At 71.7% G+C, this 224,066-nt stretch carries 216 protein-coding genes (2 of these 216 cut by a window edge); 87 read left to right on the top strand and 129 right to left on the bottom strand.

Annotated features, from left to right (window positions below):
• Positions 1-91: the final stretch of a DUF559 domain-containing protein gene (locus ABEA34_RS22200; RefSeq protein WP_345523894.1), read on the top strand. Its footprint begins 815 nt before the window's first position; only the last 91 of its 906 coding nucleotides appear in the window; its start codon lies off the left edge, out of view; its stop codon occupies positions 89-91.
• A 64-nt stretch (positions 92-155) separates the two neighbouring features.
• Here the strand turns inward: ABEA34_RS22200 and ABEA34_RS22205 are convergent, their stop codons facing one another.
• The 5 genes from ABEA34_RS22205 to ABEA34_RS22225 are packed head-to-tail and all read right to left on the bottom strand — an operon-like array spanning position 156 to position 4,798.
• Positions 156-1,319 (bottom strand): lipid-transfer protein, encoded by a 1,164-nt coding sequence (locus tag ABEA34_RS22205; RefSeq protein ID WP_345523895.1) that lies wholly within the window; start codon positions 1,317-1,319, stop codon positions 156-158.
• On the bottom strand, positions 1,316-1,702 hold the full coding sequence (locus ABEA34_RS22210) for a MaoC family dehydratase (RefSeq protein ID WP_345523897.1): 387 nt from the start codon (positions 1,700-1,702) through the stop codon (positions 1,316-1,318). The genes ABEA34_RS22205 and ABEA34_RS22210 overlap by 4 nt, the downstream gene beginning before the upstream one ends.
• A complete protein-coding gene (locus tag ABEA34_RS22215) occupies positions 1,699-2,112 on the bottom strand; it encodes a Zn-ribbon domain-containing OB-fold protein (RefSeq protein WP_345523899.1) in 414 nt (137 codons plus the stop codon). Before ABEA34_RS22215 ends, ABEA34_RS22210 begins: the two co-directional genes overlap by 4 nt.
• The gene (locus ABEA34_RS22220; RefSeq protein ID WP_345523901.1) at positions 2,109-2,609 is read right to left on the bottom strand and encodes an FAS1-like dehydratase domain-containing protein; all 501 of its coding nucleotides are present in this window, start codon (positions 2,607-2,609) and stop codon (positions 2,109-2,111) included. The genes ABEA34_RS22215 and ABEA34_RS22220 overlap by 4 nt, the downstream gene beginning before the upstream one ends.
• Complete coding sequence (locus tag ABEA34_RS22225; protein ID WP_425576905.1) at positions 2,606-4,798, bottom strand: acyl-CoA dehydrogenase family protein; 2,193 nt, start codon at positions 4,796-4,798, stop codon at positions 2,606-2,608. Before ABEA34_RS22225 ends, ABEA34_RS22220 begins: the two co-directional genes overlap by 4 nt.
• A 98-nt stretch (positions 4,799-4,896) precedes the next feature.
• Between ABEA34_RS22225 and ABEA34_RS22230 the strand changes: the two genes are divergently transcribed.
• On the top strand, positions 4,897-5,844 hold the full coding sequence (locus ABEA34_RS22230) for an alpha/beta fold hydrolase (RefSeq protein WP_345523904.1): 948 nt from the start codon (positions 4,897-4,899) through the stop codon (positions 5,842-5,844).
• Here the strand turns inward: ABEA34_RS22230 and ABEA34_RS22235 are convergent.
• Complete coding sequence (locus ABEA34_RS22235; protein WP_345523905.1) at positions 5,804-7,255, bottom strand: WS/DGAT/MGAT family O-acyltransferase; 1,452 nt, start codon at positions 7,253-7,255, stop codon at positions 5,804-5,806. The genes ABEA34_RS22230 and ABEA34_RS22235 overlap by 41 nt on opposite strands.
• Before the next feature lie 141 nt (positions 7,256-7,396).
• On the opposite strand from ABEA34_RS22235, the gene ABEA34_RS22240 reads away from it, so the two are divergent.
• The 4 genes from ABEA34_RS22240 to ABEA34_RS22255 all read left to right on the top strand — a co-directional run bounded on the left by ABEA34_RS22240 (position 7,397) and on the right by ABEA34_RS22255 (position 11,900).
• Positions 7,397-8,638, top strand: coding sequence for an alpha/beta hydrolase fold domain-containing protein (locus ABEA34_RS22240; RefSeq protein ID WP_345523906.1), 1,242 nt, complete (start codon positions 7,397-7,399; stop codon positions 8,636-8,638).
• Positions 8,639-8,975: 337 nt separating this feature from the next.
• On the top strand, positions 8,976-10,262 hold the full coding sequence (locus ABEA34_RS22245; protein WP_345523907.1) for an HNH endonuclease: 1,287 nt from the start codon (positions 8,976-8,978) through the stop codon (positions 10,260-10,262).
• A 102-nt stretch (positions 10,263-10,364) separates the two neighbouring features.
• Positions 10,365-11,534 carry a ScyD/ScyE family protein gene (locus ABEA34_RS22250; protein WP_345523908.1) on the top strand — a complete coding sequence of 390 codons (1,170 nt, stop codon included), beginning with the start codon at positions 10,365-10,367 and terminating at the stop codon, positions 11,532-11,534.
• 78 nt (positions 11,535-11,612) lie between these two features.
• Complete coding sequence (locus ABEA34_RS22255) at positions 11,613-11,900, top strand: DUF1905 domain-containing protein (RefSeq protein WP_345523909.1); 288 nt, start codon at positions 11,613-11,615, stop codon at positions 11,898-11,900.
• Here the strand turns inward: ABEA34_RS22255 and ABEA34_RS22260 are convergent.
• Positions 11,897-13,954: an acyl-CoA dehydrogenase family protein gene (locus ABEA34_RS22260; protein ID WP_345523910.1), complete on the bottom strand. Its 2,058-nt coding sequence runs from the start codon at positions 13,952-13,954 to the stop codon at positions 11,897-11,899. The two genes, ABEA34_RS22255 and ABEA34_RS22260, sit on opposite strands and share 4 nt — an antisense overlap.
• A 90-nt stretch (positions 13,955-14,044) precedes the next feature.
• On the opposite strand from ABEA34_RS22260, the gene ABEA34_RS22265 reads away from it, so the two are divergent.
• Positions 14,045-15,343: a hypothetical protein gene (locus ABEA34_RS22265; RefSeq protein WP_345523912.1), complete on the top strand. Its 1,299-nt coding sequence runs from the start codon at positions 14,045-14,047 to the stop codon at positions 15,341-15,343.
• A gap of 27 nt (positions 15,344-15,370) precedes the next feature.
• A complete protein-coding gene (locus ABEA34_RS22270) occupies positions 15,371-16,027 on the top strand; it encodes a class I SAM-dependent methyltransferase (RefSeq protein WP_345523914.1) in 657 nt (218 codons plus the stop codon).
• On the opposite strand, the gene ABEA34_RS22275 is transcribed toward ABEA34_RS22270, so the two are convergent.
• The 3 genes from ABEA34_RS22275 to ABEA34_RS22285 are packed head-to-tail and all read right to left on the bottom strand — an operon-like array spanning position 15,998 to position 19,120.
• The gene (locus tag ABEA34_RS22275) at positions 15,998-17,125 is read right to left on the bottom strand and encodes a prenyltransferase/squalene oxidase repeat-containing protein (RefSeq protein ID WP_345523916.1); all 1,128 of its coding nucleotides are present in this window, start codon (positions 17,123-17,125) and stop codon (positions 15,998-16,000) included. The two genes, ABEA34_RS22270 and ABEA34_RS22275, sit on opposite strands and share 30 nt — an antisense overlap.
• Positions 17,122-17,871, bottom strand: coding sequence for a class I SAM-dependent methyltransferase (locus ABEA34_RS22280; RefSeq protein WP_345523918.1), 750 nt, complete (start codon positions 17,869-17,871; stop codon positions 17,122-17,124). Before ABEA34_RS22280 ends, ABEA34_RS22275 begins: the two co-directional genes overlap by 4 nt.
• Complete coding sequence (locus tag ABEA34_RS22285; RefSeq protein ID WP_345523920.1) at positions 17,858-19,120, bottom strand: glycosyltransferase family 4 protein; 1,263 nt, start codon at positions 19,118-19,120, stop codon at positions 17,858-17,860. Before ABEA34_RS22285 ends, ABEA34_RS22280 begins: the two co-directional genes overlap by 14 nt.
• 242 nt (positions 19,121-19,362) lie before the next feature.
• On the opposite strand from ABEA34_RS22285, the gene ABEA34_RS22290 reads away from it, so the two are divergent.
• Positions 19,363-19,968, top strand: coding sequence for a TetR family transcriptional regulator (locus ABEA34_RS22290; RefSeq protein ID WP_345523921.1), 606 nt, complete (start codon positions 19,363-19,365; stop codon positions 19,966-19,968).
• 23 nt (positions 19,969-19,991) lie between these two features.
• On the opposite strand, the gene ABEA34_RS22295 is transcribed toward ABEA34_RS22290, so the two are convergent.
• From ABEA34_RS22295 to ABEA34_RS22310, 4 genes are read right to left on the bottom strand one after another with little or no spacing between them, the layout of a single operon-like run.
• Positions 19,992-20,933: a pyridoxamine 5'-phosphate oxidase family protein gene (locus tag ABEA34_RS22295; protein ID WP_345523922.1), complete on the bottom strand. Its 942-nt coding sequence runs from the start codon at positions 20,931-20,933 to the stop codon at positions 19,992-19,994.
• Positions 20,933-21,439 (bottom strand): hypothetical protein, encoded by a 507-nt coding sequence (locus ABEA34_RS22300; RefSeq protein ID WP_345523923.1) that lies wholly within the window; start codon positions 21,437-21,439, stop codon positions 20,933-20,935. The genes ABEA34_RS22295 and ABEA34_RS22300 overlap by 1 nt, the downstream gene beginning before the upstream one ends.
• Complete coding sequence (locus ABEA34_RS22305) at positions 21,436-22,761, bottom strand: glycosyltransferase family 2 protein (RefSeq protein ID WP_345523924.1); 1,326 nt, start codon at positions 22,759-22,761, stop codon at positions 21,436-21,438. The genes ABEA34_RS22300 and ABEA34_RS22305 overlap by 4 nt, the downstream gene beginning before the upstream one ends.
• Before the next feature lie 21 nt (positions 22,762-22,782).
• Positions 22,783-24,159 carry an FAD/NAD(P)-binding protein gene (locus ABEA34_RS22310; protein WP_345523926.1) on the bottom strand — a complete coding sequence of 459 codons (1,377 nt, stop codon included), beginning with the start codon at positions 24,157-24,159 and terminating at the stop codon, positions 22,783-22,785.
• Positions 24,160-24,274: 115 nt separating this feature from the next.
• Between ABEA34_RS22310 and ABEA34_RS22315 the strand changes: the two genes are divergently transcribed.
• A complete protein-coding gene (locus ABEA34_RS22315; RefSeq protein ID WP_345523927.1) occupies positions 24,275-25,690 on the top strand; it encodes a sulfatase family protein in 1,416 nt (471 codons plus the stop codon).
• Between the two features lies 1 nt (position 25,691).
• Here ABEA34_RS22315 and ABEA34_RS22320 read toward each other — a convergent pair whose 3' ends face one another.
• The 15 genes from ABEA34_RS22320 to ABEA34_RS22390 all read right to left on the bottom strand — a co-directional run bounded on the left by ABEA34_RS22320 (position 25,692) and on the right by ABEA34_RS22390 (position 39,114).
• The gene (locus tag ABEA34_RS22320; protein WP_345523929.1) at positions 25,692-26,189 is read right to left on the bottom strand and encodes a pyridoxamine 5'-phosphate oxidase family protein; all 498 of its coding nucleotides are present in this window, start codon (positions 26,187-26,189) and stop codon (positions 25,692-25,694) included.
• 10 nt (positions 26,190-26,199) lie between these two features.
• A complete protein-coding gene (locus ABEA34_RS22325; protein ID WP_345523930.1) occupies positions 26,200-26,955 on the bottom strand; it encodes an SDR family NAD(P)-dependent oxidoreductase in 756 nt (251 codons plus the stop codon).
• Between the two features lie 2 nt (positions 26,956-26,957).
• Entirely contained in the window at positions 26,958-27,851 is an 894-nt protein-coding gene (locus ABEA34_RS22330; RefSeq protein WP_345523931.1) for a 3-oxoacyl-ACP reductase, read from the bottom strand.
• A gap of 4 nt (positions 27,852-27,855) precedes the next feature.
• Entirely contained in the window at positions 27,856-28,047 is a 192-nt protein-coding gene (locus tag ABEA34_RS22335) for a ferredoxin (RefSeq protein WP_345523932.1), read from the bottom strand.
• Between the two features lie 10 nt (positions 28,048-28,057).
• Positions 28,058-29,041 carry an NAD(P)/FAD-dependent oxidoreductase gene (locus ABEA34_RS22340; protein ID WP_345523933.1) on the bottom strand — a complete coding sequence of 328 codons (984 nt, stop codon included), beginning with the start codon at positions 29,039-29,041 and terminating at the stop codon, positions 28,058-28,060.
• A gap of 63 nt (positions 29,042-29,104) precedes the next feature.
• Positions 29,105-29,824 (bottom strand): hypothetical protein, encoded by a 720-nt coding sequence (locus ABEA34_RS22345; RefSeq protein WP_345523934.1) that lies wholly within the window; start codon positions 29,822-29,824, stop codon positions 29,105-29,107.
• The gene (locus ABEA34_RS22350; RefSeq protein ID WP_345523935.1) at positions 29,821-30,324 is read right to left on the bottom strand and encodes a hypothetical protein; all 504 of its coding nucleotides are present in this window, start codon (positions 30,322-30,324) and stop codon (positions 29,821-29,823) included. Before ABEA34_RS22350 ends, ABEA34_RS22345 begins: the two co-directional genes overlap by 4 nt.
• Positions 30,321-31,583: an MlaD family protein gene (locus tag ABEA34_RS22355; protein WP_345523936.1), complete on the bottom strand. Its 1,263-nt coding sequence runs from the start codon at positions 31,581-31,583 to the stop codon at positions 30,321-30,323. The genes ABEA34_RS22350 and ABEA34_RS22355 overlap by 4 nt, the downstream gene beginning before the upstream one ends.
• Positions 31,580-32,923: an MCE family protein gene (locus ABEA34_RS22360; RefSeq protein ID WP_345523937.1), complete on the bottom strand. Its 1,344-nt coding sequence runs from the start codon at positions 32,921-32,923 to the stop codon at positions 31,580-31,582. The genes ABEA34_RS22355 and ABEA34_RS22360 overlap by 4 nt, the downstream gene beginning before the upstream one ends.
• The gene (locus tag ABEA34_RS22365; protein ID WP_345523938.1) at positions 32,920-34,128 is read right to left on the bottom strand and encodes an MCE family protein; all 1,209 of its coding nucleotides are present in this window, start codon (positions 34,126-34,128) and stop codon (positions 32,920-32,922) included. Before ABEA34_RS22365 ends, ABEA34_RS22360 begins: the two co-directional genes overlap by 4 nt.
• 1 nt (position 34,129) lies before the next feature.
• The gene (locus ABEA34_RS22370; protein ID WP_345523940.1) at positions 34,130-35,116 is read right to left on the bottom strand and encodes an MCE family protein; all 987 of its coding nucleotides are present in this window, start codon (positions 35,114-35,116) and stop codon (positions 34,130-34,132) included.
• Positions 35,113-36,201, bottom strand: coding sequence for an MCE family protein (locus ABEA34_RS22375; RefSeq protein ID WP_345523942.1), 1,089 nt, complete (start codon positions 36,199-36,201; stop codon positions 35,113-35,115). Before ABEA34_RS22375 ends, ABEA34_RS22370 begins: the two co-directional genes overlap by 4 nt.
• Positions 36,198-37,502 (bottom strand): MCE family protein, encoded by a 1,305-nt coding sequence (locus ABEA34_RS22380; RefSeq protein ID WP_345523944.1) that lies wholly within the window; start codon positions 37,500-37,502, stop codon positions 36,198-36,200. Before ABEA34_RS22380 ends, ABEA34_RS22375 begins: the two co-directional genes overlap by 4 nt.
• The gene (locus ABEA34_RS22385) at positions 37,502-38,341 is read right to left on the bottom strand and encodes an MlaE family ABC transporter permease (protein WP_345523946.1); all 840 of its coding nucleotides are present in this window, start codon (positions 38,339-38,341) and stop codon (positions 37,502-37,504) included. Before ABEA34_RS22385 ends, ABEA34_RS22380 begins: the two co-directional genes overlap by 1 nt.
• Positions 38,341-39,114, bottom strand: coding sequence for an MlaE family ABC transporter permease (locus ABEA34_RS22390; RefSeq protein ID WP_425576906.1), 774 nt, complete (start codon positions 39,112-39,114; stop codon positions 38,341-38,343). Before ABEA34_RS22390 ends, ABEA34_RS22385 begins: the two co-directional genes overlap by 1 nt.
• Before the next feature lie 197 nt (positions 39,115-39,311).
• Between ABEA34_RS22390 and ABEA34_RS22395 the strand changes: the two genes are divergently transcribed.
• Positions 39,312-39,863 (top strand): DUF1707 SHOCT-like domain-containing protein, encoded by a 552-nt coding sequence (locus ABEA34_RS22395; RefSeq protein WP_345523948.1) that lies wholly within the window; start codon positions 39,312-39,314, stop codon positions 39,861-39,863.
• Positions 39,860-40,531, top strand: coding sequence for an ion channel (locus ABEA34_RS22400; RefSeq protein ID WP_345523950.1), 672 nt, complete (start codon positions 39,860-39,862; stop codon positions 40,529-40,531). Before ABEA34_RS22395 ends, ABEA34_RS22400 begins: the two co-directional genes overlap by 4 nt.
• On the opposite strand, the gene ABEA34_RS22405 is transcribed toward ABEA34_RS22400, so the two are convergent.
• The 7 genes from ABEA34_RS22405 to uvrB all read right to left on the bottom strand — a co-directional run bounded on the left by ABEA34_RS22405 (position 40,528) and on the right by uvrB (position 46,701).
• Positions 40,528-40,896 (bottom strand): MmcQ/YjbR family DNA-binding protein, encoded by a 369-nt coding sequence (locus ABEA34_RS22405; RefSeq protein WP_345523952.1) that lies wholly within the window; start codon positions 40,894-40,896, stop codon positions 40,528-40,530. The two genes, ABEA34_RS22400 and ABEA34_RS22405, sit on opposite strands and share 4 nt — an antisense overlap.
• Before the next feature lie 11 nt (positions 40,897-40,907).
• A complete protein-coding gene (locus ABEA34_RS22410) occupies positions 40,908-41,462 on the bottom strand; it encodes a hemerythrin domain-containing protein (protein WP_345523954.1) in 555 nt (184 codons plus the stop codon).
• A gap of 53 nt (positions 41,463-41,515) precedes the next feature.
• Positions 41,516-42,325 carry a hypothetical protein gene (locus ABEA34_RS22415; protein WP_345523957.1) on the bottom strand — a complete coding sequence of 270 codons (810 nt, stop codon included), beginning with the start codon at positions 42,323-42,325 and terminating at the stop codon, positions 41,516-41,518.
• Between the two features lie 80 nt (positions 42,326-42,405).
• Complete coding sequence (locus ABEA34_RS22420) at positions 42,406-43,698, bottom strand: MFS transporter (RefSeq protein WP_345523958.1); 1,293 nt, start codon at positions 43,696-43,698, stop codon at positions 42,406-42,408.
• A gap of 46 nt (positions 43,699-43,744) precedes the next feature.
• Positions 43,745-44,125, bottom strand: coding sequence for a DivIVA domain-containing protein (locus tag ABEA34_RS22425; RefSeq protein WP_345523959.1), 381 nt, complete (start codon positions 44,123-44,125; stop codon positions 43,745-43,747).
• Between the two features lie 21 nt (positions 44,126-44,146).
• A complete protein-coding gene (locus ABEA34_RS22430; protein ID WP_345523960.1) occupies positions 44,147-44,584 on the bottom strand; it encodes a VOC family protein in 438 nt (145 codons plus the stop codon).
• The gene (gene uvrB / locus ABEA34_RS22435) at positions 44,581-46,701 is read right to left on the bottom strand and encodes an excinuclease ABC subunit UvrB (protein WP_345523961.1); all 2,121 of its coding nucleotides are present in this window, start codon (positions 46,699-46,701) and stop codon (positions 44,581-44,583) included. The genes ABEA34_RS22430 and uvrB overlap by 4 nt, the downstream gene beginning before the upstream one ends.
• Positions 46,702-46,813: 112 nt before the next feature.
• On the opposite strand from uvrB, the gene ABEA34_RS22440 reads away from it, so the two are divergent.
• The 5 genes from ABEA34_RS22440 to ABEA34_RS22460 are packed head-to-tail and all read left to right on the top strand — an operon-like array spanning position 46,814 to position 52,029.
• Positions 46,814-49,363, top strand: coding sequence for a sensor histidine kinase (locus tag ABEA34_RS22440; protein WP_345523962.1), 2,550 nt, complete (start codon positions 46,814-46,816; stop codon positions 49,361-49,363).
• The gene (locus tag ABEA34_RS22445) at positions 49,360-49,785 is read left to right on the top strand and encodes a roadblock/LC7 domain-containing protein (protein WP_345523963.1); all 426 of its coding nucleotides are present in this window, start codon (positions 49,360-49,362) and stop codon (positions 49,783-49,785) included. The genes ABEA34_RS22440 and ABEA34_RS22445 overlap by 4 nt, the downstream gene beginning before the upstream one ends.
• A 4-nt stretch (positions 49,786-49,789) precedes the next feature.
• Positions 49,790-50,167 carry a DUF742 domain-containing protein gene (locus ABEA34_RS22450; protein ID WP_345523964.1) on the top strand — a complete coding sequence of 126 codons (378 nt, stop codon included), beginning with the start codon at positions 49,790-49,792 and terminating at the stop codon, positions 50,165-50,167.
• On the top strand, positions 50,148-50,735 hold the full coding sequence (locus ABEA34_RS22455; RefSeq protein ID WP_345523965.1) for a GTP-binding protein: 588 nt from the start codon (positions 50,148-50,150) through the stop codon (positions 50,733-50,735). The genes ABEA34_RS22450 and ABEA34_RS22455 overlap by 20 nt, the downstream gene beginning before the upstream one ends.
• A 34-nt stretch (positions 50,736-50,769) precedes the next feature.
• The gene (locus tag ABEA34_RS22460) at positions 50,770-52,029 is read left to right on the top strand and encodes a phospholipase D-like domain-containing protein (protein ID WP_345523966.1); all 1,260 of its coding nucleotides are present in this window, start codon (positions 50,770-50,772) and stop codon (positions 52,027-52,029) included.
• Here the strand turns inward: ABEA34_RS22460 and ABEA34_RS22465 are convergent.
• The 3 genes from ABEA34_RS22465 to ABEA34_RS22475 all read right to left on the bottom strand — a co-directional run bounded on the left by ABEA34_RS22465 (position 52,026) and on the right by ABEA34_RS22475 (position 54,330).
• Positions 52,026-52,757, bottom strand: coding sequence for an ANTAR domain-containing protein (locus ABEA34_RS22465; RefSeq protein ID WP_345523967.1), 732 nt, complete (start codon positions 52,755-52,757; stop codon positions 52,026-52,028). The genes ABEA34_RS22460 and ABEA34_RS22465 overlap by 4 nt on opposite strands.
• Before the next feature lie 155 nt (positions 52,758-52,912).
• The gene (locus ABEA34_RS22470; RefSeq protein ID WP_345523968.1) at positions 52,913-53,284 is read right to left on the bottom strand and encodes an STAS domain-containing protein; all 372 of its coding nucleotides are present in this window, start codon (positions 53,282-53,284) and stop codon (positions 52,913-52,915) included.
• A gap of 116 nt (positions 53,285-53,400) precedes the next feature.
• Positions 53,401-54,330, bottom strand: a complete 930-nt coding sequence (locus ABEA34_RS22475) for a DNA-3-methyladenine glycosylase family protein (RefSeq protein ID WP_345523969.1) — start codon at positions 54,328-54,330, stop codon at positions 53,401-53,403.
• Between the two features lie 53 nt (positions 54,331-54,383).
• Here ABEA34_RS22475 and ABEA34_RS22480 point away from each other — a divergent pair, with 53 nt between their 5' ends.
• The 3 genes from ABEA34_RS22480 to ABEA34_RS22490 all read left to right on the top strand — a co-directional run bounded on the left by ABEA34_RS22480 (position 54,384) and on the right by ABEA34_RS22490 (position 56,331).
• Positions 54,384-55,169, top strand: a complete 786-nt coding sequence (locus tag ABEA34_RS22480) for an enoyl-CoA hydratase/isomerase family protein (protein ID WP_345523970.1) — start codon at positions 54,384-54,386, stop codon at positions 55,167-55,169.
• Positions 55,170-55,231: 62 nt separating this feature from the next.
• Positions 55,232-55,927, top strand: a complete 696-nt coding sequence (locus tag ABEA34_RS22485) for an alpha/beta fold hydrolase (RefSeq protein ID WP_345523971.1) — start codon at positions 55,232-55,234, stop codon at positions 55,925-55,927.
• Between the two features lie 218 nt (positions 55,928-56,145).
• Positions 56,146-56,331, top strand: coding sequence for a hypothetical protein (locus tag ABEA34_RS22490; RefSeq protein ID WP_345523972.1), 186 nt, complete (start codon positions 56,146-56,148; stop codon positions 56,329-56,331).
• Here ABEA34_RS22490 and ABEA34_RS22495 read toward each other — a convergent pair.
• Positions 56,320-57,306, bottom strand: a complete 987-nt coding sequence (locus ABEA34_RS22495) for a 5'-3' exonuclease H3TH domain-containing protein (RefSeq protein ID WP_345523973.1) — start codon at positions 57,304-57,306, stop codon at positions 56,320-56,322. The genes ABEA34_RS22490 and ABEA34_RS22495 overlap by 12 nt on opposite strands.
• A complete protein-coding gene (locus ABEA34_RS22500) occupies positions 57,303-58,325 on the bottom strand; it encodes an App1 family protein phosphatidate phosphatase (RefSeq protein ID WP_345523974.1) in 1,023 nt (340 codons plus the stop codon). The genes ABEA34_RS22495 and ABEA34_RS22500 overlap by 4 nt, the downstream gene beginning before the upstream one ends.
• A gap of 41 nt (positions 58,326-58,366) precedes the next feature.
• Between ABEA34_RS22500 and ABEA34_RS22505 the strand changes: the two genes are divergently transcribed.
• Positions 58,367-59,884, top strand: coding sequence for an ATP-dependent DNA ligase (locus tag ABEA34_RS22505; RefSeq protein ID WP_345523975.1), 1,518 nt, complete (start codon positions 58,367-58,369; stop codon positions 59,882-59,884).
• A 15-nt stretch (positions 59,885-59,899) separates the two neighbouring features.
• Here the strand turns inward: ABEA34_RS22505 and ABEA34_RS22510 are convergent, their stop codons facing one another.
• Positions 59,900-60,244 (bottom strand): DNA gyrase subunit A, encoded by a 345-nt coding sequence (locus ABEA34_RS22510; RefSeq protein WP_345523977.1) that lies wholly within the window; start codon positions 60,242-60,244, stop codon positions 59,900-59,902.
• Positions 60,245-60,420: 176 nt separating this feature from the next.
• Between ABEA34_RS22510 and ABEA34_RS22515 the strand changes: the two genes are divergently transcribed.
• Positions 60,421-61,101, top strand: coding sequence for a TetR/AcrR family transcriptional regulator (locus ABEA34_RS22515; protein ID WP_345523978.1), 681 nt, complete (start codon positions 60,421-60,423; stop codon positions 61,099-61,101).
• A gap of 9 nt (positions 61,102-61,110) precedes the next feature.
• Here ABEA34_RS22515 and ABEA34_RS22520 read toward each other — a convergent pair whose 3' ends face one another.
• Positions 61,111-62,391, bottom strand: a complete 1,281-nt coding sequence (locus tag ABEA34_RS22520; RefSeq protein ID WP_345523979.1) for an acetyl-CoA C-acetyltransferase — start codon at positions 62,389-62,391, stop codon at positions 61,111-61,113.
• A gap of 97 nt (positions 62,392-62,488) precedes the next feature.
• Between ABEA34_RS22520 and ABEA34_RS22525 the strand changes: the two genes are divergently transcribed.
• Positions 62,489-63,853 (top strand): 3-oxoacyl-ACP reductase, encoded by a 1,365-nt coding sequence (locus tag ABEA34_RS22525; RefSeq protein WP_345523980.1) that lies wholly within the window; start codon positions 62,489-62,491, stop codon positions 63,851-63,853.
• A 1-nt stretch (position 63,854) separates the two neighbouring features.
• On the top strand, positions 63,855-64,694 hold the full coding sequence (locus ABEA34_RS22530; protein ID WP_345523981.1) for a MaoC/PaaZ C-terminal domain-containing protein: 840 nt from the start codon (positions 63,855-63,857) through the stop codon (positions 64,692-64,694).
• Here the strand turns inward: ABEA34_RS22530 and ABEA34_RS22535 are convergent.
• The gene (locus ABEA34_RS22535; protein ID WP_345523982.1) at positions 64,653-64,988 is read right to left on the bottom strand and encodes a hypothetical protein; all 336 of its coding nucleotides are present in this window, start codon (positions 64,986-64,988) and stop codon (positions 64,653-64,655) included. The genes ABEA34_RS22530 and ABEA34_RS22535 overlap by 42 nt on opposite strands.
• A gap of 134 nt (positions 64,989-65,122) precedes the next feature.
• On the opposite strand from ABEA34_RS22535, the gene ABEA34_RS22540 reads away from it, so the two are divergent.
• The gene (locus ABEA34_RS22540) at positions 65,123-66,286 is read left to right on the top strand and encodes a serine hydrolase domain-containing protein (protein ID WP_345523983.1); all 1,164 of its coding nucleotides are present in this window, start codon (positions 65,123-65,125) and stop codon (positions 66,284-66,286) included.
• Here the strand turns inward: ABEA34_RS22540 and ABEA34_RS22545 are convergent.
• From ABEA34_RS22545 to ABEA34_RS22560, 4 genes are read right to left on the bottom strand one after another with little or no spacing between them, the layout of a single operon-like run.
• Positions 66,276-66,665, bottom strand: coding sequence for a hypothetical protein (locus tag ABEA34_RS22545; RefSeq protein ID WP_345523984.1), 390 nt, complete (start codon positions 66,663-66,665; stop codon positions 66,276-66,278). The two genes, ABEA34_RS22540 and ABEA34_RS22545, sit on opposite strands and share 11 nt — an antisense overlap.
• Before the next feature lie 56 nt (positions 66,666-66,721).
• Positions 66,722-67,144 carry a YkvA family protein gene (locus ABEA34_RS22550; RefSeq protein WP_345523986.1) on the bottom strand — a complete coding sequence of 141 codons (423 nt, stop codon included), beginning with the start codon at positions 67,142-67,144 and terminating at the stop codon, positions 66,722-66,724.
• Between the two features lie 6 nt (positions 67,145-67,150).
• Positions 67,151-67,555, bottom strand: coding sequence for a nitroreductase family deazaflavin-dependent oxidoreductase (locus ABEA34_RS22555; RefSeq protein ID WP_345523987.1), 405 nt, complete (start codon positions 67,553-67,555; stop codon positions 67,151-67,153).
• Positions 67,556-67,562: 7 nt separating this feature from the next.
• Positions 67,563-68,933, bottom strand: a complete 1,371-nt coding sequence (locus ABEA34_RS22560; protein ID WP_345523988.1) for an MFS transporter — start codon at positions 68,931-68,933, stop codon at positions 67,563-67,565.
• An 18-nt stretch (positions 68,934-68,951) separates the two neighbouring features.
• Between ABEA34_RS22560 and ABEA34_RS22565 the strand changes: the two genes are divergently transcribed.
• Positions 68,952-69,326 carry a winged helix-turn-helix transcriptional regulator gene (locus ABEA34_RS22565; RefSeq protein WP_345523989.1) on the top strand — a complete coding sequence of 125 codons (375 nt, stop codon included), beginning with the start codon at positions 68,952-68,954 and terminating at the stop codon, positions 69,324-69,326.
• Positions 69,323-69,817 carry a PaaI family thioesterase gene (locus tag ABEA34_RS22570; protein ID WP_345523990.1) on the top strand — a complete coding sequence of 165 codons (495 nt, stop codon included), beginning with the start codon at positions 69,323-69,325 and terminating at the stop codon, positions 69,815-69,817. Before ABEA34_RS22565 ends, ABEA34_RS22570 begins: the two co-directional genes overlap by 4 nt.
• Here ABEA34_RS22570 and ABEA34_RS22575 read toward each other — a convergent pair.
• Genes ABEA34_RS22575 through ABEA34_RS22590 form a run of 4 tightly spaced genes read right to left on the bottom strand, consistent with a single transcriptional unit; the run spans position 69,814 to position 73,607 of the window.
• Positions 69,814-70,911, bottom strand: coding sequence for a DNA glycosylase AlkZ-like family protein (locus ABEA34_RS22575; RefSeq protein ID WP_345523991.1), 1,098 nt, complete (start codon positions 70,909-70,911; stop codon positions 69,814-69,816). The two genes, ABEA34_RS22570 and ABEA34_RS22575, sit on opposite strands and share 4 nt — an antisense overlap.
• Before the next feature lie 4 nt (positions 70,912-70,915).
• Positions 70,916-71,794 (bottom strand): acyl-CoA thioesterase, encoded by an 879-nt coding sequence (locus ABEA34_RS22580; RefSeq protein WP_345523992.1) that lies wholly within the window; start codon positions 71,792-71,794, stop codon positions 70,916-70,918.
• Positions 71,791-72,648: an acyl-CoA thioesterase gene (locus ABEA34_RS22585; RefSeq protein ID WP_345523993.1), complete on the bottom strand. Its 858-nt coding sequence runs from the start codon at positions 72,646-72,648 to the stop codon at positions 71,791-71,793. The genes ABEA34_RS22580 and ABEA34_RS22585 overlap by 4 nt, the downstream gene beginning before the upstream one ends.
• The gene (locus tag ABEA34_RS22590) at positions 72,648-73,607 is read right to left on the bottom strand and encodes a PAC2 family protein (RefSeq protein ID WP_345523994.1); all 960 of its coding nucleotides are present in this window, start codon (positions 73,605-73,607) and stop codon (positions 72,648-72,650) included. Before ABEA34_RS22590 ends, ABEA34_RS22585 begins: the two co-directional genes overlap by 1 nt.
• A 196-nt stretch (positions 73,608-73,803) precedes the next feature.
• Between ABEA34_RS22590 and ABEA34_RS22595 the strand changes: the two genes are divergently transcribed.
• Both ABEA34_RS22595 and ABEA34_RS22600 read left to right on the top strand, forming a co-directional pair.
• Positions 73,804-75,030: a thiolase family protein gene (locus ABEA34_RS22595; RefSeq protein ID WP_345523995.1), complete on the top strand. Its 1,227-nt coding sequence runs from the start codon at positions 73,804-73,806 to the stop codon at positions 75,028-75,030.
• A 1-nt stretch (position 75,031) separates the two neighbouring features.
• A complete protein-coding gene (locus ABEA34_RS22600; RefSeq protein WP_345523996.1) occupies positions 75,032-77,113 on the top strand; it encodes a 3-hydroxyacyl-CoA dehydrogenase NAD-binding domain-containing protein in 2,082 nt (693 codons plus the stop codon).
• Here the strand turns inward: ABEA34_RS22600 and ABEA34_RS22605 are convergent.
• Positions 77,110-78,549 carry an ATP-binding protein gene (locus ABEA34_RS22605; RefSeq protein ID WP_345523997.1) on the bottom strand — a complete coding sequence of 480 codons (1,440 nt, stop codon included), beginning with the start codon at positions 78,547-78,549 and terminating at the stop codon, positions 77,110-77,112. The genes ABEA34_RS22600 and ABEA34_RS22605 overlap by 4 nt on opposite strands.
• A gap of 121 nt (positions 78,550-78,670) precedes the next feature.
• Positions 78,671-79,303 carry a hypothetical protein gene (locus ABEA34_RS22610; protein ID WP_345523998.1) on the bottom strand — a complete coding sequence of 211 codons (633 nt, stop codon included), beginning with the start codon at positions 79,301-79,303 and terminating at the stop codon, positions 78,671-78,673.
• Between the two features lie 156 nt (positions 79,304-79,459).
• On the opposite strand from ABEA34_RS22610, the gene ABEA34_RS22615 reads away from it, so the two are divergent.
• Positions 79,460-80,158, top strand: coding sequence for a L,D-transpeptidase family protein (locus ABEA34_RS22615; RefSeq protein WP_345524000.1), 699 nt, complete (start codon positions 79,460-79,462; stop codon positions 80,156-80,158).
• Between the two features lie 86 nt (positions 80,159-80,244).
• On the opposite strand, the gene ABEA34_RS22620 is transcribed toward ABEA34_RS22615, so the two are convergent.
• Both ABEA34_RS22620 and ABEA34_RS22625 read right to left on the bottom strand, forming a co-directional pair.
• Positions 80,245-81,315, bottom strand: a complete 1,071-nt coding sequence (locus ABEA34_RS22620; RefSeq protein ID WP_345524002.1) for an alkene reductase — start codon at positions 81,313-81,315, stop codon at positions 80,245-80,247.
• Positions 81,316-81,441: 126 nt separating this feature from the next.
• Positions 81,442-82,356, bottom strand: coding sequence for a homocysteine S-methyltransferase family protein (locus tag ABEA34_RS22625; RefSeq protein ID WP_345524003.1), 915 nt, complete (start codon positions 82,354-82,356; stop codon positions 81,442-81,444).
• Between the two features lie 69 nt (positions 82,357-82,425).
• Here ABEA34_RS22625 and ABEA34_RS22630 point away from each other — a divergent pair, with 69 nt between their 5' ends.
• The gene (locus ABEA34_RS22630) at positions 82,426-82,734 is read left to right on the top strand and encodes a hypothetical protein (RefSeq protein WP_345524004.1); all 309 of its coding nucleotides are present in this window, start codon (positions 82,426-82,428) and stop codon (positions 82,732-82,734) included.
• On the opposite strand, the gene ABEA34_RS22635 is transcribed toward ABEA34_RS22630, so the two are convergent.
• On the bottom strand, positions 82,731-83,381 hold the full coding sequence (locus ABEA34_RS22635) for a response regulator (protein WP_345524006.1): 651 nt from the start codon (positions 83,379-83,381) through the stop codon (positions 82,731-82,733). The two genes, ABEA34_RS22630 and ABEA34_RS22635, sit on opposite strands and share 4 nt — an antisense overlap.
• A complete protein-coding gene (locus ABEA34_RS22640) occupies positions 83,378-85,423 on the bottom strand; it encodes a sensor histidine kinase (protein ID WP_345524008.1) in 2,046 nt (681 codons plus the stop codon). Before ABEA34_RS22640 ends, ABEA34_RS22635 begins: the two co-directional genes overlap by 4 nt.
• A 173-nt stretch (positions 85,424-85,596) precedes the next feature.
• Between ABEA34_RS22640 and ABEA34_RS22645 the strand changes: the two genes are divergently transcribed.
• Positions 85,597-86,220, top strand: a complete 624-nt coding sequence (locus ABEA34_RS22645; protein ID WP_345524010.1) for a hypothetical protein — start codon at positions 85,597-85,599, stop codon at positions 86,218-86,220.
• 70 nt (positions 86,221-86,290) lie between these two features.
• On the opposite strand, the gene ABEA34_RS22650 is transcribed toward ABEA34_RS22645, so the two are convergent.
• Genes ABEA34_RS22650 through ABEA34_RS22670 form a run of 5 tightly spaced genes read right to left on the bottom strand, consistent with a single transcriptional unit; the run spans position 86,291 to position 92,320 of the window.
• Complete coding sequence (locus tag ABEA34_RS22650; protein ID WP_345524012.1) at positions 86,291-87,784, bottom strand: amino acid permease; 1,494 nt, start codon at positions 87,782-87,784, stop codon at positions 86,291-86,293.
• Positions 87,781-89,061 (bottom strand): gluzincin family metallopeptidase, encoded by a 1,281-nt coding sequence (locus tag ABEA34_RS22655; protein WP_345524014.1) that lies wholly within the window; start codon positions 89,059-89,061, stop codon positions 87,781-87,783. The genes ABEA34_RS22650 and ABEA34_RS22655 overlap by 4 nt, the downstream gene beginning before the upstream one ends.
• A complete protein-coding gene (dxs, locus tag ABEA34_RS22660) occupies positions 89,042-90,946 on the bottom strand; it encodes a 1-deoxy-D-xylulose-5-phosphate synthase (RefSeq protein ID WP_345524015.1) in 1,905 nt (634 codons plus the stop codon). Before dxs ends, ABEA34_RS22655 begins: the two co-directional genes overlap by 20 nt.
• A 19-nt stretch (positions 90,947-90,965) precedes the next feature.
• On the bottom strand, positions 90,966-91,892 hold the full coding sequence (locus ABEA34_RS22665) for an SMP-30/gluconolactonase/LRE family protein (RefSeq protein WP_345524017.1): 927 nt from the start codon (positions 91,890-91,892) through the stop codon (positions 90,966-90,968).
• On the bottom strand, positions 91,889-92,320 hold the full coding sequence (locus ABEA34_RS22670) for an NUDIX domain-containing protein (RefSeq protein ID WP_345524018.1): 432 nt from the start codon (positions 92,318-92,320) through the stop codon (positions 91,889-91,891). Before ABEA34_RS22670 ends, ABEA34_RS22665 begins: the two co-directional genes overlap by 4 nt.
• A 31-nt stretch (positions 92,321-92,351) precedes the next feature.
• Between ABEA34_RS22670 and ABEA34_RS22675 the strand changes: the two genes are divergently transcribed.
• From ABEA34_RS22675 to ABEA34_RS22690, 4 genes are read left to right on the top strand one after another with little or no spacing between them, the layout of a single operon-like run.
• On the top strand, positions 92,352-93,335 hold the full coding sequence (locus tag ABEA34_RS22675) for a glycosyl hydrolase family 18 protein (RefSeq protein WP_345524019.1): 984 nt from the start codon (positions 92,352-92,354) through the stop codon (positions 93,333-93,335).
• A gap of 19 nt (positions 93,336-93,354) precedes the next feature.
• Positions 93,355-96,759 carry an ATP-binding protein gene (locus ABEA34_RS22680; RefSeq protein WP_345524020.1) on the top strand — a complete coding sequence of 1,135 codons (3,405 nt, stop codon included), beginning with the start codon at positions 93,355-93,357 and terminating at the stop codon, positions 96,757-96,759.
• Between the two features lie 42 nt (positions 96,760-96,801).
• The gene (locus tag ABEA34_RS22685; RefSeq protein ID WP_345524021.1) at positions 96,802-97,785 is read left to right on the top strand and encodes an aldo/keto reductase; all 984 of its coding nucleotides are present in this window, start codon (positions 96,802-96,804) and stop codon (positions 97,783-97,785) included.
• 20 nt (positions 97,786-97,805) lie between these two features.
• Entirely contained in the window at positions 97,806-98,093 is a 288-nt protein-coding gene (locus ABEA34_RS22690) for a DUF1330 domain-containing protein (protein WP_345524022.1), read from the top strand.
• A gap of 97 nt (positions 98,094-98,190) precedes the next feature.
• On the opposite strand, the gene ABEA34_RS22695 is transcribed toward ABEA34_RS22690, so the two are convergent.
• The 5 genes from ABEA34_RS22695 to ABEA34_RS22715 all read right to left on the bottom strand — a co-directional run bounded on the left by ABEA34_RS22695 (position 98,191) and on the right by ABEA34_RS22715 (position 105,697).
• A complete protein-coding gene (locus ABEA34_RS22695) occupies positions 98,191-98,907 on the bottom strand; it encodes a hemerythrin domain-containing protein (protein ID WP_345524023.1) in 717 nt (238 codons plus the stop codon).
• Between the two features lies 1 nt (position 98,908).
• Entirely contained in the window at positions 98,909-101,047 is a 2,139-nt protein-coding gene (locus tag ABEA34_RS22700) for an MMPL family transporter (protein ID WP_345524024.1), read from the bottom strand.
• Between the two features lie 93 nt (positions 101,048-101,140).
• Entirely contained in the window at positions 101,141-101,797 is a 657-nt protein-coding gene (locus ABEA34_RS22705) for an ABC transporter ATP-binding protein (RefSeq protein WP_345524025.1), read from the bottom strand.
• Positions 101,790-102,617 carry an ABC transporter ATP-binding protein gene (locus ABEA34_RS22710; protein WP_345524026.1) on the bottom strand — a complete coding sequence of 276 codons (828 nt, stop codon included), beginning with the start codon at positions 102,615-102,617 and terminating at the stop codon, positions 101,790-101,792. Before ABEA34_RS22710 ends, ABEA34_RS22705 begins: the two co-directional genes overlap by 8 nt.
• A gap of 11 nt (positions 102,618-102,628) precedes the next feature.
• A complete protein-coding gene (locus ABEA34_RS22715; RefSeq protein ID WP_345524027.1) occupies positions 102,629-105,697 on the bottom strand; it encodes an FtsX-like permease family protein in 3,069 nt (1,022 codons plus the stop codon).
• Between the two features lie 160 nt (positions 105,698-105,857).
• Here ABEA34_RS22715 and ABEA34_RS22720 point away from each other — a divergent pair, with 160 nt between their 5' ends.
• Together ABEA34_RS22720 and ABEA34_RS22725 are read left to right on the top strand one after the other, a co-directional pair.
• The gene (locus ABEA34_RS22720; RefSeq protein ID WP_345524028.1) at positions 105,858-106,553 is read left to right on the top strand and encodes an SDR family NAD(P)-dependent oxidoreductase; all 696 of its coding nucleotides are present in this window, start codon (positions 105,858-105,860) and stop codon (positions 106,551-106,553) included.
• Positions 106,550-107,545, top strand: coding sequence for an S-adenosylmethionine:tRNA ribosyltransferase-isomerase (locus ABEA34_RS22725; protein WP_345524029.1), 996 nt, complete (start codon positions 106,550-106,552; stop codon positions 107,543-107,545). Before ABEA34_RS22720 ends, ABEA34_RS22725 begins: the two co-directional genes overlap by 4 nt.
• Here the strand turns inward: ABEA34_RS22725 and ABEA34_RS22730 are convergent, their stop codons facing one another.
• The 4 genes from ABEA34_RS22730 to ABEA34_RS22745 are packed head-to-tail and all read right to left on the bottom strand — an operon-like array spanning position 107,546 to position 110,277.
• Positions 107,546-108,463, bottom strand: coding sequence for a CU044_5270 family protein (locus ABEA34_RS22730; protein WP_345524030.1), 918 nt, complete (start codon positions 108,461-108,463; stop codon positions 107,546-107,548). It lies immediately after the preceding gene.
• Complete coding sequence (locus ABEA34_RS22735) at positions 108,456-109,073, bottom strand: RNA polymerase sigma factor (RefSeq protein ID WP_345524031.1); 618 nt, start codon at positions 109,071-109,073, stop codon at positions 108,456-108,458. The genes ABEA34_RS22730 and ABEA34_RS22735 overlap by 8 nt, the downstream gene beginning before the upstream one ends.
• The gene (locus ABEA34_RS22740) at positions 109,070-109,882 is read right to left on the bottom strand and encodes an inositol monophosphatase family protein (protein WP_345524032.1); all 813 of its coding nucleotides are present in this window, start codon (positions 109,880-109,882) and stop codon (positions 109,070-109,072) included. The genes ABEA34_RS22735 and ABEA34_RS22740 overlap by 4 nt, the downstream gene beginning before the upstream one ends.
• Entirely contained in the window at positions 109,879-110,277 is a 399-nt protein-coding gene (locus ABEA34_RS22745; protein WP_425576907.1) for a secondary thiamine-phosphate synthase enzyme YjbQ, read from the bottom strand. The genes ABEA34_RS22740 and ABEA34_RS22745 overlap by 4 nt, the downstream gene beginning before the upstream one ends.
• Before the next feature lie 46 nt (positions 110,278-110,323).
• On the opposite strand from ABEA34_RS22745, the gene ABEA34_RS22750 reads away from it, so the two are divergent.
• Positions 110,324-111,109 (top strand): GNAT family N-acetyltransferase, encoded by a 786-nt coding sequence (locus tag ABEA34_RS22750; protein ID WP_345524034.1) that lies wholly within the window; start codon positions 110,324-110,326, stop codon positions 111,107-111,109.
• Here ABEA34_RS22750 and ABEA34_RS22755 read toward each other — a convergent pair.
• The 6 genes from ABEA34_RS22755 to ABEA34_RS22780 all read right to left on the bottom strand — a co-directional run bounded on the left by ABEA34_RS22755 (position 111,106) and on the right by ABEA34_RS22780 (position 117,897).
• The gene (locus tag ABEA34_RS22755; protein ID WP_345524035.1) at positions 111,106-111,777 is read right to left on the bottom strand and encodes a thioredoxin-like domain-containing protein; all 672 of its coding nucleotides are present in this window, start codon (positions 111,775-111,777) and stop codon (positions 111,106-111,108) included. The two genes, ABEA34_RS22750 and ABEA34_RS22755, sit on opposite strands and share 4 nt — an antisense overlap.
• Complete coding sequence (locus tag ABEA34_RS22760) at positions 111,777-112,076, bottom strand: MTH1187 family thiamine-binding protein (RefSeq protein ID WP_345524036.1); 300 nt, start codon at positions 112,074-112,076, stop codon at positions 111,777-111,779. Before ABEA34_RS22760 ends, ABEA34_RS22755 begins: the two co-directional genes overlap by 1 nt.
• Complete coding sequence (locus ABEA34_RS22765) at positions 112,073-112,549, bottom strand: SigE family RNA polymerase sigma factor (protein ID WP_345524037.1); 477 nt, start codon at positions 112,547-112,549, stop codon at positions 112,073-112,075. Before ABEA34_RS22765 ends, ABEA34_RS22760 begins: the two co-directional genes overlap by 4 nt.
• Entirely contained in the window at positions 112,536-113,858 is a 1,323-nt protein-coding gene (locus ABEA34_RS22770) for a hypothetical protein (RefSeq protein WP_345524039.1), read from the bottom strand. The genes ABEA34_RS22765 and ABEA34_RS22770 overlap by 14 nt, the downstream gene beginning before the upstream one ends.
• Positions 113,859-113,985: 127 nt before the next feature.
• Positions 113,986-116,808, bottom strand: a complete 2,823-nt coding sequence (locus ABEA34_RS22775) for an aconitate hydratase (protein WP_345524040.1) — start codon at positions 116,806-116,808, stop codon at positions 113,986-113,988.
• A 252-nt stretch (positions 116,809-117,060) separates the two neighbouring features.
• Complete coding sequence (locus tag ABEA34_RS22780) at positions 117,061-117,897, bottom strand: SDR family oxidoreductase (RefSeq protein ID WP_345524041.1); 837 nt, start codon at positions 117,895-117,897, stop codon at positions 117,061-117,063.
• Between the two features lie 139 nt (positions 117,898-118,036).
• Between ABEA34_RS22780 and ABEA34_RS22785 the strand changes: the two genes are divergently transcribed.
• Together ABEA34_RS22785 and ABEA34_RS22790 are read left to right on the top strand one after the other, a co-directional pair.
• Entirely contained in the window at positions 118,037-119,152 is a 1,116-nt protein-coding gene (locus ABEA34_RS22785) for an SGNH/GDSL hydrolase family protein (RefSeq protein WP_345524043.1), read from the top strand.
• On the top strand, positions 119,149-119,832 hold the full coding sequence (locus tag ABEA34_RS22790) for a hypothetical protein (RefSeq protein WP_345524044.1): 684 nt from the start codon (positions 119,149-119,151) through the stop codon (positions 119,830-119,832). The genes ABEA34_RS22785 and ABEA34_RS22790 overlap by 4 nt, the downstream gene beginning before the upstream one ends.
• On the opposite strand, the gene ABEA34_RS22795 is transcribed toward ABEA34_RS22790, so the two are convergent.
• Both ABEA34_RS22795 and ABEA34_RS22800 read right to left on the bottom strand, forming a co-directional pair.
• Complete coding sequence (locus ABEA34_RS22795) at positions 119,810-120,952, bottom strand: class I SAM-dependent RNA methyltransferase (RefSeq protein ID WP_345524046.1); 1,143 nt, start codon at positions 120,950-120,952, stop codon at positions 119,810-119,812. The genes ABEA34_RS22790 and ABEA34_RS22795 overlap by 23 nt on opposite strands.
• Positions 120,949-122,997 (bottom strand): APC family permease, encoded by a 2,049-nt coding sequence (locus tag ABEA34_RS22800; protein WP_345524048.1) that lies wholly within the window; start codon positions 122,995-122,997, stop codon positions 120,949-120,951. Before ABEA34_RS22800 ends, ABEA34_RS22795 begins: the two co-directional genes overlap by 4 nt.
• Before the next feature lie 79 nt (positions 122,998-123,076).
• Between ABEA34_RS22800 and ABEA34_RS22805 the strand changes: the two genes are divergently transcribed.
• Together ABEA34_RS22805 and ABEA34_RS22810 are read left to right on the top strand one after the other, a co-directional pair.
• Complete coding sequence (locus ABEA34_RS22805; protein WP_345524050.1) at positions 123,077-123,739, top strand: potassium channel family protein; 663 nt, start codon at positions 123,077-123,079, stop codon at positions 123,737-123,739.
• 7 nt (positions 123,740-123,746) lie between these two features.
• Positions 123,747-124,418 (top strand): potassium channel family protein, encoded by a 672-nt coding sequence (locus tag ABEA34_RS22810; RefSeq protein WP_345524051.1) that lies wholly within the window; start codon positions 123,747-123,749, stop codon positions 124,416-124,418.
• 73 nt (positions 124,419-124,491) lie between these two features.
• Here ABEA34_RS22810 and ABEA34_RS22815 read toward each other — a convergent pair whose 3' ends face one another.
• The 4 genes from ABEA34_RS22815 to dut are packed head-to-tail and all read right to left on the bottom strand — an operon-like array spanning position 124,492 to position 126,700.
• The gene (locus tag ABEA34_RS22815) at positions 124,492-125,205 is read right to left on the bottom strand and encodes a DUF3159 domain-containing protein (protein ID WP_345524052.1); all 714 of its coding nucleotides are present in this window, start codon (positions 125,203-125,205) and stop codon (positions 124,492-124,494) included.
• On the bottom strand, positions 125,202-125,564 hold the full coding sequence (locus ABEA34_RS22820) for an OB-fold nucleic acid binding domain-containing protein (RefSeq protein ID WP_345524053.1): 363 nt from the start codon (positions 125,562-125,564) through the stop codon (positions 125,202-125,204). Before ABEA34_RS22820 ends, ABEA34_RS22815 begins: the two co-directional genes overlap by 4 nt.
• A 4-nt stretch (positions 125,565-125,568) precedes the next feature.
• On the bottom strand, positions 125,569-126,213 hold the full coding sequence (locus tag ABEA34_RS22825; protein ID WP_345524054.1) for a DUF3710 domain-containing protein: 645 nt from the start codon (positions 126,211-126,213) through the stop codon (positions 125,569-125,571).
• Between the two features lie 28 nt (positions 126,214-126,241).
• On the bottom strand, positions 126,242-126,700 hold the full coding sequence (gene dut, locus ABEA34_RS22830) for a dUTP diphosphatase (RefSeq protein ID WP_345524055.1): 459 nt from the start codon (positions 126,698-126,700) through the stop codon (positions 126,242-126,244).
• Between the two features lie 53 nt (positions 126,701-126,753).
• On the opposite strand from dut, the gene ABEA34_RS22835 reads away from it, so the two are divergent.
• Both ABEA34_RS22835 and ABEA34_RS22840 read left to right on the top strand, forming a co-directional pair.
• Positions 126,754-127,221 carry a DUF3093 domain-containing protein gene (locus ABEA34_RS22835; RefSeq protein ID WP_345524056.1) on the top strand — a complete coding sequence of 156 codons (468 nt, stop codon included), beginning with the start codon at positions 126,754-126,756 and terminating at the stop codon, positions 127,219-127,221.
• 28 nt (positions 127,222-127,249) lie between these two features.
• Positions 127,250-127,540, top strand: a complete 291-nt coding sequence (locus ABEA34_RS22840; protein ID WP_345524057.1) for a DUF4235 domain-containing protein — start codon at positions 127,250-127,252, stop codon at positions 127,538-127,540.
• A 66-nt stretch (positions 127,541-127,606) separates the two neighbouring features.
• Here the strand turns inward: ABEA34_RS22840 and ABEA34_RS22845 are convergent, their stop codons facing one another.
• From ABEA34_RS22845 to ABEA34_RS22855, 3 genes are all read right to left on the bottom strand, one after another.
• Positions 127,607-127,897, bottom strand: coding sequence for a DUF4193 domain-containing protein (locus ABEA34_RS22845; protein WP_345524058.1), 291 nt, complete (start codon positions 127,895-127,897; stop codon positions 127,607-127,609).
• A 152-nt stretch (positions 127,898-128,049) separates the two neighbouring features.
• Positions 128,050-128,883, bottom strand: a complete 834-nt coding sequence (locus ABEA34_RS22850) for an inositol monophosphatase family protein (protein ID WP_345524059.1) — start codon at positions 128,881-128,883, stop codon at positions 128,050-128,052.
• Positions 128,880-129,968, bottom strand: a complete 1,089-nt coding sequence (locus tag ABEA34_RS22855) for a ferrochelatase (RefSeq protein WP_345524060.1) — start codon at positions 129,966-129,968, stop codon at positions 128,880-128,882. The genes ABEA34_RS22850 and ABEA34_RS22855 overlap by 4 nt, the downstream gene beginning before the upstream one ends.
• Positions 129,969-130,038: 70 nt before the next feature.
• On the opposite strand from ABEA34_RS22855, the gene ABEA34_RS22860 reads away from it, so the two are divergent.
• Genes ABEA34_RS22860 through ABEA34_RS22870 form a run of 3 tightly spaced genes read left to right on the top strand, consistent with a single transcriptional unit; the run spans position 130,039 to position 134,211 of the window.
• Entirely contained in the window at positions 130,039-131,247 is a 1,209-nt protein-coding gene (locus ABEA34_RS22860) for an MFS transporter (protein WP_345524061.1), read from the top strand.
• Positions 131,244-132,893 (top strand): AMP-binding protein, encoded by a 1,650-nt coding sequence (locus ABEA34_RS22865; protein WP_345524062.1) that lies wholly within the window; start codon positions 131,244-131,246, stop codon positions 132,891-132,893. The genes ABEA34_RS22860 and ABEA34_RS22865 overlap by 4 nt, the downstream gene beginning before the upstream one ends.
• Before the next feature lie 13 nt (positions 132,894-132,906).
• Entirely contained in the window at positions 132,907-134,211 is a 1,305-nt protein-coding gene (locus ABEA34_RS22870) for a D-arabinono-1,4-lactone oxidase (RefSeq protein ID WP_345524064.1), read from the top strand.
• Here ABEA34_RS22870 and ABEA34_RS22875 read toward each other — a convergent pair.
• Entirely contained in the window at positions 134,208-134,843 is a 636-nt protein-coding gene (locus ABEA34_RS22875) for a trimeric intracellular cation channel family protein (protein WP_345524065.1), read from the bottom strand. The genes ABEA34_RS22870 and ABEA34_RS22875 overlap by 4 nt on opposite strands.
• Before the next feature lie 128 nt (positions 134,844-134,971).
• Here ABEA34_RS22875 and sepH point away from each other — a divergent pair, with 128 nt between their 5' ends.
• Positions 134,972-135,958, top strand: coding sequence for a septation protein SepH (gene sepH / locus ABEA34_RS22880; protein WP_345524066.1), 987 nt, complete (start codon positions 134,972-134,974; stop codon positions 135,956-135,958).
• On the opposite strand, the gene ABEA34_RS22885 is transcribed toward sepH, so the two are convergent.
• Positions 135,955-136,758 carry a sulfurtransferase gene (locus ABEA34_RS22885; protein WP_345524067.1) on the bottom strand — a complete coding sequence of 268 codons (804 nt, stop codon included), beginning with the start codon at positions 136,756-136,758 and terminating at the stop codon, positions 135,955-135,957. The two genes, sepH and ABEA34_RS22885, sit on opposite strands and share 4 nt — an antisense overlap.
• Positions 136,759-136,796: 38 nt before the next feature.
• Between ABEA34_RS22885 and ABEA34_RS22890 the strand changes: the two genes are divergently transcribed.
• The 4 genes from ABEA34_RS22890 (at position 136,797) to ABEA34_RS22905 (ending at position 140,336) form a co-directional block, all read left to right on the top strand.
• Entirely contained in the window at positions 136,797-137,450 is a 654-nt protein-coding gene (locus tag ABEA34_RS22890) for a thymidine kinase (protein WP_345524068.1), read from the top strand.
• Between the two features lie 76 nt (positions 137,451-137,526).
• Positions 137,527-137,970 carry a ferritin-like domain-containing protein gene (locus ABEA34_RS22895; protein ID WP_345524069.1) on the top strand — a complete coding sequence of 148 codons (444 nt, stop codon included), beginning with the start codon at positions 137,527-137,529 and terminating at the stop codon, positions 137,968-137,970.
• Between the two features lie 134 nt (positions 137,971-138,104).
• Positions 138,105-139,079 carry a variant leucine-rich repeat-containing protein gene (locus ABEA34_RS22900; protein ID WP_345524070.1) on the top strand — a complete coding sequence of 325 codons (975 nt, stop codon included), beginning with the start codon at positions 138,105-138,107 and terminating at the stop codon, positions 139,077-139,079.
• 39 nt (positions 139,080-139,118) lie between these two features.
• Entirely contained in the window at positions 139,119-140,336 is a 1,218-nt protein-coding gene (locus ABEA34_RS22905) for an SGNH/GDSL hydrolase family protein (protein WP_345524071.1), read from the top strand.
• Here ABEA34_RS22905 and ABEA34_RS22910 read toward each other — a convergent pair.
• Genes ABEA34_RS22910 through ABEA34_RS22920 form a run of 3 tightly spaced genes read right to left on the bottom strand, consistent with a single transcriptional unit; the run spans position 140,333 to position 144,755 of the window.
• Complete coding sequence (locus ABEA34_RS22910; RefSeq protein WP_345524072.1) at positions 140,333-141,451, bottom strand: alkaline phosphatase family protein; 1,119 nt, start codon at positions 141,449-141,451, stop codon at positions 140,333-140,335. The two genes, ABEA34_RS22905 and ABEA34_RS22910, sit on opposite strands and share 4 nt — an antisense overlap.
• Before the next feature lie 11 nt (positions 141,452-141,462).
• A complete protein-coding gene (locus tag ABEA34_RS22915; protein ID WP_345524074.1) occupies positions 141,463-142,047 on the bottom strand; it encodes a DUF5998 family protein in 585 nt (194 codons plus the stop codon).
• A 20-nt stretch (positions 142,048-142,067) separates the two neighbouring features.
• A complete protein-coding gene (locus tag ABEA34_RS22920; protein WP_345524076.1) occupies positions 142,068-144,755 on the bottom strand; it encodes a bifunctional acetate--CoA ligase family protein/GNAT family N-acetyltransferase in 2,688 nt (895 codons plus the stop codon).
• A gap of 78 nt (positions 144,756-144,833) precedes the next feature.
• On the opposite strand from ABEA34_RS22920, the gene ABEA34_RS22925 reads away from it, so the two are divergent.
• From ABEA34_RS22925 to ABEA34_RS22940, 4 genes are read left to right on the top strand one after another with little or no spacing between them, the layout of a single operon-like run.
• Positions 144,834-147,308: a DNA gyrase/topoisomerase IV subunit A gene (locus ABEA34_RS22925; protein WP_345524077.1), complete on the top strand. Its 2,475-nt coding sequence runs from the start codon at positions 144,834-144,836 to the stop codon at positions 147,306-147,308.
• A gap of 4 nt (positions 147,309-147,312) precedes the next feature.
• A complete protein-coding gene (locus ABEA34_RS22930; RefSeq protein ID WP_345524078.1) occupies positions 147,313-148,020 on the top strand; it encodes an LppX_LprAFG lipoprotein in 708 nt (235 codons plus the stop codon).
• A 7-nt stretch (positions 148,021-148,027) separates the two neighbouring features.
• Positions 148,028-149,797 (top strand): MFS transporter, encoded by a 1,770-nt coding sequence (locus ABEA34_RS22935; RefSeq protein WP_345524079.1) that lies wholly within the window; start codon positions 148,028-148,030, stop codon positions 149,795-149,797.
• A gap of 22 nt (positions 149,798-149,819) precedes the next feature.
• The gene (locus ABEA34_RS22940; RefSeq protein ID WP_345524080.1) at positions 149,820-150,311 is read left to right on the top strand and encodes a beta-class carbonic anhydrase; all 492 of its coding nucleotides are present in this window, start codon (positions 149,820-149,822) and stop codon (positions 150,309-150,311) included.
• Positions 150,312-150,317: 6 nt separating this feature from the next.
• Here ABEA34_RS22940 and ABEA34_RS22945 read toward each other — a convergent pair whose 3' ends face one another.
• The gene (locus tag ABEA34_RS22945; RefSeq protein WP_345524081.1) at positions 150,318-151,037 is read right to left on the bottom strand and encodes an SDR family NAD(P)-dependent oxidoreductase; all 720 of its coding nucleotides are present in this window, start codon (positions 151,035-151,037) and stop codon (positions 150,318-150,320) included.
• Between the two features lie 138 nt (positions 151,038-151,175).
• On the opposite strand from ABEA34_RS22945, the gene ABEA34_RS22950 reads away from it, so the two are divergent.
• The 4 genes from ABEA34_RS22950 (at position 151,176) to ABEA34_RS22965 (ending at position 156,149) form a co-directional block, all read left to right on the top strand.
• On the top strand, positions 151,176-153,722 hold the full coding sequence (locus tag ABEA34_RS22950; protein ID WP_345524082.1) for an AAA family ATPase: 2,547 nt from the start codon (positions 151,176-151,178) through the stop codon (positions 153,720-153,722).
• Between the two features lie 103 nt (positions 153,723-153,825).
• Positions 153,826-155,109: an HNH endonuclease gene (locus ABEA34_RS22955; protein WP_345524083.1), complete on the top strand. Its 1,284-nt coding sequence runs from the start codon at positions 153,826-153,828 to the stop codon at positions 155,107-155,109.
• Between the two features lie 120 nt (positions 155,110-155,229).
• On the top strand, positions 155,230-155,481 hold the full coding sequence (locus ABEA34_RS22960) for a DUF4242 domain-containing protein (RefSeq protein WP_345524084.1): 252 nt from the start codon (positions 155,230-155,232) through the stop codon (positions 155,479-155,481).
• Between the two features lie 92 nt (positions 155,482-155,573).
• Positions 155,574-156,149 carry a hypothetical protein gene (locus ABEA34_RS22965; RefSeq protein ID WP_345524085.1) on the top strand — a complete coding sequence of 192 codons (576 nt, stop codon included), beginning with the start codon at positions 155,574-155,576 and terminating at the stop codon, positions 156,147-156,149.
• Between the two features lie 31 nt (positions 156,150-156,180).
• On the opposite strand, the gene ABEA34_RS22970 is transcribed toward ABEA34_RS22965, so the two are convergent.
• The 3 genes from ABEA34_RS22970 to ABEA34_RS22980 form a co-directional block, all read right to left on the bottom strand.
• Positions 156,181-157,056 carry a P-loop nucleotide/nucleoside kinase family protein gene (locus tag ABEA34_RS22970; RefSeq protein ID WP_345524086.1) on the bottom strand — a complete coding sequence of 292 codons (876 nt, stop codon included), beginning with the start codon at positions 157,054-157,056 and terminating at the stop codon, positions 156,181-156,183.
• Positions 157,057-157,135: 79 nt separating this feature from the next.
• Positions 157,136-157,366, bottom strand: a complete 231-nt coding sequence (locus tag ABEA34_RS22975) for a hypothetical protein (protein WP_345524087.1) — start codon at positions 157,364-157,366, stop codon at positions 157,136-157,138.
• Positions 157,366-159,456 (bottom strand): DNA gyrase/topoisomerase IV subunit B, encoded by a 2,091-nt coding sequence (locus ABEA34_RS22980; protein WP_486348347.1) that lies wholly within the window; start codon positions 159,454-159,456, stop codon positions 157,366-157,368. Before ABEA34_RS22980 ends, ABEA34_RS22975 begins: the two co-directional genes overlap by 1 nt.
• A 299-nt stretch (positions 159,457-159,755) precedes the next feature.
• Between ABEA34_RS22980 and ABEA34_RS22985 the strand changes: the two genes are divergently transcribed.
• From ABEA34_RS22985 to ABEA34_RS23010, 6 genes are all read left to right on the top strand, one after another.
• Positions 159,756-159,998 carry a DUF7455 domain-containing protein gene (locus ABEA34_RS22985; protein ID WP_345524088.1) on the top strand — a complete coding sequence of 81 codons (243 nt, stop codon included), beginning with the start codon at positions 159,756-159,758 and terminating at the stop codon, positions 159,996-159,998.
• 106 nt (positions 159,999-160,104) lie between these two features.
• Complete coding sequence (locus tag ABEA34_RS22990; RefSeq protein WP_345524089.1) at positions 160,105-160,581, top strand: DUF456 domain-containing protein; 477 nt, start codon at positions 160,105-160,107, stop codon at positions 160,579-160,581.
• A complete protein-coding gene (locus ABEA34_RS22995; protein ID WP_345524090.1) occupies positions 160,578-161,411 on the top strand; it encodes an EamA family transporter in 834 nt (277 codons plus the stop codon). Before ABEA34_RS22990 ends, ABEA34_RS22995 begins: the two co-directional genes overlap by 4 nt.
• Before the next feature lie 19 nt (positions 161,412-161,430).
• On the top strand, positions 161,431-162,663 hold the full coding sequence (locus ABEA34_RS23000; protein WP_345524091.1) for a PucR family transcriptional regulator: 1,233 nt from the start codon (positions 161,431-161,433) through the stop codon (positions 162,661-162,663).
• A 75-nt stretch (positions 162,664-162,738) separates the two neighbouring features.
• Entirely contained in the window at positions 162,739-164,430 is a 1,692-nt protein-coding gene (locus ABEA34_RS23005; RefSeq protein WP_345524092.1) for a DUF3556 domain-containing protein, read from the top strand.
• Complete coding sequence (locus tag ABEA34_RS23010; protein ID WP_345524093.1) at positions 164,427-165,812, top strand: phytoene desaturase family protein; 1,386 nt, start codon at positions 164,427-164,429, stop codon at positions 165,810-165,812. Before ABEA34_RS23005 ends, ABEA34_RS23010 begins: the two co-directional genes overlap by 4 nt.
• Here the strand turns inward: ABEA34_RS23010 and ABEA34_RS23015 are convergent.
• From ABEA34_RS23015 to ABEA34_RS23045, 7 genes are all read right to left on the bottom strand, one after another.
• On the bottom strand, positions 165,802-166,347 hold the full coding sequence (locus ABEA34_RS23015; RefSeq protein ID WP_345524094.1) for a hypothetical protein: 546 nt from the start codon (positions 166,345-166,347) through the stop codon (positions 165,802-165,804). The two genes, ABEA34_RS23010 and ABEA34_RS23015, sit on opposite strands and share 11 nt — an antisense overlap.
• A gap of 36 nt (positions 166,348-166,383) precedes the next feature.
• Positions 166,384-167,646 (bottom strand): cytochrome P450, encoded by a 1,263-nt coding sequence (locus tag ABEA34_RS23020; RefSeq protein WP_345524095.1) that lies wholly within the window; start codon positions 167,644-167,646, stop codon positions 166,384-166,386.
• A gap of 42 nt (positions 167,647-167,688) precedes the next feature.
• Positions 167,689-168,939 carry a cytochrome P450 gene (locus ABEA34_RS23025; protein ID WP_345524096.1) on the bottom strand — a complete coding sequence of 417 codons (1,251 nt, stop codon included), beginning with the start codon at positions 168,937-168,939 and terminating at the stop codon, positions 167,689-167,691.
• 12 nt (positions 168,940-168,951) lie between these two features.
• Entirely contained in the window at positions 168,952-170,409 is a 1,458-nt protein-coding gene (locus tag ABEA34_RS23030; RefSeq protein WP_345524097.1) for an RNA polymerase sigma factor, read from the bottom strand.
• A 134-nt stretch (positions 170,410-170,543) separates the two neighbouring features.
• On the bottom strand, positions 170,544-171,116 hold the full coding sequence (locus ABEA34_RS23035) for an HhH-GPD-type base excision DNA repair protein (RefSeq protein ID WP_345524098.1): 573 nt from the start codon (positions 171,114-171,116) through the stop codon (positions 170,544-170,546).
• Positions 171,117-171,120: 4 nt separating this feature from the next.
• Positions 171,121-171,513 carry a hypothetical protein gene (locus tag ABEA34_RS23040; protein WP_345524099.1) on the bottom strand — a complete coding sequence of 131 codons (393 nt, stop codon included), beginning with the start codon at positions 171,511-171,513 and terminating at the stop codon, positions 171,121-171,123.
• 6 nt (positions 171,514-171,519) lie between these two features.
• Positions 171,520-171,921, bottom strand: coding sequence for a universal stress protein (locus ABEA34_RS23045; protein WP_345524100.1), 402 nt, complete (start codon positions 171,919-171,921; stop codon positions 171,520-171,522).
• 99 nt (positions 171,922-172,020) lie between these two features.
• Between ABEA34_RS23045 and ABEA34_RS23050 the strand changes: the two genes are divergently transcribed.
• The gene (locus ABEA34_RS23050) at positions 172,021-172,512 is read left to right on the top strand and encodes a hypothetical protein (protein WP_345524101.1); all 492 of its coding nucleotides are present in this window, start codon (positions 172,021-172,023) and stop codon (positions 172,510-172,512) included.
• 9 nt (positions 172,513-172,521) lie between these two features.
• Here ABEA34_RS23050 and ABEA34_RS23055 read toward each other — a convergent pair whose 3' ends face one another.
• From ABEA34_RS23055 to ABEA34_RS23065, 3 genes are read right to left on the bottom strand one after another with little or no spacing between them, the layout of a single operon-like run.
• Entirely contained in the window at positions 172,522-173,985 is a 1,464-nt protein-coding gene (locus ABEA34_RS23055; protein ID WP_345524102.1) for a glutamate-cysteine ligase family protein, read from the bottom strand.
• A 9-nt stretch (positions 173,986-173,994) separates the two neighbouring features.
• Positions 173,995-175,131, bottom strand: a complete 1,137-nt coding sequence (locus tag ABEA34_RS23060) for a carboxylate-amine ligase (RefSeq protein ID WP_345524103.1) — start codon at positions 175,129-175,131, stop codon at positions 173,995-173,997.
• Between the two features lie 21 nt (positions 175,132-175,152).
• On the bottom strand, positions 175,153-176,127 hold the full coding sequence (locus tag ABEA34_RS23065; protein ID WP_345524104.1) for a DUF4192 domain-containing protein: 975 nt from the start codon (positions 176,125-176,127) through the stop codon (positions 175,153-175,155).
• 135 nt (positions 176,128-176,262) lie between these two features.
• On the opposite strand from ABEA34_RS23065, the gene ABEA34_RS23070 reads away from it, so the two are divergent.
• On the top strand, positions 176,263-177,588 hold the full coding sequence (locus tag ABEA34_RS23070) for a DNA polymerase IV (RefSeq protein ID WP_345524105.1): 1,326 nt from the start codon (positions 176,263-176,265) through the stop codon (positions 177,586-177,588).
• Here ABEA34_RS23070 and ABEA34_RS23075 read toward each other — a convergent pair.
• The 3 genes from ABEA34_RS23075 to ABEA34_RS23085 all read right to left on the bottom strand — a co-directional run bounded on the left by ABEA34_RS23075 (position 177,557) and on the right by ABEA34_RS23085 (position 180,128).
• Positions 177,557-178,393 (bottom strand): 5-oxoprolinase subunit C family protein, encoded by an 837-nt coding sequence (locus tag ABEA34_RS23075; protein ID WP_345524106.1) that lies wholly within the window; start codon positions 178,391-178,393, stop codon positions 177,557-177,559. The genes ABEA34_RS23070 and ABEA34_RS23075 overlap by 32 nt on opposite strands.
• Entirely contained in the window at positions 178,390-178,983 is a 594-nt protein-coding gene (locus ABEA34_RS23080; RefSeq protein ID WP_345524107.1) for a 5-oxoprolinase subunit B family protein, read from the bottom strand. The genes ABEA34_RS23075 and ABEA34_RS23080 overlap by 4 nt, the downstream gene beginning before the upstream one ends.
• A 431-nt stretch (positions 178,984-179,414) precedes the next feature.
• Positions 179,415-180,128 carry a LamB/YcsF family protein gene (locus ABEA34_RS23085; RefSeq protein ID WP_345524108.1) on the bottom strand — a complete coding sequence of 238 codons (714 nt, stop codon included), beginning with the start codon at positions 180,126-180,128 and terminating at the stop codon, positions 179,415-179,417.
• 22 nt (positions 180,129-180,150) lie between these two features.
• Between ABEA34_RS23085 and ABEA34_RS23090 the strand changes: the two genes are divergently transcribed.
• Both ABEA34_RS23090 and ABEA34_RS23095 read left to right on the top strand, forming a co-directional pair.
• Positions 180,151-182,265, top strand: coding sequence for a S9 family peptidase (locus ABEA34_RS23090; RefSeq protein WP_345524109.1), 2,115 nt, complete (start codon positions 180,151-180,153; stop codon positions 182,263-182,265).
• A 183-nt stretch (positions 182,266-182,448) separates the two neighbouring features.
• Positions 182,449-183,405 (top strand): sigma-70 family RNA polymerase sigma factor, encoded by a 957-nt coding sequence (locus ABEA34_RS23095; RefSeq protein WP_345524110.1) that lies wholly within the window; start codon positions 182,449-182,451, stop codon positions 183,403-183,405.
• A 56-nt stretch (positions 183,406-183,461) separates the two neighbouring features.
• Here ABEA34_RS23095 and coaE read toward each other — a convergent pair whose 3' ends face one another.
• From coaE to ABEA34_RS23115, 4 genes are all read right to left on the bottom strand, one after another.
• Positions 183,462-184,052 carry a dephospho-CoA kinase gene (gene coaE, locus ABEA34_RS23100; RefSeq protein WP_345524111.1) on the bottom strand — a complete coding sequence of 197 codons (591 nt, stop codon included), beginning with the start codon at positions 184,050-184,052 and terminating at the stop codon, positions 183,462-183,464.
• A 30-nt stretch (positions 184,053-184,082) separates the two neighbouring features.
• Entirely contained in the window at positions 184,083-186,278 is a 2,196-nt protein-coding gene (locus tag ABEA34_RS23105) for a CocE/NonD family hydrolase (RefSeq protein WP_345524112.1), read from the bottom strand.
• A gap of 172 nt (positions 186,279-186,450) precedes the next feature.
• Positions 186,451-187,266, bottom strand: coding sequence for an NAD-dependent epimerase/dehydratase family protein (locus tag ABEA34_RS23110; RefSeq protein WP_345524113.1), 816 nt, complete (start codon positions 187,264-187,266; stop codon positions 186,451-186,453).
• Positions 187,263-187,727 carry a MarR family winged helix-turn-helix transcriptional regulator gene (locus tag ABEA34_RS23115; protein WP_345524115.1) on the bottom strand — a complete coding sequence of 155 codons (465 nt, stop codon included), beginning with the start codon at positions 187,725-187,727 and terminating at the stop codon, positions 187,263-187,265. Before ABEA34_RS23115 ends, ABEA34_RS23110 begins: the two co-directional genes overlap by 4 nt.
• 299 nt (positions 187,728-188,026) lie before the next feature.
• On the opposite strand from ABEA34_RS23115, the gene ABEA34_RS23120 reads away from it, so the two are divergent.
• Positions 188,027-188,641 (top strand): hypothetical protein, encoded by a 615-nt coding sequence (locus ABEA34_RS23120; RefSeq protein WP_345524116.1) that lies wholly within the window; start codon positions 188,027-188,029, stop codon positions 188,639-188,641.
• Positions 188,642-188,683: 42 nt separating this feature from the next.
• Entirely contained in the window at positions 188,684-190,840 is a 2,157-nt protein-coding gene (locus tag ABEA34_RS23125; protein WP_345524117.1) for a signal peptidase I, read from the top strand.
• A gap of 135 nt (positions 190,841-190,975) precedes the next feature.
• On the opposite strand, the gene ABEA34_RS23130 is transcribed toward ABEA34_RS23125, so the two are convergent.
• Together ABEA34_RS23130 and ABEA34_RS23135 are read right to left on the bottom strand one after the other, a co-directional pair.
• Positions 190,976-191,326, bottom strand: coding sequence for an iron chaperone (locus tag ABEA34_RS23130; protein ID WP_345524118.1), 351 nt, complete (start codon positions 191,324-191,326; stop codon positions 190,976-190,978).
• Between the two features lie 97 nt (positions 191,327-191,423).
• Positions 191,424-191,894 carry a hypothetical protein gene (locus ABEA34_RS23135; protein WP_345524119.1) on the bottom strand — a complete coding sequence of 157 codons (471 nt, stop codon included), beginning with the start codon at positions 191,892-191,894 and terminating at the stop codon, positions 191,424-191,426.
• A gap of 78 nt (positions 191,895-191,972) precedes the next feature.
• Here ABEA34_RS23135 and ABEA34_RS23140 point away from each other — a divergent pair, with 78 nt between their 5' ends.
• The gene (locus ABEA34_RS23140) at positions 191,973-193,268 is read left to right on the top strand and encodes an HNH endonuclease (RefSeq protein WP_345524120.1); all 1,296 of its coding nucleotides are present in this window, start codon (positions 191,973-191,975) and stop codon (positions 193,266-193,268) included.
• A 21-nt stretch (positions 193,269-193,289) separates the two neighbouring features.
• On the opposite strand, the gene ABEA34_RS23145 is transcribed toward ABEA34_RS23140, so the two are convergent.
• Positions 193,290-193,628, bottom strand: coding sequence for a hypothetical protein (locus ABEA34_RS23145; protein ID WP_345524121.1), 339 nt, complete (start codon positions 193,626-193,628; stop codon positions 193,290-193,292).
• Positions 193,629-193,709: 81 nt separating this feature from the next.
• Between ABEA34_RS23145 and ABEA34_RS23150 the strand changes: the two genes are divergently transcribed.
• Positions 193,710-193,961 carry a hypothetical protein gene (locus tag ABEA34_RS23150; protein ID WP_345524122.1) on the top strand — a complete coding sequence of 84 codons (252 nt, stop codon included), beginning with the start codon at positions 193,710-193,712 and terminating at the stop codon, positions 193,959-193,961.
• A gap of 3 nt (positions 193,962-193,964) precedes the next feature.
• Here ABEA34_RS23150 and ABEA34_RS23155 read toward each other — a convergent pair whose 3' ends face one another.
• Entirely contained in the window at positions 193,965-194,396 is a 432-nt protein-coding gene (locus ABEA34_RS23155) for a MarR family winged helix-turn-helix transcriptional regulator (RefSeq protein WP_345524123.1), read from the bottom strand.
• 87 nt (positions 194,397-194,483) lie between these two features.
• Here ABEA34_RS23155 and ABEA34_RS23160 point away from each other — a divergent pair, with 87 nt between their 5' ends.
• Complete coding sequence (locus ABEA34_RS23160) at positions 194,484-196,310, top strand: ABC transporter ATP-binding protein (RefSeq protein ID WP_345524124.1); 1,827 nt, start codon at positions 194,484-194,486, stop codon at positions 196,308-196,310.
• On the opposite strand, the gene ABEA34_RS23165 is transcribed toward ABEA34_RS23160, so the two are convergent.
• Positions 196,265-197,248, bottom strand: coding sequence for an NAD-dependent epimerase/dehydratase family protein (locus tag ABEA34_RS23165; protein WP_345524125.1), 984 nt, complete (start codon positions 197,246-197,248; stop codon positions 196,265-196,267). The two genes, ABEA34_RS23160 and ABEA34_RS23165, sit on opposite strands and share 46 nt — an antisense overlap.
• A gap of 108 nt (positions 197,249-197,356) precedes the next feature.
• Between ABEA34_RS23165 and ABEA34_RS23170 the strand changes: the two genes are divergently transcribed.
• Positions 197,357-198,037 (top strand): TetR/AcrR family transcriptional regulator, encoded by a 681-nt coding sequence (locus ABEA34_RS23170; protein WP_345524126.1) that lies wholly within the window; start codon positions 197,357-197,359, stop codon positions 198,035-198,037.
• Here the strand turns inward: ABEA34_RS23170 and ABEA34_RS23175 are convergent.
• Positions 198,034-198,978, bottom strand: a complete 945-nt coding sequence (locus ABEA34_RS23175) for a GlxA family transcriptional regulator (protein ID WP_345524127.1) — start codon at positions 198,976-198,978, stop codon at positions 198,034-198,036. The two genes, ABEA34_RS23170 and ABEA34_RS23175, sit on opposite strands and share 4 nt — an antisense overlap.
• Before the next feature lie 93 nt (positions 198,979-199,071).
• Here ABEA34_RS23175 and ABEA34_RS23180 point away from each other — a divergent pair, with 93 nt between their 5' ends.
• Together ABEA34_RS23180 and ABEA34_RS23185 are read left to right on the top strand one after the other, a co-directional pair.
• Positions 199,072-199,218 carry a hypothetical protein gene (locus ABEA34_RS23180; protein WP_345524128.1) on the top strand — a complete coding sequence of 49 codons (147 nt, stop codon included), beginning with the start codon at positions 199,072-199,074 and terminating at the stop codon, positions 199,216-199,218.
• Between the two features lie 17 nt (positions 199,219-199,235).
• Positions 199,236-201,419: an aryl-sulfate sulfotransferase gene (locus tag ABEA34_RS23185; RefSeq protein ID WP_345524129.1), complete on the top strand. Its 2,184-nt coding sequence runs from the start codon at positions 199,236-199,238 to the stop codon at positions 201,417-201,419.
• Positions 201,420-201,509: 90 nt separating this feature from the next.
• On the opposite strand, the gene rpsA is transcribed toward ABEA34_RS23185, so the two are convergent.
• Positions 201,510-202,976, bottom strand: coding sequence for a 30S ribosomal protein S1 (gene rpsA, locus ABEA34_RS23190; RefSeq protein WP_345524130.1), 1,467 nt, complete (start codon positions 202,974-202,976; stop codon positions 201,510-201,512).
• Positions 202,977-203,162: 186 nt separating this feature from the next.
• On the opposite strand from rpsA, the gene ABEA34_RS23195 reads away from it, so the two are divergent.
• Positions 203,163-203,978: a class I SAM-dependent methyltransferase gene (locus ABEA34_RS23195; RefSeq protein WP_345524131.1), complete on the top strand. Its 816-nt coding sequence runs from the start codon at positions 203,163-203,165 to the stop codon at positions 203,976-203,978.
• A 57-nt stretch (positions 203,979-204,035) separates the two neighbouring features.
• On the opposite strand, the gene pgfA is transcribed toward ABEA34_RS23195, so the two are convergent.
• Positions 204,036-205,013 carry a cell envelope lipid trafficking protein PgfA gene (gene pgfA, locus ABEA34_RS23200; RefSeq protein WP_345524132.1) on the bottom strand — a complete coding sequence of 326 codons (978 nt, stop codon included), beginning with the start codon at positions 205,011-205,013 and terminating at the stop codon, positions 204,036-204,038.
• 135 nt (positions 205,014-205,148) lie between these two features.
• Here pgfA and ABEA34_RS23205 point away from each other — a divergent pair, with 135 nt between their 5' ends.
• On the top strand, positions 205,149-206,897 hold the full coding sequence (locus ABEA34_RS23205; protein ID WP_345524133.1) for a hypothetical protein: 1,749 nt from the start codon (positions 205,149-205,151) through the stop codon (positions 206,895-206,897).
• On the opposite strand, the gene ABEA34_RS23210 is transcribed toward ABEA34_RS23205, so the two are convergent.
• The gene (locus ABEA34_RS23210; RefSeq protein ID WP_345524134.1) at positions 206,874-207,776 is read right to left on the bottom strand and encodes a porin PorA family protein; all 903 of its coding nucleotides are present in this window, start codon (positions 207,774-207,776) and stop codon (positions 206,874-206,876) included. The genes ABEA34_RS23205 and ABEA34_RS23210 overlap by 24 nt on opposite strands.
• A 74-nt stretch (positions 207,777-207,850) precedes the next feature.
• Between ABEA34_RS23210 and ABEA34_RS23215 the strand changes: the two genes are divergently transcribed.
• Entirely contained in the window at positions 207,851-209,071 is a 1,221-nt protein-coding gene (locus tag ABEA34_RS23215; RefSeq protein WP_345524135.1) for an acyltransferase family protein, read from the top strand.
• Positions 209,072-209,080: 9 nt separating this feature from the next.
• On the opposite strand, the gene ABEA34_RS23220 is transcribed toward ABEA34_RS23215, so the two are convergent.
• A complete protein-coding gene (locus ABEA34_RS23220; RefSeq protein WP_345524136.1) occupies positions 209,081-209,932 on the bottom strand; it encodes a 2OG-Fe(II) oxygenase in 852 nt (283 codons plus the stop codon).
• A 116-nt stretch (positions 209,933-210,048) separates the two neighbouring features.
• On the opposite strand from ABEA34_RS23220, the gene ABEA34_RS23225 reads away from it, so the two are divergent.
• The 3 genes from ABEA34_RS23225 to ABEA34_RS23235 are packed head-to-tail and all read left to right on the top strand — an operon-like array spanning position 210,049 to position 214,663.
• Positions 210,049-211,548 carry a bifunctional glycosyltransferase/class I SAM-dependent methyltransferase gene (locus ABEA34_RS23225; RefSeq protein WP_345524137.1) on the top strand — a complete coding sequence of 500 codons (1,500 nt, stop codon included), beginning with the start codon at positions 210,049-210,051 and terminating at the stop codon, positions 211,546-211,548.
• On the top strand, positions 211,545-213,554 hold the full coding sequence (locus tag ABEA34_RS23230; RefSeq protein ID WP_345524138.1) for a hypothetical protein: 2,010 nt from the start codon (positions 211,545-211,547) through the stop codon (positions 213,552-213,554). Before ABEA34_RS23225 ends, ABEA34_RS23230 begins: the two co-directional genes overlap by 4 nt.
• 11 nt (positions 213,555-213,565) lie before the next feature.
• The gene (locus ABEA34_RS23235; protein ID WP_345524139.1) at positions 213,566-214,663 is read left to right on the top strand and encodes a glycosyltransferase family 4 protein; all 1,098 of its coding nucleotides are present in this window, start codon (positions 213,566-213,568) and stop codon (positions 214,661-214,663) included.
• Here the strand turns inward: ABEA34_RS23235 and ABEA34_RS23240 are convergent.
• Positions 214,651-214,794 (bottom strand): hypothetical protein, encoded by a 144-nt coding sequence (locus ABEA34_RS23240; RefSeq protein ID WP_345524141.1) that lies wholly within the window; start codon positions 214,792-214,794, stop codon positions 214,651-214,653. The two genes, ABEA34_RS23235 and ABEA34_RS23240, sit on opposite strands and share 13 nt — an antisense overlap.
• Positions 214,795-214,831: 37 nt before the next feature.
• Positions 214,832-216,556, bottom strand: coding sequence for an MmpA family trehalose lipid delivery protein (locus ABEA34_RS23245; protein WP_345524142.1), 1,725 nt, complete (start codon positions 216,554-216,556; stop codon positions 214,832-214,834).
• Between the two features lie 76 nt (positions 216,557-216,632).
• Here ABEA34_RS23245 and ABEA34_RS23250 point away from each other — a divergent pair, with 76 nt between their 5' ends.
• Positions 216,633-217,373 carry a class I SAM-dependent methyltransferase gene (locus ABEA34_RS23250; protein WP_345524143.1) on the top strand — a complete coding sequence of 247 codons (741 nt, stop codon included), beginning with the start codon at positions 216,633-216,635 and terminating at the stop codon, positions 217,371-217,373.
• Positions 217,374-217,379: 6 nt separating this feature from the next.
• Here the strand turns inward: ABEA34_RS23250 and dprE2 are convergent, their stop codons facing one another.
• From dprE2 to ABEA34_RS23265, 3 genes are read right to left on the bottom strand one after another with little or no spacing between them, the layout of a single operon-like run.
• Positions 217,380-218,135 carry a decaprenylphospho-beta-D-erythro-pentofuranosid-2-ulose 2-reductase gene (dprE2, locus tag ABEA34_RS23255; protein WP_345524144.1) on the bottom strand — a complete coding sequence of 252 codons (756 nt, stop codon included), beginning with the start codon at positions 218,133-218,135 and terminating at the stop codon, positions 217,380-217,382.
• A gap of 13 nt (positions 218,136-218,148) precedes the next feature.
• On the bottom strand, positions 218,149-219,504 hold the full coding sequence (dprE1, locus tag ABEA34_RS23260) for an FAD-binding protein (protein ID WP_345524145.1): 1,356 nt from the start codon (positions 219,502-219,504) through the stop codon (positions 218,149-218,151).
• Complete coding sequence (locus ABEA34_RS23265; protein WP_345524321.1) at positions 219,497-220,540, bottom strand: decaprenyl-phosphate phosphoribosyltransferase; 1,044 nt, start codon at positions 220,538-220,540, stop codon at positions 219,497-219,499. Before ABEA34_RS23265 ends, dprE1 begins: the two co-directional genes overlap by 8 nt.
• On the opposite strand from ABEA34_RS23265, the gene ABEA34_RS23270 reads away from it, so the two are divergent.
• Positions 220,440-221,723, top strand: coding sequence for a lipopolysaccharide biosynthesis protein (locus ABEA34_RS23270; protein ID WP_345524146.1), 1,284 nt, complete (start codon positions 220,440-220,442; stop codon positions 221,721-221,723). The genes ABEA34_RS23265 and ABEA34_RS23270 overlap by 101 nt on opposite strands.
• Here ABEA34_RS23270 and polA read toward each other — a convergent pair.
• Positions 221,682-224,066 carry the 3' portion of a DNA polymerase I gene (polA, locus tag ABEA34_RS23275; RefSeq protein ID WP_345524147.1) on the bottom strand. The gene runs 282 nt beyond the window's last position, so 2,385 of the gene's 2,667 nt are visible here — the last part of the coding sequence; its start codon lies off the right edge, out of view; it ends in the stop codon at positions 221,682-221,684. The two genes, ABEA34_RS23270 and polA, sit on opposite strands and share 42 nt — an antisense overlap.

Below are 224,066 nucleotides of genomic sequence, written 5' to 3' on the forward strand. Positions count from 1 at the left end.
CGAGGGGGCCTTCAGCGGCGACGCCCTGGACGCCTGGTTGGGCGAGCTGCGGGCAGCGCTCGACCCGACGTACTCCAACCGTCGATGGTGACCGGAACTCCCGACTCAACCGTCAGAACTCCCGACTCGACGGTCAGAAGTCCCGACTCAACCGGTCAGACCGAGAGCACCAGCCCGCTCGTGGGCACGCCGGTGCCGGCGGTGACGACCAGGTGCTCGATGTCGGCGACCGGGTTGACGGATGTCCCGCGGATCTGGCGCACGCCCTCGGCGATGCCGTTCATCCCGTGGATGTAGGCCTCGCCGAGCTGGCCACCGTGGGTGTTGAGCGGGAACGCGCCGTCGACCTCGATCGCGCCGTCGGCGATGAAGCCGGGTGCCTCGCCGCGCCCGCAGAAGCCGAGCTCCTCCAGCTGCATGAGCACGTACGGCGTGAAGTGGTCGTAGAGGATGCCCATCCGCATGTCGCTCGGGCCGAGCCCGGACTGCCGCCACAGCTCGCGCCCGACCACGCCCATCTCGGGGATGCCGATGTCGTCGCGGTAGTACGACGTCATCACGAACTGGTCCGCGCCGCTGCCCTGGGCCGCCGCCGAGATGTACGCCGGCTTCTGCTTCAGGTCGCGCGCCCGCTCGGCCGAGACCACGACCAGCGCGACCGCGCCGTCGCTCTCCTGGCAGCAGTCGAGCAGGTGCAGGGGGTCGACGATCATCCGCGAGGCCTGGTGGTCCTCGATCGTGATCGGCTTGCCGTAGAAGAACGCGTTGGGGTTGGTGGCCGCGTGCCGGCGGTCGGCCACCGCGACCGCGCCGAAGTCGGCCGAGGTGGCGCCGTACTCGTGCATGTACCGGGTCGCCTGCATGGCGACAGTGGCGGCCGGCGTACCGAGCCCCATCGGGTAGGACCAGGCGTTGTCGAGGCCGTTGGTGTTGACCTGCGTCGCCGCGGCGACGGAGAACTGGCCGAAGCGCGACTCCGAGCGCTCGTTGAAGCCGCGGTAGCAGACGACCACGTCGGCGATCCCGGTCGCGACCGCCATCGCGGCCTGCTGGACGGTCGCGCACGCGGCGCCGCCGCCGTAGTTGATGCGGCTGAAGAAGCGCATCTCCTTCATCCCGAGCTCGCGGGCGACCGCGATCTCCGAGGACGTGTCCATCGTGAACGTCGTCAGGCCGTCCACGTCGTCGGTCGTCAGCCCGCAGTCCTCGAGCGCGTGCAGGACGGCCTCGACGGAGAGCTGGAGCTCGGAGCGCCCGGAGGCCTTGGAGAACTCGGTCGCGCCGATCCCGGCGATCGCGGTCTTGCGATAGATGCTCATGCCACCACCCGCACGGTGCCGGTCACGTGGTCGCCGAGCGACACCGAGCCGACGACCTTGATCGTCGCGATGCCGTCCTCCACCGACTCGACGGTCCCCGTGAAGGTCAGCGTGTCGTAGGGGTGCGCGGGCGCACCGAGGCGGATCGCGATGCCCTTGAGCTCGGCGTCCTGACCGAGCCAGTCCACGACGTACTTCTCGACCAGGCCGTTGCTGGTGAGGATGTTCATGAAGATGTCCTTCGACCCGGCCGCCTGGGCGATGTCGCGGTCGTGGTGGACGTCCTGCCAGTCGCGGGTCGCGATCGCGGTGCTCACGATCGTCGTCGGCGTCATCGGCAGGCTCCACGCGGGGATCTGCTGCCCTGCTTCCAAGGTCTTCATGCCTTCCTCCAGAAGGGCAGCGTCAGCTCGTCGTCGATGGTGCGGTAGTCCACCCGCAGGCGCATCCCGATCTCGATCTCGACGTCCGCCCCAGAATCGGACACAGCGTCGACCACCTCGCCGACCATCCGGACACCCTCGTCGAGGTCGACCAGCGCGATCACGATCGGGAGCTCCTTGCCCGGGACGGGCGGGTAGCGGTGCACGACGTACGAGAAGACCGTGCCGGTGCCGGCCGCGACGACGTGGCCGCGGTCGAAGGCGTGGCACTCGGGACAGGCAGGCCCGGGCGGGAAACGGAGCACCCCGCAGGCGTTGCACTTCTGGATGCGCAGCTCGCCGGCCGCCGTACCGTCCCAGAAGAACTGCGAGTCCCGCCCCATCATCGGGCGGATCACGCCGGTGCTCATGCCTTCTCCTTCGGGATGAACTTGAGGACCCGGAAGAGCATCGTGGCGACCTTCTCGTCGCCGACGTACCAGGTGTTGCGCGACGTCACGAAGTAGCCCTCGCCCATCGCGGTCTGCTTGGGGCCGGCGACCGAGTCCAGCGCGGTGGTCACCCGCAGCTGGTCACCGACGCGCAGGTAGCGCTCGTAGCTCTGCTCGCAGTTGGTGCCGAGCACGGCCGTGTAGCCGGCGGCCGTCAGGACCTCCATCATCCGGCTCAGCGGGTCGTCGTCGGGGCGGCGGCGGCCGAGGCCGGGCATCGTCCAGACCTGCGCCATCGACGGCGGCGCCTCGCCGGTGCGGAAGCGCTCGTTGTCGTAGCCCATCGCGTCGAGCCAGGTGCCGATCGTCGGCTGGTTGACCTCGTACGGCGCCTGCGACTCCGACGCCTCGCCGAGCGCCTTGATCCGCTCGGCCTCCGCCATGATCTCGTCGTGCGTGCTCCCGGTGCCGCTCATCGGGGCACCCGCGGCAGGCCCAGGCCGAACATCGCGATCAGCTCGCGCTGCACCTCCTGCACGCCCCCACCGAAGGTGAGGACCAGGTTGCGCTTGGCCTGTCCGTCCAGGTAGCTCATCAGGTCGCCCGTCTCCTTGTCCGAGGGGTCGCCGTAGCGGTGCACGATGTCGATCAGCAAGGCCGACAAGTGCTGCACTTGGTCGGCCGCGAAGACCTTCGACGACGACGCGTCGCCGACCGAGATCTCGCCGGCCGCGCCGGCCCGCGCGACCTCCCAGTTGAGCAGCTCGTTGACCCGGAAGACCGCGGTGACCTCGCCCATGACGCGGCGTACGTCGGGCCGGTCGATGACGCCGGCCTTCGTGGCCCACTCGGCGACCCGGTCGCGCAGGCCCTCGATCCGCCCGGCGGGGCCGAGCATCACGCGCTCGTGGTTGAGCTGGGTGGTGATCAGCTTCCAGCCCTGGTTCTCCTCGCCGACGAGCATGTCGACGGGGACCCGCACGTCGTTGAAGTACGTCGCGTTGACGTGGTGCGACCGGTCGGCCGTGATGATCGGCGTGAACGAGTAGCCCGGGTCCGTCGTGTCGACGATCAGGATCGAGATGCCCTTGTGCTTGGGCGCGTCCGGGTCCGTGCGTACGGCGAGCCACAGGTAGTCGGCCTGGTGGCCGCCGGTGGTCCACAGCTTCTGCCCGTTGACGACGTAGTGGTCGCCGTCCTTCTTCGCGCTGGTGCGCAGGGACGCCAGGTCGGTGCCCGCGTCGGGCTCGCTGTAGCCGATCGCGAAGTGCACCTCGCCGGCGAGGATCCGCTTCAGGAACATGTCCTTCTGCTTCTCGCTGCCGTAGCGGATCAGGGTCGGTCCGACGGTCTGCAGGGTGACCGCGGGCAGGTGCACGTCGGAGTACTGCGCCTCGTTGGCGAAGATCGTCTGCTCGATCTCCCCGAGCCCGTGACCGCCGTACTCCTTCGGCCAGCCGACGCCCATCCAGCCGTCGTCGCCCATCTGCTTGACGATGCGCTGGTAGGTCTCGCCGTGCCGGTCCACCGCCATGTCGCGGTGCTCGTTGCCGTCGGCGAGCCCGGTGAAGTACGCCCGCAGCTCCGCCTTGAGCGCCCGCTGCTCGGCGGTGAGCTCGAGGTTCTTGGTCGTCGGGTCCTCGACGTGCACGTCCTCGGCCTGGACCTCGAGCACGTGCACGATGTCGGTGACCCACGAGAAGTAGCGGTGCATCGGGTAGGTGATGTCGACGCCCATGCCGCCGTGCAGGTGGTGGCAGGTGCGCATCGCACCGGGCGCCTCGTGGCAGACCCAGTACGCCGCCACGGCGAGGTCGTCGGCGACGTCGATGTCGTGCGCGATCCGCCACGCGGCGTTGTCGGCTGCCAGGTCGAGGGTGCGCGAGGCGATGTAGACGTCCGCGATCTGCATCGCGACCGCCTGGAACTCCGCCAGGGTCCGGCCGAACTGCGTCCGTCCCTTGATGTACGTCGCGGTCAGGTCCCGCGCGCCGACCACCAGGCCGGCGGCCGTGATCGCGAGGCCGGCGACCGCCAGGTCGGTGAGCACCCGCGCCGCGTCGGCGCCCGGCAGCAGCTCCGCGGGTGCGCCGTCGAGCACGACCGTGTGCTGGGTGGTGCCGTACGACGACCCCGACTCGAGCAGCTCGACGCCGGGCCCGGCCGGGTCGACCAGCGCCACCACGGTGCGGTCGCCGTCGGCAGCGGTGACGAGCAGGCGACCGGCGCGATCGGCGTACGTCACGCCGATCTTGCGGCCGGTGACCTTCCCGTCGGCGTACGTCGTCGCGGTGGCCGCGGCGATCGAGCCGCCGACCTCGCGCAGCGCCGGCGTGAGCAGCGTCTCGCCGGACGCGACTCCGGGCAGCAGGGCCGCGCGCTGCTCCTCGGAGCCCGCGGCCGCGAGCGTCAGGACGCCGCAGCAGAGCGTCTCCCACACCGGGAGCTGGACCGCGCGCTGGCCGGTCTCGCGCAGCAGCACGGCGACCTCGGGCAGCCCGAGGCCCTCACCGCCGTGGGCCTCCGGCACCGGCAGCGACAGCAGCCCGGCGGCGGCGAGCGCCCTCCAGGTGGCGTCGACGTCGTCGGTGGCCCGGTCCAGGGCCTCTCGGACGACCGAGCGGACGGCCTCGACCGACTCTGCAGTCTCGGACTCTTGCGTCACGTGCATCTCCTACGACCGTCTCGGGTACGAACGGAATGGCAAAACTGTAACCTGTTCTACATTAGCCCGACGCGATCGTCGAGAGTGAGGGCCAGCCGGTGCGCCTGCCGTCTCCGCCAGCGTTGCTCAAGCGCCAGCTCCTGGGGCGGGTCTACGTCCCGTACGTCCGGATCCCCGAGGGTCGGATGGTCGAGCTGCCGGGCCGCGGCTCGACGTACGTCACCGACACGCCCGGCCCGACGCCCGACTCCCCCACGATCGTGCTGCTGCACGCGGTGGGGTGCACCGGGCTGCTGACCTGGTTCCCGTCGATCGGGCCGCTGTCGCGGCGCTTCCGGGTGATCACCCTCGACCAGCGCTGGCACGGCCGCGGCATCCAGTCCGACGAGTTCTCGCTCGTGGACTGCGCCGACGACGTGGCCGCGCTGGTCGACGTGCTCGGCCTGGAGGACGTGATCGTCGCCGGCTACTCGATGGGCTCGATCATCGCCCAGCGGGTCTGGCGCCAGCACCCCGACAAGGTGGGCGGGCTGGTGCTGTGCGCGACCACCGACCGCTTCCGGTCCTCCGTCGCGGAGAAGAGCTTCCACGCCGGCATGGAGATAGCGATGCTCGGGACGCGGGGGCTGTCCCGGTCGCGGGTCGCGGTCCGCGCGGCCCGTACGGCGGCCAGCGCGCTCGACCTCGCCCCGGACGACGTGCACGACTGGGCGTTCGCGGAGTTCCGCAGCACCAGCCCGTGGGCCGTCGGGCAGGCTGTGGCCGCCCTCGGGCGGCACCACTCACGCCCGTGGCTGTCGCGCATCGACGTCCCCACCGCGGTGGTGGTGACGACCCAGGACCACGTGCTGCCGCCGCGTCACCAGCTCGCGCTGGCGCGCCGGATCCCTGGCGCGACGATCCACGACATCAGGGCCGGTCACGCCGCCTGCACGCTGCAGTCGGAGCGGTTCGTCCCGGCCCTGCTCGAGGCGGCGACCACCGTCAACGCGCGCCGTCGCGACTTCAGCCGGCGGACGCAGCCTTCCTCTTCCGCGCTCGCTTGATCGAGGTGGGCGGCGCCTGCGCGCTGACCACCGCGGCCTTGAGCACGGCGAGCTCCACGGGGAAGCGGCGTACCAGGTCGTCCACGTCGGGCATCGACTCGCTGCAGGCGATGATCCCGACGTGCAGCTGGCCGTTGTTGGACATCACGGTGATGTTGAGGCCGGCGCCGTGGAAGACCGGGCCGAGGGGGTAGAGGCCCTCGACCCGGGCCCCCATGAAGTAGAGCGGCACCGGCGGGCCGGGCACGTTGGAGATGACCAGGTTGTGCACGACCGGGTGCTTCTCGGGCAGCTTCAGGCCGGCGTACGCGCGCACGGCTAGCCCGAAGGTGCGCGGCGCGGCGAACTCCGCCCAGTCCTGCAGCGAGTCGGCGCTGATCGCCTGGTGGTGGTCCTTGGCGTTCTTGTTGTTCTCGGCCATGTCCTGGAGCCGCTCGAGCGGGTCCTCGGTGTCGGTGCCGAGCTTGGCGAAGAGGGCCGAGACCTTGTTGGCCCCGCTCGAGCGCTTCGACTCCTCGCGGACCGAGACGGGCACGGTCGCCAGCAGGGAGCTCGACGGCAGCTCGTCGCGGTCGAGGAGGTAGGAGCGCAGCGCGCCGCCGGCGATCGCCAGGACGACGTCGTTGACCGTCGTGCCGGTGGCCTTCTTGACCTGGCGGACGTCCTCGAGGTCCATGTCGGCCAACGCGATGACGCGGTGGCCGGTGATGGTGCCGTTGAAGGACGTGCGCGGCGCCGAGAACGGCGCGGCCATCGCCGTCCCGGCGCGGGCCCGGCCGACGGTCTTGGTGATGAGCTGGGCCGACGGCGTCAGCAAACGTACGGCGTTGAGCGGGCGGGTCACCGTGGTGACGAGGGCGCGCCCGAGGAGCTCGGTCTGGCCGGGTTCGTGCCCGCGGTCCTGCGGCTCGGCGGGCGCCATCGGCGGCTGGTCGGGCTCGAGGCTGCACAGGTGGGACAGCAGGTTGGAGCCGGACACCCCGTCGACGGTCGCGTGGTGCATCTTCATGAACACGACGACCTTGTCGTCCTCGTAGCCCTCGATCACCCACATCTCCCACAACGGCCGCGACCGGTCGAGCGGGAGGCCGGCGAAGTGGCTGGTGAGCTCGGAGAGCTCGGCGGCGCTGCCCGGCGACGGCAGCGCGAGCCGGTGCACGTGCCGGTCGATGTCGAAGTGCCGGTCGTGGACCCAGACGGGGTGGTCCAGGCCCAGCGGCACCTTGCGCAGGCGGCGGGTGAACTCGGGGACGTCACGCACCCGACGGTCGATCTCGGCCCGGAACGCCTCGAACGAGTACCCACCCGGCATGGTGCTGGGGTCGAGGACGATCACCCCGCAGACGTGCATCAGCTGGGCGGGCGTCTCCAGGTACAGGAAGCTCGCGTCGAGCCCCGACAACCGATCCATGTGTGCACCCCTCCGACTCCCAGTGGCGCGCTCGATGTGTAACGCGTTCTAGTTCTAACGACACGGGTGCCGGGCGGCAACGGGTGACGGTCGTCTCATACCCGGTCGTACGCCTCTCGACTCCCGCTCTACATTTGTCGTATGGGGTTCCTTCGTCGCCAGCTCGTGACCGCCGCTCTCACCGCCAACGCGATCCGCCCGGTGCCCGGCTACCAGGCCAGCGTCCCGTCGTTCTTCGCCGGATGGCTGACCACCGAGCTCACCCCGCACCTGATGGCGCTCACCGCTGCCGACGCCGCCGCGCACGCCGTACGACGCCGGCCGCGGCGCGGGGTCGGGCTGGCGCTGGCCGCGCTCAACCTCGCCGGGCAGGCGTTCCTGGTCGACCAGGCGCGGCGGTCCAGCGCGAAGGTCGAGGACGCGCTCGTCGAGGGCCTCGGGATCGACTACGTGGAGCAGCTCGACGCCAAGCCGACCCCGGCCGAGCTCGCGACGCCGTGGCGGCGGCTGGTCAACCCGTTCCGGATGCGCAACGTCGACGTCGTGGTCGACAAGAACATCGCCTACGCCCCCGAGCACGGCAAGCGGGGGCTGCTCGACGTCTACCGGCCCGCGGCCGGCACCGACGGTCGAGCGCCCGTGCTGCTGCAGGTCCACGGCGGCGCGTGGACGATCGGCAACAAGGACCAGCAGGGCATCCCGCTGATGCAGCACCTCGCCGCCAAGGGCTGGATCTGCGTGGCGATCAACTACCGCCTCGCCCCGCGCGACCCCTTCCCCGCCCAGATCGTCGACGTGAAGCGGGCGATCGCGTGGGTCCGCGACCACATCGCCGAGTACGGCGGCGACCCCGACTACATTGCCATCACCGGCGGGTCCGCGGGCGGCCACCTGACCGCGCTCGCCGCGGTGACCCCCAACGACCCCGACTACCAGCCCGGGTTCGAGGACGCCGACACCAGCGTCGCCGTCGCCGTACCCCACTACGGCGTCTACGACTTCGCCGGCTCCACCGGGCTGCGGTCTGCCGAGCAGATGCGCGACAAGTTCCTGGCGCCCCGCGTCGTACGCCGTCCCTGGGCGGAGGCGCCCGAGGTCTTCGAGGCCGGCACTCCCCTGCTCCGCGTCGGCAAGGACGCTCCCGACTTCTTCGTCATCCACGGCGCCCACGACTCCCTCGTCGCCGTCGACCAGGCGCGTCTCTTCGTCTCGCGGCTGCGCGAGACCTCCGGCGCCACCGTCGTGTACGCCGAGCTCCCCGGCACCCAGCACGCCTTCGACGTCTTCCCCTCCATCCGCTCCGCCCACGTGGTCCGCGCCATCGACCGCTACCTCCACTGGCACTGGAACACCTGGCGCCGGGAGCGGGCGACCGAGGTCTGACCGCGGCCTGCGGGTCGTCAGTGGTGGCAGACCGACAGGCAGCTACACGGGTACGGCGGGCCCGGGTCGGCGCAGGCTTCCGGCTTACCGGTGGTCGAGCGTCGTTGAGACCCCAAAAGGCTGACCGCGACCTGCGGGTGGTCAGTGGTGGCAGACCGATAGGCAGCTACGCGGGTACGGCGCGCGCGGGTCGGCGCCGCTCGCCGGCTTGCCGGTTTCCGGTGGTCGAGCAGCGAGCGCCAGCGAGCGTCGACGAGACCCCCGCACCCAACTCGCTGGACCAAGAAAGTTCTGGACTCAGCCTTGTCATTCGAACACCTGTTCGATACCATGAGACATGGCCACGCCCTTCGTCCCCGACACCGCCACCACGGCGGCGCCCACGGACGAACGCGCGCTCCTCGACCAGATCCGCGCCCTCGAGGACACCAAGGCCCAGGCAGCCGCCCAGCAGGCCGAGCTGACCGTGCAGCTCGACCACCTGGTCCGGACCCGCCACGCCACCTCCCGGATCCCCGCTGCCCGGCAGGGCCGCGACGTCGCCAGTCTGGTCGCCTACGCCCGGCGTGAGTCCCCCGCGAAGGGATCGCGGCTGCTGGGGCTCGCGCATGCGTTGACCGAGCAGCCGCACCTGTGGGCCGCGATGCGCGCCGGCGTGATCTCCGAGTGGCGCGCCACCCTGATCACCCGCGAGACCTCCTGCCTCTCCCGTGCGGATCGGGCGCTGGTGGACGCGGAGATCTGCCAGCCCGACCCCGATACCGGGACGTACCGGTTCGATGGGTGGGGCGACCGGAGATTGACCGCGGAGACCCAGAAGGCCGTCATCCGCGTCGACGCCGCCGCCGTGGTCAACCGCCGGTCGAAGGCCGAGGCGGACCGCCACGTCTCGATGCGGCCCGCACCCGACACCATGGCCCGCCTCTCCGCCCTGCTGACCGCCAAGCAGGGTGTCGCGGTGTGGGCGACGCTGACCCGGATCGCGGACCAAGCAAGGTCCGCCGGCGACCCCCGCACCCGCGGCCAGGTCATGGCCGACACCCTCGTGGAGCGCATCACCGGCGTCGCACACGCCGATCAGATCCCGGTGGTCGTGAACGTCGTGATCTCCGACCAAGCCCTCCTCGACGACAGCGTCGAGCCCGCGTGGCTCCACGGATACGGACCAATCCCCGCCGACACCCTCGACCCCGAGCACCTGGCCGCGATCCGCCGCCTCTACGCCAAGCCCGCCACCGGCACCCTGGTCGCGATGGAGTCCACCGCCCGCGAGTTCCCCACCGCACTCGCCCGGTTCATCGAGCTGCGCGACCGGACCTGCCGCACCCCCTTCTGCGACGCCCCCATCCGCCACCGCGACCACGCAGAAGACCACGCCACCGGCGGACCCACCACCTCGGTCAACGGCCAAGGGCTCTGCGAGCACTGCAACCACACCAAGCAAGCACCCGGCTGGCGCAGCCGACCCCTCAACGGACCACCCGACCAACGCCACACCATCGAAACCCGGCTCCCCACCGGCCACGTCGCCCGGTCGACCGCGCCCGCAACACCCACACCAGCGACGACCAGACAGATCAGCCCCGCCGAGACCTACCTCCTCGAAGTCGTCCTCGCCGCCTAGTGACCTGAGGTCGCCACCGTTTACCCAATTTCGACGGTTGTCGTCGGCCATTGAGAGCGAGTGGTCTGGAACCTCACATTCGCGTCCGGGGAGGGACACATCGTGAAGAGACGGATCACCACGACATTGGCGGTGGGAGCGGTGGCGACGCTCGCCCTGTCGGGCGCCCCCGCGGTCGCCGACAACGGCGGCCACCAGCACCACGGCTCCGGCGAGCTCGAGACCGTGTTCGACGGCCTGAACGGTCCACGTGGCGTGGACGCGCTCGGCCACGGGCGCACGCTCGTCACCGAGACCGACGGCACCTTCAGCCTGATCCTGGAGCCGCACAAGCGCTGGCACCACTGGCGCGGCGCCCGCCACGGCAGCGCACCGCGCAAGATCGTGCTCGGTCAGGTACCGACGAACTTCGCCCCCGCCATCGCAGCGGGGCGCCACGGCACGATCTGGCTGCTGACCGGCGGCGCATCCCCGGACGAGCCCGCCGCCGACAACGGAGCGACCCTCTTCAAGTGGAAGGCGGGCTGGGCCGCACCCGTGGCGTTCGCGGACATCGCCGCCTACCAGGAGTCCGACCCCGACCCGTACGACCTCGAGGACCTGCCCGCTGACAGCAATCCGTTCGGTCTGGCCGCCCTGCGCGACGGCAGCGTCCTGGTCGCCGACGCGGCCGGCAACGACCTGCTGCACGTCTCGAAGTCCGGAGACATCGAGACGGTCGCCCGGTTGAAGCCCCGCGAGGTCGTGACGCCCGAGGGCCTTCCCGGAGCCGGCACGCCTGCCACGGCCGAAGCAGTGGCCACGTCCGTGACGGTGGGCTCGGACGGCGCCTGGTACATCGGCGAGCTCCGTGGCTACCCGGCAACCCCGGGTACCTCCGAGATCTGGCGGGTCCGCCCGGGCACGACCGATGCACTCTGCGATCCGGAGAAGCCCTGGGGCGCCTGCCAGAGGTACGCCGACGGCCTCACCTCGATCGTCGACCTGGGTGCCGGACGGCACGGCATCTACGCGGTCACGCTCTCCAAGCTGAGCTGGCTCGCCGTCGAGTCACCTACGCCGCCCCCGGGCGCCGACATCGGTGGTCTGTTCCTCGTCAGCGGCGGGCACGGCCACGGCCACCACCGGCACGGGCACGGGCACGGGCACGGGGCGCGCATCACCGAGCTGGTGCCGGATCAGCTGCACCTGCCGGGTGGGGTGGACGTCGCCGGCGACCCGTACGTCGTTGGCCCCGTCTTCGGTCCGGGCGCGCTCGCCAAGATCGACTGACCACAGACGGCGTCGTCACCGATCGCGCACCCCATGCCGTGATCGGTGACGACGCGCTTCACCCCCTATCGTGCTGCCATGGAGCTGGCGTTCTCAGGCGACGTCTGGCACTGGCGCGGGCCCGCGCCGCACCACTTCGTGTGGGTGCCCGAGGACGACGCGGCGCAGATCGAGGAGGTCGCGGCAGCGGTCACCTACGGCTGGGGCATGATCCCGGTGACCGTGCACCTCGGCGGCTCGACCTGGACCACCTCACTGTGGCCGAAGGACGGCGGCTACATCGTGCCGCTCAAGCTCGCGGTACGGCGGGCTGAGGAGGTCGACGTGGGCGACACCGTCGAGGTCCGGCTGACGCTCGACGTCTAGCGCGGCAGGCCGAGGATCCGCTCGCCGGCGACGTTGCGGAGGATCTGCGTCGTACCGCCCGCGATCGACAGGCACCGGGTGTTGAGCATCTCCCACAGGTCGGCGCGTACGTCGTCGGACGCCTCGAGCAGCACCGCGTCGCCGTGCAGCGAGACGACCAGCTCGGCGCCGTCCTGCCGGTTGCGTACGCCGAGCAGCTTGGCCACGCTCGACTCCGCGCCCGGACCCTGACCGGCGAGCGACCGCATGGTCGCGCGCACCCCGAGCAGCGCGCAGACGGTCGCCAGCGCGATCGAGTGCCCGACCGCGACCCGCTGCGCCGAGGAGACGCCGGCGGCCGCGAGGTCGATGGCCCGCTCGGTGCTCTTCGAGAGCCGGGCGCTCGCCATCGCGACCCGCTCGTTGGCGAGGGTCGTGCGCGCCAGCTTCCAGCCGTCGTCGACCTCGCCGACGACCATCTCGTCGGGCACGAAGACCTCGTCCAGGAACACCTCGTTGAAGAGCGCCTTGCCGGTGATCTCGCGCAGCGGGCGGACGTCGATCCCGGGGCTGTTCTTCATGTCGACGAGGAAGTAGCTGATGCCCTTGTGCTTGGGCACGTCCGGGTTGGTCCGCGCCAGGCAGATCCCCCAGTCGGCGCGCTCGGCGACGGAGTTCCAGACCTTCTGGCCCGACAGCTTCCAACCCCCGTCGACCTTGGTGGCCTTGGTGCGCAGCGACGCCAGGTCGGACCCGGCGCCCGGCTCGGAGAAGAGCTGGCACCAGGTCAGGTCGCCGAGCAGCGACGGCCGCACGAACCGCTCCCGGAGCTCCTCCGTGCCGTGCTCCAGGATCGTCGGGACAGCCCAGCCGGCGATCACGATGTCGGGCCGGGTCAGCTCCGCGCGGGCCAGCTCCTGGTCGATGACGACCTGGGTGACCGCGTCCGCCCCGAGACCGTACGGCGCGGGCCAGTGCGGCGTCAGGTAGCCGGTCTCGACGAAGGCCGCCCGGCGCTCGCCCTCGGGCAGTGCCGCGATGCGTTCGACCGTCGCGCGGACCTCCGCCCGCACCTCGTCGTCGCGACCGTCCAGGTCGAGCTCAACCCGTCGCCGCGTGCCGCCGACGGCGGCCTCGACCAGCCGCTCGGCGGCGGCGTCGCCGTCCCCGACCAGTGCCCGCAGGGCCAGCGCCCGGCGCAGGTAGAGATGCGCGTCGTGCTCGAAGGTGAAGCCGATGCCGCCGAGCACCTGGATGCACGACTTGGCGACCTCGACGGCCCCGTCGAAGACGATCGAGACCGCGACGTCCGCGGCGAACGCCCACTGCTCGTCGTCACCGTTCGCCACGCACGCCACGTCCCAGGCCGCCGCGGTCACCGCCTCGGCGGTCTCGAGCATCTCCGCGCACAGGTGCTTGACCGCCTGGAACGCGCCGATCTTCTGCCCGAACTGCTCGCGCACCTTGGCGTACTCCACCGCCGTCGCCAGGCACCACCGGGCCACGCCGGCGGCCTCCGCGGCCGCCAGCGTGACCGCCGTACGGCGGAGCAGGTCGGCCGTCAGGCCGGGCACGGCGACGCCGGCCGCCCCGTCGACCACCCGTACCGCGCCGTAGCGACGGCTGAGGTCGATGCCTACCGACGAGGTCGCCTCGACCGCGTCTCGTGGGTAGACACCCCAGCTGCCCGACTCGTCGGCGAGCAGGAGGTGGGTGGCCGACGGCACGTCCCAGACGACGTCGGAGAGCCCGATGCCGACGATCGCGTCGGCGGGGACGTCGGGCGCGACCAGCGAGGCGACCGCCGGTCCGAGCAGCGGCCCGGGCACCAGCTCGTGCGCGCAGGCCTCGAGTGCGACCGCCAGGTCGAGCACCGACCCGCCCCCGCCACCGGCCGACTCGGGCAGCGCGATCGTGGCGACGCCCATCTCCTGGCCGGCCTCCCAGACCGACGCGAACGTCGCGTCCGCGTCCGTCTCGGCCGCGCGCGCCAGCTCGCGGCCCCGGAGGTCGGCGGCCCACTTGCGCAGGCTCGCGGCCAGCTCGACGTGCTCGTCGGAGATCCCGATCGACATGCGGCTCCTCGGCGTGGAACTAGAACGTGTTCCAATCCTAACGGGGTCGGCCGCCGTTTGCCCACGCACCCGGTGGGGCATCTCCTCACCGTGAGTACGCCGGGTCGCCGCGACGAGCTGATCGCACTGGTCGTGATCGTGGTGCTGGTCGCCCTGGTCATGGGGGTCGTCGCCTTCCTGGGCCGCGACGGCGGGGACCCGCCGGACGCGGCGGCCGACCAGCCGGCCGCGACCCGCACGCCCACCCCGACCTCCGACCCGGATCCGGAGCAGGAGCCGACCGACGAGGCGACCCCGGCGACCCAGACCGGCCCCGAGGTCGGCGGCACGCCGTACCTCTATGCCTGCCAGCTCGTGCCGCGGGCCGACGTCCAGCGGATCTTCGGCGCGTTCGGCGCGGACGCCCGCACCCGGCAGACCTACCTCGACCGGACCCCCACCTCCCGGGAGCCGGCCGCGCCGGCGACGCGGGTGCCGGGCGGTCTCACCACGTCCTGCGACTACACGTTCGCCGATCCCGCCGGCCACACGCTCGAGGTGAGCGTCACCCAGGTCGCAGACACGCGCGCCCTGGCCCGGCGGTGGTCGCGTCTCCCCCAGGCACGCAAGGTGAAGGGCACGAACGACCTGCGGATCCTCCCGGCACGCCGGTCATTCGCGCTCCGGGGTGACGGATTCATCGCCGACGTCCGCTACTCCACCTTCGGTGACGCGGCGCGCAAGCGGCCGCTCTCCGCCCGCGAGGTCGCCTGGCAGGTGCCCCGAATGCGCAAGGTGCTGGCCGCCGTCTCCCGCCACGTCGCCGACGGGACCGCGACCGCCGGCCCGCAGCCGACGAACGCCGACCTCGGGCCGACCGTCGGCAGCACGCCGTACGTCGAGCCCTGCGCGCTCCTGACGGACGAGGCCTTCGCGGCGACCGGCGGCGCACGTCGGCCCGGGCCCGTGGACGTCGACTCGTCGTACCTCGCGCACGACCCCTACACCGACGCCCCGGTGAGCAGCTGCGAGCGGCGTGGCACCCAGCCGGCCAAGCGTGCCCGGGACGCCCGGACCACCTTCGCGGTGCTCGAGGTCCGCGTGGCCGCCGACCCCGCCTCCGCCCAGGAGGTGGAGGCCAAGCACCTCGACAACCGCTACCCGCGCGGCACCAAGGTCCACCGCGTGCGCACCGCGGCCGGCACGGCGTACGTCGTGAACCTCGGGGGGACCGACGAGTGGCCCTGGCGCAGTCGTGCGATCCAGGTGGTCGTCGGGAGCTACGAGCTCCACCTGTCGGTGCTGCGCGACGTGACGCCGGGCCGTCCGTACGGACGCTGGGTCAGCGAGGCCGAGCTCGTGGCCGCCGCCGACGAGCTGATCGGCGCCATGGAGTCCGCGACGGAGTGAGTGCCGGGGTGGCCTAGGGTCACCCCCGTGACTGCCCCGATGCCTCCCGACCTCCTCCAGCACGCGCTCGACGCCAAGGGCTTCATGCCCGGCGACGAGGGGCTCCTGCTGCATCGCCACGCCCGTGAGCGCCTGCCGCACGGCCCGGCCCTGGAGGTCGGCACCTACTGCGGCAAGTCCGCGATCTACATCGGTGCGGCCGCGCGCGAGGTGGGCGGCACGCTCTTCACCGTCGACCACCACCGCGGCTCGGAGGAGAACCAGTCCGGCTGGGAGCACCACGACGCGACCCTGGTCGACGCGGAGCTCGGGGTGATGGACACACTGCCGGTCTTCCGGCGCAACATCGCGCTCGCCGGCCTCGAGGACCAGGTCATCGCGGTCATCGGCAAGAGCACGACGGTCGCGACGTACTGGCGCACTCCCCTGTCACTGCTCTTCATCGACGGCGGGCACGCGGAGGAGCACGCGCAGAACGACTACTCGGGCTGGGCGCACTGGCTGATGGAGGGCGGGCTGCTCGTCATCCACGACGTCTTCCCGGACCCCGCGGACGGCGGGCAGCCGCCGTACCACGTCTTCCTGCGCGCGCTCGAGAGCGGCGCCTTCACCGAGGTGGAGGCACTGGGCTCGATGCGCGTGCTGCGGCGGACCTCAGGGAGCGCTGGGGACGCTGTCGGCTGACGGGCAGCCGCACTCGAGGCCGAGCTCGGCGAAGTGCGGCGCCAGCGAGGTGCCGCGCATGATGCCGGAGCCGGCCGTGCTGTGCCCGGCGACCTCGCCGAGGGCGTCGATGGCGAGGATGACCGCGGCGGCGGTGTAGGTCGTGTACTCGACCGGCCAGTAGACGTTGCGCGGCTCGCCGTCCGGCACGGTCTCCGACTCGTCGCCGTAGACCCATCCGGTCCAGTAGCGGCCGTCGTCCTCGCGCAGGTGCTGCATGTCCTTGATCAGCGCCAGCGCGCGGCGGTGGTCGCCGAGCGTGTCGAGCGCCATCGCGAGCTCGCAGGTCTCCGCACCCGTGACCCACGGGTTGGTGTCCACGCAGAGGATGCCGAGGCCGGGCCGGACGAACTCGTCCCAGCGGCTGTCCAGCAGCTCGAACGCCGCACGGCCGCGCACGGCGCCGCCGAGGACCGGGTAGTACCAGTCCATCGAGTGCGCCGACTTGTCCGCGAACAGGTCCCGGTGCTCGCGCACGGCGTGGCCGAGCCGGCCGCCGACGAGCTCCCACTCCGGCTGCGGCTCGTCGAGCAGGTCGGCGAGCGCCACCCCGGCGCGCAGCGACTGGTAGATGCTCGAGGATCCCGTGAGCAGGGCGAAGTCCTCAGTCGGCGTGTAGTTGATGCCGCCCCACGGCAGCTGCTGCGAGACCACCCAGTCGAGGGCGGAGCGCACGGTCGGCCAGAAGCGGTGGACGAAGTCGATGTCGCGGCGGACCAGCCAGTGGTGCCAGATGCCGACCGCCAGGTAGGCCGTCATGTTGACGTCGCCCCGGTCGTCGTCGACCTCGCCGTTGACCATCTTCGTCGGGAACGACCCGTCGGCGTGCTGCATCGACGGCATCCAGGCGTAGGCACGCTCGGCAGCCTCGACCTCGCCGCCGACGAGCATCGCCATGGCCGCCTCGACGTGGTTCCACATGTCGACGTGCTCGCCGACGCTCCACGGCACGGCGCCGCAGGGCTCCTGCATGGCCACGATCGACGCCGCGGTCGCAGCGACCTGCTCGGCGGTGAGGATGCCCTCGACGTAGGGGAGCTGCGCGAGGGGGTCCGTCATGCCACGTCCGGCTTGCGGAAGTAGAGGACCATGCTCTTGCCGATCAGCGGGTCGAGGACCTTGCCGGCGTACTCGAGGGCCTTGGGCTGCTTCATGATCTCCCAGACCAGGAGCTTGTGATAGCTGCGGGCGAAGAAGTTGTCGTCGTTGGTGACGCCGACCGCGCACTTGATCCACCAGTACGGCGCGTGCAGCCCGTGGGCGTAGTCCTTGCCCTCGAAGATCATCGCGTCGCCGGGCTGGCCGTCGTTGAACTTGCCGGCCTTGGTGACCTTGTCGACCAGCTCGTGGTCGGTGTAGATCCGGATGTGACCGCCGGGCGCGTTGTGGTAGTCGTCCGAGAGCTTCCAGTTGATGACCTCGGGCAGCCAGCGCGGCACCGAGATGGCGAGGGTGCCACCGGGGCGCAGCACGCGGACCAGCTCCTTGATCGCGTCGACGTCGGCGTGGATGTGCTCGAGCACCTCGGCCGCGACGATCCGGTCGAACTCGCCGTCCGCGAAGGGCAGCTGCAGCGCGTCGCCCTGCTTGATGTCGGCGGCGGCGCCCGCGGGCACCTCGCCCTGCTCCTTCATCGCACCGAAGACCTCGAGCACGCCGGCCAGCTCGTCCGCGTCCATGTCGAAGGCGACGACGTCGGCACCGCGGCGGTACATCTCGAAGGCGTGGCGTCCGCCGCCGGCGCCCATGTCGAGCACCCGGTCGCCGGGCAGCAGGCCCAGCCGGTCGAAATCAACGGTCAGCACTGGTGCTCTCCTCCTGCTCACGCCGGTAGTCGGCGATGACTTCTTCGTACGCGATGGCGACCTTCGCGGCCACCGCCCGCCAGCTGAACAGCTCCTCGACGCGCTTGCGCCCGGCCGCGCCGTACCGTGCCCGGCGCTCGGGGTCGTCGAGCATCTTCGCGATCGCGGCCTCGAGGTCGCCCACGTCGCCCGGGGTGACCAGGTCGGCGCAGAGCCCGTCGGGGCCGACGACCTCGGGGATGGCGCCGGCGTCGGAGACCACGAGGGGGGTGGCGCAGGCCATCAGCTCGGCGGTCGGGAGCGAGAAGCCCTCGTAGAGCGACGGCACGCAGGCGAGCTCGGCGGAGCCCATCAGCTCCACCAGCTCGGCGTCGCTCACACCGTGGACGAAGTGCACGTGGTCGTTGATCGAGAGCTTGTCGATCAGCTTCTCGGTGCGGCCGCCGGCCTTGGGCTTGGTGACGAGGAAGAGCTCGAGGTCGCGCTCGGTGCGCAGCTTGGCGAACGCCTCGAGGAGCGTCGCGATGCCCTTCATCGGGGCGTCGGCGCTGGCCATCGCCATGATCCGGCCGGGTACGCGGGGCTTGGTGGGCGGGTTGAACGCGTCGTCGACGCCCAGGAGGATGACCTGCATCCGCTCGGGGTCGACGCCGAAGTCGGTCGCGATGTCGCGCTTGGACGTCTCCGAGGGCGTGAGGATCTTGCGGGCCTGGCGCGCGACGGCCGCCTGCATCTTCACGAAGCCGTACCAGCGCCGCAGGGTGAGCTTGCGCCACGGGTTCTTGGTGGCCGCGATGTCGATGCGCCGGTCGTAGCTGATGGGGTGGTGCAGCGTGGTCAGCAGCGGCAGCCCCATCTTCTCGATCTCGAGCATGCCGTAGCCGAGCACCTGGTTGTCGTGCACGATGTCGAAGTCGTCGATGCGGCCGGCGAGCTCGCGGACCGCACGCAGGCTGAACGTCTTGGGCTCGGGGAAGCCGGCCGCGCACATGGTCGCGAACTCCTCGACGTCGATGCGGTCGCGGAACTCCTTGAGCGTCGGCAGCCGAAACGGGTCGGGCTCGCGGTAGAGGTCGAGGCTGGGCAGCTTGGTCAGCTCCACGCCGGGGTCGAGCTCCGGGTAGGGCTGCCCGGAGAACACCTCGACGGAGTGTCCGAGGTTGACCAGCTCACGACTGAGGTGACGGATGTAGATGCCCTGTCCCCCGCAGTGCGGCTTGCTTCGATAGGACAGCAATGCGACTCGCATCCGCACCCTTTCTCTTCCTGGTGACTCGACGGGTGTCGAGACGGCTGGCCGGGTGCGTGACACGCGGTGCCAGCCAAAGTGAAACGTGTTCCTATTTTAGACCATGGATTGATAGCCTAGTCGGCGAACAGAGAGTCGTAATCGGTGGGACGCTCGGATCCTTCTAGACTCACGGGGCCAGCGTCGTTCCGACTGTGACACCGACAGCGAACGACACACCCAACTCGACCACGGGGGTCCATGTGAGCAGCGCCAACTCCCTGGCCGTCGAAGACCTCGGCTCGGCCGCCCAGCGCGACCGCCGCAAGAGGATCCTCGACGCCACGATCGCGCTCGCCTCGCAGGGCGGCTTCGACGCCGTGCAGATGCGTGGCGTGGCGGAGCAGGCCGACGTCGCACTCGGCACCCTCTACCGCTACTTCCCCTCGAAGATCCACCTGCTGGTGTCCGCGCTCCAGCGCGAGTTCGAGCGCACCGAGTCGATCATGCGCGAGCGTCCCTCCGACGGCGACACCGTCGCCGAGCGGGTGATCAACACGCTCAAGCGCACGACCCGCGGCATGCAGAGCGACCCGCAGCTCACCGAAGCGCTCACCCGCGCCTTCATGTTCGCCGACGCCTCCGTCGCCGCCGAGATCCACCAGGTCGGCATGCTGCTGACCTCGATGCTCACCCGCGCGATGTACCCCGAGGGCCACGACCGCCTCACCGAGGAGGACGTCGCCATCGCCCGCGTCATCGGCGACGTCTGGCTCTCCGCCCTGGTCGGCTGGGTCACCGGCCGCTCCACCGCCGCCGAGACCGGCCAGCAGATCGAAGTGGCCGTCAGGCTGCTGCTCCGCGACTGACGGGTCGATGCGCCGAGTCGGCGCTAGTGCGTGAACTCGACGATCTCGCGCTCGAGCCAGGTGTCGACCTTGGCCGACAGCAGGGTGAGCTCGTAGACCAGCTCGCGCTCCCGCTCCTCGTCGGTGAGCCGGTCGACGTAGCCGGGCACCTGCGCGCGATACAGGTCCGCGACCTCCGCCAACCCAGCCGGCACGCGCCGGACACGGACCCGGTTGCTGCTGATCGTCTCGCCCGACTCCATGGTCCCGGCGAGCACCGCGATACGCCCGCGGTCGAGCGCGTGAGCCTTCGTCCCCTCCGGCGCCGTGGTGACGTACCAGACGCCGGGCCGGTCGGACCGGACGAAGCGCATGACGCGGCTCGCCGGCGTACCGGACTCGTCGACGGTCGACATGACCATGACGTTGGTGGCGGCCGCGACCTTGGTGAACGACTCACGGGAGCGCTCGACGAAGATGGTGCTGTCCTGGCGGTTCTCCTTCGCGAAGGCGAGCGCTGCCTCCACCGAGTCGAAGCGCCGCTCCCCCTCGATGAAGTAGAGGATCTGCGGGACGTATGGCGAGATGTCCTCGTCCTGGTAGTAGAACGACTGCCAGCGACGGCCCGCGTGCAGCTCGCTGGTGAACCTGGCCCGCCGGCTGGTCTCGTAGCGGGCGAGCCGCCGCCGTCCCCATGCCGTCCCGAGCAGGCTGCGAGCGAGCTGCATCCCGATGATCGCACCGAGGGCGACGTCGACCGCCAGCGGTCGCCACGAGTCGGGTCGCCTCGGCAGCGTGCTGTCGACCGCGAAAAAGATCAGCGCACTCACGACGCCACCGGCGAGCGCCGCCAGCGTCGTGAGCACCACCCGGTAGCGGCGCACCTCGAACCGGATGGCGTCCGCTGCGCGCTGCCTGCTCTTGACGTGCAGCTCGCGCTGCTTCATGTCGGCGACGAGCGCCTGGTCGGCGGGCGAGAGCGGCATCAGTCGACCCCGTTGGCGCGGTACAGCCCGCGCAGCTCGTACGTCTCGATGTCGCCGTAGGGCTGGATCTGCACGGAGCGTCGGACGACCCGGTCGGCCCGCGGGCCGTACTTGTCGGAGTACCAGGTCTCGGCGATCTCCAGGCGCAGCGCCAGGCGTCGCTCGTCGTACTCGCGACGTGCGTTGCGCGCTGTGGCCGACGTGCGGTCGAGGAGGTGCAGGCCGAGGAAGATCAGCACGAAGGCGACGAAGAGGATCCCGAGCAGGAACACCGTCCGGTCCCACATGTCGAAGCCCTCCTGGTAGCTCCACCACCCGCCCTCGTCGTGGCGGTGCAGCAGCGACGAGGCCGTGATGAAGACCGGCAGCACCACGAAGAACCAGCTCACCAGGACCCAGACCACCTGGAAGACCTTGGTGCGGAGGTGACCGGGGCCGAAGAACCACTCGACCGTGACGTCCTTCTCCGTGACCTCGTGGACGACGTAGGAGGGTCGGCTGGTCATGACGGCTCCTTCCCGTGCACCTCGCGGGTGACGTGCAGGCTGTCGGACCGCTCGGGCGACTTCCACGAGCCGCCGTCGCGGCGCTCCCAGACCTTGCGGACCGTCGGCACGAACTCGACGACGACGGTCCAGGTGTTCACCATCCAGTAGACGAGCATGTACGCCGGCGCGAAGAGGATGTACTTCAAGGTCCGACCACCGTCGTTGTAGTACGACGCCGCGCTCAGCTGGACCAGCCCGATGACCATCTGGAGGGCGACGAAGATGCCCACCATGTACCAGTTGTGCCAGAACCGCTCCCAGTTCTGCGTCACGGCCATGAGGAGCTGGGTCAGCAGGAAGAGCGCCATGCTGATCCAGTAGAGGAAGCTCCAGAAGACACTGAAGCTGTAGTCCAGCACGATCGGCATCATCCGCCAGCGGCGGATCGGGTGCCGCAACAGCGCCGGCCCCTTGGTCACCAGGACGTAGATGCCTCCCGACGACCAGCGCCTGCGCTGCTTGACCAGCGATCGGGTCTGCTCGGGCACGTCGAGGAAGAAGCGGATGCGCGGGGCGAACAACGCCCGCCAACCGGCGGCCTGCATGTCCCACGCGATCGCGATGTCCTCGGTCGGCTGCTCCGCGTGCCAGCCGCCGACGTCGATCACGGCCTGCCTGCGGTACATCGTGTTGGCCCCCGAGAACGCGAACAGGCCGCCGTACGACATCTGGGAGCGCTTGATCAGCCCGATGATCGAGTTGAGCTCGTTCTGCTGCGCCTCCGCGGTCAGCGTCGTGCGGTTCGCCGCGAGCATGTTGCCGGTCACCGCGCCGACGTTCTGCCCGCCCTCGCGCTCGAAGTAGCTCAGGTACTGCCACAGTGCATCGGGATTGGGCCGGGTGTCCGCGTCGTTGGAGAGGAGGAACTCGCCGCGAGCGAAGGCGAGCGCGACATTGAAGCCGTGCGCCTTGCCCCGGTTCTTGACGATCGAGATCACTCGCAGGTCCGGGTACTCGACCTGCAGCTCCTCCAGGATCTCGGCGGTCCGGTCGGTGGAGGCGTCGTCGACGACGATGATCTCGTACTTGTCCGAGGGGTAGTTGAGCATCGTCTCGAGGTAGCGCACGGTGCTCTCGATCGATGCCTCCTCGTTGTGCGCCGGGATCAGGATGGTGACGAAGGGCTCGCCGTGCTCCAGGTAGCGAGGACGGTCGTGACGCTCGGAGAAGACGTGGTAGTAGAAGCTCGAGACGAGGAAGGCCAGCCCGCCGACGATCGGGTAGGCGATCAGCACGAAGATCAGCAGCTGGACGAACCAGTCGGCGGCTGAGCTCGGCATACCTCCTCCTTCGAGCCGATCCTAACCAGCGGTGAGACGAGCGAGCCGGTCCACGCCGGCGGGCAGGCTCGCGCCGAGGCGGGCGACCACGTCTGCGACAGCCGGTGAGCCGGCCTGCTCCGGCGGCACCCGCGCCGGGTTGAGGGCGACCCGGTCGGACCACTCCTTGATGTCGGGCTCGGCGCCGAAGGCCGCGGAGTTGCGCAGGCCCGTCACGTTCATCGTGGCCCAGTCGACGAGCGAGTTGCCGAAGGACGAGGGCCGGCAGAGCCGGTTCTTCTCCGCGTCGTCGTCGCGGGTCGCCTCGACGTACCCGGCGAGCGCGGCGCCGAAGCACGGGAAGCCCGCCCGGACCGGCTGGGGCGTGATCGCCTCCGGCCCCCAGATCGGCACGCGAGGGCGCGCCTTGAGGCCGTCGGCCGCGCAGTCGACGACGACGGCGTCGCCCGCGACGGCGACCGAGCCCTCGGTGAGGTCGAGACGACCGCGGTGCGCGGTCCGGATGTGACCGAGGCGTACGACGTCCTCGATCGTCCGGAGCTGGTCGAGCTCCCAGCGGCCGAGCGTCGGCGCCTTGGCCATCGTCGGCGTGACCGAGCGGTCGATGCGGTGCATGATGCCGAGCTCCTCGAGGGCGAGGAAGAGGTCCGGCAGTGATGCGGCACCCGCGGCCGCGGTCATTATGTCGGCGACCATGCCGAGGTAGATGACGGGGTCCGGCTGGATCAGGGCCCGGTTGAGCATCCACGGGTCGCGCGGTCGCACCCAGCAGATCGCGTCCGGGTCCACGCCACGGGCGAGCAGCCAGATGCAGGCGTCGGTCGCCGTCTTGCCCGACCCGACGACCACGAACCGGCTCGGCGCCTCCTCGAGGCGCGCCAGGTCGTTGACGGCGATCACCCGGGCACCATCGGCTACGCCGAACCTCGGCGCCGTCTCCGCCGGGATGTCGGGCGACAGGTAGCTCGCGTCGACGACACGACAGTCGTCCGGCACGTCGTACCTCTGGCCGGACACCCGCGACACGAAGGTCCGCTCCCCCACGTAGTCGCAGCCGGCGAAGAACTCGACCTGTCCCGATGCCAGCATCCGGTGCGTCAGCAGGTCGCTGTAGTAGCTCGTGATCTTCGCCTGGTCGGCACGCTCGTGCAGTCCGGCCTCGGGTCCGGACTGCTGCATCCGCCCGCCGCCGAGCACGGTGGACGCGGCGCCGTAGAACGTCGAGGCCTGGTGCAGCCGCACGAACGGGTACGCCGCCAGCCAGTGCCCGCCGGCGGCGTGCCGCCGGTCGACCAGCGCCACGCGGACGTCGGCGTGGTCGATCAGGGCGTCCGTGAAGGCCATCCCGGTCGCCCCGGCGCCGATCACCAGGTAGTCGGCCTCGACCCGTTGCGTCACGAGGCAAACCCAACCACCGCCGCGGTGCGGACGTCCACCGATCTCCGGCCACGCTAGTCCTAGTATGTCGACTGGCTCACTCGCCTAACGTCCCTCGAACTCGGAAGAAGGACCCATGACCGACCACACCTCCTCGCGTCCCGGCGGCCTGACGCGGCGCACCCTGGCCGGAGCGGCCGTCGGCGCGCTCGGCGCAGCCACGGCCGTGACCGGCACGGACCCGGCGTACGCCGAGCAGCCCTTCCGCGCCGTCGCCCGCCACGGCAGGACCCCGCGACCCAACATCCTGGTGATCTTCGCCGACGACCTGGGCGCCGCCGACCTGAGCGTGTACGGCGCCCCGCACATCAACACCCCCCACCTCGACAAGCTGGCCGCCTCCGGCCTGCGCTTCACCCAGGGCTACTCCGCGGGCGCGGTCTGCTCCCCCACCCGGATCGCCCTCTACACCGGTCGGCACCCCGGCCGGATCGCTGGCGGGCTGCAGGAGCCGATCGGCGCACCGACCGCGACCGACGGCATCCCGCCGGAGCACCCGACGCTCGCGTCGCTGCTCAAGAAGGCGGGCTACTCGACCCACATGGTGGGCAAGTGGCACGGCGGCTTCCTGCCGTGGTTCTCGCCACTCAAGTCCGGCTGGGACAGCTTCTACGGCAACTACTCCGGCGGCGTCGACTACTTCAGCAAGTACACGACCTTCGGCTACGACCTGTACGACGGCGAGGAGGTCACCCAGGACCCGCGCTACTACACCGACATCCTCACGGAGAAGGCCGTCGAGGTGGTCCGGGCCGGGGCCCGGCAGAAGAACCCGTGGCTCTTCAACCTCAACTTCACCTCGGCGCACTGGCCCTGGGAGGGACCCGGCGACAAGGCGGTCAGCGACGAGATCACCGCCAGGATCAAGGCCGGCGACCGCACCGCGCTCTTCCACTACGACGGCGGCTCCGTCGACAAGTACGTCGAGATGGTGGAGAACCTCGACGCCGCCATCGGCACGGTCCTGCGTGAGCTGAAGCGGACCGGGCAGGACGAGGACACCCTCGTGCTGTTCGCGAGCGACAACGGCGGCGAGCGGTTCTCCTACAACTGGCCGTTCACCGGCAACAAGGCGAGCGTCAACGAGGGCGGCATCCGCGTCCCGATGATCCTGTCGTGGCCCGGCCAGGTCCGCGCCCGCCAGGTCGACGACCTGCCGGTCTACACGACCGACTGGACGGCCACCTTCCTCGAGCTCGGCGGCGCCAAGCCCGACCCGGCGTACCCGCTCGACGGCACCAGCCTGGTGCCGCACCTCTTCCAGGGTCGACGGGTGCCGGAGCGCGACCTCTTCTGGCGCACCAAGGAGGGGCGCGCGCTGCGGCGTGGCGAGCTGAAGTACGTCCGAATCGGCGGCGTCGACCACCTGTACGACGTCGAGGCCGACTCGCGCGAGCAGGCGGACCTGGCCACGAAGCGGCCCGAGGACCTGGCCGCGCTGCGCACCGCGTGGGAGCAGGTCAACCAGGAGCTGCTGCCCTACCCGGCCTGAGCTACTCGAGGAAGCCCGCCGTGGAGCCGCCGAGCTCCATGGCGGGCAGCCCGAGCTTGCGGTGGTCCCAGGAGCGCACCCGGTCGACGTCGAGGCGGATGGCGGCGCGGTTCTTGGCCATGAACTCCACGAACGGCTTCATCTCCTCGGTGTACGGCGCGTTGTAGCGCTCGAAGATGTTGACGCAGACGTCCCAGACGACGTCCTCGTCCTCGACGACGACGCCCTGGCCCTCGATCGCCACCCCGCGGAGCTGGTCGTAGGTGTGACCGGCCTCGACCAGGAACGAGCAGCGCGGGTCGCGGCGCAGGTTGACGGTCTTCTGGGCCTTCTTCTTGGTCTCGAACCAGACCTGGCCGTCGAGCACGCCGTACCACATGCCCACGAGATGGATCTGGCCCTGCGCACCGAAGGTGCCCAGGGTCGAGGACCGCTGCTGGAGGAGGAACTCGGCGACCTCGTCGTCCGACATCACGATCTGACCGCGCTGGTTGACCATGACAGGAAACCTAGCCGCCGAAGGCGTGGGTCGCGGTCACGCCTCCGTCGATCGAGATCTCGGCGCCGTTGATGTACGACGACTCGTCGCTGGCCAGGAAGACGTAGAGCGGCGCGATGTCCTCGGGGTAGCCGACCCGGCGCAGCGGCACCCGCGAGGCGCCGAACTCCATGGCGGCGTCGCCGCCGTGCACCCGGGTCATCGGGGTGTCGATCATGCCGGGGTGGATCGAGTTGACCCGGATGCCCTTGGGGCCGAGCTCCATCGCCGCGCACTTGGTCATGCCGCGGATCGCCCACTTGGTGGCGGCGTACGCCGTGCAGCTGGCCATGCCCGCGAGGCCCTCGACCGAGGACGCGTTGATGATCGAGCCACCGCCGTTCTTGCGCATCGTGCGGGTGACGGCCTGCATGCCGAGGAAGCAGCCGAGCTGGTTGATCCGCCAGATCAGCTCGACCTCCTCGACCGCCTGCCGCTCGATGTCGCCGAAGCGGAGGATGCCGGCGTTGTTGGCGAGCACGCTGACGGGACCGAACCGTTCGTTGGTGTCGTCGACGACCCGGGCCCACGAGGCCGGGTCGCTGACGTCGTGGTCCGCGAAGTGGGCGTCGGAGCCGAGGTCGTCGGCGAGCGCCTGGCCGGCCTCCTTCGCGATGTCGGCGATGACGACCTTGGCGCCCTCGGCGACGAAGTGCCGCGAGATCGCCTCGCCCTGCCCCTGCGCGCCACCGGTGACGATGGCGACCTTGCCGTCCAGACGCGTCATGCTCAGGCCTTCAGCTTCATGATCGAGTCGGCGGCGAAGCCGACGGCAGGGTCGCGGTCGGTGAAGTAGCCACCGAGCTGCTTGTCGAGGTCGTCGGCCGTCCAGAGGTCGCCGGCCTTGTCGAAGCGCTCCTCGACGACCGGGGCCGCGACGAGCGCCACCATGCCGCCGTACACGACGAAGACCTGGCCGGTGATCCGCTCGGCGGCGTCGGAGGCGAGGTAGGCGACGACGGGGGCGACGTGCTCGGGCGAGTAGGGGTCGACGTCGAGACCGGACTGGTCCTCGCCGAACACCTGGGCGGTCATCGCGGTGCGGGCGCGGGGGCAGATCGCGTTGGCGCGGACGCCGCTGCTCGCCATCGACCGCGCCGTCGAGACGGTGAGGGCGGCGATGCCCGCCTTGGCCGCGCCGTAGTTGGCCTGTCCGGGCGGCCCGGACAGGAACGCCTCGGACGCGGTGTTGATGACGCTTGCGCCGACCGGGCCGGACTCCTTCGCGACCGCCCGCCAGTGGGCGGCGGCGTTGCGGGAGAGCAGGAAGTGGCCGCGCAGGTGAATGTGGATCACCTGGTCCCACTCCTCGTCGGACATGTTGAAGAGCATCCGGTCGCGGGTGATGCCGGCGTTGTTGACCACGACGTCGAGGCGGCCGAAGCCGTCGACGGCGGCCGCCATCATGGCGTCGGCGGTGGCCCGCTCCCCCACGTCCCCCGAGACGATGCTCGCCTCGCCGCCGCGGGAGCGGATCTCCTCGGCGGTGCCGTCGGCGCCGCCGGGCAGGTCGTTGAGGACGATGCGGGCGCCCGCGTCGGCCAGGGCGAGTGCTTCGGCGCGCCCGAGACCGGCGCCGGCGCCGGTCACGATCGCGACCTTGCCGTCGAGAGAGGTCGTCAAGGTGTCAGTCCTCCAGGGAGATGGCGGCGCGTGGGCAGGCGGCCACCGCGCGGTTCACGTTGCTGATGTTCTCGGGGGTGGTCTCCTCCGTCTTGAGCTGGAGGTAGTCGTCGTCGTCCAGCTCGAACACCTCGGGCGCCATGGCCTCGCACAGGCCGTTGGACTCACAGAGGTCCCAGTCGATCTTGATCTTCACTGGCGGTGCCTCAGCTTCCTTCACTCGAGTGACCAGGGAACACGTGCGCGCTCGGGTCGATCACGACCGCGGCGTTGTTGACGGCGGTGGCGGCCTCGCCGAAGCCGACGGCGATCAGCCGCACCTTGCCGTCGTACTCCGTGATGTCACCGGCGGCGAAGACGCGCGAGAGGTTGGTGCGCATCGCGGGGTTCACGAGGACGTGCCGCTTGTGCACCTCGATCCCCCACTGCTGGATCGGGCCGAGGTCGGCGATGAAGCCGAGCGCGGCCACCACCGCCTGCGTGGGCCGCGTGGTCAGCTCGCCGTCGACGGTGATGTCGATCGACTCGACGGTGCCGTTGCCGTGGATCGCGGAGACCTCGGCCTTGGTGACGATGTCGACCTTCGGGGATGCCTTCACCGCCTCGACGGTGCGCTCGTGCGCGCGGAAGGCGTCGCGCCGATGCACCAGCGTGATCGACCTCGCGACCGGCTCGAGGTGCAGCGCCCAGTCGAAGGCGCTGTCTCCACCGCCGACGATGACGACGTCCTTGCCGACGTACGGCTGGAAGCTCGGGACGAAGAACTCGAGCCCGCGGCCCACCCAGCCGTCACCGGCGGGCAGCGGGCGCGGACTGAACTTGCCGATGCCGGCGGTGATCAGCACGACCTTGGCGCGGACCTCGGTGCCGTCCTCGAGACCGACGGTCACGCCGTCGGCGTCCTCCACGAGGGTCGAGGCGGTGCGCTCGAGGAGGTACGTCGGCTCGGAGACCGAGGCCTGGGCGACCAGGCCCTCGACGAGCTCGCGACCCTTGACCGACGGGAAGCCCGCGACGTCGAGGATCTGCTTCTCGGGGTACATCGCCGTGATCTGGCCGCCCAGCTCCGGCAGCGAGTCGACGACCGCGATGCTCATCCCGCGGAAGCCCGCGTAGTAGGCGGCGAACAGGCCGGTCGGGCCCGCGCCGATGATCAGGAGGTCGACGTCGACAGCAGTATCGGTGGGCACGACGACGATCCTTCTCCTCACGGGCGGCCGACTCAACTATAACCTGTTCTAGTTTTGGCGACCTTACTGGGTCTTGATGTCCGACACCAGCCACCCCTGGTCGGTGTGGACCACCGTCACCAGCGCCCGGTACTGGGAGTACGCCGTGGCCGGCTTGCCGTCCTGCACCTTCTCGACGTACTGGTTCAGGAAGAGCAGCGCCTGCACCTGCTGCGGGGACGCCTGCACCACGCCCTGGGCGACGACCTTCACGGTGAGCTTCATCTGCTGCTGCGCGTACTTGTCCTTCAGGCTGTCGGCCAGCTTGCGGTAGTCGGCCGCGAACGTGTCCGTCATCTTCGAGGTCGCCTGGTCGACCTGCTTGTCGTAGTCCTGGTAGGTCGTGGACAGGATCTGCTCGGTCGAGCGCGCTGCGGCCTCGACCGCCGCGCGGTGGCTGACCTCGCCGGTCACGATCGGGCGCGCGGCCGACACCGTCGGGGAGGGGTCGCGGTTGAGGTAGACGAGCTCGCCGATGCCGACCAGGGCCAGCACCGCGACCACCGCGACCAGGACGTACGTCGTGCGGGGCCGGCGCCTCGCCGCCGTCGCGGGGGGATCGACGACGGGCTCCGTGGCATCGACCTCGCTCGCTGGCGCTCGCTCGTCGACCGGCGCTTCGGCGGCCTCGCTCGCTGGCGCTCGCTCGTCGACGGGCGGCACGACCGGTTCCCCGCTCCTGCCCGCGATCTTGCGCGGGCGGCCGGTGGCGGGGCGGGACTGGCCCTTGCGTGGCGTCGTCATCCCACGAACTCCACGTTGCTGGTCTTCCACTCGCCGCCCTCGTCGACGAGGTCGACCTTGATCCGGAACTGGCGGGCGACCGGCTTGTTGTTCGTGGAGGTGTTGGCGACGGTGCCGGAGGTGGCCACGATGACCGAGGCGCTGTCGTGGTCGGCGTCGACGACGCCGGCCCAGAGCACCTTGCCCTCCATGACCGACTTCGCCTGGGTCAGGATCTTCACCACGTCCTTGGTGCTGGTGTCGTACTGCTTGGCGAAGTCACCGGTGGCACCCTCCGCGACGGCGTCGATGCTCTCCTGGGCCTTCGTGTAGTCGATGTTGACGAACGCCTCGATCTCCTTGCGGGCGGCGGCGAGCACGTCGCCGTACCGCTCCTGCTCGGCCGACGCACGCTGCCGGTCCTGGCGCTCCTGGTGCACGAGCACGCCGCCGAAGACGACACCGCAGCCGAGCAGCAACGCCACGACGTAGAGCACGACGTTGAGTCCGGGTCGCCTCACTCGTTCACCGGGCCCACCAGGAACCATTTCCACGAGTCATCTCCCAGGATCGACAGGTTGCCCTGATCGACGAACCGTACCGGGTTGCCGCGTCGGTCGACGGCACCGCCGACGAAGCCCGTGTCGGGGTCGTACGACGAGCGGTAGAGGCGCCCGGGAGACGGGTTGGCGGACGTGCCGGGTGAGTAGTTGGCGCCGCGCATCGCGTACGGCGGGCCGGCGGTGCAGCGGGCCGGGTAGATCTTGGCGTCGGTGAGGTCGCTCGGCGGACGCCACTGGTTGCGCGGCTTGTAGCCCTGGGTGCAGGGAGGCGTGCTGTCGAACTGCAGGTTGACGTGGCCGTAGCCGTCGCCGGGGGTGCCGGTGAAACCCGCGGAGATGGTGCGCGGGTAGGTCACCAGCAGCTGCTCGATGCCGTCGAGGTGCGAGACCACGACCTGGTTGACGCTGACCGCGCTGCCCAGCAGCACCGGCAGCGTGGGCTCGAGGTCCTTGAGGAGGGCGTCGAGCTCGCGCGCGGTGCCCGGGGTGCCGTCGAGGACCTTCTCCAGGTCGCCGTCGCTCGCCGCCAGGGCGTTGGTCAGCGCGTGCAGGTCGGTGGACAGGCCACGGATGTTGTCGCCCTCCTGCTGCTGGGTGGTCAGCACCTTGTTGCCCTGGTCGAGCAGGGCGATCGTCTCGTCGGTGTGGTCGGAGGCCTGGCGGACGAACTCGCTGCCGTTGTCGAGCAGCCGCTGCAGCGGACCGCCCGTGTCGTTGAACATGGTGCCGAGCTCGCGCACCACCGTCTGGAGGTTGTCCTTGTCGACCGAGTTGACGAACTGGTCGAGCTCGACCAGGAGGTCGCCCTCGTCGACGGGCATGGACTTGGCGGTGCCGTGCAGGGTGCCGCCCGCCTCGACGTACGGGCCCTTGTCGTCGGGCGGCTCGAAGTCGAGGTACTGCTCGCCCACGGCCGAGAGGTTGTGGACGTACATCGGCGAGTCCTCGGGCAGCTTGGTGCCGTCCTCGAGCGCGAGGTCGAGCGTGATGCCCTCGGCGGTCGCCTGCATCTTGGAGACCTTGCCGACCTTCACGCCGCGGTAGGTGACCTCGCTGCCCTCGAAGAGGCCGCCCGAGCTGGGCAGGGTGGCGTGCACGGTGATGCCGCGGCCGAGCACCCGGTCGACGAGACCGAGGTAGGTGCCGGCGATGTAGACGATGCCGACCGCGCTCAGCACCATGAACGCGATGATCCGGGTGCGTACTCCTCGCGTCATTCGGGGCCTCCGTAGAGAGAGCTCAGACCCGGAGTGGGTGTCGGATCGCCGCTGGTGAGGGCGTCCGGGAGGCGCCGTCCGAGCAGGTCGCCGAGACCGGGCAGGCCGGGCAGACCCGGGAGCCCGGGGATGTCGCCGTCTCCACCCGGGACCGTGTTGAGCAGCACGCAGACCGGGTTGTCCTTGTACGCCGCCTTCTTGCAGTCGGCGCGGAGCTGCTTGAGCAGGTTGACGGAGTCGAGCACCTTGAGGCAGGCCGCGCTGGTGAGGTCGCCGCTCTGCAGGCACTTCTCGACCTGGGTCAGCACCTCGCCCGGGTCGGGGACACCCGGGAGGCCGCCACCGTCACCGGCGGTCGGGAGGATGTTCTCCAGGTTGATGTCGGCGCGGATCGAGGTGTTGGCGTAGTCGCCCTTGACGATCTCGCTGGCCTCCTTGGGGAAGGGGAAGCTGACCAGGAGGTTGAGACCGGGCGCCAGCGAGTCGCCGGCCTTGTGCAGGTTGGCCAGGATCGGCTGCAGGTGGTCGAGCGACTTGAGGATGTCGTCCTTGCTGGCCCCGATCACCCGGGTGCCGACCTTGCCGAGCTTGTCGAGGGAGGTGAGCATCGCGATCAGCTCGTCGTGCTGCTGGTCGAGCACGTCGACGGCAGGACCGACGACGTCGAGGGCGTCGGTGATCGACTTCTTCTCGGTGTTGAGCGTCGCGGTCAGGTGGGAGATCGACTCCATCGCGTGGATGATGTCCTGCTTCTGGGCGTCGATCGTGCCGACGACGTCCTCCAGCGAGCCGAGCAGGTGACGCAGCCGATCGGTGCGACCGTCCATCACCAGGTTGAGCTCGTGGGTGATCGTGCCGAGCTGGCCGACACCGCCGCCGCTGAGCAGGAAGGAGAGCGCGCCGAGGACTTCCTCGACCTCGGGGTTGCGCCCGGTGTCGGCGAGGTCGATCTTGTCGCCGTTCGACAGGCGGCCGGTCGGCTCGACGCCCGCGGGCGCCTCGAGGGCGACGTACTTCTCCCCCAGCAGGCTGACCTGGCGGATGTCGGCGATGGCGTTGTCGGGGAGGTCGACGTTGTTCTTGACGCGCATGGTCACGCGGGCGTGCCAGCCGACCCGCTCGATGTCGGTGACCTCGCCGACGGTCACGTCGTCGACCATCACCGGCGACTTCGGGACGACGTTGAGGATGTCGGCGAAGTCGGCCGTGATCTGGAAGGAGTTGTCGTCCGAGACCGGCGAGCCCGGCAGCGGGAGGTCGTAGGCGCCGTCGAACTTGCAGCCGCTCGCCGTCACGGCGAGCGCGATCATGAGGACGCACCAGCGCAGTGCCCGGGTCATGAGCCGCCTCCCATCAGGCCGGCCAGCGAGTCGGGGGCGACCCGGTTGGCCGCGGCACCCTCGCTCGTCGGGCTCGGGCTGGAGCTGGAGCTCCGGGACGAGCCGGGCGGGATGGTGGGCAGCTGGCCCTCGACCGGCTCGAGCAGCTGCTTGAAGAGCTGGCAGGCGAGGTCGGCGCTCTTGCCGGGGAGGCCGGCCTGCTGGACGACCCCGCACAGGAAGCCGTCGGCGTCCCAGACGTTGCCGCTGATGCCGATCCGCGAGCCGATGGTCCCGGTCTTGTTGTTGTAGGCGAGGCTCAGGTTGCCGATGGCGGTCGGCGCGACCTTCAGGGCGGTGTCGAGGCTGCCCTTCTCGGAGTTGATCGTCTTCATCACCTTGGTGAGCTTCTCGACGTCGGTGACCAGGGCCTTGCGGTTGTCGTGGACGAAGCCCTTCACGGTGCCGACCGCGTCGGCGACGGCGGCCAGCGCCTGCTGGATCTCGGTGCGCTCGTCCGCGAGCTGCGACGAGACGCCGGTGAGGTCCTGCACGAAGGCCCGGACGAACTTGTCGTTCTGGGCGAGGGTCGTGGTGAGCTGCGCCAGCTGCGACACCGTGTCGAAGAGCGGGCCGCTCCCCTCGCCGAAGGTCTGCGCGGCGGCGGCCAGCTCGGTGAGCATCTGGTTGCCGAGCTCGCCCTTGCCGTCGAGGGCGTTGGCGCCTGCCTTCAGCACGTGGTCGAGGGTGCCGTCCTTGTTGACCCCGTTGGGGCCGAGGGCCTCCGACAGGTCACGCAGGCTGGCATAGATCCGGTCGAGCTCGACCGGCACGGCGGTCTCGGGGAGGGCGATGTCCGCGCCGTCGGCCATCAGCTTGTCGCCCTTGGAGTACGCCGGGGTGAGCTGGACGAACCGGTCGGCGACGAGCGTCGGCGTCACGATGACGGCCTTGGCGTCGGCGGGCACCTCGTACTTGGCGTCGTACTCCATGTCGACGCGGACCGAGTTGCCCTCGGGGGTCACCGCGGTCACCCGGCCGACGTTGACGCCCAGGATCCGCACGTCGCTGCCCACGTAGATGCTGACGGCGCGCGGGAAGTGGGCGGCCACCGTCTTGGGCTCGGTGGTGTCGCGGATGGCGAAGAAGTAGATGCCGGCGACGAGCACCAGCGCCAGGACGCCGGCGAGGACGCGGCCGGTGACGGTGTCGAGACGGTTCCGCATGTCAGCCCTTCCCTCGGGTCGGGACGAACTCGCCGGTCGGGATCGCAAGGAGGTTGGAGGCGTAGGCGTCGAACCAGGGGCCGGTGCCGATGATGTTGCTGAGGATGTCGACGTACGGGCCGAGCGCGCTCAGTGTCGCCTTCAGCTCCTTGTCCTTGGAGTTGAGCAGCGAGAGCAGGTCGTCCACCTCGCGGAGCGCCGGCTTCATCTGGGCCTGGTTGTCCGCGGCGACGCCGCGCAGCTGCGTCGCGAGCTCGCGGGCGTTGACCAGCAGGAGGTGGACGGCCTCCTTGCGCCGGCGTACCTCCTTGAACACGAGGTCGCTGTTCTTCATCAGCGACACCAGGTCGTCGCTGCGCGCCGCGAGCACCTTGCTCACGCTCTGCGAACCCTTGAGCAGCGTCTGGATCTGCTGGTCGCGCGAGGCGACCGACCGCGACAGCCGGGCGATGCCGCGGAAGCTCTGCTCGATCTCCGGAGCCGCCTTGTTGGTCGTGTCGGCGACCACGTCGAGCGCCTGGGAGAGCTGGTCGGTGTCGATCCGTTCCGTGGTGGTGGTCAGGTCGCTGAAGACGCCGACGATGTCGTAGGCCGACTCGGTGCGCTCGACCGGGATCACGTCGTCCGTCGACATCTGGCCGGAGCCGGCCGGCTCCAGGTCGAGGTACTTCTCGCCGAGCAGGCTCAGCACCTCGACCGAGGCCCTGGTGTCCTTGCCGAACTCGACGCCGTTGTCCACGTCGAAGGACACGATGACGGTGCTGCTGTCCTCGAGGGCGACGTCCTGGACGCGGCCGACCCGGATGCCACCGACCTGGACCATGTTGCCGACGTGCAGCCCGCTCGCGTCCTTGAACTCCGCGCGGTAGGTCGTGCCCTTGAACCCGGGGAACTTCCCGAGGTTGAAGGCGGCCGCCATGATCAGCGCCATCACCACCAGCGTGATCGCGCCGAGCCTCATCAGCTTGGACTCGCTGTGGCGGCTCATGGTGCCGTCGCTCCGTTGCAGCGCGGTGCCGTGGAGTGGAAGTCGAGGTGGTTGAGCTCGTCCATCAGCTGCTTGAGCCCGGGGACGTTGCCGAGACCGGCGGGCAGCGTGATCCGGCCGCTGAAGCCGCAGATGTAGTAGCTGTACCAGCTGCCGTAGGTGCCGGTGCGGGTCTGGTCGGTCATCGACTCCGGCAGCCGGTCGAGCAGGTCGATGACCTGCTTGCGGGACTCCTTCTTGTTGAGCAGGGCGGCCAGCTGGCGCAGCTTGGCGACGTCGGACTTGATCAGCGGCCGGCCCTGACGGATCAGGTCGGCGACCACCACGGTCAGGTCGGAGATGTTCTGCAAGGAGGAGCCGATCGTCGAGCGGTCGCGGGCGAGGTCGGTCATCCAGTTCTTCAGCCCGACGATGAGGTCGTTGAGCTGCTGGTGCCGGCTGTCGACGGTCGTGAGCGTCGCGCTGAGGTTGTCGACGACCTCGCCGATGAGCTGGTCCCGGTCTGCGAGCGTGTTGGTGAGCGACGCCGTCTTGTGGAGCAGCCCCTGCACGGTGCCGCCCTCCCCCTGGAGCACCTGCACCAGGTTGAGGCTCAGGTCGTTGACCTGCTTGGGGTTCAGCGCCTGGAAGAGCGGCTGGAACCCGTTGAAGAGGACCGTCAGGTCGAGCGCCGGCTTGGTCTGCTGGATCGGCAGAGTCCCGTCGGCGGCGAGCGGCTTGGCGGCCGTGTCGGACCCCTGCTCGAGGGCCAGGTAGCGGTCGCCCACCAGGTTGAGGAAGCGGATCTCGGCGCGCGAGGCCGTCGTGAGCGGGACGCCCGACTGCACCCGGAAGGTCACCAGCGCCTGGGTCCGCTTGTAGTGCTCGACGTTCTTGACCTCGCCGACGCTGACGCCGGCGACCCGGACGTCGTCGCCCTTCTGGAGCATCGAGGCGTTGGAGAAGACGGCCTTGTACGTCGTCCCGGCGCCGAAGCCGATGTTGCCCATGATGGCCGCGAGCAGCCCGGTCACGAGCAGCGAGACGACGGTGAAGATGCCGAGCTTGATGCCGGCCGAGATCGTGGTGGCGTTGCGGGAGCTCATCGCGCGCCCCCGGCCGTCTCGCGGACCAGCGGGCCGTACATCAGGGAGCCGAGCGAGCCGTACTCGTCGGCCGAGGCACCGGTGCGCTCGGCGAGCATCGCGTTGAGGATCTCCTGCTCACCGGCGCTGCCGGAGTAGTCGGCACCGACCCGGTTGGCGGAGCCGGGGACGGGCGACGTCGGCGGGTGCTCGTCCATGTCGCTGCCCTGGTCGAGCGCGATCGGCGGCGCGGGAACCGGTGGGTTGGGCAGGCCCAGGCACCAGGGCCCGTGGCCGACCTCGCCGTACGTCGGCTTGTCGCGCTCGTCGTAGGCGCGGTACTGCGGGGTGCCGAACTCGATGTACTGCTTGACCTGGTTGCCCTCGAACGTCCGCGCGAGCCGCGGGGCGTACTTGGCGGCACCCTTGATCAGGCAGGGGAACTCGGGCGAGTAGACGGCAAGCAGCTTGAGCACCGGCTCGGTCACCTGGCCGACGCGGATGATGTTGCTCTCGTTGTCGCCGAGGATCCGGGTCGAGGTGTCGGCCACGCCCTGGAGGTCGGAGAAGAAGGTGCCGAGCTGCGCCTTGTTGTCCACCACGGTCTGCGCCGTCGTCGTGACGTTGCGCAGCACGGCCAGCAGGTCGGGGGCGGCGAGGTCGTAGGTGTGCGCGACATCGGCGAGCTTGATCAGGTCCGCGCGCAGGGTCGGCAGGTGGGCGCCGATGCGGGCGAGGTAGGTGTCCAGCTCGTCCATCGTCTGGCCGAGCTGCTCGCCGCGGCCGCCCAGGGCCGTCGCGAGCGCGTTGAGCGTCGCGTTGAGGTCAGCGGGGCGGACCGAGCGCAGGAGCGGGAAGAGGTTGGCCAGGATCCGGCTCAGCTCGACGTTGGTCTCGACCCGGCTGGCGGGGATGACGTCGCCGTCCTTCAGCGGGGTCGACGACGGGTCATCGGGGCGGACCAGCGAGATGAATTTCTGGCCGAAGAGGGTCGTCGGCATGATCTCGACGGAGACGTTGTCGGGGATCTGCTTGGCCTCGGTGGGCTCCAGGGCCACCGTGATGACGGCCTGCTTGCCGTCCTGGTCGATCTTGCGGACCTGGCCGACCAACGCGCCGTTGAGCCGGACGTCGCCGAACTTCGCGAGCTGGAGGCCAGCCCGGTCGGCCTTGATCGTCACCGTGGTCGAGTCCTGGAAGGTCTTCTGGTAGACCGCGATCGACAGCCCGATCAGCAGGGCGATCACCGTGATGAAGGCGATGCCCGCCAGCACCAGCCGACGGTGCTCCGCCGGGCTGTCGTGGTAGACGTTCACCAACATCAGCCGGTGATCCTGACGGTGGTGGTGGAGCCCCAGATCGCGAAGCTCAGGAAGAAGTCGGCGACCACGATCGTGACGATGCTGGTGCGGATCGCGCGGCCCACGGCCGTGCCGACGCCGGCCGGCCCGCCGGACGCCGTGTAGCCGTAGTAGCAGTGGATCAGGATCACCGCGGTCGCCAGGAAGAGCAGCTTGAAGAACGACCAGAGCATGTCGATGGGCGGCAGGAACTGCAGGAAGTAGTGGTCGTAGGTGCCCGGCGACTGGTGGTAGATGTACGTCGTGATCAGGCGCGGTGAGAGGTACGACGCGCTCAGCGCGACGACGTACAGCGGGATCACGGCGATGAACGCGGCGATCATCCGGGTGGTCACCAGGAACGGCAGCGACGGGATCCCCATCACCTCGAGCGCGTCGATCTCCTCCGAGATCCGCATCGCGCCGAGGCGCGCGGTGTAGCCGCAGCCGACCGTGGCCGCGAGCGCGATCGACGAGATCAGTGGGGCGACCTCGCGGGTGTTGAAGTACGCCGAGATGAAGGCGCTGAACTTGGCGACGCCGATCTGGCTGAGCGAGGCGTAGCCCTGGATGCCGACCTCGGTGCCGGCGAAGAAGGCGAGGAAGGCGATGACGCCCGCGGAGCCGGCGATCAGCGTCAGTCCCCCGGCGCCGAAGGTGACCTCGGCGAGGGTGCTGGTGATCTCGCGCGGGTAGCGCTTGATGGCGCGCGGCACCCAGAGCAGCGCCTTGACGTAGAAGAGCAGCTGGTCGCCGTACTGCTCGAGGGAGTCGCGGCGTCCCTTGTAGAACGCGCCGCCCAGCTCACCGATCGTCGCCATCACAGACCTGCCGGGGGGACGACTTGGAAGTAGATCGCGGTGATGACCGCGTTGATGAAGAAGAGCAGCATGAACGCGACGATCACCGACTCGTTGACGGCGCGGCCGACGCCACTGGGTCCGCCGCCGGCGTTGAGACCCTTGTAGGCGCCCACGATCGCGGCCATGCCGCCGAAGACGACGGCCTTGAAGATCGCGATGTAGAGGTCGTTGATGCTGGCCAGCGCGGTGAACGACGACAGGAAGGCACCCGCGGAGCCGCCCTGGACGATCACGGTGAAGAAGTAGCCGCCGCCGATGCCCGCGCCGATCACGATGCCGATGATCATGAAGGCGACGAACATGGTCGCGAGCACCCGCGGTACGACGAGCCGGGCGATCGGGTCGACGCCGAGGACCTCCATGGCGTCGATCTCCTCGCGGATCTTGCGGGCGCCGAGGTCGGAGCAGATCGCCGAGCCCGCGGCGCCGGCGATGATCAGCGCGGCCGCGATCGGTGCCGCCTCGCGGACGACGGCCAGGACGGCGGTCGCGCCGGCGAACGACTGGGCGCCGAGCTGCCCGGTCAGGTTGCCGACCTGCAGCGAGATGACCGCGCCGAACGGGATCGAGACCAGGATCGTGGGCATCAGCGTCACGCTCGTGATGAACCAGGCCTGCTCGATGAACTCGCGGAACTGGAAGGGAGTGGTGAAGGTCCGCTTGCCGACGTCGAGGACCATCGCGGCCAGCTCGCCCGGTCCCCGGACGATCGACGCAGCGGAAAACGCCACCGCGCACCTCCCCAACTGGTCTAGACAGCCACCGCAGAATAGAACGTGTTCTCATTCACGGCAAACGAGCCTGTGCCTCCCACTAGAACTCGTTCCACCCCGTCAACGACGTACCTCCCCGGAGGTAACGCCCCCGAAACGTGGGCTGGACCGGTGCGGTCCCGCACGGCGGTCGGGTCGCCTCCTACGATGACCGCGTGGACAAGGAGTTCTGGGCGTCGTTCAGCCATGACCCGCGCGATGCGCAGTACCAGTCCATGCGGGCCTCGGACCAGGACCGTGGGGTGGTGCAGCAGGCGCTCACCGAGGGGTACGCCGACGGGCGGCTCGACCGCGAGGAGTTCGACGAGCGGATGGACCGGGCGACGCAGGCGCGGACCCTCGGCGAGCTCGCGCCGATCGTGTCGGACCTGGTCGCCCCGACCCGTCTCACGCCGAGCCGCTCCGGGCTGGCCCACGCGACCCCCGACGAGATCCATCGGCGCGCGGTCGCCGCGTGGCGCTCGGACGTGCGCGAGGCGGCGGCGGGCTTCCTGATCCCCAGCCTCATCTGCCTGGTCATCTGGTCGCTGGTGATGTGGGGCGAGTTCTTCTGGCCCGGCTTCGTGATGCTCGGGACCGGTATCAACCTCCTGCAGACCGCCATCCGGCGCGACGACCTGATCGCGAGCCACGAGCGCAAGCTCGAGAGGAAGCAGGCGAAGGAGCTCGGCCAGCCCTGGAAGCCGAACGACAAGGCCTCCGAGTGAGGACCCGCCAGCACGTCGACACGGCCCTGGCCCACCCGTCGGCGATCCTGCTCGCCGCCCAGCTCGTCGCCGTGCTGGCGTATCCCTTCCTGCAGGGCTCGATCGGCGGCCGGGCCGTCCTCGGCGTGGTCCAGCTCGGTGTCGTGGTCGCGGCCGTCGCCGCCGTCCGCCTGACCCCCGCCCTCACCTGGGTGGCCGCGTTGCTCGGCGGGCCGGCCATGGTCCTGACCGTCCTCGAGGCCTGGCAACCCCACAACGACGCGATCGTGCTCGCGTCCGCCTCGTTCCACGTGCCGTTCTACTTCTACATCTCGTTCGCGATGCTGCGCTATCTCTTCCACGACGACCGGGTCACCCGCGACGAGCTCTTCGCGACCGGCGCCGCGTTCACGGTCGTCGCCTGGGGCTTCGCCTACGCGTACGCCGCCTGCCAGGTCATCTGGCCGGGCTCGTTCACCGGCGGCGACGGGGGCGGCGACAGCAGCTGGTTCGAGCTGCTCTTCCTGTCCTTCACGACCCTGACCAGCGTCGGGCTCTCCGACGTCCTCCCGGTCGAGGGCCACGCCCGCTCCTTCGCGATGATCGAGATGATCGCCGGCGTGTTCTACGTCGCGCTGGTCGTCGCCCGGCTGGTCAGCCTCGCGGTCGTCCGGCACGAGCGACGCTAGAGCGAGTCCCAGCCCTCGGGGCGGTGCTTCCTGGGCAGCTTCGACACGACGAGCCGGTAGGACTCGTCGACGGCCTCGAGCAGCTCGTCGTCCGGGATCGCGCCGGCCCAGGAGAGGTCGTTCCAGCCGGACCGGCCGATGTACCGCATCACGCTCGCGTCGTCCGGGTAGCGGTGCAGCCACTCGTCGGCCACGTCGCGGTTCGGGCCGCCCTTCACGCCGACCCCGGCGTCCCCGAGGAACGCGAAGATCTTCCCCGCCTCCCCCGGCCCGACCTTGATCACGGTGTGGCTCGGGTCCCACGGGTGGTCGACCCACGCCCCGGGCTTGGCGAGGCAGTGCTCCTGCATCTCCGCAGCGTCCATGGGACCCAGTCTCAGTCGTCGTCCTCGTCGTCGTCGAGCAGGCCGTCCTTGCGGGCGGCGGCCACGATCTTGCGGACGTTCGTGAGGGTGCCGCAGTCGGCGTCGATCTGGTGGTTGCGCTCGGTGGCGAACTGCTCACCGAGCTCGGCGCGCACCTGGGGACCGACCTCCTCGCGGGCGGGGTTGAGGATCGTCAGCTCCTCCTCGGTCAGGTGGTGGTTGACCACCTTCGCGAGCTCCTCGACGGCGTCGTCGAAGGCCTGGGTGTCGGTGCCCTTCAGCTCGAGCACGGCCAGCAGCGCCTCGTTGCCCTCGGCGTGCTCCTCCTCGCCGTGCTCGGCCTCGTGCGCGCCGACCGCGCCCTTCGTGCGCAGCTTGGGATAGACGTACTTCTCCTCCGCCTCCGCGTGGGCGACGTGCAGGGTCGCGAACGCACGGCGTACGGCGTCGCGGTCCTGGCTGCTGTCACGCAGGTCGCGCAGCAGCGTCTCGAAACGGCGGTGGTCGTCGAGGATCAGCTCTACGACGTCCCCCTGGAGCGGGCGTCCGAGATCGATGTTCGTCATGCCGGCAAGGTAGCCCGTCGCGGGCCGAGCGAAACCCGGCCCGACGAGTCGCCTCAGAAGGAGCAGAGGACCTGGGCCTTCGCCAGGGTGGCCTGCGCACCGCCGTGCTGCTGCGACGTACCCGACGGGTTGTCCGCGGTCCACTCGAAGGCCAGCCGGAAGACGCCCTGGAGGCTGAGGGTCTTCAGCTCGGACGTCGCCAGCGCGAAGGTCTTGCTGTAGCGGCTCCCACCGTCGGCGACGATGTCGATCGTCGCCGTCGCCAGGTCGTCGCTGTCGTCACCGTTGCCGACGCGACCGGTGAGCCGGAGGCACTGGCGTTCCAGGTTCCAGTCGACCATGCCGGCGTTGGCCCACGGCTCCGCGTAGCCCACGAACGCCGGGCCGTACTCGTGCGCGTTGATCGACACCGAGCTGACGTCGTTCGTGTACGACGAGCGGCGCACGTCGAGGTCGGTCAGGTTCTGCCACCGGTAGACGGTCACCTTCACCGAGGCGCTCGTGCCGGCCTTGATCCTGCCGTCCTCCCGGACGACCGCGCGGTAGTGGCGGACGCCGGGAGTCGTCGGCTTGTCGCGGTAGGTGAACCCACCCTTCCTGGTGGTGCTCAGCACCGCCTCCGGGCGCCACTTCGCGTCCCCGATGCGCTTCTGGAGCACCACCTCGGTGCCCTTGCGCACGGGCTTCACCCTGCCCGACAGGACGAGACGATGACCCGCGACGACCGTCGCCGTGCTGGCGGCCAGCGTCGGCTTGAACGCCGCGCGCCGCTCGGCGGGCGCCGCCGTCGCCACCGGTGCGGCCAGGGTCGCGATGAGGGCGGCGGTGAGACCCGCGGCGCCGGTCCTGGTGCTGAGCTGCATGGTGGTGTCCTCCTCGCGGGCACCCGGGCGGCGCCTCACCCAGGACAGCGCTGGCCGGGCCCGGTGCGTTACACCGGCGCTCAGGCCCCCCGGGCGATCCCCTCGAGCTCGTCGCGGTCGACGACCCGACGGGTGCGGACCCGGTAGCGGACGACCTGCGTGAGGCCGAGCGCCCAGATGAAGTACTGCGTGCTCATCGCCCAGCGGAACGCCGACGGGGTGTAGTCGCTGCCCCCGCCCGGCGTACGCCAGTCGAGCACCACACCGATCACGATCACCAGCACGAGGCTGGCGACGAAGCCGCCCTGGTTGATGATGCCGCTGGCGCTCGCGAGCCGTTCGTGCGGGTTGGAGGTGCGCCCGACGTCGAACCCGATCATCGACGCCGGACCGCCGATGCCGACGACGACCACGAGGACGACGAGCAACCAGGTCGGGGCGTGGCCCGGCCAGGTGAGCACGACGGTCCACACGGTCACGATGCTGCTCACGATCACCAGCACCATCGTCGAGCGGTGCCAGGGGTGAGCGCCGACGAGCCAGCCCAGGGTCGGGCCGGCGGCCATCACCGCCAGCACCATCAGCGTCAGCAGCAGGCCGGCCGTCGCCGACGACTGGTGCTCCCCCTTCACGAAGAACGGGTAGCCCCAGAGCAGGCTGAGCGCGGTCGCGCTGAACTGGGTCGAGAAGTGCATCCAGAAGCCGAGGCGGGTGCCGGGATGCGCCCACGACGACGCCAGGCTGTGGCGCACCTGCGCGAACGAGAGGGTCGGGCCGCGGAGGTGGCGCGTGGTCGGCGAGTCGTGGAGCACCAGCAGCACCGCCACGGCGAGGGCGACGCCGAGCGACGCCGCGAGCAGGTAGGCCTTGGTCCAGCCGAGGTGGCCGAGCGCCCAGGTCATGGGGACGGCCGCGAGCACCGCGCCGAGCTGGCCGAGGGTGCCGGTCAGCTGGGTGAAGAACGGGATGCGCCGGGCCGGGAACCAGGTCGCGACCAGCCGCAGCACGCAGATGAAGGTCATGGCGTCGCCCATGCCGACGAAGACCCGTGCGACCAGCGCCGCGGGATAGCTGTGCGCCAGCGCGAAGCCGCCTTGAGCGAGGGTCATCAGGACCAGCCCGGTGAGCAGCACGCTGCGTGACCCGAACCGGTCCACCAACAGCCCGACCGGGATCTGCATGCCGGCGTACACCAGCAGCTGGAGCATCGTGAACGTCGCCAGCTGGGAGGCCGAGATGTCGAACCGCTCGGTCGCCGCCAGGCCCGCGACCGCGAGCGAGGACCGGTGGAAGACCGCCACGAGGTAGACCAGGAGCCCGACCAGCCACACCGACCACGTACGTGCCGTGATGGTGGTGGCCTGGGTTGTCACTCCCGCAATGCTAGGTGCGCCGACCGACTGGCCCGACCCGGGTGTCTCAGCCGCGGCCGAAGAGCCGCGACAACAGGCCGCGCTGCTCCTCGATGACGCTGGGAGCGGGATACGTCGCCGGCGACACGGCGGGCGTCGGCGGCGGGTCGGCGTACATCGCAGGCGTGGTCTCGCCGCCGGTGGCCGCCTCGACGATCCCGGCGAGGAACCGGTCCACGTCACCCATGTCGTAGCCCTCCCGCAACCGGACCGGGGTGAACCGGGCGGCGGCGACCAGCTGGTCGACCGGCTGACCTGAGCCGAGGGCGGCGGTCAGCTGGTCCAGGAGCTGGTCCACCTCGCCCATGTCGTAGCCCTCACGGAGGCGCACCGGCCTGAAGCGGACGTTCCTGATCTCCTGGAGCAGCGATTCGACGTTGGTGGGCACGGCGCCAACCTAGGGCAGACCTCAGTCCAGGCAGAACTCGTTGCCCTCGGGGTCCTGCATCACGATGTGGCCGCCGCTCATCGGCGGCGCGGGCTCGTGGCGCTCGACCCGGGTCGCCCCGAGCCCGACGAGGCGATCGCACTCGGCCTCGAGCGCGGCCATCCGCTCGTCGCCCTCCAGGCCGGGGGCGGCCCGGACGTCGAGGTGCACGCGGTTCTTGGCCGACTTGCCCTCGGGCACCTGCTGGAAGAACAGCCGGGGGCCGGCTCCGGCCGGGTCCTCCGATGCGGAGGCCATGTTGCGCCTCTCCGGCGGCAGCGTCTCCGAGAAGGCGTCCCAGGAGTCGAAGGTGGGCGGCGGGGGCGGGAGCTCGTAGCCGAGGGTCGCGTTCCAGAACTTCGACAGCGCCCGTGGGTCCGCGCAGTCGAAGGTGACCTGCACCTGCTTGACCGTGCTCATTTCGCACCTGCCTCCATCATCTGCCGCAGCTCCTTCTTCAGGTCGCCGATCTCGTCGCGCAGCCGGGCGGCGACCTCGAAGTGCAGCTCGGCGGCCGCGCCCTTCATCTGGTCGGTGAGCTCCTGGATCAGCTGGGCGAGCTCGGCACTGGGCAGCCCGGCGAGACCGCTCGTGTGCTGACCGGCGTCACCGCCGGCCAGCCGGGACAGCGCCGGTACGGGCGCCTTCCGCTTCTTCGGGTCCTGCTGCTGCCAGGTCTGGAGGAGCTCGTGAGTCGACTCCTCCTCACGCGCGAGCATCTCGGTGATGTCGGCGATCTTCTTGCGCAGCGGCTGGGGGTCGACGCCGGCGGCCACGTTGTAGGCCACCTGCTTCGCGCGCCGTCGGTTGGTCTCGTCGATCGCCTTCTCCATGGAGGGCGTGATCTTGTCGGCGTACATGTGGACCTGGCCGGACACGTTGCGGGCCGCACGTCCGATCGTCTGGATCAGCGACTTGTCGGAGCGCAGGAAGCCCTCCTTGTCGGCGTCGAGGATCGAGACCAGCGACACCTCCGGCAGGTCGAGGCCCTCGCGGAGCAGGTTGATGCCGACGAGCACGTCGTACTCCCCCATCCGCAGCTCGCGCAGCAGCTCGATGCGGCGCAGGGTGTCGACCTCGGAGTGGAGGTAGCGGGTGCGGATGCCGGCGTCGAGCAGGTAGTCGGTGAGGTCCTCGGACATCTTCTTGGTCAGCGTCGTGACGAGGACCCGCTCGTCCTTGTCGGCGCGGGTGCGGATCTCGTGGATCAGGTCGTCGATCTGGCCCTTGGTCGGCTTGATCACCACCTCCGGGTCGATCAGGCCGGTCGGTCGGATGATCTGCTCGACCGTGTCGCCCTCGACCTTGTCGAGCTCGTAGTCGCCGGGCGTCGCCGACAGGTAGATGGTCTGCCCGATCCGGTCGAGGAACTCCTCCCACCGCAGCGGACGGTTGTCCATCGCGCTCGGCAGCCGGAAGCCGTGGTCGACCAGGTTGCGCTTGCGCGACATGTCGCCCTCGTACATGCCGCCGATCTGCGGCACCGCGACGTGCGACTCGTCGATCACCACGAGGTAGTCCTCGGGGAAGTAGTCGAGCAGGCAGTTGGGCGCCGAGCCCCGGGTGCGGCCGTCCATGTGCATCGAGTAGTTCTCGATGCCGGAGCAGGAGCCGACCTGGCGCATCATCTCGATGTCGTACGTCGTGCGCATCCGCAGCCGCTGCGCCTCGAGCAGCTTGCCCTGCTTCTCGAAGGCCGCGAGCTGGTCCTCGAGCTCGAGCTCGATGCCCCGGATCGCCTTCTCCATCCGCTCCGGGCCCGCGACGTAGTGGGTGGCCGGGAAGACGTAGAGCTCCTTGTCCTCGGTGACCACCTCGCCGGTGAGCGGGTGGAGCGTCATCAGCCGCTCGATCTCGTCGCCGAAGAACTCGATGCGGACCGCGTGCTCCTCGTAGACCGGGAAGATCTCCAGGGTGTCGCCGCGGACCCGGAAGGTGCCGCGGGTGAAGGTCATGTCGTTGCGGGTGTACTGGATCTCGACCAGCTGGCGCAGGATCGCGTCCCGGTCGCGCTCGTCGCCCACGCGCAGCCGCAGCATGCGATCGACGTACTCCTGCGGGGTGCCCAGGCCGTAGATGCACGAGACGGTGCTGACCACGATCACGTCGCGCCGGGTGAGCAGGCTGTTGGTCGCCGAGTGCCGCAGCCGCTCGACCTCCTCGTTGATCGAGGAGTCCTTCTCGATGTAGGTGTCGGTCTGGGGGACGTACGCCTCGGGCTGGTAGTAGTCGTAGTAGGAGACGAAGTACTCGATCGCGTTGTCCGGGAAGAGCTGGCGCAGCTCGTTGGCGAACTGGGCGGCCAGGGTCTTGTTGGGTTGGAGCACGAGCATCGGTCGCTGGACCTGCTCGGCCACCCAGGCCACGGTCGCGGTCTTGCCGGTGCCGGTGGCACCCAGCAGGACGACGTCCTTGACGCCGCCGTCGACGCGCTTGGTGATCTCCTTGATCGCCGCCGGCTGGTCGCCGGACGGCTCGTAGTCGGAGACGACCTTGAAGGGCGCCACCCGGCGCTCGAGATCTGTCACTGGTCGCATGCCACGAGCCTAGACGGGCCATCCGACATGGCCATGTGGCCGATGTTGCGGGCGCCCGTGCTGCCCTCAGGCTTGGCCACCAGATCATCGCCTCGTGACCTAGGGGATGTCGATGTCACGCACACTTTTCCACGTCTCGGGCTGGAGCCTGCGCCGCAAGCTGATCCTCGTGGTCGCCTTCCCGATGCTCTTCGCCGCGACGTTCGGCACGCTCCGCGTCCACAAGGAGCTGGCCGAGAGCAGCGAGCACGCCGCGGCCGCCAGCCAGGTGACCGTGCTCCCCCCGGCGGTCGCCTACCTCAACGCCGCGGAGAACGCGGCCGTGGTCGCGCGGCGCAAGACGAGCGCGGTCGACCCCAAGCGGGACGCCGCGACCAAGGACGTGGAGGCCGCTGCCCAGCGGTTCGAGTCCGCGACGGCCCAGGCCGACCTGACCCCGGCCCAGCGCAAGCAGGTCGCCGCGATCCTCGACCTGAGCCAGCAGCTGCGCAACGGCGAGGCCTACCTCAGCGTCGGCCAGTCGGTCTCCCAGGTCCGGCAGCTGCACCGCGGCATCACCCAGCTGGTCGACCAGATCATCAACGAGCAGGCCGCGCCGGAGCCGCTGCTCCCCGTCGTCGTCCAGGCCATCGACGGCCGGCTGTCGCTGGCGATGCAGCAGTTCCAGGTCGCGTACGAGGGCGGCAACCTCCTGAGCCAGTCGGACCTCGCCGCCGAGCTCGGCGTCGAGTCGTCGGCCATCGACCGCCTCGGCGCGTCCCTGGGCTCGACCGAGCCGCTCGTCATGCAGCTGACGAGCGGCAACGCCCAGCGGTTCGACACGGTGCGCACCGGCGGCGACGACCTGGGCACGAGGTCGGCGTACAAGCCGTACGACGAGCTCACCGCCCAGCTGTTCGCCGACATCGACGGCGACCTGACCGCGGCGGCCAGGAGTGCGCGACAACTCGCGATCGCGAGCGCCGTGGTCACCGGCGTGGCCCTTCTGGTCGCCGTGCTCCTCACCCTGATGGTGGCGCGCACCCTCACCCGCCCGATCCGTCGGGTGCGGGACGGCGCGATCCAGGTGGCCAACGAGGAGCTGCCCGAGGCGGTCGCGCGGATCCGGGCCGGCGAGCAGCCGGGCGAGATCACGCCGATCGACGTGACCACCGAGGAGGAGATGGGCCAGCTGGCCCGCGCCTTCGACACCCTCCACCGCCAGGCGATCACGCTGGCCTCCGGTGAGGCGGAGCTGCGCTCGCAGGTGGGCGACATGTTCGCGACGCTGTCGCGGCGCAACACCACCCTGATCAACCAGCAGCTCGGCCTGATCGAGGACCTGGAGCGCGACGAGGAGGACCCGCGCCGCCTCGAGAGCCTCTTCCGGCTCGACCACCTGGCCTCGCGGATGCGGCGTACCGCCGAGAGCCTGATGGTTCTCGCGGACGCACCCACGCCCGGCACCGACGGCGCCGACCTGACCGTCGCCGACCTGCTCCAGGCCGCGATCGCCGGCGTGCGGGACTACCAGCGCGTGCAGATCCTCTCGACGCCCGACGGTCGCGTCGCCGGTGTCGCGGCGCCGGACATCGTGCACCTGCTGACCGAGCTGGTCGACAACGCCCTGAACTACTCGCCGCCGACCGCACCGGTCATGGTCGAGGCCGTCCGGACCAGCTCCGGCATCGAGGTCGAGATCGCCGACGCCGGTCTCGGCGTCGCGACCGGCGACCTGTCCCGCCTCAACGCGGAGCTCGCCTCCGGGGGCCAGGTCACCGCCGAGACCGCCCGCCGGATGGGGCTCCTCGTGGTCAGCCGCCTGGCCCGCCGCCGAGGCATCCAGGTCCGGCTCGAGCTCAACGAGCGCGGCGGCGTGACCGCCCGGGTGATGCTGCCCGCCGCGCTCCTGCCCGGAGGTACGGCGGCCTCGGTCCCGACGTCGCCGTCGTGGTCACCGGTCGCCGCGCCCACCCCGACTGCCGCGGCGGCGTACGACGCAGCACCGGCCGCCGCCGCGGCCACCACCCCGACCCTGGCACCCCGGCCCGAGCCCGTCGCCGCTGCGTCGACCGAGGACCAGTCCACGACCAGGTACCTCGCCGCCATCGACGCGCTCACCCGGCTCCCCCAGCGACAGCCGGCGCGGGTGTCGGAGCCACCGCCGGAGCCGGTCGCCGTCGTACCGGAGCCCGAGCCGGAGCCGGAGCCCGAGCCCGCACCGGTGCCGCTCGCGGTCGTGCCCCAGCCCCGTCCGGAGCCCGAGCCGCAACCCGAGCGGCCACCGGAGCGCGAGCCGCTGCGGGAGCCGATGCCTGCTGGAGGACCGATCGCCACCGAGGAGTCACCGATCTACGCGACGTTGCAGTCCAACTGGTTCAGCAGCTCCGGCGACCACGCCCAGGGCTGGGCGACGACCGAGGTCGAGGCCGGGTGGGAGGCGGCGCACCGCGCCACCGAGTCGCCGAGCGAGACCGTCAGTCCCAGCGGCCTGCCGGTCCGCCGGCCCGGTCAGCGGCTCGTCCCGGGTGGCGTGACGGCTGCGGCACCGCCGGTGGTCCGCGACCCCGAGGCCATCCGGGCCCGGCTGGCGGCGCACGCCGCAGGTGTCTCCCGGGGCCGCACCACCGCCGTCGCCCCGACGTCCGCCGACCCGTCACACCAGGAAGCCGACCCCGCATGAGCGCGAACCCGTACGCCCCGTCCGTGACCCGCGAGCTGGACTGGGTCGTGACCCGCTTCGTCGACGAGGTCCCGTCGGCCGCCCACGCCATCCTCGTCTCGGCCGACGGCCTCCTGATGGCGGCCAGCTCCGGCATCCCGGCCGACCGCGCGGAGCAGGTCGCGGCCGTGTCCTCCGGCCTCGCCAGCCTGGCGGTCGGCGCGGCCCGGCTCTTCGACGGCGGCGCTGTCCTGCAGACCGTCGTCGAGATGGAGCTCGGCTACCTGCTCCTGATGAGCGTCGGCGACGGGTCGCACCTCGCCGTGCTGACCCAGGACTCCGCCGACATCGGGCAGGTCGGCTACGAGATGGCGCTGCTCGTCGACCGGGTGGGCCAGATGGTCCAGGCCCGCGCCCGCGTCATGAGCGACACGTCCGGGTGACCCGATGGCCGCCGAGACCTCGCCCCGCGACGAGCCGCAGCCGGACGCCGCGGCCGTGCGCGTGCGACCGTTCACCCTCACGTCCGGCCGTACGACGCCGCGCGTCGACCTGCCGTTCGAGGCCACGCTGCGCCGGCTCGGCTCCGCCAGCGCGGGCCCGGTCGAGTCGCACCTCACCCGGATCCTCGAGGTCTGCGACCGGCGCTCGGTCGCCGAGGTGTCGGCACTGGTCGCGATGCCCATCGGCGTCGTACGGGTGCTGCTCGCCGACCTCGTCGAGCTCGGTCAGGTCCGGGTGCAGACCACCATCCAGGAGGACTCGTCGTACGACGAGCGCCGCGAGCTGATCGAAAGGACGCTCCGTGGACTACGCACGCTCTAGCGATCCGCGCACGGCCGCCTCGACGAAGATCGTCGTCGCCGGCGGGTTCGGCGTCGGCAAGACCACCCTGGTGGGGACGGTCTCCGAGATCATGCCGCTGCGCACCGAGGCGCTCGTGACCAACCAGTCCGAGGGGATCGACGACCTGGCCGCGGTGCCCAGCAAGGGCACCACGACGGTCGCGATGGACTTCGGCCGGATCACGCTCGGCGAGGACCTCGTCCTCTACCTCTTCGGTACGCCGGGCCAGCGCCGCTTCTGGTTCATGTGGGACGACCTCTGCCTCGGCGCCATCGGTGCCATCGTGCTGGTCGACACCGAGCGGCTCGACGAGGCCTTCTCGCCGCTCGACTACTTCGAGCAGCGCGGCCTGCCCTTCATCGTGGCGGTCAACCAGTTCGAGGACGCCGCGCAGTACCCGCTCGAGGACGTCGCCGCCGCCCTCGCCCTCTCCCCCGGCATCCCGGTGATCCGCATCGACGCGCGTCGCCGGGAGTCCGTCAAGGAGGCCCTGGTGCGGGTCACGGAGTTCTCCCTGGAACGGTTGAGCGCGGCGGTGGGCGCGTAGCGGACCGTCGTACGACGGCCGCTAGATTGACCACGTGAGCAGCCCGTCGAGTCCCGTGGAGCGGCTCCTGCGGGTGCTCCGGCGGACGCTGCTGACGCTCTTCGGCATCCAGATGGCGCTCGCCATCGGGATGTCGCTGGTGGACTCCTACCGGCGCCGGGGCAAGAAGCCCAAGCCGTTCCCGGTCACCCCGCCCACCGAGGTCCCCGTCGGGGACGGCGCGCTGACGACGTACACCTACGGGCAGGACCTGTACGACGCCATGCTCGCCGCGATCGACGGCGCGCAGCGGCAGATCCTCTTCGAGACCTACATCTGGAAGGGCGACGAGATCGGCGAGAAGTTCAAGGCCGCCCTCGCCGCCGCCGCCGACCGCGGGGTCGAGGTCTACTGCATCTACGACGGGTTCGCCAACATCGTCGTGTCGCCGCGGTTCAAGCGCTTCCCGCCGACGATGAAGGTGCTGCGCTACCCGATCTACCCGGCCGGCTGGAAGTTCTACGACCTCGCCCGCTACGGCCGCGACCACCGCAAGATCCTGGTGGTCGACGACGCCGTCGGCTTCGTCGGCGGCTACAACATCGGTACGGCGTACGCGACGGAGTGGCGCGACACCCACGTGCGGATCACCGGCCCCGGGGTGTGGGACCTCAAGCGCGCCTTCGCCGACTTCTGGAACCTCAACCGCAGGCGCCGGATCGGCACCTCGGAGCGGCCGCTGCTGCTCGAGACCGCGTCGACGTGGGAGACCCGGATCCGCTTCCACCGCAACGTGCCGCGGCTGTGGATGTTCCCCATCCGGTCGATGTACATGGAGGCGATCAACCGGTCGTCGCGGCGGGTCTGGATGACGCACGCCTACTTCTGCCCCGACCAGGACTTCGTGGACGCGATGAAGGCGGCCGCGCAGCGCGGGGTCGACGTACGCCTGCTGCTGCCGCTCAAGTCCAACCACATCGTCGCGGACTGGATCTCGCGCGGCTACTTCTCCCAGCTGCTCGACGCCGGCGTGCGGATCTTCCGCTTCCGCGACGCGATGGTGCACGCGAAGACCTCGACCATCGACAGCACCTGGTCGACCGTCGGCACGGCCAACGTCGACCGGCTCAGCCTCCAGGGCAACTACGAGATCAACGTCGAGGTGATCGACCCGGCGTTCGCCGCGACGATGGAGCAGATCTACGCCGCCGACGAGACCAACTGCCTGGAGCTGACCGCCAGCGAGTGGGCCGCGCGCGACCTGCACCGCAAGTTCACGGAGATGATCCTCGCGCCGCTGCGTCCCCTGCTCTAGGGCCGAGTCGTGAGCTCCGGCACGCTCGCGGGGTCCTCGATGACGGCCCGGGCGACCTCGCTCAGCCCTCGCCGGTGGCTGCGCGCGTAGGAACGCAGCAGGTCGAAGGCGTCGTCGACCGAGACGGCGTGGACCTGGGCGAGGACGCCCTTGGCCTGCTCGATGACGATCCGGTTGTTCAGAGCCCCCTGCAGCTGTCCGGTGAGCTCCTCGCCGCGTCGGATCGCACGTTCCTGGAGCAGCCCGATCGTGGCCACGTCGGCGAGGGCCTGGACCACCCGGACGTCGACCGGTCCCATGGGCTCGCTGTGGGTTCCGAAGAGGTTGATCGCGCCGATCACGGTCTGACGCAGCCGCAGGGGGAAGGCGTGGACCGAGCGGAACCCCGCGGCCACCGCCCGCGGGGCGAACCTCGGCCACACCGACACAGCCTCGGCCAGGTCGATGTCGACCACGGGCCTCCCCTGCCGGTAGCAGTCCTGGCACGGACCTTCCTCATGCTGGATCTGGAACAGCTCCAGCATCTCGGCGCGCTCGTCCGTCGCCGCCATCAGCTGGAGCCCCCCGTGGTGGTCGGCGAGCAGGATGCCGGCACCCTCCGTGTGCACCAGCTCCGAGGTCGAGCCGGCGACCATCTGGAGGAACTCGATCAGGTCGAACTCGTCGACGAGGGTGTCGGCGACCTGGACCAGGACCTCGGCGAGCCTGTCGGCGGAAACCCTCGTCATCGCACTTCCTTCATGAACGGCGGGCGCGAACTCATGGCTCGTCCGGTTCGAGGACGACCTTACCGACCAGGATGTCCTGCGCGACCTCGTTCAGCGGCCGGCCGTGGGCGAAGGAGTGGGCCCTGATCCGGGCCAGCGCCTCGCCCTCGCGTGCCTCAGAAGCCGGACCAGGGACCGGTGCCCATCAGGACCGCCACGGCGCGGTCGGCCGGGACGACCGGAAAGTGGCCTGCCGAGCCGGTGAGCCACAGGAGCCGTCGTACGGGCGCCGCCGGCTCGATCAGCTGCACGAGCCCGCCCGCCGCGCGCGCCCGGCGCTGCCGGGACAGCAGGGTGCCCAGACCACAGGCGTCCACGAAGGTGACGGCATCGAGCTCGAACGCGATGAACCGGTCGCCGCCCACGAGATGCTCGATCAACGGCTGCGCCTGGACGTCCATCTCACCCTCGACCCGGACGACGGTCCAGGCGCCGAACCAGTAGCGGTGCACCGACACCGAGGGAGCGTCCGTCCGAAGCACGTTCATCCCGCCACCTCGTTGGAGAGCACGACTCTCGATGGCGGGGACCGGGCCACTGACACCTCGATGGTCCTCCTCCCCGCCACGGAAGTACATGGCCCGAGACGACCAGATCGGAGCGTTCAGGTACGGGTGACCTTGGCCGGCAGGTGGGTGCGCGGCGCCATCCGGGCCCCGTGGCGGGGGCGGCGGCCGGCGGTGAGGGCGAGCAGCGTGGGCACGCGGCCGCGGTGGGGGCGCCAGGGCTCGAGGAAGTCGGCCATCTCGTCGTCGGTGAAGGGACGACCGGCGACGGCCCAGCCCAGGTCGGCAGCGACGTGGTAGTCGCCGAAGGACACCGCGTCGGCGTCGCCGTGGGCCCGTTGGCGGACCTCGGCGGCGGTCCAGACGCCGATGCCGGGAAGTGATGTCAGCCGGCGTTCGGCCTCGACGCCGGACAGCGAGGCGGTGCGCTCGAGGGCGTCGGCGACCCGGGCGGCGTTGACGAGGGTCCGCGAGCGGGCCGGGTCGATGTGCATCCGCAGCCACTCCCACGACGGCACCTGCCGGATCGTGTCCGCCGACGGCTGGACCCACAGCTTGAGGTCGACGCCGGGGCCGGGCGCGCGCTCGCCGTACCGGTGCACCAGCATCCGGAACCCCGCGAACGCCTCCTGCCCGGTCACCTTCTGCTCGATGACGGCCGGGGTGAGCGCCTCCATGACCAGGCCGGTGCGCCCGATCCGCAGGTGCGCGTAGCGCCGCCAGCCCTGCTCGACCAGCGGGTGGCGCGGCTCGAAGCCGCGCACGTCGTCCTCCGCCCCGAGCATCGCCGGCAGGGACTCGAGCACCCAGTCGGCTCCCGGGCCCCACGCCTCGGCACGCACCACGCCGTCGGCCGAGCGCGACTCCACCGCCAGGGTCACCGGGCCCTCCGGGGTGCGGATGCCGCGCCAGTGGCGCTCACCCACGATCCGGTAGGTCGGGTCGCCGCCGCCGCGCTTGTGGATCCGCAGCACGGACGTCACCGAGCACGGCCAGTCGGGCCGCCACTCCCGCACCCGTCCGTCCACGCCCCGACCCTAGCCCGAGGGCCGGACAGTGGAACACGTTCTAGTCTGACCCCATGACGCTGCAGATCGACGACCACAACCGGGTCCGCACCATCACCCTCGACCGTCCGGACGCCCTCAACGCGTTCAACGAGGCGCTCTACGACGCGACGACCGAGGCGCTGCTCGAGGCCGCCGAGGACCCGGGCGTGGCGGTCGTGCTGCTGACCGGCAACGGCCGTGCCTTCAGCGCCGGCACCGACCTGCTGGAGATGCACGCGATGTCGACCAACCCGGACTTCGTGCGCGGCGAGCACGGCTTCCTGGGGCTGCTCGACGCCCTGGTCGACTTCCCGAAGCCGCTGGTCTGCGCGGTCAACGGGGTCGGGCTCGGCATCGGCGCGACGATCCTCGGGTACGCCGACCTGGCGTTCATGTCGAGCACCGCCCGCCTGAAGTGCCCCTTCACCAGCCTCGGGGTCGCCCCGGAAGCGGCCTCGTCGTACCTCTTCCCCCAGCTGCTCGGCCGCCAGGACGCCGCGTGGATGCTGCTGTCCGCGGAGTGGGTCTCGGCCGAGGAGGCACTGGCGATGGGCCTGGTGTGGCGGGTCTGCGAGCCCGACGAGCTGCTCCCGGAGGCGCGCCGGCATGCGGAGGTCCTCGCCGCCCGGCCGATCTCGTCGCTCGTCGCGGTGAAGCGCGCCATGACCGAGCCGCTGCGCGCCGGGGTCGCCGCTGCCCGTGAGCGCGAGAACGCCGCGTTCGCCGAGCTGATGGGCGGCCCGGCCAACCTCGAGGCGCTGACGGCCTTCGCCGAGGGTCGCGAGCCGGACTTCACCGGCCTTCCCCCAGGTTGGTGAACGTCGCAGGAACAACCGGTCGGAGGATGGTGGGAGCGCGCCCAACGCTCTAGCGTCGTCGCATGAGCGATCTCCCCCACATCGTCCTGGTGCACGGCGCCTGGGCCGACGGCTCCTGCTGGAGCGCCGTCATCGGCAAGCTCCACGAGCGTGGCTACTCCGTGACCGCGCCCCAGTTCCCCGAGTCCTCGCTGGCCGCCGACGTCGCGCGGCTGCGTCAGGTGCTCAACCGGCAGACGGGTCCGACGGTCGTCGTCGGGCACTCGTACGGCGGCCAGATCATCACCGCCCTGGGCGAGGACGCGCCCAACGCGGTGGCGCTGGTCTACATCGCGGCGTTCGGCCTCGACGAGGGCGAGACGATCGGCGCGCTCGTCGAGGGCGGCCCACCGTCCCCGGCCCTGGGCAACCTCGACGTCGACGCACTCGGCTTCGCGTGGCTGCCGGAGGACGACTTCGTCGGGCACTTCGCCGCCGACGTCGACCCCGCGCAGGCCAAGATCATGCACGCCGTGCAGCAGCCGATCTCGCTGTCGACCTTCGGCGACGTGATGGGCGTGCCGGCCTGGCGGCACCTCCCGTCGTGGTTCATGGTCGCGACCAACGACGAGGCGATCCCGCCGGACGGTGAGCGCCAGTTCGCCGCACGCATGGGTGCCACGACGGTCGAGGTCGCGTCGAGCCACGTGCCGATGGTGTCGCAGCCCGACGAGGTCGTCGCCCTGATCGAGGCGGCGGTCGCGGGAGTCTCCGGCTAGCCGGCCGTCAGCGCCTCTGCCGTCGTGACCGTGCCGGCCTCGCGGCCCGGCGCCCGGTGGTAGGTCCAGTAGAGGTTGGTGTGGGCGATGACCAGGTCGGGCGTCGGCGCGCCGTACGAGCTCTCTGGAGGAGAACCTCGGCAGCGGCTGGCAGCACCCGGTGCGCGTCACCGTCGATGCGCCGATCGCTCGGGTCGCGGCCTCGGTCCCGCGGACCCATGGGCCGCCTGGAGGAGGTCGACGCCCACACGACCCGGCTCGTGGGCTCGACCCGCAACGTCGTGGCCTACGCCGAGCAGCTGGCGATGCTGCCCGGGGCCTTCCGGATCGACGAGAGCGACGAGGTGCGGGACGCGCTCCGGGTGCTGGCCGCGCGACTCACCGCGGCTGCGTCAGCGCCCTGACGAGGCGGGTGGCTCGGTCAGCACCCGCAGCGCGAGGTCGGTCGTCGACGGTACGCCGAGGTGGCCGACCACCCGGGCGACCCGGTCCGGCTCCAGCGGGAGCAGGCCCGGGCTGCCGGGGACGTCGGGCGTGAGCCCGAGGTCGAGGTCGGTGCGCCCCGACATCATCGCCAGGTTGAACTCGAACCGCTCCCGGGCCTCCGGCGTCGCCAGCCGCTTCAGCACGCCAGCGCCGATGCGGCGCGTCCCCTGCTCCTCGCAGTAGGAGTCGAGCGTCGCCACGAGGGTCGCGCCGGCGCAGTGCTCGATGTCGGCCCACACGGCCCGCATCGAGCCCATCTGCGAGAGCAGGACGGACGCGGACTTCTCCCCGAGGCCGGGCACGCCCGGCAGGTTGTCGCTGGCGTCGCCCCGCAGCGCGGCGTACTCCAGGTAGTGCTCCGCCGCGACGCCGTACATGGCGTGCAGGCGCGCGGGGTTGAGCAGCGGCGAGCCGCTGATGCCTCCGGTGATCAGCCTCAGCACCTGGGTGTGGTCGCTGATGTGTGCGAAGACGTCGCGGTCGGACGTGATCAGGACGCAGTTCCACCCCTCGCGCTCGGCCCAGGCCGCGGCGGAGGCGTTGACGTCGTCGGCCTCGAGGCCGGCCGGGGTGACGGTGCGCATCCCCAGCGCGTCGAGCAGGGCGCCGGCGCGGTCGAGCTGGTCGACGAGCATCGGGTCCTTCTCGGCTCGGCCGGCCTTGTACGCCGGGTAGGCCTGCTCGCGCAGCGACGTCGTCCGGTCGTCGAGCCCGAAGAGCACGGCGTCGGGCGCGAACTGGTCGATCGCCTCCAGGATCTGGCGCAGCATGCCGTGCAGCGCCCAGGCGGGACGGCCGCCGCGGTCGTGGAGCTGGGACTCGACCCGCGCGTGGTGGTTGCGGTGCAGCAGCGACGGCGCGTCGACGGCGAGCAGCAGGCGGCGGTCGCTCACAGGACGCCGACCTCCACCAGGTGACGGCGTACGGCGTCGGTGTCGGCCGCCAGCACGAACGGGACGTCGTGGTCCCAGCTGTCCGACACGGCCTCCACGCGCCCGTCGCCGGGGTCGAGCCGCACCTCGCGGATGTAGACGGCGAGGACCCGGCCCGGGTGCTCGCGCACGATGTCGGCGTAGATCTCGGGGTCCTTCTCGCCGGAGTCGCCGATCAGCACGAACGACAGGTGCGGGTGCAGGTCGAGCACCTCGGCGATCCGCTCGTGCTTGCGGGCGCGGCCGTCGCGAGTGCCGATCAGGTCGCGCAGCAGGAGCGGTCCGAGCGGGAAGTCGCGGTGCCGGAGGAAGCCGATGAGGAAGGAGTACAGGTTCCACGGGCTGGAGGACACGTAGAACACAGGGTTGTCGGCGCCGCCGACCGCCGCGAGGTCCCGGTAGAGCTCAGCCACGCCCGGGAACGGCGTACGCGTCAGTGCGGAGCCGGCGAAGGTCTGGCGCAGCATCTGCCCGACCCGCTGGACGCCCGTCTCGAGGATGGTGTCGTCGACGTCGGAGACGACGCCGAAGCGGGCGTCCGGGCTCGGCACCCGGACCCGGACGGGCGTGCGGTGCTCGGTCAGCCCGCGGTACTCCCCCGCGAGCTCGACCCAGCCGTCCTCCCACGGGTCGGCGAGCGCACTCGGCCGCAGCTCGGCGCGGAAGTAGCCCTCGTGGTCGGTCTCGACCTCGACGCTCGCGTCGCCGACGGTGACCCGGAGGGGTACGGCGGGCAGCTCGTCGGTCACGAACTGGCTCAGGCTGCGCCGCAGGCTCGCCCCAATCCCCTCGCCCTCCATGGCGGGGGTGGGCGGCGCGTTGTCGAGCACCCGGCCGCGCACGACGACGCCGTCCGGTCCGCCGTGGCCGAGGTAGGCGTCGATCCGGAAGTTCTCGGGCGTCCGGCCAGCCTTCCGACGCAGTCGCGCGGCGTCCCACCGGCGCTCGGCCTCGACCAGCAGCCACTGCTTGCGACTCACGGTGGAACCCTAGTGTCGGTGCCGTCGGGTTGGATGGGCGCATGTTGCTCTCGGACGTGGTCGCGACCTCTGCGACGGTCGCTGCGACGCGGTCCCGCAAGGCCAAGGTGGCGGCGATCGCCGCGCTGCTCGCGGTGGCGACCCCCGACGAGGTCGAGACGGTGACGGCGTACGTCGGCGGCGCGCTGCGGCAGCGTCGTACCGGACTGGGCTGGCGGGGGCTGTCGTCGCTGCCCGATCCTGCTGTCGACCCGTCGCTGACGGTGGCCGAGGTGGACGCCGCCTTCGATGCGATCGCCGAGCTGTCGGGGTCGGGGTCGCAGGCGGCGCGGTCGGCGGCGGTGGCGGAGCTCTTCGGGCGGGCGACCGAGCCCGAGCAGTCGTGGCTGCGTGGCGTCGTGACCGGCGCCGTACGCCAGGGTGCTCTGGACTCGCTCGTCCAGGAGGGCCTGGCGGTGGCGGCCGAGGTGCCGCTGGCCGCCGTACGACGGGCCGCGATGCTGGCCGGCTCGACCGTGGCGGTGGCGCCCGTCGCGTTCGACGGCGTCGACGCGCTGGCCGCCGTGGGTCTCGAGGTCGGTCGCCCGGTGGTGCCGATGCTCGCGTCCAGCGCGCCGTCGGTGGCGGAGGCGCTGGTCAAGGCGGGCAAGGGCGCGCAGGTCGCCGTCGACGTCAAGCTCGACGGCATCCGCATCCAGGTGCACCGGTCCGGCTCCGAGGTGATCGTCGCGACGCGGTCGCTGGAGGACATCACGGCTCGGCTGCCGGAGGTGGTCGAGGTGGCCCGGTCGCTGCCGGCGACCTCGTTCGTGCTCGACGGGGAGGCGCTCGCACTCGACGACGCCGGCCGGCCGCGGCCCTTCCAGGAGACGGCGTCCCGCACCGCGATGACCGACGGCATCGTCGTCACGCCGTACTTCTTCGACGTGCTGCACCTCGACGGCGTCGACCTGCTGGACGCACCAGCCTCCGAGCGGGCCGCGGCCCTGGAGCGGCTGGTGCCGCCGGAGCACCGGGTCCCGCGGCTGGTGACGGCCTCGGCCGACGACGCGGAGGCGTTCCTCGCCGACACCCTCGGCTCCGGCCACGAGGGCGTGGTGGTGAAGTCGCTGACCGCGCCGTACGACGCCGGCCGCCGGGGCGCCTCCTGGGTCAAGGTGAAGCCGGTCCACACCCTCGACCTGGTCGTGCTCGCCGTCGAATGGGGCTCCGGTCGCCGCGACGGCTGGCTCTCCAACATCCACCTGGGCGCCCGCGACCCGTCGTCGGGCGAGCTGGTGATGCTCGGCAAGACCTTCAAGGGCATGACCGACGAGATGCTGGCCTGGCAGACCGAGCGGTTCACCGAGCTGGCGCTGGCCCCGGCGGAGATCCGCGCCCACTACGTCGTACCCGTGCGCCCCGAGCAGGTCGTCGAGATCGCCTTCGACGGGGTGCAGCGGTCGACCCGCTACCCCGGTGGTGTGGCCCTGCGCTTCGCTCGCGTGGTCCGCTACCGCGACGACAAGCCCGTCGCCGAGATCGACACGATCGACACCGTGCGGTCGTACCTCGCCTGAGGTCCGCGCCGACAGCTACCTGCGCTCTGCTTCGAGCTGCGCGCGAGTCTCGTCACGTTCGCGGGCGATCCGGCGCTGTTGGCCCGGGGGCAGCTGCCGCAGCTGCATGTCAAGGACGGCCGCGGCCTGAATGTCATCGATCCCGTAGTGCTCACGCAGCGCGGCCCGAGCGCTCGCGACGTCGGCCGCCCCCAGCAGCACGTCGAGCAGCTCGTGCGGATCCTCCAGCACCCTCACGAGGGGATCGAGGATGTGCAGCCTCCCCTCCAGCCGGCCGAGCACCTCGGCCGGCCGGTCACTCGAGCGCTCGACCAGGGCGTAGCGGGTGCGGCGCCACCAGCGCCGAGATCGATGCGTCACCCGCGGAGCATGACATCGACGTCCCGTCGGTCCAGCCTGGACGATGAAACTCGCGCTTGGACGATGAAGCTTTGTCGTCCAGGTGTGAGTTTCATCGGCCGGCCGATGAAACTCGCGCGGGCCACGATCCCGTCACTGCCGTGCAACTGACAGTTGCACGGCCATAACATGTCCCCATGACGACAGCTCCCCACAGCGACGGCCGGCGTACGGCGGCGGCCGCACGGCGCCGGGCCCGCGAGAAGGACATCATCGCGGCGACCCGCGGCCTCTTCGACAAGCGTGGGGTCCGCGACGCGCAGATCGAGGACATCGCGCGGGCGGTCGGGATCAACCGCGCGATCGTCTACCGGCACTTCACCGGCAAGGAGGAGCTCTTCGCGCTCACCCTGGTCGGCTACCTCGACGAGCTGCGCGACGACCTGGCCGCGGCGATCGAGACGTCCGACGACGCCGAGAACCAGCTGACGGCCCTGGTGACCGCGTTCACCGCGTACGGCGTCGCGCACCCGGCGTTCGTCGACTGCGCGCAGACACTGATGCGGCGCACCGGTCCCGACCTGCTCGACGAGATGTCGGAGAGCGCGCTCTTCCGGCTCGGTCGTGGCATCTCGGGCTGCCTGGCGGTGCTCACCCAGGTGCTGGAGCACGGCGTCGAGACCGGCACCTTCCGGGTCGAGGACCCGGTGCTGCTCGCCAACACGCTCTACGCGAGCGGGCTCGGTGCGCTGCAGCTCGCCCGGGTCGGCATCCTGGTGAAGGAGGCCGCGCCCGGCATCCCCACCGTCGGGACCATCTCCGCCGACCAGGTCCGCGACTACCTGGTCGCGTCCGCGTTGGCGCTCGCCACGCGCTGATCCGTCGACTCAGCGCTCCAGGATCGCCACGACGCCCTGACCACCAGCGGCGCAGATCGAGATGAGCGCGCGGCCCGAGCCCTTCTCGGCGAGCAGCTTGGCCGCCACGTTGATGATCCGGCCACCGGTGGCCGCGAAGGGGTGCCCGGCGGCGAGCGACGAGCCGTTGACGTTCAGGCGCGACCGGTCGATCGAGCCCAGCGGAGCGTCGAGGCCGAGCCGCTCCTTGCAGAAGATCGGGTCCTCCCACGCCTTCAGCGTCGACAGCACCTGCGAGGCGAACGCCTCGTGGATCTCGTAGAAGTCGAAGTCCTGCAGCGTCAGGCCGTTGCGCTCGAGCATCCGCGGCACGGCGTACGCCGGCGCCATCAGCAGGCCCTCGCCACCGTGCACGTAGTCGACCGCCGCGGTCTCGGAGTCGACGAAGTACGCCAGCGGCTCCAGACCGTGCTCGGCCGCCCACTCCTCCGACGACAGCAGGACGGCGGACGCACCGTCGGTCAGCGGCGTCGAGTTGCCGGCGGTCATCGTCGCCGCCTCGCCGCGCCCGAAGACCGGCTTGAGCTTCGCCAGCTTCTCCGCCGTCGAGTCGGGCCGCAGGTTGTTGTCGCGCTCCAGGCCCCGGAACGCCGTGACCTGGTCGTCGAGGAAGCCCGCGTCGTACGCCGCGGCGAGGTGCTGGTGCGACGCGGCGGCCAGCTCGTCCTGGTCCTCGCGGGTGATCTGCCACTCCAGCGCGGTCAGGGCGGCGTGCTCCCCCATCGAGAGCCGGGTGCGCGGCTCGCCGTTCTGCGGGATCTCCAGCCCGATGTCGCCGGGCCGGATGGCACCGAGCGCCTTCACCTTCCCGACGGTGTCGCGGGCGGCGTTGACCTTCATCAGCTTCTTGCGGAGCCGGTCGCTGATCGCCACCGGAGCGTCCGACGTGGTGTCGGTGCCCCCGGCGATGCCGACGTCGATCTGCCCGAGCGCGATCTTGTTGGCGACCTGGATCGCCGCCTGGAGGCCGGTGCCGCACGCCTCCTGGATGTCGGTCGCCGGCGTCTCCGGGGCGAGCCGCGAGCCGAGCACCGCCTCGCGGGTCAGGTTGAAGTCGCGCGCGTGCTTGAGCACCGCGCCGGCGACGACCTCGCCGAGCCGCTCGTCCTGCAGCCCGAAGCGCGCGACCAGCCCGTCGATCGCGGCGGTGAGCAGCTCCTGGTTGGAGACGTCGGCGTACGCCGTGTTGGAGCGGGCGAACGGGGTGCGGTTGCCGCCGAGCACGGCGACCCGCTGAGTCGTGGGGTTCATGGATTCATCCTTGTTCGGGAACGGCGTGGAGAGAAGGCGGTGAGTGCCAGATCACGAAATCTGGACTCTCAGTTACACAAGGAGTTACATACCCATCATGAGCGACCTCTATCAGGGCTTCACCTCGTCCGCGATCGGCAAGCAGGTCACCCGGCTGCTCGGTCTCCCGCAGCCCACCCCGCTGGAGAGGTACGCCGACGGCGCCCCGCTGGTCGACGGCACGGTCGCGGTCGGTGGCCACGGTCGTCTGGTCGAGTCGCTGGTCGGGATCCTGGACACCCTCGGCATCGCCGCGGTGGAGACGCCGTCCGGCGAGGCGCCCGGTGACGGCACGACGTACAAGGGCCTCGTCTTCGACGCGACCGGGCTGACGACCTCCGAGCAGCTGGTGGCGCTGCGCGACTTCTTCACGCCCCTGCTGCGCAGCCTCGACCGCTGCCCCCGCGTGGTCGTGATCGGCACACCGCCGGAGCAGGTCGACGGCGCCGAGCGCGTCGCCCAGCGAGCGCTGGAGGGCTTCACCCGCAGCCTCGGCAAGGAGATCGGGCGCGGGGGCACCGTCCAGCTCATGTACGTCGCCGACGGCGCCGAGGGCTCGGTCGCCAGCACGCTGGCGTTCCTGCTCTCCCCGAAGTCGGCGTACGTGTCGGGCCAGGTCGTCCGGATCGGCGCGCACGGGGCCGCGAAGCCCGGCCCGGTCGCAAACTGGACCCGCCCGCTCGAGGGCAAGGTCGCCGTCGTCACCGGCGCCAGCCGCGGCATCGGCGAGCAGATCGCCCGGGTCCTGCACCGCGACGGCGCGACCGTCGTCGGCATCGACGTCCCCCAGGCCGCCAGCGAGCTCCAGGCCGTGATGCGGGAGCTGGACGGTGACCACCTCGTCCTCGACATCACCGCCAAGGACGCGCCGCAGCGGATCGCGCGCCACCTGAAGGACGGGCACGGCGGTGTCGACGTCGTCGTGCACAACGCCGGCATCACGCGTGACCGCAGGCTCGCCAACATGGCCGCGTCGGCCGACAAGGGCGACCGCTTCGAGCAGGTCATCGCCGTCAACCTGACAGCGCCCGAGCGGATCACCCGCGAGCTCCTCGACCAGGGGGTCGTCAACAAGGGCGGCTCGATCGTCGGGGTCGCCTCCATCGCGGGGATCGCCGGCAACGTCGGGCAGACCAACTACGCGGCCTCCAAGGCGGGCGTCATCGGCCTGGTCGACTCGCTCGCCGACGAGCTCCAGGACGGCATCACGATCAACGCCGTCGCGCCCGGCTTCATCATCACGCAGATGACGGCGGCGGTGCCGTTCGCGACCCGCGAGGTCGGGCAGCGGCTCAACGCCCTGGCGCAGGGCGGCCTGCCGGTCGACGTCGCCGAGACGATCGCCTGGTACGCCAGCCCCGGCTCCACCGCCGTCAACGGCAACGTGGTCCGCGTCTGCGGCCAGATGATGCTGGGGGCCTGACGTGCTGCCGACCATGGTCAAAGCGGCGCTGCCCGTCGTACCCGGCCTCAACCTGCTGCCCGGCGTGCGCAAGACCGGCGGCGCCCTGCCCGACATCTCACGCGTGCGGCACGACGTCCCGGTCGACACCGACCACCTGACGGCGTACGCCGCGCTCTGCGGCTTCCCGCACAAGGACACCCTGCCGCTGCCCTACCCGCACCTGCTGGCCTTCGGGCTGCACATGGAGATCATGACGGCCGGGGCGTTCCCGTTCCCGGCCATCGGCACCGTGCACCTCGAGAACTCCATCACCCAGCACCGGCCCATCGACGTGAGCGAGAAGCTCCAGGTCACCGCGCGCCCCGACCACCTGCGCCCGCACGCCAAGGGCCAGGTCTTCGACCTGCTGACGACGGTGCACTCGGCGGGTGAGCTGGTGTGGGAGGAGACCTCGACCTTCCTGCGTCGGGGCGAGGGCGACGAGGCCGCACCCACAGGCGCGACGTACCCCGAGGCACCGCCGAGCGGCACGGTCTGGAAGCTGCCCGGCGACCTCGGCCGCAGGTACGCCGGCGTCTCGGGCGACCACAACCCGATCCACCTCTACGGCCTGACGGCGAAGGCCTTCGGCTTCCCGCGGCAGATCGCGCACGGCATGTGGTCGCTGGGCCGCTGCGTCGGCGCGCTCGAGAACCGATTGCCCGACCAGGTCCGGGTCGACGTCGCGTTCAAGAAGCCGATCCTGCTGCCGGGCTCGGTCGCGTTCGGGTCGCGTCCCACGGATGACGGCTACGCGTTCTCGCTGAGCAACCCGACGTCAGGCGCCCCGCACCTGGCGGGTCGGACGACCAGAGGCTGATCCGGCGCCACCAGCAGCTCGTCCGTCGCGCACCAGCAGCAACCCGATGAGCAGCAGCAGAGCTGCCACGACCGCGTAGCCGGCGGCGATCGCGAACCCGGTGCCGTCACCGAAGTAGAGGTCCCCCGGGCGCATCTCGGGTGGGTCGATGTCGAGGTAGGAGTAGTAGACGACCGGCACGAGCAGCAGGCCTCCGACCAGGAGGCAGACTGCGCCGACGAGCGTCCGCCACTGCGAGCGTCGAGGCTCGCTGGCGTCTGCCTTCGTGCCCGCGGGAGTCTGCGCGTGGACCATGCGGACAGGATGCCATCCTCCGAAGGATGCAACCCCGGGAGTTCCTCCCAACGGCGCTCGTGGCGGGCCTGCGGAGTTCCTAGCGTCGAGGTACGCCGACCAACCGGGTCGGCCGTCTCGGAGAGGAGCTCCCCATGAGCTCGCGTCACCTCGTCACCGCCGCCGCCCTGCTGGCGGCGAGCATCGCACCCCTCGGCCACGCGACCGCCGCCGAGCCGGACAGCCTGGCCGCACCCCGGCCGGACGGCGTGCAGCAGCGCCTGGACCGGCTCGTGTCCGAGACCGGCTTCCCCGGGGCGATCGCGACCGTCCGCGGCGCCGACGGCCGGACCCGCACCTACACGGCCGGCACCGGCGACCTACGGACCGGGGCGCCGGTGCCGCGTGACTCACGGGTGCGCATCGCCAGCAACACCAAGATGTTCACGGCCACCGTCGTCCTGCAGCTGGTCGCGGAGCACCGGGTCCGGCTCGGCGCACCCGTGGAGCGCTACCTCCCGCACCTCGTCCGCGGCCACGGAAACGACGGGCGCCGGATCACGGTGCGCAACCTGCTGCAGCAGACCAGCGGGCTGCCCGACTACGACACGATCGTGACCAACGGCGGCGGCGACCTGCGCTCGACCGCGCACACCTACGTCGAGCCGCGCGAGCTGGTCGACGCCGCGCTGGGCGAGCGCCGGCACTTCCGGCCGGGCACCCGGTGGGAGTACAGCAACACCAACTACGTGCTCCTCGGCCTCCTGGCCCAGCGGGTCACGGGGCGCCCGATCGGCGAGGAGATCACCCGCCGGGTGATCCGTCCGCTGAGCCTCCACGACACCTACTGGCCGGGCGTCGGCGAGCAGCGGATCCGCGGCAGCCATCCGCGCGGCTACCTCGGGGACGGTCCCGGCGGGACCTGGCGGGACATCACCGTGCTGGACCCGTCACTGGGCTGGTCCGCCGGCCAGCTGGTGTCGACGCCTCGCGACCTCGGCCGCTTCATGCAGGCACTGCTCGGCGGGCGCCTGCTGCCGGCCGCCCAGCTCGCCGAGATGCGCCGTACCGTCGATGCGCCGGACTTCGAGCCCGACCCCGGCTGGCGCTACGGCCTCGGCCTCGCCCGGCACCGGCTGACCTGCGGGCCGGTGGCGTGGGGCCACGGCGGCGACATCCAGGGCTTCGAGACCCGCAACCTGGCCACCGACGACGGTGAGTGGGCCGTCGTGACGGTGACCGGGCTGCCGTCGACGCTGGAGATGGTGGCCGACGTCGACCGGGCCGTCGAGCGGATGCTCTGCAGCGTCAGAGGCTGACCCGGGCCACGCAGACCTCACCGCTGGCGCGGTTGACGGCACGGAACCTGAACGTGTCGGCGCCGGCGGTGTTGCGCGTCGTGCGCTCGACCTCGAACGAGCCGCTGCGGCCGGCGGTCTTCGACCGGCCCTGCGCCGCGACCTTGCCGTCGTGGCGCAGGGTCCAGGCCCAGGTCTGGCCGGCGCGGTTGCTGTCGATCTCGGACTCGACCTCGATCCGGCCGTCGTCGGGACCCGCCTTGATCTTCCAGTCGGTGCTGCCCGAGCAGGAGCCGTGGCGTACGACGTCGCGGTCGTTCGCCTGGGCGGCGCTCGCTCCGAGGACCGGGAGGGTGGCGGAGATCAACAGGACGGCGGCGGTTGCGGTTGTCTTCTTCATGCCTCGATCGTGCCGCCCCGGCATGTGGTGGTCATGAGTCCGGGATGAGAGTGCCCTCACCCGGCGCGAGCGCCTACCAGGCGGTGCAGCGCGGTCAGCCCCTCGGGGCTGCCTGGCCAGTGCCGGTCCAGGGCAGCGGGACCGGCCACCCGGGCCACGGAACGCAGCACCAGGACGATCACGATCGCGTCATCCGCGTACCCGATGACCGGCAGGAAGTCCGGGACCACGTCGACCGGCAGCAGCAGGTAGCCGAGCAGGAGCCACAGCCGCCAGCGCACGCCCCGAGGCAACGCGTCGTCCGCGGCCAGCCGGCGCACCAGGCGCACCACGTCGGGGACGAGGCGCAACGCGTCCTGCCAGCCGAGCCGGTCCTGAGCACGACGCGCGACCACCGCCAGCGCGACGACCAGGACCAACCACATCACCAGCAACCCGCTCGCGATCGCGAGCAGCACCTGCCACCAGGGAAACGACACCAGCGGTCAGCGACGCGTGAGCGCGAGGACCGGGATCACCCGGTCGGTCTTCTTCTCGTAGTCGGCGAAGCCGGGGTAGAGAGCGGCCTGCTGGGCGTACTTCTCGTCGCGCTCGGCGCGCGGAAGCTCCTCCGCGCGTACGTCGAGGGTGTCGTCGCCGACCTCGATGGTGGCGTCGGGGTTGGCCTTGAGGTTGTGGTACCAGTCCGGGTTGTCGGGCGCGCCCGCCTTCGAGGCGAAGACCAGGAACCGGTCGCCGTCGGGGAGGTACATCATCGGGCTGACGCGGGTCTGGCCGCTCTTGGCACCGACGGAGTGGAGGAGGAGCAGCGGGGCGCCCTCGAAGTTGCCACCGACCTTCCCGTGGTGGGCGCGGAACTCGGCGATCACCCGGTCATTGAAGTCCGACATGCCGCCATCATGCCCGGGTGCGCCCCGACAGCGCGATGGTCGCCGCGCCGAGGAGGCTCAGCGCCGCCGCGACGAGGACGGCGACGTTCCAGCCCTCGAGCAGGTCGGCGCCCGCGTGCGTCGCCACGACGACGAAGAGCGTGATCCCGCAGGCCGCACCGAGGTAGCGCGCCGTGTTGTTGGCGCCGCTGCCCATCGCCGCCCGGTCCGGCGGCACGCTGGCCACGGCCTCCCGGCCCAGCAGGGCGTTGAGCACACCGGTCGCGAGGCCGGCGACGAACATCGGCACGGCCAGGCGCCAGACGCTCGAGGATGCGTCGAGCCCGTAGCCCGTCAGCTGCCCGGCCGCCACCACGACGAGCAGCGCGGCGATCGGCCGCGGGCCCTCGAGCGGGTGGCGCAGGTGCCGGATGAGGTACGACGTGACCACGCTGGTGCCCGACCAGGCGACGACCAGCAGGCTGGCGGTCCAGAGGCTCGCGCCGAGGCCGAGCTGGGCGACGGTCGGCACGAACGACGACATGCCGATGATGCCGAGACCGAGCGTGAGGGAACCGAGGGTCGCGGCGCGGAAGCGCGGTCCACGCAACAGCTCCGGGTCGACCAGCGGCTGCGGCACCCGGCGCTCGGTGAGCCCGAAGCCGACGGCCGCGACCACGGCGAGCGCGGCGAGCACGACCGTCGGGGCGTCGACCCCGTTGCGGCCCTGCGTGAGCGCGGAGACCAGCAGCGTCATGGCGGCGACCAGCAGCACCAGGCCGGGCACGTCGATGCCGCGCGCCCGGGCGGCCGACGACTCCCCGATCCGCGCCAGCGTGGGCACCAGGAGGAGCAGCGCGACCACGCCGACCACGGCGTACGTCTCCCGCCAGCCGGTCCCGAAGTCGAGCGCGGCCGAGAGGATCGCGCCGGCCGTGATGCCGAGACCGACGCTGGCGCCCCAGATGGAGGTGACGTGGACGCGCGCCGGGCCGGGTGCGAAGTCGTGGGCGAGCACGGCCAGCCCGCAGGCGAGCACCGCCGCTCCCCCGACGCCCTCGAGCACCCGGGCCGCGACGAACAGCACCGGCTCCTGCGCGGCGGCACAGACCAGCGCGCCGACCCCCATCGCGCCGAGGCCCGCGGCGTACACCCGCCGCCGGCCGTAGGCGTCGCCGAGCACGCCCGCCGCGAGCAGCGCGGCCGCAAGGCCGACCGACATCGAGCTGAGGATCCAGGCGCGCGCGACCGGGCCGGCGCCCAGGTCGGCGGCGGTGCGCGGGATCGTCGCCATCGGCGTCACGTAGGTGACCAGCACGAGGGCGGTCCCCAGCGCGATCGGCAGCAGGGACCGGGTCGCGACCCTCGAGGCAGCAGAGTGTTTGACATTCAAACTCACTGAAGGCACGCTACCGGCATGACGACTGTTCCGCTAGCCGAGCTCCCCGGGAGGCCCTGCCCGATCGCGGCGTCGCTCGAGCTGGTCGGCGAGCGCTGGGCCCTGCTGGTGGTGCGCGAGATCGTGCTGGGCAGCACCCGCTTCGGCGACATCGTGCGCGGCACCGGCGCACCCCGCGACCGGATCGCCGCCCGGCTGAAGACCCTGGAGGCCGCCGGCGTCATCGGACGTACGGCGTACCAGCAGCGGCCCGAGCGCTTCGACTACCACCTGACCGAGTCCGGGCGAGACCTGGTGTCGGTGCTCGATGCTCTGCTGGCCTGGGGCGACAAGCACGCGGTCGCCCCCGACGATCCCCGACGGCTCGAGCGATACCGGAGGCTCACCCCATGAGCGAGCGCACCCGCACCATCACCTGGGAGGACCCGGGCCCGGGCACCCTGCAGGGGCTGTCGATGCCCGGCATCGACTACATGCAGGCGGTAATGAAGGGCGAGCTGCCGGCCCCGCCGATCGCGGCGACCATGCAGTTCGACCTGGTCGAGGCCGAGGTCGGCCGCGCCGTCTTCACCTGCACGCCGGACGGGTCGGTCTACAACCCGATCGGCGCCGTGCACGGCGGGCTGGTCTGCACGCTCCTCGACTCCGCAGCGGGCTGCGCCCTCCACACGACGCTGCCCCAGGGCAAGGGCTACACGTCGGTCGAGATCAAGGTCAGCTACCTCAAGGCGGTGCGCGCCGGCAGCGGGCTGCTGACGGCCACCGGCACGGTCGTGAAGTCCGGCTCCCGCGTCGGCTTCACCGAGGCGACCGTGACCGACGGCTCGGGCGCGCTGGTGGCGACCGCCAGCAGCACGCTGCTGATCTTCGACCTGCCGGGCTAGACGACCTCGAGGTCCAGCCAGTCGGCGAGGGATGCGATCTCGGCGCGGACGGCCTCGGCCACCTCGTCGTCGAAGGGCTCGTCCTCGTGGACGGCGTGCACGACCAGCGCCCCCTCGGCGCGGTCGGCGGCGGCGTCGAGCTTGCCGACCAGCCGGTCGCCGTACAGGATCGGCAGCGCGTAGTAGCCCCAGCGACGCTTCGCGGCCGGCTTGTACATCTCCAGCAGGTAGTCGAACTCGAAGATCTCGGTCAGCCGCTTGCGGTCCTGCACCAGCCGGTCGAACGGCGAGAGCAGCGCGGCGCGGCCGGCGTACGGCACGTCGAGGAGGCTGGGCTCGACCCGCCAGCTGCCGCGGACGCCCTCGACGACGGCGGGCTCCCCGGCCTCGCCGACCCCATGCTGCTCCCCCGGCGACGACGCCGCCTTCGCCCGGGCGATGCCGAGCGCGGCCAGCCGCCGCTGGTCGATGATCCGGCGAGCCTCGTCGACGTCGGGCACCGGGTCGTCGGGATAGATCCGCTCGGCCAGGTCCCACAGCTGCTCGCGACCCTGGCGCCCCGCGGTCGCGACCTCGCCGCGAGCGACCATGAGCTGGAGCAGCATCCGGACGTTGCGGTCGTTGTTCCAGCCCGACGACTGCCACGGCACCTCGCAGCTGTCGGGCAGCTCGCTGGTCGGCAGCGGACCGTCGCTGCGCAGCCGCTCGAGCAGGTCACGGCGGCAGCCGTCGTTGGCGGCGACCCACTCCGCCCGGGACACCTGCCAGTCCGTGAGCTCACCGGTGCCCGGCCACTGCGCCATCTCCGCCCGGAAGAGTGCCATGTCCTCGGCGGACCGGATGAAGCCCTGGTGCTCGATCACGACCTGCTCGTCGATCGCGTCGCGCAGCGCACCCACGTCGTACGACGGTCCGAGGCGGCTCCACAGCACCAGGTCGGCGCTCGGGGCGACCGCGCTGGTCGGCTCGGCCTGCAGCACCATCAGGTGGCGTACGACGTCGAGCAGCCCAGTCGGCCGGGGCGTCGTCAGCAGCTGCGCCCGCACCGCGATCCGCCGCGCGTCGGCGCGGGTGAGGTGGTGCGGCTCGGACAACGACCTACTCCTTGACGCCCGGTCCCTCGGTGCCGGGGCGCCGCGGTCGGATCAGGCCCTCCTGCGCGGCCGTGACGACGAGCGTGCCGTCGGCCGTGAAGATCCGGCCGAACGCCAGGCCGCGGGCTCCCTGCGCCGACGGCGACCACTGGTCGTAGAGCCACCAGTCGTCGGCCCGGAAGGGACGGTGGAACCACAGCGTGTGGTCGAGCGAGGCCATCTGCGTCTTCGACGGGTTGACGTCGTGCACCGACAGCGTCGAGCCGAGGAGGCTGACGTCGCTGGCGTAGGTGAACGCGGCGACGTGGATGGCCGGGTCGTCCGGGAGGCCCTCCCGGAGCCGGATCCACATCCGGGCCTGCGACACGTGGCCGTCGTCGGGCTCGAGCCCGAAGCGGGTGTTGCCGAGCCAGCGCACGTCGAGCGCGCCCCACTCCTTGCCCAGCGCGTCGGCCTCGTCGTTGCCGCCGCGGCGCATCACGTCGACCAGGTCGAAGCCGGTCTCGGGCGCACCGACCTCCGGCATCACGTCCTGGTGCTCGTAGCCCTCCTCGGGCACCTGGAAGTTGAGGGTCTGGTAGTAGATCGGCCGCCCGTGCTGACGGGCGACGACGCGACGGGTCATGAACGACCGGCCGTCGCGGATGCGCTCGACGTCGTACACGATCGGGACCGCGTAGTCGCCGCCGCGCAGGAAGTAGGAGTGCAGCGAGTGCACCGCGAAGTCGGTGGGGACCGTGCGGATGCCGGCCATCAGCGCCTGGGCGGCCACCTGGCCGCCGTACACGCGAGCACGCGCGGACTCCGGCTGCTTCCCGCGGAACAGGTCGCCGTCGAGCCGCTCCAGGTCGAGCAGGTCGACGAGCTCCTCGGTGGGGTTCACCGGCCACCCTCCTTGCGCGGGCGGAGCACCGCTTCCTGTGCCACCGAGGCGACGAGGTGGCCCTCCTGGGTGAAGACGCGGGCGAGGACGAGGCCGCGACCACCGGATGCGGACGGCGAGACCTGGTCGTAGAGCCACCACTCGTCGGCGCGGAACGGGCGGTGGAACCACACCGCGTGGTCGAGCGAGGCCACGAAGGCGTCGCCCTTGCCGAAGCTGATGCCGTGCGGGGCCATCGCAGCACCGATCAGCGTCATGTCGGAGAGGTAGGTGAACGCCGCGCGGTGGAAGGACTGCTCGTCGGGCAGCGGCGAGGACACCCGCAGCCAGACGCGCTGCCGACCGGGGTGCGCGGGGTCGTCGTCGAGGCCGCCGGACGACGAGCCGACGAAGCGGATGTCGGCGACGTTCCACTGGTCGGCGTGCAGCTCCTCCTGGGCCTTGCGGCTCACCGGGCGGACCGACGGGTCGTCCGGACCGGGTACGTCGGGCATCGACTCCTCGTGCTCGAAGCCCGGCTCCTCCAGGTGGAAGTTGACCGTCTGGGCGTAGATCGGGCGCCCGTGCTGCTGCGCGATCACCCGCCGGGTGACGAACGACCGACCGTCGCGCAGGTTCTCGACGTCGTAGACGGTCGGCGTGCTCGGGTCGCCCGGCTGCAGGAAGTAGGAGTGCAGCGAGTGGGCGACGAACCGGTCCTCGACGGTCCGGGTGGCTGCGACCAGCGATTGGGCGGCGACCTGTCCGCCGAAGACCATCGGCCGGCTGGTCGGCATCTGGGCGCCGCGGAAGAGGTCGTCGTCGATCCGCTCGAGGTCGAGCAGCTCGAGCAGCTCGTCGGCGTCACGAGGCATCAGCCACGCTCCTGGTCGGCGCCGCCCTGCGGGTCCTCGGGTCCGTCGAGGCCGGCGAGGAACTGCTCGAACTGCCGGCCGATCTCCTCACCGGTCGGCATCGGCTCGTCGGGGGCGAGCAGGCTCGACCCCTCCTCCTCGGCGCGCTCGAACGCGTCGTACTGGCGCTCGAGGGCGGCCACCACCTCGGCGACCTCCTCGTTGGCGGTCAGGTAGCCGGCGATCTCGGCCTCCTTGTCCTCGGCCTCGGCCCGCACGCCGGACAGGTCGATGGTGAGCCGGCCGGCGATCTCGACCTGCTCCAGCAGCACGGCGGCCGCGAGCGGGTAGTCCATCTGCGCCAGGTAGTGGGGCACGTGCGCGACGAAGCCCATCGCCTCGTGACCCCACTCGCCGAGCCGGATCTCCAGGAGGGCCTGGGCGCTGCTGGGGATGCGGAGCTCGCCGCGCCACGGGCTGACCGAGGTCAGCAGCGCCGGGTCGTTGGCGTGCGGGGTGAGCGCGATCGGCCGGGTGTGCGGGACCGCCATCGGGACCGAGCCGATCCCGATGACCCGGGTCACGCCGAGCTGCTCGACGACCTCGCGGACCGCGCGGCAGAAGGCCTCCCACCGGTTGTCGGGCTCCGGTCCGCTGAGCAGCAGGTACGGCGTGCCGCCGGTGTCGCGGAGCAGCCGGACGACCAGCCGCGGCGCGTCGTACGCCGCGTAGTGGTCGCGCACGAAGGTCATCGGGGGACGCCGCGCCCGGTAGTCGTGGAGCTGGTCGACGTCGAACGTCGCCACGACCGGACCGTCCGAGAGGTCGGTCAGGTGCTGGGCGGCCCGGGCCGCCGCGTTGCCCGCGTCGAGGAACCCGTCGAGCACCAGGATCATCGTGAGGTCGGCGCCGTCCTCCCGCACCGCGTCCAGCTCCGGCACGTCGTCGATGATGTGCACCAGGCGTTCGCGCTTGCTCACGGGGCTCCTTCTCCGGTCAGGGTCGACGACCCGGTGGCCGTTGCTCTCGCCTAACCGTAGTGGGCGGCCCCGTTGTTCCGCCGACGCGGCGTCCGGGGGTGTCGAGGACCACGTCCGGCGCCCGTCTGCCGCGTTGTTACCGTGGGGTAACCTTACGTCCTCCGCCCCCGCTCGACTCCTGAGGAGATCCCCAGAGATGGCAACAGCTCGACAGCTGCGAGAGGTCGTCTTCGTCGACGGCGTCCGCACTCCCTTCGGCGTCGGCAAGGCCACCGGCCAGTACGCCGAGACCCGCGCCGACGACCTCGTCATCAAGTGCATCCGTGAGCTCATGCGGCGCAACCCGTCGCTGCCGCCCGAGCGCGTGGACGAGGTGGCCGTGGCCGCCACCACGCAGATCGGCGACCAGGGCCTCACCATCGGCCGCACCGCCGCGCTGCTCGCCGGGCTGCCGCAGAGCGTGCCCGGCTTCGCGATCGACCGGATGTGCGCCGGCGCGATGACCGCCGTGACCACCACCGCCTCCGGGATCGCCTTCGGTGCGTACGACGTCGCCATCGCCGGCGGCGTCGAGCACATGGGCCGCCACCCGATGGGCGAGGGCGTCGACCCCAACCCGCGAATCCTCTCCGAGCGGATCGTCAACCCCGACGCGCTCGTGATGGGCAAGACCGCCGAGAACCTGCACGACCGCTACCCCACGATCACCAAGGAGCGCGTCGACGCCTACGCCGTCCGCTCCCAGGAGAAGACCGCCGCGGCGTACGACGCGGGCAAGATCCAGCCCGACCTGGTGCCCGTGGCCACGAAGTCGGCCGAGCTCGGCTGGGGCCTGGCCTCGACCGACGAGCCGATGCGTCCCGGCACCACGATGGAGACGCTGGCCGCGCTGAAGACGCCGTTCCGCGCGCACGGCAAGGTGACCGCCGGCAACGCCGCGGGCATCAACGACGGCGCGACCGCATCGCTGCTCGCCGACGAGGAGACCGCCAGGGAGCTCGGCCTCCCGATCCGGATGCGGCTGGTGGCCTACTCCTACGTGGGCGTCGAGCCCGAGGTCATGGGCGCCGGCCCGATCCCGGCGACCGAGAAGGCCCTCAAGCAGGCCGGCCTCACGATCGACGACATCGGCGCGTTCGAGGTCAACGAGGCGTTCGCCGTGCAGGTGCTGGCGTTCCTCGAGCACTTCGGCATCGCCGACGACGACGCCCGGGTCAACCCCTACGGCGGCGCGATCGCGATGGGCCACCCGCTCGCCTCGTCCGGCGTCCGGCTGATGACGCAGCTCGCCCGCTCCTTCGAGGAGCACCCCGAGGTCCGGTACGGCCTGACCACCATGTGCATCGGCATCGGCATGGGCGGCACCGTGATCTGGGAGAACCCGCACCACACCGCCAACACCGACGAGCAGAGCGGGGCCTGACATGAGTGACCTGACGACATTGCTGGCCCGCGCCCAGGAGATCTCCTCCGACGCCGAGCGCGTGACCCAGGCCCACCTGCGGAAGGTGACGCTGCCCTCCATCAACGGGCAGGGCGCGGGCGTGATGGGCCTGATCACCCTCGACAACGGCGAGGACCACACCAAGCCCAACACCTTCGGGCCGCGCTCGCTGATCGCGCTCAACACGGCGATCGACGCGGCCCTGGCGGACGACGAGGTCACCTCGATCGGCGTCACCGGCAAGCCGTTCATCCTCGCGGCCGGCGCCGACCTGACGTCGATCGCCGGCGGCGGCGCGGACGCCGTACGCGTCGTGGCGGAGCTCGGGCACGCGGTCTTCCGCAAGCTCGGCGAGCCCGGTGGCAAGACGTCCTTCGGCTTCATCAACGGCCTCGCCCTCGGCGGCGGCCTCGAGGTCGCGCTGCACTGCCACTACCGCACGGTGATGGACAGCGCGCCGGCCCTCGGCCTGCCCGAGGTCATGCTCGGCCTGGTCCCCGGCTGGGGCGGCGCCTACCTGGTGCCCAACCTGGTCGGGGCGGACGCGGCCGTGACCCTGGTCCTCGAGAACCCGCTCAACAACGGCAAGACCCTGGGCGGCCAGGCGGCGTACGAGCTCGGCCTCGCCGACGCGGTCTTCTCCGGCGCCGACTACCTGGAGCAGTCGCTGCTCTGGGCGGCAGCGGTGCTGCGCGGCGAGATCGTCGTCGACCGTCCCGAGGTCGACCGCGGCGAGGCCTGGGACGCCGCCGTCGCCCGTGGCACGGCGCTGGCGCAGGCCAAGACCGGTGGCGCCAGCCCGGCCGCGCTCCGGGCCGTGGAGCTGATCGCGGGTGCGAGGACCGCCACCCGCGACGAGGGCTTCGCGGCGGAGGACGACGCGCTCGAGGCGATGTCGCGGACGCCGGAGTTGCTCGCGTCGCTCTACGCGTTCGACCTGGTGCAGAAGCGCGCCAAGCGCCCCGCCGGTGCTCCCGACCGCTCGCTCGCGCGCCCGGTCACCCAGGTCGGCATCGTCGGCGCGGGCCTCATGGCCTCGCAGCTCGCGCTGCTCTTCGTACGCCGCCTCGAGGTGCCGGTCGTGCTGACCGACCTCGACCAGGAGCGGGTCGACAAGGGCGTGGGCTACGTGCACGCCGAGATCGACAAGCTGCTCGCCAAGGGCCGGATCTCCCACGACAAGGCCAATCGCCACAAGGCCCTGGTCTCCGGCGCGGTCGACAAGGCCGCCTTCGCGGACGCCGACTTCGTGATCGAGGCCGTGTTCGAGGAGATGTCGGTCAAGAAGTCGGTCTTCGCCGACGTCGAGAAGGTCGTCTCCGCCGAGTGCGTGCTGGCGACCAACACCTCGTCGCTGTCGATCACCGAGATGGCCGCCGACCTCGAGCACCCCGAGCGGGTCGTCGGCTTCCACTTCTTCAACCCGGTCGCGGTGATGCCGCTGCTGGAGATCGTCAAGGGCGGGCAGACCGACGACGCGACGCTGGCCACGGCGTTCGCCACGGGCAAGGCGTTGAAGAAGACCACGATCCTGGTCAACGACAGCCCGTCATTCATCGTCAACCGGCTGCTCGGCCGGTTCATGGGCGAGGTCGGCAGGATCGTCGACGAGGGCACCCCGGTGCCGGTCGTCGACGGCGCCTTCGCGGGCGTGGCCCCGATGCCGCCCTTCGTGCTGCTCTCGCTGGTCGGTCCGGCCATCGCGCTGCACAACAACGAGACCCTGCACGGCGCCTTCCCCGACCGCTTCTACGTCTCCCCCGCGCTGGCTCGTGTGGTCGAGGCGCGGAAGTCGTCCTACTACGGTCCCGACGGCGCGCTCGACCCCGAGGTGCAGGCGCTGCTCGAGCAGCCGGCCACGCCGGTCGTGCTGTCGTCGGACGAGGTGCGCACCCGGGTGCTGACCGCGCTGGCCGACGAGGCCCGCCGGATGCTCGACGAGGGTGTCGTCGTCGCCGCCGAGGACCTCGACCTGGCGATGATCACCGGCGCCGGGTTCTCGTTCTGGAACGGCGGCCTGACGATGCTGCTCGAGCGCGAGGGCCTCGGCAGGTTCCACTAGCCCTCGGTGCGGGGCAGCACCACACGGAACGTGCTGCCCCGCCCGAGCTCGCTCTCGAGGCTGACCTCGCCGCCGTGCGCGGCGACGATCGAGCTCACGATGTTGAGCCCGAGCCCGGTCCCGGGGATGTGCTGCTCGAGCGCACCACCGCCGCGGAAGAAACGGGCGAAGACGTGCTCGACCTCGTCCGCGGCGATGCCGATCCCGGTGTCGGAGACCTCGAGCACGACGGCGTCCGATGTCTCGTGGAGCGTCGCCACCACGGAGCCACCGGTCCTGCTGTACTTCAGGGCGTTGGAGAGCAGGTTGTCCAGCACCTGCCTGATCCGCTGCTCGTCGACGCGCGCCACCAGGCTGACCGGCGCTTCCACGGCGATCTCGATCCCGCGGCCGGCGGCGTCCTGGCGGGCCGCCTCGACCGCGTCCCGCACCAGGGCGGTGAGATCGGCGTCGGCGTACCGGATCCGCAGGCTGCCCTCGCCGACCTGCCCGACCTGCAGCAGGTCGGACACCAGTGCCTGCAGGCGTACGGCGTTGCGCTGGATCGTCAGCACCTGGGCTCTCGCCTCGGGGGTGAGCGAGTCGTCGTCCCGCAACAGCTCGAGATAGCCGAGCACCGACGTCAGCGGGGTCCGGAGCTCGTGCGACACCGAGGAGATGAACTCGTCCTTCACCTTCATCGCCCGCAACAGCTCGGTGAGCTCCTGGTAGGCGAGCGCCGCGCCCAGCCGTTCCCCCGACGGGCCGCGCACCTGCCGCGCCGAGGTCGAGAAGGCCCGCCGGGTCGCGGGATCGTCGCCCACCCAGTAGGTGTAGTCGTCGAACTCCTCGCCCTGGGTCGCGCGGAAGGACGGCATGTCGTCCCGGGCCATCAAGGTGTGGCCGTCGAGGTGGTAGACGTGGCCGAGCTGGCCCGCCTCGCCCTCGTGGCCATCCGGGAACGGCAGGTGCATGGTCTCCTGGTGCCGCCGGTTCATCCGCTCGTAGCGGCCATCGGGCCCGATCAGCAGCAGCCCCACCGTGACGGTCTCGAAGACCGCCTCCAACGACTGGCGCTCCCGCTCCGCGGCGGTGATGTCGAGGATCTGCGAGATGAAGTGCAGCGGAGTCCCGTCGGGTGAGCGCACGAGCGCGACCGAGAGGTCGCCCCACACCACATGGCCGGCAGCGTGCAGGTAGCGCTTGCGCAGCCGGTAGGAGTCGATCTCACCGGCCAGTGCCTGGCGGAAGAGGACGAGGTCGGCGTCCAGGTCATCGGCGTGCGTGAGCTCCTGGAAGCCGCGCTGGGTGAGCTCCTCGACGCCGTACCCGAGCATCTCCGACATCGCGAGGTTGACCATGAGCAGGCGCCCGTCGAGGCCGACCATCGCCATCCCGATCGGCGAGTGGTGCAACGTGAGGAGCCACGGGTCCGCTCCCTCGCCCGCATCCTGCATGCGGACACCGTAGGCGACGGGTGTTGCGTACGGGGGTCGTGCCTCGCCCGGTCCGGACCAGCGGGCCTACGACGAACGCCCCCGCACGCGAGCGTGCGAGGGGCGTTCTCGAGGCGAAGGGCTACTCGTCCTCGACCTTCGTGTACGTGTTCTTGACCGGGATGTCGGTGCCGGGGACGCAGAGCGCCCAGATGGTGACGTTCTCCGGAGCCACGGTGGACTCGAACTGGACGATCCAGCCGTCGAGCCGGTCCTCCTTCGGCGTGTTGCTCTCCCAGTCCATGCGACCCGGGAACGACGAGCCGACAGCCGCGTTGTTGCCACCGACGCCGATCTCCTGGACACCGCCCGCGATGGCGGTGAAGTCCGACGACTCCGGGTCGCACGCGACGGTCGCGATCGCGCCCGAGTTGGCGTCGCCGGCGTTGTAGACGGCGGTGGCGTAGAAGGCACCGGTCAGGCCGGAGTCACCCTTCGGGCCGGCGGGACCGGTCGCACCGGTCGCGCCGGTGGCGCCCGTCGCACCGGTCGCACCGGCCGGGCCCTGGTCGCCGGTGGCACCCTTCGGGCCGGGCGTGCCGGCCTTCTTGATGTCCTTGTTGACGCTCGGCGACAGGTCGACTGCCGCGATCGTGCCGTTCTTGATGTCCTTGCTCGTGATGAGCTTGGCGGCCATCGCGCCGGACGTTCCCCCAATGGTCAGGAGCGCCGCGGCCGTGACGACGGCGAGGCTGACCTTCGTGTTGCGCTTCATGTGCTGGTCTCCCCTAGATGAACCTGCATGGACAAAACGCGGGGAACGTAGCGCCGTTCGAGACATGTTTCGGGCAGGTTACGAATACCTTTACCTTGGCGGTCGGCGACCGCCGAGGGTCCTGCGTCCTCGTCGCTCGTTTGCGACGATGGTCGGGTGCACCTCTACCGGACCCTCATCCTCAGCGTCATCGGGGTGGTCGCCCTCGGGCTGGCCGTGCCCACCTCCGCCGCCGACCCGTCCCCCACCGAACGCGTCCAGCGCCGGCTCAACGCGCTGCACTGCGACGCCGGCCCGGCCGACGGCAAGGCCGGCCAGCACACGCGCTCGGCGGTGGTCCGCTTCCAGTCGCGCGTCGGGCTGCGGCAGACTGGCAGCTTCGACCAACGCACGCGCAAACGGCTGTACGCCGAGGACGCGCCGCGCTGCGACGTACGCCCCGTGCCCGCCCGCTCGGGCTCGGGACGCCGGATCGTCATCTCCCAGGCGCAGAACTGGGTCTGGCTCGTCGGGCCCCGGGGCTCGGTCATCGCCCAGGGCGGCATGGTCGACAACACCGGAGAGCTGCGCCGAGGTGCACACGCGACCGGGTCCTACTGCGGGCGTGCCGGGCGGATCAAGCTCAACCAGTCGACCAGCGGCAACGTCTGGCTCGACAACTTCGTGCGGTTCGCGCCGTGCGGCATCGGCTTCCACCGGATCCCGCGCTACAAGAGCAACGGGCAGCAGATCCACGCGGAATGGATCCTCGGCACCAACATGTCCGAGTCCCACGGCTGCATCCGGCTCAGCCGGTCGCTCTCGCTCAAGGTCTGGAACTTCACCACCCGTCGCACGCCGGTGCGGGTGGTCTAGCCCGCCGCCGCCGGCGGGACGTCATACGAATCGTGGCCTCTGGCGCTCGATCCGTATGACGTCCGTCGTCGGTCAGTGGTCCAGGCTCAGTCGTCCAGGAAGGGGTAGTCCGTGTAGCCCTCGGCGCCGCCACCGTAGAAGGTGTCCTGGTCCGGCTCGTTGAGCTCGGCGCCGGTCTGCCACCGCTTCGGCAGGTCGGGGTTGGCGAGGAAGAGCCGCCCGATCGCCACGGCGTCGGCGACGTCCTCGTCGAGCAGCGCCTGCGCCATCGCGGCCGTCGTCACCACGCCGAAGCCGTCGTTGGCGATCAGCACGCCACCGAAGTCCTTGCGCATCCGCTGGACCAGGTCGAGCCGCGGCTGCGCCAGCACGCTGAGGTAGGCGAGGCCAAGGGGTGCGATGCCGGCGATGACCGCGGCGTACGTCGCCTCGACGTCGTCCGGGTCGTCCTCGGTCGCGCCCTGGATGTTGTGAGCAGGCGAGAGGCGTACGCCGACCCGGTCGGCGCCGATCGCGTCGGCGACCGCCCGGATCACCTCGATCGCGAAGCGGGCGCGGGCCTCGGGCGACCCGCCGTACTCGTCGGTGCGCTCGTTGGAGCCGGGCGCGAGGAACTGGTGGATCAGGTAGCCGTTGGCACCGTGCACCTCGACGCCGTCGAGCCCTGCGTCGACCGCGTTGCGGGCGGCGCTGACGAACTCCTCGATGACGGCCGGGATCTCGTCGGTCTCGATGGCGCGCGGGGTGGGGAAGTCCTTCTGACCGTTTGCCGTGACCATCTTGCCGGGGGCGGCGATCGCGCTCGGAGCGATGATCTCCTGTCCCCCGGTGTTGTCCGGGTGGGCGATCCTGCCGGCGTGCATGAGCTGGGCGACGATGCGGCCGCCGTTCTCGTGCACCGCGTCCGCGACCCGGCGCCAGCCCTCGAGCTGCTCGGGCGAGTGGAAGCCGGGGGTGTCCAGGTAGCCCTGGCCGCGCGCGCTGGGCTGGCTGCCCTCGGTGATGATCAGGCCGGCGGAGGCGCGCTGGGAGTAGTACTCGACCGCGAGGTCACCAGGGACGGTGCCCTTCGAACGGTTGCGGGTGAGCGGTGCCATGACGATGCGGTTGGGCAGGGTCCAGGCGCCGACGGTCAGGTTCTCGAACAGGTCAGCCATCGTGGCGACAGCTCCTTGGGCTGGAAGACAGGGTCATCTGTCCCAGCCGTGCCCAGTCGGCAGACATTCCATGATCGCCGGGTGAGGAGGTTCACCTGCCGAGCACGCATGGAATGCTGGCGGCGCTCAGACGCCCCAGAGGGCGGCGACGTGCCGGGCGTCGGTGCCGCAGCAGCCGCCGACCACCCGGAGCCCGGGCAGTGCCGGACGGAGCCCGTCGTACGACGTGGCGAGCAGGTCGAGGTCTCCCTCGTCGAGCTCCTCGGCGGCGTCGAGCTCGGCGTGCGTCTGGGTCGAGGCGTTGGGGTTGACCTGGACGATGCGCGCGAGCCACTCGCCGCCGTCGAGACCGGGCGCGATGTGCGTGGGGTGGGCGCAGTTGACGACGTACCCGTCGGCGGCCTCGTGCGTCTCCACCATCGCCACGGCCTCGGCGAGCCCGGTGCCGTCGGGCAGACGACCGTCGGTCTCGACCGTGAACCCGACCCACACCGGGACGCCGGCGGCCCGGGCTGCCCGGGCGATGCCGATGCCCTCCTCGGGACCGGTCAGCGTGTACGCCGCGACCACGTCGGCACCCGCGTCGGCGAACGCCTCGACCTGGGCGCGGTGGTAGGCGGCGGCCTCGTCCGGGTCGGCCCGCTCCCCCGCGACGTAGCCGTCGCCGCGCGGCCCGATCGCCCCGATGACGCGGACGTCGTCGAGGTCGGCGTACGAGTCGCGGAGCTGGTGGAGGAGCTCGATGCTGGCGCGGTTGACGCGGTCGAGAGCGGCCCGGTCGTAGCCGACACGGGCACCCCAGTCAGGGTTCGCGCGCCACGTCGGCGACTCCATGGTCAGCCCCGCGCCGGCCCGCCGCGCGACCGCGGCGTACCCGTCGTAGTAGTCGCGCAGCAGGCCTCGTCCGCGCTCGTCCTCGACGAGCGGGAACGACGCGAACTCCGGCAGGTCGACGCCGTGGTGGAAGATCAGGTCGGTCTCGAGCCCGCCGTCGCTGACGTAGCGGCGGGCCGAGAGCCAGGACAGGTCGTGATGGGTCATGACAGCCTCCCTGCCCGAACGCTACCGGCCGCGGGACGTAGGCTCCAGGACGACGACAAGGGGTACGACATGGTGGCGAGCCGATCGGCCCGCGAACGCAAGGCGGCCGTCGAGGGCGGCCCGCTCGCGCGGGTGAAGATCGACGTCGACGAGGCGAAGCAGTTCGTCTACAAGATCAGCTGCGCCGAGTGCACCGCGAAGGCGCACCGCAAGTGGTCGACGTACCGCACGGGCGGCGACAACGGCTACCTGCTCGCGATGGACCGGTGGATCTTCCACCTGGTCGAGAAGCACCCTGGTGCCGAGGCGCCCTGCCTGGCCTACCTGGGGGCCGCCCAGCAGCGCCTGCACGAGCGCCGCGAGCAGCAGGGCTCCTAGCCGCCGCCGAGTCCCGCGTCGCGGGCACGGATGATCGCCTCGGCCCGGTCGGTGGCCTGCAGCTTGGCGAGGATGTTGGAGACGTTGTTGCGGACCGTCTTGGGCGCGAGGTAGAGCGCCGCGGCGATCTGGGCGTTGTTCTTCCCGGCCGCGATCAGGTCGAGGATCTCGAGCTCGCGCTCGGTGAGCTGGGGGAAGGCCGAGCGGTCCGGCGTCGTCGTACCGGACAGCAGGTCGGCGATGCGGAGCGCCAGGGAGGCCCCGAACACCAGACCACCCGCGTGCACGGTGCTGATGGCGCGGGCCACCTCGTCCTGGCTGGCCCCCTTGACCAGGTAGCCGCGGGCGCCGGCGCGCATCGCGGCCAGGACGGTGCCGTCCTCCTCCCCCATCGTGAAGACCAGGACGCGTACGCCGGGCTGGGTCTCGCTCAGCCGGCGGGTCGCGTCGATGCCGTTGAGCTCGGGCATCTGGAGGTCCATGACCACGACGTCCGGGGCGTGCTCGGCGGCGAGCGCGACGGCCTCGACCCCGTCCGCCGCGGTGGCGACGACCGTGACGTCCGGCTGGGTGCCCAGCAACGCGGCGAGGCCGTCGCGGAAGACCGGGTGGTCGTCGGCGATCAGCACGCGGACGGGTTCGCTCATCGGCGCTCCTCCGGGTCGAGGCTGACCGGCAGCCAGGCGCGCACCCGCGTGCCACCGGTGGGCGGGCAGACGATCTCGGCGCGTCCGCCGAGCTCCTCGGCCCGCTCGCGGATCGACCGTAGCCCGACTCCCGCGACGACGTCAGCATCGATCCCGGCGCCGTCGTCGCCGATCTCCACCAGCAGCGTGCCGGGGCTCCCGGTGAGCCGTACGGTGGCGTGGCGGGCCTGCGCGTGGCGGGCGGTGTTGGTGAGTGCCTCGGAGGCGATCCGGTACGCCGCCACCTCGACCGCGGCCGACAGCGGCGGCACGTCCTCGGCGGCGACCGTCACCGCCAGGTCGCTGGTGCTCAGCCGCTCCGCCTGCTGGTCGAGCGCCGCGAGCAGCCCGAGGTCGTCCAGGGCCGGCGGACGCAGGCCGTGGACGAGCCGACGTACGTCGGCCAGCGCGTCGGTGATGTCCTGGCGCGACTGCGCGACCAGCCGTCGGGCGGTCTCCGGGTCGCGGTCGAGGGCGTTCCCGGCCGCATCGAGCCGCATCGCAACCCCACCGAGGACCGGTCCGAGCCCGTCGTGGAGGTCGCGCCGGATCCGCCGGCGGTCGTCCTCGCGGGCGAGGACGAGCTGCTCCCGGGACTGCTGCAGGTCGTCCGCCAGCCGCGCGCTGCGCACCGCCATCGCGGCCTGTCGCACGATGTCGACGAGCAGCGCCTGGTCGCGCTTCGACAGCATCGACCGCACCCCGCGGGCGGGGAGCTCGAGACGCCCGACCTCCTCCTCGCCGTACCGGATCGGCACCTCGCGGACGTCGCGCGGCAGCTCGCCGTACGTCGCCGCGATGGTGCCGCCGCCGTGGCCGAAGACCTCGACCCGCACGTAGTCGAGCTTGAACGCCGTGGCCACCGCGACCGCCAGCGCCGGCAGCTGCTCGCGCACGTCGCCGGACTCCTCGAGCCGGGCGGCGAGGTCGGTGACGACGGAGTAGCGGTCACCCCGGCGACCGACCAGCAGCCGGTGCACGACCGCCGTGAGGCGTGAGCGCACCGGCGCGTAGAGGGTGACGGCCACCAGCAGCAGGAGCAGCGTCGTGTCCCGCTCGTCGAGTCGGTCGCCCAGCAGGCGGTCGAGAGCCGCCACCAGCAGCAGGTCGAGAGCGATGACGGTGCCCGCGACCGAGGCCCACACGACCGTGCCGCCCATCAACGCGTCGACGTCGCCGGCCTCCGGGTCCAGGATGCCGATGGCGATCGACGCCCCGGTGACCCCCAGCGCCAGCATCAACGCGATCGTCACGATCCACCCGTTGTGCAGCACGAGGGCGATCCCCGAGACCACGAGGCACATCACCGCGGCCCAGAGCAGCCAGCGCAGCTGCAGCCGCTCCCGCCCGGTCGCCCCGCGCTGCCGCCCGAACAGCACGAGCACGGCCAGCGGCAGCGAGAGCAGCGTGAGCACCCGGCCGACGGTCAGCAGCGCGACGAAGACGTCGCCGGGGACCGGGATCTCGGGCATCCCGGTGTCGAGGGGCAGCTGGAACTCCTCCGCGTTCAGCGCCGACGTCGGTGCGAAGAGCAGCAGCAGCGGCAGCGTGCAGGCCATCGCGACCACGACGACGCTCACCACCCGCCAGCGCCCGGGCATCAGCCGCCCGGTCGGGTAGAGCACGAGCACCAGCGGCAGCCCGACGAGCAGGAACGCGCCGACCTGGGCGACGATCCAGACGGCGAAGCCGGTGAGCGGCGGGTGCGGCGGGTGTGCCAGCCCGTACGCCGACCACGACTCGCACAGCCCGTCGAAGCCCCAGAACAGCCCGGTCCCGCTGATCACCCAGGCGACCGGGTGGCGCGGGTGGCGCCACAGCACCGGGACCGCGGTGGCGACCGCGATCGCCCCGACGAGGGCGGATACCGAGCCCCAGCCCATCATCGCCCGGTCCCGGTCGGCGGCGTCGTTGACCAGGTCGAGCCAGACGCTCGCGCCGATCATCAGCAGGGCGAGCGTCGCGACGGCGACGGCTGGCACGCGGCCGGGTGGGCTGCTCACCGCAGCAGTATCAAGCGCGCAGCGTCCCGGCGTCCCGGGTTAGCTGTCCCGCGCGCACGGGACATCACCCGAGGACCGGACGAGGGACGCCGCTCCCTGCTGCCCGGGTCGCGGTGCCCCGCAGAGTCCTCCTCATCCAGCACACCCACCAGCACCCACGAGGAGCAACCACCATGTCCGTCCAGCACACCCCCGCACCGGCCCGGTCCGACGTACCCCGTCGCCTCCCGAGCGGCTCCACCGCCCCCGCCCGTCCCTTCTTCAAGCGCGGCATGCTGATCACGACCGGCGCCGTCGCCTGGGGGGTCGACAGCCTCGTGCTCGGCACCGACCCGTCGGGGTCCTTCGAGGAGGCGATGTCGTCGCTGACCTCGGGGGTCTTCCAGCTGGGCCTGCTCGGCCTGCTGACCGTCCTCTACGCGACCCGGGCGCTCGGCGACGGCCGCCTGGCGCGCTTCTTCCTCCGCTTCGAGGCCGTCCTGCTGTTCTTCGCAATCGGCTCGACCGTCGCCGACGGCATCGGGGTCAGCAACCTCGACCAGCCCGGCTGGGCGATGCTCGACGCGTTCTGGCCGCTGTCGATGCTCGGCATGTTCTTCATCGGCATCCGGATCGCGGTCGCCGGCCGCTGGCACGGCAAGGCGCGCTTCTGGCCGCTGATCGCCGAGAGCTGGGGCCCGATCGTGGTCCCGACGTTCGGCCTCTTCGGCAGCACCGTCGCCGGGGTCGTGTCCTTCGTCCACCTGTGCGTCGGGTACGGCGTGCTCGGGCAGATCGTGGCGCGCAAGGAGCCGTGATCCTTCGTCGAGTGACGCGAAACGGCCCCTGGGAGGCTCTCCTGGGGGCCGTTTCGCGTCACTCGACGGTCTAGGCGGAGGTGGACTCCTTCTCCGCGATCCGGACCCGGCTGTGCTGGTGGCCGTAGGCGAAGTAGATGCCGAAGCCGATGACCATCCACACCAGGAACCGCAGCCAGGTCTCCACGGTGAGGTTGAGCATCAGGTAGAAGCAGACCAGCGCGGCCAGGATCGGCAGGTAGGGGCTGAAGGGCACCTTGAACGGCCGGTCCAGGTCGGGGCGGGTACGCCGCAGGATCGGGACCGCGAGCGAGACGAGCAGGAACGCCGTCAGCGTCCCGATGTTGACCATCTCCTCGAGCTTGTCGATCGGGGTGAAGCCGGCGATCACGGCGACCAGGGCACCGATCGTGAGGGTGATCCGGACCGGCGTACCCGTCTTGGGGTTGGTGTGCGCGAAGCCGACCGGGAGCAGGCCGTCGCGGCTCATCGCGAAGAGCACGCGGACGGCGCCGATCATCAGCGTCATCACGACGGTCGTCAGACCGGCGACGGCGCCGGCGGCGATCATCGTCGCGAAGCCGTCCTTGCCGACGGACGTGAAGGCGGAGGCGAGCGCGGCGTCGGGGTCGATCTTGTCGTAGGGGACCATCCCGGTGATCACGAGCGCGACCGCCATGTAGAGCACCGTGCAGATCGCGAGCGACCCGAGGATGCCCTTGGGCAGGTCCTTCTGCGGGTTGTTGGCCTCCTCCGCGGTCGTGGCGACCACGTCGAATCCGATGTAGGCGAAGAACACCACCGAGGCGGCGGAGATGATGCCCAGCACGCCGAACGTCTGCGGCTCGATCCCGAAGATCACCTGCATCAGCGGCTGGGTCAGACCGCTCGCCTCGATCGGGTCGGCGGCCGGCGGGATGAAGGGGTGGTAGTTGGCGCCGGTGACGTAGAACAGGCCGGCGATGATCACGAAGAGCACGATGAAGAGCTTGATCGCGACCAGGACGAGGTTGACCCGCAGCGACTCCTTGATGCCGATCGCGATCAGCGTCGTGAGCACCGCGATCAGGAGCACGGCCGCGAGGTTGAAGTGGCCCCACTGGAAGTCCGCGGCGTCGGCCGGGCCCACCGACGAGGGCCAGGTGATGCCGATCTCGTCGAGGAACGTCACGAGGTAGGTGCTCCAGCCCTGCGCGACCACGGAGGCGCCGAGCATCAGCTCGAGGATCAGGTCCCAGCCGATGATCCACGCGACCATCTCGCCGAGGGTCGCGTAGGAGAACGTGTACGCCGACCCCGCGACCGGCACCGTCGAGGCGAACTCGGCGTAGCAGATCGCCGCCAGCGCGCAGCAGATCGCGGCCAGGAGGAACGAGAACACCACGCCGGGCCCGGCGTACTCGCTCGCGACCTTGCCGGTCAGCGTGAAGATGCCGGCGCCGATGACGACCCCGATGCCGAAGACCGTGAGGTCGAGGGCGGTGAGTCCCTTCTTCAGCTTGAACTCGACGTCTTCGGTGTCCTCGAGGGACTGCTCGATCGACTTGGTCCGCAGGACGTTCATGGACTCCTAGTGTCCTCCGGGCTGGGGCTCGAAACCACCTCCGGACCGTCCGTCGCTCCGGCGTACGTCGCCAGGATCAGCTGGTCTGCCTGCTTCGCCAGGTCACTGGTGCTCGTGGCGAACTGCTCGTCCAGCACCTGGTCCTCGTCGGCGCCCGGCTCCGCGAGCGCGTCGAGCAGCAGCCAGGGCGCGTCCTCGCCGTAGGAGTCGGCGACGTACTCGACCGCCCACCAGGCCAGCCCGTAGTGCGCCTGGGAGTCGTCGTCGTTGAACGACGCGTCGTCGGGCAGGTCACCGACCCCGGCCTCCGCGGCGGTCAGGGCGGCGTCGGGCAGGCGGCGGTCCTCGGGGGCGAGCGGGCGGACCGAGACCCACTCGGCCAGCCCCTCGGACAGCCAGACCGGTGCCGTGTCGTCGTGCGTGCCGACGGCGACGTGGGTCAGCTCGTGCCGGACCAGGCGGTCGCGGTCCGCCCCGGGGCTGCCGATCACGCGGGGGTTGAGCACGAAGCGGGTGCCGGCGCCGGCCGGGAAGGAGACGGCGTCGAGGTCGCCGGGGTCGTCGCCCGGCACGTCCTCCAGACCGTCGAGGAAGGTCGGGGCGGACAGGGCGTAGACGACCACCGAGCGCGACCAGTCGTAGGGCACCCACGCGGAGACGTCCCCGATCCCGGCCTCGATCGAGCTCAGCAGCGACCCGGCTGACGCGACCGAGTCGGCGTCGAAGATGCCGAGCACGCCGGCGCCGGCCCGGACCTCGATCGGCCCCAGGTCCCAGGGCTGCGACTGCACCTGGTGCGCCCGCTCCCACGCCCGGTCGGTCACGGACGTCAGCCGCATCCGGCCCGAGCCTCCCGCCGGCGCGAAGCGGTAGCGATCAGGGGTGACGACCGGCTCGGCGTCGTACCCGTCGAGCTGCATCACCTCGTCCACGGTCACCCAGTAGCCGTCGCCGTCGCGCACCAGGCTGCCCGGGTCGAAGCGGTAGCGGTAGCGGGCGAGCGGGAGCTGGGTGACGTTGGCGTACCAGGTCTCCTGCTGCTCACGGAATGCCCGCCGCCCGCCCACCGTGCGCGCGAACGCGTGCGGGGCGGCCCGGCGTACGGCGCCCGCGCGCCGGTCCAGCGCGTGCTGGATCTCGGCGCCGACGTCGGCGGGCGCGGCGGCAGGGGTCTCCCCTGCCTTGTCGTCGCCGGAGCAGGCGACGAGTGCGGGGCCTGTTAGGCAGAGCGCCAGCAGGACCGCGAGGGTCCTCGGGCTACGGCGTGTGCTCGACATCGAGGGGAGAACGACCGTCGGACAGCGAGGTCATGTCTTCCACGATGCCGAGGGCGATCGCCTGGGGGGTGAGCCCGATCCGTTCGAGGATCACGTCACGCTTGGCGTGGCTGAGGAACTCCTGCGGGATGCCGTGCAGGCGGAACGGCGTGTGCACGCCCGCGGCGTTGAGGGTCTGCAGGAGCACGGCGCCGCAGCCGCCGGTCTCGCCGTTGTCCTCGATGCTGACCACGAGCCGGTGCTCGCGGGCCAGGTCGATGATGGCCGGGTCGACCGGCTTGACCCAGCGCGGGTCGACCACGGTGACCCCGATGCCCTGGGCGACCAGGCGCTCGGCGACGCCGACCGCCACGGTGGCCATCGAGCCGACCGCGACGACGAGGACGTCCTTGGTGCCGCTGCGCACCAGGACGTCGCAGCCGCCGGCCTTGCCGATGGCGTCGACGTCCTCGGGCGGCGGGCCCTTCGGGTAGCGCAGCACGGTCGGTGCGTCGTCGACCTCGACCGCCTCGTTGAGCAGCTCGCGCAGCCGGGTCGCGTCACGCGGCGCCGCGAGGCGCAGCCCCGGGACGATCTGGAGCAGCGACATGTCCCACATGCCGTTGTGGCTGGCGCCGTCGTCGCCGGTGACACCCGAGCGGTCGAGCGCGAAGGTGACGCCGCACTTGTGCAGCGCGACGTCCATCAGCACCTGGTCGAAGGCCCGGTTGAGGAACGTGCCGTAGACGGCGAACACCGGGTGCAGGCCGCCGAGCGCCAGCCCCGCGGCCGAGGTGGCCGCATGCTGCTCGGCGATCCCGACGTCGAAGGTGCGCTCGGGGAAGCGGGCCTGGAACTTGTCCAGCCCGACGGGGTGCATCATCGCGGCCGTGATCGCCACGACGTCGGGTCGCCGCTGGCCGATCTCGACCATCGCGTCGGAGAAGTAGTCGGTCCAGATCCGGCCCTTCGGCTTCTCGGCACCGGTCTGCACGTCGAACGGGCCCGGACCGTGGAACTGGTCGGCCTCGTGCCGCTCCGCCGGGTCGTAGCCGTAGCCCTTGCGGGTCAGTGCGTGCACGATCACCGGCCCGTTGAACCGCTTGGCCTGCAGCAGCATCTGCTCGACGGCGTGGCGGTCGTGGCCGTCGACGGGCCCGACGTACTTGAACCCGAGGTCCTCGAAGAGCCCCTGCGGCGCGATCGCGTCCTTGACGCCCTTCTTCATCGCGTGGAGGGCGTCGTACGCCGCCGGGCCGACGCCGGGCACCGCGTTGAGCCGGCGCTTGACCATGTCGAGCACGGTCTCGTAGCGCGGGTCGGTGCGCAGCCGGGTGAGCGCCGTGGCGAGCCCGCCGATGGTCGGCGTGTAGGACCGGCCGTTGTCGTTGACGACGATGACGAGCTTGCTCTTGTTGGCGATGGCGATGTTGTTGAGCGCCTCCCAGGCCATGCCGCCGGTGAGCGCGCCGTCACCGATCACGGCGACGACGTGACGGTCCTCGCCCCGGATCGTGTAGGCCTTCGCGAGCCCGTCGGCGTAGCTGAGCGCCGTGGATGCGTGGGAGTTCTCGACGATGTCGTGGTCGGACTCCGCCTGGCTCGGGTAGCCGCTGGCGCCACCCTCCTGGCGGAGCTTCTCGAAGCCGGCCTTGCGACCGGTGAGCAGCTTGTGGACGTAGGCCTGGTGGCCGGTGTCGAAGACGATCCGGTCGCGCGGGGACTCGAAGACGCGGTGCAGCGCCATCGTCAGCTCGACCACGCCGAGGTTGGGGCCGATGTGGCCGCCGGTGCGGGCGCAGGTCGTGATCAGGAAGTCACGGATCTCGGTCGCCAGGGCGTCCAGCTGGGCATCATCGAGACCGCGCAGGTCGCGTGGGGACGTGATCGAGTCGAGAGTTCCCATAGCGGGCGAGTCTACGGGTTCAGAGGTCGAGGACCGCGACCGCGGGCTCGTGCAGGCTGCCGAGCCAGAGGCGGCCGTCGTGCTCCCGGACGCCGGTGACCATGTGGTAGGCCGACCCCTGGACGTCGACGTCGTGCACCAGGGTGCCGGCGTCGTCGTACGCCTGGGCGCGGACGGTGTGCTTCGGGGCCGGCTGGAGGCGTTCGGGGATCTTGGTGACCAGCTTGCGCAGCGGCAACGGTCCCCGCTGGAGCCGCTCGACCAGCGGGTCGACCGGGCTGGCGATGGAGACCCAGATCAGGCCGTCGCTCCCCCGCGCGATGTTGTCGGGGTAGCCGGGCAGGTCGGTGACCAGGAAGTCGCGCGTCCCGGCCTGCGGCCCGCTCAGCCACCACCGGACGACCGTGCGGGCGCCGGTCTCGGCGACGGCGACGTACGACGCGTCCGCGCTCAGCGCGACCCCGTTAGCGAAGGCCAGCCCGTCGAGGACCACCTCCACCGCCCCGTCGGTGCCGAGGCGGGCGAGCCGGCCGGTGCGGGTGTTCTGGACGAAGTCGTCCTTCCACTGGTCGATGCCGTACCTCGTGGACGAGTCGCTGAACCAGACGGTGCCGTCCTCGGCGATCGCGGCGTTGTTGCAGAAGCGCATCTCGACGCCGCCGAGCGAGTCGGTCACCGCCTCGATCGCCCCGGAACGGGGATCGACGCGCAGGACGCCGAGGTGGGCGTCGCAGACCAGCAGCCGGCCGTCGACGTCGATCTCGAGGCCGAGCGGGCGGCCGCCCGTGTGGGCGACCCGCTCGACGTGCTCGCCGTCGTGGCTGATCCGGAAGATGCTGCCGTCCTCGGTGCCGGTGAAGACCGCGCCCTCGTCGGGGCCGGGTCCGCCGACCACGACGTCCTCCGCTCCGGGGCCGGGGACGGGGATGACCTGCAGATCGCTCATGGGGCGAGTATGTCGCGATACGCCGCGGAGTCCAGGAAGTCCGGGACAGCCGTCGTCGCCGACGCGGTGAGGTCGAGCTCCCGCGCGACAGCGGGCTCGACGAAGACGATCTGCCGACCCTCGCCCACGACGATGTCGGCGTCGGTGAGGTCGACGCGGGCGGCGTACACCCAGGTCGTGTCGAGGGTGCCGTAGGCCTCGTGGAAGACCTGCAGCTCCCGCCACAGGCGCAGCGTGCCGGGCGGGAGGCGGATCCCGGTCTCCTCCTCGAGCTCGCGGTACGCCGCCGGCTCGTGCTCCTCGCCGTCCTCGACGTGCCCGCCGACGAGGCCCCACTTCTCCGGGTCGATGACCGGGTGCTCGTCGCGCTCCTGCAGCAGCAGCCGTCCCTGCGGGTCGACGAGGAGGACGGAGGCGAAGCGGTGCATGTCGTCACGGTAGTGGTGGCAGGGTGGGTCCATGCGCTTGCTGGCCCTGGTCCCGGTCCTGGCCCTGCTCGTCCCGACCGCGCCCGCGGTGGCGCGGGAGCCCCAGGGGCTGGCCGTGACGGGCTGGGCGCTCGACGGCGCACCGTCCGCGCTGGTCGCCCGCAACGCCAGCGGGTTGAGCACGGTCAGCGTCGCCGGGGTGTCCGTCACCGCGGCCGGCACCGGCGTCACCCGGCCGACCGACGGCGCCCGACGCCTGGCCCGGGCGGCCCACCACCACGGGCTGTCGGCGGAGCTGCTGGTCGGCAACTACAGCAACCGGCTCGGTGACTTCGACCCGCGCGCCGCCCATCGGCTGCTCTCCCGCCCGGCGCGGATCGCGGCGGTGGCGCAGCGGCTGGCGTCGTACGTCGCGGCCGGCGGCTGGGACGGCGTCAACGTCGATCTCGAGCGGGTGCGCGCGGGTGACGCCGACGGGCTGGTCGCCCTGGTCCGCGCGACCCAGGACGCCATGCCCGACGACAGGACGGTGACCATCGACGTCAGCGCGTCGACCTCGCTGGACGGCTACCGCGCGGGCGGGTACGACCTGGCCGGCCTGGCAGCAGTGGCCGACGTCATCAAGCTGATGACCTACGACCAGCACGGTCCGGGCTGGTCCGGCCCCGGCCCGGTCGGCGGACTGCCGTGGCAGCGGCGGGCCGTGGCGACGATCCTGCGCGTCGTACCGGCCGGCCAGGTCGATCTCGGCGTCGCCGGCTACGGCTACACGTGGCCACGACGAGGGGTCGGGCACACCGTGACCGTGGCTCGGGCCCGGCACCTGGTGGCGCGCGACCACGTGCGCGCCCGCTGGCGGGCCGACCAGGGTGAGTGGACGACACGCCTCGACGACGGGACCCGGCTGTGGTGGTCGGACCGGCGCTCCTACCGACAGCGGGTGGCGCTCGCCCGCGCGCGCGGTCTTCACGGACTTGCGGTATGGCGGCTGGGATCTGCGGACACCCTGCGCTGAGCGCCCCTATCCTGCGCTCATGCGCATCGGCGTCCTGGGCACCACGGTGGCGTCCACGCCCGCGGGTCCGGTCAACCTCGGCGGCCCCAAGCAGCGCGCGTTGCTCGCCGCACTCGCGCTGCACCGAGGCCGCGCCGTCGCGGTCGACACGCTGGCCGACCTGGTCTGGGACGGCACGCCGCCGCCCGGGGTCGCCGGCACCATGCAGGGGTACGTCGCGGGGCTCCGGCGTGCCCTCGAGCCCGACCGCACGACGCGGGGCGGTGGCACCCTGCTGGTCACTGAGCAGCCCGGCTACGCACTGCGGCTGCCCGACGAGGACCTCGACACGGTCGCGTTCGAGGACGCGGTGGCGTCGACCCACACGCTGGTCGCTCCCCTCGCCGACGCGCTCTGCCGCAGCCGTCCCCTCCCGGCCGGCTCGGCCGACGCCGGCCGGCTCTCGGCGCTGCACGACTCCCTCGGTGAGGCGCTGGGCCTGTGGCGCGGCGTGCCCTTCGCCGAGCTCGGCGAGGTGGCGGCGGCGGTCGCCGAGCGCGCCCGGCTCGAGGAGCTCCGCGTGCTGGCGACCGAGGACCGGGCCGCTCTCGGGATCCTGATCGGGCAGTACGCCACCGTCGCCGCCGAGCTCGACACGCTGACCCGGGCGCACCCGCTCCGGGAGCGAGCCTGGGCGCTCCGGGCGCTCGCGCTCGCCGGTTCGGGCCGCCAGGCGGACGCGCTGGCCGTGCTGCGCGAGGTCCGCGACGTGCTGGACGAGGAGCTCGGCCTCGAGCCGGGCGCCGACCTCCGCGCCGTGCAGGCGGCCGTGCTGCGGCAGGACGAGATCGCGGTGGCCGAGCCGACCGCCGGCCCCGTGGGCGCCGCGCCGGCGGCGGGTGTCTCGACCGGCTCGACCACCGGGGTCGAGACCCATGCGCCGCTGCCGTTCCCCACGCTGTGGCCGTGGTCGCTGGCCGGGCGCGACGAGGAGCTGGCCCAGCTCACCGGCCTGGTCGACCGGGTGGTGGACGGCACCGGCTCGCTCGCCTTCGTGGCGCTGACCGGCGAGCCCGGGATCGGGAAGAGCCGGCTGGCGATCGAGCTGGCGACGTACGCCGACCAGCGTGGCGTGACGATCGCCTGGGGGCGCTGCTCGCAGGACGACGGCGCGCCGGCGCTCTGGCCGTGGGCGACCGTGCTGGAGCGGCTCGGGTCGGCGCTGCCGTCCAGCGCCCACGACGGCGACGGCTCCACGGCGTTCCGCGCGTGGGAGACCGTGGTGCAGACCGTGATCTCGGCGGCGGAGGGCGGGCCGCTGCTGCTGGTGCTCGACGACCTGCACTGGGCCGACACCTCCAGCCTGCGGGTGCTGCGGCTGCTGACCGAGGCGGTCGCGGCCGAGAGCCCCGCCCGGCTGCTGGTGGTGGCCACCTGGCGCGAGCACCCCGTCCCCAGCGGCGCCCTGGCCGAGGTCGCCGAGGCGCTCGCGCGCAAGCACGCGCTGCGCTTCCAGCTGCGCGGCATCTCGGCGCAGGCGGCCGCCCAGGTCTTCGCCCAGGTCACCGAGGCCGAGCCGACCGCGGCCGACGCGGACACGCTGTGGCAGCACACGGAGGGCAATCCCTTCTTCCTGGTCGAGTACGCCCGGCTCGCCCGCGAGGGCGAGCTCGCGAGCCTGGTGGCCGAGGGCCGACCGCCCGCTGCGGTCCACGAGGTGCTGTCGCGCCGGATCGCGCACCTCGACCCCGCCACGCGGGAGCTGCTGCAGACCGCCAGCGTCCTGGGCCGGATCTTCGACCTGTCCACGCTCGCGGCGGTCGCCGACCTCGACGAGGACACCGCCCTCGACCGCCTCGACCCCGCCATCGGGGCGGGGCTGGTCGCCGAGGACGCGGTCGACCGGTTCCGGTTCAACCACGCGCTCGTGCGCGACACCGCGCTCAGTGGCCTGCCGCAGTCGCGTCGTGCCCGGGTCCACGCGCGCGCGGCCGAGGCCCTGAGTGCGCGGCCCAAGCGGGAGACCGAGGTGGCGCGGCACTGGCTCGCGGCCGGCCCGCGGCACTTGGCGCGCGCGTGGCCCGCCGCGCAGGCCGCGGCGCGCTCGGCGATGGACGTCTACGCGTACGTCGAGGCGCTGGAGATGCTCGAGCACGCGCTGCACGCCGAGGACGAGGACCCGGGCTCCACGACAGAGGACCGGTTCGCGCTGCTGGCCGACCTGGCCGACGTGCTCCGCCGGGCCGGTCGGTGGCTGGAGCTGCGGGAGGTCGCGCACGAGGCGGTCGAGGTGGCCCGCGACGCCGCCGACCTCGACCTGCTCATCCGAGCCGGCACGATGCACAGCACCGGCGCCCTGTGGACCCCCGGCGGCGGCGACGTCGACGAGGTCGTCGTCGCGGCGCTGCGCGACGCGCTGGAGGAGCTGCCCACCGGGGACGACCCACGGCGGTGCCAGGTCATGCTCGCGCTCGCGGGCGAGATCTACTACGGGTCGACCCCGCAGGAACGCGAGGCCCTGACCGACGAGGCGATCGCGATGGCACGCCGGCTCGGGGACCCCGGCCTCGTCCACACCAGCCTCGTCAAGGGCGCGATCGCGATCACCCGCGGCGCGACCGCCGACCGGCGCCTCGCCATGACGACCGAGGCCGCCGAGATCGCGCGTCGCCTCGACGACACCGTGGGTCTGGTGTCGGCGCTGGCGCTGCGTGCCGCGGCCGCCGGCGAGCTCGGTGACGTGCCCGCGCTCGAGGAGTCGCTTGCCGAGTGCCGTCCGGTGGCGGAGCGGATCCGGCACCTCTACGCGCTGCTGGTGCTGGACTCCCTCGAGGTCTCGTGGTCGGCGATGCGCGGCGAGTTCGAGGTGGTCGACACACTGGTGGCGGACATGGTGGAGATCGGCGAGGTCGTCACCATCCCCGGCTCCGACGAGTCGATCGCCGGCGCGATGATGATGCAGGTGCTGTGGCGCGAGGGCGGCGAGGAGCTCGTGCTCGCGGCCCTGCGGGAGATGCCCGCCGACGGCTTCGTGGCCGTCGCTCCACCGCTGCTCACCATGCTCTGCCGCGCCGGTCGGCTCGAGGAGGCGCACGCCTACCTCGGCTCGCACCGCGCGGACCTCAACCGGGCGTTCGACGTCGACACCTGGTACTCCCCCATGGCGTGGAGCATGGGCGCCGAGAGCGCCTGCTACCTCGGCGACCGCGAGCTGGCTGCCTCGACGTACGAGAGGCTCGTGGGCCTGGCCGGTCAGTCGGCGTGCGCCGGGTCGGGCAGCACCGTCGGTCCGGTCGACATGTTCCTGGCGATGGCCGCGCACACCGTCGGCGACGACGACCTCGCGACCCGGCACGCCGACCGGGCCGTCGAGCTGTGCGCGGAGTGGGACGTGCCGCTCGCGGCGGACTGGGTGCGCCGGGAGCGCGAGCGCCTCGGCTTCTGACGCTCTTGACCTGGAGCGCGCTCCAGCACCCAGGATGACGAGATGCGCTACCGCGAGATCGGCTCCCACCCAGACCGCAAGCTGAACGTCAGCGTGATCGCCCTCGGGGCGATGCTGATGGGCAGCCGCACCGACGAGGCCACGTCGTACGCCATCCTGGACCGCTTCGTCGAGGCCGGCGGGACGTTCATCGACACCGCCAACAACTACGCGTTCTGGGTCGCCGGCGACAACATGGGCGGCCAGAGCGAGGAGCTGCTCGGCCGGTGGCGCAAGGACCGTGGGGTCGGCGACGAGCTCGTGATCGCGACCAAGGTCGGCGGCCGCCCGCTCGAGCCCGGCCACGACTTCTCGAAGGGGATGGAGGCACTGACCGCAGCCACCATCCGCGAGTCGGCCGAGCGCAGCCTGGAGCGGATGGGCCTGGACCGGCTCGATCTCTACTACGCCCACGTCCAGGACCTCGACGTCCCGCTCGAGGAGCAGGTCGAGGCCTTCGGGCAGCTCGCCGCCGCCGGCACCGTCGGGCTGCTGGGCGCGAGCAACCACTGGGCCTGGCGGGTCGAGCGGGCGCGCACCCTGGCGGCCGCCGCCGGGCTCCCGGCGTACGACGTGCTGCAGTACTCGCACTCCTACCTCCGGCCGCGCACGGACCAGCCCGCGCTGCGGGCACCCGAGGGGAACGCCGGGACCGCGAGTGCCGAGATCCAGAGCCTGGTGCGGGACGCCGGGCTCCACCTGGTCGCCTACTCCCCGCTGCTGGGTGGCGCCTACGTCCGCGACGACAAGCCGATGCACGCGAGCTTCGACCACGCGGGCACACCGCCCCGGCTGGCCGCCCTCGCCGAGGTCGCCCGCCAGACGGGTGCGACGGCCAACCAGGTGGTGCTGTCCTGGCTGATCGGCGGTGAGCTGCCCGTCGTACCTCTCGTCGGTGCGTCCTCGGTCGCCCAGCTCGACGAGACCCTGGCGGCGGTCGACCTGGAGCTGACGGCCGACCAGCGGGCGCTGCTCGACGGCGCGTAGGCCTCGGGCAGGATGTCGTCATGAGCGCCTACTGGATCAGCATCTACCAGGAGATCACCGACGAGGCCAAGCTCCAGGCGTACGCCGAGCTGGCCGGCCCCGCCCTCGAGGCGGCCGGTGGCACCTTCATCGCCCGCGGGTTCCCCGAGCAGACCTACGAGGCGGGGGCGAAGACCCGCACGGTGCTGATCGAGTTCGCGTCGGTGGACGCGGCGCGGGCCGCCCACGACAGCCCGGCGTACGCCGACGCACTGGCCGCCCTCGACGGCGGCGCCGTGCGCGACATCCGGATCGTGCCGGGGGTGTAGACGACGACCTCCACGGAGCGATAGCCACGGACGAGATGGCTGTTCCGGACCGTGCCGAGCAACCATCTCGTCCGTGGGTACGCCGACGCGACGCCCCTCAGGCGAACCGGAACGTCCGCGCGTGCCGCCGGGCGAACCGGCGACGGGTGAGCCGCCAGATCACCCGGAAGCCACCGCCACCGGCTTCCCGGAAGACCCGCTCCAGAGCCTCCCGCGGGACGCCGTACGCCGCCCACGGGACGAGCCGGGCGGCCTGGGCGAGCGTGAGGTCGGGTGCGTGCTCCTCCTCGATGCTGGTCCACTCCTCCTGCGTGAGCAGACGCTGGATGATCGCGATCGCCTCGGTCTCCTCGTGGGCCAGGTGCCGACGCAGCGACTCCCGAGCCGCGCACACCCGGACGACCAGGGCCGCCCGGGCGTCCTCGTCGGCGTGCTGGGTGAGGCGCCGGAAGCCGGTCGCGCACCCCTCGAGCAGCGGGTCGATCTCGCCGTGCTCGGCCTCCATCGCGTGCAGCGTGGCGACCTCCTCAGGTGTGCCCCGGCTCTCCAGCGCGGGCCACACACCGGCGTCCTCGATGGTGTGGTGCTCGTGCAGCGCCTCGGCGAAGAGCTCCCAGCGCTCACCGAGCAGCGCCCAGGTCGCCCGCTCGGCGGCGGGCGTGTTGCGCACCGCCGCCGAGAAGAGGTCCAGGTCGCGCCGGAAGGCGTGGTGCATCACGTACATCATCCGCATGTCGATCGGCCCGTCCGGGGCCGCCACCTGGCCGGGCAGCCGCAGCTGTCGCGGCCAGGTGGGGTGGGTGGTGGTCGACATCTCAGGCACCGACCTTCGCGTCCTCGGCCTCGTCGAGCTCGGTCCACAGGTCGGCGTCGTCCTGGTCCGCCTCGATCGTGGGCAGGAGGCGGTCCAGCCAGGCCGGCAGCCACCAGTTCCACTTCCCGAGGAGCGTCATGGTCGCGGGGACCAGGACCATCCGCACGACGGTGGCGTCGAGCACGATCGCGACCGCCATGCCGAAGCCGAGCTGCTTGACCACGGTGTCCGCCTCCGTCGAGAAGCCGAGGAAGACGACGACCATGATCGCGGCGGCGGAGGAGATCACCCGGCCGGTCGCGGCCAAGCCGCGCTCGACGCTGCCCGTGGCGTCGCCGGTGCGCAGCCAGTCCTCACGGATCCGCGACAGCAGGAAGACCTCGTAGTCCATCGACAACCCGAAGAGGATCGCGAAGTTGAGGATCGGGATCCAGCTCGAGACGGCCACCGCGTGGTCGATGCCGAGCAGGCTTCCGCCCCAGCCCCACTGGAAGACCATGGTGAGCACGCCGTACGACGCGGCGATGGACAGCAGGTTCATCGCCGCCGCCTTCACGGGGACGACGACCGAGCGGAACATCATCGCGAGCAGCAGCACCGACACGGAGACCACGAACCCGACGACGATCCAGAGCCTCTCGGAGAGCATCCCCGAGAGGTCGGCGAACATCGGCGTCGTGCCGGTGACCTCGACGCCGGCCGGGAGGTCGTCCCGCAGCGCCGTGACGAGCTCGGAGGTGCGCTCGTCGGAGGGGCCGGTGGTGGGCTCCGCGTCGAAGACCGTGATCGCGCCGTCCGGGGTGGTGAACGCGGGGGTGACCCCGGCGATGCCCGGGTGCTCGGCGACCTGGTCGGCGACGGCCTGCGGGTCGGCCCGGGTGGGGTCGACGACGATCGTGAACGGGCCGTTGGCACCGGCGCCGTACTCGTCCGCGATCAAGTCGTAGGCCTGGCGCACCGAGGTCTCCGTGCTGTTGCTGCTGCCGTCCTGCGGCCAGGTGCGCATGCCGAGGACGGGAGCGGCGAGCAGGAGCAGGAAGACCAGAGCGGCGAGGGCCGCCGCGACCGGGCGCTTGACGACCTGGGCCGCCCAGCGCGCGGTGAGCGGCGCCTTCCGGCTGCGCGGGGGCAGGCCCCTGCGCACGCGTCGCGGCATCAGCCGTCGGCCGGCCAGCCCGCACAGCGCCGGCACCAGGGTGAGTGCCGCGGCGAGCACGGAGACGACCGCGATCGCCGTGGCGTAGCCGAACGTCGAGTAGACCGGGAGGCCGCCGAGGCGAAGGCCCATCAGCGAGATGAGCACCGTCAGCGAGGCGAACACGACCGAGCGGCCGGCCGTCGCCATCGCCCGCCCCGCCGCCTCGCGCTTGTCGAGGCCCTCACCGAGGAACTCCACATGCCGGGTGACCAGCAGCAGGGCGTAGTCGATGCCGACGCCGAGGCCGACCATGGTGGCGACGGTCGGGGCGGCCGTCGAGACGTCCATCGTGGCAGCAAGCAGCGTGACGCCCGCCGAGCCGACGGCGAGGCCGGTCAGCGCGACCGCCAGGGGCAGGCCGGCTGCGACGACCGAGCCGAACGCGATGATGAGCAGCGCGAGCGCGGCGATCACACCAGCGAGCTCTCCGGTGCCCTTCATCGTGGACTCGGCACCGCCGGGGAGCTCGCCGCCCAGCTCGGCCTGGAGGCCGGCGTCGCGGAGCGGCTGGATCGCGTCCACCAGCGGGTCGTAGCCGTGGGCGCCGACGAGGTCGTCGTCGGTGACCGGCACGTCGTACCCGATCGTGACGAGCGCGGTGTCGGTGTCCGCGGAGAGCCGCGGCTCGCTGACCGAGCTGACGTGGTCGAGGCCCGTCAGCCGCCGGACCAGGCCGTCGAGGTCAGCGGCCTGGAGGGGGTCGCCCTCGCGGTCGTGGACGACGACCTGCGCGGTGGCGCCGCCGCCGTGCGGCACGTGGGCGCGCAGCTGCTCGACGCCGGCCTGCGCGCGGGCCTGCGGGACGTTGTAGTCGTCGTGGGTGGTGCCCCCGAAGGCGCCGGCGAGCACGAAGGCCGCGACCACCACGACGAACCAGGCGGAGATCGTCCGCCACGGGTGCGCCGCGGTGCTGTGGCCGAGGCGGTAGAGGATGCGTGACACGGTGAGGCTCCCAATCAGAGGTGTTCTGGTGGGAGGACTCTGACGCCGGCTTCTTGAGGCCGACTGGGAGCCGACTTGGAGCCTGCGGCCGGGCTAGCGGAGCGGGCGCACCCAGGTGGCCACACCCTCGTCGAGGTGCAGCTCGCCGTCGGTCTGCTCGGCGGCCTCGGGGTCGTGGGTGGCCATCACCACGATCGCGCCGCGCAGCGCCTCGCCGCGCAGGGCGGCCACCATCCGCTCCCGGTTGGCCGCGTCCAGGTCGCTCGTCGGCTCGTCGGCGAGCAGCAGCCGCGCCTGCGCCCCGAACGCCCGGGCGAGCGCGACCCGCTGCTGCTGCCCGCCCGAGAGCTCCTCGATGAGGTGGTTGCCGCTCTCCTCGAGGCCGACGAGCGCCAGCGCCTCCTCGGTACGGCGGGCCGCCTCCCCCGCCGGCACGCCGACGGCGAGCAGCGGGACCAGGACGTTCTCGGCCGCCGTCAGCGAGGACGCGAGCCCGTTGCCCTGCGGCACGATCGCAACCCCCAGCGCGGCCGCCTGTTCGCGATCCGTCAGGTCGGTGCCGGCGAGGACGACCTTGCCCGCACTCGGCCGGAGCGCGGCACCGAGCGCCCACAGCAGCGACGACTTGCCGGCACCGGAGGGGCCGGTGACCGCCACCAGCTGACCCGGCTGCAGCATCAGGTCGACGGCCTGGACGGCCACGAGGTCGCCGTACCGGACCTCCACGCCCTGGACCAGGAGCTCATGCATCGGTGTCCCTCGCTTCCGGCAGCAGCGTGTAGGTGCCGTCCTCCTGGAGGTGGAAGCGCACGAGCGTGCCCGGCGCCAGGTGGTCCCGGACGTGCAGCGGCAGCGGGAGGAAGCCGTCGGGCGTGACCACGGCGTACTCCTCGCCGCTGCGTCCCTCGCCGCCGACCCGGCCGTCACGGATGGTGATCGTGCGGGGCAGGAACGCGGCGACGTCGGGGTCGTGGGTCACGAGCACCACGGTGGTGCCGAGCTCGCGGTTGAGCGCGGCCATCCGGTCCAGCACCAGGTCGCGCGCGCTGTGCTCGAGCTGGCTGGTCGGCTCGTCGGCGAGCAGGAGGCCGGGGCGCGGGGCCATCGCGACGGCGAGCGCGGCGAGCTGGAGGTGCCCGGGGCTGAGCTCGCTCAGGGGCCGGTCCGCCTCGGCCACCAGTCCGACCGCCGCCAGCACCTCCGCCGGGTCGGGGACGTCCTTGCCGGCCTCGCGAGCGGCACCCTGGGCGAACCGGACGTTCTCGAGCGGGGTGAAGTAGGGCAGCAGGTTGCGGCCCGCTCCCTGCAGCATCAGCGAGACCTCGAGTGCGCGCAGCTCGTCGAGCTGGCGGGCCCCGGCCGACGACAGCTCCACGGAGCCGACGAACACCTTGCCCGCACTGGGTCGGAAGACGCCGGCCAACAGGCTCAGCAGCGTCGACTTGCCGGCGCCGGAGGGGCCGAGCAGCCCGACCATCTCGCCCGCGTTGACGTCGAGGTCGACGCCGGAGAGCGCCGCCACCTCGTGGCCCTCGGAGCGGTAGATGTGCACCAGTCGCTGGGTGCTCACACGGAGACCTGTCACATCGTCTCCCGGAGTCGTGGCAGCTCGGCGCGCGCGGCCAGCGCCCGGCCGATGAGCACGCTGCCGGCGCCGAGCACGACGAGCGACAGTGCGACCGCGACCAGCACCGCCCACCAGGCCGTGTCGAGGTCGAGCGTGGACACCTGGGGCGCGGTGGCGAAGAGCGGCACGATCGGCATCGCGAGCTGGGCGCCGAAGATCCCGGAGACGCCGCCGGCGACCACGCCGACGAGCACGGCCGGGAGCTGGGCCGCCACGGCGATCGACCGGATCGACCGGCGGGGCACGCCGCTCATCCGCAGCGCGGCGAAGTCGCGGGTGCGGAAGCGCCAGCCGCTGACCGCGCTGACCACCAGCACCAGCAGGGCGATCAGCAGCGCCACGCCGCCGACGAGGGCGGCGAGCTGCAGGCTCCAGGCGGCGACGGACTCGTCGTACGAGCGCTCGATGTCGCGCAGGGTGGTGGTCTGCGCGACGGCGATGCCGCGGTCGGACAGAGCGTCGGTGACACGGTCGAGCAGAGCGGGGTCGTCGTCGCCGAACCAGACTTGGACGCGGTCGGTCGCGAGCACCGGCCGTCCACGTTGGAGCGACTCGAGGTCGGTGACGAAGGTGTGGGGCTCGGAGGCGGGCACCCGGGCGAGGGAGCCGACCTTGGCAGCGGGCTGGGCTTCGCCGTCCAGGCCGGTGAGCGTGAACTGGTTGCCGCTGCCACCCGGCGGAAGCGGCCCGGCGACGAGTGCCGGGACGATGGTCGGCAACCAACGCTGCTGCATGGTCATGGGCGACACGCCCTGACCCTGGAAGGTCACCGTCAGCTCGTCGGGCGTCGTGGAGCTCGGCGAGACGTGGCCGGTCTCCCGCGTGTAGAACTCGGTCCACTGCTCGGCAGGCCCGAGCGGCACCACCTCGCCGGAGGGTCGCGCGGTCAGGTTGCGCAGCGTGACCCGGCCCTCGATGGTCGCCCCGGGCAGGGAATCGGTCCACACGCCGGTGACGTGGCAGCCCTCGGAGCAGCTCACCAACTGGTGGAAGTGCCGGTGGGCGCTCTTCGCCGCGAAGGTGCCCAGGGCCGTGTGCAGCGTCTCGCCCGACTGGTTGACCAGGTCGAGCCCGAGGGTCACGGGGGTGCGCTTGTTGTCGACCCGCGTCGACGTCAGCGTGGAGTCGTCGACATCGATGTCGAGCTCGGTCCCGGTGATGTCGATCGGCTTCGCATCCGGCGGGGCCAACTTGTCCCAGAGGGCGTCGGAGGGTCCGCCACCGGGGAAGAGGGCGATCTTGCGGAAGGACGACGCCACGATCGCCAGCGTGTCCGGGGCGTCGTTGCCAGGCGGGTGCACGCGTACGACGGGGGTGAGCTCGTCGCCCTCCGGGTCGATGTCGGCGAGCGCGGCGCGGATGTCGGCGAGATCGTTGCTGTCCACGTCGAGCACCCGCGGCGCACCGGCCTGCTGGGCCGCGGCGGTGGCCCGGTTGCGCTGCCCGACGATCAGGGCGTCGGCGGAGAACACCGCCAGCGCCGAGGCGAGGGTGACGATCGCGATGATCCGCCGGGTGGCAGGGCTCCGCGCGGCGTCGAGCATGCTGACTCCGACACGGACCCGGCCCCGGCGCAGCTGACGGCGGCCGTAGAGCGCGGCCGTCGGGGTGGTCAGGTGGGCGAGCAGCAGGCCGACGACGATCGCCAGCAGACCGGGCGCGGCGAGCGCGACCGGGCCGTCCAGGCCACCGGTGGCGAACACGACCACGATCCCGCCCGCGCCGGCGATGACGATGGCGTCGGCGGCACCGAGCGCCCAGCCGGTGGCGCGCGGCGGCACCCTGCGCAGCAGGCGCTCGACGGGCTCGCGGACGACCCGGCTCACCGCGACCAGGGTGACGCTGGTGAGCACGACGGCGGCCGCGGCCACGGCGGCCAGGAACGGCCAGCCCAGCTCGAACGGCGGGTCGCCGGGCAGCAGCACCGCCCGGGCGAACCACGAGGCGACGACCGCCAGCAACGCACCCGGCACCAGGGCCAGGAGGGTGATGGGGAGCAGCTCGGCGAGCAGCAGCCGCCGTGCCCCGTGCCGGCCCCGACCGCGCAGCCGGGCGAGGGCGACCTCGGGCCGGCGCTGCTCGGTGATCGCCAGCAGGATGAGCCAGAGCACCACGACCGCGAGCAGGCACAGCTGCGCCATCAGCAGCGGCACGGTGACGCGGGACTGGTCGATCTGGTCCTGGACGCCGTGCGCGAGGTCCGGGAGGCCGGAGACCACCTTGACCGGCGTCACTCCGACGTCGGGTCGACGGTGCGCGAGACCGTCGACCACCGGGCCGAGCGCGAGGAGCTCGTCGACGCCGACAGCGTCGTCGTCGACGAGGTAGCCCGCACTCGAGGAACGGGCCTCGACCACGGCGTTGTCGAAGCTGTCGCGGGAGGTGATCCAGACGTCGTGCTGCGGCGGCGCGGGCGCGCCGGTCGAGATCACGACCCCGGATCGACCGGTCAAGGACTGCCCGAACCAGTAGTCGCTGACCTGCTGCTCGTAGACGCCGACGACCTTCAGTCGCGCCACGCTCGAGGAGCCGTTCTGGTTCGTGGCGCCCGCGATGCGGACCGTCGAGCCGACGTCGAGGCCGAAGTTCTCCACGTCCGCGGCGCTGACGGCGATCTCGCCGGGACCGTCCGGACACGCGCCGTCGGTGAACGACAGGTGGTCGCACTGTCCGCTGCGCCAGGTCAGGTCGCCGTAGGGGTCGGTGAGCCCGCCGGGCAGCACTCCCGCGTTCGCCGCGTAGCCGAGGATCGGCTCGTGGAAGTCGGAGCGGTACGCCGCGGGGAGCTGGTCCGCGAGCTGCTCCGGCTGGGGCAGCGGGCCGGCGTCGTAGAAGTCGTCCCCGGGCGTCATCGACAGCTGGACGCTGGTGTCGGTCACGGTCGCGCCGGAGAGCGTGATGTCGGTGAGCGCCTGCTGCATCGCCCGGTAGTAGAGCGGGGCGAAGGCGGCGCACGCGGTCATCAGGGCAGCGAGGGCGGCAACCGCAGCCGCCTGCAGCGGCCGGTACCGCCAACGCTTCACCCGTCAGTCCCCCGTCACGTTCCGGACCTGTCCCACCACAACCGGGACAGACTCTCACACGACCGCCGACGCGGCCCCCGCCCTGGGCCTTGACTTCAAGTTCGCTTCAACTTGCACCCTCCTGAGAACGGAACGTGATCCGACCGAGGAGAGACCGCCCATGCCTGTCGCCGTCATCACCGGAGCCTCCCAGGGGCTCGGCCTGGCCCTCGCCCGCGCCCTCGCGTCCGCCGGCTGGTCGGTGGTCGCCGACGCGCGCGACGCCGTACGCCTGCAGGAGGCGGTCGCGGACCTGCCGGGGGGCCCGCACCTCGCCGTACCCGGCGACGTGACCGACTCCTGGCACCGGGGCGCCCTGGCCGCGTCGGCCAGCGACCTCGGGGGCGCCGACCTGCTCGTCAACAACGCGAGCACGCTCGGCGCCAGCCCGCTCCCCCGCCTCGCCGACCTCGACCCGGACACCTACCTGCGGACCCTGGACGTCAACGTCGTGGCGCCGGTGGCGCTGGCGTCGTTGCTGCTGCCGCAGCTGCGGGTACGGCGCGGCCGGGTCCTGAACATCACCTCCGACGCGTCGGTGGAGGCGTACGAGACGTGGGGCGGCTACGGCTCGTCCAAGGCCGCGCTCGACCACGCGACGCGGGTGCTGGCGGCCGAGGAGCCCGACGTGCGCGTGTACGCCGTGGATCCGGGCGACCTGCGGACCGCGATGCACCAGGCGGCGTTCCCCGGCGAGGACATCGGTGACCGGCCCGAGCCGGCGTCCGTCGTGCCGCACCTGCTGACGCTGGTCGTCGGCGACCTGCGCAGCGGCCGGCACCGGGCCGCGGACCTCGAGCCGGTCGTCAGCGTATGACCGCCGTGGTCCGCGAGGCCGCCGTCCCACCCGAGGCCCGCGGGGTCGCCCGCGACGGGGTCCGGCTGGCGGTCGTGACCCCGGACGCCACGACGCACACGACCGCGGCCCACCTGCCCCAGCACCTGCGGCCCGGCGACCTGCTGGTGGTCAACACCAGCGCCACGCTCCCCTCGGCACTCGCCGGGGACGGCTGGGGCGTCCACGTCTCGACGCTCCTCGACGACGGCAGCTGGGTGGTCGAGCTCCGGCAGCCCGACAACAGCGGGCCCGCGACGCCGGTGCCGGGTGAGGTGCTGCCGCTGCCCGGCGGCGTGTCGCTCCGGGTCGTCGAGCCGCACCCGGCGGGGCAGACCCGGTTGTGGCGGGCCCGCCCGTCGCCGGAGGTGGACCGGGTGGCGTACCTCGGCCGCTGGGGCCGCCCGATCCGCTACCGCTACGTGCACGGCGAGTGGCCGATCGAGGCCCTCCAGAACGTCTACGCCCGGCACCCCGGCAGCGCCGAGATGCCCAGCGCCGGCCGGCCGCTGACCGAGCGGCTGCTCGTCTCCCTGATGGCGTACGGCGTGGTGGTCGCTCCGGTCGTGCTGCACACGGGAGTCGCCAGCCAGGAGAAGCACGAGCCGCCGCAGCCGGAAGAGTACGCCGTGCCGGCGGCGACCGCCCGCCTCGTCGGCTCGACGCGGGCGGCCGGTCGCCGGGTGGTCGCCGTCGGCACCACGGTGGTGCGAGCGCTGGAGTCCGCCGTCGCTGGCGGCCGGGTGGTGCCTAGCGCCGGCTGGACGTCCCTGGTCCTCGACCCGTCCCGCCCGACGCAGGTCGTCGACGGCCTGCTCACCGGGCTGCACGAGCCGGAGGCCAGCCACCTGCACCTGCTCGCAGCGGTCGCCGGCCGGCCGCTGGTCGACCGGGCCTACGCCGACATCAGCGCGCCCGATGCGCCGCCGTACCTCTGGCACGAGTTCGGCGACACGATGCTGCTGCTCCCGTGATCAGCGGTGCTGCCCGGGCTCGTCGACGACGACCGCATCCGTGACGGTGTCCTCGTACCAGGTCTGCCCGGCCGTGACGGCGAAGCCCTTCGCACCCCCGATGCGCCCGGCCTTCAGCGCGGTCACCCGCACCCCGCGGTAGGCGTAGGTGTCGGGGTCGAGCAGCAGCTCGCGGCGGCTGGCCACCCCGCTCGGGTCCGCCGCCCCGTCGCGGGTCACGGCCAGCACCGCGTCGCCGAGCAGGTCGGGCTCGGCGTCGTCGTCGACCGTCACGCCCGGGATGGTCGCCAGCGCCCGGAAGAGGTCCGCGCGGGCATCGGCCGGCAGCACCGGCTGCCCGAGCGCGTCGAGGACCGCGGCGAAGTCGCGCGCCGCCCCGCTCGCACCGTGGGCGTCGGTCAGGCCGCTGTCGCGCAGCGCCGCCAGCAGGGCGGCGGGTGCGTGGGGCAGCCGCGCCGCGCCGTCGTACCACTCGGCGGGCGACGCTACGTCCGGGTCGTCCACCAGGTCCTGGACGTGGAGCCGCTCGGGGTGGTCGGAGGGCGCGTCGGCGTACTGCGTGCCGTCGAACCGGGTCCACCCGGCACCCGGCACCATCTGGAAGGGGCCGCCGTCGGTGGCGCCGCCGTACACCGTCTCGAAGACCCACTGGTCGTCGCGCGGCCGCGGCACCGGTTGGCCGGCGGCGACGGTGGCCGCCCGGCCGAGGACCGTCGCGGTGCTCGGCGAGGCCGCCGGTCCCGCCTGGAGGGCGAAGGCACCGGCGGCGATCGTCGCGACCGCGGCCACCGCAGCGGGCCACCGGCGGGACAGCCGTCGGTGCGGCGTCATCGCGTCCATCAGGGCGTCACGGGCGGTGGTCGGTGCACCGAGGGGTGCGTCGGCGCGCAGCTCGCGCACCAGGGTCAGCTCATCCATGGGGTCCTCCACGGGTCTCGAGTGCGGTCAGCGGGCGGATGGCGACCCGCTCCGTGCCCGGCGACAAGGTCGTGCGCACCGTGCGGCGTGCGCGGTTGAGCCGGGACCGCACGGTCCCAACGGGGAGCTGAAGGGCGGCGGCGACCTCGGCGTAGCTCAGCTCCGCCCAGGCGACCAGCAGCAGCACGTCGCGGTCCCCGGCGGAGAGCTCGGAGAGGGCGGCGGCGAGCTCCCGGTTCAGCGCCTGCGCACTGACCCGGTCGTCGGCTCCGTCCGACCACTCGCTCGCCACGGGGTCGACCCCGGTGCGGGCGAAGGCGCGCAGCCCGCGGATCTCACTGCGCCGGTGCTTGGCCGCCAGGTTGCTCGCGATGCCGAAGAGCCACGGCCGCGCGCTGGCCGCCGCCAGGTCGAACCGGGCCCGGGCACCGAACGCGGCCACGAAGGTGTCGGCGGTCAGGTCGTCGGCGACGTCGCTGCCGAGGCGGCGCCGGAGGTAGCGATGGACGTCGTCGGCGTGGCGGGAGTAGATCTCCGCGAACGCCGACGGGTCGTGGACGGACGCGGCCACGACCTGCGGGTCGGAGGGTGGGGGGTCAGGGGTGCTCACACCTGTTGTTTCCCGATCCCCTCGACCGAGTTCACGCAGAGGGCCAGCACCCGCGCGTGCGTCTCCTCGTCCGCCGCCACGACCAGACCGCTGCCGCCGTCCGAGTCCACCTCGGCACCGCGCAGGTCGGTCACGACGCACCCGGCCGCGCGACAGATCGCTATGCCCGCGGCGAAGTGCACGTTGTCGACGAACGTCCCGTCGGTGACGTACGCCGCGCGCCGGCCGGCCGCCACCCACACGAGGGCGAGCGTCGTCGACAGCACCCGCCCGCCGTACCGCCGCCGGAAGTCGGGGTGCCCGAGCAGAGCGGCGGGCCGGAACCGGCCGGGGTCCGGGTGGACGGCGTCCAGGTTGACGTCGACCAGCGCCGTGACCGACGACGGCACCAGACGGGTGTCGGCACCGCCCGAGCGCAGCCACGCGCCGTCGGTGTCCGCCCAGAACACCTCGTCGGCGATCGGGTCGGCGGCGGCCGCGGCGGTGACGACGCCGCCGTCGCGGAGCGCGACGTTGACCGCGATCAGCGGGGTCTGCGCCGCGAAGTTGAGGGTGCCGCACAGCGGGTCGACCAGCCAGGTCCGGCTCGCCCCGTCCGGGCCGGTGCGTCCGCCCTCCTCCCCCAGGATCGCGTCACCGGGGCGGGCGGCGCGCAGGACCTCGAGGATCGCTTGCTCGGACGCGAGGTCCGCGGTCGTGGCGAAATCGGTCGCCGACTTGGCGAAGCGCTCGACCGGGACGCCGTAGTGCGCGCAGACGATGCCCGCACCGGCCTCGGCGGCGGCCACGGCCAGCTCGGCGTCGCTCACGCGCTGCGCAGGAACGAGAACCGGACCTCGCGCACGGAGTTGTCGACGTTGAGGTCGACCAGGCAGATGCTCTGCCAGGTGCCGAGCGCGAGCCGGCCGTCGAGCACCGGGACCGTGGCGTGCGGCGGCACGATCGCCGGCATCACGTGCGAGCGCCCGTGCCCGCGGCTGCCGTGCCGGTGGCGCCAGCGGTCGTCGGCGGGGAGCAGGTCACCCAGCGCGGCGAGCAGGTCGTCGTCGCTGCCGGCGCCGGTCTCGAGGATCGCGATGCCCGCGGTCGCGTGCGGCACGAAGACCTGCAGGAGCCCGTCGCCCCGGCCCGCGACGAAGTCACGGCACTCGTCGGTCACGTCGAGCACGACCTCGTCGTGCCCGGTCCGAAACTCCACCGTCATCGAATCCATAGGACCATCGTGACATCGAGCGGCTACGTTCCCGCGCATGGAAGTCCTGTCGTGCGGGTGGCGCACCGACCTCGCGATCCTCGCGTTGTCCGGCAGTCAGGTCGAGCACCACCCGACGTACGTCGTGGTCCGCACGCCCGACAACCCGGGCTACCGGTGGGGCAACTTCCTGCTGCTGCGGCGTACGCCACTGCGACGCGACCTCGGGATGGTCGAGGACCTGTTCGCCCGCGAGCTCCCCGGCATCACGCACCGCGCGTTCGGGGTCGACGCCCCGGACGGGAGGACCGCCGACCTGGTGCCCTTCGCCGACGCCGGCTACACCGTCGAGATGTCCGTCGTCCTGACGGCCACGACCGTGCTCGCTCCCCCGCGGCCCAACACCAACGCCCGGGTCCGGCCGCTGGCGGGCGACGACGACTGGGCCCAGCGCGTCGCCCTCGACCTCGCGTGCCACGACGGCGGCTCGACCGGCTTCGGCACCTTCACCCGCCTCAAGGCCGAGGCCGAGCGGCGGCTGACCGAGACCGGCGAGAGCGCCTGGTACGGCGCGTTCGACGAGGGCCGGCTGGTCGCCACGATGGGGATCGTGCGGGCCGGCACCCGGGTGGCCCGCTTCCAGGAGGTGCAGACCCACCCCGAGGCGCGCGGTCGCGGCGTCGCCGGCACGCTGGTGCACGCGGCCGGCACCGACGCCTTCCGCCGGCTCGGCGCGACGTCGCTCGTCACCGTCGCCGACCCGGACTACCACGCGATCCGCATCTACCGCTCCGTCGGCTTCGTCGACGCGGAGGTCCAGCTGACCGCCGAGCTGGTCCGTTAGACGTCCGTGCCGGACTGCCCGGTCCCGCCGTCCGCCTCGTGCACCCCACCGGCGCAGGACGCCATCGGCTCCGGCGCGGTCTCGCCGCCGCCGTACGTCGTGATGAAGAGCGGGAGCCGGGGGTCGTCCGCACCGGTCAGCGCGAGCTGCTTGCCCCAGACGGTGACGACGACCGGTGCGCTCAGGCCGGGGTACGGCGCGAGGATGCCGTTCTGCGGGAGCTCGTCGGCCAGCGCGGCGACGTCGTCGGCGTCCAGGTCGGGGTCGTAGCTGATCCAGACCGTGCCGTGCTCGAGGTCGTGGACCGCGTTCTCCTCGCGCAGCGGCTCGTCGTACGCCCCGCAGTCCAGCCACACCGGCGCGTGCTGGCCGCCGACCGGAGGGCTCTGGGGGTAGTCGACGTCGTCGGTCGTGTGCTCGTTGGAGAGGCCGTCGTACGACTTCACGGCACTGAGGTCCTTGCTCACCGGCTCCTCGTCGTCGACGAGCATCGGCACCGCGACGGCGAGCGCGACCACGATGGCGACGGCGACCGCGGCCAGTGCGATGACCGGGCCGCGGGAGGATCGCGGCGGCTCCGGCCCGAAGGACGCCAGCAGCGTCGGCTCGCTCGGCGGCGGCTCGTACCCCGGAGGAGGGTACGACGGGGGCGGTGGGATCTCCGACATCACTCGCCCAGCAGTCGTTCGACCCGCTCCACCTTGGCCGTGAGCTGGCCGTCCCAGCCGGGCCGGATGTCGGCCTTGAGCACCAGCCCGACCCGCGGCGAGACCGCGGCCACGACGTCGACGGCCTTCTTGACGACGGCCATCACCTCGTCCCACTCCCCCTCGATGTTGGTGAACATCGCATTGGTCTCGTTGGGCAGCCCGGACTCGCGGACGACGCGTACGGCGGCGGCCACCGCCTCGGAGACGCTGCCGGTGTCGTCGCCGGTGGACGGGGAGATGCTGAACGCCACGATCATGGGGCAACGGTATCCAGCGACTCCGCACGCAGCCGGACGAGGGCGTCGCGGGCCTGGGACTTCACGGTCCCGACGGAGATGCCGAGCACCCGGGCGGTCTCCGCCTCCGTGAGGTCCTCGTAGTAGCGCAGCACGATCACCGCACGCTGTCGCGGCGCGAGCCGGCCAAGCGCCCGCTGGAGCTCCACCCGGTCGGCCGCCGGCCCCTCCACGGAGGTCTCCGGCACCTGGTCGGTGGGCACCTCCCGCCACCGCCGGCGCCGCCAGCGACTGATGCTCTCCCGGGCCAGGACCTTGCGGACGTACGGCTCCGGGTGGTCGGCGATCCGCCTCCAGTGCGGCACCGCCTTGATCAGCGCGACCTGCACCAGGTCCTCGGCGTCCTCGTGCGACCCCGTGAGGAGGTACGCCGTCCGCAGCAGCGCGCCCCGCCGCGCCGCGACGTACTCCTCGAAGGAGTCAGGCGCGGACACGGCGCCTCCAGAGGACCAGCGCGATCGCCGCGGCGAGGCAGACCAGGACCGAGAGTGTCGCCGTGGCGCGAGGGTCCACTGGCGATGGCGGCTCGACCGCTTCAACCGACGGCGCGTCGAGCAGGTCGGTCGCGAACTGCCAGGATCCGCCGTAGGTGTCGACGGGGAACCTGACCAGCTCACGGGCGGTCCCGGTCGAGATGGAGACCCGGTAGAGCGCACTCTTGCCGTCGAAAGGCCCCTTCACCCTCCGTAACGTCACGATCGTGTCGGGGTCGATCCAGTCGACGACTCCGAAGGTCTGACCGGACCTCGGCACCTTCGTCAGATCACCCGCGACCCCGGCATACACCTGATGAGGATTGCTGTTGCCCGGGACCAGGGCGATCCGCCTCCCGGACGCGTCCGGAGACACGTAGTGGAGGCTGCCGATGGCGCCCGAAGAGTCGGGCACCTCGATGAAACGAGCGCCGGTCGGGTCCGCCACGTCGACCATGAGGTGTCCGCGAGAGGGACGGTCGGAGAATGTGCCGACCAGGATGCGCCCGTGTCCGGCGCCCTCGAGGTGGAAGCCAGGTTCGACGCCGGCGACCGGGCGTGGCTCTCCACCGACTGACCAAGCCGCGACCGGCCCGAACGACGCGCTCGACTGGTCCATCCCGGAGGCATCGTCGCCGCCCCGGATCTGGCCCGCCGAGAACACCACCGTGGACGTGTCTGCCCAGGTCAGGAACTCCGGGCTCAGGCCGTGCGGCGTCGTGATCCAGTGCTGCGCCACGTCCCCCGTCCGGAGGTCGTAGACCGCCACGCCCGTGATCGGCCCCGACTCCGAGAGCGGGGTGCCGGTCGTCGTCCCCCTCAGCCAGTACGCGATGTGCTGACCGTCGGGCGCCAGCTCGGCACCGCCGTTCTCGAGCTCCGCCCCCGGGAGGTCGACGAATGCGTACTCACCGGATGAAGCGGAGATCCCGACCACGGCCGAGTGCGCCCCGGTCCAAGTCCCCTTGTCGGCGCTCGACAGCGCCACCAGCTGTCCCGGCCTGTCCGTGGACGGCAACCAGGGGCTCGGCGCCCATACCCGGTCGGGCAGCCCGACGGTGCCCCTGGCCGGGGTCGGCTCGGGAGCCGAGCGCTGCCAGTCGACCCCGACGATGACGGCGAGCAGGAGGACGGCCGCCGCGACGATGCCGAGGGTCCCGGCGCGCCGTACGAGATGCACGCGCCGACCCCGCTCCCAGAGATCGGGCACAGGCCCGCCCGCCGGTGCCTCCTCGGCCAGGTCGGTCAGCCGGTCGTGCAGCGTGGTCATGAGGTCCTCCGAGGGGTGATCACACCACTACTCACGCCACCGCGCCCGGAAATGGAGGGGTCCGAAATGCCGAGTCGGCGCCAGTTTGCACCCAGAAGGTGAAACTGGCGCCGACTCGGCGGTCAGATCAGGCCGACTGGGCCTTCAGGTTGCGCAGGACGTACTGCATGATGCCGCCGTTGCGGTAGTAGTTCGCCTCGCCGGGGGTGTCGATGCGGACGACCGCGTCGAAGGTGACGTCGCCGGCGGTGACCTTCACCGTCTTCGGCGTCCGACCCTCGTTGAGCTCGGTGATGCCGGAGATCGAGAAGGTCTCCTCACCGGTGAGGCCGAGGGACTCGGCGTTCTGGCCCTCGGGGAACTGCAGCGGGATGACGCCCATGCCGATCAGGTTGGAGCGGTGGATCCGCTCGTACGACTCGGCGATGACCGCCTTGACGCCCAGCAGCGAGGTGCCCTTGGCCGCCCAGTCGCGCGACGAGCCGGAGCCGTACTCCTTGCCGCACAGGATGACCAGCGGCGTGCCGGCGGCGAGGTAGTTCTCCGACGCCTCGAAGATCGTGCTGACCGGAGCGTCGTCGAGCGTGAAGTCGCGGGTCCAGCCGCCCTCGGTGCCGGGAGCCAGCTGGTTGCGCAGCCGGATGTTGGCGAAGGTGCCGCGGATCATGACCTCGTGGTTGCCCCGGCGCGAGCCGTAGGAGTTGAAGTCGCGACCCTCGACGCCGTGCTCGGCGAGGTACTTGCCCGCGGGCGAGTCCTTCTTGATCGCGCCGGCCGGGCTGATGTGGTCGGTCGTGACCGAGTCACCCAGCTTGAGCAGGACGCGAGCGCCCTCGATGTCGGTCACGGCCTCCGGCTTCTCCGGCATGCCGTCGAAGTACGGGGGCTTGCGGACGTACGTCGACTCCGGGTCCCAGGCGAAGGTCTTGCCCTCGGGGGTCGGCAGCGACTGCCAGGCCGCGTCGCCGGCGAAGACGTCCTGGTAGCTCTCGTCGAACATGTCGGAGTTGATCGCCGCGGCGATGACCTCCTCGATCTCGGTCGGCGTCGGCCAGATGTCCTTCATGAAGACGTCGTTGCCGTCCTGGTCCTGGCCTAGCGGGTCGTTGAACAGGTCGACGTCCATCGAGCCGGCCAGCGCGTAGGCGACGACCAGCGGCGGGGACGCGAGGTAGTTCATCTTGATGTCCGGGTTGATCCGGCCCTCGAAGTTGCGGTTGCCCGACAGCACCGAGACGACCGCGAGGTCGTTGTCGTTGACGGCCTGGCTGACCTCGGGGATCAGCGGGCCGGAGTTGCCGATGCAGGTCGTGCAGCCGTAGCCGACGAGGTTGAAGCCCAACTTGTCGAGGTACGGCGTCAGGCCCGACTTGTTGTAGTAGTCGGAGACCACCTTGGAGCCGGGCGCGAGGGTCGTCTTGACCCACGGCTTGCGCTCCAGGCCCTTCTCGACGGCCTTCTTGGCGAGCAGTGCCGCGCCGATCATGACCGACGGGTTGGACGTGTTGGTGCACGACGTGATGGCGGCGATGGTGACCGCGCCGTGGTCGAGCTCGAACGACGTGCCGTCGGCCAGGGTGACCTGGGCCGGGTTGCTCGGGCGGCCGGCGCCGGGCGCGACGGTGGCGTGCTCCAGCTCGTTGGGCGGGGCCTCACCGTGGCCGTTGGACGGCGCGTCGGAGGCGGGGAAGGACTCGGCCACGGCCTCGTCGTACCCGTTCTGATCGCCGGAGTCGTCGACGTAGTCGGCGAGCGCCGTACGGAAGGAGTCCTTGGCCTCGGACAGCGAGACGCGGTCCTGCGGGCGCTTGGGGCCGGCGAGCGAGGGTACGACGGTCGCCATGTCGAGCTCGAGCCGCTCGGAGAAGCGCGGCTCGGCGTCCGGGTCGTGCCAGAGGCCCTGCTCCTTGGCGTACGCCTCGACCAGCGCGAGCTGCTCCTCGGAGCGGCCGGTGAGCTTGAGGTACTTGGTGGTCTCGGCGTCGATCGGGAACACCGCGATCGTGGAGCCGAACTCCGGGCTCATGTTGCCGATGGTGGCGCGGTTGGCCAGCGGCAGCACGGAGACGCCGGGGCCGTAGAACTCGACGAACTTGCCGACGACGCCGTGCTTGCGCAGCATCTCGGTGATCGTGAGGACGAGGTCCGTCGCGGTCGCGCCCTCGGGCAGGTCGCCGAAGAGCTTGAAGCCGACGACCCGCGGGATCAGCATCGACACGGGCTGGCCGAGCATCGCGGCCTCGGCCTCGATGCCGCCGACGCCCCAGCCGACCACGCCGATGCCGTTGACCATCGTGGTGTGGGAGTCGGTGCCGACGCAGGTGTCGGGGTAGGCCTGCAGCTCGCCGTCGACCTCACGGGTGAAGACCGTGCGGGCGAGGTGCTCGATGTTGACCTGGTGCACGATGCCGGTGCCCGGCGGGACGACCTTGAAGTCGTCGAAGGCGCCCTGGCCCCACCGCAGGAACTGGTAGCGCTCGCGGTTGCGCTCGTACTCGATCTCGACGTTGCGCTCGAACGCCTCCGGCGTACCGAAGACGTCGGCGATCACGGAGTGGTCGATGACCATCTCGGCGGGCGCGAGCGGGTTGATCTTGGTCGGGTCGCCGCCGAGGTCGGCCATCGCCTCACGCATGGTGGCGAGGTCGACGACGCACGGGACGCCGGTGAAGTCCTGCATGATCACGCGCGCCGGCGTGAACTGGATCTCCTTGCTGGGGTCCGCGTCCGCGTCCCAGCCGGCGATCGCCTTGATGTCGTCGGCCGTGATGTCGGCGCCGTCCTCGGTGCGGAGCAGGTTCTCCAGCAGCACCTTCAGGCTGAACGGCAGGGACGCGACGTCCAGGCCCTCACCCTCGACCGCGTCGAGGCGGAAGATCTCGTAGGACTTGCCGTCCACGTCCAGGGTGCTCTTGGCACCGAAGCTGTCCTGACTGGCCACAGCAGTCATCTCCTGATGTCTCGTCGTCGTCCAGATCGCTGATCCCATCCTGCCGCCGCCGTCGAGCGAGGGAAAAGCAAGGCTCCCCTAACTCGGTCACGGGGACGGCCTGACGGGATATCTCTTGACATCAAGATACATGACGTCGAGCCGAAACCGAAGCCCGACCCGGGGTTCTCGTGGCAAACCCGCGCGACACGCCGCGTCCGACCGGCGTCTCGCGCGGGTTTCACCGGGTGCCCGGTGAAACCCGCGCCCCGGTCAGCCCTGAGCCAGCTCGGCGTTGGGCTGCCACTCCCGCCAGCTGGCGAGCCGCGACTCGTAGTCGGCGGTGGCGATGCCGAGGGGCGCGGAGCCGAGGAACGCGCGCAGCGGGGGCTCGTCGGCGTCCACGATCGCGAGGACCGCCGCGGCGGAGGCGGTCGGGTCACCGGGCGTGCCGATGCGGGCCTTGCGGGCCTCGGCGACCTGGGCGTGCAGCTCGGCGTACGCCGGGAGCTCCTCCGATCGCTTGGACGACGAGCCGCCCCAGTCGGTCGAGAAGCCACCCGGTTCGATCAGGGTGACGTGGATGCCGAAGCCGGCGACCTCCTGCGACAGGGCCTGGGAGAAGCCCTCGAGCGCCCACTTCGACGCGTGGTAGGCACCGACCAGCGGGAACGCCGAGATCCCGCCGATCGACGACACCTGGAGGATGTGACCGGAGCCTTGCTCGCGCAGGAACGGCAGCGCCGCCTGCGTCACCCACATCGCGCCGAAGACGTTGGTCTCCATCTGGTCGCGGAACTCCTGCTCGGTGAGCTCCTCGACGAAGCCGAAGTGTCCGTAGCCGGCGTTGTTGACGACGACGTCGAGCCGACCGAAGTGCTCGTGCGCCTGCCGTACGGCGGCGAAGTCGGCCTCACGGTCGGTCACGTCGAGCTGCAGCGGGAGGAGGCTGTCGCCGTACTTGTCGACGAGGTCGTCGAGGGTGCTGGTGTCGCGGGCGGTGGCGGCGACACGGTCTCCGCGCTCGAGGGCGGCGATCGTCCACTCACGGCCGAAGCCACGGGACGCGCCGGTGATGAACCAGGTCTTGCCTGAGGTCGGGGAGGTCATGCTCCGAACGTACGACCTGGAGCGCACTCCAACTCAAGGCCGGCGAACGGGACGAACGCTCCTGGGACCGGCGACCTGGGCCCATATCTGGGCCCAGCGGCCCTGTCCCGTCGAGGGGGACTCGGCCAGGCTGCCCAGCATGCGCATGCGCCAGGGATCGGGTCGTGGCGACGACGGACAGAGCACGGTCGAGTACATCGGGCTCGGCGTCGTCATCAGTGCGCTCATCGGCACGCTGCTCGCGACCGGTCCCGGGGTGCTGGACCGGGCCCAGGCAGCCGTCGACGCGGTGTACTGCTCGATCGCCGGGAACGCCGGCTGTGGTGACCAGGCCTCGGCCGGGCCGCGCGCCGCCGCCAACGATCCGACCGGGGGCTCCCCCACCGGCCCCGACGCCGCACCGAGCGCGACGACCTCCACGTACGCGCCGGAGCCCCTGACGCCGCGCGGGATCGCCGAGTCGGGTGACTACGTCGCACTCGGCGACTCCTACTCGTCCGGCGAAGGCGCCTACGACTACCAGCCCGGCACCGACCAGGACAACAACAGGTGCCACCGCAGCGGCAACGCCTACGGCCAGCAGGTGTACAACGGCGGGAACTTCGCCGGAGGCTTCAGCTTCGGTGCCTGCTCCGGCGGCGTCGTCGAGGACTACTTCGGCCCGAACCAGGAGAACGTGGGCGAGCAGCCACAACGCGACCTGATCACCGAGAACACCTCGCTGATCACCATCAGCATGGGCGGCAACGACTTCGGGTTCGCCGACGTGCTGAGCCACTGCGTGTTCCACGGATGCGCGAACGACGCGTATCTGGCCCAGCTGCGGGATCGGATCGCCGCAGAGTCCGACCAGCTCGTCGAGATGTATCGCGACATGCGCGAGCGGGCGGGCGACGGCACCCGGATCGTCGTGGTCGGCTATCCGCACCTGTTCGACGTCGACGGCAACCACGGCCTGTCCCTGTCGTCGCCCATCACCGCGGCTGAGCGGCGCTTCCTCAACAACATGAGCGACATGGCCAACCAGGCGATCCGCGGCTCGATCGCCAAGGCAGACTCCGGGATCGAGTTCGTGGACATCCGCGGCGCGTACGCGGGCCACGAGATCGGCACGGACGACCCGTGGATCCACGACCTGTCGCTGCACTGGGACTGGGGGAACACCGGACCCAACCCGTCCAGCTTCCACCCCACCCAGGCCGGGCAGAACGCGATCCGCGACGCTGTGAACCATCAGATCGATGAGGGACCATGAGCAGCAAGATGATGACCATGACGAAGGGGGCCGCCGTGCTGCTGGCCGTGCTGCTCGCCACCGCCGCCTGCGGCGACGCCGGCAGCACCACGGGCACGGATCCGGCGCCGGCTGCTGGCCCGACGGGAACGCCCTCGCCCTCGACGACGGAGACGACGGACCCGACGGAGGACGCAGTGAGCGGAGGCGAAGCGGCCGACGCCATCCTCGACGAACGCCGGCTACCGGCAGGGTGGCGGTATGCCACCGGCGAGCAGACCCTCGGCGTTCCCGAGATGTGCGGCGTGGTCCTCGAACCTCCTGCGCTGAGCAGCTTCGCCACCCAGCGCTTCACCGCGGACTACGCCGGCCCGTTCGTCATCCAGCACTCCTTCGTCTCCTCCGACGAGTCCGCGACCGCGGAGCGGATGGCTGCGTGGGCGAAGGCTGCGGCCACCTGCACCACGTGGACGACCGAGGGCACCGAGCTGACCGTCTCCACGATCACGGACCTTCCCGACGTCGGCGAGGACTTCGGCGCGGTGCACGCCGAGGTGGAGCGCGACGGCGTCGTGCAGCAGCGCGACTACGTCGCCTGGCGCGACGGGACGCGGGTGACCGTGCTCATCGCGTACGGCGCCACCGACCTGCCGACCCACGCCGAGCTGGCCGAGATCATCACCGCGATCGCCGGTCGGTGACGCCCGAGGGCTCCAGCAGCGCCACGCACTCGATGTGGTGCGTCATCGGGAAGAGGTCGAAGCCGCGGAGCTCGCGCAGCCGGTAGCCGAGCTCGGCGAAGATCGCCAGGTCGCGGGCCAGCGCGGCCGGGTCGCAGGCGACGTACGCCACCGCGCGCGGGGCCCGGTCGACCACCTGCTCGACGACGGCGCGGCGCGCGCCCTCGCGCGGCGGGTCGAGCACCACGAGGTCGAAGGGCTCGTCGTACGACGTGGTGAGCACCTGATCGACCGACCCGGCGCTGACGACCAGCCCGGGGCAGTTGCGCGCCGACAGGGCCGACGCGGTGCGGTCGCCCTCGATCGCGACGACGCGGCCGGACTCCCCGACGGCGTCGAGCAGGAAGCGGCTGAAGAGGCCGACGCCGGCGTAGAGGTCGAGGCAGCGCTCCCCCGGCTGAGGCGCGAGCATCTCGAGCACGGTGGTCACCAGCACGTCAGGCGCACCGGGGTGCACCTGCCAGAAGCCCTCGTCGGCGACCTCGAAGGAGCGCCCGAGCGCCGTGTGGTCCGACGACGGCCCCTCGAGCAGGCAGGTCTCGACCGGGATCAGGTCGTGCGAGCGGTGCTTGCGCATCGCCCTGCCGCCGTCCGGGAGCCGCGCGTAGCGCTGCCGCGACCGCCAGTGCAGCCCGTCGACGTCGCCCGGGACCGCCTCCACCTCGCCGTCCCAGGTGATCCCCGCGAGCCGGGAGAGCTGCTCGCGGACCACGGCGGTCTTCAGCCCGCGCTGCGCCGGTAGTGCCACATGCTGGAAGTCGCAGCCGCCGCAGAGTCCCGGCCCGGCGTACGGGCACGGCGGGGTGATCCGGTCCGCCGACGGCTCGAGCACCTCGACGGCGTCGCCGCGCCAGAACCGGTCGCCGTCGGTGCCCTCGGTGATCTCCAGGACGACGCGCTCGCCGGGGATCGCGTGCCGCACGAAGACGACCCGCGCCTCCGGCGGATCCAGCCGTACGACGCAGTGGCCGCCGTGCGCGACCGGCCCGACGACGGCCTCGAACCGCTCACCGACCCGGGAGGCGCCCCGCGCCTGCTTGGCGCGTGGTCGACGCGAGCCGCGCCACTGGGAGCGGCTCATTTCTGGATCTGGCGGTCTTTGCCGGAGCGGGTGGGGACGTTGCCCATCCGCAGCTCCGAGGGGCGCACCCACACGCCCTCGCGCTCCTCGCGCTCGCGGGCCAGCTCCGAGGACCGCAGCTGGTAGGGCACCGAGGTGACCATGACGCCCGGGGCGAAGAGCAGCCGGCCCTTGAGCCGCAGCGCGGTCTGGTTGTGCAGCAGCTGCTCCCACCAGCGCCCGACGACGTACTCGGGGATGTAGACCGAGACCACGCCGCGGGGGTTGGCCTTCCGGATCTCCATCGCGTACTCGACGATCGGCCGGACCAGCTCGCGGTAGGGCGAGTGCAGCACCTTGAGCGGTACGTCGATGTTGCGCTCGTCCCACTCCTCGAGGAGCCGGTTGGTCGCCTCGGCGTCGACGGACACGTAGACGCCCTCGAGCACGTTGGGGCGGGTCGCCTTCGCGAAGGCCAGCGCACGCAGCGTGGGCTTGTGCAGCTTGGAGACCAGGACGATGGCGTGCACCCGGGTGGGCAGCAGCTTGTCCTCCTCGTCGGCCGCCAGCTCGTCGTTGACGTTGTCGTAGTGACGGCGGATCGCCCGCATCAGGATGTAGAAGACGATCATCGCGAGGATGGTGATCCACGCACCGGCGAAGAACTTGGTGATCAGCACGATCACCAGGACCACGGCGGTGAAGGTGAGGCCGACGGCGTTGATCACCCGGGAGCGGTACATCCGGCGGCGTACGGCGGGGTCGCGCTCGGTCTTCAGGTGCCGGGTCCAGTGCCGGATCATCCCGAGCTGGCTCAGGTTGAACGACACGAAGACGCCGACGATGTAGAGCTGGATCAGCCGGGTCGGCTCCGCGTTGAAGATCTGGATCAGGATGATCGCCATCACGGCCAGGAAGACGATGCCGTTGCTGTAGGCCAGCCGGTCGCCGCGCGACGCCAGCGCCCGCGGGGCGTAGCCGTCCTTGGCCAGGATCGAGCCGAGGACCGGGAAGCCGTTGAACGCGGTGTTGGCGGCCAGCACCAGGATGACGCCCGTGACCGTGACGACGAAGTAGAAGCCGGGCGAGAAGTCCTGGAAGATCGCCTGGGCGATCTGGGCGATCGCCGTGTGCTGGTCGTAGTCGTCCGGCACCGGCTGTCCGTTGAGCGTCAGCCGGTCGACGTCGTCGGGGTCGACCAGCTGCAGGCCCATCTGCTTGGCCAGCACGATGACGCTGAGCATCATCGAGATCGCGATCGCACCCAGCAGCAGCAGCGTGGTCGCCGCGTTCTTGCTCTTCGGCCGCCGGAAGGCCGGCACGCCGTTGGAGATCGCCTCGACACCGGTCAGCGCCGCACAGCCGGACGAGAAGGCCCGCGCCAGCAGGAAGATCAGCGCGAACGTCGTCATCGAGTCGCCGTACCCGGGCTCGGCGGACATGTCGAGGTCAGCGCTGGCCACCTTGGGCAGCGTGCCGGCCGCGAGCTCGAAGAGCCCGTAGGCGCACATGCCCAGGATCGCCACCATGAAGGCGTACGTCGGGATCGCGAAGAACGTGCCCGACTCCCGGATGCCGCGCAGGTTGAGCGCGGCCAGGACGATGACGAGCGCCGTGGCGAACGTCGCCTCGTGCCCGTTGAGCGGGCCGATGGCGGAGGCGGCGTACTGCGCCCCCGACGAGATCGACACCGCGACCGTGAGCACGTAGTCGACCAGCAGGGCGCTGCCGACGACCGTGCCGGCCTTGGAGCCGAGGTTGACGGTCGCGACCTCGTAGTCGCCACCGCCGCTCGGGTAGGCGTGCACGGTCTGGCGGTAGGACGCCACGACCGCGGTCATGACGATGGCGACGGCGATGCCGATCTTCCAGGACCAGACGTACGCCGACGCGCCGGCCAGCGACAGCATGATGAAGACCTCGTCCGGGGCGTAGGCCACGGACGAGAGGGCGTCGCTGGCGAAGACCGGCAGGGCGATGCGCTTGGGCAGCAGGGTCTCGCCCAGCTGCGAGCTGCGCAGCTTGCGGCCGAGCAGCACCCGCTTCGACACATCGCCGATACTCACGAGCCGAAAGGCTAGACCCACGGTGGGACGCGCGGTGCATCCGCGCCCAACCGGGCGACTACCTAGTAGCGTCTGCCCCGTGCATGTCGTGATCATGGGTTGCGGGCGGGTCGGCTCCACGCTGGCCCGCAGCCTCGAGGACCGCAACCACACCGTGTCGATCATCGACTCGGACCCCGACGCCTTTCGACGGGTGGGTCCCGGCTTCAACGGTGACAAGGTCACCGGCCAGGGCTTCGACCAGGAGGTCCTGGAGAAGGCCGGCATCCGCCGCGCCGACGCCTTCGCCGCCGTGTCCAGCGGCGACAACTCCAACATCATCGCCGCGCGGGTCGCCCGCGAGTCGTTCGGGATCCAGCAGGTCGTCGCGCGGATCTACGACCCGGGCCGCGCCGAGGTCTACCAGCGCCTCGGCATCACCACGGTCGCCACGGTGAAGTGGACCGCCGACCAGGTGCTGCGCCGGCTGCTGCCCGCGGGCGCCGAGCCGGACTTCCGCGACCCCTCGGGCACCATCCGGGTCGACCAGCTGCCGGCGCCGGAGTCGTGGATCGGTCACCGGACCGTCGACTTCCAGATGCAGTCGAAGAGCCGGATCGCCTGGATCGATCGCCTCGGCGAGGGCATGCTGCCGACCCGGGACAGCATGATCCAGGAGGGCGACATCCTCCATGTCGCCATGCGCGAGGAGCACGCTGCCGGGGCCTACCAGGTCATCGAGTCCGGCCCGGACGAGAGCTGAGGACGTCATGCGAGTCGCCATCGCCGGGGCCGGCGCCGTCGGGCGCTCCATCGCCCGCGAGCTGATCCACAACGGGCACCAGGTCCTGCTGATCGACAAGAACCCCGAGTCCATCAAGCCGGAGCGGGTCCCCGACGCCGAGTGGCTGCTCGCCGACTCCTGCGAGCTGTCCTCGCTCGAGGAGGCGCGGCTGGACCGCTGCGACGTGGTGATCGCTGCGACCGGCGACGACAAGGTCAACCTGGTGACGTCGCTGCTGGCGAAGACCGAGTTCGGCGTGCCGCGCACGGTCGGACGGGTCAACCACCCCAACAACGAGTGGCTCTTCACCGAGGCCTGGGGCGTCGACGTCAACGTGTCGACCCCGCGCATCATGTCGGCGCTGGTCGAGGAGGCGGTGACGGTCGGCGACCTGGTCCGCCTGTTCACCTTCCGCCAGGGCAACGCCAACCTGGTCGAGATGACCCTGCCCGCGGACTCGCCGTACGTCGGGAAGCCGGCGGGGCTGATCCCGTTCCCGGAGAACTGCGCGCTGGTGACGATCCTGCGCGACGGCCAGGTCTACGTGCCCAACGACGAGCAGCCCATCGAGGCCGGGGACGAGCTGCTGTTCGTCGTCCCGGCCGACGTCGAGGAGAACCTCGAGCGGATGCTCGCCCCCTCGGCCCACGGAGGTTGAGTCGGGACCTCTGACCGTTGAATCGGGACTTCCGACGGTCAGAACTCCCGATTCAAGCGTCAGAACTCCCGACTCAACTGTTGGCGGGCTCCATCGGGGTGTGGTTGCGCGACAGCACCCACACCATCGCCGCGAGCGCGGCCAGCTGGAGCGGCCAGCCCATCGCGATCTTGAGGATGCCGAGGGCGGCGACGGCGGAGTCGGCGTCGATCGAGCCGGACTTGCCGGCCAGCCAGATCGGCGTCTGCACCAGCACCCGCACCAGGCACGGCACGGTCAGCAGCCAGGTCAGCCGGGAGCACAGGCGCACGACCTGCTTGTCGCGGTGCCACGCCGTCGGGTCGCCGGTGACGCTGCCGACCATGAAGCCGACCAGCGGCCAGCCGATCAGGCAGGTCGCGGCGAGCACGACCGTGTAGCCGGCGTTGTAGATGATGCCGGGCAGGAAGTACGCCAGCGCCTGGTCGTCCGCGCTGCCGCCCCGGCCCGCGGAGATCGACACGAAGAGCCAGCCGATGCCGATGCCGAAGATGGCGTTCAGGACGAACTGCACGGTCGAGCGCTGCACGAGACGGGCCACGAGGAGCACGACGGCCGCGCCCAGGCTGATCGCCAGGGCGAGCCTGAGCTCGCGCGTCGTCAGCCACAGCAGGGTGAAGACGATCGTCGGCACCGCGGCCTCGACCATCCCCCGGCGGCCGCCCAGGGCCTTCGCCATCTGGGCCCGGACCACGGCCTCGACCGTGTCCACCTCGACCTCGGCCGGAGCCTCGGGCTGGTCCGTCACGGGATGAGCTCGTAGCGCGGGTTGTAGAGGATCCGCTCCCCGTCGTGCTGGCCGATCCGACCCACCACCGACATCGAGCGGCCGGGTGCGATGCCGGTGATCCGACGGCGGCCGAGCCAGACGATGGTGATCGAGCCGGTGCCGTCGGACAGCTCCGCCTCGAGCGCGGGTACGCCGCCCCGCGGGCGCAGCGTCACGGTCCGCAGCGTGCCCCGGAGCTTGACCCGCTCCCGGTCGGGCGCGGAGCCGATCTTCGCGCAGCCGTCCTCGGCGTGGGTACGCCGCAGGTCGCGCTCGTCCTGGTCGGTCGAGTTCGCCCACTTGCTGATGGTCCGCCGCAGCCTGGTCTTCTCCCCCATCGGACTACGACTCCCGGGGAGTGAGCTGGTCCTGCGGCGGCAGCGTCAGCGGCAGCTCGCCGCCGGCCGGCATCGCCTCGGCGCCCCGGCGTACGGCGACGTGCTCGATCGCGGTGTCCCAGGGGCCGACGGCGTCCGGCTCGGTGGCCGCGCGGCCCAGGAAGGTGGCGCGCAGCAGCCAGCGTCCGCCGTTGATGCCGACGACCCGTGAGGGCTGGTTGGCGGTCCGGCCGTCGTCGGTCCGGACGGTCAGCTGGCAGTGCAGCTCGGTGCCGTAGCGGCCCTCGCGCTCGGAGGCGGTGCCGCCGCGCTGGGCGTACTCGGCGGCGATCCGGGGCCGGACCTCCGCCCACAGGTCACCGCCGCGGGGCGCCGCGAAGGCACGCAGCTCCACGCCGCCCTCGGCGCCGGCGAACATCACGGACTGGACCTGGTCGGTGGCCTCGTCGACCTGGAGGCGGATCTCGAGGCCCTCGACGTTGGCCAGCAGCAACGAGCCGAGGTCGATCCGCTCGACGCCGTCGTCGGGCAGGTCGTTGACGTCCCAGGGCCCGGTCGAGGTCGCCTCGGCGTCCTCCGGAGCCGGCGTCTCGACACCCTCGTCGACCGACGGATCGGCGGACTCGCTGGACTTGCGGCGGAACTTCACCTGGACCTACTCACTGGCTCACTCGTGCTCATGGTTGACCGAATCCTCCAGTAGAACCGTAGCCCCCGGACCCGCGTACCGACTCGGGGAGTGCCGCCACGTCGACGAACGCCGCGCGCTCGAACCGCTGGATCACCAGCTGCGCGATCCGGTCGCCGCGGCGCAGCTCGATCGGCTCTCGGGGGTCGTGGTTGATCAGCATCACCTTGATCTCGCCGCGGTAGCCGGCGTCGACGGTCCCCGGCGTGTTCACGATCGAGAGCCCGTGGCGGGCGGCGAGGCCGGAACGCGGGTGCACCAGCGCGACGAACCCCTCGGGCAGCGCGATCGCGACGCCCGTCGGGACCATCGCCCGCTCCCCCGGCGCCAGGGTCACGTCCACCGTCGTCACGAGGTCGGCGCCGGCGTCGCCGGGGTGGGCGTACGACGGGAGCGGCAGGTCGGGGTCGAGGCGCTGCACGAGCACCTCGAGGGGCTGGTCTGTCACGTGGCCGGACCCTACCGGCCGGGCGGCGACCCACCAATGACAGGATTCCGCCTGTGAGTCCCAGCCCCGCCTACAGCGAGCGCCTCGGCGTACCTCTCCGCTGGTGGGTGCAGGGCACCATGCTGGTCGCCACCCTGTGGCTGGCCGTCGTCGTCGCACTTCCGCCTGCTGCCGCCTGGGTCGTCACGGCCATCGCGATGGCCGTCCTCGTCAGCCTCCTCTGGGCGTACGGCGCGGCGCGGATCAGTGTCGACGCAGGGACGTTCCGGGCCGGGCGGGCCCACATCGCGGCGACGTACGTCGGGGCCGCGGTGCCGCTCGACCCCGACGAGGCGCGGCGCACCGCCGGCCGCGACGCCGACGCCCGGGCCTACCTGCTGCTGCGGCCCTACCTCAAGCGAGCCGTGAAGGTGGAGATCACCGACCCGGCCGACCCGGCGCCGTACTGGTTGATCTCGACGCGACGGCCCGACGAGCTCGCCGCCGCCCTCACCGCCCTCACCGGAGCCACCGGGAAGTAGGAACCGGCCGGCTGGGTACTGTTCGGCCATGGCTGAAGGTGGATCGAAGGCATTTGGTGCGTTCTCCGTGGCGTCCGCCCTGGTGGCGGCCGCGTTCGCGAAGAAGGCGATCGACAAGACCTGGACGGTCGCGACCGGCAAGAACCCGCCGGAGAACCCGGCCGACCCCGACGTCGAGATCTGGGAGGCGGTCACCTGGGCCGTCGTCAGCGGCATGGCCGTCGGCCTGGCCCGGATGCTCGCCCAGCGCCGAGCGACCTCCTACTACGTGCGCTCGACCGGGCACCTGCCCGGTCAGCTGCAGCCGGACGGCAAGTAGCGACCGCCCCGCGAAGCACGAAGGGCCGCAACCCCGTGGGTTGCGGCCCTTGCTACGTCCTGCTCCTCAGGAGCAGTCCTTGCAGATCATCTTCTTCGGGTCCGCCAGCTGGCTGCGGTGGTGGACCAGGAAGCAGTTCATGCAGGTGAACTCGTCATCCTGCTTCGGCTTGACCTCGATGGCCAGCTCTTCGTTCGAGAGGTCCGCGCCGGGCAGCTCGAAGGACTCGGCCGCCTCCGCCTCGTCCTCGTCGACCTTGCCGGAGTTCTTGTCGTGGCGCCGCGCCTTCAGCTCCTCGATGCTCTCCTCGGACTGGTCCTCTTCGGTCTTGCGCGGTGCGTCGTAGTCAGTCGCCATTCATCACTCCACTCTGCGAGGCGCCTGGGCTACGCCTCGTGCATCTTCGTCATCGTCGTACGTGGTCGCTCGGCGCCAGATTGTGCACCATGAACGTTCCAAAAAGCACACCTGTTCCGCCTTGCGGAGCGTGAACAGTAGGTGTGGGGGCGCTATTCCCCCGAAACGGGTGAGAACCCGGAGCTCCGGACCACGTCGAGCAGCTCGTCGAAGCCGTGGGCCGGTCCGCAGACCATCAGGTCCAGTCCCCCGACGCCCTGGGTGACGAAGGTGCGGGCCCCGGCGATCCGCGCGACCAGGCCGGCGGCGGCGTGGTCCCAGAGGTTGACGCCCTCCTCGACGTAGCCGTCGAGCCGGCCGTCGGCGACCAGGCAGAGGTCCAGGGCGCAGGACCCGAGGCGGCGTACGTCGCGGACCAGCGGCAGCATCCGGGTCACGGCCTCGGCCTGGAGCACCCGGACCCGCCGGTCGTAGGAGAAGCCGGTGCCGATCAGCCGCTGCGACATCGGCGCGGGTGCGCGCACGGCGACCGGGACGCCGTCGCGGGTGGCGGACTCCGGGTGCGCGTCGTCGGCCAGCCGGCCGACGTACTCGGTGCGGCCCTGGACGTCGAGGACCACCCCGGCGACGACCACGCCGTCGCGCTCGGCGGCGATGGAGACGGCGTACTGCGGGATGCCGTAGAGGAAGTTCACGGTGCCGTCGATCGGGTCCACGATCCAGCGCACCCCGGTGCCGCTGGCGACGTCGTCACCCTCCTCGCCCAGGAACCCGTCCTGCGGGCGGGCCGCCCGGACGTGCTCGCGGATCAGGGCCTCGCTGGCGCGGTCGGCCTCGGTGACGACGTCGACGTCGCTGGACTTCGTGGCCGCGACGGTGACGTGGCCGAGCGCCCGCTCGCGGACCAGCTCGGCGGCGGCCCGGGCGGCGGAGAGGGCGAGGTCGGCGAGGTCCCGGTTGGTGGGCGAGCTCGGGGTCTCGCTCACGCGTCGACCTGCGAGAGCGCGGGCCGCTCGCCCCGCGGGTTGGGGCAGCAGTGCGCGGCGCAGCGGTCCCAGCAGGCGGGCCAGTCGCCCACGGCCGCGCGGACGACGTCCTCGCCGCGCTCGACCGCGGCCCGCTCGAGCAGCAGGTCGCGGACGGCGGCGACGAACCTCGGGTCGATCCCGGCGGTGGCCGCACGGGTCGCGGGGAGGCCGAGCTTCTCGGCGGTCGCCAGCGCCTCGGTGTCGAGGTCGTAGACGACCTCCATGTGGTCGGACACGAAGCCGATCGGCACCATCACGACGCCCGGCACCCCGTCGGCGTGCAGCCGCTCGAGGTGGTCGTTGACGTCCGGCTCGAGCCACGGGATGTGCGGGGCGCCCGAGCGCGAGCAGAAGACCAGCTGGTGCGGGTGGTGGCGGCCCGTCTCCTGGCGCACCCGCTCGACGACCTCGGTCATCAGGCTGGTGTGCTGGGCGACGTAGGCGCCGCCCTCGGGGCCGCTGCCCTCGTTCATGGTGTCGGGGATCGAGTGGGTGACGAAGGCCAGGTGCGCGCCGTCGCGGACGTCGGCGGGCAGCTCGGCCAGGGCCGCGAGCGTGGCGTCGACCGCGGGCTCCACGAAGCCCGGGTGGTTGAAGTAGAGCCGCAGCTTGTCGAGCACCGGCGCGCCCTCGACCCCGTCGACGGCGTCGAAGAGGTTCTCGCGGTATTGCCGGCACGACGAGTACGACGAGTAGGCGCTGGTCACGAAGCAGGCCGCCCGCGTGATCCCGTCGGCCGCCATCTGCTGGACGGTGTCCCGCAGGTACGGGTCCCAGTTGCGGTTGCCCCAGTAGACGGGCAGGTCGATGCCGGCACCGGCGAGGTCCTCGCGCAGCGCTGCGAGGAAGGCGCGGTTCTGGTCGTTGATCGGCGAGCGCCCGCCGAAGCCGTAGTAGTGCTGCCCGACCTCCTCCAGCCGCTCGCGCGGGATGCCGCGGCCGCGGGTGACGTTCTCCAGGAACGGGACGACGTCCTCGGGCTTCTCCGGGCCGCCGAAGGACACCAGCAGGACGGCGTCGTACGGGCTGGTGTCGGGGGTCATGCCAGCCATCCTAGGAAGGGCCTCGCAATGATTCGTCGGCGGTCCGCGGCCACCGATAGCGTCGCGGTTGATGTTGACGTCCTACCGCCGGATCCTGGCTCAGCCCGGCACTCTCCGCTTCTCGATGACCGGGCTGGTCGCCCGGCTGCCGATCTCGATGATCGGGCTCGGCATCGTGCTGCTCGTCTCCGCCGCGACCGGTTCGTACGGCGTGGCCGGGGCGATCTCGGCGGCGTACATGATCGCCAACGCGGGCTTCGCGATCCTCCAGGGCCGGCTGCTCGACCGGCTCGGCCAGGGCAAGGTGCTCGCGGCCGCCAGCATCGGCTTCGGGGTCGCGATCTCGCTGCTCGTGGTGTCCGTGCAGGGGGACTGGCCGGTCGGCTGGACCTACGTCCTCGCGGCGGTCGGCGGTGCGTTCCTCCCGCAGGTCGGCTCGTCGGTGCGGACCCGCTGGTCGCACGTGCTGGAGCAGCCGGCCGACGTGCAGACGGCGTTCGCGCTGGAGGCGGTGCTCGACGAGGCGGTCTTCATCCTCGGCCCGATCCTGGTCGCCCTGCTCGCGACCGCCTGGCACCCGGTCGCGGGCATCGCCGTCGCCGTGATCGCCTGCGTCGCCGGCACCCTCGTCTTCAGCGCGCAGACCGCCACGGCGCCGCCGCCGCACCCGCGCGACAGCACGTCGGCGCCACGCCCGCCGATGCCGTGGCGCTCGGTGGTCCCGCTCGCCGTCGTCTGCGCCTGCCTGGGCGTGCTGTTCGGCGCCGCCGAGGTCACCACGGTCGCCTTCGCCGAGGAGCGCGGCCACAAGGCGGTGTCCGGCGGGCTGCTCGCGCTGTGGGCGCTCGGCAGCCTCTCGGCCGGCGTCGTCACCGGCGCGATCCACTGGCGCCGCGGTCCGTCGTACCGCGTCCGCTGGGGCTCGCTGGCGATGGCCGCGGCGATGGTCCCCCTCTTCTTCATCCACTCGTTGCCGCTGATGGGGGCCGTCCTCTTCGTCGCGGGCTTCGCGATCGCGCCGACGATGATCGCGACGATGTCGCTGACCGAGGCGGTCGTGCCGTCCGGCCGGCTCACCGAGGGCATGGCGATCATGCAGACCGGCCTGGTCGCGGGCGTCGCCCCCGGTGCGACGCTCAGCGGTCTCGTCGTCGACCACCAGGGCGCGTCCGCGGCGTACCTCGTCTCCGTCGGCGCCGGCCTGGTCGCGGCCCTCGCCGCCCAGGCCCTGCCCAGATCTAGAACCCGTTCCACCCCGGAGGTAGCCTCCGCCAGGTGATCGCCACCCTCGCCGGCCTCCTGCTCGCCCGCGCCGAGGACGACGGTGCCGCGCTGCTCTTCGAGGAGGAGCGGTGGTCGTGGCGCGAGCTGGTCGCTGCCGCAGCCGTGCGGGCCGCGGCCCTGCGCGAGCTCCGCCCGCTCGACGGCCGCCCCTGGCACGTCGGCGTGCTGATGGACAACACGCCGGAGTACCTGCTGCTGGTCGGCGCGGCCGGTCTCTCCGGCGCCACCGTCGTCGGCATCAACCCGACCCGCCGTGGCGCCGAGCTGGCGACCGACATCCGGGCGACCGACTGCGACACGATCATCACCGAGGCGGCGTACCTGCCCCTGCTCGACGGGATCGACCACGGCGCCCGGCAGGTGCTGGTGCTGGGAGAGGCGGCGTACGACGAGCTGCTGACGCGGCACGCCGCGGCGCCCGTGGCGGCGAGCGACGCCGCCCTCGACCCCGCGACCCTGCTGCTGCTCCTCTTCACCTCGGGCTCCACCGGCACCCCGAAGGCCGTGGTCTGCTCGACCGGCCGCTTCGCCCTGCTCTGCCAGGTCACGCCGCTCCAGCTGGGGCGCGACGACGTCGCCTACAACGCGATGCCGATGTTCCACGGCAACGCGCTGATGGCGTCGTGGGGTCCGTGCCTGGTGCACGGCGCCACCTTCGCGCTGCGCCGGAGGTTCTCGGCGTCGGGCTTCCTCGACGACGTCCGCCGCTTCGGCGCGACGTACTTCAACTACGTCGGCCGCTCGCTCTCCTACGTGCTCGCGCAGCCCGAGCGGCCGGAGGAGCGCGACAACCGGCTCCGGATGGGCTTCGGCACGGAGGCGTCCGCCCGCGACCGTGAGGAGTTCGAGCGGCGCTACGGCTGCTCGCTCGTCGAGTCCTACGGCTCGTCGGAGGGCACCTGCTCGATCCGCCGGGTGCCCGGCACTCCCGAGGGCGCGCTGGGCCTGCCGGCCGAGGCGACGCCGGTCGAGGTGCGTGGCGCGGACGGCACGGTGTGCCCGCCCGCCCGCTTCTCCCCCGACGGCCGGATGCTCAACGCCGACGAGGCGATCGGCGAGATCGTGGCCGTCGGCGCGGCGGCGCGCTTCGAGGGCTACTACGCCAACCCCGAGGCGACCGCCGAGAAGATCCGCGGCGCCGACTACTGGAGCGGCGACCTCGCCTACACCGACGAGGACGGCTGGTTCTGGTTCGCCGGTCGGTCGGCCGACTGGCTGCGCGTCGACTCGGAGAACTTCGCCGCCGCCCCCGTCGAACGGATCCTCGCGCGCCACCCCGACGTGGCAGTCGCGGCCGTGTACGCCGTGCCCGACCCGCGTACCGGCGACCGGGTGATGGCGACCCTGCAGGTCGCCGGCGATCCGGGGGCGTTCGACGTCGCCGGCTTCGCTGCCTTCCTCGACGCGCAGCCGGACCTCGGGACCAAGTGGGCACCCGGGCTGCTGCGGGTGACGGGCGACCTCCCGGTCACGGCGACCCGCAAGGTCGACAAGCCCGCCCTCAAGCGGCTGCAGTGGAGCGGCGCCGACCCGGTCTTCGAGCGGACGCCGGACGGCTACCGCCGCCTCACCCCCGAGCGGGACGCCGAGCTGCGTGCGGAGTTCTCCCGGCACCGGCGTACGGCGCTGCTGAGCTCGTGACTACGATCCCCGCGTGAGCGAGTGGATCAACTGGTCGGGCCTCGAGTCGGCGCGGCCGACGCGCGTGGAGGAGCCGGCGGACACCGCCGCCGTCGTGGCGGCCGTCGAGCGGGCCCGCACCGAGCGGACGACCGTGAAGATGGTCGGCACCGGCCACAGCTTCACCGCGGTCTCCGCGCCCGAGCACACGATGCTCCGGCCGACCCGGCTCGGCGGCATCGTGTCGGTCGACCGCGAGGCGATGACCGTCACCGCGCTGGCGGGCACGCAGCTGAAGGTGCTCAACCGCGAGCTCGCGGCCCTCGGGCTGAGCCTGCACAACATGGGCGACATCGACGAGCAGACGCTCGCCGGGGCGACCTCGACCGGCACCCACGGCACGGGCGGCATCTGGGCGTCGCTGTCCGCGCAGATCGCCGGCCTCGAGCTGGTCACCGGCACCGGCGAGGTCGTCCGCGCCACGGCGGACGAGAACCCCGACATCCTCGAGTTCGCGCGCCTCGGCATCGGCGCCCTCGGCGTGCTGACGACGATCACGTTCCGGGTCGAGCCGCTCTTCGTGCTCGAGGCCGACGAGACGCCGATGAGCTGGGACGAGGCGCTCGACGGGTTCGACCAGCGGGTGGCCGAGCACCACCACGTCGACACGTACTGGTTCCCGCACACCGACCGGATGATGACCAAGACCAACGACCGGCTCGCCATCGGCGTCGACGAGGCCGAGCCGCTGTCGCGGTGGCGCGCGTGGCTCGACGACGAGTTCCTGTCCAACACGGCCTTCGGGGCGCTCAACCACGTCACCAACCGCTTCCCCGGCTCGATCCGGCGGGTCAACCAGGTCACCGCCCGGCTGCTCTCGGCCCGGACCTACAGCGACGCCGCGCACAAGGTCTTCGTGTCGCCGCGCACCGTCGTCTTCCGGGAGATGGAGTACGCCGTACCGCGGGAGGCCGGCATCGCCGCGCTGCGCGAGGCCCGGGCCGCCCTGGAGGCGTCGTCGCTCAACATCACGTTCCCCGTGGAGATCCGGGTGACCCCGGCCGACGACATCCCGCTGTCGACCTCGACCGGCCGGGACTCGATGTACCTCGCGTTCCACACCCACCGCGACGCCGACCACCTCGAGTACTTCGCCCTCCTCGAGCCGATCATGCGCGCCCACGACGGCCGCCCCCACTGGGGCAAGGTGCACACCCGGACGGCGGCCGACCTCGCGCCGGCGTACCCCCGCTTCGAGGAGTTCCTCGCGATGCGCGACCGCCTCGACCCCGACCGGGTCTTCGCCAACGCCTACCTGCGCCGCGTCCTCGGCAGCTAGACGCTCGCCGGGCCCGTCGCGATCGGCGCCTGCCAGTGCCGCCAGATCGCGACCAGGCGCCAGGTCGTGCAGAGGCCGCCGCCGATCAGGGCGATCGTCCAGTAGCTGAGGTCGGTGTGCGCGAGCGCGACCACGACGGCGGAGCCCGCCAGCGCCGGGGTCGCGTAGAGCTCGCCACGGAAGACGGCGGGGACGCGGCCGGCCAGGAGGTCGCGCAGCATGCCGCCGCCGATCCCGGTCACCATCCCCATCAGCGCGGCCGGCGCCGGGCTGAGCCCGTAGTCGAGTGCCTTCAGCGACCCGGTGACGCAGAACAGCCCGAGCCCGAACGCGTCGAGCACCGTGACCGACCGCTCCATCCGGCCGAGCGCGGGGTGGTAGACGAACGCCAGCAGTCCCGCGACCAGCGGGACCACCAGGTAGCGCCAGTCCTGCAGCGCCGCCGGGGGCGTCGCGTCGATCAGCACGTCGCGCAGGAAGCCGCCGCCGAGGCCCGTCGTCCCGGCCAGGACCAGGACGCCGAACACGTCCAGCCCCTTGCGCACGGCGACCAGCGCGCCGGAGATCGCGAACACGAAGATGCCCGCCAGGTCGAGCACGACCTGCGTGGTGGAGGGATCGGTGGTGGCCACCATGGGACGGTAGTACGTCGGGCCGGGGTCGCGGCCGACGGCTGGTGCCGATGTGACAGGAGTGACTCGGTGACGCGCGGCGCTGCTCCCCTGCCGACGCCGTCCGCTGGCGTAGGCTCACGGCACCGATGACCGCACCCCTCCACCACCAGACACACCGGTCCGACCCAGGAGCGGCAGCCGCACCTGCCACGGCGTACCTCCGGCTCGCCGGCGTGACCGAGGACGGCACGCAGCTGCGCCTGGTGGACGAGGAGGGGGTCGAGCACGTGCTCGCGGTCGACGACCGACTGCGAGCGGCGGTGCTCCCGCCTGCGAACCCGGCACCCGCCCGAGGAATGGAGAAGAAGATGGAGAGCACCCTCCGCCCTCGCGACATCCAGGCCCGGATCCGCTCCGGGGAGACGCCCGAGGCCGTGGCCCAGGCCGCCCAGACGTCGGTCGACAAGATCATGGCCTTCGCGGCCCCGGTGCTCGCCGAGCGGCAGCACGTCGCCGACCGCGCCCAGCGCTCGTCGGTACGCCGCAGCGACGGCCAGCCCACCGGCGGCGCCCGGACGCTCGGCGACGCGGTGTCCGCCCAGCTGCGGTCGCGCAACATCGACCCCGAGACCGTCGCGTGGGACGCCTGGCGTCGCGAGGACGGCCGCTGGTCGTTGACCGCCGGCTACGAGTGCACCGACCGGACCGGCACCGCCGAGCTCACCTTCGACGCCCCCGGCAACTACGTCACGCTGGACAACGAGGACGCCCGCTGGCTGGTCGGCGAGACCATCGCTGCGGCCGCGGCCCGGTCCGACGACCTCCATGTCGCGCGCGAGCGGCGGCTCAGCTCGGTCGACGAGACGCAGTACGGCGACGACACCGAGCTCCCGCTGGGCGACGACGCGATCGACCTGGTCTCCGACCAGCCGATCGAGGCCTTCCTCGACACCGAGGCCCCCACCGACGAGGGCGTCGTGGCCCAGGAGGCCGAGCTCCGCGAGGAGGCGGCCGACGCTGCCGCCGCCGAGCCGGAGCCCGAGCCCGAGCCGCGTCGCCCGGCCAAGAAGCGGGGACGCGCCTCGGTCCCGAGCTGGGACGAGATCATGTTCGGAGGCGGCGACAAGGCCTAGGCGACGGGCCGGGACGGATCGGTGATCCAGCCCGACCAGCTGCCCGGGTAGAGCGCCGCCCGGATCCCGGCGACCTCCAGCGCGAGCACGTCGTGCGCCGCGGTCACGCCGGAGCCGCAGTAGACCGCCACGTCCTCGGACCCGTCGACCCCGGCGGCGGCGTACAACGCCTGCAGCTCGGCGGCCGAGCGGAAGCGGCCCTCGGCGTTCAGGTTGGTCGTCGTGGGCACGTTGACCGCGCCGGGGATGTGGCCGGCGACCGGGTCGACCGGCTCGGTCTCGCCGCGGAAGCGCTCCGGCGCCCGCGCGTCGACGAGCACCGGTACGCCGAGCACGCCGTCGGCCTCGACCAGCGGCATGGCGCCGGGCCGCGCGGTGAAGTCGCCGCGGCCGGGCAGCACGGTACCGGTGTGCACGGCTCCCCCGGCGGCGAGCCACCCTGCCCACGCGCCGTCGAGCACCCGGACGTCGGTGTGCCCGTGGTAGCGCAGCAGCCACCACGCCCGGCCCGCCGCGAGGCCGGACCAGTCGTCGTACACGACGACCGTCCGGTCGTTGCGAACACCCGCCCTGCGCATGGCCGTCTCGAAGTCCTCGACGGTCGGGAGGGGGTGCCGCCCACCCTCACCGGGAGGCGCCGCCAGGTCCGCGTCCAGGTCGACGTACGACGCCCGCGGGACGTGCCCGCGCTCGTACTCGCCGCGCCCACCGGGCCCGCCCATCCGGTAGCGGACGTCGAGCACGGTCACCTCCCCGATGCGTTCGTGGAGCTCGGTGGCAGAGATCAGGGGAGTCGCCATGCGCCCATCTTGCCGGGTCCATGAAAGGATCCCGACCCGTGGCTGAACTGCACTTCTTCACCGGCACCATGGACTCGGGCAAGAGCACGCTCGCGCTCCAGACCAACCACAACCACGCCGCGCGCGGCCGGGTGGGCCGCATCTTCACCTCCAACGACCGGGCCGGTCAGGCCCAGCTCTCGAGCCGCCTGGGACTGACCCACGACGCCCTCGAGGTCACCCCGGACTTCGACTTCTGGCGGTACGTCGTCACGACGCTCACGCAGGGCGGCCGCGTCGACTACCTCATCTGTGACGAGGCGCAGTTCTACACCCGCGACCAGATCGACCAGCTCGCCAAGATCTGCGACGAGCTCCAGATCGACGTCTTCGCGTTCGGCATCCTCACCGACTTCCGCACGCAGCTCTTCGAGGGCAGCTCCCGGCTGATCGAGCTCGCCGACCGGGTCAACGTGCTGCAGGTCGAGGCGCTCTGCTGGTGCGGCAAGCGGGCGACCCACAACGCGCGCACCGAGGACGGGATCATGGTCACCGAGGGCGAGGTCATCGTCGTCGGCGACGTCGAGGAGCAGGGCGGCCCGCCGGCCGAGGTCGCCTACGAGGTCCTCTGCCGCCAGCACCACCGCCGACGCCTCACCGCGGCCCGCGCCAAGGCCGTCAGCCTCGCGCCGGAGCCGCTCCCCTTCGGCTGACGCCTGCGAGGACGCGTGAGGACGGCTCCGGCGGGTACCGCCCCCTCGTCATCATCATCGTCACAGAGGAGCAATCGTGTCGGACGACAACCAGGTCGCCAAGGAACTGGTCGAGACCCTGAAGGACGGCGAGCGAGGCTTCGCCAGCGCGGCCGAGAAGCTGAAGGACGGCGAGCACCCGGAGCTGGCCACCACGCTCCAGCGCCTGTCGGAGCAGCGCGCCGCCTTCCACCGTGAGATCGTCGCCCTCGGGCACGACTACGGCGAGGACGTCGACGAGAGCGGGACCATCGCCGCCACCGTGCACCGTGGGTGGATCTCGTTGAAGGACGCCCTCACCGGCGACGACGCCGGCGGCGTCCTCAAGGCCGCGCTGACGGGCGAGGACCACGCCGTGTCGGAGTACGAGAAGGGGCTGCAGCAGGACCTCAGTGCCGGCTTCCGCGAGGTCGTCAGCAAGCAGCACGTCGCGATCATCGCGGCACGCGACGAGGTCAAGGCTCTCCAGATCGCCTCCTGACCTCCGTTCGAGACCCGACGATTGCCGTCCGCAATCCGGGTTGGGACTGGCCGCCGCGGGGCAGGTACTGCCTGCCGCCGTCGTGCGGCCAGTCCTCGGGGGACTGTTGGTGGCTTCGAGAAAGCGAGTGACAGATGGCAGGCGACGACCTTCTCCGCGAGGCACAGGACCCGTCCACCGGACCGGCGCGACTGGCGGAGATCGCCCAGACCGACCGGTCGACGTGGCAAGCCGTCGCCGGGCACCCGCAGGCGTACGACGGCCTGCTCGCCTGGCTCGACGAGCACGGTGACGACGGGGTGCGGGCCACGATCGCGGCGCGCGCCGCGGCCTCCGCGGCCCCGCCTCCCCCTCCGCCCCCGCCGAGCGCGGTGACTCCCCCGCCCCCGGCGCCGCCGGCACCAGCCGCGCCGGTTGACCCGCCGACCCCCACCCAGCCGCTCGCCGCCGTACCGGCGGGTCCGCCCTCCGGTCCGCCGGCAGGCCCGCCCTCCGGACCGCCGGCAGGCCCGCCCTCCGGACCGCCGCTGGCGCAGCCGTACGGCCAGCCGTACGGGCACCAGGCGCCCCCGCCTCCCGCCGGAGGCTCGTCGCGCAACATCGCCCTTCTGGCCGTCGCCGCGGTCGTCGTCCTCGCCCTGCTGGGTGTCGGCGGCTACTTCGGCGTCACCGCCCTGACGGGCGACGACGACACGTCGGACGCGAGCGCGACGACCTCGTCCTCCGCCGCGGATCCCTCGGACTCCTCGAGCCCCTCGTCGGCGGAGTCGTCCGACGACAGCGACACCGGCGGCGCGAGCGACGCGTTCTGCTCGACCCTGAAGGACCAGCAGGACGCCAACATGGAGCTGCTGTCCTCGCCGGGCGCCGACCCGGACCTCGACAAGCTGAAGGACCAGCTCGCCGACAGCGCTCAGGCCTTCGACGAGCTCGCCGACGACGGACCCGCGGAGATCAGCGACGACCTCCGCGCCATGGCCGACTACTACAAGACGCTCCAGGGCATGTCCGACGGATCCGGCGACCCGTCGGACTTCTCCTCGCAGATCCAGCCGTTCGCCGAGGCGTCCCAGCGCGTCGCGGCGTACTACTACAAGAACTGCGACTGACCTTCCGCTGACGGTCGCTTGGCCCTAGGGTCTGTGACCGTGCTCACATCTCGGGTTGCCGCGGTCCTGTCGTGCTTCGCCGTCGGGGTCGGCGGGCTCCTCGTGTCGGCCGCCCCGCCGGCGAGCGCCGACGGTCCCGGCGTCGGCGCCCCCTGGGTGGTGACGCTCGGCGACTCCTACATCAGCGGCGAGGCCGGCCGGTGGGCCGGGAGCAGCAACGCGTCGTCGGCGCGGGCCGACGCGCTCGGGAGCACGGCGTACTTCGACAACCCGTCCGGCACCGGCGAGACGATCCCGCGCTGCCACCGCAGCAAGTCCGCCGAGGCGTACGTCGGCGGCGGGGTCAACGGCCTCAACCTCGCCTGCTCCGGCGCGACCACGGCGACCAGCAACGGCAGCAACTTCAAGCCCGGGCTCGACTTCTACGACGACGGCGCCGGCCACCTCGGCCAGGCCAAGCTGCTCCAGCAGTTCGCGACCACCCACCGGGTCGGGATGGTGACGGTCTCGATCGGCGGCAACGACTTCAAGTTCGCCGACGTCGTGCAGTCCTGCGTCGTCGACTTCCTGACCTCGCCCACCTGGTTCAAGGACTACTGCTACGACGACAGCTCGGTGAAGGCCAACTTCACCGCCGCCAACGTGGCCAGCGTGCGCGCCCGGATCGCCACCGCGCTGCGCAACGTCTCGACCGCGATGCGCAGCGCCGGGTACGCCGACGCGCAGTGGACGCTCCTCGTCCAGACCTACCCCAGCCCGATCCCCCGGGGCTCCGGCATCCGCTACTCGGAGAGCGGCTACAGCCGGCAGAGCACCGGTGGCTGCGGCTTCTGGAACAGGGACGCCGACTGGGCCAACGACACCGCCCTGCCGACGATCAACGCCGCCGTGACCGGCGCCGCCGCCGACTCCGGGCTCCCCAACGTGCGGACGCTCGACCTGTCCGCGGCCTTCAACGGCCGTCGCCTGTGCGAGTCCACGGTCGGCCTCTACGAGGAGAAGGGGATCGCCAGCTGGCTGACCCCGGGTGCCGTGGACCAGACCGAGTGGGTCAACCAGATCCGCACGGTCTCCACGTGCTGCGGCTCGAGCAGCCCCTACTACATCCAGGAGTCGCTGCACCCGAACTACTGGGCCCAGCTGGCGACCCGCAGCTGCGTCCGCCAGGCCTGGAACGCCGGCAGCCCGCGGGGCGGGAGCTGCCGCATCGCCGGCAACGGCCTGGTCAACGGCGAGCCGGTGATGGCGCTCAACTAGTCGAGCAGCATCGGGATGAGCATCTCGTCCGGCGTCAGCGACCCGTGGAGCCCGACCAGCGTGGCCTCGTAGGGGAAGTCCGCGGTCGAGAGGATCGCGGTCTCACCGTGGCAGGCGACGACGACGTCGCCGAGGCGGGGTCGTACGCCGGGCTGCACCGGCCCGAACCAGCCGCGCTCGATCGCCTCGTGCCGCGCGAGCACGTCCGCCCGGTCGCCGAGCACGCCCCGCCAGGTCGCCACGACGTCGTCGACGGCCCCGCGCTGGCAGTAGAGGTGCCGGAACCGCGCCTCGCCGCCCAGCAGGGCGACCCCGTCGCGCAGCTCGGTCAGGTCGTCGACGTCGACCCGGCTCGCCGACGGCGAGTCGACCATGCCGTGGTCGGCCACGACGAGCAGCCGGACGTGCGCGGGCAGCGCCTCGCGGAGCTGCTCGGCCTCCGCGTCGACCATCGACAGCTGCTGCAGCCAGGGGCTCGACGCGACGCCGTACCGGTGGCCGGTCCAGTCGAGGTCGCCGTCGTACAGGTAGGTCAGCGACGCCCGCTCGATCGAGGCGGCCAGCGCGGCCGCGATCCGCTCGCCGACCCGGTCGGCGCCGACGAAGTCCGCCCCCCGGTGCGCGGCGACGGTCAGCCCGCTGCCGCGGAACTCGCGCTTGTTGACGACGGTCACGGTCGCGCCCTGGCGGCGCAGCCGCGCGAACGCCGTGTCGTGCGGCTGCCACTCGAGCGGGTCGACGTCCTTGTCCCACATCAGCGCGTTGAGCAGCTTGTCGGTCCCGGGCACCCGCGACGTGAAGCCGACCAGCCCGTGCGCACCCGGCGGCAGGCCGGTGCCGAAGGACGTCAGGCTGGTCGCGGTGGTCGACGGCACCCCGGCGGTGCCGGGCAGCTGCTGCTCCAGCAACGTCGAGAGGTACGGCGCGGCGTGGGCGTACCGCTCCAGCAGCCGCGCCCCGAGGCCGTCGACCAGGAAGACGACGTACGCCGGGGCCGGGGGCAGCGTCAGCCCGGTCGGCACCTCGCCGAGCGGGAGGCCGAGCGCCGCGGCGACGGCGGGCACGACGTCGCCCAGCGAGCGCACGCCGTACGCCGGCTCGAGGAACTCGTCCACGCCAGCGACGATCAGCGGGTACGCGCGGAGAGGGTCTCGGCGAAGGTCAGCAGGCCGTCGACGGCGTCGGTGCCGTCGGCCGCGGCGGACACCCGCAGCGAGAAGTCGTCCGAGGCCAGCACCCCGGTGTAGCCGTGGTCGGCGTCGCACTGCGGGTCGCTGCAGCCGGCGGGCTCGAGGTCGAGCCGGCTCACCCCGCCCCACCCGATGGTCACCACGACCTCCGCCGGCGGACGCGGGCCGGCGGTCGGGTTGGCCACCATGCGGGTGACCACCACGGACCGCACCGAGCTCAGCCGGATCGCCTCGGTGGAGGTGGACGTGTAGGGCTCGGGCAGCAGGTCGTCGCCGTCGTGCTCGTCGGTGTGCGCGAGGATCAGCCGGCTCGGCGTCAGCACCGCGACGGACAGGTGCCGGCGCACCTCGTCACGCTCGAAGGTCGGCTCGTGGTGCACGAAGAAGGAGACGACCTCCTCGCCGGCCACGGCACCCTCGACGCCCTCGGCCACGACCTCCGGGTAGTAGCCCGTGCGGTCGATGGCGTCCCTGAGCTCGACGGCCCGGTCATGGCCCTCGGTGGTCCTGGTGCTGCGCATGCGTGCAGTCTGTCACGGGGTCAGGACGGCAGGGTGTCCCCGGCCGGCTGCGACAGCCGACGCACGAACCAGTCCGAGCGCGGGTCGACCACCGGGTCCACCCGAGCGGAGGCGGTGAGCACGGTCGCACCGTCGGCACCGGCGAGCACCAGGGACAGCTCGAGGGCGCTGACCTGGGGCAGGTCGTTCTGCAGCTGCGCGATCCGCTGGATCAGCCGCTCGACGTCCCCCACGTCGACCGCCTCGCTGCCCCGGTAGCCGAAGAGCATCGGCGCCGACTTGATCTCGCGCACCATCGACGCGGCGTCGCGGGCGCCGAGGGGCGGGATCCGGTAGGAGCGGTCGGCCAGCAGCTCGGTGAGGGGCCCGGCGATGCCGAAGGAGACGACGGGTCCGAAGAGCGGGTCCTCGATCGTCCGGATCGCCACCGGCACGCCGGGTCGGGCGTTCTTCTGCACCACGAACCCGGCGCGCTCCGGCTCCGTGATCAGCGTGCAGAGCGTGTCCCACGCGTGGGCCATCTCCTCGGCGTCGTCGATGTTGCGCCAGACGTGGGCCTGGTCCGGCCGCTCGCGCAGGTGCTCGGCGGTCGCCTTGAGCACCACGTCCCAGCCCAGCGCCTCCCCCGCGGCCACCGCCTCGTCCCGCCCGGCGACCTCGCGGGTCTGCCACAGCTCGACGTCGTACGCCGCCAGCAGCTCGGTCAGCGACTCCAGGTCGAGGTCGGTCCCCTCTGGGTGGTCGGTGAGGATGCGGGTGACCAGCCGCTTGGCGCCGGCGGAGTCGACGGCGCTGGGGTCGACCGGCTCGCCGTCGGGCGTGCGCAGCCACACGGCGTACTCGACCACGCGCGCGAGCGCCCGCACCGCGGCCTCCACTCCGGGGTACGACGGCACCGAGCCACGGCCGGCGGTCGAGCCCGCGACGTCCGGGACCCGGAGCAGCTCCGGCACACCCTCGGCGCCGAGGAACGACGACACCAGCGGCTTGTCGGACTGCTCGCCGACGGCCGCGAGCACGTTGGCGACGTCCTCACCCGAGACGTTGATCGGCGGCACGTAGACCGCGACGACCGAGTCCGTCTCCGGGTCGTCGATGGCCGCGTCGAGCGCGTCCTCGAAGTCCTCGGCGCTGGCCTCGGCACCGAGCGCGATCGACTTGTTGACGACCAGCCCGACGCCGGCGGCCGCGTCGGCGGCCAGCAGCCCGAGGGCGTCGGAGTTGCCCACGATCGCCACCCGGCGACCCCGCGGCAGCGGCTGGTGGGCCAGCAGCTGGGCGACGTCGAACATCTCGTCCAGGGTGTCCACCTGGATCACGCCCGCCTGGCGGAACATCGCGTCCACGGCGGCCGGCGGGGCCGCGATCTTGCGCACGGCGTGCCCCATCGGCACACCCTGGGTCGTGCGGCCCGAGCGGACCGCGATGATCGGCTTGCGCAGCGAGACCCGGCGCGCGATCCGGGAGAACTTGCGCGGGTTGCCGATGGACTCCAGGTAGAGCAGCACGACCTCGGTCGAGTCGTCCTCCTCCCAGTACTGGAGGAGGTCGTTGCCCGAGACGTCGGCGCGGTTGCCGGCGCTGACGAAGGTCGAGAGGCCGAGGCCCCGGTTGTAGACCTTCTCGAGGATGGCGGTGCCGAGGGCGCCGGACTGGCAGAAGAACCCCGCCCGCCCGCGCGCCGGCATCAGCGGCGAGAGCGACGCGTTGAGCGAGACCTTGGCGTCGGTGTTGATGATGCCCAGGCAGTTGGGGCCGATCAGGCGCAGGCCGTAGGAGCGGGAGAGCCCGACGAGCTTGCGCTGCCGGACCCGGCCCTCCTCGCCGGTCTCGGCGAAGCCCGCCGAGACGACGATCAGGCCGTGCACGCCCTTGGCCGCGCAGTCGAGCACGACGTCCTGCACGTACTCGGCCGGCACCGCGACGATCGCCACGTCGACGTCGTCGGGGATGTCGACGACGGACTTGTACGTCGGGAGCCCGGACACGGCGTGCGAGGTCGGGTTGACGGCGTACACGCGGCCGGCGAAGTCGCCGGTGATGAGGTTGCGCACCAGCGCCTGGCCGATCGTCTCCTGCCGCCGGCTGGCGCCGATCACCGCGACCGAGCGCGGGTTGAAGAACTTGTCGATCGAGGCCGACTCGGCCTTGTGCTCGCGCGCCGACATCAGCCCGATGGCGGTGTCGGTGGGGTCGATCGAGAACTCGAGCTGCAGCACGCCCTCGTCGTACTCGCTGGCGACGCGGTAGCCGGCGTCGCGGAAGGTCTGGATCATCCGGCTGTTGTCCGGCAGCACCTCGGCGACGAACCGCTCGACGCCGCGCTCGCGGCCCGCCTGGGCGAGGTGCTCCAGCAGCAGCTGCCCGATCCCGCGGCCCTGGTGCTGGTCCTCGACCAGGAACGCGACCTCGGCCTCGCCCGGCTTGATCACGTCGTAGCGACCGACCGCGATGATCTGCCCCTGGAGGGTGAGCACGAGCGCGACCCGGTTGACGTTGTCGACGTTGGTGAAGCGGTCGACGTCGCGGTCGGAGAGCCGCGGCATCGGGGAGAAGAAGCGGTAGTACTTCGACTGGTCCGAGACGCGGGAGTAGAACTCGACGAAGACGTCACGGTCCTCGGCCCGGATCGGCCGGATGTGAGCGGTCCGCCCGTCCCGGAGCAGGACGTCGGCCTCCCAGTGCGTGGGGGCGTCGGTGGCGGTCACGCGTGAAATCTAGCGTGGACCGGTGAACCCGGCGTGCCCCTGACGTTTCTGTGGGTGGCAGTTGAAAGAATCAGCGTCATGGCGCGGCGTAGCACGAAGCAGGACCTTCCCGACGACTTCGAGGAGCACATCCTCGACACCGACATCAAGCAGGAGATGGAGACCTCCTTCCTGGAGTACGCGTACTCCGTCATCTACTCCCGCGCGCTGCCGGACGCCCGGGACGGCCTCAAGCCGGTGCAGCGCCGGATCCTCTACACGATGAACGACATGGGCCTGCGGCCCGACCGCGGCCACGTCAAGAGCGCGCGCGTCGTCGGTGAGGTCATGGGTCGGCTGCACCCCCACGGCGACGGCGCCATCTACGACGCCATGGTGCGGATGGCGCAGCCCTGGTCGATGCGGCTGCCGTTCATCGACGGGCACGGCAACTTCGGCTCGCCCGACGACTCCCCCGCGGCGATGCGCTACACCGAGGCCCGGATGGCCCCGTCCGCGGTCGCGATGACCGCCTCGATCGACGAGGACACCGTCGACTTCAAGCCCAACTACGACAGCCGCGAGCTCGAGCCGTCGGTGCTGCCGGCGGCGATCCCCAACCTGGTCGTCAACGGCACGACGGGCATCGCGGTCGGCATGGCGACCAACTGCGCGCCGCACAACCTGATCGAGGTCGTCCAGGCGCTGCGGCACCTGATCACGCACCCGAAGGCCACCGTCGACGACCTGATGCGCTTCATCCCCGGCCCCGACCTGCCGACCGGCGGCAAGATCGTCGGCCTCGAGGGCATCCGTGACGCCTACGAGACGGGCCGCGGCTCGTTCCGGATGCGCGCGACCGCACGGGTCGAGGCCATCACCAACCGGCGCAAGGGCATCGTCGTCACCGAGCTCCCGTACGGCGTGGGCACCGAGAAGGTCATCGAGCGGATCAAGCTGCTCGTGCAGAGCAAGAAGCTGCAGGGCATCTCCGACATCAAGGACCTCACCGACCGCAGCCACGGGCTGCGGCTGGTGATCGAGGTCAAGAACGGCTTCGTCCCCGAGGCGCTCCTCGAGCAGCTCTACAAGCAGACGCCGATGGAGGACTCCTTCGGCATCAACGCCGTCGCCCTGGTCGACGGCCAGCCGCGCACGCTCGCGCTCAAGGAGATGCTCGAGGTCTTCCTGCTGCACCGCTTCGACGTCGTACGCCGTCGCTCGCTCTTCCGCCGCACGAAGGCCGCCGACCGGCTGCACCTGGTCGAGGGCCTGCTGCTCGCGATCCTCGACATCGACGAGGTCATCCAGCTGATCCGCACCAGCGACAACGCCGCCGCCGCCAAGGAGCGGCTGATGACGGTCTTCGACCTGAGCGAGATCCAGGCCGACTACATCCTCGACATGCCGCTGCGCCGGCTGACGAGGTTCTCCAAGCTCGAGCTGGACAAGGAGCAGGACGAGCTCAAGCGCACCATCGAGGACCTCGACGCGATCCTCGGCGACGACAAGCTGCTCCGCAAGGTCGTCTCCGACGAGCTCGGCGAGGTCGCGAAGACCTACGGCACCCCGCGCCGTACGGTCCTGCTCGAGTCGTCCGGGACGTCGGTCACCGCCAGCGCCGTCGCGCTGGAGGTCGCCGACGACCCGTGCTTCGTCTACCTGTCCTCGACCGGCCTGCTGGCCCGCAGCGCCAACGCCGAGCAGCCCGGTCAGGGTGGTGGCCGCGCCAACCACGACGTCGTCGTCTCGATGGTCCGCGCCACGGCGCGCGGCGAGATCGGTGGCCTGACCAGCACCGGCCGGCTGGTCAAGATCGGCGTGCTCGAGCTGCCGCAGCTGCCCGACACCGCCAACGACCCGCACCTCGCGGGCGGCCTCCAGGTGAGCGAGATCCTGTCGCTCGAGCCCGGCGAGCGCCTGCTGGGGCTGTGCACCCTCACGACCGAGGGGCCGGGCCTGGTGCTCGGCACCCGCCAGGGCACGGTCAAGCGGGTCAACCCGGAGGTGCTCGGCCGCGACGACTGGGAGGTCATCCGGCTCGCCGACGGCGACGAGGTCGTGGGCGCGGTCGAGCTGGCCACCGGCCACGAGACGCTCTGCTTCATCACCACCGACGCGCAGCTGCTGCACTTCGGGGCCGACGGCGTCCGTCCCCAGGGGCGATCGGGCGGTGGTATGGCCGGCGTCCGCGTCACCGCGGGCGAGCGGGTCGCGTGGTTCGGCGTCGTCGACCCGGACGCCCCCGAGGGCTCGGTCGTGGTCACCTCCTCCGGCTCCTCGACGGCCCTGCCGGGCACCGAGCCGGGCGCCCTGAAGGTCGCACCGTTCTCCGAGTACCCGCCCAAGGGACGCGCCACCGGCGGCGTCCGGTGCCACCGGTTCCTGAAGGGCGAGGACACCCTGGTCTTCGCCTGGGTCGGTACGGCGCCCGCCCGTGCCGCCGCCGCCAGCGGCTCCCCCATCGACCTGCCCGAGGCGACCGGCAAGCGCGACGGGTCCGGCGTCCCGGCCGGCCAGGCGCTTGCGGCGTGTGCCGGGCCGGTCGCCGCGCGGGTCCGTGTGGAAGGGTGACCGCGTGAACTCTCGGAGCCGCCTGGCCGCGGCCGTCCTGACCGGCGTCCTGACCGCACTCCCCCTGACCGCGTGCAGCGGCAGCGACAGTGGTGGAGGCTCGAGCGCGACGCCGACGGAGGTCTTCGCAGCAGCGAAGACCCACCTCGACGAGACCAGCGGCGTCGACCTGTCCCTCACGACCGAGGACCTTCCCGACGGCGTCACCGGCGTCGAGAAGGCCGAGGGCGTGGGCACCCACGACCCGGCGTTCGACGGCAAGATCACCGTCGTGCTGTCCGGTCAGGCCTTCGAGGTGCCGATCATCGCGGTCGACGACAAGGTCTACGCCCAGCTGCCGCTGACGACCGGCTGGCAGGACGTCGACCCGGCCGAGTACGGCGCGCCCGACCCGGCGCAGCTGATGAGCACCGACACCGGCTTCTCCGCGCTGCTGCCCGCCACGACCGGCGTGAAGAAGGGTGGCAGCGTGCGCGGCGGCGCGGACAACAAGGAGGTGCTCACCGAGTACACCGGCACGGTCGGCGCCGACACGATGAAGAACATCATCCCGACGGCGACCGGCGACTTCGACGTGACGTACACGATCACCGACGACGACGAGCTGCGCAGCGCGAAGCTCACCGGGGTCTTCTACCAGGACTCGACGTCGATGACCTACGAGGTGACCTTCGAGGACTACGGCACCGAGAAGGACATCACCGCGCCGTGACCGCGCCATGAGCCAGGCCCGGACGAGGTCGTCGCGCTGGCTGCTGGCCCTGGCCGCGGTGGCCGTGGCCTTCGCGGCAGCGGACACCTACGTCGTCGTCCTGGCCCTGCCCGACATGATGGCCAGCGCCGGGATCCCGGTCGAGCAGCTGCAGCGCGCGGCGCCGATCGTGTCCGGGTTCCTGCTCGGGTACGTCGCGATGCTGCCGCTGATCGGCCGCATCGCCGACCTCCGCGGCCGGGTGCCGGTGCTGGTGGCCGCGCTGCTGGTCTTCGCGCTCGGCTCGCTCGTGACGACCCTCGCCTACGACCTGCCGACCATGGTCACCGGACGGTTCCTCCAGGGCGTCGGTGGCGGCGGGCTGGTCCCGGCGACGCTCGCCCTGGTGGCCGACCTCTACCCGGCGCAGCGCCGCGGCATCCCGCTGGGCATCGTCTCCGCGGTCCAGGAGATCGGCAGCGTCCTCGGTCCCCTCTTCGGCGCCCTCGTGCTCGCCGTCGCCGACTGGCGGGTGATCTTTCTGGTCAACCTCGCCGTCGGCCTCGTCCTCGCCGCCGCGATCCGTTCGCTCTCGCACCGGGTGGTCGAGGAGGGTGCGCAGCCACCGTCCCGCAACCACCGCTTCGACTGGATCGGCCTCCTCCTCGCCCTCGTCACGCTCGTCTCCGGCGTGCTCGTCTTCACCCAGCCCAGCCAGCTGATGCGCGACCTCACGTACGGCCAGCTCTTCATCCCGATCACCGGCGACAGCCGCTGGCTGACCCCGCTGGGCGTGACCGCGATCGGCGCGCTCGTGCTGCTGGTGGTGCGGTGCTGCACCGCGCGGCGACCGCTCCTCGACCTCCCCGACTGGGTCCGCACGGTGCGCGAGGCCGACGTGGTCGGCGCGATGCTGCTGGCGCTCGCCCTGGCCGGGGTGATCCTGGCCTTCGCCACCGCCGACCCCAAGGTGCAGGTCTTCTCCGACCAGGGGCTCTGGTACCTCCTCGGCGCCGCACTCGCCGGGGTCGGCTTCGTGGTGCACCTGCGCCGGACCGACCGGCCCCTGGTGCCGACCGGCGCGCTCCGGCGTACGCCGGCGTGGGGAGCCATGCTGGTCAGCTTCTTCATCGGCGCGGCCCTGATCGCGGCGCTCATCGACATCCCGCTCTTCGCGCGGACGACGGTCTACCCCGGCTCGCAGCTGATGGCGGCGCTGGTGCTGGTGCGCTTCCTGGTCGCGCTGCCGGTCGGAGCCGTGGTCGGCGGCTACCTGACGCACCGGCTGCCGGCGGGCGTCGTCACCGCGATCGGCATGGTGCTGGCCGCGGCGGGCTTCCTGTGGATGGCGACCTGGGGACTCGAGTCGCTGGACAGTCCGGTCGCGACGCTGCCGCTGGTGATCGGGGGCCTCGGCTTCGGGCTCGCGCTGGCGCCGGTCAACGCCGCCGTGCTCGCCAGCACCGGCGACGACGTGCACGGCCTGGCCAGCGCCTTCGTCGTGGTGTCCCGGATGGTCGGCATGCTGGTCGGCATCTCCGCGCTCACCACGATCGGGCTGCGCCGCTACTACGCCGAGCAGGCCGACGTCCCCTCGGTCCGCGACGTCTGCGAGGGGGCCAGCCGCTGCAAGGAGTTCACCCGGCTGCTCAAGGTCGCCGGCATCGCCCAGGAGCAGACGGTCTTCACCGGTGCCGCGGTGTGCGCGCTGGTCGCCGCGGTGCTCGCGCTGGTCCTCTTCCGCCGTGCGCCGACCCGCGCCATCTCGACCGGCGACCTCCTGCGGTCGGCGGGCTGATCGGTTGGCTATCGTGCCAGCCGTGAGCTTCGACGACCTGCTGGCCGCCAACCGCGAGTTCGCGGCCTCCTTCGACCTCGCCGGCTTCGACGGCGTCGCCCATGCCGGCGTCGCGATCGTCACCTGCATGGACTCGCGCATCGATCCGCTGCGGATGCTCGGGCTCAAGGCGGGCGACGCCAAGATCTTCCGCAACCCCGGCGGCCGCGTGACGCCCCAGGCGTTGGAGGCGCTGGTGCTCGGCGTGCACCTGCTCAAGGTCGAGCGGGTGCTGGTCGTCCCGCACACCCGCTGCGCCGTCGCCAGCAACACGGAGGCCGAGCTGCGCGAGAAGGTCGGTGCCTCGGCCGGCATCGACGCCTCCTGGCAGCCCTTCCCGGTCGTGCTCGACCAGGTCGCCGCCCTCGGCGAGGACGTCCAGAAGGTGCGCTCCCACCCCCTCGTCCCCGACAGCATCGAGGTCGGCGGCTTCCTCTACGACGTCGACACCGGGCTGCTCGAGCAGCGGTACTGACCTGCGTCAGCAGGCGGTCCCGCGGTCGACCGACAGCACCGCGCCGGTCACCGACGCGGCCGCGTCCGAGGCGAGGTACGCCACCGCGTCGGCGATGTCGCGCGGCGGCATGAACCCGTAGCGGGCACCGGCCGTCTCCATCAGCAGACCCCAGTCCAGCTGGGAGTCGGCGTGCTCGGCCGCCGCCTTGGTCGGCAGGTCCGTCTGCACGCCGCCGGGGCAGATCGTGTTGACCCGGATGCCGTCCGCCGCGAGCTCCAGCGCCAGGGACTTCATCAGCAGGATGACGCCGCCCTTCGAGGCGCAGTACGCCGCCTGGTAGGGCTGGGCGCGCAGCCCAGCGATGGACGCGATCGTGACGATGTTGCCCTTGCTCGCCCGCAGGTGCGGCAGGGCCGCGTGGCTGACGAGCATCGGCCCGGTCAGGTTCACGCCGAGGTGCCGTTGCCAGACGGCGAGGTCGAGGTCCTCGAACCTCCGGAACTGGTCGATGCCGGCCACGTTGACGACGATGTCGAGGCCGCCGAGCCGGTCCGCAGCGGCGGCCACGGCGGCCTGGACCGAGGCCTGGTCGCTGACGTCGCAGGCCAGGACGTCGGCGTCCGCGTGCAGGTCGACGCCGACCACCGCCGCGCCCTCGCCCGCGAGCAGCTCGACCGTCGACCGCCCGACGCCGCCGGCCGCTCCCGTGACCAGTGCCCGCTTGCCCTCGAACCGTCCCGCCATGTGCCACCCCTGTGCTCCTGGCGTCCCAGTCGACGCTCGGGAGAAGGTATCCGCACCTCCGCAGCGAGGCGGTGGATCTGCGGGATATGACCCGAAATGACCGTGCGCGGAGCCACTTCGGCCGCGCACAATGCCGTGGTGGAACTGATCGAGCGCGCCTCCGCGCTGGCCGCGCTGCACGGGTACGCCGACGAGGCCCGGGCCGGAGCAGGGCGCATGGTGCTGGTCGCCGGCGAGGCCGGGGTCGGGAAGTCGAGCGTCCTGGACGCCCTGCGGGCCGGCCTGACAGAGACGCGCTGGTACGCCGGCGCGTGCGACGGCCAGTTCGTGCCGCGCCCGCTCGGGCCGTTCCTCGAGGTCGCCGCGTCGCTGGGCGGATCGCTGTCGACCATCGCCGACACGGCGGCGCACCGGGAGGACCTCTTCGCCGGTCTGCTCGCGCAGCTGCAGGAGGTCGCCGGTCCCGGCGGGATCGTCGTCGTGGCGATCGAGGACGTGCACTGGGCGGACGAGGCGACCCTCGACCTACTGCGGTTCCTCGCCCGCCGGCTGCGCACCGCCCCGGTCCTGGTGCTGGCGACCTACCGCGACGACGCGCTCGAGCCGGGCGACCCGCTCCGGGTCGCGCTCGGCGACCTCGCGGCACAGCGGACCACGCGCCGGGTGGAGCTGCCGTCGCTGTCGCGCGACGGCGTACGCCGCCTGGCCGGTGAGGTGGCCGTCGACCCCGACAGCCTCCACCGGCTGACCGGCGGCAACCCGTTCCTGGTCACCGAGGTGCTGCAGTCGGGCAGCGAGGACGTGCCTGTGTCCGTGCGCGACGTCGTCCTCGCCCGGGCGGCCGCGCTGGATGCCCCTGCCCGAGCGGCCCTCGACATCGCGTCGGTGCTCGGCACCCGGTTCGACGCCGACGTGCTGCTGGCGGCCGCGGGTGCCTCGGCCGCCGAGCTCGACCGGCTCGTCGGCTGCGGGATCCTCGTCGGCGACGCGTCGGGCCTCCGCTTCCGCCACGAGATCGCCCGGCTCGCCATCGAGACCAGCCTGGCCGCGCACCGCCGACGCCCCTCTCACGCCGCCGTGCTCGCGGCCCTGCTCGCCGCCGGCTGCGACGACGACGCCCGGCTCGCCCACCACGCCGAGGCCGCCGGCGACACGGCCGCGGTGCTGGCCCACGCCCGGCCGGCCGCCGAGCGCGCCGCAGCCCTCGGGGCGCACCGCGAGGCCGCGGCGCAGTACGCCCGCGCGCTGCGGCACGCCGACGGGCTGGCGCCGCGTGAGCGCGCCACGATGCTGGACGCCCTCGGGCACGAGGACACCTTCGTCGATCGCTGGGACGAGGCCGCCTGGGCGCGCACCGAGGCGCTGGCGCTCTGGCGCGAGGTGGGCGACCCGCTGCGCGAGGGGGCCACGCTGAGCTGGCTGTCCTCGGTGCGCTGGCGGCTCTGCCAGGGAGGCGCGTCGAGCGCTGCGGCCGCCGCTGCGGTGCGGGTGCTCGAGCCTCTCGGTCCGACGCGGGAGCTCGCGTGGGCCCACCTCATGCACGCCGAGGACCTCGACGACGAGGAGCAGGGCCGGGCCGTGCGGCAGGCCGCCGACATCGCGGAGCGGACCGGGGCGCTGGACGCCCTGGTGACCGCCCAGATCGCCCTCGCGCAGCGTGCCGCCGGGGTGGGCGGGGACTGGGTGGGCACGATCCGCTCGGCCCTCGAGCTGGCCCGGCGCGAGCGCCTCGAGAAGCAGGTCGCGACGGCCTACGCCTCGGCGTACGAGCTCTTCGAGGTGCAGCACCGCTACGCCGAGGGCGAGGCGTGGTACCGCGACGGGCTCGCCTACTGCGACGAGCGCGACATCACGACGTACTCCACCTGCCTGCGCGGCCGGCGGTCCCTCGCGCTGCTCGACCAGGGTCGGTGGGACGAGGCCGCGCGGTTGGCCGAGCAGGTGCTGGCCACGCCGGCCTCCCCCGCCAACCACCTCACGTCGCTGACCAGCCTCGGGCTGCTGCGTGCGCGCCAGGGCCACGACGACGCCGAGAAGCTGCTCGAGTGCGCACTCGACGCCGCAGAGGACCTCGACGACCCGCCGTACGTCGTCCTCGTCCGCCTCGCCCGCACCGAGGCCCGCTGGCTGGTCGACGACCACGCCGGCGCGACGGAGGAGCTCGCGGCCGCCCGGGCCCGGCTGCTGCCCCGGCTGCCCTGGGAGACCGCGACCGTCCAGCTGTGGGAGGCCCGGCTCGCCGGCACGCCCGTCGAGAGCCCGGGGGTGCTGCCGGGTGACGCCGCGGCGTGGGAGGTGCTGGGCTGCGGGTACGACGCGGCCCTCCACCTGGTCGACGTCGGGGACGAGCCGTCGCTGCGCACCGCGCTCGCGCGTCTCGACGCCCTCGGCGCCGCCGGGGCCGTCGGGCTGGTCCGGCGCCGGATGCGCGACGCCGGCGTCCGCTCCATCCCGGTCGGACCGCGCAGCGCCACCCGCGAGCACCCGCTGGGGCTGACCCAGCGGCAGCACGACGTCCTCGAGCTGCTGGCCGCCGGCCTCACCAACAACGCGATCGCGGACCGGCTCTACATCAGCGCCAAGACCGTCGACCACCACGTGTCCGCGGTCCTCGGCAAGCTGGGCGTCCGCAACCGCACCGAGGCCTCCGCCGCCGCCGAGCGCCTGGGGTTGCTGAGCGCCTGACGCGGCGGTCTCGGGTCGGCGTCGTATCCCGGCTTGCCGGTTTCCGACGGCGGAAGTTGCCGACAGGGCTTGTCATTCGAACACATGTTCGATACAATGAGACATGGCCCAGCTCTTCGTCCCCGACCCCGCCACCACGGCGGCGCTCACGGACGAACGCGCGCTCCTCGACCAGATCCGCGCCCTCGAGGACACCAAGGCCCAGGCAGCCGCTCGGCAGGCCGAGCTCACCGTGCAGCTCGACCACCTGGTCCGGACCCGCCACGCCCAGGACCGCATCCCGGCTGCTCGGCAAGGCCGCGACGTCGCCGGGCTGATCGCATTCGCCCGGCGTGAGTCCCCCGCGAAAGGCTCCCGGCTCCTCGGGCTCGCGCACGCCCTGACCGAACAACCCCACCTGTACGCCGCGATGCGCGCCGGCGTCATCTCCGAGTGGCGCGCCACCCTCATCACCCGCGAGACCTCCTGCCTGTCCCGGGCGGACCGGGCGCTGGTCGACGCCGAGATCTGTGCACCGGGTCCGGACGGCACCTACCCGTTCGACGGGTGGGGCGACCGCAGACTGACCGCGGAGACCCAGAAGGCCGTCATCCGCACCGACGCCCAAGCCGTGGTCAACCGCCGGTCCAAGGCCGAAGCCGACCGTCACGTCTCCATGCGACCCGCACCCGACACCATGGCCCGCCTCTCCGCCCTGCTGACCGCCAAGCAAGGTGTCGCGGTGTGGGCGACGCTGACCCGGATCGCGGACCAAGCCAGGTCCGCCGGCGACCCCCGCACCCGCGGGCAGGTCATGGCCGACACCCTCGTGGAACGCATCACCGGCCTCGCAGACGCCACCGCCATCCCCGTCACCGTCAACGTGGTCATCTCCGACCAAGCCCTCCTGGCCGACAGCGTCGAGCCCGCGTGGCTGCACGGATACGGCCCCCTCCCCGCCGACACCCTCGACCCCGAGCACCTGGCCGCGATCCGACGGCTCTACGCCAAACCCGCCACCGGCACCCTGGTCGCGATGGAATCGGTGGCCCGGGAGTTCCCCACCGCACTCGCCCGGTTCATCGAGCTCCGCGACCGCACCTGCCGCACCCCCTGGTGCGACGCCCCCATCCGCCACCGCGACCACGCAGAAGACCACGCCACCGGCGGACCCACCACCGCGGTCAACGGCCAGGGCCTCTGCGAGCACTGCAACCACACCAAACAAGCACCCGGCTGGCGAAGCCGACCCCTCAACGGACCACCCGACCAACGCCACACCATCGAAACCGGACTCCCCACCGGCCACGTCGCCCGATCCACCGCACCCGCAACACCGCAACCGGGCACCCTGCGACCGTCCAGCCCCGCCGAGACCTACCTCCTCGAAGTCGTCCTCGCCGCCTGAGCCTGCGGGAGCTCCGCTATAGGGAGGTCTCCCGGAAGAATTGGGGGTACGTCCCCGATTCGCCGACCCGCCCTGCAGCGGGAGTCTCGTCCGGTCAACACCGAACGAGAGGAGGCGGCGATGCCGCTGTACATGGACGTCCACCACGTGACCGATGGAGTGTCCCGGGAGGACGTCGCACACGCGCACCAGCAGGACCTGAAGGTCCAGGGTGCGCACGACGTCAGCTACCTGCGCTACTGGGTCGACGAGGCCCAGGGCAAGATCTTCTGCCTCGTCGAGGCGCCGAGCGCGGAGGCGGCCAACACGGTCCACCGCGAGGCGCACGGCCTCGTGGCCGACGAGATCTTCGAGGTCACCGAGGGCGCCTGAGCGCCACCCCCTGACCGGCACGCCGTCGCCACCGTCCCCCGACCCCGTGCGGCGGCGTGCCGACCCCCCACCCCAGAAGACGGAGAAATCGCATGTCATCCCACCCGTGGTCCCTGCGGACCCGCATCCTGCTGGCCACGTTCGTCGCGGCCTGCGGGCTCATCACCGTGGCCGGTCCGGCCCCGGCCAACATCCCCGCTCCGGAGGGCGACGCGTCCTCGAAGCTCAGCAAGCAGGTCGAGCGGGTGCGCCACCACACGGCGCCGTACCGCCACGTCGCCAAGGCCAAGGCCGCCGGTTACTCGCTGCTCAAGGACGCCTCCGGCATCGCCTGCATCGACGACCCGGCGGGCGGCATGGGCGTCCACCTCGTCAAGGGCAAGCTCGTGGCCGACGGCAAGGTCCGGGCCAACCGGCCGGAGGCGCTCGTCTACGAACCCACCCGCGCCGGCAAGCGCCTGGTCGCCGTCGAGTACGTCGTGTTCCGCAAGGACTGGCGCGCCGCGCACCCCACCGGTCGCCCGCACCTCTTCGGGCGGACGTTCGAGCTCCAGCGCGCGGACAACCGCTACGGCCTGCCGCCCTTCTTCGAGCTGCACCTCTGGGCGTGGAAGCACAACCCGGCCGGCCTGTTCGACGACTGGAACCCCGAGGTGTTCTGCCGCTAGGTCACCGCGTCGAAACGCTCGAGCTGGCTCCTCACAGGGCCACCTCGAGCGTCTCGACGCTGTCGTCCGCCCGGTGCCGCACCTGGAGTCGTAGGACGTCGCCGTCGACTGTCACGATGGCGGCCGCCCGGTGACGGACCGCGGTTGTGTCGAGAGCGTCCCGGACCCAGGCCAGCTCGTCCGGCTCGCCCTCGCCCCAGCTCATCGTCCAGTCGGCCGGCCCGGACAGCCAGTTGACCGGCGCCACCATCTCCGGCACGCCTTGCAGCGTCAGGACGATCCCGAAGGGCTGCGGCGTGTGGCCACCACGCCGGAGGGTGCGGACCCACGAGGACGCGACGGCCGCGAGCATCACCGCGTCTCCCTGGAGGTCGATCGGGTCGAGCGGTCGCGGACTATGCGACGTGCCCTTCGCGGCAGCATCGCCGTCGACGAGCAGCCTCTCGAGGACCCCGAATCGCTCGACCGGGCCATCCGTTTTCACCTCGACGACCGGCCACGGGCCGCCGAGCGGACGCAGCGAGCCCTCGTGCCACAGGTCATCCGCCGGCCGGTCGAGGCCGCGACCCCGCGCGGCGTACCGCTCCTCCAGGACTCCTCGCTCACATCGGCAGAACACCTCCACGACCTGGCCCGGCAGCGCGGCCAGCTCGGCGATCGCCCGCTCCCGGTCGACCCACACGCTGTCGAGGACCGCGTCGTCGTTGTCGTGAGCGAGCGCGAGCAGGGCCCGTACGGCGGCCGCGCCAAGCCGTCGCGACTCGTCGATGCTCTCCGCCCCGAGCGACTCCACCAGCCCGGCCTTGATCGTGTCCTTGGCCAGCAGCGGCCAGCCGAGCTCGGCCGCGAGCACCGGAGCCAGGGTGGACTTCCCGGAGGCCGGCGGGCCGGTCACGACGACGTACATGCGACCAGTCTGGCGCACCGGGTGGCTCGGGTCGTGTGCCTGAGAACTAGCCACAGCCCGGCGTCAGGCACACGACTCGTCAACCCACCAGGAGGTCGTACCGCGCCGCGAACTCCTGCGCCGTCAGCGTCGCGAGGTGAGCGTCGACCTCCGCCAGCGACCTGCGAGCCCTCCGGAGGCGACGTTCGACCGCCACGCCCACTCCGCCGAGCACCCAGTCGCTCCGTGTCCGTGGAATCCTGATCAGCCGCACCCAGTACGCCGAGCCTGCGGGCGCATCCGCGTCGACCGGCGCCGGCAGCCCGTCCATCAGGCGTCCAGCGTCTCCACGTCGACCTCGTACGCGCCCTGCACGATGAACTCCTTGCGCGGGGCGACGTCGGAGCCCATCAGCAGCTCGAAGACCCCGGCGGCGCCCTCGGCGTCGTCGATGGTCAGCCGTCGCAGGGTCCGGTGGCGCGGGTCCATGGTGGTCTCCGCCAGCTGGTCGGCGTCCATCTCACCGAGACCCTTGTAGCGCTGCACGGGGTCCTTCCACCTGACGTTCTTCTTCTTCAGGTCGGCCAGGGTGCGCTGCAGCTCGTCGTCGGAGTAGGTGTAGACGTACTTCTCCATGCCCTTCTTCGGGTTGGAGATCTCGATGCGGTGCAGCGGCGGCACGGCGGTATAGACGCGCCGGTCGGTGATCAGGTCCGGCATGTACTTGAAGAAGAGCGTCGCCAGCAGGCACCGGATGTGGGCGCCGTCGGAGTCGGCGTCGGCCATGAAGATGATCCGGCCGTAGCGCCGGGCCTCGAGCTCGAACGTGCGCCCGGAGCCCGCGCCGACGACCTGGATGATCGAGGCGCACTCGGTGTTCTTCAGCATGTCGCCGACCGAGGCCTTCTGGACGTTGAGGATCTTGCCACGGATCGGCAGCAACGCCTGGAACTCGGAGTTGCGGGCCAGCTTGGCCGTGCCGAGCGCCGAGTCACCCTCGACGATGAAGAGCTCGGTCTTCTCGTTGTCGGCCGCCCGGCAGTCGGCGAGCTTGGAGGGCAGCGCGGAGGACTCGAGGGCGTTCTTGCGCCGCTGCGTCTCCTTGTGCTGACGGGCCGCGATCCGGGTCTTGGCCGCGCCGGCGACCTTCTCCATGACCAGCTTGGCCTGCGCCTTCTCGGCCCGCTTGGTGGACGTCAGGAACTGCTTGAGCTCCGCCGACACGACCTTGCGTACGACGGTCCGCGCGGCTGGCGTACCGAGGATCTCCTTGGTCTGGCCCTCGAACTGGGGCTCCGCGAGGCGGACGGTCACGACCGCGGTCATGCCCTCCATGACGTCGTCCTTGATCACGTCGTCGTCGTTGACCTTGAGCACCTTGGTCGCCTTCATGGCGTCGTTGAAGGTGCGGGTGACGGCGGCCTCGTAGCCGCTGACGTGCGTGCCGCCCTTGGGCGTCGCGATGACGTTGACGAAGGACCGCATCACGGTCTCGTAGCCGGTGCCCCAGCGCACGGCCACGTCGACGTGCAGCTCGCGCTCGACGTCCTGCGGGGTCATGTGGCCCTGGGCGTCGAGCATCGGGACGGTCTCGGTGAACGTGTCGGAGCCCTGCAGCCGGATGATGTCGGTCACCGGCTCGTCGGGGGCGAGGAAGTCGGCGAACTCCGCGATGCCGCCGTCGTGGCGGAACTTCTCCTCGCGGGGCGTCTCGCCGCGCAGGTCGCGGATCACGATCTCGAGACCCGGCACGATGAACGACGTCTGCCGGGCCCGACCGATCAGGTCCTCGAAGACGAAGTCGGCGTCCTTGGTGAAGATCCGCCGGTCCGGCCAGAACGTGATCCGGGTGCCCGACCTGCCCTTGGCGACCCGGCCGCCCTTGCGAGTGAGCCCGGACCTCGGCTCGAACGGCGCGTCCGGCCCGGGTCCGGTGAAGACACCCGGCGCCCCGTGCTTGAACGACAGGCCCTGCTCGGACGGCGATCGCTGGACGTCGATGTCCATCCGCGCCGACAGCGCGTTGACGACCGACAGGCCCACACCGTGCAGGCCGCCGGTCGCGACGTACGAGCCGCCGCCGAACTTGCCGCCCGCGTGCAGCTTGGTCGCGACGACCTCGACCCCCGGGAGCCCGGTCTTGGGCTCCTTGTCGGTCGGGATGCCACGTCCGTCGTCGTGCACCTCGGCCGAGCCGTCCGGGTGGAGGGTCACCTCGACGCGGTGCGCGGCGCCGGCGAGCGCCTCGTCCACCCCGTTGTCGATGATCTCCCAGAGGCAGTGCATGAGGCCGCGGGTGTCGGTCGAGCCGATGTACATCCCGGGCCGCTTGCGCACCGCCTCCAGTCCCTCGAGGACGAGGAGGTGTGCCGCGTTGTACGTGTTGTCGATCGTGGGGCTCCTGCAGGGCTGGAAATCCAATTGTTACGTGGACACCGAATCTACCTGCGACACGCCGAGGAACGATGAAGGCACGCTCGTCAGGGGCGGGTCTAGCGTGGGGAACACTTCCCCGGGCACCACGGTTAGGCACTACCTCCGGTCGAGCAGCAGGGCCGGCAGGGCAAATTCCCGCAGCGGCAGGTGTTCCAGGCTTGGAAATCCGCCGATGTGGGAAGACCCAGCATGATTGGATGATGTGTCAGGCGCCACGGAGCACAGTTTGACCGGGACGGGAATCTTGGACCGGGTCGCTACGTTGAGTCAGACACCGAGGCAGGATGAGAAATGAGGCCGATGTGACTACTGCACTTGCCCCCAACACCGCAGCGCTCAGCGCCGTGGACCGTTGCGACCGTTGCGGCGCCCAGGCCTACCTCCGTGTGGAGCTCCAGTCGGGCGGTGAGCTGCTCTTCTGCGCTCACCACGCGCGAGAGCACGGAGACAAGCTCAAGGAGATCGCCGCCAACGTCGTCGACGAGACCCACAAGCTGTCCGCCACGCCGACCACCCCGACCGACTGACGAACGCAGGTCACCGACCTCCGTACGACTTCGCTACGGCCCCAGACGAGACGTCTGGGGCCGTAGCGCATTTCTGGGTGGCGTGCCGTGTGACAGGGTGCTGCCCGTGACCGCCCCCACCCTGATCGCCGCGCTCCTGGTGGCGGTCGGCCTGGTCGGCATCCTGGTCCCGATCCTGCCGGGATCTGCGCTGGTCGTCGGCGGCATCCTGGTCTGGGCGTGGGCCGAGGGTGGCCCGGTCGCCTGGACGGTCTTCGGCGTGGCCACCGCGCTGGTGGCCGTTGGCACGATCGTGAAGTACGTCGTCCCCGGCCGCCGTCTCGAGGTCGCGGGCATCCCGGCGTCGACGCAGTGGGCCGGCGTCGGCCTGGGCGTCCTCGGCTTCTTCGTCGTCCCCGTGGTCGGGCTGTTCCTCGGCTTCGTGCTCGGCGTCTACCTGGCCGAGGCCGCCCGGGTCGGCAGCAAGGACGCCTGGCCCTCCACCGTCCACTCCCTCAAGGCGGTCGGCCTGAGCATCGTCATCGAGTTCCTGGCGGCCTTCGCCGCGACCGTCGTCTGGGTCGTCGGCGTGGTCATGACATGAGCATCCTGCTGTCGCTCTTCGCCGCCGCGTCGTACGGGCTGGGCGACTTCAACGGCGGCCTCTTCTCGCGTCGCGGCGGAGCCTGGGCCGTCTCGCTCGTCGCCCAGCTCGCGGGTACGGCGCTGGTCCTGCTCCTGGTCGTCGTCGACGGCGGCTCCCCCACCGGCGGGGACCTCGCCTGGGCGGGGGTCGCGGGCGTCGGCAACGGCTTCGGTACGGCGTTCCTCTACCGCGGGCTGTCGTCCGGCCGGATGGGCGTGGTGGCCCCGGTCTCGGGCGTCGGCGCGGTGCTGGTCCCCGTCGTGGTCGGCGTGCTCACCGGCGAGCGCCCCGGCGCCCTGGTCTGGATCGGGGTGCTGCTCGCGCTGCCGGCGATCTGGCTGGTCTCGCGCGAGCCGGCGACCGACGCGCCTCCCGGCACGGGCTCCGGGATCCTGGACGGCGTCCTCGCCGGGCTCGGCTTCGGGACGCTCTTCGCGGCGCTGGCCCAGATCCCGGCCGAGGCCGGCTTCCTCCCCCTCGCGCTCAACCAGCTCATCGCCGGCGGCGCGATCATCCTCGTCGCCCTGGCCCTGCACCAGGACTGGGTGCCCCGCAACCGCTACGCCCTCGGCGGCGCCCTCAGCGGGGCGCTCGGTGCGCTGGCGACCGGCCTCTTCCAGGTGGCGACCCATCACGGGTACCTGACCGTGGCCGCGGTCATCACCTCGCTCTACCCCGCGTTCACGGTGCTGCTCGCCGCGACCGTGCTGCGCGAGCACGTGCACCGCACCCAGGCGGTCGGTCTGGCGCTGTGCGCCGGAGCCGTCGTGCTGGTCGCCGCGGGCTAGGTGCGACTAGGGTCCGCCCGTGGCCCCGGCAGTGGACGACCTCGTCTCGCGCACCGCCGCGGCCCTGGCCGGTGAGATGGAGGGCCTGGCCGACCACCTCGTCGGCCGGATGCTCCACGAGATCCCCGAGCTCGACGGCGACCCGGCGCTGGTCGAGCTCCTGCGGGTGAGCGTCACCGCCAACATCCGGATGGCCATGCAGCGCTTCGCGCTCGGCGAGCGCCGTCCCGACCAGCCCCCGGACTCGGCCGTCGAGTACGCCCGCCGGCTCGCCCAGCACGGCGTACCGGTCAGTGCCCTGCTCCGTGCCTACCGGCTGGGCCAGGCGGAGTGCCAGCAGCTGATGATCGAGGCCTTCGCCCGCGGCACCGACGACCCGGCGGCGATCGTCGCGGCGACCGTGGAGTTCTCGGCGGCCACGTTCGACTACATCGACGTCATCTCGGAGCAGGTCGTCCAGGCGCACCAGGACGAGCGCCGACGCTGGTTGCAGAGCAGCGCGGCCGCCCGGTCCGCCCAGGTCGCGACGGTGCTGGCGGGCGACGCCCTCGACCCCGGCCAGGCGGAGCGGCTGCTCGGCTACGGCCTCGGCCAGGCCCACCTCGGGCTGGTGCTGTGGTGCGACCCGCCACGTGGCGACGCGCTCGACCTCCTGGGCCGCGACGTCGCCCGGCTGGCGGCGGCCGCCGGCTGCCTGCGCGAGCCCCTGGTCGCGCCGGCCGACGCCGCCACCCTCTGGGCCTGGCTGCCGCTCCCCCGCGCCGGTGTCGACGTCCGGACCCTGACGACGGCCACCGCCGGCGTACGCGTCGCCGTCGGCGAGCCCGGAAGCGACGTCGACGGCTTCCGGTCCACCCACCGGCAGGCGCTCGCCGCCCGCGCGGTGGCGCTGGGGGCCGACGACCAGGCGCGCTCCGCGGTCACGACGTACGCCGAGGCCGGGCTGGTCGCGCTGCTGAGCACCGACGTCGCCGACGTGTCCGCCTGGGTGCAGGGCGTGCTCGGCGACCTCGCGCTCGACGACGCGGCGCACGAGCGGCTCCGGGAGACCGCCCGGGTGCTGCTCGCCCACCAGGGCAGCCACACCGCCGCGGCCGCGGAGCTGTCGCTGCACAGGAACACCGTCCAGTACCGCCAGCGCAGGGCCGAGGAGGCCCGCGGCCGCCCGCTCCGCGACGGCCGGCTCGACGTCGAGGTCGCCCTGCTGGTGTGTCACCTGCTCGGCCGCCGCGTGCTGCGACGTTTGGGCTGACAGCACAACGCGGCGCCCGAACTTCGGGTCCGCGGGCGGATCCGGGGTGACGGTCGCCACACCTACCGTCCGAGCATGGGATTCCTCCAGCCGAACCTCCCCGAGGTCGACGACGCCTGGCGCGCCGGCACCCGCGCCGAGCGGATGCGCCCGATGGCCCGCCACGTGGCCGAGATCGGCTTCGGCACGCCCGACGTCGTCTTCCTCGTCTACCTCGTCAAGATCGGCCTGTACGTCGCGGGCGGGCTCGCGTTCGCCCTGCTGACACCGGGCATCGACCAGGTCACCGCCGTCGGCGCCTTCCAGAAGGTGGTCCTCTGGACGCTGCTCTTCGAGGTCGTCGGGCTCGGCTGCGGCTTCGGCCCCCTCAACCTGCGGATGATGCCGCCGCTCGGGTCGTTCCTCTACTGGCTCCGGCCCGGCACCATCCGGCTGCCGCCGTGGCCGGGACGCGTCCCACTGACCCGCGGCACCCGGCGTACGCCCGTCGACGTCGCGTTGTACGCCGCCCTGCTGCTGACCACCCTGTGGGCGTTGGTGTCTCCCGGTCCGGTGGTCGAGCGGGAGCGGGTCGCCGCGATGCTCGTCGTGCTGGCCGTCGTCGGACTGCGGGACAAGACGATCTTCCTCGCCGCCCGCTCCGAGGTGTACGCCGCGCTCGCGGTCACCTTCCTCCTGACCGGCGCCGACGTGGTCGTGGCCGCCAAGCTGGTGATGCTGGCGATCTGGTGGGGCGCGGCGACCTCCAAGCTCAACCGGCACTTCCCGTTCGTCGTCCAGGCGATGATGAGCAACAGCCCGGTCCTGCGCTCGAAGCGGCTCAAGCACCTCTTCCACCGCGACTTCCCCGACGACCTGCGTCCCTCGCGGGTGGCGGCGACGTTGGCCCACGTCGGGACCGCCGTGGAGTACTCCGCGCCGCTCGTGCTCTTCGTCTCACACGGCGGCTGGGTGACGGCGGTGGCCGCGACGGTGATGATCTGCTTCCACCTGCAGATCCTCACCAGCTTCCCGATGGGCGTCCCGTTGGAGTGGAACGTCTTCATGATCTACGGGATCCTCACGCTCTTCGTCCACGACGCGGGGGTCGGCGTCGGCGACGTCACGACCTGGTGGCCGATCGTCCTGCTGATGACGGTCGTCGTCGGCACCGTCGTCGTCGGCAACCTGGCACCGCGCCTCGTCTCCTTCCTGCCCGGGATGCGCTACTACGCGGGCAACTGGGACACGTCGTACTGGTGCTTCACCGAGGCCGGGCTGGCCAGGCTCGACGCCGGCACCGTCAAGGCCTCGCTGCTCCCCCACCAGCAGCTGGAGAAGATCTACGGTCCGGAGGAGGCGGAGATCCCGCAGTTCATCGGCTACGCGTTCCGGGCCATGCACAGCCACGGACGGGCGCTCTTCTCGCTCATCCCGCGGGCCATCGGGTCCCGGCCCGAGAGCGACTACCGGGTCATCGAGGGGGAGCTGGTCGCCGGTGCCGTGCTCGGCTGGAACTTCGGCGACGGCCACCTCCACGACGAGCAGCTGATCGCGGCGCTCCAGGAACGCTGCGGCTTCGAGGACGGCGACGTCCGCGTGGTCCTGCTCGAGGCGCAGCCGATCCACCGGCAGCGGCAGCAGTACCGGCTCGTCGACGCCGCCATGGGCGAGCTCGAGCGCGGCTACGTCCTGGTCGCCGACATGTGCGAGCGCCAGCCCTGTGACACGGACCTGCCGGTGCACGTGACGTCCGGGTTGCGCCGTACGGCAGAGTCGGGGGCGTGAGCACCCCGGACGCGGTCGTCGTCGGCTCCGGCCCCAACGGGCTGGCCGCCGCGATCACGCTCGCCCAGGCAGGCCTGTCGGTCACCGTGCTCGAGGCCCGCGACACGATCGGCGGCGGCACCCGGACCGAGGAGCTGACCGTGCCGGGCGTGCTCCACGACGTCTGCTCGGCGATCCATCCCTTCGCCCTCGGCTCGCCGTACTTCTCCTCGTTGCCGCTCGCCGAGCACGGCCTGGTCTGGAAGCACCCGGAGGTCGCGCTCGCCCATCCGCTGGACGACGGCACCGCGGGCGTCATGCACCGGTCGATCGAGGAGACCGCGGCCGGGCTCGGTGCGGACGGCTCCCGCTGGCGCGGGGTGTTCGGGCCGCTGGTCGACCGCTTCGAGCCCCTCGCCGACGAGGCGCTGGGGCCGATCGTGCATCTCCCGTCGCACCCGTTCGTGCTCGGCCGGTTCGGGCTGCGTGCCGCGCTGCCGGCGACGATGCTCGGCCGGAGGTTCCGCACCGATGCCGCCCGCGCGCTCTTCGCCGGCTGCGCCGCGCACATCAGCCGGCCCCTGGACCGCCCGCTGACCTCGTCGGTCGGCACGATGCTCATCGTCGCCGGGCACCGCCACGGCTGGCCGGTGGCCGAGGGCGGCTCGCGGGCCATCACGGACGCGCTGGCGAGCCTGCTGCGCTCGCTCGGCGGCACGATCGAGACGGGGGTCCGGGTGACGTCGCTCGCCGACCTCCCGCCGTCGCGGGTCCGGCTCTTCGACACCAGCCCGACCGGCTTCGCCGACATCGCCGGGCTGAAGCAGCCCCGGTGGCGCTACGGCTACTCGGCGTACAAGCTCGACCTCGCCGTCGAGGGCGGCGTGCCCTGGACCGCGGAGGCCTGCCGCCGGGCCGGCACCGTCCACCTGGGCGGCACCCTGGAGCAGATCGCGGCGGCCGAGGCCGACGTGGCCCGCGGCCGGATGCCCGAGCGGCCCTACGTCCTGGTCGGGCAGCAGTACCTCGCCGACCCCACCCGCTCCGCCGGCGACGTGCACCCGGTGTGGGCCTACGCCCACGTGCCGCACGGGTACGACGGCGACGCGACCGAGCTCGTCCTCGCCCAGCTCGAGCGGTTCGCGCCCGGCACCCGCGAGCGGGTCGTCGGGATGCACGTGACCGACCCGGCCGGCTTCGCGGCGTACAACGCCAACTACGTGGGCGGCGACATCGCGTCCGGCGCCACGACGGTGCGGCAGCTGGTCGCCCGCCCACGGATCCGCGACCCTTACGCCACCGCGGTCCCGGGCGCCTACCTGTGCTCGGCCTCGACTCCCCCGGGCCCTGGTGTGCACGGCATGTGCGGGCACCTGGCCGCCCAGCGAGCGCTCAGGAGCTGACGAGCCAGGCCGTGTACGACCGCGGAGCGCCGAGCCAGTCGACCATCGGGTGCGAGGCATCCCAGTCGTCACGCATCTTGACCCCGATCCGGATGCTCTCGGGCGAGCCGATGCAGGTCCGGGCGGTCGCGAGGGTGAGCCGGTCCGCGGCGTAGTCGAGCCGCACCTGGTGCGGGCAGGTCAGCGGCTCTCCGACGACCTTGCCGTGGCGCACGCGCATCAGCTGGTAGTCCATGCCGGCCTGGAGGCCGGTGCTCAGCCGGTACTCGGCGCCGGCCCGGTCCGCGCGCGTGTCGATCGCGATCGTCAGACCTGCCGGCCCGCCGGTCGAGCGCCGGCGCAGGTCGGTGAACCCCACCTTCACCACCAGCCGGGTGGTCCGGTGGTCAGGGGTCACGGCACGGATGTCGGTCAGCGAGCCGGTGGTGTCGGCGGGGTCGCCGTACCGCACCTTCTCGGCGCTCGCCGGCCCGGCGAGCAGGCCGACGGCGAGCGCGGCGGCGAGGACAGTGGCGACAGAATTCCCGAGCTTCATGTCCTTCAGACTCCTCGACTGCCCCGATGGTTGCAATCAGGCGCGGACCGGCAGGCTCGACGGGCCGCGCACCAGGGGCACGGCGCGCATCCGGGCAGGCCCCGCGCGGCGCAGCCGCGGCATCCGCTGCGCCAGGGCCTGGAGTGCGACCGTGCCCTCGAGCTCGGCGATCGGACGGCCCACGCAGCGGTGGATGCCGCTCGAGAACGCCAGGTGGTCGAAGACGTCGGGGCGCGCGATGTCGAAGTCGTCCGGGCGCCGGAAGACCTCCGGGTCCCGGTTGGCGCCGCCGATCAGCACGTTGACCCACTGCCCGCGCCGGATCGGCTGCCCGGCGATCTCGGTGTCGTCAAAGGAGACGCGCCCGGTGCGCTGGACCGGTGCGTCGAAGCGGAGCGACTCCTGCACCGCCGCGCCTGCGAGCGCCGGGTCGGCGACGACCGCGGCCCACTGGTCGGGGTGGTCCAGCAGGGCGTTGACCGTGTTGCCGAGCAGGTTGACGGTCGTCTCGAACCCGGCGATCAGCAGCATCCGGCACAGCGGGACCAGCTCGACGGCGCGGAGCTCCGAGTCGCCCTCCCCCTCGACGGCGAGGAGAGCGCTGATCAGGTCGTCGCCGGGGTCGGCCCGGCGCTGCTCGATGACCTCCTCGAAGACGTGGACCATCCTGGAGGCCGCCACCATCACGTCGCGGGCCTGCCGCAGCGATCGGAAGCCCGCCGCCGCGCCGCCGAGCGTCTCGCCGTACGACGCCAGGGCGGCGCCCGCTGCGGGCGAGACGCCCAGCAGCTCGCTGATCACCGCCACCGGAAGCGGCCCGGCCAGGGCCGGCATCACGTCGAACGGCCCGTCCGCGGGGACGTCGTCGAGCAGGCGGTCGACGGTCCGCTCGATCATCCCGGTGAATTCGGCCAGGCGACGGGCGCTGAGCGCGGGCGCGATCAGCCGGCGCAGGCGGGTGTGGTCGGGCGGGTTGCGGGTGAGCACCGACCGGTCGAGCGCCGGCGCGGGCCGCGGGGCGCCCTCCGGCTCCACGCCGAAGCGCCGATCGCGCAGCACCTGCTTGCAGACGGCGTGGTTGGCCGTCGCCAGGTGACCCGTGGGCGTCGAGACGAACGGCCCGGTGGCGCGGATCCGGTCGTAGATCGGGTAGGGATCACCGGCACCGACGGCGCTCAGCCGGGCGAACTCGTTGCGGCGCACGTGCACGTCGACCAGCCCGCGCACGCGGCCGCCGTACAGCGTGGCGGCGAAGCCTGCTGCCTGACGCAGCTGCGCCGCGCGCCCGCCCCGCGTCATGGCTGGATCGTAGCGATTGAAACGTGAAGCGAGTGGGCCGGGTCAGCCCACCCGGACCGGCAGGCTCAGCGGGCCGCGGATCAGTGTCGCGTTGCGTCGTCGTACGGCGCCCGCGCGGCGCAGCCCCGGCATCCGCTCGGCCAGCGCGCGCAACGCGACGGTCGCCTCGAGCTCGGCCAGCGGGCGGCCGACGCAGTGGTGGATGCCGCTGGAGAACGCCAGGTGGTCGGCGCCGTCGGTGCGCGTGAGGTCGAAGGTGTGCGGGTCGCGGAAGACCGCCGGATCGCGGTTGGCGCCGCCGATCAGGACGTTGATCCACTGCCCGCGGCGTACGGCGTGCCCCGCGATCTCGACGTCGTCCCACGACGCGCGAGCGGTGCGGTGCACCGGGGGGTCGTAGCGCAGGGTCTCCTGCACCGCCGCTCCCGCCAGGTTCGGGTCGGCCACCAGCAGCGACCACTGGTCCGGGTGGTCGAGCAGTGCGTTGACGGCGTTGCCGATCAGGTTGACCGTGGTCTCGAAGCCGGCGATCAGCAGCAGCGCGCACAACGGGGCCATCTCGTCCGGCCGCACCTGCTCGCCCTCGGCCGCGACCAGCGCCGTGATCAGGTCGTCGCGGGGCTCGCGCCGGCGCAGCTCGAAGAGCTGGTCGAACATCAGGTCCAGGTCGCGACCGGCCGTCATCACCTCCTGCGCGTGGCGGAGCGACCGCAGCCCCGACAGCGCGCTGCCGAGCGCCATGCCGTAGCGGGTGAAGGTGGCGTGGTCGGCGTCGGGGATGCCGAGCAGGTCGGTGATCATCGCGATCGGGAGCGGGGACGCGAGCGCCGGGACCAGGTCGAAGGTGCCTTGCCCGTCGACGTCGTCGAGCAGCCCGCCCACCGTCTTCTCGACCGCGGCCCGGAAGTCCGTCATCCGGCGGGGGCTGAAGGCCGGCGCGACCAGGCGTCGCAGGCGGGTGTGGTCGGGCGGGTTGCGATCGAGGAAGGACAGGTCGAAGTCCGCCGGCGGCTCCTGGCCCTCGGGCTGGACGCCGAAGCGCCGGCTCCGCAGGACCTCCTTGCAGATCGCGTGGTCGGCGGTCGTGAGGTTGCCCTGCGGGGTGGCGAGGAAGGGCCCGTGGGCACGGATCTGCTCGTAGATCGGGTACGGGTCGTCCCGGCCCGGGGCGAGCTGGAGCCGGGCGAACGCGTTGCGGCGTACGTACCCGTCGACGACGAGGCCCGCCCGCTCGCCGTACAGGCGGGACGCGAAACGGGCCGCACTGCGCAGCTGCGCGGTACGGCCCGTCATCGGTGTCGCGGGTCAGTCGAGGTAGTCGCGCAGGACCTGCGAGCGCGACGGGTGCCGCAGCTTCGACATGGTCTTCGACTCGATCTGGCGGATCCGCTCGCGGGTCACGCCGTACACCTTGCCGATCTCGTCGAGGGTCTTCGGCTGGCCGTCGGTCAGGCCGAAGCGCATGCTCACGACCCCGGCCTCGCGCTCGGAGAGCGTGTCGAGGACGGCGTGCAGCTGCTCCTGGAGGAGCGTGAACGACACCGCGTCGGCCGGGACGATCGCCTCGGAGTCCTCGATCAGGTCGCCGAACTCCGAGTCGCCGTCCTCACCGAGCGGGGTGTGCAGCGAGATGGGCTCGCGGCCGTACTTCTGGACCTCGATGACCTTCTCGGGGGTCATGTCGAGCTCCTTGGCGAGCTCCTCCGGGGTGGGCTCGCGGCCCAGGTCCTGGAGCATCTGGCGCTGCACGCGGGCCAGCTTGTTGATGACCTCGACCATGTGCACGGGAATCCGGATGGTGCGGGCCTGGTCGGCCATCGCGCGGGTGATGGCCTGACGGATCCACCAGGTGGCGTACGTCGAGAACTTGTAGCCCTTGGTGTAGTCGAACTTCTCGACCGCGCGGATCAGACCGAGGTTGCCCTCCTGGATCAGGTCCAGGAAGAGCATGCCGCGGCCGGTATAGCGCTTGGCGAGCGAGACGACGAGCCGCAGGTTGGCCTCGAGGAGGTGGTTCTTCGCGCGCTTGCCGTCCTCGGCGATCCACTCGTACTCCTCGTGGACCTTCGGGGTCATCTTGACGCCCTTGGCGAGCCGCTCCTCCGCGAAGAGGCCGGCCTCGATCCGCTTGGCGAGCTCGACCTCCATCTCGGCGTTGAGGAGGGGGACCTTGCCGATCTGCTTCAGGTAGTCCTTGACCGGGTCGGCGGTCGCGCCGGCGACCATGACCTGCTGCTCGGGCTCGTCGGTGTCGTCAGCCGCCGAGACGACGAACGTGGCGGACTTCTCGTCCTCCTCGATCGTGGGGTCGGCCTTGACGTCCTTCTCGAACTGCTCGTCCGGGACGTCGGGGAGGATCTTCTTGCCGTCGGCGCCGATCACGGCCTCCGCGACGACGACCTCGACCACGGCCTCGCCGTCGGCGGGGGCGGCGGTCTTCTTCGCGGCCGCCTTCTTGGCGGGCGCGGCCTTCTTGGCGGGGGCGGCCTTGGTCGCCTTCGCCGTCGTCGTCTTGCGGGTCGATGTCGCCGCCACCGCACGGGTTGTCGTCACCGGCAGGTGCACGGAGATCCCGAGCGAGCTCAGGTGGCCGAGCAGCGCCTTGAGATGACGGGGGTCGATCGCCGCGTCCTCACTGGCCTGTCGAACCTCTTCAGGGGTGAGGGAACCGGTCGGCGTCCCCCGCTCGATGAGAGCAACGACGGCCGGGTGGGTCAGCACTTCGGCGGGGAGCAGCTTGCGCGCGTTCGAGGACACGAACACCTCTCGTCAACGACGGTCAAAACAGGTCTTGGGCGCGGCCCGTCCCGGAGACGTCAAGAGCCGCGTTGAACATTCTGCCACGCAGGCCCAACGATTCCGGCAACCGGGCCGGACTGGTCCGGTCCTGGGGCGGATCAGCCCGCCTGCGCCTTGGCCTCGGCCTTCTTCTGCTTCTTGAAGTCGCGGACCTTCTGCAGGCTCGCGCCGTCGACCACGTCGGCCACCGAGCGGTAGCCGTCCTCGGCGTATGCACCGACCGCGGCCTCCCAGCCCTCGGGCCGTACGTCGAGCTGCTTGGCCACCAGGGCCACGAAGATCTGCGCCTTCTGCTTGCCGAACCCCGGCAGGGCCTGCATCCGGTTGAGGAAGTCCTTGCCGTCGGTCGCCTCGGTCCAGATCCGCTCCGCGTGGCCGGCGTACTCGTCCTCGACGATCTTGGCGAGCTCCTGCAGCCGCGCGGCCATGGAGCCCGGGAAGCGGTGGATCGCCGGCGGCGTCGAGCAGAGGGCCGTGAACTCCTCGGGGTCGGCCGCCGCGATCCGCGCCGGGTCGAGCGTCCCGAACCGGTCGAGCACCTTCGCCGGACCGCGGAACGCGTGCTCCATCGGGTACTGCTGGTCGAGCATCATCCCGACCAGCAGCGCGAACGGGTCGTCGGTCAGGACCTGGTCGGCTGCGGGGTCGCCGGTGATGTGGATCGTGGCCATGGGCTCATCTTGCCGCAGAGGTCGAGCCGAGCGAACCCACTCGAGCGGCCGGCGTCCCGGATGCCGGGCACACCCAGCACGCCACGCCGTCGACGGCGCGGGCGGTCATCGGGTGCGTCGTGGGGTGCTCCGGACAGATCGGCCAGTTCGAGGCCGTTCCGCCGATGCTCTCCACGACCTGCTCCTGCACCTGGTCGGCCACGGAGACTCGCTGCTCGAGCTCCGGGTCCGGGAGCCAGACCGAGACGCCGGCTCCAGTCCCGTCCGGGGCACGGAGGAAGGCAGAGGGTTGGTTGACGTCGTCGCTCCAGTCGGAGTCTTCGACGACCAAGGCCAGCGTCGTGGTGCAGACGTCATCCAGCACCGGAGTGAGAGCGGCCCTCAGCGCGTCGTGCACGAGGCCTCAGTCGGCCTTGACCGCCAGCACCGGGCAGTGCGCGTCGAGGAGGATCCGCTGGGCGTTGCTGCCGAGGATGAGCTTGCCGACCGGTGAGCGGCGGCGCAGGCCGATCACGATGAGCTCGGCCTGGCTGGACTCGGCGATGCTGATCAGGTCCTCGGCGGGCTCGAAGCCGCGGACGAGCTGACGGATCTCGTAGAGCACGCCGGTGCCGTCGAGGATGGCGCGCACGGCGTTCATCTCGCGGTCGGTCTGGGTGGACGCGTCCTGGTCGAACTCGGCACCGCCGCGCTGGGAGTTGACGACCACGAGGCTGGCCGACCGGAGCTTCGCCTCCGCGACCGCCGTGCGCAGCGCGGCCTCGCCCTCGGGCTTGGGCACGTAACCCACGACGACGGTTCCCATCGGACCTCCCACGCTCGGTGCTGCCGGCTGCCGGGCCTCCGAGAGACCCACCGGCACCGTAGCCGATCCGGCGACGAGGACGCAGCCTGTGGAGAGGCCGTGCGCGGCACCCGGGGTCAGGTCAGGCTGGGGGCGGCCCGGACGGAGGTGGTGACGATCGAGGGCATCCAGGAGCCGCTGACCCGACCGCTGCACACGGTGCTGCGGCGGGCGGTCGCCGACCATGCCGCCCGTGAGCCGCGCCGCGTCCACCCGCCGCTCCTCCACGTCGGCTGGCCGGGCGGGCCGGAGGACGTCTTCGCAGTCCCCCCGGACGAGCAGCTCGACCATGCCCTGCGCAGCGACGTCGTCGCGGCGCTGCTGCACACCGCCCGACGGCACGCGCCGGTCACCGGCGCGGTCCCGCTGCTCTGGCTTACCCGCTCGGGCGTGCTCGAGGTGGGCGACCTCGACCTCGCGTGGGTGCGGGCGGTCCGCACGGCCGGCGCCGAGGCCGCGGTGGAGCTGACGCTCGTGGTCGTCACCCGCAAGGGCTGGTTCGACCCGCGGTCCGGCGTACGACGGGAGTGGAAGCGGCTGCGGACCCGCTGAGTGGGTGGCTCAGTCCCAGGTGTGCGCGGGCTCGTTGGTGTGCATGCGCTCGCGGTAGTCGAGCAGGCTCGCCCGCAGCGCGTCGTACCGGTCCCGGTTGCCCTCGGCCTGCACCCGCTGCACGAACCACTCGGCGCCGTTGGTGCTGAGCAGGCAGCGCTGCTCGATGATGCCGAGCAGGCGGTCCGACTCCTCCTGCGAGGCGCCCCACGAGGCGAGGCCCTCGCGGGCCATGGGGAGCAGCCGCCGCAGCACGAGCTCGGTCGCGCGCACCTGGCCGACGCCGGGCCAGTAGATGTGGGCGTCGATGCCCTGGCGGGCGGCGACGTGGAAGTTCTCCTCCGCCGCGCTGAAGGACATCTGTGACCACAGCGGCCGCTCGCTCTCGACGAGCGCGCGGACCAGCCCGAAGTAGAACGCCGCGTTGGCGATGGTGTCCGCGACCGTCGGGCCGGCCGCCAGGAGGCGGTTCTCGACCCGCAGGTGCGGCACTCCCCCGGCGACGTCGTAGACCGGGCGGTTCCAGCGGTAGATGGTCCCGTTGTGCAGCCGCAGCTCCGCGAGCTTGGGGGTGCCGCCCGCCTCGAGGACCTCCAGCGGGTCCTCGTCGTCGGAGACCGGGAGCAGAGCCGGGAAGTAACGGACGTTCTCCTCGAACAGGTCGAAGACCGAGGTGATCCACCGCTCGCCGAACCAGACCCGCGGCCGGACGCCCTGTGCCTTCAGCTCCTCGCTGCGGGTGTCGGTCGCCTGCTCGAAGAGCGGGATCCGGGTCTCGCGCCACAGCTCCTTGCCCAGGAGGTACGGCGAGTTCGCGGCCACCGCCACCTGCACGGCCGCGATCGCCTGCGAGGCGTTCCAGTACGCCGCGAACTGGTCCGGGGACGTCTGCACGTGGAACTGGGTGCTCGTGCAGGCCGCCTCGGGCACGATCGAGTCGGCGGTCGTGCGCAGCCGCTCGGTGCCGTCGATCGCGATCGTGATGTCCTCGCCGCGGGCGTTGAGGATCTGCTCGCTGAGCAGCTTGTAGCGCGGGTTGGCGCTCAGGCTGTCCAGGCCCATGTGCCCCTCGGCGAGGGTCGGCAGGATCCCGATCATCACCATGTGGGCGCCGATCTCCGCCGACTTCTGCTCGGCGTCGTTGAGGCTGCGTCGCAGGCTCTCCTCGAACGTCGTCAGGCCGCCGTCGCGGATCTTCGCCGGGGCACCGTTGATCTCGATGTTGAACTGCCCGAGCTCGGTCTGGAAGTCCGGCGAGGCGATCGCCTCGAGCGCCTCGGCGTTCTTGAGCGCCGGGTCGCCGGCCTCGTCGACCAGGTTGAGCTCGACCTCGAGCCCGGTCATCGGGTCGTCGGTGTCAAACCGCTCCTCGCGCAGCATCCGGGCGAAGACGTCGAGGTTGCGGCGCACCTTCTCCCGGTGGCGCGTGCGGTCAGCGCGGGAGAACTCCTGAGCATCTACCTCTTCGCCCATGTGCAGACCCTAGGGCCTGTCCGGGCGGGTCCAGGAGCCCTCGGTGCGAGCAACGAGGTCGTCGACCACCGCGACGAGGGTGCCACTGCGCTCGAACGCAGCCCGCTGACGCGTCGCTCCGTTGTCGCTGACGCAGCGTTCGAGCAGGTCGCGGAGCCGGTCCAGGTCACCTGCGGCCTCCAGCGCCGGGCGCACCGTCTGGACCAACGCCTCGACGACCACGCGGGCCGGACGCAGGCCTCCCGCGGTCGGATCGACCAGCGTGTCGGACATCCCGAACCGCGCCGCCCGCCACTGGGCGGCCCGCAACGTCTCGGCCCGCCAGCGTGGGAACTGCCGGCCGGCCCGGTCATCGTGCGCGGCGGTCTCGACGAGGGCACGCACCAGCGCGACGATGCCCAGCGCGATGCCGGGGTCGGTGCAGACATCGCACACCCGCACCTCGACGGTGGGTTGACCGACGGACAGCCGGGCGTCGAAGTACAGCATCCCCGCGTCCCGGGCCGCCCCGGTCTCGATCAGCATCCGGGTCACCTCGGCGTACCCCTCGACCGACCCGAACTGCTCGGTCGGACCCGCGCTCGGCCAGCGGGACCAGACCTGCGACCGCCAGGAGGCGTAGCCGGAGTCCCGGCCGTCCACGAACGGCGAGTTGGTGCTCAGGGCGAGCAGGACCGGCAGCCACGGCGCGATCCGGTCGATCACGGCCACCCCCTCCTCGTCGGAGGCGACCTCGGTGTGCACGTGCATGCCGCAGGTCCCACCGGTGCGGGCCACCTCCCCGAAGGTGTCGACCATGGCGCGGTAGCGGTCGTTGGAGGTCACCACGGACCGGTGACCGCCCAGCGGCACGATCCCGCAGGCTCCCGTCCGGAGCTCGGAGGCCCGCGCCGCCTGCCCCGCCGTACGCCGCGCCGCCAGCAGCTGGGTCAGCACGGTGTCGAGATCGGTCTCGGGGTCGGTCCTGGTCTCCAGCTGGTGCCGGAACAGCTCCTGGTCGAGCTCGTCGGTGGCCGCCCGGGGCACCTGCCGCCCGTGCCCGTGCTCGCGGAACTCCTTGAGCACCGACGGGGCCGCGGCGGCGACCTCCCGGGTCGCGGGGTCGAAGAGCAGCAGCTCCTCCTCGACCCCGACCGTCCGCGTCACGTCGGAGCACTACCCGGTGCGTCAGACGGCCATGCCCGCCGTCCAGTCGAAGCCTCCTTCCCAGGTGTCCGGCGGTACGGCGCGGGTGAGCACCTCGGCCACCAGCCCGGCCAGCGAGTAGCCCGGGTCGGCCTCGACGCACCGGTCGACCGCGCACCAGGCGAGCGCCCCCTGCCCGGCCTGCCAGGCGGCGAACGCCAGCAGCGCTGCCGGTGCCGCGACCATCGGGTCCGGTGCCCGCCGGACCACGTCGGTCCAGAAGGTGACGTGCTCCCGCGCTCGCTCGCGGCACAGCGGCGACCAGGCGGCGTCGCGGACCCGGAGGTCGAGCATCCCGCGCAGCAGGCGAGCGACCTCGGCGTCCGCGGGCGCCGTGCGGTCCCGCACGTGGCGCAGGACCAGGTCCCGCGCCCAGGCCCCCTCCTCGAGCGCGGGCGCGGGGTCCCCCGTGAGCGCCGCGAGGGCCGGCACCACCCGGGCCACGAGGTCGCGGTCGGCCGTCAGCGTCGCGGCGAGGCGCTCCCTCGAGGCATGCACCACGCGACCGTCGTAGACCGCCTGCGCGGCGAACGGGTGCGCGGACAGGTCGTAGGGCACCCCGTCGGCGGGCACGCCGGCGCGGCCGGGCACCGGCGACCACCGGCGCCCGTCGGTCAGCAGGCCGTCGATCACCGCCACGCCGGACCGCTCGAACGCACGAGCCGTCATCCGCAGCGCCTTCTCGGCGAACCGGTCACGGTCGCTGTAGGCGACGAGGAACACCCGTGGGACGCGCTGCCGGCACGCCGGGTCGACGAGCAGGCCGGCCATCTCGGCGACCTGGTCGAGCTCGTCCGGCAGGTCGACGCGAGCGTGGAACGGCGGGTCGCTGCCGAACGTGAGCATGACGAGCGACTCCGTCGGCTCGAAGCCGAGGACGACAGGCACCACGGCGAGGATGTCCTCAGGGGTGCGGGCGGTCAGGGTCGTGGTGGGGCTGGTCGGGTGTGCGGTCATGCGACGACGCTCCCCGCCGTCGCCGACGATGACGACGGCCTGCGGACGGGCCTGTGGAGACCCCGCGAGGAGGCTCGCCTGTGCACGGAAGGTGGGCCGTCGGGAGCTGTCGGACGCCCGCGATAGGTTGCCGAGGTGCGAGCGGTTGCGTCGGTGCTGCACCTCGACCTCGACGCGTTCTTCGCGGCGGTCGAGCAGCGCGACAAGCCCTCTCTGCGCGGCAAGCCCGTCATCGTGGGCGGCGTCGGCGGCCGCGGGGTGGTCTCGACGGCGTCGTACGAGGCCCGCACGTACGGCGTCCGCTCGGCGATGTCGATGCGCGAGGCCCGGTCGCGGTGCCCGCACGCGGCCTTCCTCTCCGGCCGGTTCCACGCCTATCGCTCGACCAGTGACCAGGTGATGCTGCTGCTGCGCTCGATCTCGCCGCTGGTCGAGCCGTTGTCGCTCGACGAGGCGTTCGTGGACCTCGCGGCTGCCGACACCGACGTCCATCCGGGACTGAGCGACCTGTCGCTGCCGAGCGTGACCGCGTTCGCCGAGGAGCTGCGGACCCGGCTGACCGAGGTGACCGGCGGGTTGACGGCGTCCGTGGGGATCGGCACCTCCAAGTTCATCGCGAAGGTCGCCAGCGACCTCGACAAGCCCGACGGACTGGTGGTCGTCCCGCCCGGCACCGAGCAGGACCTGCTCCGCCCGATGAGCGTCGCCGTCATCCCCGGGGTCGGGCCGGCGACCAGCGAACGGCTCCGACGGGTGGGCGTGCAGACCGTCGCCGACCTCGAGCAGCTCAGCGAGGAGGAGCTCGTCCGCGAGCTGGGCAAGGCGAGCGGCCACTGGCTCTACGCGCTCGCCCGTGCGCGGGACGACCGTCCGGTGGTCGCCGAGCGGGAGGCCAAGTCGGTCAGCGTCGAGGGCACCTACGACCACGACCTGACCGACCGCAGCCTGATGGAGCACCTGCTGACCCGCCAGGCCGGCGACGTCGCGAAGCGGCTGCGCAAGAGCGGCCTGTCGGGGCGCACCATCACGATCAAGGTCCGGATGCACGACTTCACCACGTTGAGCCGGTCGACGACGCTCGCCTCCCCCACCGACACCGCGTCGACGATCGCCCGGCTCGCCCGAGGGCTCCTCGCCGACCTCGACACCTCCGGCGGGGTGCGCCTGCTCGGCGTCGGCGTCTCCGGACTCGCCGACTGGGTCCAGGAGGACCTCTTCGGCGAGACGACCGAGGACGAGGAGGAGCTGCCGGAGATCGACGTGCCGCACCACTCCCGTCGCACCTGGGCTCCCGGCATGGACGTCGTGCACGCCGAGATGGGCCAGGGCTGGGTGTGGGGATCGGGCCGCGGCGTGGTGACCGTCCGGTTCGAGACCGCCGAGACGCCCGCCGGGCCGGTGCGCAGCTATGCCGAGGACGACCCGGCGCTCACCCCGTGGAGCCCGCCCGCGCCGGAGTGAACCGGACCTCGTCGCCCGGTCGCAGCTGCGCGCACTGCCACAGGTCCTCCTCCTCGACGACCGCCAGCACCGGGTAGCCACCGGTCGGCGGGTGGTCGGCGAGGAACACGATCGGTACGCCGCTCGGCGGCACCTGCACCGCACCGAGCACCATGCCCTCGCTGGCGAGCTCGTCCTGGCGCCGCCGCGGGAGCGCCGGGCCGTCGAGGCGCAGCCCGATCCGGTTGGAGTCCGCGCTCACGACGTACGGCGTCGCGCAGAGCCGGTCGAGCGCGTCGTCGTCGAACCAGTCGGCTCGCGGGCCGACGCGCACCCGCAGCGGGCCGCGGCGCGGAGGTCGCGGGGTGTCGACCGACCGCGGGCTCCCGGTCGGATCCCCCACCGGCAGCACCGCGCCGGGCTGGACCCGGGGCGGTCCGACCCAGGCCAGGGTGTCGGTCGACCGGGAGCCGAGCACGGGCGGCACCGCGATCCCGCCCGCGACGGCGACGTAGCTGCGCACCCCCGTCGACGGGGTCGGCACGCGGAGGGTCGCTCCGGCCGCGAGCCACTCGGCGCTGGCGTGGGCACGGTCGGCGCCGGTGACGGCGACCCAGCACCCGCCGTGGGCGCGCAGCTCGAGGCCGCCGAGCACGACCTCGAGCACCGCGGCGTCGGGGTCGTTGCCGACGATCCGGTTGGCGAGCGCCGCCGCCGGTGCGTCCAGGGCGCCCGCCCGAGGGACGCCGAGGTGGGCCAGGCCCGGGCGACCCCGGTCCTGGACGGTCACCATCGGCCCGGTGGCAAGCACGTGGAGGGAGGTCATCGCGGGACGAACACCACCCGGGTGCCGGGCGGCAGCAGCGCCGGGCGGTCGCGCTCCGGGTCCCACAGGGTCGCGTCGGTCCGGCCGAGCAGCCGCCACCCACCCGGCGACGCGGTCGGGTAGACGCCGCACCAGCCGCCGGCGAGGCCCACGGAGCCGGCCGGGACCCGGGCGCGCGGCGACTCCAGGCGGGGTACGGCGAGCTCCGGGGGCAGGCCGGACAGGTACGAGAAGCCGGGCGCGAAGCCGCAGAACGCCGCGACGTACTCGACCGCGGCGTGCCGGGCCACGACACCGTCGCGGTCGGTCCCCCACGCCTCGGCCACGAACGCCAGGTCGGGCCCGTCGTACACGACCGGCACCTCGACCCGGTCGCCGGCGGGGAGCTCCCCGGACGGTCTCCACCCACGGAGCCGGGCCGCCAGCGCGACCGGGTCGTCCACCCCGTCGAAGAGCACGGTCCGTGCGGCCGGGACGACCTCGACCGCGGCCACCCGCGCGCTCCGGGCCCACGTCGCGAGGTCGAGCGCCTCGGCGGCGTCGGCGACCTCGGCGAGGACCGCCGAGCGGCCGACGGGATGAAGGTGCACGGTGGACAGTCTGGTGCAGTTCACACAGACGTCATACGTACGGCGTTGCGCGGTGCGTCGAACGCCGCAACCATGGGAAATGGATGAAGGGCCCCCGGTGGTATGAGCACCAGGGGCCCTTCGCTTCGACCGGCTCGGTGACGTCCGGTCGACCGGGCTCTCCCCGCGATCCCGTCCGCCCCGTCACCGGGCCGACGCCGCGAGTTGCCTCGCGGTGCGGATCGTGGTTCCTGTCCGATCCCCAGCTCCCCGTTGCCGGTGATCTGGTGAGGAGAGTTCTACGTGGTCCGGGTCACACCCCGCAAGAGGGTGCCGGGACTCTCCGGCGGTCCCACAACCTCGTCCACAGCTCGGTGCCTGTCATCCACAACGGGAGCGCGCTCTCCACAGCCGCTGGTCCAGACCTGTGGGCAGAGCTGTGGATGAGACTCCTACAGCCCCGCCAGCACCAGACCAGCAGCGACCAGCCCCCGGCGTACGGCGGCCGCGTGCTCGACCGCGCCCGGGCTGTCCCCGTGCAGGCACAGCGAGTCGACCGTCGGGGCCAGCGCGAGGGCCTGGGCCACGATCCGGTCCTCCTCGGTGACCAGCGCCCCGGGCTCCGAGCGCGGCACCAGCCGACCGTCGGCCGTGTAGCCGCGGTCGGGAAAGCCCTCGTGGAGCACGGGTCGACCGGCCGCCTCGGCCAGCGTGAGCAGGTGCCCGGGCATGCCCAGCACGGGCAGGCCCCGCCCGTCCAGGACGGAGCCGTCCAGCACCGCCTGCGCCTGCTCCTCGTCGTCGAGCACCCGGTGGTAGAGCGCACCGTGCGGCTTGAGGTAGCGCACCGACGTGCCGGCGGCGGCCGCGATCCCCGCGAGGGTGCCGACCTGGTCGGCGACCTGGTCGCGCAGCACGGCGTACGCGACGTCCAGGGGGACGCGCCCGAAGCCCGGCCGGTCGGCGTACGAGACCTGCGCGCCGACCGAGACGCCGAGCCGCGCCGCCTCGTCGCACACCGACCGCATGATCGCGGGACTGCCGGCGTGGTAGCCGCACGCCACGTTGGCGCTGGTGACGACCGCGAGCAGGGCGGCGTCGTCGGTGACCTCCTCGCCGAGGTCGGCGTTGAGGTCGATGGTCCGGCTGCCGGGAGGGCCGTGCATGCCCCGACGCTATCGTCGCGACATGCAGCCTCCCGTCGCCGACAGGCGACCCACCAGCACCGAGATCCACGGCCACACCCGCACCGACGACTACGAGTGGCTGCGCGAGAAGGAGTCGCCGGAGGTCACCGCGTACCTCGAGGCCGAGAACGCCTGGACCCAGGAGCGGACCGCGCACCTCGCCGACCTCCGGCAGGCCATCTTCGACGGCATCAAGGCCCGCACCCGCGAGACCGACCTGTCCGTGCCGACCCGCAACCGCGGGTTCTGGTACTACGGCCGCTCCTTCGAGGGCAAGGAGTACGGCGCCAGCTGCCGCGTCCCGGTCGTCGACCCCGACGACTGGACTCCCCCGAAGCCCGCCGAGGACACCGCGCCCGACCAGCCGGCGCTGCCCGGCGAGCAGGTGCTGCTCGACCTCGACACGCTCGCCCAGGGCCACGAGTTCTTCTCCCTCGGCGGGTCGTCCGTCAGCCCCGACGCGAACCTGCTCGCCTACGCCGTCGACGTGGTCGGCGACGAGCGCTACACGATCCGGGTGAAGGACCTGACGACCGGAGAGCTCCTCGCCGACGAGATCGTCGGCGTCATCGGCGGCGCCACCTGGGACCGCGCGGGCGAGAACTTCTACTACACGACCATCGACGACTCCTGGCGCGCCGACAAGATCTGGCGGCACCGGCTCGGCACCGCCCAGGACGAGGACGAGCTGGTCCACCACGAGACCGACGGCCGCTTCTGGGTCGGCGTGGGCCGCACCCGCACCGACCGCTTCCTGGTGATCGCCTCGGGCTCGAAGACCACGAGCGAGTACCGCTTCCTCGATGCCGACGCCCCCGAGGCCGGCTGGCGGGTCTTCGCCGAGCGCGTCGAGGGCGTGGAGTACTCCCTCGACCACGCCGTCATCGCCGGCGAGGACGTCTTCCTGGTGATGCACAACCACACGGGCGCCGACTTCGAGCTGGCCACCGCCCCCGTCGCGCCGACCCCGGCGGCCGACTGGCGGCCGCTGATCGCCCACACCTCCGCCGTACGCCTCGAGGACGTGGACGCGTTCGCCGGCCACCTCGTCGTGCACCAGCGGAGCGAGGGACTGACCCAGCTGCGCATCCTCGAGCTCGGCGAGCAGGGCGTGACCGACGACTACCTCGTGGAGTTCGACCACGAGATCTACACGGTCGGCTCGTCCGGCAACCCGGGCTTCCACCAGCCCGTCGTCCGCCTCGGCTACACGACCATGGCGGTGCCGGCGTCGGTCTACGACTACGACGTGCGCAGCCGGTCGCTAACGCTCCTGCGGCGGGCGCCGGTGCTCGGCGGGTACGACGCCGACGACTACGAGGAGCACCGGCTCTGGGCGACGGCCGAGGACGGCGCCGCGGTGCCGATCTCGATCGTGGCCCGCAAGGGCCGCACCGGCCCCGTCCCGACGCTGCTCTACGGGTACGGCGCCTACGAGGCCTCGATGGACCCCTACTTCTCGATCGCGCGGCTCGCGCTGCTCGACCGCGGCGCGGCGTTCGCGATCGCCCACGTGCGCGGCGGCGGCGAGATGGGGCGGCACTGGTACGACGACGGCAAGCTCTTCGCCAAGCAGAACACGTTCTCCGACTTCAATGCCTGCGCGCGGCACCTCGTCGAGGCCGGCTGGACGACCGCCGACACGCTCGTCGCCGAGGGCGGCAGCGCCGGCGGCCTGCTGATGGGCGCGATCGCCAACCAGGCGCCGGAGCAGTACGCCGGGATCGTCGCGGCGGTGCCCTTCGTGGACGCGCTGACGACCATGCTCGACGCGACGCTCCCGCTGACCGTGACCGAGTACGACGAGTGGGGCAACCCCGAGGCGGACCCGGCGGTCTACGACTACATGGCGTCGTACGCGCCGTACGACAACGTCGCGGCGGTGGACTATCCACCGATCCTGGCCGAGACCTCGCTCAACGACACCCGCGTGCTCTACGTCGAGCCCGCCAAGTGGGTGGCGAAGCTGCGGGCGACGGCGGTCGGGCGGCGGGACTTCCTGCTGCGCACGGAGATGTCGGCCGGCCACGGCGGGGTGTCGGGCCGCTACAAGTCGTGGCACGACCGGGCGTTCACGCTCGCCTGGATCCTGGACCGGATGGGCCTGGCCGAGTAGCCGGCCGGGGGCTTCCCCTGAGAAGTCCCTGAGAGTACGCCGCCCAGGCAACTCCCGGGACGTCTCACACGTCGTCACTATTGAAGGTTCACGTTTGCCGAGGGAATCCAAAGGTCACCGTGGACGTTGTTGAGGATGTGTGGGGACGCAATGGCGTCGTCCACTGAAGAAGGAGGGCGTCACATGGCTACTCGTACCGCTCCAGCCCGAACGCGCGAGATCGAAGGCCGCGACAGCGTCGGCCTCTACCTCGATGAGATCGCCCGCAACCCGCTGCTCGACGCCGAGTCCGAGGTCGAGCTCTCGAAGACGATCGAGGCCGGCCTGATGGCCGAGCACCTGCTCGCTCAGGGGCGGGTCGGCCGCAAGAAGGGCGGCGCGCCGATGTCGGCCACCCAGGACGAGCTCGAGTGGCTCGCCGAGGAGGGTCGCCAGGCCGTCAAGACCTTCATCAACGCCAACCTGCGGCTGGTCGTGTCGATCGCCCGCAAGTACGGCCGGGCGCAGATGCCGATGCTGGACCTGATCCAGGAGGGCAACACCGGCCTGATCCGTGCGGTCGAGAAGTTCGACTACACCAAGGGCTACAAGTTCTCGACGTACGCCACCTGGTGGGTGCGTCAGGCGATCACCCGCGGCATCGCGCAGCAGGCCCGCGTCGTCCGGCTCCCCGTGCACGTCGTCGAGGAGCTCAACCAGGTCGGTGGCGCCCGCCGCACCCTCGAGCGTCAGCTCGGCCGGGACCCCGACCCGCAGGAGATCGCCAACGAGCTCGGGATGAGCCTCGAGCGCGTGCTCGACCTGATGGCCTGGGGCCGCGAGCACGTCAGCCTGGACTCGCCGATCGACGAGGACGGCGACACCTCGCTCGGTGACCTGATGGCCCAGGAGACCACGCCCGGTCCCGACCTGTCGGTGCTCGACGTCGAGTCGCGCGAGCGGCTCAACTCGCTGGTCGGTCAGCTCGACGACCGTGCCGCCGACATCATCCGGTCGCGCTACGGCCTGGTCGACGGCCGGCAGCACAAGCTGGCCGACATCGGCCTCAAGCACGGCATCTCCGCCGAGCGGGTCCGGCAGCTGGAGCGCGAGGCGCTCCAGAAGCTCCGCCGCCTCGGCGACCCCGACCTGGCTGCCTAAAGCGGCAGCCAGCCGCTCGACCCCGTCCGACGTATTCGGGCGGGGTCGAGACCATTTCAGGCCGCCGCGACCAGCTCGGCGTACACCGCCTCGACGCGGGCGCGCAGCTCCTCGCGGGTGCCGGTGTTGACGATCAGGTACGTCGCGATCGCGCGCCGCTGCTCGGGGGTCGCCTGCGACGCGATCCGGGACTCGGCGTCCTGCCGGGTCCAGCCCCGGTCGCGCAGCATGCGCTCGACCTGCACCTCCGCCGGCGTCTCGACGACGATCACGGCGTCGAACGTGTCGGCGCGGCCCGACTCGGCGAGCAGCGGGATGTCGTGGACGACGACCCCGTCGGCTGGGGCGGAGGCCTCCAGCGCGGCGTACCTCTCGAAGATCAGCGGGTGCACGATGCTCTCGAGCAGCTTGCGCTTGGCCTCGTCGTTGAAGACGATCTGGCCGACCTTCGCGCGGTCCATCGCGCCGTCCGGCAGCAGGATCTCCGGCCCGAACGCCTCGACCACCTGGTCCAGCCCGGGGGTGCCCTTCTCGACCACCTCGCGGGCGAGCACGTCGCCGTCGATGATCACCGCACCGAGCTCGGCCAGGATCGCGGACACCGTGCTCTTGCCCGAGGCGATGCCTCCGGTCAGTCCCACTCGCATGGGCTCATCCTGCCCGACGTGCCTGACGGACTAGTCGAGGTACGTCCGGCACGGCTGGCTGCGCAGCGAGCCGCACGCCGGCGGCGCCTTCCTGGGCACGGCGACACCCGCCACCAGCGGCAGCACGATCCGGGACCGGTGGACCCGGTCGGTCGCGACCTGGACCCGCTCACCGTGGGCGATCGTGTCGAACGCCCACGTCGGCCGGGCACCACCCGGGGCGTCGAGCGTGATCCGGATCCGCGAGCCCTTGCGGAAGGGCTGCGCGAACGGGAAGAGCTCGAGCCGGACCCGGGTGAACTTCGTCCGCGACAGGGGGCTCGCGTCGGCCTCGCGGTTGGTGTGCACCGGCGAGATCGGCGTGGACTTCGCCCGGTCGAGCTTGCGGTGGCTCGCCCGGAGCCAGCCCGACTGCACGTAGACCTCCTTGCCGCTGGGTCGCACCTCGCTGATGGTCACCTCGAGGTCAGTGTCGCTGGCGTTGGGCGTGCGGACCCAGAGGTCCGCGGAGCCGGTGCCGATCGACACGACGGTCTTCTTCAGCGGCGGCGTGATCCAGCCGAGGCCCTTGCCCTTCGGGATCTGCTTCCAGTGGTACGACGGCTGCGCGGCCCAGATCGAGCCCGGGCCGTCGAACGTCGTCGTCGGCAGCGCCGACGGGTCGGCGCGGTAGCTGCGCTGGCGGGCCTTGCTCGGGGCGAGCTTCGATGGCTTCGCCGTGAGCTTGCCTCCGGGCGAGAGGAACCAGGCGGTCGCCTTGGCCCGTGCGATCGGCCACGACTTGAAGGACTTCTCGAAGCGCGGCAACGGCGAGCCGGGGTCCTGCCCGTCGGCGGCACCCTCCTCGAAGAGGATCCGGATCGGGTCCTGGCGCTGGAACTTCTTGAGGGCCTGCGCGTAGCTCAGGCCGGAGTAGTCGAGGCCCTTCGGCATCTGGAGACCCTTGACGCCGGTGATCCCGTCCGCGACCAGAGGCCCGACGAACGCCTTGACGCCCGTGGGCGTGCGGCGGCCGACGTACAGGTCGAGGAAGTCGGCGTAGCGGTCGAGGACTCCGAGGCTCAGCGACTCCGTGTGCGAGCCGTTGGTCATCGTCGCGTAGAGGTGCGGCGACGACGTGAAGTCGTCGAGCATCGCCGGGAAGTGGCCACCGGTCTGCTCGTCCTGCCACGCGCCGGCCAGGAAGACAGGGACGTTGATCTTGTGCACGAACAGCGCCGGCGAGATCGGGTCGCCGATCTTCTTCGTGTAGAAGGGGTTGTCCTGGATCAGGTCCAGGGAGCTGGGGTTCTGCAGGCGGAGCGCCTGGTTGTCCGCGCAGGTCGTGTCGCCGCCGTCGACCTGGCCCTGCTCCCAGCCCTGGCCGTAGGGCTTGGCGGACTCGTCACGCTCGGTGGCCCACGGCACGGCGAAGCCGGTGTTGAGGATGCCGCCCGGGTAGAGCGTGCCCTGGTACGTGTCGTCGATGACGGACAGCGGCGAGATCGCGGACAGGTGCGGCGGCTGCGTCTGCGCGACGTACAGCTGCTCGATCCCGGGGTAGGAGATGCCGACCATGCCGACCTTGTGGAACTTCGCCCACGACTGGGCGGCGACGGTCTCGATCACGTCGTAGCCGTCGAGGCTCTGGACCGGCTCGAAGTTGCGGAACGAGCCGCCCGAGCATCCGGTGCCACGGATGTTCACGCCGACGTACGCGTAACCGAGGGCCGTGTAGATCTGCGCCATCCGGGTGTTGGCCGGGTTGCTCGGGTCGTAGCCGGAGTACTCGACCACGGTCGGGTACGGCGCGCTGCCCGACGACGGAAGCACCACGTTGGCCGAGAGCGTCGTGCCGTCGCGGGTGGTGATGTAGTCGCGCCCGGCCTCGAGGGTCTGGGCGTCGTAGAACGACTGGGCCGGCGCGGGGTCGTCGTAGTCCGTCACCGTCGCGGTGTGCTCCTCGTTGGAGCCGTTCGTCGACCGGACCGTGTAGGCGCCCGGGTCCAGCTCACGCCACGCGAAGCTGCCGGCCGTGTCGACGGTCCCGGTCCCGACGACCGCGCCGCCCTTGACCAGCTCGAGCCCCTGGCTCGGCGTCGCACCCAGCACGTAGAGCTGGTTGATACTCCCCCGCACCGCGAACGGCGGCGCGTCCGCCGTCGCGGTGTTCGTCGCTGCCAGGGCTCCAGCGACCAGTGCCAGCAGGGCGATCGCGGCGAGTGACGTCCGTCTCAGAGAGCGCATGACCGGATCGTGCCACAGCGGACGATCATCGGCCGGAGAACGGCGCGGTCGCTTCGTTGGTGCTGGCCACGGGAGGCGTGCTTGCGGGTGGGCTGAAGGTCTTTTCGTCGCGTACGTGACCTTGAGCGACGGAGTGTGCCTGACGAGCGGGATCGTAGTTGAGTGAGCGTGGTCAGAGCTTGCCTTCGCGGATGGCTTGGTAGGCGGTGGCGATGTTGGGTTGGAAGCCGAGGCTCCTCGCGAGGGAGATGTCCATGTGGCCCAGCCATGGGTTGGTCAACGGGTCGCCTGAGGAGTCGTAGGTGCCGCCGACGATCTGGGTCATCTCGTATGCGGTGAGTGGCGACTCGTCCGCAATGTTGACGGTGCGGCCATCCATGACGCCCGTCAACGCGAGCTCGAGCGCTGTCGCGATGTCTTCGTGGTGGATGACGCTGAGCTTGCGTGCCGGGTGCCAGCCCATGGTGGCGAGCTGGGCTGGTGCGGCTTCCAAATGCCCGTCCCCGTCGCCGTACACGAACGGGAAGCGCAGGACCGCCCAGTTCAGCCCGCTGCCGCGAAGCTCTCGTTCGGCCTCTATCTTGCTCGCTGGATAGGCGTGCGTCGCGGTCGTCTCGTCGGTCTCTCGGCCGGGATGCGTGAGCTCGGGCCCATAGACGTTGGAGGTGCTCGCCATCAGGAAGCGTGCTTGCGGACTGTGTTCCTTCACGGCGGCGATTAGGTTGCGTGTCCCGTCGAGGTTGACCTTCCAGATCTGCGCTTCGTCGGCGGTGCGGAAGAGTGCCGCCAGATGGATGATGGCCGTCACGCCGATGGCGGCAGCGGCAAGCGTGTCCGGGTGCAGGATGTCTCCTTCCACCCGTTCAACTCCTTCAGGTACGTCCTTGCCGGCGCGTACCAGCGCTCGGCAGTCGATCCCCGTTTCTGCGAAACGCTTGAGGAGCCGTGACCCGATCAGACCCGTCCCTCCCGTGATCAAGATCGTCATGTCTGGCTGTGCTCCTTCTTGTAGTCGATCAGTCGTTGGGTGGCTTCGCTGAGCACGCGCCTGGTCGTAGCGACGTCGGCTTCATCGACCCCGTCGAAAGCGACAGATGCGATGAGCTGGATCGGATCTGGGATCGTCTTCCAAAGTTCGGTACCAGCAGCCGTGATGTGCAGGACCTTCTGGCGCTGGTCGGTTGCATCAGCCGTCTGGTCGATCAGCCTCTTGCGAACCAGGGCGCCGACGATGGTGCTGAGCGTCGCTCGCTCGACCTCGAGCAGACGTGTCAGGTCGCGCTGGTTCATCGGCCCGTTGATGGCAAGCAGGTGCAGGACGTACCACTGCGTGTGGCCGAGGTCGTACGGACGGAGCACGGACTCCATCAGCGCTCGACTCGCCAAGAAGTACTTCTTGGCCCAGGCTCCGGCCGCGTCCAGGTCGGGACCCTCAAATTGGTTAGGCACCTTACTAGTCTGTCAGGCGCCTAACGAATAGACAACTCGGAGGTGCGCTCCCGCGTCGAGTCAACGATTGGACGTCTTACCCCTCCTCCGATACTCGCGGGGGGGCCTGGCCATTGCTCACGATGGTTGGCCCACCCCGCGAGCTCGACCAGGGGAGCAGATCTGCTCATTTACCGCATCTCAGTCGGGTTTGAGAAGAGAGGTCCGGACAGGTCTTTAGTCCTGACTTTGCCCGAAACCCCCTTTTAGCTGCAGTAAGGGCCCACAGTGGGCCCCCACCCCACCTAGAGGAGCACCTCATGCGAATCACGTCCGCGACAGTCGGCAAGGTCGCCATCACCGCCGCAACCCCAGTCGCGATGCTCGCTGCCGCAGCTCTGGTGTGGCAGTCGTCCTACGCCGCGTTCAGCGGCACGACCCGCAACTCGGGCAACGACTGGGCCACCGGCTCGGTGGCGCTGACCGACGACGACGCCGGCTCGGCGCGCTTCCAGGTGGCGAGCATGATCCCGGGAGACACCGAGACCAAGTGCATCACCGTCACCGCCAACGCCTCGACCGCCGGCGTGGTGAAGGCCTACTTGGTCAACGCCGTCCCTTCGTCCGCGGGGCTCGAGAAGTACGTCAAGGTCACGGTCAGTGCTGGTAACGGCGGCTCCTTCGCCACCTGCACTGGCTTCACCCCGCTCGCGACCGGCAACCCGGTCGTCGCGAGCACCCCGCTGTCACAGCTCGCGCTGGCCAACAGCTACGCCAACGGCGTCGGCGGCTGGCCCGTCACGGCCGGGACGCAGTCGCGGACCTACCAGGTGACGTGGACCTTCGACACAACCGGGCTGACCCAGCCCCAGATCGACCAGCTCCAGGGCAGCCACACGGGCATCGACCTGCAGTGGGAGCTCGAGACCAGCTGACGCAGCACTACTCCGCTCCCCAACCGTCTGGAGGTACCGCACATGGCGATCGCTACCGTGTCCGGACCTCCCGGCGCTGCCGCCTGCGGCGGCGACGCTGGAGGAGACCGGCCCGTCCTCCTCGCGAGGGCGCGGCTGGTCGCCCAGGTGCTGGGCCGGATCTACCGTTCGTTTCTGCTGACCCTGCTGGTCGCAGCCCTGCTGCCGACCCTGTGGGGCTGGTCCAGCTTCGTCGTACGCAGTGGCTCGATGGAGCCGTCGATCTCAGTCGGCGACGTGGTCGTGGCAAAACCCTTCGCTTCCGGATCGAAGGTCCCGGTCGGCCGGGTGGTGATCTTCCCGAACCCGGCGAAGCCCGACAGCGGCGAACTGCTCGTGCACCGGGTCGTCGAGAACCTCGGCGGCGGCAAGTACGCCACGGCCGGTGACGCCAACCCCAGCAATGACCCGACCCCGATCACCGACGAGGGCGTCGACTCGCGGGCCACGCTGCTAGTGCCGTTCGTCGGCCGCCCCTTCGTCTGGCTCGCGAATGGCAACATGGCGCCCCTCGTGCTGTGGAGCGGGATCACGGTCCTGGCGTTCGCGCTTGCCACGCAGCGCTTCGGACGGCGCCGCAACGGCGACGGACCGGGGGCCGGTCGCCCTGCCCCCGGACGTCGGCACCGCGGTTTCGCGCGCCGGCATCCCGCGGCCGCGGTGCCAGTCCTAGCCCTGCTGGTTGCTGGCGGGATCGGTCTCGCCGGCAGTCAGAGCGCCATGGCCGGGTTCACGGCCCGCACGATCTCACCCTCCAATACGTGGGCGGCGTCGGCATCGCTCGGCCACCGCGTCACGCTCGCAACCCCCGGCGCTGTCGTTCGCGGAGCGGTGCCGCTCACAGCCACCATGTCGAACACGAGCGTCGGCGACGGCTACACGGTGCGCATGGAGTATGCCCGAGCAGGGACGTCGACGTGGACCACCGCCTGCACCAAGTCCGCGTCTCCCTACTCCTGCGCCTGGGCGACCGACGGCCTCACCAACGACCGCTACGACCTGCGCGCCGTCGCGACCTCCAGCTCCAGGACGCTGACCTCGCCGGTCGTCACGGGCGTCCTCGTCGACAACCTCGCCCCCAGCGTCACCATGCAGAACCCAGGCACCCCGCTGCGCGGCCGCGTGACGTTCGCCGCGACCGCCGCCGACGCTCACTCCGGCGTGGCGAGTGTCGTGTTGCAGTACGCGCTCGCGGGCTCGACCACCTGGCGGGACCTCGCCTCGGACACGAGTTCGCCGTACTCCTACGAGTTCGACACCACGACACTGGTGAACGGGACCTACTCGTTCCGCGCCATCGCCGCAGACGTTGCCGGCAACGCGACCATCTCAGTAGCGGTCACCAACCGCGTCGTCGACAACGTGGTGACGTCGGTCGTGCTCAACGACCCGGGACCGGTCATCTCCGGGACCGTCACCCTGACCGCCTCCGCGGCCTCGACCGCAGGCGTCGCCTCGGTTCGGATCCAGGGCGCGCCGGCCGGCACCGCGAGCTGGGGTGACGTGTGCACCGACACCACCTCGCCGTACACCTGCGTGTACAACACCACGTTCGTTGCCGACGGCCTCTACGACCTGCGAGCCATCGTCACCGACGGCGCGGGCCGCACCACGACCTCGACCGTCGTCGCCAACCGCAGGGTCGACAACACCGCCCCGCGTGCCTCGGACGTACAGACGACCAACGGCGCCGTGGCCGGCAAGCTCGACACCGCAGACACGATGGCCTTCACCTACACCGAGCAGATGCGGCCTACGTCGATCAGTCCAGGCTGGGACGGGTCGTCGGTGGCAGTCAGCCTCAGGCTGCGCGACGGCAACAGTCTCGGCCTCGGCAGCACCGGGGACACCGTGGACATCCTGCGCGGCGGGTCGGCGGTCAACCTCGGATCGGTCAACCTCCGCGAGGACTACATCTCCACGTTCGGCACCGCCCAGTTCAACGCCACCATGACGGCCTCCACCGTCACCGTCAACGGCGTGACCATGACGCGGGTGACGATCACGGTGGCGTCGCAGGCAAGCGGCACCACGACGCGGACCGTCACGAACTCCTCCACGATGAGCTGGACGCCGTCCGGCGTGGCCACCGACCTGGGCGGGCTCGGCACCAACACCACTACCGCCCTCGAGTCCGGGACGTTTGACCGCCAGTTCTGAGGCGAGAGAAGGATCGCGTGCGGGGCGCCGGCGGGATCACCCGCGCGATGACCCGGGTGCGACTTTCCGCCGCCAATGCTCGCCGATGCCACGTCTACTCCGGCTTTCGTACCGCGGAGATTCTTGGCTACGCCATCAGATCCCGAGGATCTCCAGCTTCGCCTGCACCAGGCTTCGAACCAGGTCATCCGGAAGGGGTTCGTCGATCGGGAAGTGGAGCGAACCGCTGGTGCGCTCGTACCCGTCCAGTCGGTCGCCAAGATGACTCAGCACCTCACCGCTGTGCGGCAGGTAGGCGAGATGGTGCTTGAAGGCCGCGAAGCCAGCGACCACCTTGCCCCCGACCCGGAACGCCGGCATGCCGTAGGAGATGCCTTCCTCGGCGTCAGGCACCACGGCCAGGATTGATCGGCGGAGAGCCTCGAGGGTCCTTCGCTTCGGCTCCTCCACTCCTGCCAGGTAGGCATCCACCTCGGCCGCGGTCATGGCAGACAGTCTCCCCGATGTCACGCTGAGAGCCTCTGCGGGCGTGTCTGTGCTGCGTACCTCTCATGTCCAGCGACGTGTGACTTTCCGCGGTCGGTCAGTCCCGAGCCGCCCGGTGAGCCCACTCGAGGGCGCTCTCGCGGGATCGCGCGCGGCCGCGGAGCGGGATGGTCGCCCGCGAGCGGTTCGGCGTACCGCGCTGGGTGGTCCGCTGGGCCCCGGCCACGACGTGCACGCGCTGCGTGAAGACCACGAAGCGAGTCTCCTCCTCAAGGCTCCCGGCCGGGGTCACGTCCACCGCGAGCCACAGGCCGTCCGGCTCGAAGCCGACGACGGCCTTCCCCGAGCCGGCGCGCTCCTTGCTCACGGCGGACGAGGTGACCTGGAGGTCGAACTCGACCGCTCGGGCGTGCGCACCGCGGGTCCTCCGCAGCAGCTGCATCGCCTCGACGAACGCCCGCTGCTCGGACGAGATGACGCCTGCCGGAATCCAAGGCGCCCGTGGGCCGGTGGCATCGATGCCGGGTCGGACCTTGTCCCCGTTGACCCAGACGTCTCCCCAGCTCATCCACGCATCCTCGCACCGGTCCCCGGTCCGGCGCCTCGCCCCTTGCGGGTGTCGGAGGACAGGTATATAATCGAACACATGTTCGACGTCCAGAAGCCGCTAGTCGCGTCCGCGGTGCAGGCGTTCGCGCGCGGGCTCGCCTCCCCCGATCGCGGCCTGGACGACGCGTCCCGGATCGACCTGATCCGCGAGCTCGAGACGCTCAAGTGTGCAGCGGAGGCTGCGCAGGCGGTGCTCAGCGCCGCCTTCGACGCCTCCCAGCGGGCGGCGCAGGCCTCGCAGGGCGTGCCCGCCGCGCGACAGGGTCGCGGCGTCGCCGCCCAGATCGCGCTCGCCCGCCGGGAGTCACCGCACCGTGGGCAGCAGCACCTCGGGCTGGCCAAGGTCCTGACGACCGAGCTCCCCCACACGATGGCGGCGTTCCGCGCCGGGCGCGTGACCGAGTGGCGGGCGACGCTGGTGGCTCGCGAGACCGCGTGCCTGAGCCGTGAGGACCGGATGACGGTCGACGCCGAGATCGCCGGCAACGCCCAGCGGTTCGAGGCGATGGGTGACGGCGAGCTCGTCAGCGAGGCGCGCACGATCGCCTACCGGCTCGACCCCGAGTCCGTCGTACGACGCCGGAGCCGCGCCGAGAACGACCGCCGGGTGTCGCTGCGCCCCGCGCCCGACGTGATGAGCCAGCTCTCGGCCCTGCTGCCCGTGAAGGACGGTGTCGCCGTGTACGCCGTCCTCAGCCGCGAGGCAGATCGGCTGCGCGCGGCGGGCGACCACCGCGGCCGCGGGCAGATCATGGCCGACACCCTGGTACGGCGAGTCCTGTCGACCGCCCCCGCGACGGACACCAGGCCAGCAGTCATGATCAACCTGGTGGTCAGCGACCGGGTCCTGCTCGGAGGCGGCGACGATCCGGCGTACGTGGAGGGCTACGGCCCGATCCCCGCAGACCTTGCACGCCAGCTGGCCGGGACGACCCGGGCCTGGGTGCGGCGCCTCTACGCCACCCCCGAGACCGGCCGACTGGTCGCGATGGACTCGACGAGCCGGTTGATGCCCGCACAGCTCGCCCGGATGATCCGACTCCGTGACCAGCGGTGCCGCACCCGTTGGTGCGACGCCCCGGTCAGGCACTCGGACCATGTCACCGCCGTCGCAGAAGGCGGACCCACGAACGAACCCAACGGCCAGGGTCTGTGCGAAGCCTGCAACCACGCCAAGCAGGCGTCGGGATGGCGAGCGAGACCGAGCCCCGGTGCTCGACATGCGGTCGAGACGACCACGCCGACCGGGCACACCTACACCTCGATGGCGCCTGCGCTGGTCCGGACGCGCTTCATCGAAAGTGGCCCCGGACTCTGGACCCTCGTCGCCTGACGATGCGGCGACGTCGACGCGCTACCGCTTGCCGCGACCGAACATCCGGCCGATCCGGTCGCCCACCGACCGCGGCGGCTTGATCTGGACCAGGGACGACCCGTCCGGCTCCGGCAGGTTCGCCGCCTGCTCCGCCGAGAGCGTCGTGAGCACGTGGCTGGTCCAGATCGAGTCGATCTGAGGAGCGTCCACGAACCGGGTGCCATCGGCCGTCTCGACGACGATGCCGTCGAACACCGAGACCAGTTCGTCCACCAGCACGGACCGGACCGTGGCGAACGGGTGCCCGTCGCTCGTCTGCACGGGCGTGCCCGGCTGGAGCGCGGTGTACGCGATCGGGTGGTCAGCTGCGTCCGCCATGCTGGCAAGCGTACGGCGCGGGCCTGGTGTCGCCCGGCGGGATGTCGGTGCCGTGACATAGATTGAGCAGGTGAGCGAACGATGAGCAAGACCGACGAGCTGCGCGCGATGCGCGAGGCGAAGTACGCACGAGCAGCCGCCGCCCAGAGCGGCCAGGCGCCGGCCCAGCCGAAGGCAGAGCCCAAGGCAGCGGCCAAGACCGCGAAGGCGGCGCCGGTGGCACCCCCGGAGGCCGCCACGCAGACCGACGGCCTGTGCGGCCACCGGTCGATGAACGGGCGCAGCTGCACCCGCGAGGCCGGCCACGCGGCCAAGAGCCACCGCTACTCCTGACGCCTACTCCTGGCCGACGACGAGCCGCAGGATCCGGTCGAGCTCGGCGCGGTCGGTGTCGCTGAGCACGGACAGTCGCTGCTCCGTCGCCGTACGACGCGCCTCGTCGAGCTTGGCCCGCAGCGCCGTCCCCGCGTCGGTCGGCACGACGCTGGTCGCCCGCCGATCGGCGGGATCGGGCTGCCGGGCCACGAGCGAGCGCTCCTCGAGGGCGTCGACGACCTCGGTCGCCGACCGGGGCGCGATGCGCAGCCGCTCGGCCAGCACCGAGAGCCGCACCGGCTCCAGCTCGGCCACGACCCGGAGCGCCCGCGCCTGGCTCGGGGTGACGTCGTACTCCGCCATCACCTCACCGAAGGACCGGCGCATCGAGCGCGCGGCCATCATCAGCAGGTCGCTGGTCGACTCGTCGCCGGTGGTGTCGTGGTGATGCACGGGAACATCCTAGCCAATGCGCGCGTTCCCTCATCGTGAGGTAACCTCACCATATGACCTTCCCCCATCCGTGAGAGAGGTGAGCGCATGGCGGAGCCCATGAGCCGCGGCCGCGGAGGCCGCCCCGGATCGATCAGTCCCGAGTCGCGACAGGCCGACAAGGCCCAGCTCGCCGACGCCCCCGTCTCGCTGCGCCGCATCGGCCGGCTGTTCTCGGCGCACCGCGCCCGCCTGGCCTTCGTCGTGGTCCTGATCGTGGCCAGCTCGCTGATCGCGCTGGCCCAGCCCTTCCTGATCAAGCGCGTCATCGACGTCGCGATCCCCCAGCAGGACGTCTCCCTGCTGCTGACCTGCGTCCTGCTCATGGTGGGCATCGCCGTCGCGACCTCCGCGATCGGCGTCGTCCAGACCTGGCAGTCGACCACCGTCGGCCAGCGCGTGATGCACCGCCTGCGCTCCGACCTCTTCGGCCACCTGCAGCGCCAGTCGATCGGCTTCTTCACCCGCACCCGTGGCGGCGAGATCCAGTCGCGGGTCGTCAACGACATCGGCAGCATGCAGTCGGTCGTCACCTCGACGGCCACCTCGATCGCGTCCAACCTGACCACCGTCGTCGGCACCCTCGTCGCGATGCTGCTGCTCAGCTGGCAGCTCGCCCTGGTCACGCTCGTCGTCCTGCCGCCGGCGGTCGTCCTCACGCGCCAGGTGGCGCGGATGCGGTACGCCGTGACCGCGGCCCGTCAGCGCAAGCTCGCCGACCTGCACGTGCAGGTCGAGGAGGGCCTGTCCGTCAGCGGCATCCAGCTCACCAAGACCCTCGGCGCCGCGCCCACCCTCGCGCGCCGCTTCGAGCAGACCTCGGCCGAGCTCGTCGACCTCGAGGTCCGCTCCCAGCTGGCCGGCCGCTGGCGGATGGCGACCATGAACATCGTGTTCGCCGCCGTCCCTGCGACCCTCTACCTCGCTGCCGGCCTGCCCGCGACCTCGGGCGGGATGACGATCGGCACCCTGGTCGCGTTCGTCGCCCTCCAGGGCGCGCTCTTCCGCCCGCTGATGGGGCTGCTCGGCGTGCAGGCCGACGTGACCGCATCGCTCGCGCTCTTCAGCCGGATCTTCGAGTACCAGGACCTCCCCGTCGAGATCGACGACCCGGCCGACCCGGTCCGGCTCGGCCGCGTCCACGGCGAGGTCCGCTTCGACCACGTCGGCTTCGGGTACGGCGACGCGCCGGTCCTCCACGACATCCACCTGACCGTGCCGGCCGGCGGCTCCCTCGCCCTGGTGGGCGAGACCGGCAGCGGCAAGACGACGCTGGCCTCCCTGGTCGCCCGGCTGCACGACCCGACCACGGGCGCGGTCCGCATCGACGGGGTCGACGTCCGCGACCTCACGCTCGACGACCTCGCCGCCACCGTCGGCGTCGTGACGCAGGAGACCTACCTGCTGCACGCGTCGGTGCGCGACAACCTGCTGCACGCGAGGCCGGACGCCACCGACGCCGAGATCGAGGCCGCCTGCCGGGCTGCCCGCATCCACGACGTCGTCACGGCACTCCCCGACGGCTACGACACGATGGTCGGCTCGCGTGGCCACCGGTTCTCCGGCGGCGAGAAGCAGCGGCTGGCGATCGCCCGGACGCTCCTGCGCAACCCGCGGATCCTGGTGCTCGACGAGGCCACCAGCGCGCTCGACAACGAGACGGAGCGCGAGGTGCAGGCGGCGCTCGACGAGCTGGCCGAGGGACGGACGACGATCACCATCGCCCACCGGCTCTCGACCGTGCGCAACGCCGACCAGATCGCGGTCCTCGCACACGGCCAGGTGGTCGAGCACGGCACCCACGAGGAGCTGCTGCTGCGTGGCGGCCGCTACGCCGACCTGGTGCGCAGCGGGCTCTCGACCGTCGCGGCCTGAGCCAGTGTCGGGTCCGCGTTGACCGCGGTCGCCCGGCAGACCTCGGCCCACGGCGTGGGCGTCAGGCCGAGCTCACGCTCGATGGCGCTGGAGTCGAGCACGTAGGGACGCTGGAACTGGTACTCGGTCTCCCGCAGCTCGCGCATCACGGGCACGACCAGCCCACTGAGCGCCAGGGTGCCCCTCGGGAAGGCCTTCACCTTCACCGGCTCGCGCCCGGCCGCCCGGCAGACGTCGGCCACGGCCTGCGCCTGCGTCACCGGCGTGTTGGTCGGGGCGTGCCACACCCGGCCCCAGGTCTGCGGTGCCGCGGCCACGGCGACCAGCGCCCGACCCATGTCGCGCACGTCCGTGAACGAGTGCGGTACGTCGGGCCGGCCCATGACCCGCACCGTCTTGCCGGCCAGCGCGGCCGGAGCCACCCGGGCCACGTGCCCGGCCGCGACCGTCACCCCAGGACCCATGTAGTCCGATCCGCGCACCTCGACCGCGCGGATGCGACCCGCCTCGTGGCGCGCCAGCGCCTCGGCCCACATCCCGGCCCGGATCCGGGCCTTCTTCGTCGTCGCGGCGTCGGGCATCCCCTCGACCATCGGGCCGTCGACCGGGCCGTAGCCGTAGAGGCAGGACGCGGTCACCAGCAGCGCGCCGGTCCGCTCGGCGGCGACCAGGAACGCCTCGGCCACCGGGGGCCAGAACGTCGACCAGACCGTGTAGTCCGCCGGGTTGACGCAGTTGTAGATCGCGACGGCGCCGGCCGCCAGCTCCGTCAGACGGTCGGCGTCGGCGGCATCGGCCGCCTCCCGGCGTACGCCGGGGAGGTCCGGACCGCTCCCCGACCGGCTGACGAGCAGCGTCTCGTGGCCGGCCGCGGCCAGCTCGAGAGCGGTGGCGCGACCGACGGGCCCGGCGCCGACGACGACATGAAGCTCAGACATGGTTCCTCCTGAAGTTTGAATCGAGAGCACCGCTCTCTGTTTCTCCAGGTTGGCACGACTCGCAGCCAAAAGCAAGAGCACTGCTCTCGAATGTGTCACGATGTGTCCATGTCCCGAGCCGAGAACCGCGTCGAGATCACCCGCACCATCCAGGAGACGGCACGCCGCCACCTCGCGGAGGTGGGGCCGGCGGCGCTGTCCCTGCGTGCGATCGCCCGCGAGGTCGGCATGGTCTCGTCAGCGGTCTACCGCTACTTCCCCAGCCGCGACGAGCTGCTGACCGCCCTGATCGTGGAGGCGTACGACGAGCTGGGCGACGCGGTCGAGCGGGCCGACGCCGGCGTCCGGCGGCGTGCGGCCCTGGACCGACGGTTCCTGGCCGTGTGCAACGCGATCCGCGACTGGGCGCGCACCAATCCGCACGAGTACGCACTCCTCTACGGCTCCCCCGTCCCCGGCTACGTCGCCCCGGACACGACCGTCAGCTCGGCCGGCCGCATCACGGGCGCGTTCCTGCGGCTCGCCCAGGAGTCGCAGACGGCAGGAGACCTGCTCGCCACGACGCGACCGGTGCCGCCGAAGGAGCGCAAGGCGCTCGGCGGGGTCTACCCGGCGCTCGACGTCGCGGTCGCGGACGAGCGGATCGTGCGCTGGCTGATGGGCTGGACGACCGTCTTCGGGCACATCAGCATGGAGCTGTTCGGCCACATGCACCGCGGCATCCTCGACTACGACGCCCACTTCCAGCAGGTCACTGGCCAGCTGGTCGCCGACCTGGGTCTGGACTAGCCGGCGAAGCGGCGACGGTACTGCTGCGGGCTCAGCCCGCGCACCCGCGCGAAGTGGTGGCGCAGCGTCGCGGCGTTGCCGAAGCCGACCTCGTCGGCGATCCAGTCGATCGGGTGGTCGGTGCGCTCGAGCAGCTCCTCCGCCGCCTGCACCCGCTGCCGGGTCACCCAGGAGTGCGGCGTCGTGCCGGTCTCCGCGCGGAACCTGCGGGCGAAGGTGCGCGCCGACATGTGGTTGCGGCGGGCCAGGGTCTCGACGCTGAGGTCCTCGCCGATGTTCTCGACGATCCACTGCAGCAGCGGACCCAGGGTCTCGGCGTCGCAGTCGGGCACGGCGTTGGCGATGAACTGCGCCTGTCCCCCGTCGCGGTGCGGGGGCACGACGATCCGTCGGGCGGTGGTCGCCGCCACCTTGGCGCCGAAGTGGTCACGCATCAGGTGCAGCGACGCGTCGATGCCGGCGGCGGAGCCGGCGCCGGTGAGGATGTTGCCGTCGTGGCAGTAGAGCACGTCGGGCTTGACCTTGGCCTCCGGGTAGGTCTTCGCCAGCAGGTCGGTGTAGCGCCAGTGGGTGGTGCACTCCCGGCCGTGCAGCAGGCCGGCGGCGCCGATCTCGAAGACGCCCGAGCAGTGGGCATAGATCGTGGCGCCGCGCGCCTCGGCCGCGCGGATGGCGTCGAGCACGAGCGGGTCGTGGTCGGTGAAGTCGTACTTCGGGGCCAGGCAGACCAGGTCGGCGTCGGCGGCGGCCTCGAGGCCACGCTCCACGACGAGGTCGTAGTCGGAGCGACCGCGCAGCCGTCCCGGCCGCGGCGTACACACCTGGAAGTCGAAGACCGGGTTGTCGTCCTCCGGGTGGTAGGGCTCCCCCCACACCTCGACCAGCGAGCCCAGCCCGAACGGCTCGGCGCCCTCCTGCACGATCACGGCCACCTTCTTCACCAGGACAGCAAACACCCGATGTGGCAGAAAATCAACGTACTCTGACTTTTCTGCCACTCGTGGCAGGATCTCGACAGGCGCAGTATTACTGCCATGACCTTCCTGATGATCCTCCTTCTCGTCGTCGTGGCGCTGAGCGTGGCCAGCGTCTACCTGATCGTCCGTGACGGCCGCGGTCCCCAGCGTCCGCCGGTCTCTCACTACCAGGACACGCGTTTCCTCGGTCCCCTGGCCCGCTGAGCACCTAGCATGCCCGCATGCGCCGCGTGCTCCCGGTCCTGACCGTCTGCTCCCTGGCCGCCGGCGTCCTCGCCGTCGGGCTCGCCTCGGCGGGCTCCGCAGACCCGCCGGCGACCCGCACGGTCGCGATCACCGGCACCGGCATCACCGGGACCTGGCCGGCGTACGACGACGCGACCGACCGCTACGCGATCGACACGTCGGGCGACAGCACCGGCACCGTCACCGTCACGGCCACCAGCGGCGATCCCGCGGCCGTCGTGGTGGTCGACGGCGTCCCGGCACCCGGCGGCGTCCTCGAGGTCACCGACCTGACGGTGGGCGACGAGGTGAACGTCCAGATCACCGATGCCGGTGGCACCACGAGCCAGTCCTGGATCTACCTGCCCGCCGACTTCCCCGAGATGCACGTCGTGGCCGACGACCCCGGGCAGCAGCCTGGCTACACGTTCCTCACCCTGGCGTCGTTCGCGTTCACCTCGACCTTCGAGACCGTCGTCGACGGGCACGGCGTCCCGGTCATGGTCGACGAGCTGAACGGGTCGGACCTCAAGGTCTCCGACGCGGACCCGTCGCAGTACACCGTGGCCCGTTCCAGCGCCGACGGCTACCACATCGTCACGCTCGACGAGCAGTGGCGACCGGTCGCGAGCCGACGGCTCGACGAGCCGGACGGCCAGAACTCGACCGACTTCCACGACAGCACGATGCTGCCGGACGGACGCGCCGTGCTCGTCGGCTACGACAGCACCGCGCACCCCGGGCAGACCGACGCCGTGATCCAGATCGTGGACGCGGCCGGTCACGCCACCTTCACCTGGAACAGCGGGGACCACGTCGCGGTGTCCGACGCCTACCTGAGCCCGAACGGCGACTACGCCCACATCAACTCCGTGCAGGTGCTCGCGAACGGCGACATCCTCGCGTCCTTCCGCAACCTCAGCGAGGTGATGCGGATCGCCACCTCCGTACACGACGACTACGCCGTCGGCGAGGTCGAGTGGCGGCTCGGCGGCAAGGACAGCGACTTCACCTTTGTCGACGACCCGGACGGCGGCAACTGCGCCCAGCACATGGCGCGCATCATGCCGAACGGGCACCTGATGATCTTCGACAACGGCTCGAAGCTCGACCCGTCCGGTCTCATCGGCCCGCAGACGGCCAACATGTGCCCCGACCCGACGGACGAGGACAGCCCCGGCACCCCCGGCATCGCGCGGCCCCAGACCCGGGTCACCGAGTACGTCCTCGACGAGGACGCGCACACCGCGACGCTCGTCTGGAGCCACGCCGTCCCCGGGCGCTACGCCGCCTTCGCCGGGAGCCAGCAGCGCCTCGCCAACGACAACACCCTGGTCGGGTGGTCGTTCAACACCGAGTCGGACGGCAACCAGGGCCCCATCGTCACGGAGACGACCCCTGCAGACGACGAGATCTGGGGACTGCGCGCGGTCGGGTGGTTCAGCTACCGCGCCACCAAGCACGACGCACCGGACCGGATCGCGCCGGAGATCTCCCTCGCCGGTCCCGCCGACGGCGCGACGTACGACGAGGGCGACGCCCTGCCCCCCGTGACCTTCTCGTGCACGGACCGGGGCGGATCGAACCTCGACGAGTGCTCCGGGACGGTCCCCCAGGGAGGCGCTGCGCCGTCGGAGCCCGGTGACCACACGGTGACCGTGACCGCGACCGACGCGGCCGGCAACGACACCACCCGCACGCTCTCGTACTCCGTCGCGGCGACCCCGCCACCCCCGGTGCCGACCGTGTGGCAGCCCGACCTCCGCATCCGCCTGGTCGGCGGCCCGTGGAAGGGCGCCGACCGCATCGGGTCGGCCGCCTCGCAGTCGGTCACCGCGCGGCTGACGAGTGCGCGGACGGGCCGTACCCAGACGTTCGACGTCTGGATCCGCAACCTCGGCACGTCCGCCGACCGCCTCGTCTTCGACGGCGGCACGACCAACCGCCGGTTCGAGGTCCGCTACCGCGCTGCCGGCCGCGACCTGACCCGCGCCATCGAGCGCGGCGCCTTCACCACTCCGCGGCTGGCGCCGCGCGAGTCGTACAAGGTCAAGGTCGTGGTGACCCGTACCGACCGGGCGAAGCGCGGCGACGAGCGGCGGATCGGCTTCGTCGCCCGCTCCGACGACCACCGGACCCGGATCGACCGGGTGTCCGCCCTGGTCCGGGCGGTGCGCTAGCCGCTCGCTCCTCCCCCGGAACGACGGAGGCCCGCCCCGGTCACCCGGGGCGGGCCTTCGTGCTGTGCTGCTACGTGCTGAGCGTGTTGCTCAGGCGGTGCCGCCGGTGAGCTTCTCGCGGAGAGCCTGCAGCGCCTCGTCGGAGGCGAGCGAGCCGCCGGCGTCGACGTCCTCGTCCACCTCGGCGGAGGAGGAGTACGACGTGGCCTCGCCGGCCTCGGCCTCGGCGACCTTGGCCTCGGCCTGCTGCTTGACGTGCGCCTCCCAGCGGGCGTGCGCCTTCGCGTACTGGTCCTCCCAGACCGCGCGCTGGTCGTCGAAGCCCTCGAGCCACTCGCCGGTCTCCGGGTCGAAGCCCTCGGGGTAGACGTAGTTGCCCTGCTCGTCGTACGTGGCCGTCATGCCGTAGAGGGTCGGGTCGAAGTCCTCGACGTCACCCGCGGCGGCGGTCTCGTTGGCCTGCTTGAGCGACAGCGAGATCCGGCGACGCTCGAGGTCGATGTCGATGATCTTGACCATGACGTCGTCGTTGACCTGGACGACCTGTTCCGGGATCTCGACGTGACGCTCGGCGAGCTCGGAGATGTGCACCAGGCCCTCGATGCCCTCCTCGACGCGGACGAACGCACCGAACGGGACCAGCTTGGTGACCTTGCCGGGCACGATCTGGCCGATCTGGTGGGTCCGGGCGAAGTGCTGCCACGGGTCCTCCTGCGTCGCCTTCAGCGACAGGGAGACACGCTCGCGGTCCATGTCGACGTCGAGCACCTCGACGGTGACCTCGTCGCCCACGGCGACGACCTCGGACGGGTGGTCGATGTGCTTCCAGGACAGCTCCGAGACGTGGACGAGACCGTCGACGCCGCCGAGGTCCACGAACGCACCGAAGTTGACGATGGAGGAGACGACACCCTTGCGGATCTGACCCTTCTGGAGCTGGGTCAGGAAGCCGTGGCGAACCTCGGACTGGGTCTGCTCGAGCCAGGCACGGCGCGACAGGACCACGTTGTTGCGGTTCTTGTCGAGCTCGATGATCTTGGCCTCGAGGGTCTGACCGACGTAGGGCTGCAGGTCGCGGACGCGACGCATCTCGACCAGGGAGGCGGGCAGGAAGCCGCGCAGGCCGATGTCGAGGATGAGACCACCCTTGACGACCTCGATGACGGTGCCTTCGACGACGCCGTCCTCTTCCTTGACCTGCTCGATGGTGCCCCAGGCGCGCTCGTACTGTGCGCGCTTCTTGGACAGGATCAGGCGGCCTTCCTTGTCCTCCTTCTGGAGGACCAGGGCCTCGACCTTGTCGCCCACGGAAACGACCTCGTTGGGGTCGACGTCGTGCTTGATCGACAGCTCGCGGGAGGGGATGACGCCCTCGGTCTTGTAGCCGATGTCGAGGAGGACCTCGTCGCGGTCCACCTTGACGATGGTGCCCTCGACGATGTCGCCGTCGTTGAAGTACTTGATGGTCGCATCGATCGCGGCGAGGAAGTCCTCTTCGGATCCGATGTCGTTGATCGCGACCTGAGGGAACTCGAGGTCGGGAAGGGTGCTCGTCATAAGGAAGGTGTGTCCTTGGGATGGATGGAGTCGTGCGGGCACGTCGAAAGCCCGTTTCACTAGCTCGATGAGAGTTAGCGAGCGATGGTCCACTCTGGATGGGACTGGGCAGACCTCCGGCGCACCCTGAAGACTACGCGGGGGGCTCGGCGTACGTCCAACCGGCGGAGGACTACGCTCCCGAGCGTGGAGAACCATCCCCCCGTGCGGGTGGAGCGACGGCCGGTCTCGGAGCAGGAGTCGCGACGGGCCAACGGCCCGGACTGGGATCGGTACGCCGACGAGTACCAGTCGACGCACGGCGAGTTCCTGGGTGACGCCGGCTTCGTCTGGGGGCCCGAGGGCTTCACCGAGGCGGAGGCCGGCGTCCTGGGTGACGTCGCCGACCGGGACGTGCTTGAGGTCGGGTCCGGCGCCGGGCAGTGCTCACGCTGGGTGCGCAGCCGCGGCGGTCGCGCGTACGGGCTGGACCTGTCCTTCCGCCAGCTCCAGCACTCCCGCCGGATCGACGCCGAGACCGGCGTCTGCGTCCCGTCGGTGCTCGGCACCGCCACCGCGCTGCCCTTCGCCGACGACTCGTTCGACGTCGTCTTCTCCTCCTTCGGCGCCCTGCAGTTCGTCAGCGAGATCGACGCAGCGGTCAGCGAGACCGCACGGGTGCTGCGCCCGGGCGGCCGGTACGCCTTCTCGATCACCCACCCGACCCGGTGGATGTTCCCTGACGACCCCGGGGTGGAGGGGCTCACCGCGAGCCAGTCCTACTGGGACCGCACGCCGTACGTCGAGGTCGACGACGCGACCGGGGTCGTGTCGTACGTCGAGCACCACCGCACGCTCGGCGACTGGGTGTCGCTGCTGGCCGGGGCGGGATTCATGATCACCGAACTGCTCGAGCCGGAGTGGCCCGAGGGGCACGAGCGGGTCTGGGGCGGCTGGTCGGGCGTCCGCGGCCGGCTCACCCCCGGCACCGCACTCTTCGGCGCCAGGCTGCTCCCGACGTGACTGACCCCGGCCGCCGTGGGCGACCGGGGTCAGATCAGGTGCTGCTGGGGCGAGCGGTCAGGCGACCGCGGCCTTCTCGCGCGTGCCGTTGGAGGAGCCCTCGTCGCGGCGGCGGGTCGAGAGCGTCAGCAGGATGCCGGCGATCAGGCACAGCGCGCCGGCGATGTACCCGACGAGCGGGACCCACTTCTCGAGGAGGTCCAGCTTGCTCAGGTTGTCGTGCGAGCTCGCGATGCTGTCCTTCTGCTGCTTGTCCGTGAACTCGGCCTGGATCGAGAGCACCGGCGAGCCGTCGGTCGTGGTCCGCACCTGGTCCTCGATCTGGTTCAGGATGTCGCCCGTGCGCGGCTCGACCCAGAACTCGGTGTTCGCGGAGTAGAGACCGTCGATGCCCTCGGCGATCGAGGCGGGCGCCTTGTCGACCGTCAGCTTGTAGACGTACACCTCGATGCCGTCGAGGTCCTTGGTGCTCTGGTAGACGGCGTCGACGGCCGCGCCGACGGTGTCGTCCCAGTAGGGGTACGTCTTCTTCTGCGCGTTGAACGGCCACTTGTTGACCAGGCCGACGTGCGGCGTGGCGTCGGCGCCCAGGTACTTCGTCGCGTCGGCGACGGCGAGCCCGTTCACCCGGTCGGTCGCGAACTGGTCGGTCGACGCCGAGATCAGGCGGTTGCCCGGGTCGTCGGTCGAGACGCAGTCGGGCACGTCGTCCTCGTCCTTGACCACGCAGCTGGCGTTGTTCCAGACCACGACGTTGTCGGTGGACTTGTCGGAGTCCGTGACCGTGGTGCTCGTGATCTTGATCGGCACACTCTCGCCACCGAGCTCAGCGGTGCCGGACAGGTGAGTCACGTTGTGGACGTCGAGCGGCGTCTTCTCCAAGCGATCCGGCGCATAGAACTGCGCGAGAATGCCGATCACCACGAGGAACATCCCCACAAAAATCAGGATGATTGCCAAGGTCTTTCGCACTGTCCGCCCCTCCTGGTACGCCAACGAGTCGGCGCAGCCTAGCAGCCGCGTGACGGGCGCCACACGATTTAGAACATGTTGTTACCGATTGGTTTTCCAGTGCCGGAACACGCTCAAATCGGGCGCAAAAGGTCGGCCGATCGCTGTGTCACACTGGGCCGTTCGCGGGCGAGGACCGAGCATCGAAGGAGCCGACGGGTGTCGACGATTGTGCCGCGGAACGCGGACGTCCGGGTGATCGCCCGACGCGTCTCGACCCGCATCTCAGCGCTGCGTCTCGGGCGACTCCGGGGGATCATGAACCGGCTCGTCCCCGCGTTGGTGCTCGCCGTCGCGATCGCCGGCTCCACCGCTCTCTCCTACTACTTCGCCCGCACCCTCTACTTCGGCGGCGACGACTGGGACTTCCTGCTGCACCGCGGGACGGTCGCCGGCGTCGACTCCGGGATGTGGGCGCCGCACTACGGACACTGGTCGACCGGTGTCGTGCTGATGTACCGCTTCCTCTTCTCGGTGGCCGGGCTGAGCTACCTGCCCTACATCGCCGTCTGCTGGGTGCTCCACGCGGCGATCGTGGTCGTGACCTACCACCTGGTGCGCCGGTCCGGCACCGGTCGTGGCGTCGGCCTGACCGTGGCCTGGCTGCTCGCCTTCATCGGGGCCGGCGCCGAGGCCCTGCTGTGGGCCACCGTGATGAACCTACTGGCGTCCCTGCTCTTCGGCCTGCTGGCGATGCTCCTGTACGTCGTCGCCGGGGACGGACCGCGGACGCGGTTCGCGGCGTGGCTGCTGCTCATCGTGGCGCTCGCCTTCTCGGCGACCGGCATCACCCTGGCGGTCGTCCTCGCCGTGTTCGTCGCCCTCCGGTTCTCGGTGCGCGCCGCCGCCGAGCTGATCAGCGTGCCGGCGGTCACGTGGGTGGTCTGGTGGCTCCTCATCGGTCACGAGGAGAGCGCCTCGACCGTCAGTGACCGCAGCGACTACCTCGGTGTCCCGGAGTTCTTCTGGACCGGGCTGTCCCAGGCACTCGGGACCTTCGCCGGGATCCCGGCGAGCGGCGGCATCCTGCTCGCCGTCCTGCTGGTGCTCCCGTTCGTGGTCCGCGACGCACCGGAGACCCTGCGACTGATGGCCGTCGCGGGCGTGGTGGGCGCCGTGTTCCAGATGCTGCTCGCCGCCGCCACGCGCGTCAGCGCTGGCCTCGCCTGGGCGACGACCGGTCGGTACGCCTACCTGACCATCGCCCTGCTGATGCCCTCGATGGCACTCGGCCTGCACTGGCTCGCGACCTCCGTGAAGCCCTCCCGGTGGGTCTCCTCCGGCTTGGTCGTCGTCGTGCTCGGCGTCTACACGATCGGCGCGGTCGGGCTGTTCCGGGACTACGCCCACGACCAGAAGCCGTACCGGACACCCTGGAAGGACCGGCTCGCCGGCCTGGTGGCCGCCGCCGACTCCGGCGAGACCGTGCTGACCGACCAGCTGGACCCGGTCCTCAATCCCTACCTCGAGGCCGACCTGGTCCTCTCCCCCGAGGTCCGGGGGGCGATCGCCGGCACCGCGACCGACCAGGGCGTGCTCGACGCCGAGGCGCTGGCGATGACGGCCGTCGGCCCCAGGACCGCCTGGCTCGGGTCACCCGCGACGGTGCGGCTGGCGCTGGGCTTCGAGGGCGCCATCGACCCGCGGCCGGGCTGCCACGTCTACACGGCGCCGGACGGAGGCACGCCGGCCCTCGAGCTGGACACCGGGCCGGGCGGCAACGAGATCACCGTGCAGTCGCCCGCGACCAGCATCCGGACCCAGCTGGTCCGGGGTGACGTCGAGAGCGTCCCCCGCAACTGGCCCGTCGAGCCCGACACCCAGATCCACGTGGCGACGACGGCGCGTGACGCGGTCCTCCGCGTCACCTTCGACAAGACCGGGTCATACGTGATCTGCCGGAAGTGACGGTCGCGGGGCCGAGTGCTTCCCGCGCGCGTCCTCCCGGCGTCCCAGCAGCAGGAGCGCGAACGCGGCCGCCAGGAGGACGAGGCCCACGGCGTACCCGACCAGGGGCAGGGTGTGCGTGAGCAGGCGCACCCGGTCGCGGAGGTCCGCGGCCTCGCCGGTCAGCGTCTTCACGTTGTCAGCGGTCGACTCCACGGTCAGCCTGGAGACCTTGCCCGCCGTCGGGCTGAGGTCGTCCCGCTCCCGCACGATCGTCCCCGTGAGCGGCTCGACCCAGAGCTCGACCGTGCCACCGAGGTAGCCCGCGAACTGGCCGTCGGGCGCGCTCGTGCGCAGGCTGTCGAGGTCGGCCACGTAGACGTAGCAGAGGAGACCGTCGACGCGATCGGTGCGGTCGAACGTCGTCTCGATCCCGGTGGCGGCCGGCTCGTACCAGTAGAGGTACGACTTCTTCTGCGCGTCGGCCGGCCAGCGCTCGACCTGTCCCTCGTGCGGCAGGGCGTCGGGGGGGAGGTTGGCCGGGTCGTTCACGGCGGCGCCGGTCCGCCGGTCGGTCGCGACGTCGTCGAGCGTCGCCCGCAGCAGCCGGCCGTCCGACTCCGAGGACGACAGGCAGTCGGGGGTCGCGCCGGAGGTGATCACGGTGCACGTCGAGCGGCGCCACGAGGCGATCGATCCGTCCGAGCGCGCCGGGTCGACGGACGAGCTCCGCGTCACGCGCACCGTCTCCGTCTCACCGGCCACGACGGCATCACCCTCGAGCGTGCGCTGCACCGACGCGTCGAGCGGCGTCTCGAGGAGGCGGTCCTTCAGGTAGACCTGGCCGAGCACGGAAACGGCGATGACGAATGCCGCCGCGAAGGCGAGCACGATGCCCATATTTCTGCGCAAGAACGGCCCTCCGGTCGACGGTCACGGCACACTAGCAGCGCATCGCATCTATGGTTCTGCTCATGGAGCAAGCCACCGCGTCGCACGACACCCGCGACCGCCTTCTCGACGGGATCCGCGGTGTCGCGATCGTGCTGGTCGTGCTCTCCCACGGCTGGACCCTCTGGCCGACCGAGAAGCTGCTGTCCCACAAGACGCTGAACCCCTGGTTCACCAGCGGCAACTTCGCCGTCTCCATCTTCTTCGTCGTCGGGGCCTTCCTCGCGACCCGCACGCTCCTCCGACGGGTCGACAGTGGCACCGACCTGCACGTCGGCGTGATCTCCGTACGCCGGTACGTCCGCCTCAGCGGCCAGCTCTACGTGCTCCTCATCGCCGTCCTCATCGTGACCGCGACCGACACGGCCTCGGCGTACCCCAACGCCGACACCGGCGCCTCGGTCTTCCGGATCGCGACGTACACGTGGAACTGGTTCCTCGTCGGCCACGCCTTGACGGCGCGCCCCGACCTCGGTCACCTCTGGTACCTGTCCGTCGACTTCCAGATCTTCCTGCTGGTGCTGGCGCTGGTCTACCTGCTGGGCCGGCGTCGCGCCTGGCTGGCACTCAGCCTCGGCACGCTGCTCGTCGCGGCCCTGCTCTGGCGCTCGCACGTCTTCGGCCTGGACGGTGGCGCCTACCGCGCTCTCCTCCAGACGACGACCCGGATGGACGCGCCGCTGACCGGCGCCCTCGCCGCCGTGCTGCTGCCCTACCTCGGCGTGCTCCGTCGCTTCGCCCGTCCGCTCCTCGTCGTGAGCACGGTCGCCCTCGTCCCGGTCCTCGTGCTCACCGACACCGAGGCCAGCTTCGTGGGCTGGCCGGGGGTCGTCCTCGACGCCACCTTGTTCCTCTTCGTCGTCACCTGCGCCATGTCCACGGCGCCGCGTCTCCTGGAGCGCACGCTCGGCAGCGCGCCGCTGGCGTTCCTCGGCAGGCGCTCGCTCAGCCTCTACCTCTGGCACTACCCGCTGTTCTGGTTCATCAGCCGGCACTCGGGCGGCTGGGCCTGGGAGTCCCGCGCGGCGGTCGGGATGGTCGCCATGTTCGCGATCTCGGAGCTCAGCGAGCGTCTCGTCGAGACCCGGGTCCAGCGGATGCTGCGCTCGGAGCGCTGGCGCGAGCTCGACGACGGCATCCCGCAGTTCCTGGGCACCCGGATCCGGGGATGGTGGCGGGCACCGGTCGAGCCGTCCCGCCCGGACGAGACCGTGCACCCGGCCGACCGGGACCAGCCGGTCTGAGGAGCGCCGTCAGCGGTTGCGTCGGCGCAGCCGGTCGACCCGGGCCAACAGCTTGTTGACCCGCTCGTCGGAGATGCCCAGGCGACGCTTGAGGCGGTCATAGATGTCGAGCGCGGTGCGGTCCGCGGCGATCGCGGCACGGCGTGCCCGGCTCTCGTCGGGTCGCGCCTGGTAGTTCGTCGCGCGCCGGATCGTGCCCTCTTCTTCGGTGAAGTAGTAGAGCGCCATCGACCGGCGGGCCACGTCGGGCGGGCAGGTCAGCCCGTCCGGGTGCCCGTGGAAGGTGTCGTACGCCGTGCTGAACACCAGCATCCGGTTGCCGGCCGGGGTGACCCGGGCGCGGCACTGCTGCATGTTGCGGTCCCAGAGCTCGAGCTTGCCGCCCCACTCGTCGGGCCACTCCTCGTTCAGGTAGAGCAGGATGTTGACCCGGCGCGCCCAGTTCTCGTGGGTGTGGTGGGTGGTGAAGTCGGCGTGGATGTTGAGGTGACCGCCCCGCAGGGTCTGGTGCAGGCCGCCGCCGTCCATGGTCCAGTCCGGGATCAGGTTCGAGATCCCCGTCAGCTTCTCGAGGTAGGCCACGAAGCGCGGGGAGCAGAACTCCTGGGCCACGTCGTGCAGCGTCGGTCCCCAGGTGTCCGGCTCCGTGTTGGAGTACTTCGTCTCGTTGACGTGCAGGTACCCCTTCCAGAACTCGTCCTTCATGCCGGGGAACTCGGCGACCGCCTTGTCGAACACCTCGGGCCTGAGGACGTTGTCGATGACGGTGTGCGGGAACGGGTCGGCGGCACCGTAGGAGGCCGCCGCAGCGTCGAGGTCGGACTCGAGGGCCGCAAAGTCGACGAGGGGTGAGTCGGACATGCGCGGAATGATGCCATGAAGATCCAGTGCGTAACCTACTGACCGGTTAAGATCCCCCGAGTGTTCCGTTCACGTAACAGCCGCGTCGCCGGCTGGCGGAGCAGCGAGGGAGAGCGATGGCCACGCACGAGTTCGAGGCACGCCGTCACGACGAGGCACTGACCGGCGACCACGAGGTCCCCGCCAGCACCCGCGTGGGCGTACTGGTCGTCGCCTACAACGCCGCCGGCACCCTCGTCCAGACCCTCGCCCGGATGCCCGCGCGCTTCGCCGCGGTCGTCGACCACGTGCTCGTCTGCGACGACGCGAGCGACGACGAGACCTACGAGGTCGGCCTGCGCTTCAAGAGCGGCTCGACGCTGCCAATGACGATCGTCCGGCACGAGCAGAACCTCGGCTACGGCGGTAACCAGAAGTCCGGCTACGAGTGGGCGATCAACCACGGGCTCGACGTCGTCGTCCTCCTGCACGGCGACGGCCAGTACGCGCCCGAGCACATCGAGGAGCTGGTCGCGCCGCTCGCTGCCGGCGACGCCGACGCCGTCTTCGGCTCCCGGATGATGGAGCCCGGCAACGCCCGCGCCGGCGGCATGCCGCTCTACAAGTACGTCGGCAACAAGATCCTCACGACCATGCAGAACAAGCTGGTGGGCCTCGATCTCACCGAGTGGCACAGTGGCTACCGTGCCTACCGCGTCGACGCCCTCGCGGACCTCGACCTCGCGTCGTACTCCAACGGGTTCGACTTCGACACCGAGATCATCCTGGGCCTGCACGACCAGGGGAAGCGGATCATCGAGGTCCCCATCCCGACCTACTACGGCGACGAGATCTGCTACGTGAACGGCATGAAGTACGCGAAGGACGTGACCGTCGACGTGCTGCAGTACCGGCTGCGCCGCCTCGGGTTCGGTACGCCGACCGTGGGCGGACCCGACGAGCAGGCCTACGACCTCAAGCCCTCGGAGCACTCCTCGCACGGCGTCATGCTCGACTGGATCGGCCAGGTGCCCCCGTCGCGGGTGCTCGACGTCGGCTGCTCGGACGGTAACTTCGCCGCCCTCGTCGGGGGCCTCGGCCACCAGGTGACCGGCATCGACCTGGTCAAGCACGAGGGCGTGTCCGAGCGCATGGAGAACTTCATCGAGGTGGACCTCAACCAGGGTCTGCCGGACGACGTCGGCCGCGACTACCGCGTGGTCGTCGCGGGTGACGTCCTCGAGCACGTCATCGACCCGCAGAGCCTGCTCACCGACCTGGGCTCCCGCCTCGCGCCGGACGGCGAGGTCGTCGTGTCGGTGCCGAACTTCTCCCACTGGTACCCGCGCACCCGGGTGGCCATCGGCCGCTTCGACTACGACCAGCGCGGCCCGCTCGACAACGGCCACGTCCGCTTCTTCACCCGGGCCAGCTTCGAGCGCCTCGTCCGTCGCTCCGGGATGACCATCGTGGAGCGCCGCACCGTGGGCTCCCCGCTCGACGTCCTCGACCGCGCCGGCGAGCGCGGCCTGCTCGTCCGGGTCGTCCGGAAGGTCGCGGTGCTCGACCGTCTGGCCACGCGCCTGTGGCCGACCATGTTCGGCTACCAGTTCCTGTACCGGCTGGAGCGGGCTTGACCCGTGACCAGGGCTCCCGCCGGCGGAAAGTCGCGACCGCTGCGGGACTCACCGTAGGGGCTGCTGCCTACGTCCTGACACTGCTCGACTACGGCCTGAGGCTCACGCGTACCGCGAACGCGCTCGGCTACGCCTCGAACTTCTTCGACGGCCAGGGCCGGTCGCTGCTCGACGGGCACCTCTGGGTGCCCAACGGGTTCCTCGGGATCGAGGCGTTCGTCGAGCGCGGCCACGACTACATGTACTTCCCGCCGTGGCCGGCGATCATCCGGATGCCCATCCTGTCGATGACCAACGAGTTCGACGGCAAGCTCACCCTGCTCTCGATGGCGCTCGGCTTCGTGCTGATGATGGTGATGAGCGCCAAGCTGGTCTGGCTGGTCCGCGACCAGCTCGCCCCGGGACCGGTCAGCCGCCTCGAGGCCGTCGTGATGGGCGCCCTCATCGCCCTGGTCACCGGCGGCACCACCCTCACGTACGTCGCCTCGCTGCCCTGGGCGTTCCACGAGGTCTACGCCTGGTCGATCCCGTTCACGGTCGGGTCGATGTACTGGCTCATCCGGGTCCTCGACGACCCGACCCGCCGCGCCGTGTGCTGGCTCGCGGCGTTCGTGCTCGGCACGCTGCTGACCCGGACGACCGACGGCTGGGCGATGGCGGTGGCCGCGATGGCCGCCGGCGTCTGGCTGCTGGTCGGCCGGCTGCACCGCGACCGCCGCCGCTTCGCGATCGGCACGATCGCCGCCGGCGTGGTCCCGCTCGTCATCGGGATCGTGATCAACGTCCTCAAGTTCCGCCATCCCTTCCTGTTCCCGCTCGAGGACCAGGTCTGGACCCAGCTCAACGCGCACCGCCGCGAGGCCCTCGACGCCAACGGCGGCACCCTCACCGGGCTGCAGTTCTTCCCCACCTCCTTCATGGCGTACTTCCGCCTCGACGGCGTGCGCTTCGTCGACTACTTCCCCTGGGTCACGCTGCCCGCGCACGCGCCCCGGGCGTACGACGGTGCCGTGCTCGACCAGACCTACCGCACCGGGAGCGTCACCGGCTTCATGCCGTGGCCGCTGCTGCTGACGGTCCTGACCGCCATCGCCGTCTTCCGGCCCGGCGTCGACCGAGCCCGCCGGATCCTCCGGGTGCCCCTGGTCGGCGGCGTCCTGGCGACCGGTGGCGTGATGGGCTACGGCTACCTGGCCCACCGCTACACGAGCGAGTTCGTCCCCGCCCTCGTGCTCGGGGCCACCGTCGGCACCGTGCTGGCGTTCCACTGGCTCCGCCGCCGTCGCGCCTGGCTGGCCGGGCTCTTCGTGGCGGTCACGGCGGCGTTCACGGTGTTCGGGCTCGGGGCCAACATGCTGATCGGCTACACGGCCGCGGCGTACACCGGCGGCGGCCCGCAGCTGGAGAGGTACGTCGCCCTGCAGCACCGGCTGAGCCCCCACCAGCAGGCCGAGCGCACGACCATCTCGGACGACCTGCCGTCCGGTGGCCGCACCGACGACCTCTGGATCCGCGGCGACTGCGACGCGCTCTACCTCAACACCGGTGACCGCTACGAGCCGTGGCAGCTGGTGCAGCAACGCGCCGTGGTGGTGCAGGCGCTGGTCGCCGACGACGCCAAGGCGGGGGTGGTGCGGCTGATCGAGGTCGACTCGACCCCTCGGCGCAGCGTCAGCCTGCTGATCAGCTCCAGCAGCCAGGCCCGGGTCATGATCGACACCGGCGACCACACCTACTTCGGCCAGTGGTTCGACCTGCTCGAGCCCCGCACCGTCCGGGTGGGCGTCCGCCCGCAGCCGGAGCTCGGCTACGCCGAGGTCAGCTCCACCCCGGGAGGCTTCGTCGGCTTCCTACCGGTGCGGGAGTCGGACGAGGGCGTCGTCCGCCTGCTCGACCTGACGCCCAGCGACGACCGCAAGCCGACCACCGAGGGCGTCACGGTCCGCACCCTCCGGGGTGTCGAGCCGCCGCTCTGCCGCGACCTCATGGCCGCCACCCGCAAGTGAGCCGGCGCCCGATGCGTCTGGTGTTCCTGACCTGGCGCGACTCGACCCACCCGGACGGCGGCGGCTCGGAGATCTTCGTCGAGGAGGTCGCCAGGGAGCTGGTCGCCCGAGGGCACGAGGTCACCATCCGGTGCGCCCGGCACCCCGGCAGCGCTCCCGCGGAGGACCTCGACGGCGTGCGCCTGGTCCGCAGGGGCGGCCGGCTCACGGTCTACCCGCGCGCGCTCGCCTGGCTGGCCACGCGGGGGCGTCGGTACGACGTTGTGGTGGACGTGATCAACGGACTGCCGTTCGGCGCCCCCCTGGTGCGCCGCCACGGGGTCGTGGCGCTGATCCACCACACCCACGAGCGTCAGTGGCAGATCATCTACCCCGACGTACGCGGCCGGATCGGGTGGGCCATCGAGCACCGGCTCACGCCGCGCCTCTACCGCGGGCTCCCCCACCTGACCGTCTCCGATGCGTCGCGGGCCGACCTGGTCGGGATCGGCGTGCCCGAGTCGTCGATCTCGGTGGTGCGCAACGGCGTCCGGGTCGTCCCGGCGACCGCGGCACGGTCGGCGACGCCGCGCCTGGTGGTGCTCACCCGGCTGGTCCCGCACAAGCAGGTCGAGGACGCGTTCCACGTCCTCGCCCGGCTGCGCGACGAGCTGCCGGACCTGCGCCTCGACGTCGTCGGCGAGGGCTGGTGGCGACCCCACCTGGAGGAGGCCCTGCGGGAGCTCCGCCTGGAGGACTGGGTCACGCTGCACGGGCACGTGCCGGACGACGTACGCGACCGGATCCTGGCCGAGGCGTGGGTGATGCTGCTGCCGTCGGTCAAGGAGGGCTGGGGCCTCGCGATCATGGAGGCCGCGGCGCAGGGGACGCCGACGATCGCCTACGGCAGTGCCGGCGGGGTCCGCGAGTCGATCCTGGACGGCGAGACCGGGCTCCTGGTCGACGACCGGGACGGGCTCACCGAGGCGACGCGGTCACTGCTGGTCGATGCCGGGCTGCGCGACCGGTTGGGCCGCGCGGCCAGGGAGCGTGCTCGGACCTTCAGCTGGTCGAGCGCGGCGGACGTCGTCGAGGACGTCGCAGCCGGGGCTTCGGCTCAGTCGCCGTAGGTCAGGATCTGCTGGTTCGCCGGGTTGGTCTCGGGCGCGGCGGTCTGGGTCTGCACGACCCCGACCATGGTGATGGCGCCTGCGGCGCCACCTGCCAGGACCGGAAGGAGCAGCTTGACGAAAACCAGCACGGCATGTCCTTTCAGCGGGCTCCTGTTGAGCCAGGCGTCACTGTAGCAGCGAGTCGTGCCGCGGGGGTGCATTCCGGCGACGCCGGATCGCCAGGAGCGTCCCGCCCACCGCCACCGCCGCTGCGAGGAGGTCGGCCGCCACCACGACGACGCGGGTGGCGCGGCCCGCGCCGTGCGCGGTCGGCGATGCGTCCGGGACCGAGTAGAGCGCCAGGTCGGCGTCCTCGTGCACCAGGTCGAGCCCGGTCAGGTCCAGCGAGCCGGCGTCCGGGTCGTCGCGGTAGACGAGCGCCCAGGAGACCCCGTTGTCCCGCAACGCCTCGGCGACCGGCAACCGGGCCAGGTCGGCGCCGAGGTCCCGGGAGCGCGCGTTCTCCCCGTGCACGGTCGTCGAGCCCACGGCGAGGTCGTCGGAGACGAGCACGTCGGTGTCGAACCAGCGGACCGCAGGATCCGACGACACCAGGCCGTTGCCCCAGGTGAACCCGCGGTACGAGCGCCACGGGAGCGTCACCAGCGTGCCGCCGCTCCCGTCGACGCGGTCGGCCACGGCGTCGAAGCCCGCCGGGTAGTGCACCGGGTCGACGGTCTGCCACACCAGCGACGTCGCGTCGGGCAGCAGCGCGACCGGCAACGGAACGGCGAGCAGCGCGACGGTGACGACCAGCTCGCTGCCGGCGCCCGCGACCCGGGCCGCGGCCCGGTCGACGGTCGCCGCGAACGCGGCGACCACGAGCACGACGTACGGCGCCAGGAACTTCTGGCTGTCCCGGGCCAGCCCACCTCCGGGGAGGTGACCGACCACCCATGACATGGTCGCGTCTCCCCCGGCCAGCACCGGCAGCACCGCGAGCGCGAAGCCGAGCGCCGCGAGGACCGTGAGGCGCGCGAACGGGCCCGGTCCCCACGCCCGTCGCAGCCCCCTCCAGCCGGCGACCAGCACGAGGGCGACCACGACCGCCGCCGCCACGGACCACCAGCCCTGGCGGGAGCCCGGGACGCTGCGCGAGTCCCAGATCCCGCCCAGGCCGACGAGGGCGGTCAGGACGCCGCCCGGGCCCTCGGAGTCGGCGGCGAACGCCCGCACCCCGGCCGGGTCGGAGGTCAGCGCGGCCGACCCCAGTAGCGACGGGAGCAGCCACGGGAGCTGGAGCACGGCCGCGACGAGCAGGAGCCGCACCGCTGCCACGGTCCGGCCGACGCCGCAGACCGCAGCGGTCACCGCACCGATCAGGCCTCCGGTCGGGGTGAGCGACGCCAGCGCCAGCCAGCCGGCGACGGCGCCGAGGTCACGCCACGAGCCACTGCCGCGGTAGCGGGTGGCGGCGACGACCAGCCACGGCAGCGCGGCGTACGCCGCGAGCAGCGCCCACTGCCCCAGCGCGAGCCGCTCGACGACGTACGGGTTCCAGACCGCGAAGCCGGCGGCCGCGAACCTGGCGAGCGTGCCGAAGGGCCGCACGAGGCGGTGCATCCCCCACCCCGCGGCGGCCAGGATCAGCGGGATCGCGATCCGGGCGACGAGTGCGCCGTCCAGCACGTGTGCGGTCAGCAGCGAGACCACGGTGTCCAGGGGCACCGCCCGGGGTGCCGAGCCGCCCAGGCCCAGCGAGGCGTCGGTCCAGGGCTGGTGCGGCACGAAGACGAGGTCGCGCGCCAGCGGGTGCCCGGAGCGGGTGAGCAGCGGGAACGTGAGGACGACCGCCAGCACCAGGGGCCACGCGTCGAGGAGCAGACCGCGGCCACGCCCGCCTTCCCGCACGGCCCCTCCTCCTCGTCGTACCGCCACCGACACCACAGCGAACAGCGAGGAGCGTAGAGCGCCTATCCTCGTCGCCGTGAGACACGGTCCCGAATCCACCGGCCCCGAGCCGGGGCCCGCGGGGACCTTCGAGGCGTCGTTCGCGATCGCCGACAGCATCCCGGGCTGGCTCACCCGTGACCAGGCACGGGTCCTCGACGAGGCCGCACGCACGGTCCCGCCGGCCGGCACGATCGTCGAGATCGGCAGCCACCGGGGCCGCTCGGCCGTCGTGCTCGCGCGGGCGCTGGGCGACGACGGCCGCCTGGTGGCGGTCGACCCGTTCCCGGTCGACTGGCGCTACGGCGACGACGGGACCGAGGCGGCGTTCCGCGCGAACGTCGACGCCGCGGGTGCCGCCGAGCGCGTCGACCTGCGGGTGGCGACCAGCCGCGAGGTCCGCACGTCGTGGGAGGGCCCCGTCGAGGGCGTGTACGTAGACGGGAAGCACGACGTCTGGAGCCTGCGGGACGACCTGCGCTGGGCGGCGCACGTGCGGCCGGGCGGGTGGGTGCTGGTGCACGACGCCTTCTCGTCCCTCGGCGTCACCCTGGGCCTGCTCAGCGTGCTGCCCCTGTCACGGCACCTGCGGTACGTCGAGCGCACCGGCTCGCTGGCCCGGCTGGAGGTCGCGCGGCCGACGCTCCGCGACCGGGTCCGCCCGGCCCGCGAGCTCCCGTGGTTCGTCCGCAACCTGGTGGTCAAGGTCCTGCTGCGGCTGCACCTGACCCGGATCGCCGGGTGGCTCGGCCACCACGACGCCGCCGACCCCTACTGAGCGACGTCAGATCGGCAGCCGGCGGAAGAGCGCCCTCGGCACGTGCCGGAGTCCCGACATCACCCCGCGCATGGCGCCCGGCACCCAGATCAGGTCGTCGCCGGAGGCGACGGCCTCGGTCACGGCGTCCGCGACCTGCTCGGCCGTGACCGAGAGCGGGGCCGGGGCCCGCCCGGCGGTCATCTTGGTGTGGACGAACCCGGGCCGCACCACCAGGACCCGGGCGCCGGAGCCGCGCAGCGCCTCGCCGAGCCCGAGGTAGAAGCCGTCCATGCCGGCCTTGGACGCGCCGTACGCGAAGTTGGACCGGCGGACCCGCTCCCCCGCCACCGAGGAGAAGGCGACGATCACGCCGTGTCCCTGCCGCCGCAGCCGCTGGGCCAGGCACACCCCGACGCTGACGGGCGCGACGTAGTTGACCTCGGCCAGGTGCACCGCCGCGTCGTGGTCCTGCCAGGCCTGCTCCTCGTCACCGAGGACGCCGAACGCGACGACCGCCACGTCGATGTCGCGTCCGGCGGCGAGCCCCTCGATCAGAGCGGGATGGGCCGCCGTGTCGGTCGCCTCGAAGTCGACCTCCTCCACCTCCGCGCCCGCCGAGCGGAGCTCCTCGGCGGCGGCCTCGCGCCGGGTCCCGGGACGAGCCGCGAGCACGACGTACAGGCCCGGCTGGCGTGCCCAGGACCGGCCGAGCGCGAGCGCGATGTCACTGGTCCCGCCGAGGAGGAGGACGGTCTGGGGCTGGCCGAGTGCGTTGATCATGGGAACTCTCTGGTCAGAGGGAGAGACGGCGGGCGAGGTCGGACTGCAGGCGGCGCTCCGGGTCCAGCCGGTCGCGCAGCTCGCGGAAGTCGGCGAGACGGGGGTACATCGCGGGCAGCAGCTCGGGGCGCAACCGGGCGTCCTTGGCGAGGTAGACGCGGCCCCCGGCCGCCACGACCTCCTCGTCGAAGCGGTCGAGCATCGGGGCGAGGTCGCGACGCGCCGGGAAGTCCAGCGCGAGCGTCCACCCGGCGGTGGGGAACGACAGCCAGCCGGGGTTGCCCGGCCCGAAGCGCTTCAGCACGGTGAGGAACGTCGGATGGCGATCGCGCGAGACCTGCTCCAGCACCGAGCGGACGACGTCGTCGCGGTGCTCGGGCACGACGAGCTGGTACTGCACGAACCCGCGCGGGCCGTAGAGCCGGTTCCAGTGCGCGACCCCGTCGAGCGGGTGGAAGAACTGGGAGATCGTCTGGAGCTCCCCGGTCCGCAGGCGCGGCGCCTTGTGGAACCAGAGCTCGTTGAACGCCCGCACGGCCGGGCGGGTCACCAGGCCGACGGGCGGGACGAACGGCACCGTGACCCGCGGCGGTCCCGGCACGGCCAGCGGGTCGGCGGCCGAGCGGCCGGACAGCTGGTCCCGCGTCGCGTGGTCGCCCCGGGAGAGCACCGCCCGGCCGAGCGAGGAGCCCCGGGCGTCGGTGTCGATCCAGGCCACCGAGTAGGCGTAGTCGTCGTCGCTCGCCACCATCTCCGCGAGGACGGCGTCGAGGTCGCCGAGCCGCCGGGTGGTGGTGTCGAGGTAGGCGGTCTCGACCGGGACGGTGCGCAGACGAGCCCCCGTGATGACGCCGGTCAGCCCCATCCCGCCGACGGTGGCCCAGTAGAGCTCCGCGTCCGTCTCCGGCGTCACGGTCCGTGCCGTCCCGTCGGGCAGGACCAGGTCGACGGAGACGACCTGGTCGCCGAAGCTGCCGCTGCGGTGGTGGCTCTTGCCGTGCACGTCGCAGGCCAGCGCGCCGCCGACCGTGACGTAGCGCGTCCCCGGGGTCACCGGCACGAACCGGCCGCGCGGCAGCAGGAAGCGCACCAGGTCGTGCAGGCTGGTCCCCGCCGAGACCTCCACGGTGCCGTCCCCGGCGAGCGGCCCGATCGCGGTCGGCAGCGGGGCGAGCACGTCACCCCCGGCATTGAGCGCCGGATCGCCGTACGAGCGCCCCAGCCCGCGGGCGATCAGCCCGCGCGGGCCGGCCGCGCCGAGCCGCCGCGCCACGTCCGCCGCCGTCGGGTGATGGAGGGTGCCGGCGCTCCGGACCGCTCCGCCCCACCCGGTGAGCACCTCCGGCCCGAGCGGTCCGTCGTCAGGCACTGACCACTCCCAGGCACAGCACGACGAACCAGATCAGGCCGATGGCCTGCAGGACCCGGTCTCGCCAGATGATGTCCTCCGGCTCCGCCGCGGTGCCGGCGTCGATGTCCACGGCGTACCGCAGCAGGGCCGCGGTGAACGGGACGATCGACAGCTCGTGCCAGGGGAACGCCCCGCCGCTGGTGGAGTTCTCGAACGCCCACAGGCTGTAGCCCGTGATGGTGACGGCCGCGGCGATGCTCCACACGAAACGGAGGTACGACGCCGTGTAGCGCACGAGCGACCTGCGGGTGCCCGCCTCGCTGCCCAGGGTGTGCAGCTCCGAGTACCGCTTGCCGGCGACGACGAAGAGCGACCCGAAGCCGGCGACGAGCAGGAACCAGTCGGAGATCGGGATGCCGGCGGCGAGACCGCCGGCGACCGCCCGCATCAGGAAGCCCGCCGCGACCAGGAGCAGGTCGATGACCGGCTCGTGCTTGAGCCGGCACGAGTAGGCGATCATCAGCGCGGCATAGCTCGCGACGAGGACCACCAGCTGCCAGCCCGTGGTCGCCGCGACGGCGAGGCCGAGCGCCCCGAGCACCGCGGCGCCGACCAGCGCGGTCCGCACCGGCAGCGTGCCCGCGGCGATCGGACGGGCGCGCTTGGTCGGGTGCTGCCGGTCGGCCTCGACGTCGGCACAGTCGTTGACGAGGTAGGTCCCGGACGACACGAGGCAGAAGGCCACGAACGCGAGCGCGGTCGCGGCGACGACGTCCAGCTCGCCCAGGTCACCGGCAGCGAGGGGTGCGGCCACGACCAGCAGGTTCTTCACCCACTGCCGCGGGCGCATCGACTGGAGCAGAGCGCCGGCGGTGGTCACGGCGGGGAGTCTAGGGCGTGTCGACCGGTCCTCCCTCCGACCCGGGTGGAGCGCTCCCCTACGCTCACGTGTCGTGAGCCCGTCCACCACTCGTGACCCTTCCCTCCCGGGTCGGGTGCGGACGCTCCTGCGGGGGAGCGCCGGGATCGCGGTCGCGATCGCGGTGATGAACATCGCGACGTACGGCTTCCAGATCATCGCCGCCCGGATCCTCGGACCGAGCGACTACGGGGCCATCGCGAGCCTGATGGCGGTGCTGATGGTGATGGCGGTGCTGCAGCTGGGCCTGCAGGCCACCGCGGCCCGTCGGATCGCGGGACAGCCCGACCACGTCGGGCAGATCGAGCTCGGCGCTCTCCGGGTCACCTATCGGGCCGCGGCCGTGCTGGGCGTGCTCATGCTCGTCCTGGCCCCGGTGATGTGGAAGCTCCTCCGCCTCGACGGCATCGCGCCGGCGCTGCTGCTGGCCGTCGCCGCCGTACCCCTCACGATCATGGGCGGCCAGGCCGGCATCCTCCAGGGCGAGCGCCGCTGGGTCCCGCTCGCGCTGGTCTACCTCGGCGTCGGCGTGCCGAGGCTGGCCTTCGGCACCCTGTGCATGCTGATCTCCCCCACCGAGACCAGCGCGATGCTCGGCGTCACGATCGGCCTCTGGGTGCCGGTCATCACGGGCTGGTACGCGCTGCGCAGCGGTCGCGCACCCGGCGAGTCGAGCGAGGAGCACCGCGCCCGGCCGATGGCGCGCGAGGCGATCGCGGCGTCGTTCGCGCTGCTCGGATTCCTGGTCCTCTCCAACGCCGACGTGATCGTGGCGCGCAACGTCCTCGACGAGCACGACGCCGGCCTGTACGCCGGCGGCCTGATCCTGACCAAGGCGGTGCTGTTCCTGCCGCAGTTCGTCGTCGTCATCGCCTTCCCGTCGATGTCGACCGTCGAGGCCCGCCGCAGCACGCTGGTGCGGAGCCTGACGCTGGTGTTCGGCATGGGGGTGGTGGGCACCCTCGGCGCGTGGCTGCTGTCCGGCCTCGCGCTCGTCTTCGTGGGCGGCTCGGCGTACGACGACGTGCAGTCGCACCTGTGGATGTTCGCCGTCCTGGGCACGGTGCTCTCGATGCTGCAGCTGGTCGTCTACTCGGTGCTGGCCCGTCGTGGCACCCGCTCGGCGTACCTCGTCTGGGTCGGCCTCCTGGTGCTCCTCGCCACCGCCGTGCACGCCGACACCGTCGAGCAGCTGGTCGTCACCGTCACGTGCGTCGACGCGGTGCTGTTCGGCGTGCTGCTGGCCACGAGCCTGTGGCGGCTGCGCGAACCCGCCTCAGTGAGCGGCTTCGTGCCAGCTGCGACCGAACCCGACTGAGACGTCGAGCGGCACGGTGAGGTCGGCCGCGCCCCCCATCTGCTGACGCACTAGCGCCTCCAGGGTCTCGCGCTCCCCCGGCGCGACGTCGAACACGAGCTCGTCGTGGACCTGGAGCAGCATCCGCGAGCGCAGCCCCGCCTCCTTGACGGCGCGGTCGACGTTGAGCATGGCGACCTTGATCAGGTCGGCGGCCGAGCCCTGGATGGGTGCGTTGAGCGCCATCCGCTCGGCCATCTCGCGGCGCTGCCGGTTGTCGCTGGTCAGGTCGGGCAGGTAGCGGCGCCGGCCCATGATGGTCTCGGTGAAGCCGGTCTTGCGGGCCTCCTCCACCACCCCGCCGAGGTAGTCGCGGATGCCGCCGAACGTCTGGAAGTACTCGTCCATCAGCCCCTGCGCCTCGCCCGGGCTGATCGCGAGCTGCTGGCCGAGGCCGAACGCCGAGAGGCCGTAGGCGAGGCCGTAGTTCATCGCCTTGATCTTGGCCCGCATCTCGACCGTGACGTCGTCGGCCGGGACGTCGAAGACCCGGGCCGCGGTGATCGAGTGGAAGTCGCGGCCGGAGCGGAACGCCTCGATCAGCAGCGCGTCCTCGGAGAGGTGGGCCATGATCCGCATCTCGATCTGGCTGTAGTCGGCGGTCATCAGCGATTCGAAGCCCGCGCCCACGACGAAGCCCTCGCGGATCCGGCGACCCTCCTCGGTGCGGATCGGGATGTTCTGCAGGTTGGGGTCGGTGCTGGACAGCCGGCCGGTCGCGGCGATCGTCTGGTTGAACGTCGTGTGGATCCGGCCGTCGCCCGAGACGGTCTTGAGCAGCCCCTCGATCGTCTGGCGCAGCCGGATGACGTCGCGGTGCCGCAGCAGGTGGAGCAGGAAGGGGTGCTCGGTCTTCACGTAGAGCGCCTGCAGCGCGTCGGCGTCGGTGGTGTAGCCGGTCTTGGTGCGCTTGGTCTTGGGCATGGCGAGCTCGTCGAAGAGCACGACCTGGAGCTGCTTCGGTGAGCCGAGGTTGATCTCCTTGCCGATCACCGCGTAGGCGTCCTCGGCCGCGGTGCGCACCTCGGTGGCGAAGTGGCTCTCCAGCGACTCGAGGTGGTCGACGTCGACCGCGATGCCGACCTGCTCCATCTGGGCGAGCAGGTCGACCAGCGGCAGCTCGACGTCGTTGAGGAGCGCCGTACCGCCCCGCTCGTCGAGCTCGTCGTCGAGCGCGGCCGCCAGGTCGAGCACGGCCCGGGCGTGCAGCATCTCCACCTCGCCGGCCGCCTCGTCGTCCAGGCCCAGGCTGAGCTGGCCGTCGTCGGTGCCGCCCTGCTTGAGCTCGCGCTTAAGGTAGCGCACGGTGAGGTCCGCGAGGTCGTAGGAGCGCTGGTCGGGACGCGCGAGGTACGCCGAGAGCGCGGTGTCGCGCGCCAGCCCGGCCAGCGGCATCCCCCAGGCGGCGAGCGCGAGCATCGGGCCCTTGGCGTCGTGCAGCACCTTCGGGCGGTCGGGGTCGGCGAGCCACCCGGCGAGCGCGGTCTGGTCGTCGGGCCCCAGCTCCTCGGCCGAGATCCAGGCGGCCGTCCCGTCGGCGGTCGCCAGCGCCACCGAGGTCACCTCGCCGGTGCCGGAGCCCCACCGGCCGACGACGTTGACGCCGACCCGGTCGCCGCTGGTGGCGTGCTCGGCCAGCCAGCCCGGGAGCTCCCCGCTGGTGAGCACGGACGTCGCCAGGTCGAAGCCCGAGTCGTCGATCTCCTCCTCGGAGGTGAGCGTCTCGAACAGCCGGTCCCGGAGCACCCGGAACTCGAGGCCGTCGAACAGCGTGTGCACCTCGTGCCGGTCCCACGGCTGGATGACGAGGTCGGTCGGCCGGAGCTCGAGGTCGAGGTCGCGCACCAGCCGGTTGAGGTGGCGGTTGCGGATGACGTCGCCGAGGTGCTCGCGCAGCGCCTCGCCCTTTTTGCCGGTGATCTCGTCGGCGTGGGCGATGACGTTGTCGAGGCCGTCGTACTGGTTGATCCACCGGGCGGCGTAGCCCGGACCGACGCCGGGCACGCCGGGCAGGTTGTCGGAGGTCTCCCCGACGATCGCGGCCAGCTCGGGGTAGCGCTCCGGGGGCAGGCCGTACTTGTCCTGGACGGCCGTCGGCGTCATCCGGGCGAGGTCGGAGACCCCGCGCATCGGGTAGAGGACCGTCGAGCGGTCGGTGACCAGCTGGAGGGAGTCGCGGTCGCCGGTGAGGATCAGGACCTCCATCTCCTCGTCCTCGAGCGCCTGGGTGACCAGGGTGGCGATGATGTCGTCGGCCTCGTAGCCGTCCTTCTTGAGGAACGGGATGCGCAGCGCGTTGAGCAC

This window comes from Nocardioides conyzicola (assembly GCF_039543825.1).
GTDB classification, from domain to species: domain Bacteria; phylum Actinomycetota; class Actinomycetes; order Propionibacteriales; family Nocardioidaceae; genus Nocardioides; species Nocardioides conyzicola.

Coding starts and splice junctions, on each gene's coding strand:
- ABEA34_RS22205 (WP_345523895.1), bottom strand. CDS start 1,319: ATGAGCATCTATCGCAAGACCGCGATCGCCGGGATCGGCGCGACCGAG.
- ABEA34_RS22210 (WP_345523897.1), bottom strand. CDS start 1,702: ATGAAGACCTTGGAAGCAGGGCAGCAGATCCCCGCGTGGAGCCTGCCG.
- ABEA34_RS22215 (WP_345523899.1), bottom strand. CDS start 2,112: ATGAGCACCGGCGTGATCCGCCCGATGATGGGGCGGGACTCGCAGTTC.
- ABEA34_RS22220 (WP_345523901.1), bottom strand. CDS start 2,609: ATGAGCGGCACCGGGAGCACGCACGACGAGATCATGGCGGAGGCCGAG.
- ABEA34_RS22235 (WP_345523905.1), bottom strand. CDS start 7,255: ATGGATCGGTTGTCGGGGCTCGACGCGAGCTTCCTGTACCTGGAGACG.
- ABEA34_RS22240 (WP_345523906.1), top strand. CDS start 7,397: ATGGGGTTCCTTCGTCGCCAGCTCGTGACCGCCGCTCTCACCGCCAAC.
- ABEA34_RS22245 (WP_345523907.1), top strand. CDS start 8,976: ATGGCCACGCCCTTCGTCCCCGACACCGCCACCACGGCGGCGCCCACG.
- ABEA34_RS22255 (WP_345523909.1), top strand. CDS start 11,613: ATGGAGCTGGCGTTCTCAGGCGACGTCTGGCACTGGCGCGGGCCCGCG.
- ABEA34_RS22260 (WP_345523910.1), bottom strand. CDS start 13,954: ATGTCGATCGGGATCTCCGACGAGCACGTCGAGCTGGCCGCGAGCCTG.
- ABEA34_RS22275 (WP_345523916.1), bottom strand. CDS start 17,125: ATGACGGACCCCCTCGCGCAGCTCCCCTACGTCGAGGGCATCCTCACC.
- ABEA34_RS22285 (WP_345523920.1), bottom strand. CDS start 19,120: ATGCGAGTCGCATTGCTGTCCTATCGAAGCAAGCCGCACTGCGGGGGA.
- ABEA34_RS22295 (WP_345523922.1), bottom strand. CDS start 20,933: ATGCCGCTCTCGCCCGCCGACCAGGCGCTCGTCGCCGACATGAAGCAG.
- ABEA34_RS22300 (WP_345523923.1), bottom strand. CDS start 21,439: ATGACCAGCCGACCCTCCTACGTCGTCCACGAGGTCACGGAGAAGGAC.
- ABEA34_RS22305 (WP_345523924.1), bottom strand. CDS start 22,761: ATGCCGAGCTCAGCCGCCGACTGGTTCGTCCAGCTGCTGATCTTCGTG.
- ABEA34_RS22315 (WP_345523927.1), top strand. CDS start 24,275: ATGACCGACCACACCTCCTCGCGTCCCGGCGGCCTGACGCGGCGCACC.
- ABEA34_RS22320 (WP_345523929.1), bottom strand. CDS start 26,189: ATGGTCAACCAGCGCGGTCAGATCGTGATGTCGGACGACGAGGTCGCC.
- ABEA34_RS22325 (WP_345523930.1), bottom strand. CDS start 26,955: ATGACGCGTCTGGACGGCAAGGTCGCCATCGTCACCGGTGGCGCGCAG.
- ABEA34_RS22345 (WP_345523934.1), bottom strand. CDS start 29,824: ATGACGACGCCACGCAAGGGCCAGTCCCGCCCCGCCACCGGCCGCCCG.
- ABEA34_RS22355 (WP_345523936.1), bottom strand. CDS start 31,583: ATGACGCGAGGAGTACGCACCCGGATCATCGCGTTCATGGTGCTGAGC.
- ABEA34_RS22360 (WP_345523937.1), bottom strand. CDS start 32,923: ATGACCCGGGCACTGCGCTGGTGCGTCCTCATGATCGCGCTCGCCGTG.
- ABEA34_RS22365 (WP_345523938.1), bottom strand. CDS start 34,128: ATGCGGAACCGTCTCGACACCGTCACCGGCCGCGTCCTCGCCGGCGTC.
- ABEA34_RS22370 (WP_345523940.1), bottom strand. CDS start 35,116: ATGAGCCGCCACAGCGAGTCCAAGCTGATGAGGCTCGGCGCGATCACG.
- ABEA34_RS22375 (WP_345523942.1), bottom strand. CDS start 36,201: ATGAGCTCCCGCAACGCCACCACGATCTCGGCCGGCATCAAGCTCGGC.
- ABEA34_RS22380 (WP_345523944.1), bottom strand. CDS start 37,502: ATGTTGGTGAACGTCTACCACGACAGCCCGGCGGAGCACCGTCGGCTG.
- ABEA34_RS22385 (WP_345523946.1), bottom strand. CDS start 38,341: ATGGCGACGATCGGTGAGCTGGGCGGCGCGTTCTACAAGGGACGCCGC.
- ABEA34_RS22405 (WP_345523952.1), bottom strand. CDS start 40,896: ATGGACGCTGCGGAGATGCAGGAGCACTGCCTCGCCAAGCCCGGGGCG.
- ABEA34_RS22410 (WP_345523954.1), bottom strand. CDS start 41,462: ATGACGAACATCGATCTCGGACGCCCGCTCCAGGGGGACGTCGTAGAG.
- ABEA34_RS22415 (WP_345523957.1), bottom strand. CDS start 42,325: ATGCAGCTCAGCACCAGGACCGGCGCCGCGGGTCTCACCGCCGCCCTC.
- ABEA34_RS22430 (WP_345523960.1), bottom strand. CDS start 44,584: ATGAGCACGGTCAAGCAGGTGCAGGTCACCTTCGACTGCGCGGACCCA.
- uvrB (WP_345523961.1), bottom strand. CDS start 46,701: ATGCGACCAGTGACAGATCTCGAGCGCCGGGTGGCGCCCTTCAAGGTC.
- ABEA34_RS22440 (WP_345523962.1), top strand. CDS start 46,814: ATGTCACGCACACTTTTCCACGTCTCGGGCTGGAGCCTGCGCCGCAAG.
- ABEA34_RS22445 (WP_345523963.1), top strand. CDS start 49,360: ATGAGCGCGAACCCGTACGCCCCGTCCGTGACCCGCGAGCTGGACTGG.
- ABEA34_RS22450 (WP_345523964.1), top strand. CDS start 49,790: ATGGCCGCCGAGACCTCGCCCCGCGACGAGCCGCAGCCGGACGCCGCG.
- ABEA34_RS22465 (WP_345523967.1), bottom strand. CDS start 52,757: ATGACGAGGGTTTCCGCCGACAGGCTCGCCGAGGTCCTGGTCCAGGTC.
- ABEA34_RS22470 (WP_345523968.1), bottom strand. CDS start 53,284: ATGAACGTGCTTCGGACGGACGCTCCCTCGGTGTCGGTGCACCGCTAC.
- ABEA34_RS22480 (WP_345523970.1), top strand. CDS start 54,384: ATGACGCTGCAGATCGACGACCACAACCGGGTCCGCACCATCACCCTC.
- ABEA34_RS22485 (WP_345523971.1), top strand. CDS start 55,232: ATGAGCGATCTCCCCCACATCGTCCTGGTGCACGGCGCCTGGGCCGAC.
- ABEA34_RS22490 (WP_345523972.1), top strand. CDS start 56,146: ATGGGCCGCCTGGAGGAGGTCGACGCCCACACGACCCGGCTCGTGGGC.
- ABEA34_RS22505 (WP_345523975.1), top strand. CDS start 58,367: ATGTTGCTCTCGGACGTGGTCGCGACCTCTGCGACGGTCGCTGCGACG.
- ABEA34_RS22515 (WP_345523978.1), top strand. CDS start 60,421: ATGACGACAGCTCCCCACAGCGACGGCCGGCGTACGGCGGCGGCCGCA.
- ABEA34_RS22520 (WP_345523979.1), bottom strand. CDS start 62,391: ATGAACCCCACGACTCAGCGGGTCGCCGTGCTCGGCGGCAACCGCACC.
- ABEA34_RS22525 (WP_345523980.1), top strand. CDS start 62,489: ATGAGCGACCTCTATCAGGGCTTCACCTCGTCCGCGATCGGCAAGCAG.
- ABEA34_RS22535 (WP_345523982.1), bottom strand. CDS start 64,988: ATGGTCCACGCGCAGACTCCCGCGGGCACGAAGGCAGACGCCAGCGAG.
- ABEA34_RS22540 (WP_345523983.1), top strand. CDS start 65,123: ATGAGCTCGCGTCACCTCGTCACCGCCGCCGCCCTGCTGGCGGCGAGC.
- ABEA34_RS22545 (WP_345523984.1), bottom strand. CDS start 66,665: ATGAAGAAGACAACCGCAACCGCCGCCGTCCTGTTGATCTCCGCCACC.
- ABEA34_RS22555 (WP_345523987.1), bottom strand. CDS start 67,555: ATGTCGGACTTCAATGACCGGGTGATCGCCGAGTTCCGCGCCCACCAC.
- ABEA34_RS22565 (WP_345523989.1), top strand. CDS start 68,952: ATGACGACTGTTCCGCTAGCCGAGCTCCCCGGGAGGCCCTGCCCGATC.
- ABEA34_RS22570 (WP_345523990.1), top strand. CDS start 69,323: ATGAGCGAGCGCACCCGCACCATCACCTGGGAGGACCCGGGCCCGGGC.
- ABEA34_RS22585 (WP_345523993.1), bottom strand. CDS start 72,648: ATGCCTCGTGACGCCGACGAGCTGCTCGAGCTGCTCGACCTCGAGCGG.
- ABEA34_RS22595 (WP_345523995.1), top strand. CDS start 73,804: ATGGCAACAGCTCGACAGCTGCGAGAGGTCGTCTTCGTCGACGGCGTC.
- ABEA34_RS22600 (WP_345523996.1), top strand. CDS start 75,032: ATGAGTGACCTGACGACATTGCTGGCCCGCGCCCAGGAGATCTCCTCC.
- ABEA34_RS22605 (WP_345523997.1), bottom strand. CDS start 78,549: ATGCAGGATGCGGGCGAGGGAGCGGACCCGTGGCTCCTCACGTTGCAC.
- ABEA34_RS22610 (WP_345523998.1), bottom strand. CDS start 79,303: ATGAAGCGCAACACGAAGGTCAGCCTCGCCGTCGTCACGGCCGCGGCG.
- ABEA34_RS22620 (WP_345524002.1), bottom strand. CDS start 81,315: ATGGCTGACCTGTTCGAGAACCTGACCGTCGGCGCCTGGACCCTGCCC.
- ABEA34_RS22625 (WP_345524003.1), bottom strand. CDS start 82,356: ATGACCCATCACGACCTGTCCTGGCTCTCGGCCCGCCGCTACGTCAGC.
- ABEA34_RS22630 (WP_345524004.1), top strand. CDS start 82,426: ATGGTGGCGAGCCGATCGGCCCGCGAACGCAAGGCGGCCGTCGAGGGC.
- ABEA34_RS22635 (WP_345524006.1), bottom strand. CDS start 83,381: ATGAGCGAACCCGTCCGCGTGCTGATCGCCGACGACCACCCGGTCTTC.
- ABEA34_RS22645 (WP_345524010.1), top strand. CDS start 85,597: ATGTCCGTCCAGCACACCCCCGCACCGGCCCGGTCCGACGTACCCCGT.
- ABEA34_RS22650 (WP_345524012.1), bottom strand. CDS start 87,784: ATGAACGTCCTGCGGACCAAGTCGATCGAGCAGTCCCTCGAGGACACC.
- ABEA34_RS22655 (WP_345524014.1), bottom strand. CDS start 89,061: ATGTCGAGCACACGCCGTAGCCCGAGGACCCTCGCGGTCCTGCTGGCG.
- dxs (WP_345524015.1), bottom strand. CDS start 90,946: ATGGGAACTCTCGACTCGATCACGTCCCCACGCGACCTGCGCGGTCTC.
- ABEA34_RS22665 (WP_345524017.1), bottom strand. CDS start 91,892: ATGAGCGATCTGCAGGTCATCCCCGTCCCCGGCCCCGGAGCGGAGGAC.
- ABEA34_RS22670 (WP_345524018.1), bottom strand. CDS start 92,320: ATGCACCGCTTCGCCTCCGTCCTCCTCGTCGACCCGCAGGGACGGCTG.
- ABEA34_RS22675 (WP_345524019.1), top strand. CDS start 92,352: ATGCGCTTGCTGGCCCTGGTCCCGGTCCTGGCCCTGCTCGTCCCGACC.
- ABEA34_RS22680 (WP_345524020.1), top strand. CDS start 93,355: ATGCGCATCGGCGTCCTGGGCACCACGGTGGCGTCCACGCCCGCGGGT.
- ABEA34_RS22685 (WP_345524021.1), top strand. CDS start 96,802: ATGCGCTACCGCGAGATCGGCTCCCACCCAGACCGCAAGCTGAACGTC.
- ABEA34_RS22690 (WP_345524022.1), top strand. CDS start 97,806: ATGAGCGCCTACTGGATCAGCATCTACCAGGAGATCACCGACGAGGCC.
- ABEA34_RS22695 (WP_345524023.1), bottom strand. CDS start 98,907: ATGTCGACCACCACCCACCCCACCTGGCCGCGACAGCTGCGGCTGCCC.
- ABEA34_RS22705 (WP_345524025.1), bottom strand. CDS start 101,797: ATGCATGAGCTCCTGGTCCAGGGCGTGGAGGTCCGGTACGGCGACCTC.
- ABEA34_RS22720 (WP_345524028.1), top strand. CDS start 105,858: ATGCCTGTCGCCGTCATCACCGGAGCCTCCCAGGGGCTCGGCCTGGCC.
- ABEA34_RS22725 (WP_345524029.1), top strand. CDS start 106,550: ATGACCGCCGTGGTCCGCGAGGCCGCCGTCCCACCCGAGGCCCGCGGG.
- ABEA34_RS22730 (WP_345524030.1), bottom strand. CDS start 108,463: ATGGATGAGCTGACCCTGGTGCGCGAGCTGCGCGCCGACGCACCCCTC.
- ABEA34_RS22745 (WP_425576907.1), bottom strand. CDS start 110,277: ATGACGGTGGAGTTTCGGACCGGGCACGACGAGGTCGTGCTCGACGTG.
- ABEA34_RS22750 (WP_345524034.1), top strand. CDS start 110,324: ATGGAAGTCCTGTCGTGCGGGTGGCGCACCGACCTCGCGATCCTCGCG.
- ABEA34_RS22755 (WP_345524035.1), bottom strand. CDS start 111,777: ATGTCGGAGATCCCACCGCCCCCGTCGTACCCTCCTCCGGGGTACGAG.
- ABEA34_RS22760 (WP_345524036.1), bottom strand. CDS start 112,076: ATGATCGTGGCGTTCAGCATCTCCCCGTCCACCGGCGACGACACCGGC.
- ABEA34_RS22770 (WP_345524039.1), bottom strand. CDS start 113,858: ATGACCACGCTGCACGACCGGCTGACCGACCTGGCCGAGGAGGCACCG.
- ABEA34_RS22775 (WP_345524040.1), bottom strand. CDS start 116,808: ATGACTGCTGTGGCCAGTCAGGACAGCTTCGGTGCCAAGAGCACCCTG.
- ABEA34_RS22780 (WP_345524041.1), bottom strand. CDS start 117,897: ATGACCTCCCCGACCTCAGGCAAGACCTGGTTCATCACCGGCGCGTCC.
- ABEA34_RS22785 (WP_345524043.1), top strand. CDS start 118,037: ATGCGCATGCGCCAGGGATCGGGTCGTGGCGACGACGGACAGAGCACG.
- ABEA34_RS22790 (WP_345524044.1), top strand. CDS start 119,149: ATGAGCAGCAAGATGATGACCATGACGAAGGGGGCCGCCGTGCTGCTG.
- ABEA34_RS22795 (WP_345524046.1), bottom strand. CDS start 120,952: ATGAGCCGCTCCCAGTGGCGCGGCTCGCGTCGACCACGCGCCAAGCAG.
- ABEA34_RS22810 (WP_345524051.1), top strand. CDS start 123,747: ATGCGAGTCGCCATCGCCGGGGCCGGCGCCGTCGGGCGCTCCATCGCC.
- ABEA34_RS22820 (WP_345524053.1), bottom strand. CDS start 125,564: ATGGGGGAGAAGACCAGGCTGCGGCGGACCATCAGCAAGTGGGCGAAC.
- ABEA34_RS22840 (WP_345524057.1), top strand. CDS start 127,250: ATGGCTGAAGGTGGATCGAAGGCATTTGGTGCGTTCTCCGTGGCGTCC.
- ABEA34_RS22845 (WP_345524058.1), bottom strand. CDS start 127,897: ATGGCGACTGACTACGACGCACCGCGCAAGACCGAAGAGGACCAGTCC.
- ABEA34_RS22855 (WP_345524060.1), bottom strand. CDS start 129,968: ATGACCCCCGACACCAGCCCGTACGACGCCGTCCTGCTGGTGTCCTTC.
- ABEA34_RS22860 (WP_345524061.1), top strand. CDS start 130,039: ATGTTGACGTCCTACCGCCGGATCCTGGCTCAGCCCGGCACTCTCCGC.
- sepH (WP_345524066.1), top strand. CDS start 134,972: ATGACCGCACCCCTCCACCACCAGACACACCGGTCCGACCCAGGAGCG.
- ABEA34_RS22885 (WP_345524067.1), bottom strand. CDS start 136,758: ATGGCGACTCCCCTGATCTCTGCCACCGAGCTCCACGAACGCATCGGG.
- ABEA34_RS22900 (WP_345524070.1), top strand. CDS start 138,105: ATGGCAGGCGACGACCTTCTCCGCGAGGCACAGGACCCGTCCACCGGA.
- ABEA34_RS22915 (WP_345524074.1), bottom strand. CDS start 142,047: ATGCGCAGCACCAGGACCACCGAGGGCCATGACCGGGCCGTCGAGCTC.
- ABEA34_RS22925 (WP_345524077.1), top strand. CDS start 144,834: ATGGCGCGGCGTAGCACGAAGCAGGACCTTCCCGACGACTTCGAGGAG.
- ABEA34_RS22935 (WP_345524079.1), top strand. CDS start 148,028: ATGAGCCAGGCCCGGACGAGGTCGTCGCGCTGGCTGCTGGCCCTGGCC.
- ABEA34_RS22945 (WP_345524081.1), bottom strand. CDS start 151,037: ATGGCGGGACGGTTCGAGGGCAAGCGGGCACTGGTCACGGGAGCGGCC.
- ABEA34_RS22955 (WP_345524083.1), top strand. CDS start 153,826: ATGGCCCAGCTCTTCGTCCCCGACCCCGCCACCACGGCGGCGCTCACG.
- ABEA34_RS22960 (WP_345524084.1), top strand. CDS start 155,230: ATGCCGCTGTACATGGACGTCCACCACGTGACCGATGGAGTGTCCCGG.
- ABEA34_RS22965 (WP_345524085.1), top strand. CDS start 155,574: ATGTCATCCCACCCGTGGTCCCTGCGGACCCGCATCCTGCTGGCCACG.
- ABEA34_RS22970 (WP_345524086.1), bottom strand. CDS start 157,056: ATGTACGTCGTCGTGACCGGCCCGCCGGCCTCCGGGAAGTCCACCCTG.
- ABEA34_RS22975 (WP_345524087.1), bottom strand. CDS start 157,366: ATGGACGGGCTGCCGGCGCCGGTCGACGCGGATGCGCCCGCAGGCTCG.
- ABEA34_RS22985 (WP_345524088.1), top strand. CDS start 159,756: ATGAGAAATGAGGCCGATGTGACTACTGCACTTGCCCCCAACACCGCA.
- ABEA34_RS22995 (WP_345524090.1), top strand. CDS start 160,578: ATGAGCATCCTGCTGTCGCTCTTCGCCGCCGCGTCGTACGGGCTGGGC.
- ABEA34_RS23005 (WP_345524092.1), top strand. CDS start 162,739: ATGGGATTCCTCCAGCCGAACCTCCCCGAGGTCGACGACGCCTGGCGC.
- ABEA34_RS23015 (WP_345524094.1), bottom strand. CDS start 166,347: ATGAAGCTCGGGAATTCTGTCGCCACTGTCCTCGCCGCCGCGCTCGCC.
- ABEA34_RS23020 (WP_345524095.1), bottom strand. CDS start 167,646: ATGACGCGGGGCGGGCGCGCGGCGCAGCTGCGTCAGGCAGCAGGCTTC.
- ABEA34_RS23025 (WP_345524096.1), bottom strand. CDS start 168,939: ATGACGGGCCGTACCGCGCAGCTGCGCAGTGCGGCCCGTTTCGCGTCC.
- ABEA34_RS23035 (WP_345524098.1), bottom strand. CDS start 171,116: ATGGCCACGATCCACATCACCGGCGACCCCGCAGCCGACCAGGTCCTG.
- ABEA34_RS23045 (WP_345524100.1), bottom strand. CDS start 171,921: ATGGGAACCGTCGTCGTGGGTTACGTGCCCAAGCCCGAGGGCGAGGCC.
- ABEA34_RS23055 (WP_345524102.1), bottom strand. CDS start 173,985: ATGGGCGAAGAGGTAGATGCTCAGGAGTTCTCCCGCGCTGACCGCACG.
- ABEA34_RS23065 (WP_345524104.1), bottom strand. CDS start 176,127: ATGACCGCACACCCGACCAGCCCCACCACGACCCTGACCGCCCGCACC.
- ABEA34_RS23075 (WP_345524106.1), bottom strand. CDS start 178,393: ATGACCTCCCTCCACGTGCTTGCCACCGGGCCGATGGTGACCGTCCAG.
- ABEA34_RS23085 (WP_345524108.1), bottom strand. CDS start 180,128: ATGCACGGCCCTCCCGGCAGCCGGACCATCGACCTCAACGCCGACCTC.
- ABEA34_RS23090 (WP_345524109.1), top strand. CDS start 180,151: ATGCAGCCTCCCGTCGCCGACAGGCGACCCACCAGCACCGAGATCCAC.
- ABEA34_RS23095 (WP_345524110.1), top strand. CDS start 182,449: ATGGCTACTCGTACCGCTCCAGCCCGAACGCGCGAGATCGAAGGCCGC.
- coaE (WP_345524111.1), bottom strand. CDS start 184,052: ATGCGAGTGGGACTGACCGGAGGCATCGCCTCGGGCAAGAGCACGGTG.
- ABEA34_RS23105 (WP_345524112.1), bottom strand. CDS start 186,278: ATGCGCTCTCTGAGACGGACGTCACTCGCCGCGATCGCCCTGCTGGCA.
- ABEA34_RS23110 (WP_345524113.1), bottom strand. CDS start 187,266: ATGACGATCTTGATCACGGGAGGGACGGGTCTGATCGGGTCACGGCTC.
- ABEA34_RS23120 (WP_345524116.1), top strand. CDS start 188,027: ATGCGAATCACGTCCGCGACAGTCGGCAAGGTCGCCATCACCGCCGCA.
- ABEA34_RS23125 (WP_345524117.1), top strand. CDS start 188,684: ATGGCGATCGCTACCGTGTCCGGACCTCCCGGCGCTGCCGCCTGCGGC.
- ABEA34_RS23130 (WP_345524118.1), bottom strand. CDS start 191,326: ATGACCGCGGCCGAGGTGGATGCCTACCTGGCAGGAGTGGAGGAGCCG.
- ABEA34_RS23135 (WP_345524119.1), bottom strand. CDS start 191,894: ATGAGCTGGGGAGACGTCTGGGTCAACGGGGACAAGGTCCGACCCGGC.
- ABEA34_RS23140 (WP_345524120.1), top strand. CDS start 191,973: ATGTTCGACGTCCAGAAGCCGCTAGTCGCGTCCGCGGTGCAGGCGTTC.
- ABEA34_RS23145 (WP_345524121.1), bottom strand. CDS start 193,628: ATGGCGGACGCAGCTGACCACCCGATCGCGTACACCGCGCTCCAGCCG.
- ABEA34_RS23150 (WP_345524122.1), top strand. CDS start 193,710: ATGAGCAAGACCGACGAGCTGCGCGCGATGCGCGAGGCGAAGTACGCA.
- ABEA34_RS23160 (WP_345524124.1), top strand. CDS start 194,484: ATGGCGGAGCCCATGAGCCGCGGCCGCGGAGGCCGCCCCGGATCGATC.
- ABEA34_RS23165 (WP_345524125.1), bottom strand. CDS start 197,248: ATGTCTGAGCTTCATGTCGTCGTCGGCGCCGGGCCCGTCGGTCGCGCC.
- ABEA34_RS23170 (WP_345524126.1), top strand. CDS start 197,357: ATGTCCCGAGCCGAGAACCGCGTCGAGATCACCCGCACCATCCAGGAG.
- ABEA34_RS23180 (WP_345524128.1), top strand. CDS start 199,072: ATGACCTTCCTGATGATCCTCCTTCTCGTCGTCGTGGCGCTGAGCGTG.
- ABEA34_RS23185 (WP_345524129.1), top strand. CDS start 199,236: ATGCGCCGCGTGCTCCCGGTCCTGACCGTCTGCTCCCTGGCCGCCGGC.
- rpsA (WP_345524130.1), bottom strand. CDS start 202,976: ATGACGAGCACCCTTCCCGACCTCGAGTTCCCTCAGGTCGCGATCAAC.
- ABEA34_RS23210 (WP_345524134.1), bottom strand. CDS start 207,776: ATGGGCATCGTGCTCGCCTTCGCGGCGGCATTCGTCATCGCCGTTTCC.
- ABEA34_RS23215 (WP_345524135.1), top strand. CDS start 207,851: ATGGAGCAAGCCACCGCGTCGCACGACACCCGCGACCGCCTTCTCGAC.
- ABEA34_RS23220 (WP_345524136.1), bottom strand. CDS start 209,932: ATGTCCGACTCACCCCTCGTCGACTTTGCGGCCCTCGAGTCCGACCTC.
- ABEA34_RS23225 (WP_345524137.1), top strand. CDS start 210,049: ATGGCCACGCACGAGTTCGAGGCACGCCGTCACGACGAGGCACTGACC.
- ABEA34_RS23235 (WP_345524139.1), top strand. CDS start 213,566: ATGCGTCTGGTGTTCCTGACCTGGCGCGACTCGACCCACCCGGACGGC.
- dprE2 (WP_345524144.1), bottom strand. CDS start 218,135: ATGATCAACGCACTCGGCCAGCCCCAGACCGTCCTCCTCCTCGGCGGG.
- ABEA34_RS23265 (WP_345524321.1), bottom strand. CDS start 220,540: ATGTTCATCACCGCGATCGCGACCGCGATCCCGGCGCTCCCCCGCAGG.